Origin of the sequence: Lacimicrobium sp. SS2-24, from assembly GCF_002201535.1 — a bacterium.
GTDB lineage: Bacteria > Pseudomonadota > Gammaproteobacteria > Enterobacterales > Alteromonadaceae > Lacimicrobium.
In genome coordinates this window covers 1-230,686 of sequence record NZ_NIWW01000006.1, presented here as the reverse complement: position 1 = coordinate 230,686, position 230,686 = coordinate 1, and the positions used below count along the sequence as shown (strand labels likewise).

At 50.7% G+C, this 230,686-nt stretch carries 205 protein-coding genes, 14 tRNA genes, 1 other RNA gene and 1 riboswitch (1 of these 221 cut by a window edge); of the genes, 114 read left to right on the top strand and 106 right to left on the bottom strand.

Annotation, left to right across the window (positions count from 1 at the left end):
* The 6 genes from moaB to CCY32_RS12010 form a co-directional block, all read right to left on the bottom strand.
* On the bottom strand, window positions 1-387 hold the 5' portion of the coding sequence (gene moaB, locus CCY32_RS12035; RefSeq protein WP_088331017.1) for a molybdenum cofactor biosynthesis protein B. It extends 141 nt beyond the left edge of the window; the window shows 387 of its 528 coding nt (coding positions 1-387); the start codon lies at window positions 385-387; its stop codon lies off the left edge, out of view.
* 21 nt (window positions 388-408) lie between these two features.
* Complete coding sequence (locus tag CCY32_RS12030) at window positions 409-1,002, bottom strand: molybdenum cofactor guanylyltransferase (RefSeq protein WP_088331015.1); 594 nt, start codon at window positions 1,000-1,002, stop codon at window positions 409-411.
* On the bottom strand, window positions 1,002-1,970 hold the full coding sequence (gene moaA, locus CCY32_RS12025) for a GTP 3',8-cyclase MoaA (RefSeq protein ID WP_088331013.1): 969 nt from the start codon (window positions 1,968-1,970) through the stop codon (window positions 1,002-1,004). The genes CCY32_RS12030 and moaA overlap by 1 nt, the downstream gene beginning before the upstream one ends.
* Window positions 1,959-2,091: riboswitch (molybdenum cofactor riboswitch) on the bottom strand. (Overlaps the previous gene by 12 nt.)
* Window positions 2,092-2,579: 488 nt before the next feature.
* Window positions 2,580-3,824: a molybdopterin molybdotransferase MoeA gene (gene moeA / locus CCY32_RS12020; protein WP_088331011.1), complete on the bottom strand. Its 1,245-nt coding sequence runs from the start codon at window positions 3,822-3,824 to the stop codon at window positions 2,580-2,582.
* On the bottom strand, window positions 3,821-4,477 hold the full coding sequence (gene narL, locus CCY32_RS12015; RefSeq protein ID WP_088331010.1) for a two-component system response regulator NarL: 657 nt from the start codon (window positions 4,475-4,477) through the stop codon (window positions 3,821-3,823). Before narL ends, moeA begins: the two co-directional genes overlap by 4 nt.
* Window positions 4,478-4,564: 87 nt before the next feature.
* Complete coding sequence (locus tag CCY32_RS12010; protein WP_088331008.1) at window positions 4,565-6,397, bottom strand: histidine kinase; 1,833 nt, start codon at window positions 6,395-6,397, stop codon at window positions 4,565-4,567.
* Between the two features lie 330 nt (window positions 6,398-6,727).
* Here CCY32_RS12010 and CCY32_RS12005 point away from each other — a divergent pair, with 330 nt between their 5' ends.
* The 6 genes from CCY32_RS12005 (at window position 6,728) to CCY32_RS11980 (ending at window position 14,995) form a co-directional block, all read left to right on the top strand.
* Complete coding sequence (locus CCY32_RS12005) at window positions 6,728-10,510, top strand: nitrate reductase subunit alpha (RefSeq protein ID WP_088331005.1); 3,783 nt, start codon at window positions 6,728-6,730, stop codon at window positions 10,508-10,510.
* Between the two features lie 74 nt (window positions 10,511-10,584).
* On the top strand, window positions 10,585-12,114 hold the full coding sequence (gene narH / locus CCY32_RS12000; protein WP_088331003.1) for a nitrate reductase subunit beta: 1,530 nt from the start codon (window positions 10,585-10,587) through the stop codon (window positions 12,112-12,114).
* Between the two features lie 3 nt (window positions 12,115-12,117).
* On the top strand, window positions 12,118-12,849 hold the full coding sequence (gene narJ / locus CCY32_RS11995; RefSeq protein WP_088331001.1) for a nitrate reductase molybdenum cofactor assembly chaperone: 732 nt from the start codon (window positions 12,118-12,120) through the stop codon (window positions 12,847-12,849).
* A gap of 2 nt (window positions 12,850-12,851) precedes the next feature.
* The gene (narI, locus tag CCY32_RS11990) at window positions 12,852-13,532 is read left to right on the top strand and encodes a respiratory nitrate reductase subunit gamma (RefSeq protein ID WP_088330999.1); all 681 of its coding nucleotides are present in this window, start codon (window positions 12,852-12,854) and stop codon (window positions 13,530-13,532) included.
* A 156-nt stretch (window positions 13,533-13,688) separates the two neighbouring features.
* Window positions 13,689-14,483 carry a peptidylprolyl isomerase gene (locus tag CCY32_RS11985; RefSeq protein WP_088330998.1) on the top strand — a complete coding sequence of 265 codons (795 nt, stop codon included), beginning with the start codon at window positions 13,689-13,691 and terminating at the stop codon, window positions 14,481-14,483.
* Between the two features lie 170 nt (window positions 14,484-14,653).
* On the top strand, window positions 14,654-14,995 hold the full coding sequence (locus CCY32_RS11980) for a hypothetical protein (protein WP_088331058.1): 342 nt from the start codon (window positions 14,654-14,656) through the stop codon (window positions 14,993-14,995).
* Window positions 14,996-15,023: 28 nt separating this feature from the next.
* Here CCY32_RS11980 and CCY32_RS11975 read toward each other — a convergent pair whose 3' ends face one another.
* On the bottom strand, window positions 15,024-15,431 hold the full coding sequence (locus tag CCY32_RS11975) for a cytidine deaminase (RefSeq protein ID WP_088330997.1): 408 nt from the start codon (window positions 15,429-15,431) through the stop codon (window positions 15,024-15,026).
* A gap of 72 nt (window positions 15,432-15,503) precedes the next feature.
* Complete coding sequence (gene mog / locus CCY32_RS11970) at window positions 15,504-16,034, bottom strand: molybdopterin adenylyltransferase (RefSeq protein ID WP_088330996.1); 531 nt, start codon at window positions 16,032-16,034, stop codon at window positions 15,504-15,506.
* Window positions 16,035-16,185: 151 nt separating this feature from the next.
* On the opposite strand from mog, the gene yegQ reads away from it, so the two are divergent.
* Together yegQ and CCY32_RS11960 are read left to right on the top strand one after the other, a co-directional pair.
* Window positions 16,186-17,508, top strand: a complete 1,323-nt coding sequence (gene yegQ, locus CCY32_RS11965) for a tRNA 5-hydroxyuridine modification protein YegQ (protein ID WP_088330995.1) — start codon at window positions 16,186-16,188, stop codon at window positions 17,506-17,508.
* A 4-nt stretch (window positions 17,509-17,512) separates the two neighbouring features.
* The gene (locus CCY32_RS11960) at window positions 17,513-17,704 is read left to right on the top strand and encodes a YfhL family 4Fe-4S dicluster ferredoxin (RefSeq protein ID WP_088330994.1); all 192 of its coding nucleotides are present in this window, start codon (window positions 17,513-17,515) and stop codon (window positions 17,702-17,704) included.
* Between the two features lie 164 nt (window positions 17,705-17,868).
* Here the strand turns inward: CCY32_RS11960 and CCY32_RS11955 are convergent, their stop codons facing one another.
* Complete coding sequence (locus CCY32_RS11955) at window positions 17,869-18,279, bottom strand: ribonucleotide reductase subunit alpha (RefSeq protein WP_088330993.1); 411 nt, start codon at window positions 18,277-18,279, stop codon at window positions 17,869-17,871.
* Window positions 18,280-18,530: 251 nt separating this feature from the next.
* Here CCY32_RS11955 and nrdG point away from each other — a divergent pair, with 251 nt between their 5' ends.
* Window positions 18,531-19,019: an anaerobic ribonucleoside-triphosphate reductase activating protein gene (gene nrdG, locus CCY32_RS11950; RefSeq protein ID WP_088330992.1), complete on the top strand. Its 489-nt coding sequence runs from the start codon at window positions 18,531-18,533 to the stop codon at window positions 19,017-19,019.
* Entirely contained in the window at window positions 19,006-20,823 is a 1,818-nt protein-coding gene (gene nrdD, locus CCY32_RS11945; RefSeq protein ID WP_088330991.1) for an anaerobic ribonucleoside-triphosphate reductase, read from the top strand. The genes nrdG and nrdD overlap by 14 nt, the downstream gene beginning before the upstream one ends.
* 126 nt (window positions 20,824-20,949) lie before the next feature.
* On the opposite strand, the gene CCY32_RS11940 is transcribed toward nrdD, so the two are convergent.
* The 5 genes from CCY32_RS11940 to CCY32_RS11920 form a co-directional block, all read right to left on the bottom strand.
* Entirely contained in the window at window positions 20,950-21,327 is a 378-nt protein-coding gene (locus tag CCY32_RS11940) for a SirB2 family protein (protein ID WP_088330990.1), read from the bottom strand.
* Between the two features lie 92 nt (window positions 21,328-21,419).
* Window positions 21,420-22,676 (bottom strand): HD-GYP domain-containing protein, encoded by a 1,257-nt coding sequence (locus CCY32_RS11935; RefSeq protein ID WP_088330988.1) that lies wholly within the window; start codon window positions 22,674-22,676, stop codon window positions 21,420-21,422.
* Between the two features lie 55 nt (window positions 22,677-22,731).
* Entirely contained in the window at window positions 22,732-23,151 is a 420-nt protein-coding gene (locus tag CCY32_RS11930) for a hemerythrin family protein (RefSeq protein ID WP_088330986.1), read from the bottom strand.
* A 2-nt stretch (window positions 23,152-23,153) separates the two neighbouring features.
* On the bottom strand, window positions 23,154-23,576 hold the full coding sequence (locus CCY32_RS11925) for a hemerythrin domain-containing protein (protein WP_168171504.1): 423 nt from the start codon (window positions 23,574-23,576) through the stop codon (window positions 23,154-23,156).
* Window position 23,577: 1 nt separating this feature from the next.
* A complete protein-coding gene (locus CCY32_RS11920; protein ID WP_088330982.1) occupies window positions 23,578-24,054 on the bottom strand; it encodes an SCP2 sterol-binding domain-containing protein in 477 nt (158 codons plus the stop codon).
* A gap of 136 nt (window positions 24,055-24,190) precedes the next feature.
* Between CCY32_RS11920 and CCY32_RS11915 the strand changes: the two genes are divergently transcribed.
* The 5 genes from CCY32_RS11915 (at window position 24,191) to CCY32_RS11895 (ending at window position 30,555) form a co-directional block, all read left to right on the top strand.
* The gene (locus CCY32_RS11915; protein WP_088330980.1) at window positions 24,191-25,186 is read left to right on the top strand and encodes a peptidase U32 family protein; all 996 of its coding nucleotides are present in this window, start codon (window positions 24,191-24,193) and stop codon (window positions 25,184-25,186) included.
* A gap of 9 nt (window positions 25,187-25,195) precedes the next feature.
* Window positions 25,196-26,068: a U32 family peptidase gene (locus CCY32_RS11910; RefSeq protein WP_088330978.1), complete on the top strand. Its 873-nt coding sequence runs from the start codon at window positions 25,196-25,198 to the stop codon at window positions 26,066-26,068.
* A 159-nt stretch (window positions 26,069-26,227) separates the two neighbouring features.
* Window positions 26,228-28,894 carry an MFS transporter gene (locus CCY32_RS11905; protein ID WP_088330976.1) on the top strand — a complete coding sequence of 889 codons (2,667 nt, stop codon included), beginning with the start codon at window positions 26,228-26,230 and terminating at the stop codon, window positions 28,892-28,894.
* A gap of 22 nt (window positions 28,895-28,916) precedes the next feature.
* Complete coding sequence (locus CCY32_RS11900; RefSeq protein ID WP_088330974.1) at window positions 28,917-30,098, top strand: NnrS family protein; 1,182 nt, start codon at window positions 28,917-28,919, stop codon at window positions 30,096-30,098.
* A gap of 13 nt (window positions 30,099-30,111) precedes the next feature.
* The gene (locus CCY32_RS11895) at window positions 30,112-30,555 is read left to right on the top strand and encodes a CopD family protein (protein ID WP_088330972.1); all 444 of its coding nucleotides are present in this window, start codon (window positions 30,112-30,114) and stop codon (window positions 30,553-30,555) included.
* Window positions 30,556-30,582: 27 nt separating this feature from the next.
* Here CCY32_RS11895 and CCY32_RS11890 read toward each other — a convergent pair whose 3' ends face one another.
* Window positions 30,583-31,635, bottom strand: a complete 1,053-nt coding sequence (locus CCY32_RS11890) for a fatty acid desaturase (protein ID WP_088330970.1) — start codon at window positions 31,633-31,635, stop codon at window positions 30,583-30,585.
* Window positions 31,636-32,184: 549 nt separating this feature from the next.
* Between CCY32_RS11890 and putA the strand changes: the two genes are divergently transcribed.
* Window positions 32,185-35,994 carry a bifunctional proline dehydrogenase/L-glutamate gamma-semialdehyde dehydrogenase PutA gene (gene putA / locus CCY32_RS11885; protein ID WP_088330968.1) on the top strand — a complete coding sequence of 1,270 codons (3,810 nt, stop codon included), beginning with the start codon at window positions 32,185-32,187 and terminating at the stop codon, window positions 35,992-35,994.
* A 64-nt stretch (window positions 35,995-36,058) separates the two neighbouring features.
* On the opposite strand, the gene CCY32_RS11880 is transcribed toward putA, so the two are convergent.
* From CCY32_RS11880 to CCY32_RS11870, 3 genes are all read right to left on the bottom strand, one after another.
* The gene (locus tag CCY32_RS11880; protein ID WP_088330966.1) at window positions 36,059-37,537 is read right to left on the bottom strand and encodes a NarK family nitrate/nitrite MFS transporter; all 1,479 of its coding nucleotides are present in this window, start codon (window positions 37,535-37,537) and stop codon (window positions 36,059-36,061) included.
* 1,041 nt (window positions 37,538-38,578) lie between these two features.
* Window positions 38,579-39,760: a porin gene (locus CCY32_RS11875; RefSeq protein ID WP_088331056.1), complete on the bottom strand. Its 1,182-nt coding sequence runs from the start codon at window positions 39,758-39,760 to the stop codon at window positions 38,579-38,581.
* Between the two features lie 156 nt (window positions 39,761-39,916).
* Window positions 39,917-41,185 carry an MFS transporter gene (locus tag CCY32_RS11870; RefSeq protein WP_088330964.1) on the bottom strand — a complete coding sequence of 423 codons (1,269 nt, stop codon included), beginning with the start codon at window positions 41,183-41,185 and terminating at the stop codon, window positions 39,917-39,919.
* Between the two features lie 153 nt (window positions 41,186-41,338).
* On the opposite strand from CCY32_RS11870, the gene CCY32_RS11865 reads away from it, so the two are divergent.
* From CCY32_RS11865 to CCY32_RS11855, 3 genes are all read left to right on the top strand, one after another.
* Window positions 41,339-43,063: a bifunctional protein-serine/threonine kinase/phosphatase gene (locus CCY32_RS11865; protein ID WP_088330962.1), complete on the top strand. Its 1,725-nt coding sequence runs from the start codon at window positions 41,339-41,341 to the stop codon at window positions 43,061-43,063.
* 140 nt (window positions 43,064-43,203) lie between these two features.
* On the top strand, window positions 43,204-44,817 hold the full coding sequence (locus tag CCY32_RS11860; RefSeq protein WP_088330960.1) for an MFS transporter: 1,614 nt from the start codon (window positions 43,204-43,206) through the stop codon (window positions 44,815-44,817).
* Window positions 44,818-44,888: 71 nt separating this feature from the next.
* Entirely contained in the window at window positions 44,889-46,673 is a 1,785-nt protein-coding gene (locus CCY32_RS11855) for a thiamine pyrophosphate-dependent enzyme (RefSeq protein WP_088330958.1), read from the top strand.
* On the opposite strand, the gene CCY32_RS11850 is transcribed toward CCY32_RS11855, so the two are convergent.
* Window positions 46,670-47,089 (bottom strand): secondary thiamine-phosphate synthase enzyme YjbQ, encoded by a 420-nt coding sequence (locus CCY32_RS11850; protein WP_088330956.1) that lies wholly within the window; start codon window positions 47,087-47,089, stop codon window positions 46,670-46,672. The two genes, CCY32_RS11855 and CCY32_RS11850, sit on opposite strands and share 4 nt — an antisense overlap.
* Before the next feature lie 8 nt (window positions 47,090-47,097).
* Window positions 47,098-47,859 carry a molybdopterin-synthase adenylyltransferase MoeB gene (moeB, locus tag CCY32_RS11845; protein WP_088330954.1) on the bottom strand — a complete coding sequence of 254 codons (762 nt, stop codon included), beginning with the start codon at window positions 47,857-47,859 and terminating at the stop codon, window positions 47,098-47,100.
* Window positions 47,860-48,029: 170 nt separating this feature from the next.
* Between moeB and CCY32_RS11840 the strand changes: the two genes are divergently transcribed.
* Together CCY32_RS11840 and ytfE are read left to right on the top strand one after the other, a co-directional pair.
* A complete protein-coding gene (locus CCY32_RS11840; RefSeq protein WP_088330952.1) occupies window positions 48,030-48,533 on the top strand; it encodes an NTP transferase domain-containing protein in 504 nt (167 codons plus the stop codon).
* 47 nt (window positions 48,534-48,580) lie between these two features.
* Window positions 48,581-49,264: an iron-sulfur cluster repair protein YtfE gene (gene ytfE, locus CCY32_RS11835; RefSeq protein ID WP_088330950.1), complete on the top strand. Its 684-nt coding sequence runs from the start codon at window positions 48,581-48,583 to the stop codon at window positions 49,262-49,264.
* A gap of 51 nt (window positions 49,265-49,315) precedes the next feature.
* Here the strand turns inward: ytfE and CCY32_RS11830 are convergent, their stop codons facing one another.
* The 3 genes from CCY32_RS11830 to CCY32_RS11820 form a co-directional block, all read right to left on the bottom strand.
* Window positions 49,316-49,696 (bottom strand): YbaN family protein, encoded by a 381-nt coding sequence (locus CCY32_RS11830; protein WP_088330948.1) that lies wholly within the window; start codon window positions 49,694-49,696, stop codon window positions 49,316-49,318.
* A gap of 50 nt (window positions 49,697-49,746) precedes the next feature.
* The gene (locus CCY32_RS11825) at window positions 49,747-50,814 is read right to left on the bottom strand and encodes a DUF3083 family protein (protein WP_088330947.1); all 1,068 of its coding nucleotides are present in this window, start codon (window positions 50,812-50,814) and stop codon (window positions 49,747-49,749) included.
* 144 nt (window positions 50,815-50,958) lie between these two features.
* On the bottom strand, window positions 50,959-51,138 hold the full coding sequence (locus CCY32_RS11820) for a hypothetical protein (RefSeq protein WP_088330945.1): 180 nt from the start codon (window positions 51,136-51,138) through the stop codon (window positions 50,959-50,961).
* 55 nt (window positions 51,139-51,193) lie between these two features.
* On the opposite strand from CCY32_RS11820, the gene CCY32_RS11815 reads away from it, so the two are divergent.
* The 3 genes from CCY32_RS11815 to CCY32_RS11805 all read left to right on the top strand — a co-directional run bounded on the left by CCY32_RS11815 (window position 51,194) and on the right by CCY32_RS11805 (window position 54,050).
* Window positions 51,194-53,104, top strand: a complete 1,911-nt coding sequence (locus CCY32_RS11815) for a M1 family metallopeptidase (protein WP_088330943.1) — start codon at window positions 51,194-51,196, stop codon at window positions 53,102-53,104.
* A gap of 121 nt (window positions 53,105-53,225) precedes the next feature.
* Window positions 53,226-53,459: a hypothetical protein gene (locus tag CCY32_RS11810; RefSeq protein ID WP_088330941.1), complete on the top strand. Its 234-nt coding sequence runs from the start codon at window positions 53,226-53,228 to the stop codon at window positions 53,457-53,459.
* A gap of 183 nt (window positions 53,460-53,642) precedes the next feature.
* Window positions 53,643-54,050 (top strand): hypothetical protein, encoded by a 408-nt coding sequence (locus CCY32_RS11805; RefSeq protein WP_088330939.1) that lies wholly within the window; start codon window positions 53,643-53,645, stop codon window positions 54,048-54,050.
* 157 nt (window positions 54,051-54,207) lie between these two features.
* Here CCY32_RS11805 and CCY32_RS11800 read toward each other — a convergent pair whose 3' ends face one another.
* The gene (locus CCY32_RS11800) at window positions 54,208-55,182 is read right to left on the bottom strand and encodes a LysR family transcriptional regulator (protein WP_088330937.1); all 975 of its coding nucleotides are present in this window, start codon (window positions 55,180-55,182) and stop codon (window positions 54,208-54,210) included.
* 86 nt (window positions 55,183-55,268) lie between these two features.
* On the opposite strand from CCY32_RS11800, the gene CCY32_RS11795 reads away from it, so the two are divergent.
* Window positions 55,269-56,615, top strand: a complete 1,347-nt coding sequence (locus CCY32_RS11795; protein WP_088330935.1) for an aminotransferase class III-fold pyridoxal phosphate-dependent enzyme — start codon at window positions 55,269-55,271, stop codon at window positions 56,613-56,615.
* Entirely contained in the window at window positions 56,615-58,096 is a 1,482-nt protein-coding gene (locus CCY32_RS11790) for a CoA-acylating methylmalonate-semialdehyde dehydrogenase (protein WP_088330933.1), read from the top strand. Before CCY32_RS11795 ends, CCY32_RS11790 begins: the two co-directional genes overlap by 1 nt.
* 72 nt (window positions 58,097-58,168) lie before the next feature.
* On the opposite strand, the gene CCY32_RS11785 is transcribed toward CCY32_RS11790, so the two are convergent.
* Entirely contained in the window at window positions 58,169-59,518 is a 1,350-nt protein-coding gene (locus tag CCY32_RS11785; RefSeq protein ID WP_088330931.1) for a lysine 2,3-aminomutase, read from the bottom strand.
* Between the two features lie 442 nt (window positions 59,519-59,960).
* On the opposite strand from CCY32_RS11785, the gene CCY32_RS11775 reads away from it, so the two are divergent.
* On the top strand, window positions 59,961-60,320 hold the full coding sequence (locus tag CCY32_RS11775) for a DUF3718 domain-containing protein (protein WP_168171503.1): 360 nt from the start codon (window positions 59,961-59,963) through the stop codon (window positions 60,318-60,320).
* Between the two features lie 47 nt (window positions 60,321-60,367).
* Here CCY32_RS11775 and CCY32_RS11770 read toward each other — a convergent pair whose 3' ends face one another.
* The gene (locus CCY32_RS11770; RefSeq protein WP_088330925.1) at window positions 60,368-61,069 is read right to left on the bottom strand and encodes a winged helix-turn-helix domain-containing protein; all 702 of its coding nucleotides are present in this window, start codon (window positions 61,067-61,069) and stop codon (window positions 60,368-60,370) included.
* A gap of 487 nt (window positions 61,070-61,556) precedes the next feature.
* On the opposite strand from CCY32_RS11770, the gene CCY32_RS11765 reads away from it, so the two are divergent.
* A complete protein-coding gene (locus CCY32_RS11765; protein ID WP_088330923.1) occupies window positions 61,557-62,525 on the top strand; it encodes a nitroreductase family protein in 969 nt (322 codons plus the stop codon).
* Between the two features lie 153 nt (window positions 62,526-62,678).
* On the opposite strand, the gene CCY32_RS11760 is transcribed toward CCY32_RS11765, so the two are convergent.
* The 10 genes from CCY32_RS11760 to CCY32_RS11715 all read right to left on the bottom strand — a co-directional run bounded on the left by CCY32_RS11760 (window position 62,679) and on the right by CCY32_RS11715 (window position 73,369).
* On the bottom strand, window positions 62,679-63,956 hold the full coding sequence (locus CCY32_RS11760) for an FAD-binding oxidoreductase (protein ID WP_088330921.1): 1,278 nt from the start codon (window positions 63,954-63,956) through the stop codon (window positions 62,679-62,681).
* A gap of 222 nt (window positions 63,957-64,178) precedes the next feature.
* Window positions 64,179-64,862 carry a TorF family putative porin gene (locus CCY32_RS11755; RefSeq protein ID WP_088330919.1) on the bottom strand — a complete coding sequence of 228 codons (684 nt, stop codon included), beginning with the start codon at window positions 64,860-64,862 and terminating at the stop codon, window positions 64,179-64,181.
* A 169-nt stretch (window positions 64,863-65,031) separates the two neighbouring features.
* On the bottom strand, window positions 65,032-66,528 hold the full coding sequence (locus tag CCY32_RS11750; protein WP_088330917.1) for an aldehyde dehydrogenase: 1,497 nt from the start codon (window positions 66,526-66,528) through the stop codon (window positions 65,032-65,034).
* 31 nt (window positions 66,529-66,559) lie between these two features.
* The gene (locus CCY32_RS11745; protein WP_088330915.1) at window positions 66,560-67,102 is read right to left on the bottom strand and encodes a cupin domain-containing protein; all 543 of its coding nucleotides are present in this window, start codon (window positions 67,100-67,102) and stop codon (window positions 66,560-66,562) included.
* The gene (locus CCY32_RS11740) at window positions 67,099-67,929 is read right to left on the bottom strand and encodes an ABC transporter permease subunit (RefSeq protein ID WP_088330913.1); all 831 of its coding nucleotides are present in this window, start codon (window positions 67,927-67,929) and stop codon (window positions 67,099-67,101) included. Before CCY32_RS11740 ends, CCY32_RS11745 begins: the two co-directional genes overlap by 4 nt.
* Window positions 67,926-68,849, bottom strand: a complete 924-nt coding sequence (locus CCY32_RS11735) for an ABC transporter permease subunit (RefSeq protein ID WP_088330911.1) — start codon at window positions 68,847-68,849, stop codon at window positions 67,926-67,928. The genes CCY32_RS11740 and CCY32_RS11735 overlap by 4 nt, the downstream gene beginning before the upstream one ends.
* Window positions 68,850-68,851: 2 nt before the next feature.
* Entirely contained in the window at window positions 68,852-69,970 is a 1,119-nt protein-coding gene (potA, locus tag CCY32_RS11730) for a polyamine ABC transporter ATP-binding protein (RefSeq protein WP_088330908.1), read from the bottom strand.
* Window positions 69,971-70,072: 102 nt separating this feature from the next.
* Window positions 70,073-71,167 carry an extracellular solute-binding protein gene (locus tag CCY32_RS11725; protein WP_088330906.1) on the bottom strand — a complete coding sequence of 365 codons (1,095 nt, stop codon included), beginning with the start codon at window positions 71,165-71,167 and terminating at the stop codon, window positions 70,073-70,075.
* A gap of 67 nt (window positions 71,168-71,234) precedes the next feature.
* A complete protein-coding gene (locus tag CCY32_RS11720; protein WP_088330904.1) occupies window positions 71,235-72,584 on the bottom strand; it encodes an aminotransferase in 1,350 nt (449 codons plus the stop codon).
* Window positions 72,581-73,369: a gamma-glutamyl-gamma-aminobutyrate hydrolase family protein gene (locus tag CCY32_RS11715; RefSeq protein WP_088331054.1), complete on the bottom strand. Its 789-nt coding sequence runs from the start codon at window positions 73,367-73,369 to the stop codon at window positions 72,581-72,583. The genes CCY32_RS11720 and CCY32_RS11715 overlap by 4 nt, the downstream gene beginning before the upstream one ends.
* 215 nt (window positions 73,370-73,584) lie before the next feature.
* On the opposite strand from CCY32_RS11715, the gene CCY32_RS11710 reads away from it, so the two are divergent.
* Both CCY32_RS11710 and speB read left to right on the top strand, forming a co-directional pair.
* Window positions 73,585-74,934: a glutamine synthetase family protein gene (locus CCY32_RS11710; protein WP_088330902.1), complete on the top strand. Its 1,350-nt coding sequence runs from the start codon at window positions 73,585-73,587 to the stop codon at window positions 74,932-74,934.
* 40 nt (window positions 74,935-74,974) lie between these two features.
* Window positions 74,975-75,922 (top strand): agmatinase, encoded by a 948-nt coding sequence (speB, locus tag CCY32_RS11705; RefSeq protein WP_088330901.1) that lies wholly within the window; start codon window positions 74,975-74,977, stop codon window positions 75,920-75,922.
* Window positions 75,923-76,175: 253 nt separating this feature from the next.
* On the opposite strand, the gene CCY32_RS17370 is transcribed toward speB, so the two are convergent.
* Window positions 76,176-76,793 (bottom strand): PEP-CTERM sorting domain-containing protein, encoded by a 618-nt coding sequence (locus CCY32_RS17370; protein WP_246840604.1) that lies wholly within the window; start codon window positions 76,791-76,793, stop codon window positions 76,176-76,178.
* 235 nt (window positions 76,794-77,028) lie between these two features.
* Here CCY32_RS17370 and CCY32_RS17460 point away from each other — a divergent pair, with 235 nt between their 5' ends.
* Window positions 77,029-77,301, top strand: a complete 273-nt coding sequence (locus CCY32_RS17460) for an arginase family protein (RefSeq protein ID WP_141096224.1) — start codon at window positions 77,029-77,031, stop codon at window positions 77,299-77,301.
* 60 nt (window positions 77,302-77,361) lie between these two features.
* Here CCY32_RS17460 and CCY32_RS11695 read toward each other — a convergent pair whose 3' ends face one another.
* Window positions 77,362-79,581 carry a TonB-dependent receptor gene (locus CCY32_RS11695; RefSeq protein WP_168171502.1) on the bottom strand — a complete coding sequence of 740 codons (2,220 nt, stop codon included), beginning with the start codon at window positions 79,579-79,581 and terminating at the stop codon, window positions 77,362-77,364.
* Window positions 79,582-79,762: 181 nt separating this feature from the next.
* Between CCY32_RS11695 and CCY32_RS17110 the strand changes: the two genes are divergently transcribed.
* Entirely contained in the window at window positions 79,763-80,041 is a 279-nt protein-coding gene (locus tag CCY32_RS17110; protein ID WP_141096223.1) for an arginase family protein, read from the top strand.
* Here the strand turns inward: CCY32_RS17110 and CCY32_RS11690 are convergent.
* Both CCY32_RS11690 and CCY32_RS11685 read right to left on the bottom strand, forming a co-directional pair.
* Entirely contained in the window at window positions 79,998-80,624 is a 627-nt protein-coding gene (locus tag CCY32_RS11690; protein WP_168171501.1) for a TetR/AcrR family transcriptional regulator, read from the bottom strand. The genes CCY32_RS17110 and CCY32_RS11690 overlap by 44 nt on opposite strands.
* Before the next feature lie 7 nt (window positions 80,625-80,631).
* Window positions 80,632-81,921 (bottom strand): FAD-binding oxidoreductase, encoded by a 1,290-nt coding sequence (locus CCY32_RS11685; RefSeq protein WP_088330898.1) that lies wholly within the window; start codon window positions 81,919-81,921, stop codon window positions 80,632-80,634.
* Between the two features lie 221 nt (window positions 81,922-82,142).
* Here CCY32_RS11685 and CCY32_RS11680 point away from each other — a divergent pair, with 221 nt between their 5' ends.
* Window positions 82,143-83,477, top strand: coding sequence for a glutamine synthetase family protein (locus CCY32_RS11680; RefSeq protein ID WP_088330897.1), 1,335 nt, complete (start codon window positions 82,143-82,145; stop codon window positions 83,475-83,477).
* A gap of 49 nt (window positions 83,478-83,526) precedes the next feature.
* Here CCY32_RS11680 and CCY32_RS11675 read toward each other — a convergent pair whose 3' ends face one another.
* A complete protein-coding gene (locus CCY32_RS11675) occupies window positions 83,527-84,348 on the bottom strand; it encodes a DUF2306 domain-containing protein (protein WP_168171500.1) in 822 nt (273 codons plus the stop codon).
* A gap of 232 nt (window positions 84,349-84,580) precedes the next feature.
* Between CCY32_RS11675 and CCY32_RS11670 the strand changes: the two genes are divergently transcribed.
* Window positions 84,581-85,660, top strand: coding sequence for a helix-turn-helix transcriptional regulator (locus CCY32_RS11670; RefSeq protein ID WP_088330895.1), 1,080 nt, complete (start codon window positions 84,581-84,583; stop codon window positions 85,658-85,660).
* 244 nt (window positions 85,661-85,904) lie between these two features.
* A complete protein-coding gene (locus CCY32_RS11665) occupies window positions 85,905-86,588 on the top strand; it encodes a type 1 glutamine amidotransferase domain-containing protein (protein WP_088330894.1) in 684 nt (227 codons plus the stop codon).
* A gap of 106 nt (window positions 86,589-86,694) precedes the next feature.
* On the opposite strand, the gene bfr is transcribed toward CCY32_RS11665, so the two are convergent.
* On the bottom strand, window positions 86,695-87,162 hold the full coding sequence (gene bfr, locus CCY32_RS11660; RefSeq protein ID WP_088330893.1) for a bacterioferritin: 468 nt from the start codon (window positions 87,160-87,162) through the stop codon (window positions 86,695-86,697).
* A gap of 235 nt (window positions 87,163-87,397) precedes the next feature.
* On the opposite strand from bfr, the gene CCY32_RS11655 reads away from it, so the two are divergent.
* Window positions 87,398-88,462, top strand: a complete 1,065-nt coding sequence (locus tag CCY32_RS11655; protein ID WP_210401737.1) for a saccharopine dehydrogenase NADP-binding domain-containing protein — start codon at window positions 87,398-87,400, stop codon at window positions 88,460-88,462.
* 109 nt (window positions 88,463-88,571) lie between these two features.
* Here CCY32_RS11655 and CCY32_RS11650 read toward each other — a convergent pair whose 3' ends face one another.
* The gene (locus tag CCY32_RS11650; protein ID WP_168171499.1) at window positions 88,572-89,156 is read right to left on the bottom strand and encodes a CBS domain-containing protein; all 585 of its coding nucleotides are present in this window, start codon (window positions 89,154-89,156) and stop codon (window positions 88,572-88,574) included.
* 178 nt (window positions 89,157-89,334) lie between these two features.
* Window positions 89,335-89,805 carry a hypothetical protein gene (locus tag CCY32_RS11645; protein WP_088330889.1) on the bottom strand — a complete coding sequence of 157 codons (471 nt, stop codon included), beginning with the start codon at window positions 89,803-89,805 and terminating at the stop codon, window positions 89,335-89,337.
* Window positions 89,806-90,007: 202 nt separating this feature from the next.
* Between CCY32_RS11645 and CCY32_RS11640 the strand changes: the two genes are divergently transcribed.
* Entirely contained in the window at window positions 90,008-90,622 is a 615-nt protein-coding gene (locus tag CCY32_RS11640; protein ID WP_088330887.1) for a hypothetical protein, read from the top strand.
* A 72-nt stretch (window positions 90,623-90,694) separates the two neighbouring features.
* Here the strand turns inward: CCY32_RS11640 and CCY32_RS11635 are convergent, their stop codons facing one another.
* Window positions 90,695-91,963 (bottom strand): YeaH/YhbH family protein, encoded by a 1,269-nt coding sequence (locus CCY32_RS11635; RefSeq protein ID WP_088330885.1) that lies wholly within the window; start codon window positions 91,961-91,963, stop codon window positions 90,695-90,697.
* 18 nt (window positions 91,964-91,981) lie between these two features.
* Window positions 91,982-93,904: a PrkA family serine protein kinase gene (locus CCY32_RS11630; RefSeq protein WP_088330883.1), complete on the bottom strand. Its 1,923-nt coding sequence runs from the start codon at window positions 93,902-93,904 to the stop codon at window positions 91,982-91,984.
* A gap of 291 nt (window positions 93,905-94,195) precedes the next feature.
* On the opposite strand from CCY32_RS11630, the gene CCY32_RS11620 reads away from it, so the two are divergent.
* Together CCY32_RS11620 and CCY32_RS11615 are read left to right on the top strand one after the other, a co-directional pair.
* Window positions 94,196-96,130, top strand: a complete 1,935-nt coding sequence (locus CCY32_RS11620; RefSeq protein ID WP_088330879.1) for a RecQ family ATP-dependent DNA helicase — start codon at window positions 94,196-94,198, stop codon at window positions 96,128-96,130.
* A 64-nt stretch (window positions 96,131-96,194) separates the two neighbouring features.
* Window positions 96,195-96,863 (top strand): glutathione S-transferase, encoded by a 669-nt coding sequence (locus tag CCY32_RS11615; protein WP_088330877.1) that lies wholly within the window; start codon window positions 96,195-96,197, stop codon window positions 96,861-96,863.
* Between the two features lie 66 nt (window positions 96,864-96,929).
* Here CCY32_RS11615 and CCY32_RS11610 read toward each other — a convergent pair whose 3' ends face one another.
* A complete protein-coding gene (locus tag CCY32_RS11610; protein ID WP_088330874.1) occupies window positions 96,930-98,372 on the bottom strand; it encodes a PLP-dependent aminotransferase family protein in 1,443 nt (480 codons plus the stop codon).
* Between the two features lie 96 nt (window positions 98,373-98,468).
* Here CCY32_RS11610 and CCY32_RS11605 point away from each other — a divergent pair, with 96 nt between their 5' ends.
* Window positions 98,469-99,380: an EamA family transporter gene (locus CCY32_RS11605; RefSeq protein WP_088330872.1), complete on the top strand. Its 912-nt coding sequence runs from the start codon at window positions 98,469-98,471 to the stop codon at window positions 99,378-99,380.
* A 7-nt stretch (window positions 99,381-99,387) separates the two neighbouring features.
* On the opposite strand, the gene CCY32_RS11600 is transcribed toward CCY32_RS11605, so the two are convergent.
* From CCY32_RS11600 to CCY32_RS11560, 9 genes are all read right to left on the bottom strand, one after another.
* Entirely contained in the window at window positions 99,388-100,020 is a 633-nt protein-coding gene (locus CCY32_RS11600; RefSeq protein WP_168171498.1) for a DUF2490 domain-containing protein, read from the bottom strand.
* A gap of 345 nt (window positions 100,021-100,365) precedes the next feature.
* On the bottom strand, window positions 100,366-101,631 hold the full coding sequence (locus CCY32_RS11595; protein ID WP_088330868.1) for an amidohydrolase family protein: 1,266 nt from the start codon (window positions 101,629-101,631) through the stop codon (window positions 100,366-100,368).
* Window positions 101,632-101,716: 85 nt separating this feature from the next.
* Window positions 101,717-103,249: an apolipoprotein N-acyltransferase gene (gene lnt / locus CCY32_RS11590; protein WP_088330866.1), complete on the bottom strand. Its 1,533-nt coding sequence runs from the start codon at window positions 103,247-103,249 to the stop codon at window positions 101,717-101,719.
* Window positions 103,227-104,102: a CNNM family magnesium/cobalt transport protein CorC gene (gene corC, locus CCY32_RS11585; protein WP_088330864.1), complete on the bottom strand. Its 876-nt coding sequence runs from the start codon at window positions 104,100-104,102 to the stop codon at window positions 103,227-103,229. The genes lnt and corC overlap by 23 nt, the downstream gene beginning before the upstream one ends.
* A gap of 32 nt (window positions 104,103-104,134) precedes the next feature.
* The gene (ybeY, locus tag CCY32_RS11580) at window positions 104,135-104,596 is read right to left on the bottom strand and encodes an rRNA maturation RNase YbeY (protein ID WP_088330861.1); all 462 of its coding nucleotides are present in this window, start codon (window positions 104,594-104,596) and stop codon (window positions 104,135-104,137) included.
* Window positions 104,593-105,645 (bottom strand): PhoH family protein, encoded by a 1,053-nt coding sequence (locus CCY32_RS11575; RefSeq protein ID WP_088330858.1) that lies wholly within the window; start codon window positions 105,643-105,645, stop codon window positions 104,593-104,595. The genes ybeY and CCY32_RS11575 overlap by 4 nt, the downstream gene beginning before the upstream one ends.
* A 9-nt stretch (window positions 105,646-105,654) precedes the next feature.
* Window positions 105,655-107,088: a tRNA (N6-isopentenyl adenosine(37)-C2)-methylthiotransferase MiaB gene (miaB, locus tag CCY32_RS11570; protein WP_088330856.1), complete on the bottom strand. Its 1,434-nt coding sequence runs from the start codon at window positions 107,086-107,088 to the stop codon at window positions 105,655-105,657.
* 209 nt (window positions 107,089-107,297) lie between these two features.
* The gene (locus tag CCY32_RS11565) at window positions 107,298-108,149 is read right to left on the bottom strand and encodes a DMT family transporter (RefSeq protein WP_088330854.1); all 852 of its coding nucleotides are present in this window, start codon (window positions 108,147-108,149) and stop codon (window positions 107,298-107,300) included.
* A 128-nt stretch (window positions 108,150-108,277) separates the two neighbouring features.
* Window positions 108,278-108,595 (bottom strand): hypothetical protein, encoded by a 318-nt coding sequence (locus CCY32_RS11560; protein ID WP_088330851.1) that lies wholly within the window; start codon window positions 108,593-108,595, stop codon window positions 108,278-108,280.
* A gap of 218 nt (window positions 108,596-108,813) precedes the next feature.
* Between CCY32_RS11560 and CCY32_RS11555 the strand changes: the two genes are divergently transcribed.
* Window positions 108,814-109,974, top strand: coding sequence for an FAD-dependent monooxygenase (locus tag CCY32_RS11555; protein ID WP_088330849.1), 1,161 nt, complete (start codon window positions 108,814-108,816; stop codon window positions 109,972-109,974).
* 31 nt (window positions 109,975-110,005) lie between these two features.
* Here the strand turns inward: CCY32_RS11555 and CCY32_RS11550 are convergent, their stop codons facing one another.
* Window positions 110,006-110,914, bottom strand: a complete 909-nt coding sequence (locus CCY32_RS11550) for a LysR family transcriptional regulator (RefSeq protein ID WP_088330847.1) — start codon at window positions 110,912-110,914, stop codon at window positions 110,006-110,008.
* Window positions 110,915-111,022: 108 nt separating this feature from the next.
* On the opposite strand from CCY32_RS11550, the gene CCY32_RS11545 reads away from it, so the two are divergent.
* Together CCY32_RS11545 and ycaC are read left to right on the top strand one after the other, a co-directional pair.
* On the top strand, window positions 111,023-111,880 hold the full coding sequence (locus CCY32_RS11545; protein WP_246840602.1) for a pirin family protein: 858 nt from the start codon (window positions 111,023-111,025) through the stop codon (window positions 111,878-111,880).
* Window positions 111,881-111,959: 79 nt separating this feature from the next.
* Entirely contained in the window at window positions 111,960-112,586 is a 627-nt protein-coding gene (gene ycaC / locus CCY32_RS11540) for an isochorismate family cysteine hydrolase YcaC (RefSeq protein WP_088330843.1), read from the top strand.
* 80 nt (window positions 112,587-112,666) lie between these two features.
* On the opposite strand, the gene CCY32_RS11535 is transcribed toward ycaC, so the two are convergent.
* The 5 genes from CCY32_RS11535 to CCY32_RS11515 all read right to left on the bottom strand — a co-directional run bounded on the left by CCY32_RS11535 (window position 112,667) and on the right by CCY32_RS11515 (window position 114,626).
* Window positions 112,667-114,103, bottom strand: a complete 1,437-nt coding sequence (locus CCY32_RS11535; RefSeq protein WP_088330842.1) for an alanine/glycine:cation symporter family protein — start codon at window positions 114,101-114,103, stop codon at window positions 112,667-112,669.
* 167 nt (window positions 114,104-114,270) lie between these two features.
* Window positions 114,271-114,345 (bottom strand) — tRNA-Gln (locus tag CCY32_RS11530).
* A gap of 30 nt (window positions 114,346-114,375) precedes the next feature.
* Window positions 114,376-114,450: transfer RNA gene (locus CCY32_RS11525), tRNA-Gln, on the bottom strand.
* Window positions 114,451-114,456: 6 nt separating this feature from the next.
* Window positions 114,457-114,541, bottom strand: a tRNA-Leu gene (locus tag CCY32_RS11520).
* Window positions 114,542-114,549: 8 nt separating this feature from the next.
* Window positions 114,550-114,626: transfer RNA gene (locus CCY32_RS11515), tRNA-Met, on the bottom strand.
* A gap of 236 nt (window positions 114,627-114,862) precedes the next feature.
* Between CCY32_RS11515 and CCY32_RS11510 the strand changes: the two genes are divergently transcribed.
* A complete protein-coding gene (locus tag CCY32_RS11510; protein WP_088330841.1) occupies window positions 114,863-115,648 on the top strand; it encodes a transporter substrate-binding domain-containing protein in 786 nt (261 codons plus the stop codon).
* 18 nt (window positions 115,649-115,666) lie between these two features.
* On the opposite strand, the gene ychF is transcribed toward CCY32_RS11510, so the two are convergent.
* The 7 genes from ychF to lolB all read right to left on the bottom strand — a co-directional run bounded on the left by ychF (window position 115,667) and on the right by lolB (window position 121,116).
* Entirely contained in the window at window positions 115,667-116,758 is a 1,092-nt protein-coding gene (gene ychF, locus CCY32_RS11505) for a redox-regulated ATPase YchF (RefSeq protein WP_088330840.1), read from the bottom strand.
* A gap of 16 nt (window positions 116,759-116,774) precedes the next feature.
* Entirely contained in the window at window positions 116,775-117,359 is a 585-nt protein-coding gene (gene pth / locus CCY32_RS11500; protein ID WP_088330838.1) for an aminoacyl-tRNA hydrolase, read from the bottom strand.
* Window positions 117,359-118,009, bottom strand: a complete 651-nt coding sequence (locus CCY32_RS11495; protein WP_088330836.1) for a 50S ribosomal protein L25/general stress protein Ctc — start codon at window positions 118,007-118,009, stop codon at window positions 117,359-117,361. The genes pth and CCY32_RS11495 overlap by 1 nt, the downstream gene beginning before the upstream one ends.
* 164 nt (window positions 118,010-118,173) lie before the next feature.
* Window positions 118,174-118,563, bottom strand: a complete 390-nt coding sequence (locus CCY32_RS11490; protein WP_088330834.1) for a hypothetical protein — start codon at window positions 118,561-118,563, stop codon at window positions 118,174-118,176.
* Between the two features lie 135 nt (window positions 118,564-118,698).
* The gene (locus CCY32_RS11485; protein ID WP_062484068.1) at window positions 118,699-119,646 is read right to left on the bottom strand and encodes a ribose-phosphate pyrophosphokinase; all 948 of its coding nucleotides are present in this window, start codon (window positions 119,644-119,646) and stop codon (window positions 118,699-118,701) included.
* A 22-nt stretch (window positions 119,647-119,668) separates the two neighbouring features.
* A complete protein-coding gene (gene ispE / locus CCY32_RS11480; RefSeq protein WP_088330832.1) occupies window positions 119,669-120,538 on the bottom strand; it encodes a 4-(cytidine 5'-diphospho)-2-C-methyl-D-erythritol kinase in 870 nt (289 codons plus the stop codon).
* Entirely contained in the window at window positions 120,523-121,116 is a 594-nt protein-coding gene (gene lolB, locus CCY32_RS11475) for a lipoprotein insertase outer membrane protein LolB (protein ID WP_168171497.1), read from the bottom strand. Before lolB ends, ispE begins: the two co-directional genes overlap by 16 nt.
* A 130-nt stretch (window positions 121,117-121,246) precedes the next feature.
* Here lolB and hemA point away from each other — a divergent pair, with 130 nt between their 5' ends.
* From hemA to kdsA, 8 genes are all read left to right on the top strand, one after another.
* A complete protein-coding gene (gene hemA, locus CCY32_RS11470; protein ID WP_088330827.1) occupies window positions 121,247-122,503 on the top strand; it encodes a glutamyl-tRNA reductase in 1,257 nt (418 codons plus the stop codon).
* Between the two features lie 229 nt (window positions 122,504-122,732).
* On the top strand, window positions 122,733-123,821 hold the full coding sequence (gene prfA / locus CCY32_RS11465; protein WP_088330825.1) for a peptide chain release factor 1: 1,089 nt from the start codon (window positions 122,733-122,735) through the stop codon (window positions 123,819-123,821).
* Window positions 123,811-124,677 (top strand): peptide chain release factor N(5)-glutamine methyltransferase, encoded by an 867-nt coding sequence (prmC, locus tag CCY32_RS11460; RefSeq protein WP_088330822.1) that lies wholly within the window; start codon window positions 123,811-123,813, stop codon window positions 124,675-124,677. The genes prfA and prmC overlap by 11 nt, the downstream gene beginning before the upstream one ends.
* Before the next feature lie 86 nt (window positions 124,678-124,763).
* The gene (locus CCY32_RS11455) at window positions 124,764-126,341 is read left to right on the top strand and encodes a DUF3369 domain-containing protein (RefSeq protein ID WP_088330820.1); all 1,578 of its coding nucleotides are present in this window, start codon (window positions 124,764-124,766) and stop codon (window positions 126,339-126,341) included.
* 116 nt (window positions 126,342-126,457) lie between these two features.
* Complete coding sequence (locus CCY32_RS11450; protein WP_088330818.1) at window positions 126,458-126,835, top strand: SirB2 family protein; 378 nt, start codon at window positions 126,458-126,460, stop codon at window positions 126,833-126,835.
* A 71-nt stretch (window positions 126,836-126,906) separates the two neighbouring features.
* Window positions 126,907-127,722, top strand: coding sequence for a tetratricopeptide repeat protein (locus CCY32_RS11445; protein WP_088330816.1), 816 nt, complete (start codon window positions 126,907-126,909; stop codon window positions 127,720-127,722).
* 42 nt (window positions 127,723-127,764) lie between these two features.
* Entirely contained in the window at window positions 127,765-129,012 is a 1,248-nt protein-coding gene (locus tag CCY32_RS11440; protein ID WP_088330814.1) for a DUF819 family protein, read from the top strand.
* A complete protein-coding gene (gene kdsA / locus CCY32_RS11435) occupies window positions 129,009-129,860 on the top strand; it encodes a 3-deoxy-8-phosphooctulonate synthase (RefSeq protein ID WP_088330812.1) in 852 nt (283 codons plus the stop codon). Before CCY32_RS11440 ends, kdsA begins: the two co-directional genes overlap by 4 nt.
* A gap of 158 nt (window positions 129,861-130,018) precedes the next feature.
* On the opposite strand, the gene CCY32_RS11430 is transcribed toward kdsA, so the two are convergent.
* Complete coding sequence (locus tag CCY32_RS11430) at window positions 130,019-130,282, bottom strand: hypothetical protein (protein ID WP_088330810.1); 264 nt, start codon at window positions 130,280-130,282, stop codon at window positions 130,019-130,021.
* A gap of 193 nt (window positions 130,283-130,475) precedes the next feature.
* On the opposite strand from CCY32_RS11430, the gene CCY32_RS11425 reads away from it, so the two are divergent.
* The 4 genes from CCY32_RS11425 to rlmM are packed head-to-tail and all read left to right on the top strand — an operon-like array spanning window position 130,476 to window position 133,414.
* Window positions 130,476-131,387 (top strand): transcriptional regulator GcvA, encoded by a 912-nt coding sequence (locus tag CCY32_RS11425; RefSeq protein ID WP_088330808.1) that lies wholly within the window; start codon window positions 130,476-130,478, stop codon window positions 131,385-131,387.
* Entirely contained in the window at window positions 131,368-131,985 is a 618-nt protein-coding gene (locus tag CCY32_RS11420; protein ID WP_348638942.1) for an alpha/beta family hydrolase, read from the top strand. Before CCY32_RS11425 ends, CCY32_RS11420 begins: the two co-directional genes overlap by 20 nt.
* The gene (locus tag CCY32_RS11415) at window positions 131,982-132,353 is read left to right on the top strand and encodes a DUF423 domain-containing protein (RefSeq protein WP_088330806.1); all 372 of its coding nucleotides are present in this window, start codon (window positions 131,982-131,984) and stop codon (window positions 132,351-132,353) included. Before CCY32_RS11420 ends, CCY32_RS11415 begins: the two co-directional genes overlap by 4 nt.
* Window positions 132,350-133,414 carry a 23S rRNA (cytidine(2498)-2'-O)-methyltransferase RlmM gene (rlmM, locus tag CCY32_RS11410; RefSeq protein ID WP_088330804.1) on the top strand — a complete coding sequence of 355 codons (1,065 nt, stop codon included), beginning with the start codon at window positions 132,350-132,352 and terminating at the stop codon, window positions 133,412-133,414. The genes CCY32_RS11415 and rlmM overlap by 4 nt, the downstream gene beginning before the upstream one ends.
* Before the next feature lie 80 nt (window positions 133,415-133,494).
* On the opposite strand, the gene CCY32_RS11405 is transcribed toward rlmM, so the two are convergent.
* The 4 genes from CCY32_RS11405 to CCY32_RS11390 form a co-directional block, all read right to left on the bottom strand.
* On the bottom strand, window positions 133,495-134,340 hold the full coding sequence (locus CCY32_RS11405; RefSeq protein WP_088330802.1) for a hypothetical protein: 846 nt from the start codon (window positions 134,338-134,340) through the stop codon (window positions 133,495-133,497).
* Window positions 134,341-135,014: 674 nt separating this feature from the next.
* A tRNA-Lys gene (locus tag CCY32_RS11400) sits at window positions 135,015-135,090 on the bottom strand.
* A gap of 65 nt (window positions 135,091-135,155) precedes the next feature.
* Window positions 135,156-135,231: transfer RNA gene (locus tag CCY32_RS11395), tRNA-Lys, on the bottom strand.
* A 254-nt stretch (window positions 135,232-135,485) separates the two neighbouring features.
* Window positions 135,486-136,223, bottom strand: a complete 738-nt coding sequence (locus CCY32_RS11390) for a ferredoxin--NADP reductase (RefSeq protein WP_210401736.1) — start codon at window positions 136,221-136,223, stop codon at window positions 135,486-135,488.
* A 206-nt stretch (window positions 136,224-136,429) separates the two neighbouring features.
* Here CCY32_RS11390 and nadA point away from each other — a divergent pair, with 206 nt between their 5' ends.
* Entirely contained in the window at window positions 136,430-137,488 is a 1,059-nt protein-coding gene (gene nadA / locus CCY32_RS11385; protein ID WP_088330798.1) for a quinolinate synthase NadA, read from the top strand.
* Between the two features lie 163 nt (window positions 137,489-137,651).
* Here nadA and CCY32_RS11380 read toward each other — a convergent pair whose 3' ends face one another.
* Together CCY32_RS11380 and CCY32_RS11370 are read right to left on the bottom strand one after the other, a co-directional pair.
* The gene (locus CCY32_RS11380) at window positions 137,652-139,508 is read right to left on the bottom strand and encodes a sodium:proton antiporter (RefSeq protein ID WP_088330796.1); all 1,857 of its coding nucleotides are present in this window, start codon (window positions 139,506-139,508) and stop codon (window positions 137,652-137,654) included.
* 782 nt (window positions 139,509-140,290) lie between these two features.
* Window positions 140,291-140,378: transfer RNA gene (locus CCY32_RS11370), tRNA-Ser, on the bottom strand.
* Window positions 140,379-140,906: 528 nt separating this feature from the next.
* Here CCY32_RS11370 and CCY32_RS11365 point away from each other — a divergent pair.
* From CCY32_RS11365 to CCY32_RS11350, 4 genes are all read left to right on the top strand, one after another.
* Window positions 140,907-142,877 carry an ATP-dependent DNA helicase gene (locus tag CCY32_RS11365; protein ID WP_246840601.1) on the top strand — a complete coding sequence of 657 codons (1,971 nt, stop codon included), beginning with the start codon at window positions 140,907-140,909 and terminating at the stop codon, window positions 142,875-142,877.
* Window positions 142,874-143,578, top strand: coding sequence for a tRNA (adenosine(37)-N6)-threonylcarbamoyltransferase complex dimerization subunit type 1 TsaB (gene tsaB / locus CCY32_RS11360; RefSeq protein ID WP_088330792.1), 705 nt, complete (start codon window positions 142,874-142,876; stop codon window positions 143,576-143,578). Before CCY32_RS11365 ends, tsaB begins: the two co-directional genes overlap by 4 nt.
* A 121-nt stretch (window positions 143,579-143,699) precedes the next feature.
* Window positions 143,700-144,014 (top strand): hypothetical protein, encoded by a 315-nt coding sequence (locus CCY32_RS11355; RefSeq protein WP_088330790.1) that lies wholly within the window; start codon window positions 143,700-143,702, stop codon window positions 144,012-144,014.
* 123 nt (window positions 144,015-144,137) lie between these two features.
* Window positions 144,138-144,842 carry a Slp family lipoprotein gene (locus tag CCY32_RS11350; RefSeq protein WP_088330788.1) on the top strand — a complete coding sequence of 235 codons (705 nt, stop codon included), beginning with the start codon at window positions 144,138-144,140 and terminating at the stop codon, window positions 144,840-144,842.
* A 21-nt stretch (window positions 144,843-144,863) separates the two neighbouring features.
* Here CCY32_RS11350 and CCY32_RS17220 read toward each other — a convergent pair whose 3' ends face one another.
* On the bottom strand, window positions 144,864-145,013 hold the full coding sequence (locus tag CCY32_RS17220; RefSeq protein ID WP_168171496.1) for a hypothetical protein: 150 nt from the start codon (window positions 145,011-145,013) through the stop codon (window positions 144,864-144,866).
* Between CCY32_RS17220 and CCY32_RS11345 the strand changes: the two genes are divergently transcribed.
* From CCY32_RS11345 to CCY32_RS11315, 7 genes are all read left to right on the top strand, one after another.
* The gene (locus CCY32_RS11345; RefSeq protein ID WP_088330786.1) at window positions 145,012-145,872 is read left to right on the top strand and encodes an alpha/beta hydrolase; all 861 of its coding nucleotides are present in this window, start codon (window positions 145,012-145,014) and stop codon (window positions 145,870-145,872) included. The genes CCY32_RS17220 and CCY32_RS11345 overlap by 2 nt on opposite strands.
* 228 nt (window positions 145,873-146,100) lie before the next feature.
* On the top strand, window positions 146,101-147,756 hold the full coding sequence (gene fadD, locus CCY32_RS11340; RefSeq protein ID WP_088330783.1) for a long-chain-fatty-acid--CoA ligase FadD: 1,656 nt from the start codon (window positions 146,101-146,103) through the stop codon (window positions 147,754-147,756).
* A gap of 40 nt (window positions 147,757-147,796) precedes the next feature.
* Window positions 147,797-148,933 carry a ribonuclease D gene (rnd, locus tag CCY32_RS11335; RefSeq protein ID WP_088331047.1) on the top strand — a complete coding sequence of 379 codons (1,137 nt, stop codon included), beginning with the start codon at window positions 147,797-147,799 and terminating at the stop codon, window positions 148,931-148,933.
* 45 nt (window positions 148,934-148,978) lie between these two features.
* Entirely contained in the window at window positions 148,979-149,272 is a 294-nt protein-coding gene (locus CCY32_RS11330) for a YcgL domain-containing protein (protein ID WP_088330781.1), read from the top strand.
* Window positions 149,265-150,233, top strand: coding sequence for a lytic murein transglycosylase (locus tag CCY32_RS11325; protein WP_088330779.1), 969 nt, complete (start codon window positions 149,265-149,267; stop codon window positions 150,231-150,233). The genes CCY32_RS11330 and CCY32_RS11325 overlap by 8 nt, the downstream gene beginning before the upstream one ends.
* Window positions 150,233-150,907, top strand: coding sequence for a fumarylacetoacetate hydrolase family protein (locus CCY32_RS11320; RefSeq protein WP_088330777.1), 675 nt, complete (start codon window positions 150,233-150,235; stop codon window positions 150,905-150,907). The genes CCY32_RS11325 and CCY32_RS11320 overlap by 1 nt, the downstream gene beginning before the upstream one ends.
* The gene (locus CCY32_RS11315) at window positions 150,900-151,394 is read left to right on the top strand and encodes a YcgN family cysteine cluster protein (RefSeq protein ID WP_088330775.1); all 495 of its coding nucleotides are present in this window, start codon (window positions 150,900-150,902) and stop codon (window positions 151,392-151,394) included. Before CCY32_RS11320 ends, CCY32_RS11315 begins: the two co-directional genes overlap by 8 nt.
* A gap of 29 nt (window positions 151,395-151,423) precedes the next feature.
* Here the strand turns inward: CCY32_RS11315 and CCY32_RS11310 are convergent, their stop codons facing one another.
* Together CCY32_RS11310 and CCY32_RS11305 are read right to left on the bottom strand one after the other, a co-directional pair.
* Window positions 151,424-152,155 (bottom strand): hypothetical protein, encoded by a 732-nt coding sequence (locus CCY32_RS11310; protein ID WP_088330773.1) that lies wholly within the window; start codon window positions 152,153-152,155, stop codon window positions 151,424-151,426.
* Window positions 152,152-153,069: an aminotransferase class IV gene (locus CCY32_RS11305; RefSeq protein WP_088330771.1), complete on the bottom strand. Its 918-nt coding sequence runs from the start codon at window positions 153,067-153,069 to the stop codon at window positions 152,152-152,154. The genes CCY32_RS11310 and CCY32_RS11305 overlap by 4 nt, the downstream gene beginning before the upstream one ends.
* A 108-nt stretch (window positions 153,070-153,177) precedes the next feature.
* Between CCY32_RS11305 and CCY32_RS11300 the strand changes: the two genes are divergently transcribed.
* Window positions 153,178-153,927 carry a transporter substrate-binding domain-containing protein gene (locus tag CCY32_RS11300; protein WP_168171495.1) on the top strand — a complete coding sequence of 250 codons (750 nt, stop codon included), beginning with the start codon at window positions 153,178-153,180 and terminating at the stop codon, window positions 153,925-153,927.
* Between the two features lie 51 nt (window positions 153,928-153,978).
* Here the strand turns inward: CCY32_RS11300 and CCY32_RS11295 are convergent, their stop codons facing one another.
* Together CCY32_RS11295 and CCY32_RS11290 are read right to left on the bottom strand one after the other, a co-directional pair.
* Window positions 153,979-154,374, bottom strand: coding sequence for a DUF3718 domain-containing protein (locus CCY32_RS11295; RefSeq protein ID WP_088330767.1), 396 nt, complete (start codon window positions 154,372-154,374; stop codon window positions 153,979-153,981).
* Window positions 154,375-154,553: 179 nt separating this feature from the next.
* On the bottom strand, window positions 154,554-155,621 hold the full coding sequence (locus tag CCY32_RS11290; protein ID WP_088330765.1) for a sulfite exporter TauE/SafE family protein: 1,068 nt from the start codon (window positions 155,619-155,621) through the stop codon (window positions 154,554-154,556).
* A 215-nt stretch (window positions 155,622-155,836) separates the two neighbouring features.
* Between CCY32_RS11290 and CCY32_RS11285 the strand changes: the two genes are divergently transcribed.
* A complete protein-coding gene (locus tag CCY32_RS11285) occupies window positions 155,837-156,535 on the top strand; it encodes a tellurite resistance TerB family protein (RefSeq protein WP_088330763.1) in 699 nt (232 codons plus the stop codon).
* Between the two features lie 25 nt (window positions 156,536-156,560).
* Window positions 156,561-157,118: a hypothetical protein gene (locus CCY32_RS11280; RefSeq protein ID WP_088330761.1), complete on the top strand. Its 558-nt coding sequence runs from the start codon at window positions 156,561-156,563 to the stop codon at window positions 157,116-157,118.
* Here the strand turns inward: CCY32_RS11280 and CCY32_RS11275 are convergent.
* From CCY32_RS11275 to CCY32_RS11260, 4 genes are all read right to left on the bottom strand, one after another.
* On the bottom strand, window positions 157,101-158,096 hold the full coding sequence (locus CCY32_RS11275; protein ID WP_088330759.1) for an SMP-30/gluconolactonase/LRE family protein: 996 nt from the start codon (window positions 158,094-158,096) through the stop codon (window positions 157,101-157,103). The two genes, CCY32_RS11280 and CCY32_RS11275, sit on opposite strands and share 18 nt — an antisense overlap.
* Before the next feature lie 6 nt (window positions 158,097-158,102).
* Window positions 158,103-158,489, bottom strand: a complete 387-nt coding sequence (locus CCY32_RS11270; RefSeq protein WP_210401735.1) for a hypothetical protein — start codon at window positions 158,487-158,489, stop codon at window positions 158,103-158,105.
* 129 nt (window positions 158,490-158,618) lie between these two features.
* Complete coding sequence (locus CCY32_RS11265) at window positions 158,619-159,845, bottom strand: threonine/serine exporter family protein (protein ID WP_088330757.1); 1,227 nt, start codon at window positions 159,843-159,845, stop codon at window positions 158,619-158,621.
* Window positions 159,846-160,073: 228 nt separating this feature from the next.
* Window positions 160,074-160,607: a DsrE family protein gene (locus tag CCY32_RS11260; protein ID WP_088330755.1), complete on the bottom strand. Its 534-nt coding sequence runs from the start codon at window positions 160,605-160,607 to the stop codon at window positions 160,074-160,076.
* A 202-nt stretch (window positions 160,608-160,809) separates the two neighbouring features.
* Here CCY32_RS11260 and CCY32_RS11255 point away from each other — a divergent pair, with 202 nt between their 5' ends.
* Together CCY32_RS11255 and CCY32_RS11250 are read left to right on the top strand one after the other, a co-directional pair.
* Entirely contained in the window at window positions 160,810-161,454 is a 645-nt protein-coding gene (locus CCY32_RS11255; RefSeq protein WP_088330753.1) for an NAAT family transporter, read from the top strand.
* Window positions 161,455-161,649: 195 nt separating this feature from the next.
* Window positions 161,650-161,940 carry a hypothetical protein gene (locus CCY32_RS11250; protein ID WP_088330751.1) on the top strand — a complete coding sequence of 97 codons (291 nt, stop codon included), beginning with the start codon at window positions 161,650-161,652 and terminating at the stop codon, window positions 161,938-161,940.
* A 230-nt stretch (window positions 161,941-162,170) separates the two neighbouring features.
* Here CCY32_RS11250 and ssrA read toward each other — a convergent pair.
* Window positions 162,171-162,531, bottom strand: a transfer-messenger RNA (tmRNA) gene (gene ssrA / locus CCY32_RS11245).
* Between the two features lie 110 nt (window positions 162,532-162,641).
* Window positions 162,642-163,121 (bottom strand): SsrA-binding protein SmpB, encoded by a 480-nt coding sequence (smpB, locus tag CCY32_RS11240; protein ID WP_088330749.1) that lies wholly within the window; start codon window positions 163,119-163,121, stop codon window positions 162,642-162,644.
* A 448-nt stretch (window positions 163,122-163,569) separates the two neighbouring features.
* Here smpB and CCY32_RS11235 point away from each other — a divergent pair, with 448 nt between their 5' ends.
* Together CCY32_RS11235 and CCY32_RS11230 are read left to right on the top strand one after the other, a co-directional pair.
* Window positions 163,570-164,007, top strand: coding sequence for a type II toxin-antitoxin system RatA family toxin (locus CCY32_RS11235; RefSeq protein ID WP_088330748.1), 438 nt, complete (start codon window positions 163,570-163,572; stop codon window positions 164,005-164,007).
* Window positions 163,997-164,365 (top strand): RnfH family protein, encoded by a 369-nt coding sequence (locus tag CCY32_RS11230; protein WP_088330747.1) that lies wholly within the window; start codon window positions 163,997-163,999, stop codon window positions 164,363-164,365. Before CCY32_RS11235 ends, CCY32_RS11230 begins: the two co-directional genes overlap by 11 nt.
* 25 nt (window positions 164,366-164,390) lie before the next feature.
* Here the strand turns inward: CCY32_RS11230 and bamE are convergent, their stop codons facing one another.
* The 3 genes from bamE to nadK form a co-directional block, all read right to left on the bottom strand.
* On the bottom strand, window positions 164,391-164,750 hold the full coding sequence (gene bamE / locus CCY32_RS11225; protein ID WP_088331045.1) for an outer membrane protein assembly factor BamE: 360 nt from the start codon (window positions 164,748-164,750) through the stop codon (window positions 164,391-164,393).
* Between the two features lie 152 nt (window positions 164,751-164,902).
* On the bottom strand, window positions 164,903-166,558 hold the full coding sequence (gene recN, locus CCY32_RS11220; RefSeq protein WP_088330746.1) for a DNA repair protein RecN: 1,656 nt from the start codon (window positions 166,556-166,558) through the stop codon (window positions 164,903-164,905).
* A 181-nt stretch (window positions 166,559-166,739) separates the two neighbouring features.
* Entirely contained in the window at window positions 166,740-167,621 is an 882-nt protein-coding gene (gene nadK, locus CCY32_RS11215; protein ID WP_088330744.1) for an NAD(+) kinase, read from the bottom strand.
* A gap of 231 nt (window positions 167,622-167,852) precedes the next feature.
* On the opposite strand from nadK, the gene grpE reads away from it, so the two are divergent.
* The 16 genes from grpE (at window position 167,853) to CCY32_RS11130 (ending at window position 189,940) form a co-directional block, all read left to right on the top strand.
* Window positions 167,853-168,467, top strand: coding sequence for a nucleotide exchange factor GrpE (grpE, locus tag CCY32_RS11210; RefSeq protein ID WP_088330742.1), 615 nt, complete (start codon window positions 167,853-167,855; stop codon window positions 168,465-168,467).
* A 114-nt stretch (window positions 168,468-168,581) separates the two neighbouring features.
* Complete coding sequence (gene dnaK, locus CCY32_RS11205) at window positions 168,582-170,522, top strand: molecular chaperone DnaK (protein ID WP_088330740.1); 1,941 nt, start codon at window positions 168,582-168,584, stop codon at window positions 170,520-170,522.
* Window positions 170,523-170,730: 208 nt separating this feature from the next.
* The gene (dnaJ, locus tag CCY32_RS11200) at window positions 170,731-171,864 is read left to right on the top strand and encodes a molecular chaperone DnaJ (protein WP_088330738.1); all 1,134 of its coding nucleotides are present in this window, start codon (window positions 170,731-170,733) and stop codon (window positions 171,862-171,864) included.
* Window positions 171,865-172,133: 269 nt separating this feature from the next.
* On the top strand, window positions 172,134-172,922 hold the full coding sequence (locus tag CCY32_RS11190) for a prolyl oligopeptidase family serine peptidase (RefSeq protein ID WP_088330734.1): 789 nt from the start codon (window positions 172,134-172,136) through the stop codon (window positions 172,920-172,922).
* Between the two features lie 7 nt (window positions 172,923-172,929).
* The gene (locus CCY32_RS11185; RefSeq protein ID WP_088330732.1) at window positions 172,930-173,640 is read left to right on the top strand and encodes a transporter substrate-binding domain-containing protein; all 711 of its coding nucleotides are present in this window, start codon (window positions 172,930-172,932) and stop codon (window positions 173,638-173,640) included.
* A gap of 116 nt (window positions 173,641-173,756) precedes the next feature.
* Window positions 173,757-174,557: a 4-hydroxy-tetrahydrodipicolinate reductase gene (dapB, locus tag CCY32_RS11180; RefSeq protein ID WP_088330730.1), complete on the top strand. Its 801-nt coding sequence runs from the start codon at window positions 173,757-173,759 to the stop codon at window positions 174,555-174,557.
* A 607-nt stretch (window positions 174,558-175,164) separates the two neighbouring features.
* On the top strand, window positions 175,165-176,295 hold the full coding sequence (gene carA / locus CCY32_RS11175) for a glutamine-hydrolyzing carbamoyl-phosphate synthase small subunit (RefSeq protein WP_088330728.1): 1,131 nt from the start codon (window positions 175,165-175,167) through the stop codon (window positions 176,293-176,295).
* A gap of 12 nt (window positions 176,296-176,307) precedes the next feature.
* Entirely contained in the window at window positions 176,308-179,529 is a 3,222-nt protein-coding gene (gene carB, locus CCY32_RS11170; protein ID WP_088330726.1) for a carbamoyl-phosphate synthase large subunit, read from the top strand.
* Entirely contained in the window at window positions 179,529-180,005 is a 477-nt protein-coding gene (gene greA, locus CCY32_RS11165) for a transcription elongation factor GreA (RefSeq protein WP_088330724.1), read from the top strand. The genes carB and greA overlap by 1 nt, the downstream gene beginning before the upstream one ends.
* A 287-nt stretch (window positions 180,006-180,292) precedes the next feature.
* On the top strand, window positions 180,293-182,791 hold the full coding sequence (locus CCY32_RS11160) for a TonB-dependent receptor (protein ID WP_088330722.1): 2,499 nt from the start codon (window positions 180,293-180,295) through the stop codon (window positions 182,789-182,791).
* Between the two features lie 185 nt (window positions 182,792-182,976).
* Window positions 182,977-184,176 carry a chromate efflux transporter gene (gene chrA, locus CCY32_RS11155; RefSeq protein WP_210401734.1) on the top strand — a complete coding sequence of 400 codons (1,200 nt, stop codon included), beginning with the start codon at window positions 182,977-182,979 and terminating at the stop codon, window positions 184,174-184,176.
* 151 nt (window positions 184,177-184,327) lie between these two features.
* Entirely contained in the window at window positions 184,328-186,223 is a 1,896-nt protein-coding gene (locus CCY32_RS11150) for a PhoX family phosphatase (RefSeq protein ID WP_088330720.1), read from the top strand.
* An 11-nt stretch (window positions 186,224-186,234) separates the two neighbouring features.
* The gene (locus tag CCY32_RS11145) at window positions 186,235-187,242 is read left to right on the top strand and encodes a GTP-binding protein (RefSeq protein ID WP_246840600.1); all 1,008 of its coding nucleotides are present in this window, start codon (window positions 186,235-186,237) and stop codon (window positions 187,240-187,242) included.
* A gap of 244 nt (window positions 187,243-187,486) precedes the next feature.
* Entirely contained in the window at window positions 187,487-187,696 is a 210-nt protein-coding gene (locus CCY32_RS11140; protein WP_088330718.1) for a cold-shock protein, read from the top strand.
* A gap of 229 nt (window positions 187,697-187,925) precedes the next feature.
* On the top strand, window positions 187,926-188,600 hold the full coding sequence (locus tag CCY32_RS11135; protein WP_088330716.1) for an ABC transporter ATP-binding protein: 675 nt from the start codon (window positions 187,926-187,928) through the stop codon (window positions 188,598-188,600).
* Complete coding sequence (locus tag CCY32_RS11130; RefSeq protein ID WP_088330714.1) at window positions 188,594-189,940, top strand: ABC transporter permease; 1,347 nt, start codon at window positions 188,594-188,596, stop codon at window positions 189,938-189,940. Before CCY32_RS11135 ends, CCY32_RS11130 begins: the two co-directional genes overlap by 7 nt.
* Before the next feature lie 5 nt (window positions 189,941-189,945).
* Here the strand turns inward: CCY32_RS11130 and CCY32_RS11125 are convergent, their stop codons facing one another.
* The 6 genes from CCY32_RS11125 to CCY32_RS11100 form a co-directional block, all read right to left on the bottom strand.
* Entirely contained in the window at window positions 189,946-190,335 is a 390-nt protein-coding gene (locus CCY32_RS11125) for a hypothetical protein (protein ID WP_088330712.1), read from the bottom strand.
* A 32-nt stretch (window positions 190,336-190,367) separates the two neighbouring features.
* Window positions 190,368-190,577, bottom strand: coding sequence for a DUF3820 family protein (locus CCY32_RS11120; protein ID WP_088331040.1), 210 nt, complete (start codon window positions 190,575-190,577; stop codon window positions 190,368-190,370).
* Window positions 190,577-192,391, bottom strand: a complete 1,815-nt coding sequence (locus CCY32_RS11115) for an ABC transporter ATP-binding protein/permease (RefSeq protein WP_088330710.1) — start codon at window positions 192,389-192,391, stop codon at window positions 190,577-190,579. Before CCY32_RS11115 ends, CCY32_RS11120 begins: the two co-directional genes overlap by 1 nt.
* Window positions 192,392-192,415: 24 nt before the next feature.
* The gene (locus CCY32_RS11110; protein WP_088330708.1) at window positions 192,416-194,038 is read right to left on the bottom strand and encodes a response regulator; all 1,623 of its coding nucleotides are present in this window, start codon (window positions 194,036-194,038) and stop codon (window positions 192,416-192,418) included.
* Window positions 194,039-194,320: 282 nt separating this feature from the next.
* Window positions 194,321-194,396: transfer RNA gene (locus CCY32_RS11105), tRNA-Val, on the bottom strand.
* Window positions 194,397-194,526: 130 nt separating this feature from the next.
* A tRNA-Val gene (locus tag CCY32_RS11100) sits at window positions 194,527-194,602 on the bottom strand.
* A 221-nt stretch (window positions 194,603-194,823) separates the two neighbouring features.
* Between CCY32_RS11100 and gltX the strand changes: the two genes are divergently transcribed.
* From gltX to CCY32_RS11065, 7 genes are all read left to right on the top strand, one after another.
* Window positions 194,824-196,227 carry a glutamate--tRNA ligase gene (gene gltX / locus CCY32_RS11095; protein ID WP_088330706.1) on the top strand — a complete coding sequence of 468 codons (1,404 nt, stop codon included), beginning with the start codon at window positions 194,824-194,826 and terminating at the stop codon, window positions 196,225-196,227.
* A gap of 66 nt (window positions 196,228-196,293) precedes the next feature.
* Window positions 196,294-196,369, top strand: a tRNA-Ala gene (locus tag CCY32_RS11090).
* A 39-nt stretch (window positions 196,370-196,408) separates the two neighbouring features.
* Window positions 196,409-196,484, top strand: a tRNA-Glu gene (locus CCY32_RS11085).
* A 107-nt stretch (window positions 196,485-196,591) separates the two neighbouring features.
* Window positions 196,592-196,667 (top strand) — tRNA-Glu (locus tag CCY32_RS11080).
* A gap of 72 nt (window positions 196,668-196,739) precedes the next feature.
* Window positions 196,740-196,815 (top strand) — tRNA-Ala (locus CCY32_RS11075).
* Between the two features lie 39 nt (window positions 196,816-196,854).
* Window positions 196,855-196,930 (top strand) — tRNA-Glu (locus CCY32_RS11070).
* Window positions 196,931-197,171: 241 nt separating this feature from the next.
* Window positions 197,172-198,905: a GGDEF domain-containing phosphodiesterase gene (locus tag CCY32_RS11065; RefSeq protein WP_246840599.1), complete on the top strand. Its 1,734-nt coding sequence runs from the start codon at window positions 197,172-197,174 to the stop codon at window positions 198,903-198,905.
* Between the two features lie 8 nt (window positions 198,906-198,913).
* On the opposite strand, the gene pyk is transcribed toward CCY32_RS11065, so the two are convergent.
* Complete coding sequence (gene pyk / locus CCY32_RS11060) at window positions 198,914-200,350, bottom strand: pyruvate kinase (RefSeq protein ID WP_088330704.1); 1,437 nt, start codon at window positions 200,348-200,350, stop codon at window positions 198,914-198,916.
* Window positions 200,351-200,561: 211 nt separating this feature from the next.
* Window positions 200,562-201,410, bottom strand: coding sequence for a MurR/RpiR family transcriptional regulator (locus CCY32_RS11055; RefSeq protein ID WP_088330702.1), 849 nt, complete (start codon window positions 201,408-201,410; stop codon window positions 200,562-200,564).
* A 246-nt stretch (window positions 201,411-201,656) separates the two neighbouring features.
* Between CCY32_RS11055 and zwf the strand changes: the two genes are divergently transcribed.
* Genes zwf through CCY32_RS11030 form a run of 5 tightly spaced genes read left to right on the top strand, consistent with a single transcriptional unit; the run spans window position 201,657 to window position 207,291 of the window.
* Window positions 201,657-203,153 carry a glucose-6-phosphate dehydrogenase gene (gene zwf, locus CCY32_RS11050; protein WP_088331036.1) on the top strand — a complete coding sequence of 499 codons (1,497 nt, stop codon included), beginning with the start codon at window positions 201,657-201,659 and terminating at the stop codon, window positions 203,151-203,153.
* Window positions 203,150-203,836 carry a 6-phosphogluconolactonase gene (gene pgl / locus CCY32_RS11045; RefSeq protein WP_088330701.1) on the top strand — a complete coding sequence of 229 codons (687 nt, stop codon included), beginning with the start codon at window positions 203,150-203,152 and terminating at the stop codon, window positions 203,834-203,836. The genes zwf and pgl overlap by 4 nt, the downstream gene beginning before the upstream one ends.
* Window positions 203,837-203,853: 17 nt before the next feature.
* The gene (gene edd / locus CCY32_RS11040; RefSeq protein WP_088330700.1) at window positions 203,854-205,683 is read left to right on the top strand and encodes a phosphogluconate dehydratase; all 1,830 of its coding nucleotides are present in this window, start codon (window positions 203,854-203,856) and stop codon (window positions 205,681-205,683) included.
* Window positions 205,680-206,633, top strand: coding sequence for a glucokinase (locus CCY32_RS11035; protein ID WP_088330698.1), 954 nt, complete (start codon window positions 205,680-205,682; stop codon window positions 206,631-206,633). The genes edd and CCY32_RS11035 overlap by 4 nt, the downstream gene beginning before the upstream one ends.
* A gap of 4 nt (window positions 206,634-206,637) precedes the next feature.
* A complete protein-coding gene (locus CCY32_RS11030; RefSeq protein ID WP_088330697.1) occupies window positions 206,638-207,291 on the top strand; it encodes a bifunctional 4-hydroxy-2-oxoglutarate aldolase/2-dehydro-3-deoxy-phosphogluconate aldolase in 654 nt (217 codons plus the stop codon).
* 272 nt (window positions 207,292-207,563) lie between these two features.
* Here CCY32_RS11030 and CCY32_RS11025 read toward each other — a convergent pair whose 3' ends face one another.
* Window positions 207,564-208,403 carry a D-hexose-6-phosphate mutarotase gene (locus CCY32_RS11025; RefSeq protein ID WP_168171494.1) on the bottom strand — a complete coding sequence of 280 codons (840 nt, stop codon included), beginning with the start codon at window positions 208,401-208,403 and terminating at the stop codon, window positions 207,564-207,566.
* Window positions 208,404-208,485: 82 nt separating this feature from the next.
* Entirely contained in the window at window positions 208,486-209,493 is a 1,008-nt protein-coding gene (gap, locus tag CCY32_RS11020; RefSeq protein ID WP_088330695.1) for a type I glyceraldehyde-3-phosphate dehydrogenase, read from the bottom strand.
* Window positions 209,494-209,693: 200 nt separating this feature from the next.
* On the opposite strand from gap, the gene malQ reads away from it, so the two are divergent.
* From malQ to gndA, 4 genes are all read left to right on the top strand, one after another.
* On the top strand, window positions 209,694-211,898 hold the full coding sequence (malQ, locus tag CCY32_RS11015) for a 4-alpha-glucanotransferase (protein WP_088330694.1): 2,205 nt from the start codon (window positions 209,694-209,696) through the stop codon (window positions 211,896-211,898).
* 1 nt (window position 211,899) lies between these two features.
* A complete protein-coding gene (gene glgB / locus CCY32_RS11010; protein WP_088330693.1) occupies window positions 211,900-214,104 on the top strand; it encodes a 1,4-alpha-glucan branching protein GlgB in 2,205 nt (734 codons plus the stop codon).
* The gene (gene glgX / locus CCY32_RS11005; protein WP_088330692.1) at window positions 214,097-216,178 is read left to right on the top strand and encodes a glycogen debranching protein GlgX; all 2,082 of its coding nucleotides are present in this window, start codon (window positions 214,097-214,099) and stop codon (window positions 216,176-216,178) included. Before glgB ends, glgX begins: the two co-directional genes overlap by 8 nt.
* Window positions 216,179-216,297: 119 nt before the next feature.
* Window positions 216,298-217,830, top strand: coding sequence for an NADP-dependent phosphogluconate dehydrogenase (gene gndA / locus CCY32_RS11000; protein WP_088330691.1), 1,533 nt, complete (start codon window positions 216,298-216,300; stop codon window positions 217,828-217,830).
* 20 nt (window positions 217,831-217,850) lie between these two features.
* Here gndA and CCY32_RS10995 read toward each other — a convergent pair whose 3' ends face one another.
* Complete coding sequence (locus CCY32_RS10995; RefSeq protein ID WP_088330690.1) at window positions 217,851-218,645, bottom strand: DUF2989 domain-containing protein; 795 nt, start codon at window positions 218,643-218,645, stop codon at window positions 217,851-217,853.
* A gap of 261 nt (window positions 218,646-218,906) precedes the next feature.
* Between CCY32_RS10995 and CCY32_RS10990 the strand changes: the two genes are divergently transcribed.
* A complete protein-coding gene (locus tag CCY32_RS10990; protein WP_088330689.1) occupies window positions 218,907-220,370 on the top strand; it encodes a glyceraldehyde-3-phosphate dehydrogenase in 1,464 nt (487 codons plus the stop codon).
* Window positions 220,371-220,447: 77 nt separating this feature from the next.
* Here CCY32_RS10990 and CCY32_RS10985 read toward each other — a convergent pair whose 3' ends face one another.
* Both CCY32_RS10985 and CCY32_RS10980 read right to left on the bottom strand, forming a co-directional pair.
* Entirely contained in the window at window positions 220,448-221,209 is a 762-nt protein-coding gene (locus CCY32_RS10985; protein ID WP_088330688.1) for a hypothetical protein, read from the bottom strand.
* An 11-nt stretch (window positions 221,210-221,220) separates the two neighbouring features.
* Window positions 221,221-221,766 (bottom strand): M15 family metallopeptidase, encoded by a 546-nt coding sequence (locus CCY32_RS10980; protein WP_088330687.1) that lies wholly within the window; start codon window positions 221,764-221,766, stop codon window positions 221,221-221,223.
* 196 nt (window positions 221,767-221,962) lie between these two features.
* On the opposite strand from CCY32_RS10980, the gene CCY32_RS10975 reads away from it, so the two are divergent.
* From CCY32_RS10975 to CCY32_RS10950, 6 genes are all read left to right on the top strand, one after another.
* A complete protein-coding gene (locus CCY32_RS10975; RefSeq protein WP_168171493.1) occupies window positions 221,963-222,448 on the top strand; it encodes a redoxin domain-containing protein in 486 nt (161 codons plus the stop codon).
* 100 nt (window positions 222,449-222,548) lie between these two features.
* The gene (locus CCY32_RS10970; protein WP_088330685.1) at window positions 222,549-223,673 is read left to right on the top strand and encodes a M14-type cytosolic carboxypeptidase; all 1,125 of its coding nucleotides are present in this window, start codon (window positions 222,549-222,551) and stop codon (window positions 223,671-223,673) included.
* Window positions 223,674-223,749: 76 nt separating this feature from the next.
* Window positions 223,750-225,435: an AGCS family amino acid carrier protein gene (locus CCY32_RS10965; RefSeq protein ID WP_088330684.1), complete on the top strand. Its 1,686-nt coding sequence runs from the start codon at window positions 223,750-223,752 to the stop codon at window positions 225,433-225,435.
* Between the two features lie 140 nt (window positions 225,436-225,575).
* Entirely contained in the window at window positions 225,576-225,968 is a 393-nt protein-coding gene (locus tag CCY32_RS10960; protein ID WP_088330683.1) for a hypothetical protein, read from the top strand.
* Window positions 225,968-226,243, top strand: coding sequence for a DUF1315 family protein (locus tag CCY32_RS10955; protein ID WP_088330682.1), 276 nt, complete (start codon window positions 225,968-225,970; stop codon window positions 226,241-226,243). Before CCY32_RS10960 ends, CCY32_RS10955 begins: the two co-directional genes overlap by 1 nt.
* A gap of 240 nt (window positions 226,244-226,483) precedes the next feature.
* Window positions 226,484-227,296, top strand: a complete 813-nt coding sequence (locus CCY32_RS10950) for a transporter substrate-binding domain-containing protein (protein ID WP_088330681.1) — start codon at window positions 226,484-226,486, stop codon at window positions 227,294-227,296.
* Here CCY32_RS10950 and cmoB read toward each other — a convergent pair.
* From cmoB to CCY32_RS10935, 3 genes are all read right to left on the bottom strand, one after another.
* Entirely contained in the window at window positions 227,254-228,216 is a 963-nt protein-coding gene (gene cmoB / locus CCY32_RS10945) for a tRNA 5-methoxyuridine(34)/uridine 5-oxyacetic acid(34) synthase CmoB (RefSeq protein ID WP_088330680.1), read from the bottom strand. The genes CCY32_RS10950 and cmoB overlap by 43 nt on opposite strands.
* A gap of 10 nt (window positions 228,217-228,226) precedes the next feature.
* Window positions 228,227-228,958, bottom strand: a complete 732-nt coding sequence (cmoA, locus tag CCY32_RS10940; RefSeq protein ID WP_088331034.1) for a carboxy-S-adenosyl-L-methionine synthase CmoA — start codon at window positions 228,956-228,958, stop codon at window positions 228,227-228,229.
* A 324-nt stretch (window positions 228,959-229,282) separates the two neighbouring features.
* Window positions 229,283-230,593: an SIR2 family protein gene (locus tag CCY32_RS10935; protein ID WP_088330679.1), complete on the bottom strand. Its 1,311-nt coding sequence runs from the start codon at window positions 230,591-230,593 to the stop codon at window positions 229,283-229,285.
* Between the last annotated feature and the right edge of the window lie 93 nt (window positions 230,594-230,686).

Sequence of the window (230,686 nt, the reverse complement as noted above, 5' to 3'; positions counted from 1 at the left end):
CAGCGTTTGGTTTGCGATACCCGCCAGCGCTCTTGACTGCACGGTGGAGGTGCCGATTTCCTTAAACGAAAGGTAACGAAACAGCTCGCCAAAGCCTTCCACGTGCTTGTCGAACAGTACACTGATGGCTTCAGGGGTTGAGTCACGGCCTGAGAAACCGGTACCGCCAGTGAGCAAAATCACCTGCACGTTACTGTCGGCAATCCAGGCAGAGACCACGGCGCGAAGCTGATAAATATCATCTTTACAAATAGCTTTGGCGGCCAACTGGTGGCCGGCTTCTTCGAGGGCTGAGACCAGGTACTGCCCGGAGGTGTCCGTCTGTTCATCTCGGGTGTCGGAAACGGTTAAAACGGCAATATTGAGGGCGACGGAATGGTCACTCATCGGTTCTCCTTGTTGAGGCTGTCAGGGTTGTTCATCAGATTCAAACGGTAATGATTGCGCCTGCTGTGCAGAATGCATGTCTGCCAGCAAAGCTTGCCATTGCTCAGGGGTGTTCACGTTTTGCAGTTGCTGGTGTTTGTTGCAGGGCAGGGCATGGGCCTGTACATGGGCCAGTAATCCGCGCACCGAGCCATCACCGTCGGCACTCAGTTGTCTCGCCAGCCCCTGCTTCAGTTCTTCTGTCACTAACACACAGGCAGGTAAATAGCGCTCCTCAAAATAGCAACTGCATTGATGCTGATGACTGTAGTTGATGAGCTCACTCAGTAATTCAGCCCCCAGCAAGGGCATATCGATGGGCACCACTAACAGCAACTCACCGTAGGATAAGTGATGCACTGCTGCGTCAACACCTGCCAGTGGTCCGGCATTGTTGATTTGGTCCTGTAAATAGCCGGGCAGGTTGCGACTGATTCGGATGCGATCACAGCCACTGATCTCGACCTGCTCTACACAATGCTCCAGCAGGGTTTTACCCTCTAATACCAATGTGGCTTTGTCTGTGCCCATACGACGTGATTGGCCACCGGCTAATATTACTGCGCTTAATTGCATTAGCCCCCCAGCATTGCCAGATGTTGTGTGGCACCGGTATACCCTTTATCCAGCCAGTGGCTGGCTTCTTTCTGACCGAGCAGGGCAACCAGCTCTTGTTGCAAGGCGTCGATATTTCCTTCTTGTAGCAGTGGACGCAGATCCAGGCCTTGCTCAGCAAAAAGACAAAGGTGCAGTTTGCCACGGCTGGATACCCGCAGGCGGTTGCAGCTTTTACAAAAATCCTTGCTGTAAGGCATGATCAGACCAATGCGCCCGTTGTAATCGGGATGACTGAATTCTTGTGCCGGGCCCGCAGATTTGTCCCGCAATATTTGTCCCCAGCCCTGCTCAAGCAGACGCTGTTTAATGGGTTGACCACTGATATGGTTGTCATTGAAAAATGGCTGATTGTCACCGGTCTGCATCAGCTCGATCATGCGCAGGGTTACCGGTTTGTCTCTCAGCCAATCCAGCGCAGTGCTGAGCATGGTATCGCTGTAGGGCTTGAGCAACACCGAGTTAATCTTGACCTGGATGCCGAGTTCCAGGGCCATATCGATACCCTGCAATACCGTTTCCAGCTTGTTGTGTCCGGTAATGGCGTGAAAATGACGAGGATCGAGGCTGTCCATGCTGATGTTTAAGGCGGTCAGTCCCGCATCGGCCCAGCTTTGGACCATCTGTGGCAGCTTAAAACCATTGCTGGTTATGGCGACTTTTTCGATACCCGGGGTGTTGGCACATTGCTCGATGATCTGTGGCAAGTCTTTTCTTAAGCTGGGTTCGCCGCCGGTGATCCGTATTTTACTGGTCCCTAATCCGGCAAAGGCATTGACCAGAACAGCGATTTCTTCCTGGCTCAGAAAGTCACGGTCACCGCTGCACTGATAACCATCTGGCAGGCAGTACGTACAGCGGAAATTGCACACATCGGTAATGGACAGACGCAGGTAATGGAACCGGCGTCCGAATTTATCTTCCAGCATGTTTCACCTTTCCAAGTCGGGAGGCTGTGTGGTTTCCTGCACAACCCTGGCAAGTTTGACACTTGCGGCCAGCACACCTTGCCAAAGGTTTAGGCGTGAAGGCTCGGTAAATAAATGTATCAACACAGACCCGCTCAACCTGCATCACCTTACACAGAAGGCGTTATTTTTTGCGCTGGGTGTGTTGTTGTTCAGATATCACTGTACATGACTGAGTGTAATCTGCCATTCCCCACAATAGGTATACGGCCAATTTATGGTAGGCCAGGTTGAAACCCGACAGCGATACAGGAAACAGAATTCGGTAAATGACCTGCCATATCGTTATCCGTTCTCAGCTTTCAGCTATCAGTTTTCAGTATTTCACCACTGAGGCATAGAGAACACGGAGGGTCATTCCCGCATGCTTTTAGCGGGAATCCAGTGCCTTTGTACCTCAGCGAGATCCCAAAAGCTGACAGCAGCTTTCTTCGTGTTCTTCGTGTTCTTCCCGCGCTTCGTGGTCCGAAAGAAAGTCTTTAAACACGAAGGACGCGAAGAGCACGAAGGCGGTAACAGGTTGACTCTTTAAAACCTCTGTGTCTCCGCGGTTAAAACGAATTAACGCAGTTAGCTTTTGCTGCTAAGCAGGCCGTCAAAGAGCTGGATCTGCACGTTTGCACCGGCTTCGACATCTCCACTGTCACGGGGAAGACAAATAAAACAGTTGGCTTTGCTGATAGAGGTCAGCAAGCTCGAGCCCTGTTTACCGCTGCTTCTGACCATCAGCGAACCGTTTTCATCCTGCCAGCAGAACCCTCGCTGCAGATCCATTCTTCCGGGGCGTTTTTTCAGTTTTTCGCTACTGATGGCAGTGATTCGCAGCGCTTGTTGTGGCATCCGCCCACTCAGCACCGCCAGTGCAGGCAGTACCAACTGATGGAAGGTCACCAGTGCTGACACCGGATTACCCGGTAAGCCGAAAAACGGGCAGTCTTCTATTTTTCCAAAGGCAAAGGGCTTACCCGGCTTGATAGCCAGCTTCCAGAAGTTGACCTTTCCCAGTTGCTCCAGCACCTCTTTGGTGTAATCGGCTTCGCCGACCGATACCCCACCGGAAGAGATGATGCCATCGGCCGTCTGGGCGCCTTGTAACATGGCTTCGCGAAGACTGTGTTTATCGTCCGCAATCAGTCCTAAATCAATAACCTCAACATCCATTTTTTCCAGCATGGCGCGCAATGCGGCGCGGTTACTGTCATAGATTTGCCCTGGTTTGAGCGGGTTGCCCGGCAATACCAGCTCGTCGCCGGAGGAAAAAAGTGCAATACGCAAAGGCCGGTATACCGACACTTCTGCTACGCCTAAAGAGGCGAGCAGGCCGATGTCCACGGGGCTGATCTTATGGCCCTGGGGCAGCACGATATCGCCTGACTGGATATCCTCACCACAGCGACGAATATTGTCGCCGGCCTTAACCGCACTGTTAAAGGTAATGTTTTGAGCTTCTGCCTGGCAGTTCTCCTGCATGACCACCGCATCGGCTCCCTTTGGGATCACCGCGCCGGTCATAATACGTATCGTATGACCGGCTTCGATGGAGCCTTCAAAAGGTTCACCGGCGAAGCTTCTGCCGATTAATCGCAGGGTCTTGTTCTGTTTTAGATCGGCAGCGCGCAGCGCGTATCCGTCCATGGCAGAATTATCGAAAGGCGGAATGGCAAGATCGGATCGCACCGGCTCACTGAGTATCCGTCCACAGGCCTGTTCCAATGTGATATTTTGTGATTCTGTGGTTACCGGCGAAAGGGCACTGAGCATATAATCCATGGCCTGCTCAACACCCAGCAGGTCTTTGCTAAAGCAGTCTGTCATTCCTGTTTGCCTTGTTGGTTAACCATCCATACCGCGGCCTCCACACGGGAGCGCAGATCGAGTTTTTTCAGCAAATGTTTTACATGTACCTTAACCGTGCCATCAGAGATATCCAGTTCACGCGCAATCAGTTTATTGCTCATACCTTTGGCAATCAGTTTCAGGATCTCCAGTTCACGACTGGTGAGGCTGGCCAGCGCCCTGTTGGTCTGGCGCTGAGGACGACGTAGCGCGGTAGCCAGGATCTCTGCCAGTTTTGGGCTCATCACCATTTTACCCAATGTGGCCTCTTTGATCTTGGCAATAATGTCTTCAGGCTCCATGTCTTTCAAAAGATAGCCGTCGGCGCCAAGACGAATGGCCTCAACGACATCTTCATCATTATCGGATACCGTTAACATAATAACCCTGGCATCGACACCATTATCACGCAGTGCTTTTAACGTCTGCAGACCATCCATACCCTGCATATTCAAATCCAGTGTAATCAAATCGGGATCCAGGGCTATGGCTAATTCAAGGGCCTGCTGTCCGTTGCCGGCTTCGCCGACCACTTCAAGCTCTTCCTCCAGTTCAATCAGTTGTATAAGGCCTTTTCGCAGAAGAGGATGGTCGTCCACCATTAACAGCTTTGCTGGCGTGTCATTAAACATGGTTACTCTGTCCTTAAAATACTTGTGTATTAGGGTATTACCTTAACGGGTTGATTCCAACTGGCTACAGGAGGTAGCCGATACCCCTTAATGGTTAACAACCAGTTCTGGTTTCTGCTTAAAGCACGCTGGTATAAATATAAAACTGATTTCGGTACCGCCATCTGCGGGCTGACTGATATTCAGTTCACCGCCGAGATTACGGGCACGCTCCATCATAATGGCAAGGCCATAATGATTCAGTTTTCCTTGTGGATTGCTGATCCCCACACCATTGTCACGAATAGCAAGTTGCACCTGCTTATCGTCTTCCCCCTTTGTGGTAATGGCGATCTTAACTCTGGAGCCCTGAGAGTGATGAATAGCATTCTGACAAGCTTCGCGGGTGATTTGCAGCAAATGGATCTCTTCGTTGGGTGAGAACGGAATATTGCCTGCATTAAAATGCAGTATTAGTTGCATGTTGTCTGTACGACTCTGCAGTTGTTCTAAACTTTGTTGCATGGCGCTTTGCAGGTCCTGACCGTCCATTTTCAGTCGGAAGGTGGTTAACAGCTCACGAAGTTCCCGATAGGCGGAATTCAATCCCAGTTTCAGCTCATCGATAACAGGTTCAATTTTATCAATGCCATCAGGTTGGCTGAGGAGTTTCTGTAGTCTTGCTACCTGAATTTTCAGATAGGACAAGCCCTGTGCCAATGAATCATGCAGCTCACGGGCAATCACATTACGTTCATGCATCAGCACCAGTCGGCGTTGCTGTTCATGTTGACTGCGCAAACTCAGACTGACAGCAATTTGTTCTGAAACTGACCGGAATAATTGCTCCTGCCAGCTTTGTATGGTTTGGCCAGGAAACATCTCGCACACCAATACCCCATAATTATCTCCGGCGTGAACTAATGGAAAGCTGATGCTGTTTGGGGTTTGAGGCGTCTGATTCAGACAGTCATCGCAGCTTTGCTGGATGCAACGCAATGGCATGACCTTGTCACGGCTTGGAATATGTTCATAGGGTTTATTTCCGGCTACCGTCATCAGGCAAAGATCCACATCTTTAACGGCGGTGACAGCCACCAGTTTACTCAGCAGCTGTTTAAAATCCGGAGGATTGTCTGAGGCGCTGTGTAACTCTCGAGTGATGTCATAGAGCATTTCCAGTGCGGCGTTGCTGCGCTCCAGGTCCGCAGTCTTATTTTTTACTCGTTGTTCCATGGTGCTATGAGAGCGACTAATGGCCTCACTCATATGGTTGAGCGTATAACCGAGCAAGGATAGCTCATCCTTGCCACTGTCATTGGCGCGCCCGGTAAAATCCCCGCGACCAATTTGTCGGGCAACCTGCGTCAGCTGAGCGAGTGGATGCTTGATATAGTGATTCAAGATGTACATGGCAATGATCATCAGCAGTGCCATTGCCAGTAAGGCCAGCCCCTGGATTAATCTGATTTTCGCGATGTTCTGTTCGGCGTGGCGCTGATACTCGCTGACCAGGGTTTCTAACTTCACGACAAAGCGGTCGACAGCGGTTCTGACGACACTGTTTTCAATGGGTTCATTAATGGCTTTCTGGAACAGAGGTTTGAGCTCATCTTGCCAGTGCTGTTGCACTTTTTTATAGGCCTGGCTCAGTTCGCTGCTGTGGTTCTTTGTTCCTGAGGTCAATGTATTTGATTGTAACCGCTTTTCCAGTTCAGCTAATTCTTCCTGCGCTGTTTGATAGGAGCTGTGCTGGATCGTGTTTAACAGGCGGTAACTCTGCATTCTGATAGAGCCGGATACATTGACTGCATAAGCGTCCTGTTCGGCGCTGTCACTGATAAATACCGAGCTGGTCATACTGAGTACGGCCAGCATACTGATAGCAAACATCAACAGGCCGACGCGGTAGACAATAGAGCGGTTTAATTTTCTGAGCATTCACAAAATCCACAATGGGCGGGTTACATAGACAACTCCTTGGGAGTACCTACAAGATTACATGCCGCTGGTTTCATTTCTTTCAATCTTATCCAGACTCGCTGGAAGCCCTTATTCTAGCGTTTTTCAGGCTTTCAGTGCGCTACCTCTTAGGTGGTAGAGCCCCCAGTGTAGCCGATCTTGGGGGCATTGCGCCGTTGATACAGATCAATTTAACTGATTAGCAAGTCCCTATTATCGGCGACATACCCACAACCTCAACACGCAAAAAATGACCAGTAGGGGTGTGACGAACTTACACCTGCAACCATTATAAAATAGGAGTCTGGCATGAGTCAGTTTCTGGACAGGCTAAAATACTTTAAACATATCAAAGGTGAGTTTGCCGCGGGCCACGGCGTCACCACAGATGAAAGCCGCGGGTGGGAGAAAGGCTACCGCCAGCGCTGGCAGCACGACAAGATCGTGCGTTCAACCCATGGTGTGAATTGCACTGGCTCCTGCAGCTGGAAAATTTATGTTAAGGATGGCCTGGTCACTTGGGAAACCCAGCAGACCGACTATCCTCGCACCCGTCCTGACCTACCTAACCATGAACCCAGAGGGTGTCCCCGCGGTGCCAGCTATTCCTGGTATATCTATAGTGCCAACCGGCTCAAATACCCCAAAGTGCGCAAGCGTCTGGTTAAGTTGTGGCGTCAGGCCAAACTCAAGCACCGCGATCCGGTATTGGCCTGGGCCTCAATCGTTGAAGATCCGGCTAAAACCAAGGAGTACAAGCAACAGCGAGGCCTTGGCGGTTTTGTACGTGCAGACTGGAATGAAGTCAACGAGATTATTGCCGCATCGAATGTGTATACCGCCAAAACCTACGGGCCGGACAGGATCACTGGCTTTTCACCGATTCCGGCCATGTCGATGGTGTCCTATGCCGCAGGGGCCCGATATCTGTCTTTAATTGGTGGCAACTGCCTGAGCTTTTATGACTGGTATTGCGATCTGCCCCCTGCGTCACCGCAGGTCTGGGGCGAGCAGACCGATGTGCCTGAATCCGCGGACTGGTACAACTCCAATTATATTATCTGTTGGGGCTCCAATGTGCCGCAGACCCGCACCCCTGACGCGCACTTTCTGACCGAAGTGCGCTACAAGGGAACCAAAGTAATTGGTATCACGCCGGATTACTCTGAAGTGGCCAAGCTAACTGACCAGTGGCTGGCACCCAAGCAGGGCACCGATGCAGCCCTTGCCATGGCGTTTGGTCATGTAATCTTAAAAGAATTCTATGTGGACAAGCAGGTGGAGTATTTCACCGACTATGTGCGCCGCTATACCGATATGCCGATGCTGGTAATCCTTGATGAGCATGAAGAGGGCGGTTACACCCAGGGCCGGTTCCTGCGTGCCTCAGATCTGCTCGATAACCTCGGTCAGGAAAACAATCCGGAATGGAAAACCATCGCCATAGATGAACAGAGTGGTGAGCTGGTCTCTCCTAATGGTTCCATTGGCTATCGCTGGGGAGAAGAGGGCAAAGGTAAAGGCAAGTGGAACCTTAAGCAGCAGACAGGGCAAGACGGCCAGGATGTCAGTCTGCTTTTAAGTCTCAAAGAGCATCATGATGATGTTGTCGCGGTCAACTTCCCCTACTTTGGTGGTCGGGAGCATGAGTATGGCTACTTCCAGCATACCAGCCATGAAGCGGTCATTCCGCGCAAGGTTCCCACAAAAAATCTGACGCTGGCGGATGGCAGTAAAGTCAAAGTGGCCTGTGTTTTCGATCTGACGCTGGCAAATTATGGCGTGGAAAATGGCTACAAAGACCAAAACTGTGCATCAGATTTTGATCAGGATCTGCCTTACACGCCGGCCTGGCAACAAGCCATTACCGGGGTTAAACCTGAACACGTTATCAACGTCGCCCGGGAATTTGCTGACACAGCAGCCAAAACCAAGGGCCGCTCGATGATCATCGTCGGCGCTGGTATGAACCACTGGTACAACATGGATATGAATTACCGTGGCCTGATCAATATGCTGATCATGTGCGGTTGTATTGGCCAGAGCGGCGGCGGTTGGGCCCATTATGTGGGTCAGGAAAAATTGCGGCCACAGACGGGTTGGACACCGCTGGCGTTTGCGCTGGACTGGCAGCGACCACCCCGGCATATGAACGGTACCTCCTTTTTCTATAACCATTCAGACCAATGGCGTTATGAAAAACTGCATATGCAGGAAGTGATATCGCCACTGACAAATAAGGATAAATGGACAGGTTCCATCATCGATTACAATACCCGGGCAGAGCGAATGGGGTGGTTGCCGTCAGCCCCTCAACTGGGTACCAACCCGCTCAATCTGTGTAAAGAAGCAGAGGAAAAGGGCATGGATCCCAAAGACTATGCTGTCCAGCAGCTTAAGTCCGGTGATTTGGAATTCGCTTGTCTGGATCCTGACAATCCGCAGAACTATCCGCGCAATATGTTTATCTGGCGCTCTAATTTACTGGGCTCTTCAGGTAAGGGGCATGAATATATGCTGCGTCACCTGCTTGGCACCAAACATGGTTTGCTGGGTAAGGATCTGGGTGAAGAGGGTGCAGAGAAGCCTGAAGATGTTAAATGGAATGACGAAGCACCGGAAGGTAAGGTTGATTTGCTGGTGACATTGGATTTTCGTATGTCTACCACCTGCCTTTATTCGGACATCGTCCTGCCGACAGCCACCTGGTATGAAAAAGATGATCTGAATACGTCGGATATGCATCCCTTTATTCATCCCCTCTCAAAGGCTGTGGACCCGGTTTGGGAGTCGCGCAGTGACTGGGATATTTTCAAAGGCGTGGCCAAGCGTTTCTCCGAACTCAGTGAAGGTCATTTGGGCGTGGAGAAAGATCTGGTCACCATCCCCATGCAACATGACAGTCCCGGTGAACTGGCACAACCTTTTGGAATTAAAGCATGGTGGAAGGGTGAGTGCGATCTGGTTCCGGGGAAAACGGCGCCCAATATGGTGGTCGTGGAACGGGATTACCCTAATACCTATGCCCGCTTTACCTCATTAGGTCCACTGCTGGATAAACTGGGTAACGGCGGTAAAGGCATTAGCTGGAACACGCAGACTGAGGTGAATTTTCTTGGTGAGCTCAATCAACGTCATATTAAAGACGGTGCTAATAAGGGCCGCCCAAAAATTGAAACAGCCATTGATGCTGCCGAGGTGATTCTGTCGCTGGCTCCCGAAACCAATGGTCAGGTTGCCGTTAAGGCGTGGGAAGCGCTCGGAGCGATTACCGGTATTGATCACACCCACCTGGCACGGCCCAAAGAAGAAGAAAAGATTCGTTTTCGCGATATTGTCGCTCAGCCGCGCAAGATCATTTCATCTCCTACCTGGTCAGGTCTGGAGGATGAACACGTGTCCTATAACGCCGGCTATACCAATGTGCATGAACTGATTCCATGGCGCACCATTACTGGTCGACAGCAGTTCTATCAGGATCATGAGTGGATGCGTGATTTTGGTGAGATGCATTGTCTGTATAAGCCACCGGTCAATCTGAAAACCATTCGACCGGTTCTCAATCAGCTCGGCAACGGCAATAAAGAACTGGTACTGAACTGGATCACGCCACACCAGAAGTGGGGTATTCACAGCACCTACTCCGACAACTTGCTGATGCTGACCCTGTCCCGGGGTGGTCCCATTGTGTGGCTGTCAGAAACGGATGCCGCTGCCGCGAGCATTGAAGATAACGACTGGATCGAAGTGTTTAACGTCAATGGTGCGATTGCCGCCAGGGCAGTGGTTTCTCAGCGGGTGCCCGAGGGCATGAGCATGATGTACCACGCTCAGGAGCGGGTGGTGAATATCCCCGGTTCAGAAACCACAGGTACCCGTGGCGGTATTCACAACTCGGTGACTCGTGCGGTAATGAAGCCCACCCATATGATTGGCGGCTATGCCCAGCAGTCTTACGGTTTCAACTATTACGGTACTGTGGGTTGTAACCGCGATGAATTTGTAGTGGTGCGTAAGATGAGCAAAATCGACTGGCTGGATGATGACAGCACCGATGCCCTTGATGCACAGATGAATGAGCAGGAGAAGTAATATGAATGTCAGCGCACAAATCAGCCACAGTGGCCTGAACCTGGCTTGCTTCGTCCAAGAGCAGGAGAAATAAGATGAAGGTAAGAGCACAAATCGGCATGGTGCTGAACCTGGACAAATGCATAGGCTGCCATACCTGTTCAGTCACCTGCAAAAACGTCTGGACCTCTCGCGAGGGCATGGAATACGCCTGGTTTAACAATGTGGAAACCAAGCCCGGCATCGGCTACCCCAAAGAATGGGAAAACCAGGACAAGTGGAACGGCGGTTGGGTACGCAGTAAAAGTGGCAAGTTGTCACCCAAGCAGGGTGGCAAGGTACGCATACTGGCTAACATTTTTGCTAACCCTGACCTGCCAGAGATCGATGACTACTACGAGCCGTTTGATTTTGACTATCAGCATCTGCACCGGGCAGGGGAGAGCAAGCACCAGCCTATCGCCCGGCCGCGCTCGCTGATTTCAGGTCAGCGCATGGAAAAGATTCACTGGGGGCCAAATTGGGAAGAGATCCTGGGTACCGAATTCTCCAAGCGTCGTAAGGATAAAAACTTTGATCAGATCCAGGCGGATATCTACGGTCAGTTTGAAAAGACCTTTATGATGTATCTGCCCCGTTTGTGTGAGCATTGTCTGAATCCGGCTTGTGTGGCGTCCTGTCCAAGTGGTGCTATTTATAAGCGTGAAGAGGATGGCATTGTCTTGATCGATCAGGACAAATGCCGTGGATGGCGGATGTGCGTATCTGGCTGCCCTTACAAGAAGATTTACTACAACTGGAAAAGTGGCAAATCCGAGAAGTGTATTTTCTGTTATCCGCGTATCGAGGCCGGTCAGCCGACTGTTTGTTCAGAGACTTGTGTTGGTCGGATTCGCTATCTTGGTGTCATGCTCTACGACGCCGATAAGATTGCCGAAGCGGCATCGGTGCCTAACGATAAAGACCTGTATCAGGCGCAATGTGACATTTTCCTTGATCCCTTCAACCCCCGGGTCATTGAAGCGGCGAAAAAAGAAGGCATTCCGCAAAACTGGCTGGATGCGGCACAGCAATCTCCGGTGTACAAAATGGCGATGGAATGGAAAGTGGCTCTGCCGCTACACCCGGAATACCGCACGCTTCCCATGGTCTGGTATGTACCGCCACTGTCACCTATTCAGACTGCGGCAGAAGCAGGCAATGTGGGTATGGACGGGGTGATTCCGGATCTTAAGTCTTTGCGCATCCCGATTAAATATCTGGCCAATTTGCTCACAGCCGGCGAAGAACAGCCTGTCATTCGTGCTCTGGAACGAATGCTGGCCATGCGGTCCTTCAAACGTTCTCAGCAGGTAGATGGTGTCGTTGATACTGAAGTGCTGAATCAGGTAGGCCTTGAAGACTGGCAGGTAGAGGAAATGTATCGCTATATGGCGCTTGCCAACTATGAAGACCGTTTCGTCATTCCCACCAGTCATACCGCTTATGCGGAAAATGCCTATGACATGAAAAGTGGCTGTGGTTTTAGCTTCGGCGATGGTTGTAGCAGCGGTGGTGGCGTAGATCTGTTTGGCGGCAAGGGCCAGGGCGTGCGCCAGGTTATCCCAGTGGATATGAAGGAGTAAGAGATGCAAATTTTATCTTTAATTGCACGGCTGTTGGATTATCCGCAAGCGGAGTTGCTGGAGCACCGGGTAGCCGTTGAGACCCTGATTCTGCAATCTGAACTTGAGTCGGCTCACCAGCAAGGCGTGCTGCAGTTTGTACAAGAGCGTCTGGATGGTGACTTGCTCGACTGGCAGTCAGAATATGATGGTCTGTTTGAACGGGGCCGTTCGCTGTCGCTGCTTATTTACGAGCATATTCACGGTGAATCCCGTGATCGCGGCCAGGCGATGGTCGAACTGCAACGTCAGTATCAGGCCGCGGGTCTGGCCATCAATGCCCATGAACTACCGGACTATTTACCGCTGTTTCTCGAGTTTGTCGCCACGCAGGGCGACAACGCAAGCGGGTGGCTTAGTGATATTGCACCGGTACTGGGTGTGCTGGCAGTGCGTCTTAAAAAGCGTGAGTCAGATTATCATCTGTTACTGGAAGCCTTGTTGTCTTTAGCTGAAGTGGAGCTGGATCTGCACGAGCTGGCCGCTCAGGTGGAAAAGGAAAAACCCGATCATACGCCTAAAGAACTGGACAAAGTGTGGGAAGAAGAAGCGGTAACCTTTGGTGGTGATGCCGTCAATGGTGGATGCCCTGTTAATCAGAACAAACCCAGTGAAACCCAGAGACGAGATCAGGACGTTCCCGTTAATTGGGTAGATGCCGCCCCGGTTTCAACTCAAGCAGCGCGAGGAGCCTGATCATGAACTTTTTCGATATGTTGGTGTTTGGGATTTACCCCTACATCGTTTCGGTGATTTTTTTCTGCGGTTGCTTGTTGCGATATGACAGAAACCAATACACCTGGAAAGCCGGTTCCAGCCAAATGCTGACCAGCAAAAACTTTCGTATCGGTAGTAACCTTTTTCATATTGGTATCATTATGATCTTTGCCGGTCACTTTGCCGGTTTGGTCATTCCTTATGAGGTCTGGGACTGGTTAGGAATTTCACTACCGGCAAAACAACTTATCGCCATGGGAGTGGGCGGGTTTTTCGGGGTGCTGTGTTTTATCGGCATGACCATTCTCGTTTATCGTCGCCTGTTCAATCCCAGAGTCAGGGCTTCGAGCAGCACAATGGATACCACGATTCTGCTGCTGATTTACATCCAGCTAATACTGGGTATTGCGTCAATTTTTGTTTCAACCGGCCATATGGACGGGCATGAGATGAAAAACCTGATGAGTTGGTCGCGTTACTTGCTGACCTTCCGTCCTGCTGAAGCCATTGAGTTTATTGGTGAGGTTCACTGGATTTATCGTGCGCACGTATTCTGGGGAGTAACCTTGTTTGCCCTCTTCCCCTTTAGCCGTCTGGTGCATATCTGGAGCGTACCGGTGAAATATGTGAACCGTAATTATCAGGTGGTCAGACAGAAGTAGTGGAATCAGCCTGTAGGTTGGACTTTAGTCCAACAGCGAAAGCTGCCGTCAGGCATGGTTTCTCGGGATAAATCCCGACCTACAGGTCCATATCAGGTGTCGGGATAAATTTTGTCTTGTATTCGCGTTCCGACCAGCAATAAACCGGAGTAATTTATGATCGTCAGTGATATTCCCAATATCAGCGTGAATCAAAGCCAGATCGATGGCAACAGAATCAGCGCGGAAATGCAGTACCACCCGGCCGACAGCCGCCGGGGAGCCATGGTGAAAGCGACACAGGCACTGATCATCAGTGAAGTGGTGCGACAAAGAGCGATAGAAGTGGGAGTCTGGCCGGCGGATAAACCACTGGAGAGTCACCAGGAAGAGTCGTTAATTGAACAGCTAATTGAAACCGACACCCATCTTCCTTGTGCGACCAGGACAGAGTGTGAGCACTTTTATCAGACTAACGAGGAGAAGTTCCGTACAGCCCCCTTGCTTGAGGTCCGGCATATATTATTGGTAGCCGATCCGGATGATATTCAGCAGCGTGGCGAGGCACGTGAAGTGGCGGATTCCTTGCTTAAGCAGTTGTCAGAAAACCCTGCTGAATTTGCTGAACTGGCGTCACGTCACTCTGGATGTCCGTCTGCACAGATGGGGGGGAACCTCGGACAGATTACCAAAGGCCAGACCGTGCCTGAGTTTGAACGGCAGATTTTTGCTGCTTCTGAAGGACTGATGAGGACCCCGGTGGAGAGTCGTTATGGTTTCCACCTGATCGATATTGTCAGGCGGGTAGAAGGTAAACCGTTGCCCTTTGAGCATGTTAAACAGGATATTCAGGAATATCTGGATACGAAGGTCAAGCGCAAGACCATTGCTCAATATATCACCACATTACTGAGTGAGGCTGATATTCAGGGGTTCGATTTCGGTCTGGACGGTTCACCGCTGATGCAGTGAGTGGCTTAGCGAGGGTGGGGGGAGGAGTTAGGTGTAAGGGGCACTGACAGCCAGTGTAGCCTGCAAGCAGTAGGTAGGGTTTCAACCCGACAATGAACTCTGGCTATGAAGAATTTGTCGGGATACACCCCGACCTACTTTCAATTGTGCCTCCATGGTTTATTAATCTAATGAGCAATGACAATCCCTTTACGGCTAAATGGTCGGCACAAGGACATACATTGTGCCTCGGCCATTGGGTGATCCATTATCAGGGACTGCCAATAACATTGCCCTCTGAACGGGCTGAAAACGATATGGACACCTATGGTAACTTCAGTTACCTGTTTCCCGATGAAGATGACTTTATCGAAGGAACGCCGGAAGTAGAGTGGATTGAACAGAATATTCATTGGCTGGCGGAGGTGTTTGAACAGCATCGTATTCCGCTGGATGAGGAACACCTGTGCTGGTTTTATCGTGCCGTGAATGCGGCAGACTGGCGTTGTGGCAGTTGCGGAGGCTGCATTTAATAAAAAGCCCTAATTCTGTCTCCGTTAGTTACTTTTGTTGCATGCTGAACAGTCCTGGCAGCAGCTCATCGGCTCGCCAGCTTTGATAAGTGTCATTGTCACAGGTGGCGTAAACCATAACGCCGGGATCAAAAAACTCTGCAATGACCTGGCGACAGGCGCCGCATGGGGAATACAGTTTTTCTCCGGGCATATAAATCAGCATCGCGGCAAATTCCTGCGCCTTGTGTCCCTGTGCTATAGCACTGTATATGGCGGTTCTTTCTGCGCAATTGGATAAGCCGTAACTGGCATTTTCCACATTACATCCCGCAATAATCTGCCCATTATCTAACATTAGTGCTGCGCCAACAGGGAACTGGCTATAGGGGATGTAGGCGCTGTTCGAAGCCTCCCGGGCAACGGCCCTGGCTTTTAGCAATGATTCAGTCAGCATTGTGTGTAGATGACCTCAATTAAAAAGAGATGGAATCATAACCTCTGTTGCCTCATGGTAACAGCCACGCGGTTACGCTGATTTAGGGCGAAAAGGATTAATTATCTCCTCATGACACTCAAGGTATGGTCCGTCCATCAGATCCAGGCAGTAAGGCACCGCCGGGAACACCGCATCCAGGCATTGGCGGATGGCCTTCGGTTTGCCTGGTAGATTAATGATCAGCGATTGCCCCCGCAGACCGGCTGTCTGACGTGAAAGTATCGCTGTAGGTACGTATTTAAGGCTCTCCTGACGCATCAGTTCACCAAAGCCGGGCATCATGCGATCGCATACCGCTTCAGTGGCTTCCGGGGTGACATCCCGTTTGGCCGGACCGGTGCCGCCAGTGGTGACTACCAGGGCACAGCCTTCGTTATCAACCAGTTCCGCCAATGCCTGTTCAATCAACGGCTGTTCATCTTCGACTATTCGGTATACCGGTTGCCACTCACTGCTCAGATAGGCGTTGAGTGTATCGATAATGGCGGGGCCGGAGAGGTCTTCATACTCACCCCGGCTGGCGCGATCACTGACGGTCAAAATTCCTATTCTGGCTGACATAGAATGTCCTTCTGTCTCGTTGAGGGCCTATCCTAGCGGCAATTGTCTTTGTGAACAATCGCACAAAAGGGGTAGGAGGTTGCGCCAGATCAACACCTGTCCGGCATGGATTTGCATAATAGCCGCCAGTGTTTTTTAACAAATCGTGCCTATGTATCCTGAATTACTCTCACCGGCAGGCAGCCTCAAAGCCATGCGTTATGCCTTTGCCTATGGTGCCGATGCGGTCTACGCCGGCTTACCCCGTTACAGTTTGCGGGTGCGCAACAATGGTTTTGATCTGGATAGCCTGGCGCAGGGAATATCTGAGGCCCATGCATTGGGAAAACAGTTTTATGTGGTGCTGAACATCGCCCCACATAACGCCAAGTTAAAGACTTTTGTCGAGGACGTGGCACCGATTGCGGAGATGTCTCCTGATGCCTTTATTGTCTCTGACCCGGGCGTCATCTGGCTGCTCAAAGGGCATTTTCCTGATGTACCGCTGCACCTGTCGGTACAGGCGAATACCATGAACTGGGCGGCGGTAAAATTCTGGCAACAGATGGGCATTGAGCGGGTAATTTTATCCAGAGAGCTTTCTCTGCAGGAAATCGAAGGTATTCGTGCAGAAGTGCCCGATATGGAGCTGGAAGTATTTGTTCATGGTGCCTTATGCATGGCCTACTCAGGTCGCTGTCTTTTATCGGGCTACATGGATAAGAGGGATCCCAATCAGGGCGCCTGTAACAATGCCTGCCGCTGGCAGTATGACGTTACCGATGCGCAGGAGCAGTTAAATGGCGATCTTATCCCGGTTCATAGCGAGGATTCATGCTCCGGCGTACAGCATTACCGGGCCCCAGAGCCGAAGCTGCTGACGGAAAAACAACGCCCTGATTCGCCGATGCCCATGTACGAGGATGAGCACGGTACCTATATCCTGAACTCCAAAGACTTACGGGCCATCCAGCATGTGCCGAGACTGATTCAGGCAGGGGTCCATTCTTTAAAAATCGAGGGGCGCACCAAGTCCTTTTATTATGTGGCCCGCACGGCGCAGCTTTACCGTCAGGCTATCGACAATGCGCTGGCCGGTAAACCTTTTGATGAGGCTTTGATGATGGAGCTGGAAGGACTGGCATCGCGGGGTTATACGGAAGGATTCTTGCGTCGTCATATTCCCCAATCTGAGCTACAGAACTACCAGCAAGGCGCATCCCTGAGTGACAAGCAGCAATTCGTTGGTGAGGTACTTGGCCGGGATAAAGACACCCAGTTGATAGAGGTTGAGGTTAAAAACCACTTTGCCGTGGGCGATAACATGATGCTGATGACACCGACAGGGAATCATCGTTTTGTGTTAGAGCAGCTGTTTGACCCACATCACAAGCCACAGTCTGTGGCGCCGGGCTCAGGCCACCGTCGCTTTTTGCCCTTACCACCCGAGATCTCTACCGACTATGGCCTGTTAATTCGCTGTGATAAGGAGTGACCTGATGAGTTTGTTGATTACTGAAGACTGTATCAATTGTGACCTGTGTGAGCCCGAGTGCCCCAACGAAGCGATTAAGATGGGGAAGAGTATTTACGAGATTGATCCCAATCTTTGTACTGAATGTGAAGGTTATTACGATACTCCCGCCTGCATCGCCGTCTGCCCGCTGGATTGTATCGAGCCGTTGAATTAGTTGTAAAAGTCTTCAGTTGTCAGCTTTCAGTTATTAGAAATACTTCTGCTACGCCTAACGACTTTATGTTCCGGTTAGAACAGGGCATTGGATTCCCGAACAAAACAAGCGGGAATGTCCCCTCAGCTTTCTCAGTGGCTCTGCGGTTAAACACTTATCGGTGCTTAACCCGGCACCAGCTCTACGAGGTCGCCTTCGCGGTCAAAGGTCAGGAAATCACTGATCATGCCAGACTGAATCTTGCTCATCATCATGCGCAGGGGCTGGGAGGCTTCATCAGAATTAGGCGCAAATCCACCACGGCCGTCCATGGCTGAGATAAACACGATATCCCAGTCAATACCGGTCTGCTTCGACTCTTCCACTAAAGCGTCAAAATCTTCGGCTTCGGAAGGCAGTTTGTCTACACAAAGAACGGGATTTAATGCGCCGCCACCACCCTGTTCAAATTCCTGCTGCTGTTTTTCGGTATGGCCTGTGGGTAATTCAGCACAGGCGAACACAAACAACAAACGTTGAGGCTCGTGCTGTTGATAGCAGGCAAGAATAAGATCCTGATAAGACGTGATTTGCATAATGTTCTCCTCAAATGGCAAGGGGCAGTTTATCTCACTCTTCTTTTCATTCTTTGGCAATTAACGGGCATGACCCATACCCCTTTGTGGGTAGTTCCCTAAAAGCCCCACTGTGCTGGGCTTGTGACGGTTCTTCTGCTTCACAGCCCACAAGAGTTGCGTACTTTTGATCCAGATCAATTTAAATAATCTCTGTCTGTCTAGGCTTAAACACAATATATGGTGTTAATAAAAGTAAATAGGCACAAGATATGTTGTTAGCTACAGAAAGACCTTTCAACAGCTTTCCCCCGCAAATCTGTTTTCAGGAAGTGCCCGATGAAGTTTCCCTGGCCTTTACCATAACCGGCTGTCCTCTGGCCTGTGCTGGTTGTCATAGTCGTGACACCTGGGATCCTGACAAGGGGGACGCCCTTACTGATGCCACTTTTGAAGTCTGGCTTGAGCGATATCAGCACTTGATCACCTGTGTGCTGTTTTTCGGTGGTGAATGGCATCCCGATGTGCTGCTTAACAAACTGCGCATTGCCCGTCAGGCAGGCCTTAAAACCTGTTTGTATACGGGTATGAACAGCGTGCCTGCGCGTCTGCAAAGCCAGCTTGATTATCTTAAAACCGGCCGCTGGCACACCGAACTCGGCGGCCTCGATAGTGCCACCACCAACCAGAAGTTTCTTGAGCTTGGCAGTGGCAATTTACTCAACTTTCGTTTTCAGGAGAATAACCATGTTGCCGCTTAATCCTCAGCAACTGCAAAACAAACTGGACTTTATCCGTGATTATCAACAGGCCGCCAACGCGGCTGATGGTTCGAAGCTCGATGCTAATGCCAATGTCACCCATAAAAATATCGCCACGCTCGAAGCCGAACTGATGAAGGACTTCTTTATTCAGGTTAACCGCGCTCAGGTAAAGAACAAGATTGCTGAGCTGTTTGATACACAGCTGGCCGATGAGTATGTGCGCCAGATAGAAGATCATGAGATCTATGTACATGACGAAACCAGCCTTAAGCCCTATTGTACGTCCATTACCATGTACCCCTTTTTGCTCAAAGGGCTGACAGAGCTTGGTGGTGAGTCAAAAGCGCCTCAGCACCTGGAGTCCTTCTGCGGTAGTTTTGTGAACCTGGTGTTTGCCATCAGTGCGCAGTTTGCCGGGGCAGTCGCTACGGTAGAGTTTCTCACTTACTTTGATTATTTTGCGCGCAAGGATTACGGCGAAGATTACTTGCACACTCATACCAAGGCGATAGAAAACCATCTTCAACATGTGGTCTATGCGTTAAATCAACCCGCCGCTGCTCGTGGCTATCAGAGTGTGTTCTGGAATATCTCGGTGTATGACAGTTACTATTTTGACGCTATGTTTGGCCAGTTTGTCTTCCCCGATATGAGTAAGCCCGAGTGGACATCTGTCAACGCGTTGCAGGGCTTTTTCCTCGACTGGTTCAACCGTGAGCGAAATAAAACCATCCTGACTTTTCCAGTTGTCACCGCAGCGATGCTGACCAAAGACGGGGCAGTAAAAGATAAAGCCTTTGCCCGTACCTGTGCCCACAATATGAGTGAGGGCGGCTCATTTTTTGTGTATCAGTCGCAAAGTGCCGATTCGTTAGCCTCCTGTTGCCGTTTGCGTAATGAAATCAGTGACAACACCTTTTCTTACAGTTTAGGGGCAGGGGGTGTGGCAACCGGGTCGATAAATGTGATTACCATCAATATGAATCGCCTGGTGCAGGATGGTCGCGATCTGGCCACTGAGGTGGACAAGATCCAGAAATATCAGGTGGCCTACCGCAAACTGATGGAGGAGCATCAGGCCAATGGCATGTTGCCGGTATACGATGCCGGCTTTATCAGCCTGGATAAGCAGTTTCTGACCATAGGGGTAAACGGTATGGTGGAAGCGGCGGAATATCTGGGGATCAGACCGGGACTGAATCAGGACTACCAGCGCTTTATCGATGAAAAATTAAAGGTGATCTATGACGCTAACCGGGTAGCCCGTAAAACCTGGGGCTATATGTTTAATACCGAGTTTGTACCGGCTGAGAATCTTGGCATTAAAAATGCCAACTGGGACAGAAAAGACGGCTATCAGGTGCCAAGAGATTGCTACAACAGTTATTTCTATGTGGTCGAAGATGAGCAGATCAACCATCTGGATAAGTTTGTGCTGCATGGTGAACAGATGACCCGCTATCTGGATGGCGGTTCAGCATTGCATCTGAATCTTGAAGAAAAGCTAACTGAACAGAACTTTTTGAATTTGTATAACATTGCTGCCCGTACCGGATGCAATTACTTTTGTGTGAATGTGCGCATTACCATCTGTAATCACTGTGAGCATATCGACAAGCGCAGCCTTAAGCGTTGCAGTGAATGTGGTTCTGAGGATATTGATTATGGCACCCGGGTCATCGGTTATTTAAAGCGGGTATCAGCGTTCAGTGAAGGCCGACGACTGGAGCATGACTTGCGTTATTACCACAAGGAACGGGCAAACGTTTCTGGTGAATATGTCCCTGCAGTGTCAGCCTGAAATATTAATCCCGGCCCTATGGTTTAATACACCTGGGCCGGGTTTGGTTGGTACCACCGGCTCGATACCAGCATCTATTTGAAGAAGAATAGGATGTGGTTAACCGAGCAATCGATGTGTTCAGTCTTAAAAAATATCTGGCTTTGCAGTGGCCAGATAAAAAATACCCACTAGTTGAGCCAATGCCAGCAAGGCAGCGATACGCTTCACGGGCACCTGGCCTGAGATTCTGAGGGCAATGAGTCCGGCCACAATATAGCCTATAAGTAGCAGGAGCTTGATCCCAAGCCAGGCATGAGCAAAGGGGTTCCAGGGACCAAGGGCAACAAGTAAAAACGCAAAGGTCAGCAACAGACTATCGTTGATATGAGGAATATAGCTCAAAACGCTTTTTCGCCAGGCTTGGTAGCCAACTTGATCCATAAGCACTCTGGCTACAAATAAGAGTGCGCTGAGGTACGCAAACAGCATATGCATGTGTTTGATTGGCAGATAATATTCCATTGATACTCCCTATTCCCAGTGATGATGTTGTTGTCTTTTTATGGGGAGGGGTCACCGTGTTACTGAAATCAGGACGCGCCCCATTGCAGCACTCACATTGGTGCTTTATCTACATAGTAACTGACACGTAAACGCGGATTTAAGTACTCATAGACAGGTTGCGGCAATTGACTGGGTTTGATGGCCTTTACTATCTTGAGATTATTATCCTTCAGGTCCAATAAAGGCGCTTCAGTCCTGGGGATGTTTTCATCGTATACAATGATACTCGGGTGAAGCAGATCATTGGTGTTGACTGACATCACCAGCCCAATACTTTTATCACTTAATTGAACGACGGTACCCGGAGGATAAATCCCCAGTAGCTTGACGAACAGCTTGAGTTCTTTTTCCGGTAGTTTACTGCGCATGGATTTGAACATATAGGACAGCGCGCTGTATGGAATTCGGGCGTTTTCGGGCTCCCTAGGGTGGCATAGTGAGTCGTAGCTATTCACCAGAATAAGCAGTGGCGCCAGCGGATGAAGATCCTGTTGCTTGAGACCTTTTGGATAACCCGAGCCATCCATATACTCGTGATGCTGCAAAGCCAGTGTGAGTATGGCTTTTTCCAGTTGCGGCGCGTGCTCTAATAATTGCACCGTGTATTGGCTGTGCATCTTCAGCATGTTGGCTTCGGGTTTTGTCAGGGCTGTTGGCTTGCGCAATATCTGAGAGGGAATTTTTTGTTTACCGATATCATGAAATAACGCTGCCTGACCAAGTATCATGCATTCGGCTTTGCTGATACCGCATTGTTTGGCCAGCATCAGTGCCAGTACGCATACGTTCAGCGAATGATAGTAAAGATCCTCCTGCTGATTATCCGTATTCATTAAATGCAGTATCGCGCCGTTCTCACTGAGAATGGTTTCCACCAGATTGCCTACCAGTGCGTTCGATTCTTCTATCGCTTGCAGTGGCCTGCTGCTGAGTTTGTTCATCAGGCTGCGTACCTGAGACAAACTTTGGCCGTAAGCCTTTTCGGTTTTTTGCAGGCTTCTGCGAAACTTTTTTAGCTCCTCAATACGCTGCTTCTTCTCGTCTTCCATTTCTTCTCGCAGGGCATCCACCGGCTGAGCTGGTTCTTCTTCAGCAGGGGCGGCTGTAAACTCAGGAGTAGGTTGTACCTGGCTTTTGCTGCCGTCGATAATGACAAAAGGCAGTTTAAGTGAACGGATAATTCGGATTTGCTCGGTTTTAGTGAGTAGAAAGCTGTTTCTCATGAAGGGGTGCTTCATCCAGCCAGAGGGAAGCCGGACATACATGCCCAGTTGAAGCATATCGGGGTGAATTTTGACTCGGCTCATGTGCAACTGATGTGATGAAAACTGTGACCAGTATAACGCGGCGACTGCACAGGTGTTAATGTGGAGTAGAAGAGATGTCTTCCAACTGTTTATCTGAAGTAAGAATGTGGGCCTGATACCAATCAGCCAAATGTCTTAGTTGATCGGTCAGAGACTCAACTGACAGGTTGATATCGCTGTGCAGGCGATCACAAAAGCCGCGGAGTGCTTCCAGATAATGCTTATGTTGCAGTCGGTGAAGAGTAAACTGATCACCAGTGCATTCAGAAAATAAGGCTTCCTCTTCACGAAAGTGAGTCACTGTATCCTGATATAACGCCTCGGCATTGGCTAAAACTGTGTCCTGTTTTGCATTGTCTTTAATCCGCAGGTACAGCTTATTGACTGATTCAAATAGATGCGCATGCTGCTCGTTAACACGGGTATGGTTGTAAATGACACAATGGTGAGACCACAACAGCAGCTCGGTAGGCATGATCAGTAGATTGCCATCAGGATGCGTGCGGTATCATCATCAGACAACACCTTGTCGCACACCGGATACAGATTGAATTCATCATTTTCGAAATGGTCATTGAGCATATACTCGAGAGATAAGTCATCTTGCGCCGTATCTACCCCTTTGTCCAGTAACCCCTCAATCCAGTTTATCTGTTGCATCACCTGTTGGTGTTCGACACGGGCCTTGTCCGTAGGAAAACTTTTTCTGTTAGCGGCTTCGAGTGCTGGCAACAGCAAGTTTTCTTCCCAACCTATATGCTCCTGCATACCCGATTTAAACTTATCGAATAACTGTCTTGCATAGACCGAATCCAGTGTTTTATTGCGTCTGTAGGCAATAAACAACAATTCCAGTGCCTGATGATTAGTATTAAAAAAGTCAGTAATAAATTTATGCATGTTAAGCCTCCCTCGGCGTGAAATGCTTGCCATAGTATTGTAATGGTCGGGCAAATAGCGTTGGCAATGCGTCAAGCTCAAGACTATCCAGCAGGTTTTTTACATATAGCCCTAACTCAGTATCACCGCTGATGCTCAGCTTACGTTGAAAGAAGAGGGTGTCCGGATCTATCTGCTGACTGGCCAACGCCAGAAAACTTTCTAGTTTGCCGCTGATGCAGGCATCCTCTTTACCTGTCAGTAGCACGACCAAACGTTTATTTTTAAGCGTAATAAACCAACTTTTGGGGATATCGGTGAGTGTGATCCTGAAAACTTTGCCGGTAAGAAAGTCCAGTTCACCGTCGTCCAGTTGCTGGTGCAGTGCAAGGTTCAGCAGGTTACTGGCACAGGGTTGTTGTACACCTGCCGGTATACGACTTAACAGTCTTACAGCCGACCTGAGAAGGGATATCGGTTGTACAGGAACGTTGCGCATAGATTACCTCACATCATATTTTCCGATAGTTTAGTCAGCTTTAGCCCGTATTTTTTTAATCTAAATCAATATTTGTGTGGATTGGCTTTGTCACAATACCTGAGTAAATAGCTCAACCATTATCAGGAGTGTTCCAATGGAACTATTGTGCCCCGCTGGCAGTATGCCAGCGTTAAAAAAGGCCGTAGCGGAAGGGGCCGATGCGGTATACATCGGCCTTAAAGATGATACCAATGCCCGGCATTTTGCCGGTCTTAATTTTGCCGGTGACAAGCTTTTAAAAGCTGCAGATTATCTGCATCAGCATGGTAAAAAGCTGCACATTGCCATCAATACTTTTGCACACCCGGACGGCTGGCGGCGTTGGCAATATGCCGTGGATACCGCCGTCGATAATGGTGCAGACACCCTTATTCTGGCTGACCTGGCAGTACTCGATTATGCCAGCAATAAATATCCTGAACTGGATGTACACCTTTCGGTGCAGGCTTCTGCAACTAATACGGCGGCAATTCAATTTTACCAGCAGCATTTTAATGTCAGTCGGGTTGTCTTACCTCGGGTGTTGTCGATTCACCAGGTCAAGCAATTGGCACGGCAAACCTCGGTGGAGCTGGAAGTCTTTGCTTATGGCAGTCTTTGTATTATGGCTGAGGGACGCTGTTACTTGTCTTCTTACATGACCGGGGAGTCACCCAATACCGCTGGTGCCTGTTCTCCAGCCTCTTTCGTGCGTTGCCAGGAAACGGCTCAGGGGCTGGAGTCCCGATTAAATGATGTGTTGATCGACCGTTATCAGCCGCATGAAAACGCCGGCTATCCGACTTTGTGCAAGGGGCGTTTTGACGTTGAGGGTACCGTTTATCATGCCCTTGAAGAACCCACCAGTCTGAACACGCTGGAATTACTGCCCGAGCTGATGCAATGCGGTATCAGCGCAGTGAAGATCGAAGGGCGTCAGCGCAGCCCGGCCTATGTTGAGCAGGTGACCCGCATCTGGCGTCAGGCCATTGATGCCTGTGCACGGGACAGTAGCAACTTCTCATCTCAACCGGCCTGGAATCAAGGTCTCGAAGCGGTATCCGAAGGTCGCCAGACTTCCTTGGGTGCGTATCACAGAAAATGGCAGTAGGAACATATCATGCAGTATTCATTGGGCCCTATTTTGTATTTCTGGCCGAAACATCAGGTCGAAGAGTTTTATCAGCAGGCAATGCAAAGCAGCGCTGAGATCCTTTATCTTGGGGAAACCGTGTGCTCAAAGCGCCGTGAGCTGAAAACCAAAGACTGGCTTTCCCTGGCGTGTGAACTGGCAGGGAAAGGGAAGCAGATTGTGCTTTCTACCATGGCGCTGCTGGAAGCGCCATCGGAAGTCAAAACCCTGAAAACCTATTGTGATAACGGGGATATTCTGATCGAGGCCAATGATGTCGGCGCTATTCAGTTTCTTCATGAAAACAACAAGCCTTTTGTAGCGGGAGCTGCGATTAACTGCTATAGCCAGCATAGCCTGCAACGACTATTAAAGCTGGGGATGCAGCGCTGGGTCATGCCGGTTGAGCTTTCCCGGGATTGGTTACAAAAGATATTATGCGGTTGCGAGGAGTTGGGGATCAGAAATCAGTTTGAAGTGGAGGTATTGAGTTATGGTTATCTCCCTCTGGCGTATTCGGCACGATGTTTTACTGCCCGTTCCGAAAACCGGCCTAAGGATCAATGTGACCTGTGCTGTATTCGCTACCCTAATGGGCGTCAGACCCGCTCTCAGGAAGGACAGGAGCTGTTTGTGTTAAACGGTATTCAGACCCAGTCCGGACAATGCTACAACCTCGTCAATGATTTACCTGGTATGCAAGGTCTGGTGGATGTGGCGCGCCTGAGTCCTTTATCCGTGGATACATTAAATTGGTTGGAGCGTTTTCGAGCTAATGAGCGGGGAGAAAATCCGCAGAGGGTTGAGCGAGATTGTAACGGATATTGGCACAATATAGCCGGAATGAGTCTGGCGACCTGATTGCCATCAACCTCTCAGGGTTATTGTTCAGATGATTGGTGTTACTCCTTAGTGGGTACCGTTGAGCCAGGCCTTGCCTCTTTTTCTGTATAGAGGCCGGGGGATGCTAAGCGTATGCTTTGCAGACCTGGTATGACTTTTACAGCCTGAGTTAACAGCATGATCGAAGCAGGAACAGTGGCCCCGGCCGATCAGCGGCGTGCGCTGAGTTTAAGTACCTTTGCCTTTACCCTTTGCTTTGCGGTTTGGACAATATTTTCCATTCTGGGGATCCAACTCAAGCAGGAACTGGGCTTATCAGATACTGAGCTGGGGTTGCTGATGGCAACTCCGATCCTGACGGGATCCATCAGCCGTCTTTTCCTCGGCGTATTGACTGACAGGTTTGGCGGTCGCTGGGTCTTCGGATTATTGATGTTACTGACGGCGGTGGCGGTATTTCTGGTCAGTATTGCCACCAGTTATACCTTACTGCTTATCGCTGCCCTGGGTGTGGGGTTAGCCGGTGGTGGCTTTATCGTCGGTGTTGCCTATATCTCTGCCTGGTATGAGAAAGACAAGCAGGGGACCGCTCTGGGTATATTTGGTGCCGGTAATGTGGGTGCCGCCCTGACGAATTTTGGTGCCCCTTTCCTGATGCTGGCACTCGGTTGGCAGGGGACGGCTCAGGTCTATGCGCTGGTAATAGGGCTAATGGGTATAGGGTTTATTATGTTCGCCAGACCCGACCCTGCTCAAGGCCAGCGTCAGGCCGACGCGCCAACGCTGGCACAACAGCTTTCGCCGCTGGCCGATATCCGTGTATGGCGATTTTCCCTTTATTACTTTTTTGTGTTTGGCGCCTTTGTGGCGCTGGCATTATGGCTGCCTCATTACCTGATGGAGGTGTATGGTCTGGGTGTGGCAACTGCCGGGATTCTTGCGGCGCTGTATACCATACCCGCCTCCTTATTCCGGATTCTGGGTGGATGGCTGTCAGATAAGTATGGGGCCAGAACCGTCATGTACTGGACGCTCATTGCCTCGGTGATCAGTACCTTCATTCTCAGCTATCCTCCGACGGAATATCATGTCAGAGGTATCGATGACACTATTGAGTTTTCTCTGGAAACCTCGTTGGTTATGTTTGTGATGCTGACCTTTGTTCTGGGCTTTTTTATGTCTCTGGGCAAAGCTGCGGTGTTTAAACATATTCCGGTTTACTACCCCAGACATGTGGGGGTCGTCGGTGGTGTGGTCGGTATGGTGGGAGGACTCGGCGGATTTTTATTACCGCTGACCTTTGGCATGCTTAATGATGTGATTGGCATCTGGCAAAGCTGCTTTATGTTGTTGTTTATTGTCGCCAGTGCGGCCTTAATATGGATGCACTTTGCCATTCTCAAAGCCCAGCGCCATGAAATGGGACGAGGGTGGACAGTAAGAGATTTACCGGAAATGTCGACGCCTGATTCCATGGTATTGCATGAGTGGGATCCCGAGGATAAAGAGTTTTGGGAGCGAAAGGGAAAAGCTATCGCCAACCGTAATTTGTGGATCTCTATTCCCAATTTGTTTCTGGCGTTTGCGGTGTGGTCTATCTGGAGCATCATTGTTGTGAAAATGCCTGCTCTGGGTTTTAGTTATACTGCAAACCAGCTATTTTGGCTGGCCGCGCTGCCCGCACTTTCAGGTGCCACATTGCGGCTCTTTTATGGTTTTATGATACCGATTTTTGGTGGACGCCGCTGGACAGCGTTATCGACAGCCTCCTTGCTGCTACCCTGTATCTGGATGGGTTTTGCCCTGCAGGATACTGACACGCCTTATCTGATCATGTTAATTCTTGCGCTGTTATGTGGCCTGGGTGGCGGTAATTTTTCCTCCAGCATGGCCAATATCAGTTTCTTCTATCCTAAGGGCGAAAAAGGTGCGGCGCTGGGGTTAAATGCGGGCCTGGGCAACCTGGGGGTGTCCGGTTTGCAACTGGTGGGGCCGCTGGTTATTTCTGCCAGTGTGTTTGGCGCATCGGGCGGTGAGCCTCTGATGCTGACACTGAACGAAGGTCAGCATCAGCCAATTTGGTTACAAAACGCGGCCTTTATCTGGGTGCCTCTGATTATCCTCGCGTCGCTGGCAGCCTGGTTTGGTATGCATGATATTGCTGACGCAAGATCATCCTTTCGACAACAGGCGGTGATCTTCAGGCGTTCCCATACTTGGTGGATGTGCTGGCTGTACCTGGGCACCTTTGGCAGCTTTATTGGTTTTGCAGCGGGCTTTCCGCTCTTAAGTGGCATGCTGTTTGAGGATATTGATCCGGTCAAGTATGCCTTTATCGGCCCCCTGGCCGGCGCCCTGGCCAGGCCTTTCGGTGGAGTACTGGCAGATCGTCTGGGGGGAGCACGGGTCACCTTGTGGAATTTTATGCTGATGGCGGCCGGTGTAATTGGTGTGATTCACTTTCTGCCAGAGCCGGGGCAGGCAGGTAATTTCTATGGATTTTTTGCTATGTTTTTACTCCTTTTTATTGCCAGTGGCATTGGCAATGGAGCGACCTTCAGAATGGTACCCTCGATGTTTTTGTTACTCCGCACGAGGGCGCTGGGCCAAGGCCAGGAAAAACAGGCAGAGATTGAGGGAAACCGAGAGTCAGCCGCCGTGTTGGGGTTTATTTCTGCTATTGCCGCCTATGGCGGATTCTTTATTCCTAAGTCTTATGGCACGGCAATAATCCTTACCGGTTCCGCTCACTTGGCGCTGTATAGTTTTATCGTGTTTTACATAAGCTGTGTGGCGGTGACCTGGTGGTTCTATGCCAGGCGAAATGCCCCCGTACCTTGTTAGTATGCTTTGGAGTTTATACTAAATGTCTACACATAATATGCCACATCCCCTTTGGCGTTTGGGTTTCCGTCCGTTTTTCCTGTTTGCTGCGTTGTTTTCTGTTTTGGCCATTGGGTGGTGGGGCGGAATGTTAAGCGGGTTTTGGGGGCTTGCGCCCTATGGCGGGAGTTATTTCTGGCATGGGCATGAAATGTTGTTTGGCTTTACTGCCGCTGTCATTGTGGGTTTTTTACTTACTGCTGTTCAGAACTGGACGGGCGTCCCCGGGATAAACGGCTGGCCTCTGATCTTGCTGTTTTCGACCTGGCTTACCGGGCGTGTCGTAATGCTTGTTAACCCGCCCTGGCCGGAATCGGTTGTGGCGATCTTAGACATGCTGTTCTTACCTCTGGCTGCAGGGTTTATGGCCTGGCCGCTGATCAAGGTCAGGCAGCAACGTAATCTGTTTTTTGTGCCGGTATTGCTGATTATGGCTGCGGCGAATTTTATGACTCACCTGACCGTTCTGGGCGTGTACGCTGAAGGCTTTCACCATGGCAGCTATTTAATGCTGATGCTGATTACGGCGCTAATCTGCGTTATCGGGGGCCGTGTCACTCCGATGTTTACCGCCAATGGCACAGGTACACAAAAGGTGTCGTCTTTGCCGTGGCTGGACAAGTCAGCTCTGGCATCCATATGGTTATTGGTTTTTCACTGGCTGTTTGGTGGCTGGCTACCCGATGAAGCTGTGGGGATCATTGCCATGGTTGCCGGTGTTTTGCATTTTTTTCGTTGGATACGCTGGCGGGTGTGGGTTACGTTTTCAGTGCCCCTGTTATGGTCACTGCATCTGGCTTATTTGTTTGTGCCGCTCGGATTATTGGCCCTAAGTGGCCACTATCTCGGTGATATGATGCCTTTAAGCACCGCCATTCACCTGCTAACGACCGGGGCTATCGGCAGTATTATTGTGGCCATGATGGCCAGAGTGTCACTGGGACATACTGGCAGAAAACTGCATGCTCACTGGCTTATGAGCATTATGTTTGTGACTGTACTACTAGCTGGTTTGGTGAGAACCCTGGGAAGCTGGCTCTGGCACAGTCAGATCCAGTCCATGCTGTTGCTCAGCACACTGCTGTGGTGTTTCGCCTTTATACTCTTTGTGCTCATCTATTTGCCGATCCTTACACGCCCTCGTATCGACGGTAAACCGGGTTAAGGACATAGGCATTATGCACGGTATCGTATTGCTGCTACACATTCTTGGTGCAACGGTGTGGACCGGCGGACATCTGGTGCTGGCCCTGGCCATATTACCCAAAGCGCTGCGGGAAAACTCTGTCAGCCGCATTCAGGATTTCGAGCAGGCCTATGAAAAAATTGGCATCCCGGCACTGATTATTCAGGTATTAAGCGGAGTATGGTTAGCGTACAGGCTGGTTCCGGATTTTGCGTTGTGGTTACAAATGGATAACCCTGTGGTCAGACTTATCTGGTTTAAATTACTGTTGTTGCTGATTACTCTGCTGCTGGCGGCTGATGCCAGAATCAGGGTGATCCCAACGCTCAGCAGTAAAAATCTGCGCCAGCTGGCCTGGCATATTATCCCCGTTACCCTTATCTCTGTGTTGTTTGTGGTGCTGGGCGTCAGTTTTCGAACCGGCTGGTGGTTTTAGATTGGTGGCCAGGGACAAGCCCTTGGGTCAGCGCATTGCTGTTTTTACCGCCGGGGCGTTATGCCAGCCATTGCCTGTGCGTAAGGTGGATAGATCATTGCGTCTGATGCCCTGTTTGCGCATTACTTTTAACACTCTGCCGGCCACTAACTGGCGCAAATAGAAAGGCTGACTGACCACAAAATGGTGTATTGAATGGGTACGGCCAAAGTTAAAACAAAAGAGTTGTAGGGGCAGTAAATACCAGTGATCCAGAATCTGGGTCTGCTGAAGCAGGTTTTGCACATTGCCATAATAATGCATGTGGGAGGTGATCAGGTTTAAACAGGCGGAACGGATCACGTTAGGTGCGATCAGTACTACCACCGCGAAATTAATGCCTTCCAACAGCCAGAGTATGGTTTCCGGATACACTGTTGCGCTAATCCCGCCAACTCCCGCAAAGAGGGCGTCATAGGTGTGGAACAGCAAAAACGTATACCAGGTTAAAAAATACAGGCTGGCCAGGGGAAAGGTTGCCGCCAGCAGTTTTAGCATTGAAAAGTTGTCTGTTTCCCGGCGCAGAATCCCGTGGCGCAGACACAGCCCCAGCAGGCCATCAAACATGACGATAAAGCGACTCAGGCCCCAGGTGATGCCATTGCCTACCAGGCGTTCTTCCAAATCCTTTGGGGTACCGGAAACTTTGTGATGTAAAAGATGCATATTGCGTCTGTACCAGGGGTTAACGGTGTTCGGGCGCATCAACCAGGTCAGCAGCATCATGCCATGATAGATAATGGGCTGATGACGAAAATACTGACGATGGATCAGATCATGTTCGATTTCATGGGACAGGGACGCACAGAGCGCCGCCACAATGATGCAAGCCCAGGCAGGGATCCACTCCAGGTAATAAAGGACAGCGGCACCCAGCATACCCGCCAGCGCCCCTAGCAGGATAGCCAGCCCGATAACACTCTGGTAGCGCAGTATGGGATAGCGCTGACGCCAAGACTGTTCTTCACTGCGAATGGTCTGGATGATGTGGCGGATACGTTGTTGCGAAGACAAGTCATCGGATGGGCTGATTACTGGCATGGTTCTCCTCGTTAAACCGCTAAGCCTAACAAATTTTGTCTGCCGCTGCGTTGTTTGAGTGTTGTCGAAACGTAGCCAGGTGGCTTCTTTTGGGGCAAGGATCGACAGATTCGCTCTTGCAGGATTGCTTCTTGGGTCCTGGTCAGGCTTTTTGATGTGATACATCAATGAATTCGATCCGTCTTCGCGTACCAGGGCTATCTTCAGGCTGCGCTTATCTGCTCAATCATTCACCACCGTACTACGTGCAGCTTCTTTTCTGAGTGCTATCCTGTCTGTTTGGCAGAAAAAACACCTCAAAAGCGAACTATGCCACTATTTGCATGAAAATTTTCTACTTAAACGCCTTTAAAAAGGATATTAAGCCTATTCTTAATGTTTTTTTTAAAGCAGTTAAATCGCATTTTTAAAGGCTTTGAAAGGAGTTGGGAGTAATAAAATTCACTTTGCTCCTGCAAACGTAGACAAGAGCTATTTTCGGGTATATGCTCCGCAAAAAATCAGCTGTAATGTTTATAATTTAACCATCAGTAAGAAGAAGGGTCAGCCATGTTATACGATAACAATCTCGTTACCGAATGCCCAATCAGACAAATGATCAGGGATTTTTATCGCATCGATGAAAACCTGGCTGTTGACCATATATTACCCGATGCTGAAGTTAATATGAGTGCCCGCAGTCGCGCCTGGGAGCGGGCCCGCAAAATGGTGTTACAGATTCGCAGTGAACAGCGTGGGAGCAGCGGTATTGACGCCCTGCTGGAAGAGTATTCCTTGTCCAGTGATGAAGGCGTGGTACTGATGTGTCTGGCCGAAGCCTTATTGCGGGTACCCGACAAGAAAACGCAGGATGAATTGATCCGTGACAAACTGTCAAAAGGGCGCTGGAGTAGCCACCTGGGCAGCAGTGATTCGCTGTTTGTTAACGCATCTTCCTGGGGCCTGCTGCTGACCGGCAGCATGGTCAGCTATGCCGATCAACGCCGCGCCGAGCAATTTGGTTTGCTAAAACGCACCCTCGGCAAGGTTGGTGAGCCGGTCATTCGTAAGTCGATGAATATTGCCATGAAGGTGATGGGCAGGCAGTTTGTAATGGGGGAGACCATAGAAGATGCGGTGGAAAGGGCCCAGAACAAAGAAAAAATCGGTTATGTGTATTCCTATGACATGCTTGGCGAAGGGGCCCGCACCATGCGTGATGCCAAGCGTTATTATGATGCCTACGCCCACGCCATCGAAGTGATTGGCGTTGCAGCCGGTGGCAGAGGGCCGCGGCGCAGCCCCGGCATTTCGGTCAAGCTCTCGGCCATTCACCCGCGTTATGAATTTACCCACAGAGAGCGGGTCATGGCAGAGATCCCGCCACGGCTCAAGGCTTTGTGTTTATTAGCGAAAAAGTATGACATCGGGCTTACCGTTGATGCCGAGGAATCTGAACGTCTGGATATCTCCCTGGATATCATTGAGGCGGTATTTACCGATCCGGAGCTGGAAAACTGGACCGGCTTTGGTATGGCTGTGCAGTCCTATCAGAAGCGGGCCATGTACGTGATTGACTGGCTGCGCGATCTGACTCAGCGTGCCGGGCGCAAAATGATGGTACGTCTGGTTAAAGGGGCCTACTGGGATACAGAAATTAAAAACGCCCAGAAAGACGGGCTGGAGCACTTTCCGGTATTCACCCGAAAGTCATCTACAGATGTGTCATACCATGCCTGCGCCAACCGCCTGCTGGATTACCGCGACACCATTTATCCGCAGTTCGCCACGCACAATGCGTATACCGCGTCGGTGATCATTGAGCTGGCCGGTGACGATAAAGAAGGGTTTGAATTCCAGTGCCTGCATGGCATGGGCGACTCCCTTTATGATCAGATCGTCAGAACCGATCATATCCAGTGTCGTGTCTATGCGCCGGTGGGCCAGCATGAAGAGTTGCTGGCCTATCTGGTGCGCCGTTTGCTCGAAAACGGTGCCAACTCGTCCTTTGTCAATGCCATTGTGGATGACAGTAAGCCAGTGGAATCTTTGCTTGAAGATCCGGTGGAGAAAACTCAGCGACTGAAGCGCAAATACAATGAACAGATTCAAAAGCCCATCGCCCTGTTTGGCGATGAGCGGGATAACTCCAAAGGGCTGGATGTTACCGATATCAATGCCCTGAGCCCGCTGAAAATTACGCTGGATCGCTGGGTAACCGAAAACAGCTTTAGCGAAGCCGACATTCCCGATGGCCACCACGCAGTGCGCAACCCGGCCAATCGCGACGAGATTATTGGTTATCATCAGTATGATACCAAAGAGACCATGCTGGAAAAGCTGGAAACGGCGCACAGCCATTTCCAGAGCTGGTCGCAAAAGCCCATGTCGGAACGTGCCGATATGCTGCGCCGGATTGCCGATATTCTGGAAAGACACAGTGATGAACTGATCGCCATTTGTATCAAAGAAGCCGGCAAAACCCTCAAGGACAGCGTTGACGAAGTGCGTGAAGCGGTGGATTTCTGCCGTTATTATGCTGCCCGTGGAGAGCTGCTGGCCGAGGATGAACGTCTTTCTCCCCGTGGAGTGGTGCTGTGTATCAGCCCATGGAACTTCCCTCTGGCCATCTTTCTCGGCCAGGTTGTCGCCGCATTGGTGACCGGGAATACGGTAGTAGCCAAACCTGCTGAGCAAACTAGCCTGATCGCCAAACGTACGATTACTCTGATGGAATCCGTTGGCTTACCTCCGGGTGTGGTGGTAAGCGTGATTGCTGAAGGTCCTTTAGTTGGCAGTACCTTACTGCCGGATGAGCGTATCAAGGCAGTGATGTTTACCGGCTCTACTCAGACCGGCTCTTTGATTGCCCGCAGTCTGGCAGCACGGCATGGCGAACAGGTGCCACTGATCGCCGAAACAGGCGGTCAGAATTGCATGATTGTGGATTCCACAGCGCTGCCGGAGCAGGTGGTGGACGATGTTATCGCATCGGGTTTTCAGAGCGCAGGTCAGCGCTGTTCTGCACTCAGGGTGTTATACCTGCAGGAAGATATCGCCGATCAGGTGATTACTATGCTCAAAGGCGCACTGGCGGAATTATCATTGGGTGACCCAGCATACCTGTCAACGGATGTTGGCCCGGTGATTGATAACAAGGCACTGGCAAACTTGACTGCTCACGTTGATGCCATGCAAGGCAAAGCAGAGCTGTTATTTGAGAGCAGCATTCCGGACAGTTGCGCAAAGGGAACCTACTTTGCCCCACGTCTGTATGAGATTAAAGACATCGACGTGTTGCAAAAAGAGGTGTTCGGCCCTTGTGTGCATATTGTGCGTTATAAAGCGTCAGAGCTTAACGGGGTGATGGATAAAATCAATTCCACCGGGTATGGCTTAACCATGGGCATTCACTCACGTATTGATGAACGGGCCATTGAACTGGCCAGACTGGCGCGGGTCGGTAATGTGTACATCAACCGCAATATGATTGGTGCCGTGGTGGGTGTGCAGCCCTTTGGCGGACGCAATTTATCCGGTACTGGCCCTAAAGCCGGCGGGCCTAACTATCTGCCCCGCCTGATGCTGGAAAAAGCCACGCCCAAGCCACCTAAAGAGGCCACGGGGAATGAGGTGGACGAGGCTCTGGAGAGTAATGACAGTGACCGTCAGGAAGCCCGGGAGGTGATGGAAAATGCCGTGGCGGCCGAACAGCAATGGCGGTTAATGGATTTAAACACGCGAACATCTTCGGTGCGCCAGCTACTGGCGAAAATCGCCAAAGTCGATATTGTCGAAGAGCTGGCCGATGACTTAAACAGCACGCTGGCGGTGGCACGCTCGCAGCTGTTCGCCATTGAAAAGCGTCTGAAAAAGCCAAAGGTACTGCCGGGGCCAACCGGTGAATCCAACGTGCTGTATCTGGAGCCACGTGGGGTGCTGGTGTGTTTTGCCGACAAAGACGTAACCTTTGAATATTGGACGTTGTCTATCGTTACCGCACTGGCCACAGGGAATACGGTGATTTCGGTGGTGTCTGATGTGTTCTACGAGGAAGCGCTGGCGTTTCGTGACAAGTTTATGGCCACCGGTGCACCACACGGGGTGTTTCAGGTAGTGCATTTGCGCCACTTACAGGCACTGCTCGAAGAGCCTAAACTGGCTGGAGTGGTCATTGACAGTAACAGTGAACGTAGCGCCTATATTGCCAATTTGCTGGCCCGGCGGGAAGGGGCGATTCTGCCGGTGATCACCGCAGAATATAACGATAACCTGATCCAGCGTGTGTTGTGCGAGAAAACCATTAGTATCGACACCACCGCTTCGGGGGGGAATACCTCACTGATGACTCTGATTGAAGATGAAGAGTTGCTTTACTGACGACAGCGTCAGGACACTTGTAAAAAAATAGCCCCGCTTTTGCGGGGCTATTTAGTATGGTTTATCAGGCCTTCTGGTGAGACACATCAATCAGTTCGACGGTGCCGTCTTCGCGTACTTCGGCTATCTGTCCGCGGGGTTCATCCATAAAAATCAGGGTGAACAGACCTACCAGCGCGGTGGCAGCGATGACATAGAAGAAGGTGTGATAATCCACAAATGACAGAATTGTCAGAAAGGTTACCGCCCCCACATTACCGTAAGCCCCTGTCATACCGGCAATCTGGCCGGTCATACGACGCTTAATCAGCGGCACCACCGCAAATACTGCGCCTTCACCGGATTGCACAAAGAAAGAGCAGCCCATGGCAATAGCTACCGCCAGCCATAATGGCCACTGGCCGTCCACCATGCCCATCAATGCGTAACCTGCTGCCAGGCCCGCGGTGAGGATCATCAGCGTGGGCTTGCGGCCGAATTTATCGGATATCCAGCCACCTGCAGGACGTGACATCAGGTTCATAAAGGCATAGGCCCCGGCGACTAGGCCGGCTAAGACGGGGTCGAGGCTGAATGTTTCGGCAAAAAACAGTGGCAGCATGGAGACCACTGCCAGCTCTGAGCCGAAATTGGTGAAGTACAGAATATCCAGCACGGCCACCTGTTTAAAACTGTATTTATGCAGCTCCGGCACTTTTTCGGTAAACACCTGTTTGTTCACCTGCCAGACTTTAACCACTTCGAGCAGGTAGAGCAGGCCCAGGCCGAGATAGATAAAGTTCACTACCTGCTGGCTGAGCATTTCCACGCCGCTTGGCGAGAGTTTCCAGGCCAGCAGAGCAATGGCGGCATACATGGGCAGCTTCATAATCAGCAGAAAGAAGAAATCCGGCACGGAAGTCACTTCCATGGCGCCGAGGTTTTTCGGCCGGAAATAGGTTGAGCCCTTGGGGGTATTAGACACATTGGCATAATAAACAAAGGCAAACAGCAGGCTGATCACACCAGTAATGCCAATGGCCCAGCGCCAGCCGTCTTCGCCACCAAACAGTACCGCAATGGTTGGCAGGGTAAAGGCCGCCGCAGCGGAGCCAAAGTTACCCCAGCCACCATAGATGCCTTCAGCCGTACCCAGCTCGTTGTGAGGAAACCACTCAGATACCATGCGGATACCAATCACGAATCCGGCACCGATAAAACCCAGCAAAAAGCGCGCGATGGCGGCCTGTATAAAGCTGTCGGCCAGAGCAAACATAAAGCAGGGAATTGAGCAGATAGCCAGCAGCGATGAGTACACCAGCCGGGGACCATATTTATCGGTCAGCATACCGATAATCACCCGCGCCGGTATAGTCAGGGCCACGTTCAGAATCAGCAGGGTCTTGATCTCATCAGAGCTCAGCCCTAAGGATTCTTTTACCGCCTGAAGCATGGGGGCAAAGTTAAACCAGACTAAAAAGCTGATAAAAAAGGCCATCCAGCTAAGGTGCAGCACTTTCATCTTGCCGGTAAACGACAGCAGATTGAATTTCTCGGTTGCCATGGGAATCTCCACAGAGTTATTAAGGATTTTTCTTTATTGTGCTCTTGAGGGGGGCAATAAAATTGATGCAAATCAATATTTGCCGCTAGCTATATCCGATGCTCCAGAGCTATCTCTTAGGGGGTAGGTACGTACAACGAGAGCAGTTTTCGGCGCTCAGATTTTGTGGAATGAACATCTGGCAGAACTTGGATTTGAAGGTCACTGGATGCCCGATAACAGCATTCGGGCATGACAGGTGGTCGTTCCCGCAGCCGTTGGCGGGAACCCAGTGACCTTTTGACGAAGAGGTGTAAAGGCGCTGGATGCCCGATAACAACATTCGGGCATGACAGGTGGTCGTTCCCGCAGCCGTTGGCGGGAACCCAGCGACCTTTTGACGACGAGGTGTAAAGGCGCTGGATGCCCGATAACAACATTCGGGCATGACAGGTGGTCGTTCCCGTGGCAGCTGGCGGGAACCCAGTGACCTTTTGACGAAGAGGTGTAAAGGCGCTGGATGCCCGATAACAACATTCGGGCATGGCGGGTGGTCGTTCCCGCGGCAGTTGGCGGGAACCCAGCGACTTTTTGACGAAGAGGTGTAAAGGCACTGGATGCCCGATAACAACATTCGGGCATGACAGGTGGTCGTTCCCGCGGCCGTTGGCGGGAACCCAGTGACCTTTTGACGAAGAGGTGTAAAGGCACTGGATGCCCGATAACAACATTCGGGCATGACAGGGGGGCGTTCCCGCGAAAGCTGGCGGGAACCCAGTGACCTTTTGACGAAGAGTTGTAAAGGCACTGGATGCCCGATAACAACATTCGGGCATGACAGGTGGTAGTTCCCGCGGCAGTTGGCGGGAACCCAGCGACCTTTTGACGAAGAGGTGTAAAGGCGCTAGATGCCCGATAACAACATTCGGGCATGACAGGTGGTCGTTCCCGCAGCCGTTGGCGGGAACCCAGTGACCTTTTGACGAAGAGGTGTAAAGGCGCTGGATGCCCGATAACAACATTCGGGCATGACTGACGGCGAAACTTCGGTGAACAGTTGGATCAGAGTTTCGCGCTGACCATCAGCCAGAGTTTTTCGGTGTCATTGGCAAACTCGTCGGCCTGATAGCTAGCGTATTTGACCAACAGGCTGACGTTGGCATTGAGCTTATATCCGGCGCTGAGATTCCATTCATCACCATAGTCGATGCTGCCTCTGTCACTATCATACTGGTGCCAGGTCAGGTTAAGCTTGATATCGCTGAGGCTGGTACCCAGCCCCAGATACAGATCCTGAATGCCCTCTGGCGGGGTATTCAGGAACTTATCCGCAAAGCCCTGAAACTTATGTAATGTCGCCAGGGGCGTAATAAAGGCACCGTCGTTATCGGCGCCAAGATTTTCCATCCCGGCTTTAAGATTAGCCCCTGCCAGTGTGGTGGACACCTCCAGCATCTTATAATCGGCAGAGTAATCTTTGCTGTTGTCGCCGTTATCCTGTTGTGTGGCATAACTGGCCTTAAGCGTCAGTCCGGCCAGTTTGCCCTGATAACTCAGGCCCAGGGTCTGGGTCGATAAGGCGTGAGCCTGATCAAAATCGAGCCAGTAACCAAAGCCGCTTAACTGATGGCCCTCTGCCAGTTGGTAGTGGCCATGCAGCAGATGAAAATCCCCCTTCAGATTTCCATTGGCGCTGTCATCACCAAAGATGCGGTTGATATTGTAGATGTAGCTGTAGTCCAGTTTCAGGCTGTTGGCGGCGTTATATTGAGCGCGATAGCCATCGAAGGTCTGTTCGTTCTGCCGCCAGCCTACACCGCCGACAAAACGCTGATCTCCATGGTTAATACGATGACGGCCCAGGCTGAGATTCATCCCATCCCGCTGCCAGGACAAGGTGGCGAGGTTGACTTCGGTGCCGGTGGGGTCGGCCACCACAGGGCGCTGGATATGGCCATTAACAGTGGAGTTATAGGTTTCTCCGCCAATGGCGCTGACATTATCCACTTCCAGTGCCAGCTTAAGCCCCTGATAAGCGCCACTTTGATAGGCGAAACGGGTTTTCAGGGTATTGGCCAGGGCATCTTCATCGATGCCCTGCTGGTTAACAAATTCAGAGCGGTATCGGAATGACAGATCCACATCGCCATTTTGTATTGCCCCTGACAGTGACTCCTGCGCCAGTAACGTCTGCATGGGTGCCAGGCTGAGGCCAGCGGATAACGCAATAACAGAAAGTTTCATGGTGATTTCCCGTAGTTGAAAGGTACGGGGGTATACTACGTAGTGTTTCAGTTGCAGTAGTTTGATATAAATCAAATTCTGGCAGTGGCTTATCCCAATGCCCACTCCTTGCTACTTTGGGGGTAGCGGGGCTGTTAAAGTCGTCTCAGGCCGGTATCAATCCTGATCGAGAAAATTATGCTCCCGCTCATACTGCCAGCGCTGTTGTAGCCTTTCTGTCTGGATAGCCAGGTACATGGCGATCATACAGGCAGCGGACACCCCATAAAGGAGCATAAAGGTCACCGAATAAAAACCGGTCCAGTCCACCAGGAAACCAAACAGAATGGGCAGGGTGCAGCCACCCAGCGCGCCCATGGCACCTATCAGACCGCCAGCGGTGCCCATTTGCTGCGGGTAGTAGTCATTCACCAGTTTATATACACTTGCCCGGCCAAAGCCCTGAGCAATACCCATCACAAACAGCAGGGCAGTAAACCACCAGATATTAATACCGATATGCAGGGTCACATCTTTACTGGTGCCGTGTATGGTCATGGTGGTGGGTGGGTAGCTTAAGAAAAACAAACACACCAAACAGATCCAGAATACCGACCAGCTGACCACCCGGCCACCGTAACGGTCCGCAAACCAGCCGCCCACAGAACGCACCAGCGACGAGCCGGCCACAAACAGCAAAGTAAAAGCCATGGCCTGTTTGATGCTCAGGTCATAAGCGTGCACATAGTAATGGGGCAGCCACATTAACAGGGCCAGAAAAGAGCCGAAGACAAAGTAGTAATATAATCCCAGTCGCCAGATTCGTAACTGCCCCAGCAAAGGGATAAATGCTTTGTCCGGGTGTTGATGTGTTGATGAGACGGCTGGTTGGCGTGGGCCAAGCAGCCAGAACAGTATACAGGTCAGCAGAATCCCGGCGGTATAAAGCCAGCCGGTTAACTGCCAGTGCCAGCGCTCGTCGAGTATCGGCAGCAGAATCAGATTGATCGCGGCCCCGGCATTACCGGCACCAAATAATCCCAGTGCTGTGCCTTGTTGATTACTGGGAAAGAAATCCGCCACATATTTAATTCCCAGGGTAAAGGCGCTGCCGGCCACGCCAAGCCACAATCCCAGCAACAGGTAATGCTCAAAGGTGTTTGCCTGAGGTAGTAATAATAGAGGGGGGATCAGCAACAGCATCTGCCACAACAGCAGAGATTTGGCGGAATATTTCTGAACCCATATGCCGGCGGGAACACGTAACAGTGCCCCGGTGAGCATGGGCGCGGAGAGCAATATACCCAGTTCGGTCAGTGACAGCCCCAGGCTCTGCTGCAGGGGTTCTGTGAGGGCGGCATACAGGGTCCAGACCGAAAAATTGGCGGCAAAAACCAGCGTGGCGAGGATCAGCGCGCGTATTCCTGTAGGTGAGATTGCCTGCATTTGTCCCCGCGACATTAGTAAATATCCACAGTATAGGGTTTATCAGATTCAGATAAAGGTCTTTGATTTGTATCAAGCCTGTTGCTGATAAGGCTGGATTTATTAAACTGATTTCGGTCATGCTGGTATTTATACCAATCCTTAAGGATAACGATGGGCGAGTCCTTATTACAACTTGGCAGTAGCGCGCAGACTCAGGCGGGTGTTAAACCGGTCAATGAGGATGCCGTGGCCATTTTCTGCCCGGACAGCACCTATCTGCAACAGGTTAAAGGGCAGGTGCTGATTGTGGCCGATGGGATTTCTGCCGCGGAGGCCGGCAAGGAAGCCAGCGCATCTGCTGTCAGCCGCTTTATTCTCGAATACTACAAGACGCCTGATACCTGGTCGGTGAGTCATAGTGGCGAGCAGGTGTTATCGGCTATCAACCTGCACTTGTATCGCAAAAGTCATGAGTTTGCCGATGAGCATAAAGGCTATCTGACCACTTTCTCTGCGGCGGTGCTAAAGGGGCGGCAATTGCACTTTTTTCATGTGGGTGACAGCCGGATCTATTTATACAGAAACGGAGAACTGCAGCAACTTACCCGGGATCATGTAGCGAATCTTGGTAATAACCACCGTTTTTTATCCCGGGCGCTGGGCATGGATAACCTGTTGCATGTGGATTATGGCAGTCAGATATTAGAAGAAGAGGATTTATTGCTGCTGACCAGCGATGGCGTACATGATTTCTTATCCGTGCAACAGTTATCTGCAGTGCTCAGTGAAGTCCAGGATGCTGACAATCTCAGCCAACAGTTAATTCACATGGCGCGCGATGCGGGCAGTGATGACAACTTGTCGGCGGTGGTAGCAAAAGTGCAGGCCCTGCCACAGTTGCAGGTGGATGATTTTAATGCCCAGCTGACCCGTCTGCCGTTTCCACCAACCTTGTCACCGGGAATGAAGCTGGATGGTTACGAAGTGCTGGAGGTGTTATATAACTCTGCCCGCAGCCAGCTCTATCTGGTTAAGGATCTGCAGGATGACAGTCAGTGGGTGATGAAGACGCCGTCACCGAATTTCAGTGATGACAGCCATTACATTGACCGGTTTATTCAGGAGCAGTGGATAGGCAGCCGTATTCATCACCCCAATGTGGTGAGGATACTTTCCCAGCAACGGCCACGTACGGCACTGTATTACCTGATGGAGCCGATCAGGGGCCAGGATCTTGATGGCTGGCGTGCCAGTAATCCTAAGGCCGGACCAAAACGGCGCATTCAGCTTATCCGACAGCTGGCGGAAGCGCTTAAAGCCTTTCACGCTAATGATGCGGTGCATCAGGATGTGAAGCCCGGCAATGTTCTGATTGATGATAACGATCAACTGACTCTGGTGGATTTCGGTTCGGTATTTGTGGCCGGGGTGGCCGAGTTATACCGGCCTATTGAACATCTCGGCGCTCTGGGTACGGCTACCTATGCCGATCCGAATTATTTGCTGGGTAAAAACCCTGGCGCTCAGGGTGATGTCTACAGTCTGGCAACTCTTTGCTATGAGCTGTTTACCGGCCAGTTACCCTATGGGGAGCGAATCGCCGATTGTCGCAACTGGGCTGACTACGACAAGCTGCGCTATGTGTCTGCCAGCCGCCATAATCCGGTTATTCCGCTGTGGTTTGATCGGGCGCTGGAGCGGGGTGTGAGCTTTGATCTGACCCTGCGCTATCAGACCATTGACCAGTTGATGGCCGATCTTAATCACCCCAACCCGGAACTACTTAAAGAGCTGCCCCCCCCAAAAGAGGCAGGTAAATTAATGCTGTGGAAGCTGATTAGCGGTTTCTGGTTTATCACCTTGCTGGTGGTGATTTACCTGTTCAGTCAGCAGTGATGTTATTAGCGACACTACTCCTTTAGAGATAGCCAGTCACCCCTAAAAAAATATCTGCCTACCTATACAAGTGAATTGTTGCCATTGCGGCTTCAGGTAATAGTGACAAGGACGAATTTTATTAACCAGAGGGTGAGCCAATGGCCAATCTTGACAGATGGGAACCGGAAGACGAAGGATTCTGGCAAAGCCAGGGTAAAGCAATAGCAAATCGCAACCTGTGGATTTCCATTCCCAGCTTGTTGTGCGGATTTGCCGTATGGTTGTACTGGGGGATTCTCACTGTACAGATGATGAATGCCGGTTTTGATTTTGCAGCCAGTGAGCTTTTTACCCTGACTGCAATTGCCGGATTATCGGGTGCCACGTTGCGTATTCCCAGTAGCTTTTTTATCCGCTTTTGTGGCGGACGCAATACCATCTTCTTTACCACCAGTTTGCTTATTATTCCTGCCTTTTTTACTGGTATCGCGTTGCAGAATCCTGATACGCCACTGTGGCAATATCAATTACTGGCACTACTGTCTGGTATTGGTGGCGGTAATTTTGCCTCATCAATGTCAAACATCAGCTTTTTCTTTCCCAAGAAGCAACAAGGGTTAGCCCTTGGTTTAAATGCCGGTTTGGGTAATTTTGGTGTCACCACCATGCAGGTGCTGATTCCGCTGTTTATGACCATGGGCGTTTTCGGTGCGCTGGGGGGTGACCCGGTAACACTGGTGTCGACCTCGGGCACGCTGATCGGCAAGATCCCTGCGGGCAGTGAAACCTGGATTCAGAACGGCGGCTTTTTATGGCTATTGTTTTTGGTGCCTCTGGCCTTTGCGACGTTCTTTGGTATGCACAATATCCGTACGCAGGAAGTAACACCAGATTTACCGGGATTGCCAAAGGCGATACTGATGATCAGCGCCATGCTCCTCATTGGTCTGTGCACTTCTGCGGCTGGCTTATGGTTGATTTTGCCGGAAGCGGCGAACGGTTCTGGCTGGGGAGTGCCGAAGGAGATCGTGCTGGTACTGGTCGTGACCGCAACGGTCTTTATTCTGAAAATGCTGCCCGGTGCCATCGGCCAGAGCCTGAGCCGACAGTACCAGATTTTCCGCAATCGCCATACCTGGGTGATGAGTGTGATCTACACCATGACCTTTGGTTCATTTATCGGTTTTGCGGCGGCTTTTCCACTGGCCATTAAAGTCATTTTCGGTTTTCAGCACCTGGTAGTAGACGGTGTGATGACCCATGATACGGTTAATCCGAATGGGCCCAGTGCATTGATGTTTGCCTGGATCGCACCTTTTATTGGCGCATTGATCCGTCCCCTTGGTGGTTGGTTAGCTGACAAATTTGGTGGAGCACTGGTGACCCAGTTCTGCGCCCTGGTCATGGTGTTGTCTTCGCTGGGTGCGGCGTACTATATGCAGATGGCCTACCAGTCAGCCACACCTGAACAGTTCTTCTGGCCATTCTTTGTCTTGTTCCTGGTGCTCTTTGCCGCAACAGGCATCGGTAATGGTTCAACCTTCAGAACCATTGCCATGGTCTTTCCTAAAGAGCAGGCGGGGCCAGTATTGGGCTGGACCTCTGCGGTGGCGGCTTACGGCGCGTTTTATATCCCGAAGGTCTTTGGTGAGCAGATTAAAGCCACTACGCCTGAGGTGGCGCTGATTGGCTTTGCCATTTTCTATGGTGTTTGTCTGGTGCTGAACTGGATGTTCTATCTGCGCAAGAACGGTCAGTATTATAACCCTTAATCTCTCTTATCGAGGCTGTACCTGGCCGCTGGATTTTTTATCCAGCGGCTTTTTTCTAAGGGGGTATCACGGTGTTTAATTACGAAAGCAATCTTGGTAAGGCATATACTGAGCGTTTACCTACTCTGGGTCAGACGATAGCTCGGTGTATCAGCTTATTTGGCGGTAAACGACTCTATGGGGTGGGTGGTGATTTTGCCGCAAATTTAATCGGTGCCCTTGAGCCTTATCTTGAGTTGTGTCCCTCCAGTAATGAGATGCACGCCGGCTTCAGTGCCTGTGCTCAGGCCGAAACAGAAGGAATGGGTTTTTGTCTGACCACCTATACGGTCGGTAGTCTGCCTTGTGTTTCCGCGGCGGCATTGGCCATGACCGAAAGTCTTCCGGTGGTGTTTATATCCGGTGCGCCGGGCGAACAGGAAGTGGGCAGTCTGGCCATTCATCATACTGTACATGCGCGCGCCGCCTGGCGAACTCAATATGACAATGCGCTGGAGGCTTTTGCGGCACTGGGCATGAAGGCAGAACGGTTACAGGGGCAGCGCAATGACGGTCAGCCGAATATGGCCGGTGAAAGCTTTTTGCAGCTACTGCATTATGCCTGGCAACACCGCCAGCCGGTATTTATTGAGGTACCCAGAGATCAGGTGTTCAGTAAGACTCAGGCGTTACAGCTACCGGATTCACCATCGCAGTTGGGCTGTGGCTCTCAGTTGCTGGCGGGCAGTTCATTGATTGCCGATGAAATCCGTCGCCGTCTCAGTCAGGCGCAAAAGCCGGTCCTTTTCATCGGTGATGGGGTAAAACATAATCCACGATTGCGAGACCTCATTATTGCGTTCTCTGAAAAGCATAATATTCCTTTTGCTACCAGTTGGTTTGCCAAAGGTCTGTTCGATGAGTTTGAACCAAGGTGCCTGGGGGCCTATAACGGTGTATTCAGCGATAATTTCAGCCGTGAGTATATTGAACAGCATGCCGACTATGTGATGGATGTCGCCAGCAGTATTTATGCGCAGGACACCAATACCGCTTTTGCCACCGGCAGTCATTTTATTGAGGCGTTTGCCAATAAAACGGTGCTTAAGGGAACTGCCTTGCAGGAGCAGGACCTGGTGGAGCTGTTTGAGACGCTGCTGACTATGACCTTACCCGTGTATGAGAGCACATTGCCCGAACAACGGGGTGCGTCTGTACCATTAGCCGATACCGATAAACTGGATTTTCATAATCTTGCGTCGGTGATGAATGTTTTACAGCAGCATGATGCCAATCCCTATTTATACCTGCCGGAGGTAGGTAACAGCTATTTCGCCAGCTACAGCCTTAAAACCCGTCTCGGCGAAGCTGGGCGGGGCTGGCTGACCAACCCCTGGTATGGAGCCATGGGCACCACGTTACCTTATGCCCGCCACTGTGCAAAACTGGTACAGGAGCAGCAACTGAATGAACGGGTGGTGGTGATAACAGGCGATGGTGGCCTGCATTTCCAGGCCAATGAGTTGATTGAAATGCAAAAAGATCGCACCGCCGTCATTATTATCTATATGCGTAATAATATTTTCCATTTGGGCAAAAGTGGCGACGGCCCCATTTATTATTGCAATGATCCCGCCTTTGATATTCATAAACTGATCGCGGCATACGGAGGGGAGTCGGCCCATTGCCAAACTGTGGGCGAGTTTAAGCAGGTGTTTAATCAGTATGTTGAGCAAAACAGTGGCTTGAAACTGATCGAGATACCGGCCGATCCTGATGAGCAATATCAGTGCCGGGAAATCCGTTTACTGAATATGTATATCAAAGCAAAGAACGGCGATGCCCGTTCACTGCAACAGTGGCAGGCGTTAACTTAGTCACCTTGTAGTGTCAGCACCAGGTTTCTGGGACCCGCATGATTGCGGTGCTCACACAGGTAAATACCCTGCCAGGTGCCCATATTAAGCCGGCCATCGGTTACCGGAATGCTCAGAGTGCTGCCTAATATGCTGGCCTTTAAGTGGGCCGGCATATCATCACTGCCCTCATAATCGTGTTTATAGTAGGGCATATTCTCCGGCACCATTTGGTTAAAATGGCTTTCAAAATCCTGACGCACAGTGGGGTCGGCGTCCTCATTGATGGTCAATGAGGCGGAAGTGTGCTTGATAAAAATCCATATCATGCCAACACGGCAGCCTTGTATCTCGGGAAATTGTTGCAGTATCTCATCGGTAATCAGATGAAAGCCTCTTCTACGCGGCTTTAACCGAATCTCTTTCTGTTTCCACATGGATTTACTCAGGTCTCATGTTGTTGGCACACATCGCATCGAGGGTTGCGTGGCACCTGTATTTGTTGCCATTGACCACGTTTCCCATCGAACAGTTGTAACTTTCCGTTACCGTAGTCACCACATTGGGTCAGAATTTTGATGGCTTCCAGCGCCTGCATTAACCCCATCGTGCCGACTACCGGAGCCAGTATGCCGGATTCAACACAACTTAATTGTTGTTCGCCGAAAAATTGTGAAAGGCAATGGTAACAGGCACTCTGTTGCGAAGGAACATAACTAAACAGCTGGCCTTCCATTCGAATTGCTGCCGCACAGACCAGTGGCTTTCGTTGTTTAACACAGACGCGGTTGATAAGGTTTCGTGTTGCCAGATTATCCGTGCAATCCAGTACTAAATCCTGTTCTGCAATCAGCTTTTCCAGGACTGACTCATTAAGCTGAGTACTGATGGCTGCAAGCTGGCAATGACGATTGAGTTGTTGGAGTCTGTTGACGGCGACTTCCGCTTTATTGCGACCAATATCCTGTTCAGTGAACAGAATTTGTCGTTGCAGGTTACTCAGTGCCACCTGATCAAGATCATTCAGGGTGACTTCACCTACGCCAGAGGCCACCAGATACTGGGCTGCCGGACATCCGAGACCGCCTACACCAACAATCAACACCCTGGCATTGAGCAGGATCTCCTGGCGATCCAGATCAAAATCAGCAAGCAGGATTTGGCGGTTATAACGCAGTGCCTGATGTGATGTCAGTGTTTTAGTCAATGGCTTACCTCGTGAACCGGCTTAACCGCTATTGTTAACCGCGAGACCAGATGAAGGCAATACCCCCTGTAATTGCCAAATGTAACCCTTTGGGTATATAGCCGCCGCCACAGCAAGGTGTTTAAATCATCCGACGTACCAGAACATGTTACCGTTTTTTGGGTGTTACGATGAAATTGGCCGGTGTAATAGCAGCGCAGCTTTGTTCTGAAGCATGGCGTCACAGTGCCATGGCTGAGATTGAGTCGAACCGTGTACTGCAGCTGTTACGGGACTGTGGCGCTGCAAAGGTGGTAATCAGCAGCAATCAGTTTTTAGCAGGCAACTTACCCGATATCTACCCAGGCAAGGGTCTGTTATCGATCCTCCACAGTGCAGCGTATCACTTTGAAGGACACAACATATTATTGCTTGCGCTGGATATGCCAAAGGTCGATAAGACCATGCTGCAATGGTTAGTTTCGACGGGAAAAGCGCAACAGTGCAGCGCACACTTTCGCACTTCGTTGCTGCCTTTTTATCTGCATAACGATGGGATGACCCGAGAATATCTGGAACATCATCTCAGCAACCAAACCCGACCTTTAGGCAGAGTGATTTCAGGAATCAGCGCCTGTCAGATTATGGCCCACGAGCCCCATCGATTATTGAATGTGAACGGCGGCTCATATTGACCAGATACATTTCTCTATTCACATTATCACGATAACAGGAGTCCCCTATGGAACTACTAGCGCAATCTCTGGCGAGCCTGGCAACACAAGTGCCTGGTGCGACCCGTGTTTTTCATCACTATAAACTGGATTTTTGTTGCGGAGGTCAACGAACCCTGGGAGAAGCCCTCAAAAGGCGTGATCTGGATCCTGCTCCCGTTTTGGCCGAACTGGTGCAAATGATGAACACTGCCTCCCCAGAACCTCAATGGCAGGAGGCGTCAAACCCTGAGTTGGTTGCACATATTTTTGAAAACTTTCATCAGAAACACCGACATCAATTACCTGAGTTGATTCGTTTGGCTCGTCGTGTGGAGCAGGTCCACGGAGATTCTCCAGATTGTCCTCATGGTCTGGCCGAGCATCTTGAAGCAATGAATCTGGAGCTGGAAAGCCACATGCAAAAAGAAGAGCAAATTCTGTTTCCGATGTTAGTCAGGGATATTTTTCCTTCAGGACCGATTTCCGTGATGGAAGAGGAGCACCTGGAACATGGCGATGCACTGGAGAAAATGCAGGCGCTGGCCCACGATCTGGTGCTTCCGCCGGGTGCCTGCAACACCTGGACGGCGCTTTATCTGGGCTTGAATGAACTTAAACAGGATCTGATGGAACACATCCACCTGGAGAATAATATTCTGTTCGTCGATCGCACAGCAGGTGAGGGTAGCTGCTGTGGCACTTGCCATTAACCGTTTATAAAACACCAGAGTAAGTGCCAGACTGGTTTCTTGAGGCCGGGATTATGGATGGGCTGGCACTTTCTCTGGTCTTCGCCACAGCCACAAGGCAACCCCCATCAGAATCAGACTGACACCGGCTTTCAGATACATTGGGGAGCCGGAAAACCACAGCAGACCAAGGCTGAGAAGCATCATCAAACTGGCCATTACCTTAGCGCGCCGGGAAACGACGCCAAAACGTCGCCAGCTGGCAATATCGTCGCCAAATCTGGGGTGTGTTAGCAACCAGTCTTCAAGTTGCGGCCAGCCTTTGCTGCCCGACCAGGCGGCGAGCAGCACAAAGGGAACTGTTGGGAGTCCGGGCAGTGGAATGCCGATAAGCCCCAGCAAAAGCGAGAGGCCCGCCAGTATCTTCCAGTGCAGTCGTTTAACCCATTGCATGGCTGTAAGTTTACCACAGCATAGCGGGAGTGACTCCCGCGATAGCATGCTTAAAGCATATAGCTGATATGCTGATGAAAACGAACAATCATCTCATCCCGCTCAGGATTGAGCCCCAAAGTTCTGGCCAGATTATGCAGTGCCTGCTCTACGCGGTTCATAAAGTGACCGTAGCCAAACTCAGTATTGTCTTCATCCGAGGCAACGATAATAAAGTGAGCGGTCTCTACCATATTGTCCCCCTGCCAGTGGCGCACAAACTGTGGGGTGGCATGTTCGGTATCAAAGCTGATTTTCTGTAGCTCCGTATTGTGCTCACAGTGATCCACCTGCCGGTTGCGGACAAGCGGTGTCAGGCCATTGGCAACCATGGCAAGGTGATACAGGTTTTTGTCTTCACAGGCCTGCAAAAAAGCCTGCTCCAGCGCTTCGTACAAGGGCGTGAAAGTGTGATTGCCTGGTGTCAGATAACGTTGTTTGAGCTGTCGGGTCAGCGGCAGATTAACGGTGACATAGTTGATCGCAGAGTGTTCGGCGGGCACTGAGCACTGACGCGCCCGATAACGGGGATACAGTGCACGCAGTTTATAGCCATAGGTCTGCTTGTGACCTTTCGCCTGAGCGAAGAGATCGTAGGATAAATGTTGATGGTCGCGAATTTTTACGGGCAGTTCCGGGTCGGGTAACAGCCCTTTAAAGGTCTCCAGAAGCTGACTGACCTTACTGTGAAATTCGGCGCCATGGGCACGAATGTCCTCACCGGTTGCCAGAAAAACCAGACGAATTTTGCGGGCCTGATAATCGGCTTTGCTGAACAGGTTTTGTGCTTCATGGTACTGCGGGTCGTAGAAAAAAAGGATCTGTTTTTCTGTTTGCAGGCAGTAGGCCTCATGGTGGTAACGCACCACCGGCAATTTATCATTGGCAATCATGTGCACATTATGCAGGCCAAATTCATCAGCCAGTGCAAAAAACTGTTGGCTGAGCTTTTCATAGCAGGCGCCGGGGCTGTCGAAATGCCGATAAAAACTTTCGTCAGGCTTAATCTCAGCCAGCACATACTGATTGGATTTAGCTTTTGTGGGGATATACACGCGGTGTTTGGAATTCATGGGCATTAGGCTGTCCTTCTACATCAATTTAACTAGCAAACTGGAATGAGGTGAACGATAGCAGCCATGGCTGACACTTTTATTGCGCCAGATTAAAGTTTTATACCATTGCGAAAAATTCCCGTTTTTCCGTACAGCGCCTATGTCAGATCATCGGGCAAAAACCAGGTAGAGTAGCTGGGTGATCAGCAAAACCATGACCAGGGGCCACACCCAGCGTCCGAGTTTACCCATTTGCTGCTCTGACATTCGCACTTTCGAGCGCTCAAGCAGGGGAATCAGAATGACCAGTGCTAAAAATAACAGGCCCAGAATGTAGAATACCGTCATCACTATAAAATCTATGGCAAAATGATGGGTGTCATCATAACTATAAGGATAAAAGATGAAAGCTATTCACAGCGCTTTTTTATTGGCCGCCGGATTGTTTCTCGGCGCCTGCGATTCAGGCAATCAACAACAGACATCATCATCTGCTGCCAGCGCACCAGCGCCGGTAGAAGCGGTCGATTCAGCACAGACCATCGACGCGCAAACAGACTATCACTCCTTCGCCAATCCTGATGAGATTCGGGTGACGCACCTGGATCTGGATCTCACCGTGGATTTTGATGAAAAGGTGCTGACCGGTGAGGTGGTATTGCATTTTCAACGTGATGAGGTGAACGACAGTATTTTGATACTGGATACCCGCGATTTAACGATTCACAAGGTCACCAGCGACAATCAGCCTGTGGAATACCATTTGGGAGAGCGTGACCCGCACCTGGGTACCCCTTTGCAGATTAAAGTGCCAAAAACGGCGCATCAGGTGGTCGTGCACTACAGTACCTCGCCAGAAGCCTCGGGTGTACAGTGGCTGACGCCTGCACAAACGGCAGGAAAACAGCACCCGTTTTTGTTTACCCAGGCTCAGGCCATTCATGCCCGTAGCTTTATTCCGTTGCAGGACTCTCCTCAGGTTCGGGTGACTTACAATGCCACCGTGCGCACACCAAAAGCGCTGCGGGCGGTGATGAGCGCTTCAAATGACCCGGACGCTGAGCAGGATGGTGTTTATGAATTTACCATGCCTCAGCCGATTCCTTCCTACCTGATTGCACTGGCAGTGGGGGATTTGGAATTCCAGGCCATGGGCGAGCGCACCGGTGTGTACGCCGAAAAAGAGATTCTTGATGCCGCGGCAAAAGAGTTTGAGGATACCGAAGCCATGCTGATTGCCACCGAAGAAAAATTTGGTGAATACAGCTGGGACCGTTATGACTTATTAATTCTGCCGCCTTCGTTCCCTTTCGGTGGCATGGAAAACCCACGCTTGTCCTTTATCACCCCAACGGTGATTGCTGGCGATAAGAGTCTGGTATCACTGATTGCCCATGAACTGGCCCATTCCTGGTCTGGTAATACGGTCACCAACGCCACCTGGCGTGATTTGTGGCTGAATGAGGGGTTCACCACTTACCTGACATACCGAATCATGGAGATGATTTACGGCGAGGAGCGTGAGCAGATGGAGTTTGTACTGGGTATGGAGTCATTGCAGGCAGATATTGAGGCATTGCCGGCAGAAGATGAGATCCTGGCGATTGATCTGCGTGGTCGTGACCCTGATGAAGTGTTTTCTGACATTCCATACGAAAAAGGCGCATTGTTCGTTCGTGAACTGGAACAAAAAATCGGCCGGGAAGCCTTCGATGCGTTTTTGATGCAGTACTTTAAAGACTTTGCCTTTGAGAGTATCACCACCAATCAGTTTGTCAGTTATCTCGATGAGACCCTGCTGGCAGAACATGCCGATAAACTGTCGCGGGATCGCATTCAGCAGTGGATTTTTGAATCGGGTATTCCCGATGGCGCCCCAACGGCCGAATCTGATGCCTTTGTGAAGATCGATAACGCCAGGCAACAATGGTTACTCGGTGAAATCAATGCCAGTGATATTAATACTGAGAACTGGAATACCCATCAGTGGCTGTACTTTCTTAACAATATGCCAGAGGAGCTGAGCGACGGGCAGATGTCAGAACTTGACGAGGCCTTTAATCTGACTCAGGCGGGCAATAATGAGATTGCTCACAGTTGGCTGTTGATGGCAATTAACAATACCTATAAGCCTGCTTATGAGCGGCTAAATGAATACCTCACCGGTATCGGTCGTAATAAGCTGGTCAAGCCCCTGTATCAGGCACTATCGCAAACGCCTGAGGGTAAAGCCTTCGCCAAAAAAGCCTTTGATGAGGCCAGATCGGGGTATCACCCGCTGACCATCAAAGCCAATGAGGGTTATGTTAACTAGACCGGGTTCGGATGTGCAGGCACGCTGCCGGGCCCATCGACGAATATTATGATCAGGATCAAAGCGCCGCAACGGCGCTTTTTTTATCTTCTACAGGTCAGTCACCCTTTTGAGGACCTGTATGAATGATCGCGCGCTTATCCGGCTGCTCAAGGCAGTGATGATCAGTGGCTTTATCCTGATTGTCATCGGCGTGTCGCTGCATTTCAGCGCGGCGGTGGCGGCCTGGGGCGTGCGGGGCATTGTGCTCAGCGCAGTCTGTGTGGCGTTGGGTATGATTCTGTCATTGCCCACCAAGATCTACCTGACATTTATCATGATGCAACGCGAGAACACGCCTCCTTCCGAAAAATGACCCCTTACAACTTTAGTCTCAGTCAGCCCTGTTCTGCGTGACTCTTTACTTCTCTAGGGCACTATAGTCATTGCGACCCTTCACGCACTGATGTCATCTCCCCAAATCGCAGTTGGCGAATCTTCAGTTGCGCACATATCGGTCAGCTTGCTGTCACGTCATAGCCATGAAAAAGGATTGCCAATGAAAAATTACATTAATCTTGTGCTTGTCGCGTTGTTATTCACCCTAAGTCAGGTTGCCAGGGCGGATGGTATTGCGGGGTTGTGGTCACTGGTTAGCGGAGAATATGTCGATACCGAGGGAGAACTGATTAATTACAACCGCATCGGGATGAAATCCATCAAGGTGATTACCGATAAGCACTTTAGTTTTACTTCCATGAAAGGTGATGCCTTCTGGGCCTCTGCCACCGGTACCTATGAATTTACCCAGGGAACCTACGCAGAAACAGTGGGCTATAACTCTTTTAACGTCAGTCCGGGCAGCGTATTTAGTTTTACCTCAAGAATAGAGGGAGATTTCTGGTATAACGCCCGCTGGGAAGGTGAGAAGCGGGTGGAGTATGAGGTGTGGAAGCGGCTGGAGTAACAGCACTTTACTGCCAACCATCCCCGGTGTGGCGAGTTTTTATCCACTCAACATGATGGTCACGGTCAACCTGATAACAAGGCAGACACTCCATGTCCGACCATACAGGTCTTTGCAATGACAGGCCGAAGTCACGTCATCGTTCGCGTCAGTGGGACTACGTTTTGTCTACACCCAGAGCATCGAGAAACACATCCAGCACGCGGCGGTTTCGCTGGGCCTGGCGGGTGGCAATATAGAAATCTGTGGTCAGGTTAAATTTCTGTGGCAGTATCGCACGCATTTCTCCCCGGTCTACCCAACGACTGGCATAATGGTCGGGCAAAAAGCCGATGTACTCGTGGGTTAGTACCAAAAATGCGACGCCGTCACGGTTGTTGGAGGTGGCGGCCACATCCAGATTGTCGAACAAATCGGGCAGGTTCATCTGTTCAGCGTAGACCGGTAGCACGGCACTGTGCTGCTGAATGGTATCCAGCCTGTCAGGCTGGTTAAACAACGGATGTTGGTCCGAGCAATACAGGGAACTGGTTTCACTGTACAACGGTCTGAGCTTGAGGCCATCGATAGAGGTCAGGCTCGGCATGACCCCCACATCCAGTTCACCTTCGAGCAATGCCAGGGTGATATCTGCCGGATTGCTCATGCGGATATTCACTTTTACTTCATTACTGGTTTGCTTGAGCCTGGCCAGAGCCTGGCTGATAGTGCGGTGGGGGATACTGACCAGGTTATCAATGATGCCGATATTCAGCTCACCTTTTAGTACCGAGTAGGTATTGTTGACTTCTTCCTGAAACTGCTCGGCGGCGCTCATCAGTCTGAGTGCGGCTTCGTATACGGTTTGTCCTTCCAGTGTCAGACTGAAGCCGGCTCGCCCGCGGGAACACAGCTTCATGCCCAGGCGCTTCTCGAGATCGGAAATGTAGATGGAAATCGCCGAACGGCTCAGCCCCAGAATACTTTCTGCACCGGTAAAGCTGCCAGCCTGGACGACAGCAAGAAAGGTTTTCAGCAGTTTCAGGTCCAGATTACTGACCTGGCGTAGTTTTCGTTGATTGAGCATGGCGGCGTCTGGCTTTAGTTTAATTAAATCAAAACTGAACTGTATCAGTTGTGAATTTATCCGCACAAGTTTTTATCATACATTCCTTGCACAGATAAAAAGAGGGTGACACAACACACCTCATTTTGGCAGAAACACAACAGGACAGCATTATGTCGAGCCAACACAAGCCTACACCCGAATCCATGCGCCACCACTGGCTGGCCTTTACCAGTAACCGCCGCTTTCATCAGTCGCCTAAACTGGTGAGTAAGGCCGACGGACTTTTCTATCACACCCCCGACGGTCATAAGCTGTATGACAGCCTCTCCGGATTATGGTGTGCGCCGCTGGGCCATGGCAATGCACAGATCACTGAGGCCATCACGGCACAATTATCAGAACTGGACTATGCTCCGGCGTTTAATGTCAGCCATCCCAAAGCCTTTGAGCTATCTGAAAAGCTTGCGTCGCTGGCGCCAGGTGATTTAGATCACGTGCTGTATTGCAGCTCCGGCTCCGAAGCCGCCGATACGGCGCTTAAACTCGCCAGAGCCTACTGGCGGGCTAAAGGCAGACCGGAGAAAACCAAGTTTATCGGCCGGGCGAAAGGCTATCACGGCGTTAACTTTGGTGGCATTTCTGTGGGGGGAATCGGCCCTAACCGCAAGAGCTATGGCCAGACACTGGATGCCTATCATTTGCCTCATACCTGGCTGGCTGAAAATGCCTTTAGCCGTGGCTTACCGGCAGAAGGGGACCATTTGGCTGATGCCCTGAATCATATTCTTGAGGTGCAGGATGCCAGTAATATCGCTGCGGTTATTGTCGAGCCTATGGCCGGTTCGGGAGGCGTGATTGTGCCCTCTGCCGGATACCTGAAACGGTTGCGGGCGCTGTGCGACAAGCATGAGATTTTATTGATTTTCGACGAAGTGATCACCGGCTTCGGGCGTATGGGGGAGCTGTTTGGCGCCGATTTCTTTGGTGTTCAACCCGACATTCTCACTTGTGCCAAGGCCCTTACCAATGGTGTGGTGCCCATGGGAGCAGTGATTGCTAATCATGAAATTTATCAGAGCATGATGGCCCAACCGGGTGATGAGTACAGCATCGAGTTTATGCATGGTTACACCTACTCCGCACATCCACTGGGCTGTGCGGCAGCATTGGCGAGTCTGGAGCAGATTGCTCAGCCGGCCATGCTGGAAAACGTAAAAAGCCTCAGTCAGGTGTTTGAAAACGCCATTCATGACTTAAGGGGGCTGCCGCTGGTGGAGGATATCCGCAATATTGGTCTGGCAGGGGCCGTGCAAATTCAGGCCGATGCGGCTCACCCTCTCAAGCGGGCCAGTGATATCAGTGCCTTGTGCTGGGAAAAAGGTGTTTACGTGCGCTTTGGTGGCAATAATTTAAGTTTTGCGCCGCCTTTTATCAGTCAGCCACAGGACATTCACGAGATTTTCGCCAGGGTCGCCGAGGCCATTTCCGAATACGCAATTCAACAAGGATTAAATTAATGCAAAGACTTTCTCATTGGATCAATAACCAGGCAGTTAACACCGACGAGCCGACGCTTGAGGATATTAACCCGGTGAACGGCGAGATCCTGGCCAGTGTGCCTCTGGCCGGTCAGAACACCGTTAATCAGGCGGTAGCCTGTGCTGTTGACGCACAGCAGCGCTGGGCCAAAGAGCCGGTGCATAAACGCGCTCAGGTGATGTTCAACCTGCGTGCTTTAATTAAACAGCATCATGATGAGCTGGTGCAGCTCATCAGTGTCGATAACGGCAAGACCTTAGCCGATGCAAAAGGCGAATTGCAACGCGGATTAGAGGTTGTGGAATATGCCTGTGGAGCACCAGAGCTTTTAAAGGGTGAGCATAGTCGTCTGGTCGCCAGTGACATCGACAGCTGGTCAGAGTTTCATCCTCTGGGCGTGGTACTGGGGATCACACCATTTAACTTCCCGGCCATGGTACCACTGTGGATGATCCCTATGGCGCTGATTTGCGGAAATGCCTTTATCCTCAAACCTTCTGAAAAGGTGCCGCTGGCAGCGACCCGGCTCGCCGAGCTACTGGCTGAAGCGGGTCTGCCCGCCGGGATCTTCAATATTGTTCACGGTGGTCGTGATACCGCTGAGGCGCTGATAGACCATAAAGATATTAAAGCGGTCAGCTTTGTTGGATCCACTGCGGCGGCAAAAGCCATTTATCAGCGTGCTGCGGCTGCAGGAAAACGGGTTCAGGCCTTGGGCGGTGCGAAGAATCATGCGGTGATCATGCCCGATGCGGATCTGGAAAATGCTGCCTCCACTCTTATCGGTGCCGCCTTTGGTGGGACAGGTCAGCGCTGTATGGCGATCTCTGTGGCCGTGTGCGTGGGCGACGAGACGGCCGATCGTCTGATTGAGCATTTACTGCCGAAGATGGATGAACTGAAGCTGTCGGCGGAGGAAAACCAGCAGGCGGACATGGGGCCATTGATTGACCAGGTTGCAGTGACTCGGGTTAATAGCATACTTTCTCAGGCCAAGGAGCAAGGGGCGGAATTGGTGTGTGATGGACGCCAGTATGCCGCATTACCTGACAAGGGCTGTTTTGTCGGACCGAGTCTGGTGGATAAGGTCAGTGCGTCGATGAGTTGCTATGAACAGGAAATCTTTGGTCCGGTGCTGAGTTTGGTCAGAGTCAAAGAGCTGGATGACGCCATCGCCCTCACCAATGCCCATATGTATGGTAACGGTGCCTGTATTTTCACTGAAAGTGGTGCGGCGGCAAATCGCTTCAGCAATACCGTGGAAGCGGGCATGGTGGGCGTGAATGTGCCGTTGCCAGTACCAATGGCGTTTCATAGTTTCGGAGGCTGGAAACAGTCACTCTTTGGTGACTTACATGCCTACGGGCCTGATGGGGTTCGTTTTTACACCAAGCGTAAAACCGTGACCCAGCGCTGGCTTAAGCAGACCGGGCACTCCACGGCCTTTGGTCAGCTGTAAACAGCGCAGTAAAAGACGTTAAGCCGAAAAAGCTAAGCATGCCCGATACAACTTCGGGCATGCCTATCCGGTTTACTCAGCCGCGAGCATGGCCTCGTATTCCTCCTGCCAGAAGAATTTTTCTTCGCCAAAGGCCGGTACCAGGTCGTCCAGCCAGGTGGCGGTTTCGTCATATTTGGCAAAAAAGGGCAGTTGTACCCAGTCAGGGTTACGGGCCTGTATAAAGCGCAGTACAAAGACCTTTTCACCTTTGATTTCGGCCACACCGGAGATCTCCACTTTACCGGGCCCGGCACTCATTGACGGACCGCGCACAGTACGACTGACCCCGGAAACCTGCTTGTAGGCCTGGCGGAAGATTTCCCAGGTTTTGTAAAGTGGGATTTCGAAGTAACGTTTGGCACCGGTGTCGCGCTCAATAAACATGTAGTAGGGCACAATGCCAAGCTGAGTTTGCTCTTTCCACATGTGCGCCCACATGTCGGCATCGTTATTAATGTTGTTCAAAAGCGGCGCCTGCGAGCGAATCTGTGCGCCCGTTGCCCGAATGCGACGGATAGCTTCACGGGTGATGTCGGTGCGCAGTTCCTGCACATGATTAATATGGGCCATAAAGGACACGTGTTTACCTGCCTGAACCAGTCTGCTGATCAGATCCAACAGGGCCTCAGCATCGGGGTCGGTGACATAACGAAACGGCCAGAATGTCAGTGATTTGGTGCCGATGCGAATTGTTCTTATGTGATCAAATTCAGGTTGCGCCAGGGCTTCAAGGTAGGCTTCAAGCTTGACCGTACGCATCACCATAGGGTCGCCACCGGTCACCAGGAGGTCGGTGACTTCTTTGTGCTCGCGCAAATACTGGTGCAATTGATCCGCATCATTATTGTTGAAACGGGTCGCCTTACCCACAAATTGTGCCCAGCGGAAGCAGAAGGTGCAGTAGGAGTGGCAGTACTGGCCCTGTGCAGGGAAGAATAATACTGTTTCACGGTATTTGTGCTGCATTCCCCAGACCTGCTCACCATCCAGCTCCGGCACGTTGTGCTCCGTTTGACCTGCCGGGTGCGGATTGAGTTTGGCGCGAATATCTTCGGCAAGCGCCATCACCTCTTCTGCACTGGGTTCGGTACGCAGCAGTGACGCCATGCGTGCATAGGATTCATCATCCAGCATGCCGCGCTGAGGAAAGGTGAGCTGGAAAAGTGGATCGTTCGGCACCTTGTCCCAGTCAATCAGTTCATTGATAACAAAGTTATTGACCCTGAAAGGAAAAACACTGGCCACCACTTTCATCTGGAAGCGCAAATGCTCAGGCAGCTGTTTCAGCTGCTCAATCTTATCGATTTGTCTGTGTTGATAGGCCTTAAAGCCTGGTGATCTATAACTCTGTGCGGGCTGAATCTGAACGACTTGCTGCATAGGTTTCCTTTAGTAGCCATACAAAATGCGGCGTACTCTAACAAAAAACATGGGAAGTTTCAGCGCAGTCAAAAAGCAGCTGTTAGCCGTGGTTTACAGAATAAGGGTTAACGGGAAAAGCGCTCATTTAAATCAATTAGCATACTAATTAAATGATTCTGATGTCTTTAGCCTTTTACCTGAGAATAAGGTCTCAGGTTAAGCCCATTAAAAGCTAATGGAAACCTAATTCCCAGTATAAAAATAACCACTAACATCATGATATGTAAGAAAAATAAATAAGTAAGGAAAGAATAAGGCTTTCCTTATAACTTTATTGCCCAGTGTGTCTAGGATTTCATCGTCAGCTCCTGCAATGGGTGCAAGAGCGAACATAACAGCAAGTCCGTCAGCCGTATCGCGGAAGCTGAAAACGAAAAGCGAATAAATCGGAGATATGATGATGAACGCCAACAAAATGATTAAAGCCGTTATGATTGCAGGTGTAAGTGGTTTACTTTTTACTACCCCGGCCAAGGCCATTGACCAGAATCTGGAAAACAAGCTGGTAAGCTTATGTAAAGCGACCATGCAAGACAGGGCCATTCGTCTTGATAGTAAAATTCGTGAGTACCATATGCGCTACCAGGATGTGGCACAGGGATTGGTTTGCAATGGGGAGTCTGTGATGAAGTTTGCACTGACCCACAATGCACACAGCGTATATGGCTTGTTTGAAGGCCGTGTGCCCAAGGGCAGTGTCGAAATTCGCGATGTAGCCCGCAATGAACCCGGTAAGGTATTTATTACTGTTGCAGAGTAAGCACCATCGAGAATAAGGGCCAGGGCAACATACAGCCCTGGCCTTTTTTATATGGCGGCGGAATACTGACGACGTTTTGTAGCGGAGTCACAGTTGCTAAGAGAAACTGTTTTCGAGGGGGCGTAGTCCTGACGGTTGGTCGCATAGTGAAATCGCCCCTGATCCACCGGCGAATGCGGTTCAGAGTGGATAGACCAGCCTGACTCAATGGGCTGCTCAATCGATGGCGTTGGGTTGGTGGCCTGTGCCAGCAAAAGGGCATCCTCGTCGCCTGGCTGAATACTGACATAATAGGTAAAGGCTGCTATCACACTGAAGGTGGTGGCAAGTCGTTTACCGGTGTTGAGCGCCATGGGAATGGTATTGGCAAAGAACGGCGCCCATGCCGTTAATGTCTTACCTTTGTACATCATACTGTGCCCGGGGTTAAGGGAGCTGGCCGGTTGCAACAGTATGTAGCCTTTTTTATGAATGGTTTTGATGTAAGTGGGGGACCTTGGTGTGTCTCCCAAAATTTTCCGCAGTTGGGAAATGGCGCTGGTCAGCACTTCGTCTACCCGGACGCTGTTTTCCCAGACCTGTGCAAAAAAGTGCTCGCGGGACACCAGCTGTTGGGGCGATTCGCATAATAACACCAGCACATCCATAACCCTGGGTTGCAGGTGGATTTCCTCACCGGTTCGCGTGTTACGCATCTGACACAGTTGCGGCACAATGTGCCAGTGACTGAGTTGATATTCCGTGGGCATAGTCCAAAACGCCTGTGTAATGACTCTTCAGATAGCCAGTGTAGAGGGCCTGAGGCCACAATACTTAGCGGTTTGCGCCCAATGCCCGGAATATTTCGATCACTGGCGCTTTTTATATCCCTGACATATCCCGCAGGTTGTCATAGCTGGCCACGGAGCCAGGTGTTAGTTTGGATATGCCCCCGTTTGTTCAAAGAAATGCGGTTAATGAGGTGTTGTCCGGTCTCAGCCATGCGTATTTTTTGCTGTGCCATGTTTTGCCAACTCCTAAATGTATGGTTTGGTTATAGAAAGCTGTACTAGGCTAATTATGAGTTATATCTATGCAAACAATGGTTTGCTTAGAGAACCGCAAAAAAGAACATGATGCCAGCACAGGCACAGCAGGGGATACCAGGAGTTATCCCAGTATGACAATAATGACTATACGGTTCTTAGGGGCGGCACTATTTAACGGTTAGGTCTGTGAGCAAGTGGAGAGTCAGTGATGAAAACAGAGAAAACCTCCATCACTATGGAGCAGATAAAGTTATTGTTGCGCTACGCCGTGCTTGCTCCCTCAAGTCACAACACCCAGCCATGGCGATTTAAGATTACGGATGGGACAGTGTCCATGTTTGCCGACAGAACTCGGGCTCTTCCTGTTAACGATCCAGACGATAGGGAACTCACCATAAGCTGTGGCTGCGCTTTGATGAATATACGGGTGGCGGCTGCTCAACAAGGGTTTGGTGTGACCTTCGATATTACCCCGGATTCCGGTGACGATGATCTGCTAGCGGTGATCTCATTCAACAAAGCACATGCATTATCCAGAGAGGATGCTGCACTCTTTAAGTCTATTGAGCTGCGTCGAACCTATCGAAAACGCTTTGCACCTGAGGATATCCCTGCTGCGATTATTGATTCATTGTATACGATGGCGTCTGAAGAGGGTTGCTGGCTTGAAGTTATAGAATCAAAAGAGCATCGTCAGAAGGTGGCTGAGCTTGTGGCAGAGGGCGATTCGATGCAGTGGTCAAACCCTGGTTGGCGAAGGGAGCTTGCTGCATGGATGCATCCTCGCCGCCGTGGAGACGGTCTTACGGTGCCTGGAATTGTCGCGCCCATCGCCAAAATTGTTGTTCGGACTTTCGATATGGGCAATGGAGTTGGAGCAAAGGATAACCAGCTCGCCGACGAATCCCCTGTACTCGCCGTCCTTGGCACCGCCAGTGACAACGTCGCCGACTGGTTAAAAGCCGGTCAGGCGTTGGAAAAGGTGTTGTTATCTGCGCGCTTACAGGGTCTGCAAGCGTCCTATTTAAATCAACCTATTCAGGTTGCATCACTGCGCCCCAAACTTCAAAACATATTGAGCAAAAGGGGATTTCCGCAAATTTTGCTCAGGCTGGGGTTTCCGGAAGATGAAATCGACGCAGCGCCACGTCGCCGCCTTGAAGAAGTCATTGAATAATCGTTGAGCTGATTGCGACCTGAGTAGCAAATTCTGCTTCTGGCGCCACGTAGTCCCTGTAAAGTTATCCATTTGTTCAAAAAGCCTCTTTGCCCAGATAATCGAGGGGAGGGGGGAATGGCCACACGCTTAACGGTGTGGCCTGTAAGGTGTTTATATCCCTAACATATCCCGCAGATTGTAATAACTGGCCCCGAGGGCGGTGAAGGGGATCTGCAGAGCGCGCCCGCCCAGCATCGGCAGGTGAGGCAGTTTACTGAATACATCAAAGCGCTCGGCCTGACCCTTAATGGCTTCACTGACCACTTTTCCGGCCAGGTGAGTGCTGGTTACCCCATGACCGCTGTAACCCTGCATGTAGTAGATGTTGTTATCCAGGCGACCAAACTCAGGCAGCCGTGAGACGGTAAGCAGGAAATTTCCGGTCCAGGCAAAATCGATTTTGGTGCCCTTGAGTTGCGGAAAGGTTTTTTCCATTTTCGGGCGAATCAGGCGCTCAATATCATCCGGATCGCGGGCACCGTATACCACGCCACCGCCATAAAGGAGACGGTGGTCAGCGGTGGTGCGATAGTAATCCAGCAAATAGTTACAGTCTTCCACGCAATAGTTGGCCGGCAGCATTTCCCGGCAGGTTTGTTCACCTAACACTTCGGTTGTGATGATTTGCGTGCCACAGGGCATGGAGCGTTTCATCAGTTCGGGCAGCACATGACTGAGGTAAGCATTGGCTCCCACCACCAGGTAATCGGCGCTCACGGAACCTTTGGCGGTATGTACGGTGACCCGTTTACCCTTTTCCACTTTGGTAATCGGACTTTGCTCAAAGACCTGACCGCCAAGGGAGGTGATGGCTTTTGCCTCACCCAATGCCAGCTTCAGGGGTTGAATGTGACCACTCTTGTTGTCTGTGAGGCCGCCAGTATAGCGATCGGATTTGACGATTTTACTCAGCGCGCTCTTATCCAGCAGCTCCATGTCGTCATTGCCGTATGCCTGCCAGAGCTTCTGATGTTCTTCCAGGCCTTTAAGTTGCTTATGGTTGAGTGCCACAAAAGCGCCCCCGTGAACATGATCACAATCTATCTGATGGTCGCGGATCAGGGTGCGAATAATATCACCGCCCTCAAACATCATCTGGCCCATGGCTTTGCCCATCTCAGGACCATATTTTTTGGCAATGGTATCCACATCCCGGCTGTAGCTATTAACGATTTGTCCGCCATTGCGACCGGTCGCGCCAAAGCCAATACGATTGGCTTCCAGCAGCACCACCTTGTAGCCCGCCTGCGCCAGGTGCAGAGCAGAAGAGAGTCCGGTAAAGCCACCACCCATCACACAGACATCTGCCTGTAAATCTTCGTTCAATGCCGGATAGGGAACCGACGTATCCGCATTATAGGCATAGTAGCTGTTGATATAGTCGCTCATGGAAACTCCTGAATAAATAAGTGGCGATGGTAAATCTTTGCTCTTGTTGTGCAGGTGGTGTTGTTTTGATGAATCACTCGCACCCTTAGCGTGGCAGTATGACATCTCCAAACCTCACGGGTCGTGAGTTATCCATCAAAACAATACCTGTTGCACTGCATCTTTGATTCTGAATGCAGCCCGGCTGGATGCCGGGCTCAGACGTATATGCGATCCTGTCGGTTAAAAATTGTAGCTGACAGACGCAGTAAACTTGGATGAATCATCATCATCCAGGTTGTTGTACCAGGCGCTGAGATCAAATGAAAAGTCATTGTAATCTTTGGTCAGGCTGACACGGCCCCAGTTGTAACCATAGTTCTCTCCGTCTTCATCCCAGCCCTGACGGCCATACTCGAACGCCAGTCCCATATCATCGCCTAAATCGTACTCGGCAATTGCAGAGACATGCAGGGCGCTTAAGTCATCGCCAAAACCTTTCGCGGCAATGCTGTCATTGGTGTAGTCAAGGTTGAGACTTAAGGTCAGGCTGTCACTCACCGGGCGAATCAGAGCACCGTGGAGTTCGAAGTAGTTATAGTCTGCATCATCCAGCAGAGCATAGTAAATCACCATCAGATCGTATTCGAAGCCGTTTTCCATTTCACCGTAGTAACCGGCAAACAGATCCACTTCCACATCACTGGTTTCACCATCGTCCGTTTGTGAGGCCCAGCCACCGGCGTACCAGCCTGTGTCACCTTCCCAGTCTATGCCGCCTTGCAGGGCAGGGCTTTTGTCATTCAGGGTGACACCACGGAACATGTAGTCCGAGGTCACGGTCACATAGCCACTTACATCGGCCTGAGCACCCAGGGTCATGGCGCTGAGCAGTGAAGCGGTCAGCAGTTTATTTCTTAGTTTCATGATGTTGTCCTTCTCCGGTTTATTGTTGTTATCCGGTTTAAATCACCGGTTTACTGAGTCCAGGCGCCGGGTATTACACGAGGTGCCCGTTGTCACCGGGCAAGCCGGTGTCCGGCTGCCGGATAAAGCCGGCGGCCAAATTCACGTTCTAATGGTCAGGAGGTCGTGCTTAGTCGAGCTCGATCCAGGTGGTTTTCAGCTCGGTATATTTCTCCAGTGCATGCAGTGATTTGTCTCTGCCATTCCCGGATTGCTTAAAGCCTCCAAAGGGAACGGTCATATCGCCGTCGTTATAGTTATTGATCCATACCGAGCCTGCGCGTAGCTCACGGGATAACTTGTGCGCCCGTGACAGGCTGTTGGTCCAAAGGGCCGCACCCAGACCATAGTCACTGTCATTAGCAATGGCGATGGCATGCTGCTCATCATCAAAGGGGATGACAGACATCACCGGTCCGAAAATTTCTTCTCTGGCGATGGGCATGCTGTTATCCACACCGGTAAAGATAGTCGGCTCTACGAAGGCCCCTTTGTCAGTATCCAGCGCAGCATTACCACCAAGGGTCAGTTTTGCGCCGCCTTGCTGGCCTTTATTAATGTATTCCAGCACGCTGCCCTGGTGCTGTTTATCTACCAGTGCGCCCATGTTGGTATCGGGGTCAAGCGGGTCGCCAGGACGAAAATGCTGGCTGGCCTCGCGAACTTTCTGTACAAATTCATCGTGAATACTGCGCTCAACCAGCAGCCTTGTGGCCGCCACACAAACTTCGCCCTGATTATAGAAACAGCCACTGGCGGCGCTGCGCGCGGCTTTGTCCAGATCTGCACAGTCGGCAAAAACAATATTGGGGTTCTTACCACCGGCTTCCAGCCATACCCGCTTCATATTCGATTCGCCGGCATAGATCATCAGTTGTCTGGCTATGCGAGTCGAACCGGTAAAGGCCAGGCAATCTACCTGCATATGCAGGGCCAGGGTTTTCCCCACGGTGTGGCCGTAACCCGGAACCACGTTCAGCGCGCCGTCAGGCAGGCCGGCTTCACTTGCCAGCTGCGCCAGTCTGATGGCGGTCAGTGAAGATTTTTCTGAGGGCTTGAGCACAACAGAATTTCCTGCTGCCAGCGCAGGTGCGATCTTCCAGCTGGCAATAGCAAGAGGAAAATTCCACGGCGTAATAGCCGCTACAACGCCAATAGGTTCACGGGTAATGGTGGCCAGCACATTGGCTTCTGTGGGGGCTACCTCATCGTAGATTTTATCAATGGCCTCGGCATGCCACTTAACGGTTTCTGCCGCAGACGGCACATCCACATTGTAGCTTTCGCTGATGGGCTTACCCATGTCCAGGGTTTCCAGTGCAGCCAGTTCGGTGCGATGTTCGAGCATCAGCTCTGCAAGGCGAAGTAATACCTGTTTGCGCTTTTTCGGCGCAAGGTTGCGCCAGGTCCCCTGATCGAAACACTGCTTTGCAGCGCTCACGGCCAATTCGGCATCGGCCTCATCACATTCGGCGACTTGCGCAATCTCTTCGCTGTTGGCTGGATTAATACAGGCAAAGGTTTTTCCGCTTTGGGCAGACACGTATTCGCCATTGATAAAGGCACGCCCCTCTATCGTTAAGCTTTTTACATATTCTTGCCACTGATTCAGGCTGTTAGGTGCCATTGCCCCTCCTGTTCTTGGTTGTATTGGGTTATCAGAAACTGGCCGGTGCCACGGCACTGACCAGACGACAAACTTGTGCTCCACGGTTTACAAACTGATGTGGTAGCTGTGTATTCAGGTAATAACTGTCACCGGCTTTGAGGTGGTATTCCTGCTCATTTTGTAAAATGACGATCTCACCTTCGAGCACCGTGCCCGCCTCATGCCCCTCGTGGGTCATCCACTCATCCCCCGTGCCGGAATGGGGCGGGTAGGTTTCGATCAAAAAGGTCAGCTGGCGATCCTGTTTGTCGGCGCCTACCAACAGGTATTGCAGCCCGCCACTGCCAATGTCCTGCAGTTCGTCGGCGTGATACACCACTTTTTCACCCTGATCGAAGTCATGGGTGAAAAAGTGGCTGAGTGGCATATCCAGCCCGGTCAGTATCTTGTGCAGATTACTGATAGACGGGCTGACCGCGTCACGCTCTATCATGGACAAGGTGCTGTTGGGCAGATTGACCACTTTTGCCAGCTCCCGTTGTGACAGGCCTCTGACCTGACGCAACTTCTTAATACGCTGACCCACTTTCATACCTGAGCCACCTTTTGCCGTTCTTTAATCCGCGCTTTCTCCACGCGTCTGGCATACCACCACGAGGCAAACACCAGCGTGGTCACCAGGGTAATGATAATGGTGGCCAGTGCGTTGATTTCAGGGCTGACGCCCAGGCGCACTGACGAGAACACGACCATGGGCAGGGTGGTTGAACCGGGGCCGGAAACGAAACTGGCGATAACCAGGTCATCCAGACTCAGGGTAAAGGCCAGCAGCCACCCTGATATCAGCGCCGGTGCAATAATCGGCAGAGTAATCTGGAAGAACACTTTTATCGGTGAGGCGCCGAGATCTCTGGCCGCTTCTTCAATGGACATGTCCATTTCGCTCAACCGAGAGCCCACCACCACGGCCACATAAGCGGTACAAAAGGTGGTGTGCGCAATCCAGATGGTGGTCATGCCACGACCTTCTGGCCAGCCCACCAGTTGCGCCATGGCAACAAACAGCAGCAGCAACGACAAACCGGTAATCACTTCCGGCATAACCAGCGGGGCGGTGATCATGCCACGCAGCAGGGTACTGCCTTTAAAACCGCGAAAGCGGGTCAATACATAGGCGGCCAGCGTGCCCAGAATGACGGCGCCGGAGGCCGAGAAAAAGGCAATCTGCAAACTGTTGCCCACGGCATCCAGCAGTTTGTCATTGCGCATCAGCTCACCGTACCATTTGGTGGAAAAGCCAGCCCATACGGTCACCAGTTTTGACTCGTTGAACGAGTAAATAATCAGAATCAGCATGGGCGCGTAGAGAAATATCAGGCCCAGCCAGAGCATCATTTTACTGAACGAAAACTTCATCATTGCTGCTCCATCTGTTTGTTCTGGTAACGGTCAAACCACATGATGGGCAGGATCAACAATGCCAGCATAATAATGGCCACCGCAGAGGCCACTGGCCAATCGCGGTTGTTGAAGAATTCTTCCCACAGAATCTTACCGATCATCAGTGTTTCCGGGCCGCCAAGCAGCTCAGGAATAACAAACTCACCCACTGCCGGAATAAACACCAGCATACAGCCAGCAATAATCCCGGCTTTGGTCAGTGGCAGAATCACTTTGAACAAGGTGGTTACCGGGGATGCCCCCAAATCAGACGAGGCCTCAACCAGACTGTGGTCAAGCTTCATCATGTTGGCGTACAAGGGCAGAATCATAAAGGGCAGGTAGGCATACACAATGCCCACATAGACCGCAAAATCCGTATGCAGCATCACGATAGGGGTATCAATAATACCCATCGCCATCAACGCATTGTTGATATACCCATTGGGCTTGAGTATGCCAATCCACGCATAAATACGGATCAGGAACGAGGTCCAGGATGGCAGAATCACCAACAGCAACAGTACATTGCGGCTGGAAGCAGGCGCCCGGCTGATGGCCAGTGCCATGGGGTAGCCTATCAACAGGCAGAGCAGGGTCGAGACCAGCGCAATGCGAATGGAACTCAGGTAGGCACTGAAGTACAGGTCATCATTAAACAGCCAGACGAAGTTGCCCAGATTAAGGTTGATACTGAGCTGATCATTGGCATAGGTAATCAGGTCGGTATAGGGCGGTATCGCAATTTGCGCTTCGGCAAAGCTGATCTTCAGAACAATGATAAACGGAACCAGAAAAAACAGCAGCAGCCACAGGTAGGGAATGGCAATGACCCCGTTTCTGGGTTTCAACCAGGCGGATTGTCTGAGTTTGTACCATGTCGGTGTCAGGGCTTTCATGCTCACTCCTCCAGAACCACACAAGCGTCCGGTGTCCAGTGCAGATAAATTTCCTGCTCCAGCTCAAAGGGGCGCTCCCGTCGGTTGTCATTGGTCTGAGTGATCTGAACAAACTGATTATCGGGCAACAATATGTGATAGATACTGTGCTGGCCGAGATATGCCAGATCGTCGATGATGCCTTTACCCCAGTTATATTTTTCATCGGGTTTTTCGGCACTCATGCGCATTTTTTCGGGTCTGATGGCCACACTGACGTGGCGGTTTCCGCCGGGACCACTGATACCATGGTCAATGTAAATCGGGGCATCGAGATTGGGGACATCAATTACCACAAAGGCGGGCTCTTCATCGGCGATGGTGCCGTCAAACATATTGACTGAGCCGATAAAATCCGCCACAAAGCGGCAGTTGGGGTATTCATAGATGTCGTGAGGCGAGCCGATTTGCAGAATTTCCCCGGCATGCATAACCGCGATGCGGTCGGCCATGGTCATGGCTTCTTCCTGATCATGGGTGACCATGACACAGGTTACGCCCACTTGCTTGATGATATCCACCAGCTCTAACTGCATTTCGCCACGTAATTTTTTATCCAGTGCACCCATGGGTTCGTCAAGCAGCAACAGGCGAGGCTTCTTGGCCAGGCTACGGGCAAGGGCCACCCGCTGGCGTTGTCCGCCCGAGAGCTGATCGGGTTTGCGCGTACGATATTCCTCCATGTGCACCAGTTTGAGCATTTCATTGACACGGGCATCAATATCCGCTTTTTTCATTTTGTCCTGCTTCAGACCATAGGCAATATTGGCCTCAACGGTCATATGGGGAAACAGGGCATAGGACTGGAACATCATATTAAAGGGACGTTTATAAGGCGGTACCTTGGCGACGTCCTCGCCATTAAACAAAATGCTGCCTTCTGTGGGCAGTTCAAAGCCTGACAGCATGCGCAGCAATGTGGATTTTCCGCATCCGGAGCCGCCCAGCAGGGCGAATATCTCACCTTCGTAAAACTGCAGATCAACATGTCTGACAGCCTGGTAGCCATCGAAGCTTTTGCTCAGGTTTTTCAGTTCCATCAATACCTTGCTGGTAGTGCTGGACTCATGTTTTAACGTCATTTTGCTAAACCTTTTGAACAGAGGAGCGTCATAGACGCTCCGGTCTCGTTATCGCTTATCCGAAACGGCGATGACGTGAGCGGGTCACGTCACCGCTGAGCGTTATCTGCCAGACTTTACATCTGTCCATACGCGGTTTGTGACACGGGAAACCCGTGCAGGCATGACCTCGAAGGTATACAGCTTTTCCATCACGTCCATTGGAGGATAAATAGCCGGGTTGGAGGTGATTTCCGGGTCGACCAGCTCTGTGGCGCTTTTGTTGCCATTGGGATACCAGACATAATCACTGACACCGGCAATGACGTCAGGCTCAAGCAGGTGATTAATGAACTGATAGGCGGCATCCATGCTCTTGGCATCGGCAGGTATGGCCAGCATATCAAACCACATGGCGGCCCCTTCTTTGGGGATCACATACCCTACAGAAATCCCGTTATCGGCTTCATCGGCACGATCGGCGGCCTGGAATACGTCGCCGCTCCAGCCCACTGCCACGCAGATATCGCCGTTGGCAAGGTCATTAATATATTGAGAGGAATGGAAGTAACGAATGTGCGGACGGATGGTTTTAAGCAGTTCACCGGCCTGTTCGATTTCTTTAGGATCCTTAGAGTTGGGATCCATACCAAGGTAATGCAGCGCCGCCGGGACCATTTCTGAGGCAGCATCCAGCGTCACCACGCCGCAACTGGCGAGCTTGCTGACAACATCGGGGTTAAAGATCATCTCCCAGCTGTTGACTTCGTAGTCTTCGCCCAGTGCCGCTTTGACCTTTTCTTCGTTATAGCCAATGCCGGTGGTACCCCACAGATAGGGCACTGCATATTGATTGCCCGGGTCTACCACTTCCAGTTTGCCCATTAACAAGGGATCAAGGTGTTTCCAGTTAGGCAACTTTTCACGATCCAGTTTGGTAAATACACCAGCACGGATCTGCCGGCCCAGAAAAGAAGCGGAGGGAACCACCACATCAAAGCCCGTTTGCCCTGTCAGCAGCTTGGCTTCGAGTACTTCGTTGGAATCGAATACATCGTAGACCACTTTATGCCCTGACTTTTGTTCAAAGTTGGCAATGGTGTCTTCTGCAATGTAATCACTCCAGTTGTAGACATTGATGGTGTCAGCCTGTGCGTTGACGCTAATAGCTGCCGTCATCGACGCGGCGAGCAGCCCCAGTTTCTTTATGGTTTTCATTCCCGTTTCCTCTTGTTGCGTATCGTTGCTTTTTGTTGTTGTTACGTCGTTAAACCCTGTACTTAAATTATCTGAGCTGGCTCAGGGTAATATCCAGTGCCTGCCAGGCTCTCTCAGTTAAGTCTTTGACATCACTGCGGTCAAGAATAAAAGGTGGCGCAATAATCATGGTGTCACCGGTGGCCCGCATGACCAGACCTGATTGCAGTGAGGCATCCCGGCACAATGTGCCAGCCTTACCATTTTTATCAAAACGTGCACGGCTGGACTTGTCTTTGACCAGCTCCAGCGCTCCCACAAACCCCTTGCAGCGGGCCTCACCCACTAAAGGATGCTCACCCAGTGCCAGCCAGTAGTCCTGCATGGCCTGTGACAGCTCAGTGCGTACTTTTTCAATATAGCCTTCAGAGAGGATATCCAGTGTGGCCAGTGCCGCTGCACAAGCCACCGGATGCCCTGAATAGGTGAAACCATGAGCCAGATCATCGGTATGAGAAAGCAGGGCATCGCCCACCCGATCCGAGATCAGCAAGCCACCGAGGGGCTGAAATCCATTGGTGACGGCTTTGGCAAAAACGATAAAGTCCGGCGTCAGGTTATAACATTCACTGGCGAACCAATGGCCGGTGCGACCAAAGCCGAAAATGACTTCATCCACAACCAGTAAAATACCGTACTGGTCACAAATTCGCTGTATCTCAGGCCAGTAGGTTTCCGGTGGAATAATGACCCCGCCTGCGCCCTGAATCGGTTCTGCAAAGAAGGCGGCGACGTTTTTCTCACCCAGTTCCTGAATTTTTTTCTCAAGTTCACGGGCCGCCTGTATACCAAACTCGTCAGGACTGATGTCCGCATCGGCCCCAAACCAGTAGGGCTGTGCAATATGATGAATATTTTCCAGCGGTGTGAATTGTTTGTGCATGAATTCCATGCCACCGAGGCTGGCACCACCAATGGTACTGCCATGATAGGCATTTTCTCTGGCGATAATGGCCTTGCGCTGCGGCTGCCCCAGGGCATCCCAGTAGCGATGAATCATGCGAATGGCGCTGTCATTCGCCTCCGACCCCGAGTTGGTATAAAACACCCGGTTCATGTGCGCCGGCGCTTTGTGACTGATGGCTTCTGCCAGTTCGGTGGCGCGAGGGTGCGTACACTGAAAAAAGGTGTTGTAGTAGGGCAGTTCCTGCAACTGCTCACTGATGGCCTGGTTGATGCGTGGCTGGCTATAACCGAGGTTGCAACACCACAGGCCGGACATGCCGTCGAGCAACTTATGCCCATCGGCCTCATAGATATAGGCCCCTTGCGCATGGCTGATGACACGGGTGCCTTTTTTGTTAATGTCGGCCTGATTAGTAAAAGGGTGCAGGTGATGGGCTGCATCCTTGTGCTGCCAGTGTTTGAGTTGTGTCATTGACTGCTCCTGTTTTTATATGTGGTGCAGGCCTGAATAAAACCCTGTATCACGCTGGCGTTGTCAGGGTAATTGTGCGGCTGCCACTCCGGGTGCCATTGCACGGCCACTAAAAAGGTGTAATCCGGGCAGGAAAAGGCTTCTACCAGTCCATCTGGGGCGGTGGCCTCCACCTTAAGGTGTTTTCCTAGCCGATCGATGCCCTGCATGTGAATAGAGTTGACTTTAATTTCTTGTCTGGGCGCAAACCATTGCGAAAGCACGCCCTTCTCGGTCAGCGAAATACTGTGGGCACAGGCATATTGTTGTTCCAGCGGTAAGGATTTATCCTCACGGTGATCCATCAGCCCGGGCACTTCGTGGATGCGATGATGCAAGGTGCCACCAAAATAGACATTCAGTTCCTGGAAGCCGCGGCAGATGCCAAGTAAAGGCAGGTCGGCAGCGAGAATTTTTTCTATTAGTTTCCAGTTGCTGGCATCGCGGTGAGGATCCCGGGCGGCATCGTCATCATCAGGCAGGGCCGACTGGTAATAGCCAGGATGTAAATTGGAATAAGAGCCGGTCAACATCACGCCGTCGAGGGTGGCCAGCAATGTGTCCTGGGCCTGCTCGGAAAGCTCATGAAACAACGCCGGAATGATCACCGGAACCACATGCTGACTCAGTGACGTCAGTGCCCGAACATATTTATCACCGGCCTGGTGGTACTGGTGTACCCCCTGGGTGTGAACGTCGGCACAAATGCCAATTACCAGAATATTTTCGCTGTTCGATTCTTTCATCATTGTGAGCAATATATTGAAACGATAGGCTCAAGCTATTGGAGTTAACTGTAAATTTCAAGCAGGAATGGCACTCTTTTGTGGCCTGAATAACAAAGTTTAGTTTAACAAAACCGCAACTAAGGGGTGTTTTAACGGCTGGAAGCCGGACTACCTTTGTGGTTAGATGTGTTTCACTGATTAAGTGTTCAAAATACTAGACGCTGGAGAACATCATGGAGTTAGCCTCCTTTCTTGCTGATCACCCCGAAATAGAAGTGTTTGATCTTGTGTTATCTGACCTAAATGGCATGGCACGAGGAAAACGGGTTAAACGCGATGCCATTAAAAATATCGTGAAGAAGGGTATGCATATTCCTTTCTCTGTGTTGGCTCTGGATGCTTCTGGTGAAACGGTGGAAGCCTCAGAACTGGGGCTGGACATTGGTGAGCCTGATCGCACCTGTTATCCGGATCTGAAAACCCTGGTGGTGTGTCCCTGGCAGACTCAACCCACCGCGCAGGTATTGTTCAGCATGTACGACGAACACAAACAGCCCGTGATGATTGAGCCCCGTAATCAGGTGCGCCAGGCGGTGTCCCGTTTTACAGAGCGTGGTATGACACCGGTGGTGGCCGTTGAGCTGGAATTTTATCTGGTAGATAAAGAGCGCGATGAAAAAGGCGGCATTCAGCCACCGATTTCACCCAAGACCGGCAAGCGCGAAGACAGCACCCAGTGCCATTCGATGATTAATCTGGATGACTTTGCCGAGTTCCTGCTGGATGTGGATAAATACTGCCAGCAGCAGGGCGTACCCGCAGACACGGCCGTATCGGAATACGCGCCGGGTCAGTTTGAAATTAACTTGCGCCATGGCAGTGATCCGTTACTGGCCTGTGACCATGCCATGATGCTTAAACGCATTATTCATCAGGTAGCCGAAGAGCATGGCATGCAGGCCACCTTTATGGCCAAACCTTACGACGATAAGGCTGGCTCCGGTTTGCATATTCACGCCAGCCTGGTGGACAGTGACGGCAATAACCTGTTTGCCGAAGGCGAAGCCGAAGATAACAAACTGCTGCTTCATTCTGTGGCAGGACTGCTCGGCACCATGCAGGAGAGCACTGCGTTATTATGCCCCAATATCAATTCTTATCGTCGCTTGCAGCCGAATCTGTATGTGCCCATGTTTGTAAACTGGGGCATTGATAATCGCACGGTAGCCGTACGCATTCCCGCCGGTGGGCCAGCGAGCCGGCGTATCGAGCATCGCGTGGCAGGCGCCGATGCTAACCCTTATATTGCTATGGCCACGGTTTTATATGCCATGTATGACGGTATTGATAAGGCACTGACACCGCCTAAGCCTCAGCAGGGCAACACCTTTGAAGTGGATAATCCCTGTCTGCCGATGCGGCTTACGGATGCGCTGACGCTGCTCAGAGGATCTGAGGTGTTTAATCAGTATTTCGGGGAAGACTTTATCAAGGTGTACACCGCTTGCAAGGAACATGAACTGGAGAAGTTCGAGCAAACCGTCACCCCCAAAGAGTATGAGTTTTATCTCACCACATTGTAATCGGTAGTAACTACCGCACCAGGAGCATAAAGGTTTTGCTATGACAGACGCCAATTATTCACTTTATCAGGGGACCCATAAGTATGTGTTCGCCCGCCAGCAGCAGATTGATGCACATACGCAGGTGGTCATAGCTGGTATCCCCTTTGATCTGGCTACCTCTGGCAGGCCTGGAGCCCGGTTTGGTCCGGCTGCGATACGCCAGGCGTCGGTGAACCTGGGATGGGAAAAAAAGCGACATCCCTGGCCATTTTCGCTGCGCGATGCGCTGAATATCGCCGATATTGGTGACCTGGGCTTTTCTCATGGTGATGCCAAAGGTGCCATGGATGCCGTGCGTGAGCATGTCAGCCAGGTTGTCGAGGGCGGAGCCGTTCCTTTTATGCTGGGCGGTGATCACCTGATTACCTTACCGGCGCTGCAGGCTGTGCATGCCAAACACGGGCCCGTTGCCGTTGTGCACTTTGATGCCCATAGCGATGATTATTCCGGTGGCAGTGAATTTGACCATGGCAGTGTGTTTTATCACGCCCGTAAGCAAGGCCTGCTGCAGGATGACAAAGTGATTCAGATTGGTATTCGCACAGAGCAGGGCAGCTCACCCTTTAAGGTATTGTGTGCCGATGAACTGTGGCACTGTCGCCCCGAAGAGGTTGTTGAGCAGATAAAGCGCACCGTAGGAGGGGCACCGGTATACCTGACCTTTGATATCGATTGTCTGGACCCGGTGTATGCGCCAGGCACCGGCACACCGGTTTCAGGGGGCTTAAGCGGCCCCTTTGTACTGGAGCTGTTACGAAAGCTTCAGGGAGTGAACTGGATAGGCATGGATTTGGTGGAAGTCAGCCCGCCCTATGATCAGAGCCAGATCACCAGTTTACTGGCCGCCACCATGATGACCGACATGCTCTATCTGCTGGCGTGCCAGCACAATCCACATCTGCTTACCCCTGATGGCTGCTCAGCAAAAACCTTAGCGACAGCGTAATGCGCTGTTGCTGGGGTATAACGCGCAATAAACAGCAGCGATGCTAAACCTGCGGTACACGACCCAGGAAAAGCTAACGCCTAAATAACCGGCAAATTAAAGCTTAGCGACGATAGGAGCTAAGCTTTAATTTGTCCGAGTGAATTTTTTTGTTAGGCAATGTGGGTAGAAAAACAATAGCATATCGGTTAAGTCACTTGGAAGGCATAAAAAACCTCAGACAAGCTGAGGCTTAGTGTTGAAGTCAAAAAAGTTACTTTATAAGTTTCTTTCTTCTAGAAAATCCAATACTTGCTAACCCAAGTCCAAGCAGAGCGATAGAAGAGGGCTCTGGGACTTGAACGCTATCAAATGAAAGGTTATCCAACCCCCAGTTCCATCCATCACTTGGTTGAAAAATATCCAATCGACTTATTCCACTACCAGTAACCGAAAAGTTTTGAATTCCTGGAAAGCCTGAGATACCTGTCATTGTATCAGATATGGGCGCTAGGCTACTATCTAGAGCTAACACACGAGTCTGCCCTCCTGAGTCGCCTTGAGGAAAGAAATCAAAACTTACGTTAGATACAAGAGCACTAAATTCAATCCTTAGAATATCTGCGCGAAAACCGGTTGAAAAATTATAGAAATTTCCTAGTCGGTTACCTTGCTGTCCTAGCGGGGCAAACTCAGTAGTGGCCAATGGTCCACCTGTTTGCGTAATTCCATCTTCAAGAACAGAAAAAGTCACACCAAGGGATGAATACTGATTTGTAATTGCTGTCCCACTAACTACAGCCCCCCCTCCTGGAAGTGAGTCAAAATCAATTAACGTTGCATTTACCGGTCCGGCAAACAAGCAAACAAGCAAACAAGCAATTTTCTTCAATTTCTTCTCCAAAATTTAAATATACATAATGGTCTAGCAAAATTAATACCAAATATTTAAACGTTTGTTTTTATAGTAATTAATATTTCTTAACCTCAATACCTTACGAAAAGTGTAAAAAAAACTGATACGTCTCGATGCGAGTTATAAAAATAATTTAAAGCTCGGGCTACTCATGATTTCTTAATTAATAAAAGGGGTCATAATAAAGGGGTCAGATCCAAATTAAAATTAAATGATATATTTCGAGATACTTTTCAAAAGCGGAACATGGGGTCAGGTCTTGTTTTTTGCCACTATCCTACTGAAGTTGTTACGAAAGCTTCAGGGAATAAACAGGGTAGGCATGGATTTGGTGGGAGTCAGCCCGCTGTATGACCAGAGTCAGATCACCAGTTTACTGGCCGCCACCATGATGACAGACAGGCTCTACCTGCTGGCGTGCCAGCACAATCCACATCTGCTTACCCCTGATGGCTGCTCAGCAAAAACCTTAGCGACAGCGTAATGCGCTGTTGCTGGGGTATAACGCGCTAAGTTTGCAGGCTCTGCAATCCCCAGGTTCTCACTAGTATTGATAAGACAGGGTCAGCTGTAAGCGCCGCTCTGGCTGAGGCAGCAGTGAGTTATACCAGCCTGAACTGCCGCTCCACGCTCGATTATTGATACCAGAAAAGCCAATAGTGTCGAGTAAGCTGGGATCCTGACCAGGATCACCCGAGTTGGCCTCCCTGACTCCGGGGTGATAATAGTTTTTATCAAATAAATTGTTCAAGCGCAGCGACAAGGACAAGCCTTCTGTCCATATGTTGTTGAAATTGACATTCGCATCGAGCACAAAATAACCCGGAACATGGCGTACAGGGTTGGTATCCACGGTTTCCTTATCTGATATATACCGACTCCTGACAGTGAAGTCGACGTCATTGCTAAATTCGGCGGTCAGCCCCAGGTAATATTTCTGTCTGGCCAAATCCCCAATAATACCCGCACCAAGATAGTCTCCGGTTTCGGTGTCATATTTCTCCTCTTCCTGTGTCAAAATAAAAGACGCGTAGCCCCATACCTTCAGCTGTTGTGCCCAGCTAACATCTACCAAACTGGTCACCGAATAATCCGCGCCCTCGACAGTTCTTTGCCCTACATTTCTGGCGCCGCCCGTAAAGTTAATGACGGTTTCGGTATTATTGACCCGATAGATATTCAAATGATGATTTAACACATCGCCCGTGTAATTTAGCGCTATCTCTATAGTATTGGATTTTTCGGGTTTGAGGTCCGGATCACTGCCCGAACCTGTCCACGCACCGTACAAACTTCTGGGAACAGGTTCCTGGAAAGCCTCACCGTAGAGTAGCTTGGCAGTGAACCGATCAAAATGGCCAATATATCCGCCGCGGATCGTTACCTCGCTTCCATATTGATTGTTTCTGTCATAACGCGCCCCAAGGTTTAAACTATGCGTCTCTGAAACAGCCCATTTGGTTTGCATATAAATCCCCACATCGTGCCAGGTGATGCGATTCCAGTCATCTTTGGTGATATCGGACTGTTCGGGATATTGAGTCAGATCGTCAGGGTCTGCCAGTTCAGGCGCGATGGTGGTAGTGGTTAAGTCGTAGGCTTTCTGCAAATCTTTGTATTCATATTTCAGTCCCGTCTTTATGTCAAAGCTGTCCGACAGTTGAATATCGAAGTCCTGAAACAGTGACCAGCCGTCATTCAGCGACTGCCAATAGGTTAAATGAAGCATACGTGCCGTTTCACCCGGTGCTAACGCAACACGACCAACCTCAAGGATATCGTCAGTCGCATTCGTTTCGTTCCAGGCTTCTATATCGAAGGTATGGTTGGGTACACCGTCATGACGGTAGCGTAGCAAGGTAGTGGAATCGATATTGCTGGTGAGCGCCATTTGGTGGCGGATATAACCGCCATACTGTTCTCTTGGCCAGACACCGTTACTCAGGATCCTGTCTCCCGGATAAACGCTACCGTATCCCGAATCCAGCAACCAATATTGCCAGGCAAATTCTGTGTTCCCGTAATACAGCCGCAGATCCAGACCTCGATTTTCAATATAAGAGGAGAAGCCATCAGACAACTGCTCAGCGAAGCCTCCCCACAAGTCTGTTGAGGCGTAAAGCTCATCTCTTAACCAGTAAAAGCTATTGGCGTCTATGCGGTCAGCCAGATCGCCTGATTCAATTCTGGCAGATAGCATAAAGCGCCAGTCATTTTCACCATAGGCATAGGTCGCTTCAGTAATATCAAAGCCATCGGTGCCTTTGGTAACGCTTCCAGAAAAGCGACTCCCATCTAAGCCCTTGTGCCGCTGGGTGATGATATTGACCACCCCCATAAAAGCATTCGCACCATATACGGAAGAGGCAGGCCCATACACCACTTCGACTTGCTCTATATTGGTAAGAGGAACAGTCACCATGGGCGTCTCAATACCGAAATACATGGTATTCATGGTGACACCATCCACCATGACCAAATAGGGGGAACCAATGGTGTTGCGGTATCCTCTCATGAAGTTCTTAAAGTAGTTGTCTCCATAGGGGCGGGTCACATCCATGCCCGGCAAGTCATCAAAAATTTCCGACAATTCAAGATAACCACGCTGCCGAATATCCTCTTTACTGATCACGATGATGGTGGCGGGTGCATCAATCAGCCTTTCTTTCATGTTTGACGCCGAGACCACTTCTATATTCATTAACTCATCGATGGACATCGAAAAAAGATCTTTATCCTGAGCATACAGGGGGGCAGCAGACAACCAGAAGCCAGTTGAAAGTGTCGCTAACAACGTTATTTTTTTATTTCTCGGCAGCGTCATACAACAGATCAAAATAACAGCGATACGCTAAATATAGGATAGTTATTAGGAAGCGCACTTTTAAGTCCCAGGAAATGGGGTAAAGCGTCATGAACCACTTAACGGTCACAGTAGCCTTTAGATGTTCGTTAACAAACTCGCCGACCAGACAGGGAAGGAACATGGGGTCAGGTCTTGTTTTTTTGCCACTATGCTACTGGCGCTGTTGCGAAAGCGTCAGGGAATAAACTGGGTAGGCATGGATTTGGTGGAAGTCAGCCCGCCCTATGATCAGAGCCAGAGCACCAGTTTACTGGCCGCCACCATGATGACAGACAGGCTCTACCTGCTGGCGTGCCAGCACAATCCACATCTGCTTACCGCTGATGGCTGCTCAGCAAAGATCGTAGCAACAGCTTGAGTTCGGCCAAGGTATTGTTGCCCCGCCTGGGGCTCTGATTGACCACCACCAGCAATAAGGCATGGCTGACTTCATGCAACGAACGGCCAATACGCTGTCGTTCGGCTTTAGGTTTATCGATACCCAAAGCGGGCAGGGTGTTGGCCACATAATCAATCACCAGGTCATCGTGCTGTTCATCCAGTGGCATCAGCTGAGGAATGGCAAACATGCCCTGCACCAGATGCAGCAACCCCTTTTGCTGGCGATAAAGCATGAGCATTTGTTTTACAAAGTGTTCCACAAAGGCATCGATGTCTTGTGGCTGGTTGTCCGGGGATTGCAACGTAGCCGCCATTTGCTCCAGCCAGTGTTGCCCCATGGCATAGAGTATGGCTTCCTTGTTGGGAAAATAGTGGTACAGGGTACCCACCGAGATGCCCACCTCTTCGGCGATGCGAATGGTGGTGAGGCTGTTGCTGCCGAGCTTTTCCAGCAAGCCGGCGGCCACATCGAGTATTTGCTCCCGCCGTGCCTTAGAGCGTTTCTGAATGGGAGTGCTGCGCGGCCCCAGTGGCTTTCGGCTGGTTTTTTTGTCTGTCATGCTGGCATCAGTTTCCGAATCTATCGCGAAGAGAATAATACAGCATACCTGCCACCAGTGCAGGGTAGCGCAGCAGAGTGCCGCCGGGAAAAGTGGGGGTAGGGTAGCTTGCCATGGCATTGAACCCGCTGGGATCGCCGGCGATGGACTGGTCAATGAGTTTTCCCGCCAGGGTCGCCAGCGCTACGCCGTGGCCCGAATAGCCCTGGGCAACGTAAATTCGTTCGTCAAGACACTGAAAATGGGGCATGCGATTCATGGTAATGGCCAGTGTACCCCCCCAGCCATGTTCCAGCTCGGTATCCTCGAGCTGCGGGAAAATTTCCAGCATATAAGGGCGCACAAAGTTTTTAATATCGGCCGGAAAGCGCGACGAATAATTCTCACCGCCGCCAAACAGCAGTCGGTGATCAGGCGTCATGCGAAAATAGTTAATCACAAACTTGGAATCGGCCACCGCAACGTTATCGCGAATCAGTGCCCTGGCCTGTTCTTCGCCAAGGGGGGCAGTGGTAACGATAAAATTATTGATGGGCATAATTTTACCCGCCACCTTGGGAAACAGTTTTCCCAGATAGCCATTGCAGCCTAATACCAGCTTGCGTGTTGTTATCTTACCCTGTGCTGTTGTAATGCTGAGCTTGTCACCCACAGACTTTATATCCAGTACCCGGCTGTTTTCATACAGGCTGGCGCCGGCTTTTTGCGCCTGGAGTGCAAGTCCCAGCGTGAAATTTAGCGGGTGCAGGTGACCGGCCCGCATGTCCAGTTCGCCGCCATGGTAGCGGGAGCTGGCGAGCATTTCACTGAGTTCGTCGCGCTCAATGTAACGACAATCCTCATAGCCATAGCGGGATTGCAATAACTGCACATTCTCACGCATTTCCTGAGCATGGCTGGGCTTAAAGGCGGTGTGCAGTATACCGGGGGTAAAATCACAGGGGATCTGATAGGTATCGATCAGCTCGCGCACTAAATCTACTGAGTCCAGGGCCAGTTGCCACAGATGTCTGGCCTGCGCTGTTCCCACTTTCGCTTCCAGGGTGGCCTGATCCAGGCGTTGGCCGGGACTGACCTGACCGCCGTTACGTCCGGATGCGCCAAATCCAATGGTTTCGGCTTCCAGCAGTACGCAATCCAGCCCCGACTTGGCACTATGATAAGCGGTGGAGATACCGGTGAGGCCGCCACCGATAATACACAGGTCAACCTCTTTTTCACCGCTGAAGGTGGGACAACTCAGCGACTGGTTACAGGTTTGCTGGTAATACTGCTGTGAGTCCGTGTGTTTTTGCATATCGGCGCCCTGGCATGTTTGTCTTATTCTGTTGTTTAGCTCTGTTTCTTCAGGTTTTGAGCAAAATTCAGGTTAATAAGATATTGTTAAATGGTTAAATTTACTCTAGCATATCGAATAATAATTCGAAATAGAATTTTAACACAGGTGTCCGGCAACCCTTTGGAACCTTCAACAGAGGTTGCAAAGTGTTGCCATGCCGATACAACAACAGGTGAAATATGGAAGACGTAAAAAAGTGGCTGAATAACAGGCGCATTACCGAAGTGGAATGCCTGGTGCCGGATATGACAGGCAATGCCCGGGGTAAATTTATCCCGGCGAAGAAGTTTATAAAACAGGAGAGCCGGTTGCCCGAAAGCATCCTGATTCAGACGGTGACGGGTGAATACACCAATGAACACTATGACATTGTCAGTGAGACCGACAGTGACATGTTCCTGGAGCCGGATCTGTCCACTGCCCGTGAAGTGCCCTGGGCCGATGAACGCACGGCGCTGTTGATCCATGACTGCTACCTTGCCAGTGGTCAGCCTCACCCGTTGGCCACCCGTAACGTGCTGAAAAAAATACTCTCGATGTATGAAACCAAAAACCTCAAGCCGGTGCTGGCACCGGAAGTTGAGTTTTATCTGGTGGCACAGAACACCGATCCGGACTACGAGCTGACCCCGCCCGTGGGGCGTTCGGGTCGGCGCGAGTCAGCCAGGCAGAGCTACAGTATTGATGCGGTTAATGAGTTTGAGCGTATTGTCGATCAGATGTATGACTACTGCGAGAAAATGGAGCTGGGCATCGATACCCTGATCCATGAGTCGGGTGCGGCGCAATTTGAAGTGAACTTTCTTCATGGTGACCCACTGAAACTGGCGGATGAAGTCTTTTTGTTTAAGCGCGTGCTGCGCGAAATTGCTTTTAGTAATGGGGTCTATGCCACCTTTATGGCAAAACCCATGCGCAGTGAGCCAGGTAGTTCCATGCATATTCACCAGAGTCTGGTGGACATGAAAACCGGTAAAAATGCGTTTGCCAATAAAGAAGGCAAGTATTCACCACTTTTCTTCAATTATATCGCCGGATTGCAAAAATACGGGCCCAGCGCATTGTGCTTCTTCGCCCCGAATGTGAACTCTTACCGTCGCTTTGCGCCGGATATCTCGGCGCCCATTAACTTTGACTGGGGCTATGATAACCGCACAACCGGATTGCGTGTGCCTGACAGTGAACCAGAGGGATTCCGTGTGGAAAACCGCCTACCGGGCTCCGATGCTAACCCTTATCTGGCCTTTGCGGCCACACTGGCCTGTGGTTATCTGGGGATGCAGGAAAAACTGCAGCCCGATGCGGCGAATGAGGGCAACGCCTATACCGGTAAAATTGAAATATCCCGTACCCTGGAAGAATCTCTTCGTCTGCTGGACAGTTGTGAGCCGTTACGAGAAGTAATGGGCGAGAATTTCTCGCGGGCCTTCAGTGCGGTGAAGCGTACCGAATATGAAGCCTTTAATGAGGTGATCAGTTCCTGGGAGCGAGAGTTTTTGTTACTGGGAGTGTAATGGTAAAAAAGGGGCCCGAGGCCCCTTTTTAATGCCTGTGGCGGCGTGATTATTGTCCGATTCGGGGCAGCCAGGCAGCCTGTGTAATGGCAAACAAGCCCACGGCCATGGCGAGGGTTGAAAGCAACACCAGCGCCGCTGTGCTGTTGCGGGTAATCGAAGAAGCACTTTGTTGCGCCCGGAAATAAATCTCCAGTATTGCCAGAGGCACCAGATACTGCGCGAATCCCACTATGATCAGGAAAGGACCGGAGAAGGTGCGCATGTCAATGCCGACGCCGCCAGTGAGAATCAGCCAGCCAAAAATCATCAGACGCAGGAACCAGACAGCACTGACAACCATAAATAAACGTAGCGCCCAGCGGCGGTGAGCAGCGATATTACGCTTGATGGCGAAATAGAGTGAGGCGCACACAAAGACAATGACCAGGACGCCGCTGCCGGTCACACCGATATCCTGGGCAAAAGAGCCGATAATGCGATCTCTTGACCAAACTAGGTACATACCTGCGAGACTGACCACAATCGAAGACAGCATGTAAAACCAGCCACTGTAACGATGCAGTCGGGGTGCTGCTTTACGTATATTGGGAAGCAGTTGTATCAGACCCGCTGAAATGATCAATGCGGCAATCAGGATGTGCGCCGCCAGTGCTGTATTACCCGTACCATCGCCCTGAATAAAGCCGTTGGGGAGATGGGTTCCGGCGAAACCGTCTACTCCATCGGCGAAAAACCTGATACCAAAATACCCAAAAATGTAGAGGACAAATAAGCTCTGTCCGATAAATGTGGTGACGTACCAGCATTTTGCACTGAGTGATAGCCAGTCAATCGGGCGTGATAAGGCCGGTGACAGGGTGTTCTGCATAGCGAGGTTCCTCATGGTGACGCTTGGGTTATGAAAAAACAGGTCCGGAAGGCTCTTCCCTCCGAACGCCAAAAATCAACCAGATGATCCGGCTTTTAGCGCACGGCATCGCGCCAGATTTGAAATTCGGCGCATGAAAATCTGACACAGTCGCTTACATTCACCTTTTGCGTAATACCCACAAGGGGGCTTAAACTCGGTTCATTCTCTCGGGGGTTAACAGCGTGTTCGTATGACTCAGCTTTATACATTGCAATTACTCATTGGTTTAGGCTTACTTCTGGCGCAGCTGGGTGTGAAGAATAAGCAACCCCTTCATCTTTTATTTGCGCTGTTTTGCGGCTCTATCAGTATGGTGGCTGTGACGCGCCTGAATGCTGAGGTGGGTGGGCAGTATGAGTTTCTGCTGGCGATGGGAGGTTTTGCTACCTGCAATGGTTACTGGCTGGTATCCAGAGCGTTGCACCGGGGGCAGGCAGGATTGACCACCCGACACTATGCTGTTGCCGGTGCAGTCGGTGTGATGATCGTGCTCTCTAATGCTCTGTCGTGGTCACAACAGGAAATCAGCCACGCCTTTTTACAGGACCTCAGGCTGGCGTTGTCAGAATTTATGAATCTGGCGTCATCGACACTGATAGTGTTAAGTGCCTGGGAAGGCTGTCGGGGACTGCATCAGTCTAAAGGCGCCGAGTTAATGCAACGGATAGTGTACTTAGCCAGTTTTTGTGGTGCGGTCATCACCTGTTCTGTTGTGGTCAAGCTGATTGGCCAGGGAGGTGAGGGTGAGGTGGCGTTGCATAATATGATGGCTGCCATTTGCGCCATTCAACTTATGTTAGTGACGCAGTGGTTAATATACTGGCAGCGCCGTTCAACTATGCACACCTCAGAGCCTGAATCGAGTGCGAACACAAATCGCAGTGACCTTGATGAAAATGATGTGCTGTTAGCTCAGGAGATCACCCGTCGACTGGAACAGCAACAGCATTTTCTCAAGCCTAATCTGCGTGTCAGCGATCTTGCCTGGTTGTTGGATGTACCTGAGTATCGGGTAAGCCGGGTGATGCGTGAGCAACTTAATGCACAAAACTTTAATCATTATGTGAACCGTCTGCGGGTCGAGTACGCCAGAGGTTTATTGGAAGACCCGGCCAATCAACATTGGCCGATTGTGGTGATTGGTTTAGAAAGTGGCTTCGCGTCTGTTGGGCCGTTTACCCGGGCCTTTAAGTCCGAATATGGGCAAACCCCGAATCAATATCGATTGACCTATACCGATAAAACCGGAGAGTCCGGATCGTTGGCCTGATAGTGTGTTACACAGTCAGGCACTGTGCCAATGCCAATGTGAAATGGTCCAGGCCGCTCACGGCGCGATACGATACGCCAATATGACGATTAGAGTACCTTTCCATGCTCATTCCCTCTTGATGTGTGATCTAAAATCCCCATTTCTGACAATACACACCACGTAAGCCAATGATCAATTCACCAACTGTATCGGTGTTGTGGGTGTGATTCACCACTGCTGATGCGTGCGACAGGGAGAAAAAATGAAAATACTCATGGTGCTGACATCACATGACAAACTGGGTGACACCGGTGAAAAGACCGGCTTCTGGCTGGAAGAGTTTGCCAGTCCCTATTATGTGTTTAAGGATGCCGGAGCCGAGGTCACATTAGCCTCGCCTAAAGGCGGCCAGCCGCCGCTTGACCCGAACAGTGAGGGCGAGGACTTTCAGACGGAGGCGACCCGGCGCTTTGACCAGGACAGCCAGGCGCAGCAACATCTGGCCGCCACCCAAAAACTTAGTGACATCAATGCTGCCGACTTCGATGGTGTGTTTTATCCCGGCGGGCACGGGCCTTTGTGGGATCTGACTCATGATGCCGATTCTATTGCCCTGATCACTAATACCCTACAGAGCGACAAACCCCTGGCAGCCGTGTGCCATGCCCCGGCGGTATTGAGCGAAGTGAAAAACAGCCAGGGCGTAGCCCTGGTGAAGGGAAAGGCAGTGACCGGTTTTTCTAACAGTGAAGAAGAGGCCGTGCAGTTGACCGAGGTGGTTCCTTTTCTGCTGGAAGACCGACTCCAGGCACTGGGCGCGAATTATACAAAAGGTGATGATTGGAGCAGTTTTGTGCAGATAGATGGGCGCCTGATCACCGGCCAGAACCCGGCTTCATCGGCGGAGACGGCCAAAGCCTTGCTTGCGCAGTTGCAGGGTAGGTAAGAATCAGGCAGTGCATCTGTCAGACATATTATGGGGTTGCGGATAGCTGCAACGTAAAAGGGCTCCATCTGGAGCCCTTTTGATGTTTACCTCGAAGGTCGCAACACTAAAGTTGCGATTGCAGGTAGTTGGGTAAGCCCAATAAGGTGATCAGGCGTAATTGCTGTTCAAGCCAATAGGCATGATCGTCTTCGGTGTCTTTGAGCAGCGTGGTAAGCATATCGCGGCTGACATAATCCTGCTCTTTTTCACACAGCTTGATGGTGTCTTTAAGCAGCTTTTGTACACCGTATTCCAAATCCAGATCGTTTTTAAGCATGGCTGGCACGTCTTTGCCTACGGCAATCTTTTCCCGAGTGGCCATATCCGGCGTTCCTTCGAGAAACAGAATACGTTCAATCAAGGCACTGGCATGATCTTTCTCATCGTTGAACTCATGATCAATACGTTCATAGAGCTTGTTCAGACCCCAGTCCTGATACATGCGCGAGTGGATGAAATACTGATCCATGGCGGTAAGCTCGTTGGCTAACAGCCGGTTCAGTGCATCAATGATTTTTGCATTACCTTTCATTATTGCGTCCAGTTCCCGTTGTTCCTATGTAGCCGTCAAGTTTAGCTCAATCATCAGGGAATATAAAATTTTACTTTTAAATCAAGGTATTAATAAATGATAGTGATTATTGTTGCCACTTCGCTTTGAGATGGTTGCAAAGAATCCCAGATAAATTCATACAATTGTTTGAATGTTATCGTTGTTTATGAAATTAATAGCGTTAACACTCTTCAACCCTAACAGGGGAGCCCCTATGAAAAGCAAGTGGATGATATATGGTGCCAATGGATACAGTGCACAGTTGATTGCCCGGGAAGCGAAACAACGGGGCATGACCCCCGTTCTGGCTGGCCGGAATAAAGACAAGGTGACGGCATTGGCCAATGAACTCGGCTTGCAGGCCGTTATTGTGGATCTGTCCGATGGACAGGCGCTGCGGGAAAGCCTGAAAGAGATGGCGTTGGTGTTACATTGCGCCGGTCCTTTTTCGGCAACCCATGAGCCGATGCGCGAAGCCTGTATAGATACCGCGACCCACTATTTTGATATCACCGGTGAGATTGCGGTATTTGAGCAAGCTCATGCCCAAGATGTCGATAAACGTGCCAAAGCAGCGGGCATGATGGTGTGCCCGGGAGTGGGTTTTGATGTGGTGCCAACAGATTGCCTGGCGGCTAAGCTGAAGCAGGCGCTGCCGAGTGCCACCCACCTGGAACTTGCGTATAAGGCCGCGAAACAACTCAGTCCGGGCACAGCCAAAACCTCCGTCGAGAGTATGGGGTCGTTGTGCCAGGTGCGCGAAAATGGACAGATAACCGGCATTTATTCAAAGACACGGCAGATTGATTTTGGTGAGGGGGAGCGTCTGGCCATGACCATTCCCTGGGGAGATGTCAGTACGGCCTATCACAGTACCGGAATTAAAAATGTGGCGGTTTATGTGCCCGTACATCCTAAAACCGTGGAGAAGATGCACAAGATCCAGAAGTGGCGTTGGTTCTATGGCTTGTCCTTTGTCCAGAATATGACAAAAAAACAAATTGAGAAAAAGATCAGCGGGCCTGATGAAGCGGTACGTAAATCCAGTCCTACGTATTTGTGGGGACAAGTCTGGGATGACGATGGCAATAAGCGTACCGCACGCTTTACCTGTCCCAATGGGTATGATCTGACCATCACCGCGCCACTGGCGATTATCAGCGCGGTATTAAACGAAGAGGTAAAGGCTTCAGGCAGTATCACTCCCTCAAAGCTGATGGGAGAGGACTTTGTATGGACCTTGCCGGATGTGACCCCATTGGAATGGGTTGAAGATTAATCCGTATCGGCAACGCGTGTGTGAGCCAGGGCCTGAATTGGGATTCATATTCCCGTGTTAATGCCTCTCTGGCACCGATAATGGTGTGCCAGAGAGGACGGTCGTTAACTCAGGTTAGTTCCTCATGATGATGAATCACGTTGAAAATATCGTTAAAGCTGTGGGCGGTAATCTGGGGCATTACGCTGATATTCATCGCATGCATCAGGTCTCTGGCACTGATCACGCCACAAAGCTGATCTTGTTTATTGACGATAAGTGCAAACTCCTGATTCAGATGTTGCAGCGTTTTCAGCAAAGCGCCTACCTGGGCCGACTCCAGCTCCCTGATGGGAATGCCGTGAAGCTTTTCACGCGGGATCATCAGATCTTCCGCGTTTAAATCATCCCGACGTAAGCCTTTTCGCTCACACATCATCAGTACCTTTCGGCTACACAAGTCCGCATAGGTTAGCAGGCCGATGATGTGCTGGTGTTGATCTGTCACCAGGGCATACTTGCTGCGAGTTTTTTGCAGTCGCAGCATGGCGTCATCGATGCTGGCATGTTTTTCAATGAGTAACGGTGGGGTACTTAAGAACACATCCAGAATTGCAGAGACGGGGGTCTGCAAAGTCACGTTCATCGGCGAGCCCTGAGTTTGATAAGCGCTGATGTCGTCAAGGCGCATTGTTTTCAGTGTTTTATACAACATGGATTGTCTCCAGAAAATCATTCATTCTCAAATACGGGCGGTATCAGCGCAGCAACATAGAAAGCTGCGTGTCTGCCTGTTGCGCAGGCTGGTACCGTTTTGCATTGATATATCGTGTGATCTGTTAATACGGCGTAAAGCGCTATGGCAAAAAGCCGTATTCTCAGCTCAAAGAACCTTAGCTTTGGAGACGTTGTGGTGGTGCGCGAGGATGATAAAGTACGTGGTAGGATGATCGATGTGATCTGACAGCACATCGCAAAGGGGCTGAAGGGACTGGCTGGAGGTTGTTATTGAAACTGCAAAGATTGGCATCGTCACAGTCAGCGCCATCCTCAGCCAGTATGTAAAGGCTTTGTTGTGTGTCTTGTTGGACAACAAGGTGATGATCATCGGTGAGGCTATTGTCAAAGACGCTATCTGCTAACAGCAGACTCGCCCAGATACCCAAGCTGAAGAGCAGCCAGTGACTGAGACGAGATGTTGGGGTAGAGGCTTGAATCATAGCGCCGATAAAAATCACATGTATCACTTCAATATGGTTGCAGGCGTAAAGAATTGCAATGGTGAAACGGTAAATAAACCAATCGTGGTGTTTAGCGGCATCTAAGCCAGTGGGGTGGATGCGCTCAGCATCACCTGCAGTCATGCTGACTGTTGTTGTTTATCTGTTGGAGGCAGATTAGTGATAGGCATTATGCTAAGGTGAAGGGTGTATCGTGTGTCGGTTTCGTTTACACATCGTGACTTGGATGCTTTCAACATATTGATAAATAAGAATAAAAAAGTTGGCTTGATGCTTGCTTTTTATTAGCTAGTAGTCTGTATCAAGTCGTAATGAGGTACTCAAAATGTTTGTAACCAAGCTGTGTCGTATGGGATTTTTGGGTTTTGCGTTGATGTTGCCCTTCGCCGTAAATGCCACGTTGATCACCGCTGATTTTCGCACTGAAGCGAACCTTCCCGATGTTCGTAATGGGCTCCCCCTTATATACGAATCCATAGGCCAATCTGTGGGGGCTGGATATGAGCTCAATGACGATGATTTTGTCGAAAATCCAGACAGCTGGAACGGCGGCGTGGTATGGATGGATTATGATACCAGCACCAATATTCTGACCCTGGACTCACAGGATGACTTGGATTTTAAAACCTTTGACGCCTGGCTCAGCAATATCGTGTTTGCCCAGCCTGGTCAGAGCATTACCGGTATCAGCCTGATCAATGATGATTTGACCGATGTGGGTGTGGTTGCGGCTTTGTCATATACCGCCAATAGCCTGCATATCAGCTATGACTATCAGCCAGATACGTTTAACTTTACCGGTGGCAGCGCCACGTTCCAAATCCAGATTGGTGAAGGGGATGCGACCGATGTACCAGAGCCAATGCCATTGGCGCTGTTGGCATTAGGACTGCTTGGTATGGCAGTGGCGCGCACAAAGGCGCACGCCCGTAATCGCTAAGGCAAGTCCGTGTGAATCATAAGAAAACCAGGCCTATGTGCCTGGTTTTTTGTTTTTGGTGCCAATGCCTTGTCAGGCCGCTTGTTTTTTAAATAGCTCTCTGAACACCGGATAGATATCTTCTACCTGACGAATATGCTTAATGGCAAAATTGTCAAACACAGCGGACACCTGTTCGTACTGACGCCACAGACTCTGGTGCTGACGCTGGGTGATTTCAATATAGGCATAATAGCGCACAATCGGCAGTAAGCGGTTTATCAGAAGATCTGCACATTGAGGCGAGTCGTCAGCCCAGTTATCACCGTCTGAGGCTTGTGCGGCGTATATATTCCATTCGTTACTGGGATAGCGGGCCTGAATGATCTCGTCCATCAGTTTCAGCGCACTGGACACAATGGTACCGCCGGTTTCCTGAGAGTAAAAAAACTCGTGTTCGTCCACTTCTTTGGCCTGGGTGTGGTGGCGAATGTAGACCACTTCGACGTTCTTATAGGTGCGGGTCAGAAACAGATAGAGCAAAATATAAAAGCGCTTTGCCATGTCTTTGGTGGCCTGGTCCATGGAGCCCGAAACATCCATGAGACAAAACATCACCGCCTTACTGGTGGGCAAGGGCCGTTTTTCAAAATTGCGAAAGCGCAAATCAATGGTGTCCAGAAATGGCACACTGGCGATGCGTGCTTTTAGTGCTGCAATTTCCTCTTCAAGCTCGGTAATCTCAAGCTGATGCTCATGCTTGTCTTTTTTGAGGGCTTCTAACCGAGCTTCCAGTTCCTGTAACTGCCGCCGTTTGTCTCCGGTCAGGGCGATGCGCCGCGCCATAGAGCCCCGCAAAGAGCGCACAATATCCAGATTGCTGGGTACGCCATCGGTTTTAAACCCGCTGCGGTAGGTTTTATACTCCACCAGTTTATCTAACTGGGTTTTCTTAAGGTTGGGCAGCGCGAGATCTTCAAACAGCAGATCAAGGTATTCATCCTTGGATATCTGAAAGACGAAGTCGTCTTCGCCCTCACCGCTGTCAGAGGCCTCACCTTCACCACTGCCACCAGATTGACCTCCCATGGGCCGTTGTATGCGATCGCCCTGCGAAAACTGGTCATTGCCCGGGTGCACCCGATCTCGCACACCGCCTTTGCCGGTATGAAAGAGCGGCTCTTTAATATCCCGGGTAGGGATATTCACGCTCTCGCCGGTCTCAACGTCGGTGACACTGCGTTTGCTGATCGCGTCGGACACCGCCTTTTTGATTTGCTGCTTGTAGCGGCGAATAAAGCGCTGGCGGTTAACCGTGCTTTTTCCTTTGCTGTTCTCACGTCTGTCGATAAAGTGCGCCATACTGCTCTCCTGTGCGCCCTACGAGGATTTGCGTACGCGCAGATACCACTCACACAGCAAGCGGACCTGCTTCTGGGTGTAACCCTTTTCTGTCATACGCTTAACAAAGTCGTCGTGCTTCTTCTGATCCTCAGCACTGCTCTTGGCATTAAATGAGATGACCGGCAGTAAATCTTCTGTATTAGAGAACATTTTCTTTTCGATGACGGTGCGTAGTTTCTCGTAACTGGTCCATGCCGGGTTTTTGCCCTTGTTGTTAGCCCGCGCTCGCAGAACAAAGTTAACGATCTCATTACGAAAGTCTTTCGGATTGCTGATACCGGCTGGCTTTTCGATTTTTTCCAGTTCGGCGTTCAGCGCTTCACGGTCAAATAACTGCCCGGTTTCCGGATCTCGGTATTCCTGATCCTGGATCCAGAAGTCGGCATAGGTCACATAGCGATCAAACAGGTTCTGGCCGTATTCAGAATAGGATTCCAGATAAGCGGTCTGAATTTCTTTACCGATGAATTCCACATATTTGGGGATCAGATACCCCTTGAGAAACTCTTTGTAGCGTTCGGCAGTTTCAGGGGGAAATTGCTCCCGCTCTATCTGGCGCTCGAGCACATAGAAAAGGTGTACTGGATTGGCGGCAACTTCCTGAGCATCAAAGTTGAAAACCTTGGAGAGGATCTTAAAGGCAAAGCGTGTGCTTAAGCCCTCCATTCCCTCATCGACACCGGCATAGTCACGGTATTCCTGGTAGGACTTGGCTTTTGGATCGGTATCTTTGAGGCTCTCGCCATCATACACCCGCATTTTTGAATAGATGCTGGAGTTCTCTGGCTCTTTGAGGCGCGAGAGTACGGTAAACTGAGACAGAATTTCCAGCGTGCCAGGGGCACAGGGTGCGCCGCTTAGCTCACTGTTTTCAATCAGTTTGCGGTAAATCTTCTGCTCTTCGGTCATGCGCAGACAATAGGGCACCTTAACAATGTACACCCTGTCCAGAAATGCTTCGTTGTTGCGATTGTTGCGAAAACTCATCCACTCCGATTCATTTGAGTGTGCCAGAATAATGCCGTCAAAGGGGAGGGCAGAAAAGCCTTCAGTGGGGTTGTAGTTTCCCTCCTGTGTCGCGGTTAAAAGTGGGTGCAGGACTTTGATGGGGGCCTTGAACATCTCCACAAATTCCATCAGCCCCTGATTGGCTTTGCACAAGGCGCCGGAGTAGCTGTAGGCATCCGGGTCATTTTGCGCAAACTGCTCCAGTTTACGGATGTCCACCTTACCCACCAGTGCCGAAATGTCCTGGTTATTGTCATCACCCGGCTCGGTTTTCGCGACGGCCACCTGATCCAGCACACTCGGATGCATTTTGACCACGCGAAACTGGGATACGTCGCCGTTATACTCGTGCAGTCGTTTTCTGGCCCACGGCGACATGATGGTTTTCAGATAGCGGCCAGGGATACCGTATTCTTTATCCAGAATGTCCCCGTCTTCGTTGATATCAAACAGACACAAAGGGTGGTCGTTTACCGGTGAGCCCTTGAGGCAGTAGATGGGCACTTTCTGCATCAGCTCTTTGAGTTTTTCCGCCAGCGAGGATTTACCTCCCCCTACCGGTCCGAGCAGATAAAGAATCTGTTTCTTTTCTTCCAGCCCCTGCGCGGCATGCTTGAGGTATGAAACGATTTGTTCAATGGACTCTTCCATACCGAAAAAGTCGTCAAAGGCAGGGTAATGGGAGATGACGCGATTAGAAAATATCCGGCTGAGGGCCGGGTCCTGTGACGTATCCAGAGTCTGAGGTTCACCAATCGCCAGCAACAACCGCTCTGCAGCGTTGGCATAAGCAGTTTTGTCCTGCTTACATAGCTCAAGAAACTCGCTGATGCTGTATTCTTCTTCCTTGTGGGCTTCATATCGTTGTTGGTAGTGTTCGAAAATACCCATAAACCACCTCCGGGATAATCTACTGAACTAGGCTGATAAAAACGGACACCTTAATTAACAGGTTGTCCTTATCAGGTTAGACCCTATTTGCGCTTTCTGTGTTGCAATTTGTCGAAATTATGGACCTTTGCAGAGAATATTTTGCGCAAAAAAACACCGCTTCTCAGATGGATATTGGCCTGAGCAGCAAACAGATCAGTTTTCTCAGCCAACACAAACCAACGGTCGTCCGGGGAGTGCGCTATACTGCGCAGCCAACCGGCTATCATATCAACACAACTCATCAACACTATGTATCAGCACAACCTGGAACAGGTATTCGGATTTACGCAACTCAGACCGGGACAGCAAAAGGTGATTGAATCGCTGCTCAATGGTCAGTCCGCCGCGGCCATTTTCCCCACAGGCTCGGGAAAGTCACTGTGTTATCAACTACCAGCTTTGCATTTGCCGAACCTGACCTTGGTGATCTCGCCGTTGTTGGCATTGATGCAGGATCAACTGACCTTTTTGCAGCAAAAAGGCATTGCTGCGGCCAGTATTGATTCTCAGCAGAGCCCCGAAGTGCAGCGTCAGGTGATGGGGGACGCCCGCAAAGGTAAGCTGAAAATTCTGATGATTTCGGTAGAGCGCCTGAAAAATGAGCGGTTCCGTCAGTTCATTGCTCAGATACCCATTTCTATGATGGTGGTGGATGAAGCCCATTGTATTTCCGAGTGGGGACATAATTTTCGCCCTGATTACCTCAAACTCCCCGATGACAAAAACGCGCTGAACATACCCCAGGTGTTGCTTTTAACCGCTACGGCGACCGCTGCGGTGGTCAGGGATATGTGTGCTAAATTTTCCATTTCTCAGGATAACGTGGTGGCGACCGGATTTTATCGCAGCAATCTCGACATTGCGGTGCAGGGGGTTCCTGAAAATGAAAAGCTGAGCCGTTTAACGACACAGCTGTCGGAGTCACCTCAGGCACCGACTATTGTGTACGTGACGCTACAGCACACCGCCGAGCACCTTGCCCGGCAGCTTCAACACAGTGGTATCGCGGCACAGGCCTATCATGCAGGGATGGAGCACGCCAGACGGGAGTCGGTCCAGCGGGCATTTATGGCCGGTGAAACGCCCTGCATTGTTGCCACGATTGCCTTTGGTATGGGGATAGATAAGGCGGATATCCGCAGAGTCATCCATTTTGATTTGCCCAAATCGATTGAAAATTACAGCCAGGAAATCGGCCGGGCAGGCCGCGATGGCAACATGGCCTATTGCACTGTGCTGGCTAACAGAGATGGTGTGAATGTGCTGCAAAATTTTATTTATGGCGATACACCGGATTATCAGGGAATTGCCCTGATTCTCGAGCAGATTCAGCAACAATCAGGGGATTGGGCCATTCAGTTACATACCCTGTCGGCACAGAGTAACGTGCGTCAGCTGCCCCTTAAGACGTTGCTGGTGTATCTTCAACTGCAATCTGTTTTGACACCGAAGTTCAGTTACTTTGCCGAATATATGTTCAAGACACATCAGCCTGTCGATGAGATTGTCGGACACTTTGAAGGGGAGCGTCGTGCCTTTGTCACTCAGTTGTTCGAATGCTCGCCTAAAGCCAGAACCTGGCACCGGGTTAACTTTGATAGTCTCTGGCAACGCTATCAGCAGGACAGACAGCGGGTATTAAAGGCCCTGGAGTACTTTGCTGAGAAGGGGTGGATTGAACTTAAAAGTGGCAAAATGACAGAGGTGTATGAAATCGCAGATTGCAACTGGCGGGTGGAGGAACTGACACAGACCTTACATGACCTGTTTCTGCAACATCAGCAAAGCGAAATTCAGCGCATTGAGGCCATGTTGTCTCTGTTTGAGCGCAATGTTTGCCTGAGTCAGCAGCTGGCCGAATACTTTGCCGATCAGCAAGCGCCGACCTCATGTGGCCATTGTTCAGTGTGTCGGGGAGAGCCGGCAACACTTCCCCTACACAGCGCCTCGCAACCACCTGATGTTGCATCGTTTACCGGGTGGTGTAAGCCCTATCTGAACGCCGCTAAGCAGGCACAACGCCCTGTTACCAACGAAGCGCTGGCACGTTTTCTTTGTGGGATCCGAACCCCTGATACAACGCTGTTAAAAGCCGCCAACATGGAGGGGTTTGCGAAAATGGAGCAAGCGCCCTTTTTGCAGGTGCTAAAAGATGTCAGACACTGCAAGCTCATCGCCCTATGACAAAACTGATCGCATTCGTCAGACATGCGTAGTATCAGGCATCACATGGATAATAAGGATTAGTATGCTCACTTTACATCACCTCAATAACAGCCGCTCGCAACGTATACTCTGGTTACTGGAGGAGCTGGGACTGGATTATCAGATTCAGCGCTATGAACGTGACAGCAAAACCATGTTGGCGCCACAAAGCCTGAAGAATGTCCATCCTCTGGGGAAATCCCCAGTGTTAACCGACAAAGACCGAGTGCTGGCCGAGTCGGGCGCCATTATTCACTACCTGTGCAGTGAGTATGGTGGTCAGGACTGGATCCCTGCGCAAGAAAGCGAACAACATCTTGATTATCACTACTGGCTGCATTTTGCCGAGGGATCATTGATGCCCCCCATGTTGCTCAAGTTGGTCATGGATAAGGTGCGCACCAGTCCCATGCCGTTTTTCGCCAGGCCCATTGCCAGAAAGATTGCAGATAAAGCCATGAAGTCTTTCATCGGCCCTAACCTGAAGAATAACTTTTCCTACGTAGAGCAGCAGTTGCAGGGTAAAGAGTGGCTCGCGGGTAGTCATCCCACCGGTGCTGATATTCAGATGAGTTTTCCGCTTGAGGCTGCGGTTGCCCGCGGTATTGTAGGTGAGTCACACCCCAATATTTGTGCTTATGTTGCGCGGATTCATGCTCGGGAGGCCTATCAAAAGGCGCTAAAGGCTGGTGGCGATTATGCTTATGCCTGAAAGCGGGCCGGTCGGTTCTTAGCGGGGCACTGAGCGGAGGCTGAGCATTGTAATGATGAGAAGGGGTTACTGAGACAGCGTACTCATTATTCTCAGCAGTTTTATCAGCGCCTCTTCGACCTTGTCGCTCCAGGGCAGACCGTAGCTTAGGCGAATACAATGACGATAACGTTCAGATGGTGCAAAGAGACTGCCCGGCATGATGCTCATCCCTGCTGACAGAGCCTGGTGAAAAAGCTCACTGCCATCTGTTTTGCGCGACAGCTCTAGCCACAGTACGGCTCCCCCTGCCGGGTTGGTAAGTCGCAGTCCTGAGTCATCGTTTTCCAGAATACAGGCACGCATACGTTCTTTGTTGGTGTATAGCACTTGTCGCAATTGACGCAGATACCGATCATACTCGCCACTGGCAAGGTATTCAGTCAGGACCCATTGATTCAGCAGTGCCGATGAACATGACAGGGCGCGCTTCAGCCTCGCTGCAGGGCCTGCCAGTGTAGGGCTAAGAAGCCAGCCGACACGGTGCCCCGGCGCGGCCGTTTTCGAAAAAGAGGAACAGGTGATCACCAAGCCTTTTTCAGAGTAACACTGCGCTGGTTTACCTCGCTGTTGACCAAAATAGAGATCGCCATACACATCATCTTCAATCAGGCCAATGCCTTTGCTTTCAAGTAACAATACCAGAGCCTGCTTATCGGCATCGCTAATGCTGGCGCCCATGGGGTTGGTGATAGAAGAGGAAAAAACGCATGCTTTTATCGGATGCTTGTCTATGGCAGTCGCCACATCATCAAGGCTGATGCCGGTTTCTGCACATAGTGGGATCTCATAGGCCAGCATGCCGAGACTTTCGATGAGCTCAAGAATGCCGAAGTAACATGGGGATTCTACCGCAATAACATCACCGGGCTTGGCGAAGAGTTGCAGTGAAATGGCCAACGCTTCCTGTGCCCCATTGGTGATAACCAGCTGCTCGGGTTGTGTGCTCAGCCCCATATCCAGATAGCGCAACACTAACTGTCGTCGCAGCGGTTCAAATCCGGCGAAGGGACCATAGCCGATGGCATGTTCCCGGGCACTGGACATGACTCTGCGTGTCCATCTGGCGAGCGCTTTGTCATTGGGTAAGGCACCCACCGGATTGCTGATCCCAAAGGGTATTGTGCCTGGTGTATGCACGGCGGTATGAACCTGCTCTACCAGTTCCTGGCGCGTCACCGCAATGGCGTGCTTTGCCATTCGGCTTTTACGGGGAGTGCTGGATTTATGGCTGAAACTGGTAAGGTAATAGCCAGACTTTGGTCTGGATTCCAGCATACCGATGCGCTCCAGCTCTTCATAGGCTTGCTTGACGGTAGGCACACTGATCTGCAGTTTTTCTGCCAGATGACGCAGTGAAGGGATGCGATCGCCCGGTCGTAACGTGCCATTTTCACGCATGTCCCGTATGAGGTCGGCCACCTGGCGATATAAGTAGCGGCTCTGTTCGCGGCTAATTTGTCGCTGCATAACTGTGTAGGTTACTTTTTTAAAATCTGTATATGGTAAGTATACAGATAAAGGTTATGCTTTCGCCACTGATTCCTGTTCTTCTGATTAATACCAATGAAAAACACCTTGCTATATCTCATCACTGTGCTGATTTGGGGGTCAACCTGGCTGGCCATTGAATTTCAGCTTGGCACGGTTGCGCCCGAGGTGTCACTGGTATACCGCTTTGCCATGGCTGCGCTGCTGATGTGGGGGTATTGTCTTTATCGGAAATTGCCGATGAGCTATAGCCTGGTGCAGCATGGCTTTTTCTTGTTACTGGCCGCCTGTAACTTTGGTTTCAATTACCTGGTGCTCTATTGGGCTCAGGCGCACCTGACCTCTGCGCTGGCTTCCATTGCCTTCTCGACCATGCTGATCATGAATATCGTAAATACCCGGCTTTTCTTTGGTAAGCCAGTGGCCGCTCGCATCTACGTGGGAGCCTTGTTGGGTATCGTGGGTATTGCGCTGTTATTTTATAAAGATCTGCATAATATGGCATTAGCCAATACCACGTTACTCGGACTGATGTTGGCGTTATCCGGTACGCTGATCGCGTCATTTGGCAACATGGTTAGTGTTCGCAATTCGCGGCGCGAGGTGGGAGTCTTGCAAGGTAATGCATGGGGCATGCTGTATGGCGCCTGTATACTCATGGTTGTGGTATGGCTCAGCGACGCGCAGTTCAGTTTCGATTGGCGTCCGGCTTATATACTGAGTCTGCTGTACCTGGCGGTGTTTGGTACGGTGATCGCCTTTGCGAGTTATTTTGCATTGTTGAAAAACATCGGGCCGGAAAAAGCCAGTTATGTGATCGTGTTGTTCCCGTTGGTGGCCGTATTGCTCAGTACCTGGTTTGAAGGGTTTGTCTGGAATACCCATACCCTGGGAGGGTTTGCTTTAGTGCTTGCCGGCAATGCCTTGGTGCTGACACCACTGGCGAGGATTCGCCAGTGGTGGACACTACGTTATCAGCCGGGTTGAGAGGTGATCAGAATTTGTAGCTGAACTTGCTGCCAATCACTTTTTCTGCCGTGTTGTTGGTATTATTCTGATACAGGTAATAGAGTTCCAGTCCCATATTGTTGCTCAATGACGTGCTGTAACCAATAGCACTGCGGGTTTTGTCAAAACGGGCATCGTCAGCCAGGTAATAAAAATATTCATAACTACCGAACAGGCTAAAATTGTCGAACTTTCGGCTTAGTTTGCCACGCAAGCGTGTACGCAGAGCATGGTCGCCATGACGCCAGCGGTTTTCCACTTTGAGACGACTACCCAGACTCCACTGCGGATTGAGGGTGAGTTTATGAGTCAGATAGGGTGTGATACGCAGCTCTTCCGTATTTGAGCCGCTCAATTTTTCAGAATTTTCGTAACGCACTTCCAGGCCGCCTTTAAGGTTACCAGTGATAGTGCGATCCACACTTAGCTTAAGATTATGCAGATAGAATGCCGAACCCTCATCACGAAAACGCTGTTCCGACTCCAGTCCGAGGTTGTAGTCGTCTACCTTCGTCTTGGCACTGAGAGCATTCCACCACTGGTCCACGGCATTGGCGTTCAGGCTGGTGATGAGCAAGAGCATGGTAAGTAAGGATTTTAAACTGAATATGGGCATCATAAGGTTTCCAAGGTGCTGTTTGTCACTAAAATGACATATTAGTGTCATTTTAGTGAAATATAAATGACACAAAAGTGTCATAAAGCATGGCCGCGGATTATACGGAAGTTCCTGTACAGGTCAATCAGGCATCGTTTAGCCTGGCAACACATCCGTTACAACGTCGTAGCGATGCGGATTTACATGACCTATAAGCATAGACAGCAACATCAAAGAAGCACAGACAGAGCCATCAGGGTAGCGACATAGCCCCAAAGGGAAGGAAATAAAGAGTCCCCGCAAAAGCCGATTAGAGGATAAAGAGGGCGGCGATGCCGCCCCGGCTCAGGAAGGAATGTTTGTCTATCAGGGGTGTTTAGCCACTACGCCTTCTTTAATGACCCAGGTCACGTTTTCCAGCAGAGTAATATTCTCAAGCGGGTTACCCGGCACGGCAATGATATCTGCCAGCTTACCTGAATCAAGGCTGCCAAGCTGTTCACGTTGGCCAAGCATGGTGGCCGAATGAATGGTCCCTGCCTGAATGGCCTGCAAGGGCGTCATGCCATATTTGACCATGCGAGAGAATTGTCTGGCGTTTTGTCCATGAGGATACACACCGGCATCAGAGCCGAATACCATTTTGACACCAGCCTGCACCGCGTTTTGGAAGCTTTCCCGTTGTTTGCTGCCTACAAGACGTTCTTTGGCCAGGCTTTCCTGCAGAATGCCGGCTTTCTCACCCTCGCCGAGAATATATTCGGTGGTATAAATGTCCATCGACAGATAGGTTCCTCGTTCAAGCGCCAGCTCAATGGCCTCCTGATCCAGAAAACTGGCATGCTCAACACTGGTTACACCAGCGCGAATTGCCGCCTTGATGCCGTTGAGACCATGAGCATGGGCGGCCACGCCCACCCCGAGTAACTTAGCTTCCGCCACCAGTGCGTTCATTTCTTCCTGACTGTATTGCTGGGCGCCGACTTTTGTACCCTTTGAAAGTACCCCGCCGGTAGCACAGAACTTTATCCAGTCAGCGCCATATTTCACATTCATGCGTACTTTTTCACGCACCTGCCAGGGGCCATCAGCAACAGCAGCGGCTTTGTCCTGATATTCATAAGGCAGCAGATTATTATCACAATGGCCACCTGTGATCCCCAGAGACATACCGGCGGCAAAAATGCGTGGGCCGGACAACTCGCCCTCGGCAATGGCATCGCGCAGGGCGATATCGGCATAGCCCGGTGCGCCTACATTGCGCACTGTGGTAAATCCGCTTTGCAGCGTTGTACGGGCGTTACTGACGCCGGTTAGGGTCTTGCGAGGAAGCGACTGAGCCAACCGTTTATAGCCATGCAGTTTTGCGTCACTGTTGAGATGAACATGCATATCCATCAGGCCGGGTAACAGCGTTTGTCCACTTAAGTCCAAAATCTCAGCATCAGCAGGTAACTCTGTGTCACTTTGATATGCAATTCGGGTAATCCGCCCCTGTGAAATGAAAACCATCGGTTTGGATTTGAGCTCTCCGCTATGCACATCCAGCAATGCGTCCGCTTTGATCACCAGTGGTTCAGAAAATACACTGAAACTGATCAGCAACAGAACGAAAAAGAATCTTAGTGGCATGGGGGTCTCCGGACAGCATTAAAACGCCTAGCTTAGAGGTGATTACCCTGTGAAACAAGCAAGCTTGCAGCCAGTGGTCAGATTTTCAGGATAAAAACCTGTCGCTTCGCGGTAACCATAAAGCCAGTATGGCGGCCAGGAAACTGAGTAACGTGGCCCAGAGATCGCCAAAGCGCGCATACGGTGTGGTGCCCGCATACAAAGGAACGGATGCACGCAGAACCTGCGTGGTAAATTGAGGCAGCTGGGCCAGTATGCTGCCGTCAGCATCGATGATACCAGTAATACCATTATTGGTGGCCCGGAGTACCGGGATACCAAACTCCCTGGCTCTGACGCGGGCAATTTCCATATGCTGGTGGGGACCGTGCGAGCGCCCGAACCAGGCATCGTTACTGACCGTAAGAATAAAGTCAGTATAGGGATGTAAATTAGCGCTGAGCTGTCTGGGGAAGGCAATTTCAAAGCAAATGGCCGGGGCCACTCTGTACCCGTTAGCCGTCAGATTCGTTTGTTGGTAATCGCCGCGAGTAAACGAAGACATGGGCAGATCAAAAATCGGCGCCAGTCCCCTGAGCCAGCTTTCAAATGGGATGAATTCGCCGATGGGTAACAGATGGTGCTTGGCGTAACGATTCACGTGCGGATAGGCGTAGTGCCCATGTTTCTCACCATTTTGACTTCCCAGCGCAATGAGCTGGTTATAAGCGCTGCCGGTTTCAAAATTATAATTGACGATGCCGGTGATTAATCCGGTGCCCTGTTCCCCAATATGGCTATCGAGCTCGTCAAGGTACTCCAGCGCAAGGGGTTCCAGCCGTGGAATGGCCGCTTCGGGCCAGATAATCAGATCCGCATCTAAATGATTAAGGGTCATTTGACGGTATAAATTCATGGTCGGCAAATCCTGCTCTGGTACCCAGCGCAGTTCTTGTTTGATATTACCCTGTACCATGACTACGTCGGTCAGCTCGTCTTTTGCCGTGGTCCACTGATACAGACCGATCAGTGCGCCGCTGCCATAAAAGGTGAACAGGAGTAATAGCACTAAGGCGTATTGTTTGCGCGGTACCAGCCTGGCCAGGGCACAGCTTAAGGTGACCAGCAAAACGCTAACACCCGTTTCCCCAATCAGTGGCATCCATCCTGCCAGGGGACTGTCTATCTGACTGTAACCAAGAGAAAGCCAGGGAAAGCCGGTTAACATCCAGCTGCGCAGCCATTCAGCCACAAGCCAGATAAACCCGATGGCAAGCGGCCAGTAACCGGGGCGAACTATCCTGACCAGTAACCAGCATGCCAACGCCGGGTACAGCGACAGATAGGCGCAGAGTAAGACCATCAGTCCAACAGAGCCGAGCAGGGGCAATCCGCCAAAATCAGCGATACTCACATGCACCCAGCTGATGCCTGCACCAAACCAGCCTAATCCGAAGCTAAAACCCAACAGTGCCGGATATGACGAAGCCCGGTTGGCCAGCAACCAGAACAGCGCACCCAACAGGATGGGAGTCAGGTACCAGTGAGAAAAAGGAGCATAAGTCAGGGTTAATCCCGCTCCTGTAAGGGCTGCCAGGAGACAGGGGATTAGCCGTTTAGCTTTTCTGGTCGTCGTCATCCTGGCGGGGTAAGCTCACTTTAAGTTGGATCAGACGACGTTTGTCGGCATGGGTGACTCGAAACTCAATCCCTTGTACTTCGACCGCTTCGTCACGCATCGGCATGTGTCCAAAGGCCTTGAGCACAATACCGCCAATGGTATCGGCTTCCTCTTCGTCAAAACTGGTTTCAAAAAACTGATTAAAGTCTTCTACGGAGGTTAAGGCCTTGACGGAATAGGTGTATTTATTCAGCGGTCGAATATTGTCCTGCTGCTGCTCGTCAACGTCGTGTTCGTCTTCAATCTCGCCAACGATAAGCTCGAGAATATCCTCGATCGTGACCAGTCCTGAGACACCACCATATTCATCCACAACAATAGCCATGTGGTAGCGCTCTTCACGGAATTCTCTGAGCAACACATCCACGCGCTTGCTTTCAGGCACAATAATGGCCGGGCGCAATACATCTTTGAGTTTAAACTCCACTTCCGGAGAAAAGGCATAAGCGAGTAGATCCTTGGCTAAGAGGATCCCTTCGATATGATCTTTGTCTTCATTAATAACAGGAAAGCGGGAGTGGGCGGACTCGAGCATGACAGGTAAAAACTCTTTTACACTTTGCTCAATACCGATGGTAACGATTTGTGCTCGCGGAATCATAATATCTCTGACGCGCATTTCACTGATTTCCAGCACCCCATCGATCATCTCCCGGGTGGCGGCGTCTATGACTTCACGTTGTTCTGCTTCGGTAATTACCTCAGCCAGTTCTTCACGGTTTTGCGGTTCTCCCGAAAAGGTCTGAACTATTTTCTCCAGCCAGCCTTTATTGGCAGAACCGTTACTAGAGTGGGGGTTGTCGTCGCTCATGAGCTCCAGTCTTATTAATCAGTGAAGGTGTATCATTCACGATCCTGATAGGGATCGTCAATTGCTAATTTGGCCAGGATTGCGATTTCGGTGGCTTCCATTTCTTCGGCATCCTGTTCCTCTATATGGTCATAGCCCAATAAATGCAAGGTACCGTGAATGGTCATATGCGCCCAGTGGTGAAACAGGGGCTTGTGCTGCGCTTTGGCTTCCCGTTCCACGACATCGGCACAGATCACCAAATCACCCAACAGATCCATGTGGATACCGGGTGGCGGTTCAAAGGGAAAAGACAGTACATTAGTAGGTTTGGCACGATGGCGGTATTGCTGATTCAGCTGCTGGCTTTCATCCGCCTCAACAATACGTACGGTGACTTCTGCACTGTCCGGGCCAACGGTGTCTAAGGTGGTCTCAAGCCAGCGCTGAAATTCCGTGGCGCCAGGCAGCCCGGTTTTATCACAGGCGATTTGCAGATCCAGGTCTACACTCACTCGGGGTGTTTTCCATCAGATTGTTTCGCTTGCTGCAGTGCCTGTTGTTTTTTTTCCCGTGCGATTTCCTGTTCACGTTCATGCTCTTCATACGCCATGACAATGCGTGTGACCACGGGGTGACGCACCACGTCGTTGGCATTAAAGAAGTTAAAGGAAATGTCCTTCACATCTTTTAGCACTTCGATGGCATGTCGCAGACCACTGCGCGCGCCGCGAGGCAAATCCACCTGGGTAATGTCACCGGTAATCACTGCTTTGGAGTTGAAACCAATCCGGGTCAGGAACATTTTCATCTGCTCCACGGTGGTATTCTGACTCTCATCCAGAATGATAAAGGCATCATTTAAGGTGCGTCCGCGCATATAGGCTAGGGGAGCCACTTCGATGACATTGCGCTCGATGAGCTTCTCGACTTTTTCAAAGCCCAGCATTTCAAACAGCGCGTCATACAGGGGGCGCAGATAAGGATCCACTTTCTGAGACAGATCTCCGGGTAAAAAGCCCAGCTTTTCACCGGCTTCGACGGCCGGGCGGGTTAACAGAATTCGGCGTATCTCCTGACGCTCAAGGGCATCGACTGCACTGGCCACCGCCAGATAAGTTTTACCTGTACCGGCCGGTCCCACGCCAAAGCAGATGTCATGGCTGACAATGTTCTGAACATACTGAGACTGGTGCGGATTACGGGGTTTGATCACCCCTCGCTTGGTCTTAATGTGCACTTCTTTGCCATATTTTCCGGCTTCAGCCTGCTCCAGGCATTTGGCTTCCTGGATCGCCAGATGCACTTTTTCCGGCGCCAGATCGGGAATCTGTCCTTTGACGGGTTGCGTCTCGATGTACAGCAGTTTAAGCAGCTCTGAGGTGGCCACCGCTTGTTGTGACTTACCCAGTACTTTGAACTGGTTGTCGCGGTAGCTGATTTCTACCCCCAGGCGTCGTTCTATCTGTTTGATATTGTCATCAAACGGACCACACAGGCTGGACAATCGCTTGTGGTCATTGGGTTCCAGTATGATTTCATTACTGACCAGGTTATTGGACAAAGATCACTCCTAAATTGGTAAATGTTGACCTACACCCAGCTCGTCAGGCTGGGTGGCGGCCTGTTTCTGAATGATGGTCTGGGGAGCAATACTGATGCGCAGCCCCATGTCTTGTTCGCGTCTGACTACTTCCCCGCGCAGGGAATTGGCAAAGACATCGACAATATTCACGTCAACAAATTCCCCAATCATGTCTGGTGTGCCCTCGAAATTAACGACCCGGTTGTTTTCGGTACGACCGGACAATTCCATGGGGTTTTTCTTCGATGGGCCCTCAACGAGGATACGCTGCTCTGTGCCCAGCATATTGCGGGCGATACGCATGGCCTGCTGGGTGATCCGCTGTTGCAGAAGGTGTAAACGCTGCTTTTTCACTTCTTCGCTGACGTCATCGGGTACATCGGCAGCCGGCGTGCCGGGGCGAGCACTGTAGATAAAGCTGAAGCTAAGGTCAAAATCCATGGCTTGGATAAGGTCCATGGTGGCCTCAAAGTCGCTGTCGCTCTCCCCGGGAAAGCCAATAATAAAATCAGAGGACATACTCAGATTGGGACGTATTTTTTTCAGCTTACGAATCTTAGACTTGTATTCGATGGCAGTATGCCCACGCTTCATCAGCGCCAGAATACGATCTGAACCACTTTGCACCGGTAAATGCAGGTGATCGACCAACTCGGGAATGTCGCTATAGGCCTGAATAATATCGTCAGTGAACTCAACAGGATGTGAGGTGGTATAGCGGATACGATCAATACCATCAATGGCGGCAACCAGATGCAACAATTCGGCGAAGGTGCAAACACTGCCATCGTAATGATCGCCGCGATAGGCATTGACATTCTGACCGAGCAGGTTGACTTCACGCACCCCTTGTTGTGCTAGCTGTGCAATCTCAAAGATCACGTCATCCACGGGACGACTGACTTCCTCACCGCGGGTGTAAGGCACCACACAGAAGCTACAGTATTTTGAGCAGCCTTCCATGATCGACACAAACGCTGTTGGCCCTTCCGCACGGGGTTCCGGCAGGCGATCAAACTTTTCAATTTCAGGAAAGCTGATGTCTACAACCGGATTTTTATCGCCCTTCACCTGATTGATCATCTCTGGCAAGCGATGCAGTGTCTGAGGTCCAAATACGATGTCCACATAGGGCGCCCGATCACGGATATGATCCCCTTCCTGTGAGGCAACGCAGCCACCTACACCAATAATCAGCTCAGGGTTGGTTTTTTTAAGGTTTTTCCAGCGTCCCAGTTGATGAAACACCTTCTCCTGTGCTTTTTCGCGTATGGAACAGGTATTCAGTAGGATGATGTCGGCATCCTCCGGGTTTTCAGTGGCCTGGTAACCATGTGTGGAATCAAGCAGGTCTGCCATTTTCTCCGAGTCATACTCGTTCATCTGGCAACCCCAGGTTTTTATAAAGAGTTTCTTGCTCATACTGCCTTAAAAACTAAAAAAGGAAGGTCTCGACCTTCCTGATTAAAATTAGGTACCGCGTCTAAATCAGACCGACTATTTTACCGCCAAACGGGCCGCTATGCCAGTACCGGGAATCCTTCGTCTGTGGCTAAATGTTGCCGCGACAGCGGATACCTGATTAGTGGGGTTCCGTGATTGTAATCCTGGTGTGACACAACAGGGCGAAATCACCACAGCCAGCGTTGTCGCAGTGTCATATTGGCCGCCCACACAATTAACAGGGTACCACCAATCAGGCCTGCGGTAACCGGCTCTTGCCAGAACACATATCCCAGAATGGCTGCAAAAAACACACTGGAATAAGTGAGCAGACCAATGCGCACCGGAGAAGCCAATTGAAAAGCCTTGGTCATGAGCAATTGTCCTGCTGCTGCCATCACCCCCATCAGTCCCAGCCATTTCCACACTACATTGGGTAAGCTTTCCCAATTGAACAGCATGGGTATCAGAGAAACCACCGTGGCCAGCACCGTAAAATAAAAGACGATGCGTGCTGGCGGCTCAGATCCCGACAGTTTGCGAATGGTACATTTGGTAAACGCCACCAGGGTGGCACAGATCAGTGCCAGCAAGATGAACAGGTTCATATTTTCGCCTTCGGGGCGCAGAATAAAAGCGGCTCCGATAAAGCCAAGGCCAATGGCCATCAAGCTTTTATGACTGATGTGCTCTTTGAGCCAGACCCGGGCAATGATGGGGACGATAAACGGAGCCACCAGCAGCGCCATCATGGCTTGTGCCAGGGGAATATGCGCCAGCACGTAAAAAAAACAGTACATGGCAATCAAACCCGAGGTGGATCGCAAAAGGTGCAGCCCCAAGTATTCGGTTTTCAGGCCCACCCGGCCCATTCTGAGTATCCAGGGCATCAGGGCGAGCAGGGCAAACAGATTACGAAAGAACACCAGTTGAAACTGGTTCATTTCACCGCTGAGGTGTTTAACCAGCGCACCAATGCCAGCAAACAATGCTTCTGCGATAATCAGACAAAGAGCACCGATAACGACGGGCGAACCCATATGAGCAAGGCCTCCTGCAAAAAGAGCGCTATGGTAGCAGAAAAGCACTGAAAGGTCGGTAGGGTAAAAAAGCCACCTCAGAAAAAATGTGGGCTGAGGTGGCAAAAAGGGAATGGGGGACGCCGTATTTATCTGATCAGGGTTTGTGGATCTGTCTCCTCGATGGATTTCGTCAGCACTTTCTCAGCACTGGCGGTGAGTGAGTCTGCGCTTTGCTCATAGTGACGGAAAAATCCGGCTGTTTGCTGGTCAATGTCATCACTCAGGTGATAAGCCATTTCCTGCTTCAGTTGCAGGTAATGGGTTAACGCCAGATCCAGTTTCTGAGTAAAGGTGTAGTGGAAACTGTAAATGGGATAGTCTTCTGTCTGGCTCGCGCTCAGTGCCGAAAAACTGCTTGCGGTGAGGGTCAGGCCAATAAATAAACTTGTGATTACCTTTTTCATAAATAGCTCACTTTGGTTACGTTGAACGAGTGCCGCTTTACAATGTGCTTCGGTATATAAGTAGTGTTAAACCACGAAAACGTTGCATCGGCGTTGTAATAATCTGTGTCAAAAGTGTCTTTTTGACGCGAGTCGTTACATCTGGCCCGTTTATCGTCGGGATATGTCATTAATCGTGGTAGGCTTACAGGTAGATTGGAGACAGAAAAAACGTAGTGATGAACAGATTTGATGCAGTTGTTGCCGGTGGCAGTATGACTGGTGCGGCTATGGCACTGGGACTGGCCCGTCAGGGGTATGCTGTGGCAGTAATTGACCCAAATATACCCGCTCCCTTTGACCCCGCAGATGAACCCGATATCCGGGTGTCTGCCATCAGTGTTGCCTCTCAGACCTTGTTAGAGAAGCTCGGGGCCTGGAAATATCTTAGCGAGATGCGCGTTTGTCCATACCGGCGCCTGAGTGTCTGGGAAGGTGACGCGCAAACCGATTTTCGTGCCGATGATATCGGGGCCACCCATCTGGGGCACATTATAGAAAACCGCCTCATTCAACGTGCGCTGTATGAGGCGCTGCAGGAATATCCACAGGTTAGCTGGCTGACAACGGAACTGTCCTGTGTCGCAGAAACAGACGGCATCACTGTCACCACAAAAGACGGTAATCATCTTATCGCATCATTGCTTATTGGCGCTGATGGTGCACAATCTGCGGTTCGTCGTGAAGTGGGCATCGGTACCAGCGGCTGGCAATACAAGCAGCAGGCGTTTGCTGTGGGGGTGAAAACCCATGCACCTCAGCAGGACATCACCTGGCAATGCTTTGTGCCTACTGGGCCCATGGCATTTTTGCCGCTTTATGACGGCTATGCCTCACTGGTCTGGTATCACCACCCGGAGCACATCAACCAGCTTAAACAGCTGGATGATGAGGCGTTGAAACAACGCATTTGCGAGGCATTTCCGTCTCAGTTGGTTGATTTTGATATCCTCAGCAGAGCTGCCTTTGGCCTGACGCGAATGCATGCCAATGCGTATTTTCGGGGGCGGAGCGTGCTTATCGGTGATGCAGCCCATACCATCAATCCATTGGCGGGCCAGGGGCTCAATTTGGGCTTTAAAGATGTGGCTTGTCTGTTAGAGGAACTGGAACCCATAGCCTGGAAAGACGATGATGACGCGCTGCAACGGGCACTCAGACACTATCAGCGCAAACGTAAACCGGATAACCTGTTGATGATGTCTGCCATGGATGCCATTTATAAAACTTTCAGCAACGATATATTGCCTGCCCGCCTGGCCCGCAATCTGATATTGAATCTGGCACAGCGCAGCGGTCCTGTTAAAGACAAGGTTATGAAATATGCCATGGGATTGTGACGCCACTCAGCAAAAGAAGCGGACGTGCTCGTTAGTCTTCCATAATGCCGGCATAGCGCTCTACAAGAAAATCAATCAGCGCGCGCACTGCGGGCAACAATCCCCGGCGTGATGGAAACACCATGTGAATCATTTCCCGACGGGGTTCCCAGTCAGGAAGGAGCCGCACCAGATTTCCCGCTTCAAGCTGTTGGCCAAGCATCAGAGCTGGCAATTGAACCACGCCAACGCTGGCGACAGCGGCGCTGCGCAATGCCACCATATCGGTAGTGGTATAACGTGGCTCAAAGGTTATCTGGCGTTTTTCACCCTTGATGTGCTGTAAGATCCATTGGTGGTTTTCCTGCGGTGTCGCCCGACTCAGACTCGGCCAGGCTGCCAGCGCTTCTGGTGAGGAGGGGAGTCCGCCTTGTTTCTCAATCAGGGATGGGCTGGCGACCAGATATTGCCCGCGGTCAGATAATACTCTGAGCGCCAGGTCGCTGTCTTCCAAGGGTAACGGGCGCACCCTTAAGGCAATATCAACGCCCTCCGCCAGAACATCTACCCGTCGGTTTGTGGCCTCCAGATTGACTGCAATGTGGGGATAGCGCGCCATGAAATCGCCCAGCATCTCTCCCACATGAAAATGCAGTAAACCCACCGGGCAGGTTAATTTTATGCACCCCCGAGGCTCGGCCTTGAGCCGCTCTATGGTCTCCTGTGCAGCTTCCGCTTCCACCAACATAGCCTGGCAATGCTCGAAATAGCGCTGACCCACTTCGGTAATCAGGAAGTGCCTTGTAGAGCGCTGTATCAGGCGGACACCGAGCCTTTCCTCAAGGGCTGCAATGCGTCGACTGAGTCTGGACTTCGCTACACCCAGTGCCCGGCCAGCCGGCGCAAAACCACCGTGTTTCACCGCCTGTACAAAGTAATACAGATCATTGAGATCCTGCATATATCACCTTTATCGTTTCAAATTTGCAACACTGCATCGCAATTTAGCAGTCTACTGCATTTTTAGATACGTATATAAGATTACATTACGCTGTTTTACCGGAGCACAATGATGAAAGAAGTAATCGAAATTCGAGGCAAACCTCACCGCCACTGGGTAGGAAACGGTTTCCCCGTCAGGTCGATGTTTTCTTACAGGAGTCATCCTCAGGCATTGAGTCCTTTTTTGTTGCTCGATCATGCCGGCCCCGCCGAATTTGCCCCGGCTAACATGCCTCGTGGCGTCGGGCAGCATCCTCACCGTGGTTTCGAGACTGTGACCATCGTTTATCAGGGCGAAGTGGCACACAAAGATAGCACGGGGCAGGGAGGCGTTATTGGTCCGGGAGATGTTCAGTGGATGACCGCAGGCGCCGGTATCGTGCATGAAGAGTTTCACAGCCCCCAATTTACCCGCGAGGGCGGGGAACTGGAGATGGTGCAATTGTGGGTTAACTTGCCCGCAAAACACAAAATGACGGCTGCCGCATATCAGGCCATTAGTAAGCAACAAATACCGCGGCAACAGTTAGAAAACGGGGCGGGCCATGTGCGCGTGATCGCGGGTCAGTATGGTGATGTATCCGGACCTGCTAGCACCTTTACTCCGTTAAATGTGTGGGATGTGGAGCTGGAAGCTGGCAGCCAGACACACTTTAGCCTTCCAAAAGGCTGGGGAGTCGGTCTGGCCGTGTTAAAAGGTAATGTGCGGATAAATAACGCAGCTGATGCCACAACACAGGAGTTGGTAGTGCTGAGTCCGGAAGGAGATACGTTCTCTGTTCAGGCTTCGTCGGCCACCAGGCTTCTGCTAATCAGTGGTGAACCAATCGATGATCCGATTGTGGGACAGGGGCCATTTGTCATGAACAGTTACGCTGAGGTTGAGCAAGCTTTCAGAGACTACCAACAAGGAACTTTTACCTGAAACTCGACAATTGTTGATGATGTGACGATTGCAACAAACCGGGCCGACATGCCCTTTAATTTACCATCAGGAGTGAACCATGAGTAATACTTACAAACGTTTAGATAAAAATGATGCAGCGGTATTGCTGGTAGACCACCAGACTGGGCTGTTGTCTCTGGTCAGAGATATCGACCCAGACCGTTTTAAGAATAATGTACTGGCACTGGCAGATTTGGCTAAATACTTCGGACTTCCAACAATTCTGACAACCAGTTTTGAAGACGGGCCAAACGGTCCTCTGGTACCAGAGTTAAAAGAGACTTTCGCGGACGCGCCGTATATTGCTCGTCCGGGCCAGATCAATGCCTGGGACAATGAAGACTTTGTTAAGGCGGTCAAAGCTACAGGTAAGAAGCAACTGATTATCGCCGGTGTGGTAACAGAGGTGTGTGTGGCCTTTCCAACGCTGTCAGCGCTAGCTGAAGACTTTGATGTGTTCGTCGTTACAGATGCCTCGGGAACATTTAATGAACTAACCCGGAATTCCGCCTGGGAAAGAATGTCTCAAGCGGGTGCACAACTGATGACCTGGTTTGGTGTGGCGTGTGAGTTACATCGTGACTGGCGCAATGATATCGAAGGGTTAGGCCAGCTGTTCTCCAACCATATTCCGGATTACCGCAATTTGATGAACAGTTACGCGACGCTGACATCCTCTAAATAGCGGGATAGTGACCGGTCCGGGTAAGGGCCGGTCTCTTTATGCTCAGTACTTGCCTGTCCCTAGTTTGCGCAGCTGCACCTTCAGGTTCCTGAGGGTTTATCAGTCTGGGCGGGCCGCTGGCTCCAGATATCATCTTCGGTGGCACCCTGTATCTCACAATTGCCATGTTGATATTCCGGTTCCTTGCCAAGTTTACGCTGATTCAGGTAGTCCTGACTAACGGCAACAATGGTCGGTGTCAGCCACACAATGGCGATGATATTGATCACGGTCATCAGGCCCAGCGCCATGTCGGCCATGGCCCAGACATGGGGCAGGGAGGCCATCGATCCCCATAAAATCATCAGCAAGTAACCCACGGTATAAACACTTCGCCCTGCGCGGTTGTCGAGCTTAAACATGTGCAGGTTACTTTCTCCGTAGGCATAGTTGGCCACCACAGAGGTAAAGGCAAACAAACTGATGGCGGCGGCCACAAAATCATTGCCGCCATTGCCGAGATGAAACGACATGGCGTCCTGGGTCATGCGAATGCCTTCCATCTGATCACCTTGCTCGCCACCGGCGAGTAATATGATTACCGCAGTACAGGTACACAGCACCATGGTATCCAGAAATACCCCGAGCATTTGCACGTAGCCCTGACTGGCCGGATGATTAGGATTTGGCGTGGCACTGGCGGCAGCGTGGGGTACGCTTCCTGAGCCTGCTTCATTGGAATACAGACCGCGCTGGATACCGTGTTTGATGGCGGCGCCCAGCGCGCCATAACCGGCTTCCTGCAGGCCGAAGGCAGAGCTGAAAATGTTGGCTAGTACGCCGGGCACCATTTCGATGTTATACACCGTAATGCCAACGGCCACGATCACATAGCTGATACCCATGAAAGGGATCATCCACTCAGCAAAGCGTGCAATTCCGCGTAAGCCCCCGATAACGATGACGCCAGCCAAAAGGATGATAACCAGGCCGGCGTTCAGTGTATCGATACCATAGGCATGATTGAGCGCATCGGTAATGGAATTGGCCTGCACTGCGCTGAAAATAAAGCCGTAACCTAAAAACAAACACAAGGAAAAGGTAATGGCCAGCCAGCGCTTATTCAGGCCTTGCTGAATGTAGTAGGCGGGGCCACCACGGTACTCGCCTTTGCTGTCTTTAACCTTGTAGAGCTGGCCCAGCAGGCTCTCTGCAAAGCCAGTGGCCATGCCGAGAATGGCGATAACCCACATCCAGAATACGGCTCCTGCGCCACCCAATGAGATGGCTACCGCTACACCGGCCAGGTTGCCGGTACCCACCCTTGCTGAAAGGCTGGTACACAGCGCCTGGAAGGAACTGATCCCGGCTTTGTCACTTTTACTGCTGCCTTTTAGCAGGCTGAACATATGGGTAAAGTGGCGAAGCTGTATACCGCCCAGACGCACACTAAACCACACGCCGGTGACCACCAGCATGACAATCAGCAACCAGCCCCAAAGGACACCATTGACAGCAGAAACGAGTTCGTGGATCACAGAAGACTTCTTATTGTTATTGATGATGGGGTTAATACTGTCGGGAATAGCGCGCGCTGTCCAGAGGCTTACGCTTTCAGTCGCAAGCTATCAGCCTGCAAGCTGACCACTGAAGACTGATAACGGTAGATAAAAAAAAGCCGCTCATGGGAGCGGCTTTTTAAATATGGCTGGGGTAGCTGGACTCGAACCAACGAATGGCGGGATCAAAACCCGCTGCCTTACCACTTGGCTATACCCCAATTGTAGGACTCATGCGCGAATAAAGGAGATGGCTGGGGTAGCTGGACTCGAACCAACGAATGGCGGGATCAAAACCCGCTGCCTTACCACTTGGCTATACCCCAACAACATGGTGCGGAAGGAGAGACTCGAACTCTCACGCCGTGAAGCACTGGAACCTAAATCCAGCGTGTCTACCAATTTCACCACTTCCGCAAGATTAATGGTGGCTAAGGCGGGATTCGAACCTGCGACCCCAGCATTATGAGTGCTGTGCTCTAACCAACTGAGCTACTTAGCCACTTGATACTCGCGTTGAGTGGCGCGTATTATGCTGATCTGCCTGATGATGGTCAACCCCTTTTTTGCCCTGTATGTTCTGACTGAGCAGGATATGAGCAATCTTCGCTAAATTGAGTCCGCAAGCACCTGGGTAAGGGAATCCAAGAGAGGTGCCAGGTTTATTTTCGTGTGCTTTGGCGAAAGTGAAGCGAGTGGTCTTATACTTACCATTTAAGCTAATACAGGTTGAGCGGCATGCAGGTAGTGCTTCAACGTCTGCTCGCGGGGTTGGTTTTAAGTTGGGGTCAAATTCATCTTGCCTCGGCAGAGGCACAGCCCGAGCTGACAGTGTTATTGTATGAGCCTGGTAATCCGCCGTACACCATGCTTGATAGTCGCACCCCTGAAGGAATCTTCGCCGATATCTTCGCAGCCATGTCGGCGCATAGCGACCTGCGTTTTAAATTGCACAGCTATCCTGTTGCGCGCGGTCTCGCGGAGTTTGATGATGGACAGGTCGACATCGAGCCTGGCGTCAATCCGGGTTGGCGTCAACATATGGAAGTGCCTGGGGTGTACAGTATCCCCTATGCCCGCACTGTTGAAGTGGTGGTATTTTCACCGGGGAAACGTAAACCCGTGCGTAAACCGGCAGACTTATTTGATGATGTTGTCGGCATCGTCAGAGGGTTTTCTTATCCACGCTTTGATGCGGCTATGAGCACAGGAATGATTACCCGGCTGGATAACCTCTCCAGTGATTTGTTGGCTGAACAGCTGTTACTGGGCAGATTGAGCCAGATATTTATTGGTCACAATACAATTTTGCACCTGCAAAAGATCAGGCCGGAATACCGCGTGCTGGAAATTGGAGATGTGGTGGATGATCAGCCTGTAATGATGCGAGTGCATCCAAGTAAAGCCAGGTATTTGCCACAGATTAATCAGGCGCTGCAGGTAATGATAGACAACGGAGAAATAGAAGAGATTTATTCCCGCTATCAATTCCACCCTCAGGCGGAAGTTAAAGCGCCCCGCTAGGCGGGGCATGCAGAGGAATCAGACATTAAAACGGAAGTGAATCACATCACCGTCTTTGACAATGTATTCCTTGCCTTCTAAGCGCCATTTTCCGGCGTCTTTAGCGCCTTGCTCACCTTTATACTCAATAAAGTTGTCATACCCTACCACTTCAGCGCGGATAAAGCCTTTTTCAAAATCGGTATGGATCTTACCTGCTGCCTGCGGTGCCGTAGAGCCGATGGGGAAGGTCCAGGCACGCACTTCTTTCACACCAGCGGTGAAGTAGGTGTTCAGATTAAGCAAGTCGTAACCGGCACGGATGACGCGGTTTAAGCCCGGCTCATCAAGGCCCATATCCGCCATAAACTCGGCTTTTTCTTCTTCTTCCAGCTCGGCAATTTCTGATTCGATGGCGGCACAGACTGCTACCACCACGGCATTTTCGCCTTCTGCAATGGCTTTGACCTTGTCCAGATGAGGATTGTTTTCAAAACCGTCTTCATTGACATTGGCGATGTACATGGTGGGTTTGAGAGTCAGAAAGTTCATGTAGGCGATGGCGGCCAGCTCTTCTTTTTCTAAAGGCACTGAGCGCAGCATGTTGCCCTGGTCGAGGTGTGGTTTGATTTTCTCCAGTACCTGAACCTCAAACTTTGCGTCTTTATCGCCACCTTTGGCGCGCTTGCCAACTCTCAGCAGAGCCTTTTCGCAGGTGTCCAAATCGGCCAGCGCCAGCTCAGTATTGATCACATCAATATCATCGGCCGGATTCACACCGCCTGCCACATGCACGATATTGTCATTTTCAAAACAGCGCACCACGTGACCAATGGCATCGGTTTCGCGGATATTGGCCAAAAATTTATTGCCCAGCCCTTCGCCTTTGGACGCGCCAGCCACCAGGCCCGCGATATCCACGAATTCCATGGTAGTGGGAATAACGCGCTGAGGGTTGACGATCTCCGCCAGTTTATCCAGACGAATGTCGGGCACCGGCACCACACCGGTATTTGGTTCAATGGTGCAAAAAGGAAAATTTGCGGCTTCAATACCTGCCTTGGTCAGGGCGTTGAACAAGGTGGATTTACCCACATTCGGCAAACCGACAATGCCACATTTAAAACCCATGAAAGTATCCTCTGCGTTAATCTGCTTTGAAGGAATGCAGGCGATTCATCGCAGTCACCATTCCGTCTTTAATTAGAATTTCTGTACAGCGTACGGCTTCATCGATAGCTGCATCTATTTTTTCCTGTTCATCGGGCCTGGCTTTGCCCAGAACATGGCCTGTGACCTTGCTTTTATGACCAGGGTGACCAATACCGATGCGCAGACGATGAAAACCTTTATCGTTGCCCAGGCAACTGACAATATCACGAATACCGTTCTGACTGGCGCTGCCGCCGGTTTTGAGCTTGACCACACCCGGTGGCAAGTCCAGTTCATCATAGGCCACCAGAATCTGGTCTGTTTCAATACGATAGAAATTTGCCATGGCAGCAACCGCCTGGCCACTTCGGTTCATGAAAGTCGTGGGGTAAAGGAGTCTGATATCCTGACCGGCAACGGTCAAACGGGCAGTGCACCCGAAGAACTTGCTTTCCGCTTTCAGGGAAACGTGAAAGTGACTGGCAAGGGCATTAACAAACCAGGCACCGGCATTGTGCCTGGTATTTTCATATTCGGGGCCCGGGTTACCCAGGCCCACAATCAGCTTCACCAAGAGGATTACTCCTCAGTCTTGGCTTCTTCCTCGCCGTCATCGGCTGCTGTTTCTTCATCTTCTACAGCAGGACCTTTGGCAGCTTTAATTGTCACAACCGCCAGATCGTGGTCTTCACCTTTGGCTAACTCGGTCAAAGAGGTACCCTTAGGCAATACCAGGTCAGACAAGTGCAGGGTCTGGCCCATTTCCACATTGAGCAGATCCACTTCGATGTACTCAGGCAGATCGTGTGGCAGACACTGAATTTCTACATCAGCCATGTGGTGTTCAGCGTGACCGCCTTCCAGTTTGATGGCTTTTGCTTTTTCTTCGTTAATGAAGTGCAAAGGTACGTGAGTGGTCACCGCTTGCTTGGCATCAACACGCAGAAAATCAAGGTGAGTCAGCTTAGGCTTGTAAGGGTGGCGCTGGATATCTTTTACCAGAGCTTCCACTTTTTTACCTTCGATGTTCAGGGTCAGCACGTGGCTGTAGAAGGCTTCAAAGTCCTGCGCCTGGTTAACTTTGTTGTGATCCAGGGTCAGAGAAACCGGCTCTTTGCCCGCTCCGTAAAGGATGGCAGGAACTTTATCTGCACGACGCAGGCGGCGGCTCGCACCTTTCCCCAGGTCTGTGCGGATTTCCGCATCCAGATTAAAAATCGCTTCAGACATAATAAACTCCAAAAAATAAGTGGTTCGGATTTCGCGACCAAAATCCGAAAAGTAGGCCCCTCTTTTAAAGGGCGGCGAATTCTAACACCGGCAAGGGCGGGACACAAGAGAGGAGTGTGCAGGGCAAAAGCCTGGGCGGCATTGGATGCTTCGGTGATCTCCCTTTAATGGGTATTTTTACTACTGCGTACCTTCGAGTCATCCAGCACACTGATGCTGATAATTTCCACAACGGTACCAAACTGCTGGAAGGTGACTCTGTCTTTTATTGGCTTCGCCTCTACCTTTACCACCAGACCATGTCGGCGATACGCTTGTGCCAGCGCCAATGGCTGATATTTACTACCATCTTTGGCGATGAGCGCGTAAAACCCGCCCTCCAGATCCTTGTACACCACCTCTGCAGTGAACTGTATATGTTGATCCTGCGTCATGTCGGCATTCCTGTCTGTTGAGGCGCCGGTGTGAGGTTGCTCTATCACCTGGCTTTGCGTGTGTGACTCGCAGGCGACCATGAATGGCAACAGGCAACTCAGCACGGTGACAATTCTCATTTGTACGACCTTCAAACACGATAATTTGTGTCAGCATAGAACAGGTGTGCTTTCAATGTCACACATGTTTTGTTGTACCGGAACGAAAAATGCCGGAACAGGTCCGGCATTTATATAGGGAGTAGGGAGTCCGCCTTAGTATTCGAACATAGCCGAGATAGACTCTTCGTTGCTGACCCGACGAATGGCTTCGGCCAACATATCTGAAAGGCTCAGTTGTTTAACCTTACCCAGTGCTTTGATTTGTGGTGACAACGGAATACTGTCGGTGACGATAATTTCGTCCATGACCGACTCTTCAAGATTCTTCGCGGCATTGCCGGAGAAAATAGCATGGGTCGCATAGGCAAATACCCGTCGGGCGCCATGATCTTTTAGCGCCTGAGCGGCTTTACACAATGTGCCACCGGTATCAATCATGTCATCGACAATGATGCAATCTCTGTCTTGCACATCACCGATAATATGCATCACCTGAGACACATTGGCTTTGGGACGACGTTTATCGATAATAGCGAGATCCAAGTCATTCATAACCTTGGCCAGAGCACGGGCACGCACCACGCCACCGATGTCCGGAGACACCACCACAGGGTTAACAAACTCACGTTCGCGCATGTCCTCAAGCAAAATCGGGGTACCAAAGGCATTGTCTACAGGTACATCGAAGAAGCCCTGAATCTGTTCGGCGTGCAAATCCACCGTCAGTACGCGATCAACACCCACATTGGAGAGAAAGTCTGCAACCACTTTTGCAGTAATGGGAACCCGTGCAGAGCGCACGCGACGGTCCTGGCGGGCATAACCAAAATAGGGCAGTACCGCAGTAATACGCCCTGCTGAGGCTCGACGCAGCGCGTCAATCATGACAATCAATTCCATCAGGTTGTCATTGGTTGGGGCACAGGTGGACTGGATGATGAAGACATCAGATCCGCGCACGTTTTCATGAATTTCGACGCTGATTTCGCCATCGCTGAAACGTCCTACGCTGGCATGCCCGAGTTTGGTGTAGAGCCTGTCGGCGACTTTCTGGGCGAGTTCTGGTACGGCATTACCAGCAAATAACTTCATATCCGGCACGGTAGGATCCTCAATGAGCTGTCTAAATTGTTTGGTTGGCATTTCTCACTCTGTCCAGCATTTGTTGCAACGGGGATTGATTGCACCCCTTGGCGACAAAGCCATGACACCTTTTCGGTAGCTGAGAAAGCAGGTTTTCAGCTTGGTTTTGGTCATCACAAATGGCGAACAGACTTGAACCCGTTCCCGTCATCCGCGACGGCGCGTATTCTAACAACCAGTGTAATAGATTTGCAACTTGCGGGTGCATCGTACAAACCAGTTTTTCACAGTCGTTGACTGTAGTTTCAAAGCGATAATCCTGCCAGTTGATCGGCGCCGTGTGACGGGGCAAATCAGGATGGTTGAAGATTTTCGCAGTTGAAACTTCAATGCCGGGGTTGGCGACAAGGAAATATTTCTGTGCCTGGGGGGCTGGCGTCAGGGTTTCACCAACGCCCGAAGCAAATGCGGTATCACCATGCACAAATACCGGTACATCGGCACCGAGCTGCAAGCCGAGTTGAGCCAGCTCCTGCACGTTCAGACCGCATTGCCATAGATGATTTAACGCCACAAGCGTGGTTGCAGCATTGGAAGAACCGCCGCCAATACCGCCCCCCATGGGCAAGCGTTTGTGCAGGCGAATCCGGCAGCCCTGATGCGCTCCGCTGTATGCCTGAAGCAGTCTGGCGGCACGCACAATCAGGTTGTCTTCGTTAGCGACCCCGGGGATGGGCGTTATCAACTCAATGCGAGCATCCGCTGTGATGTCAAAATTAAGGCTGTCGCCATAATCAAGCATCTGAAACAGGCTTTGTAATTGGTGGTAGCCATCTTGGCGCCGCCCGGTAATGTGCAGAAAAAGATTGAGTTTGGCCGGGGAGGGCCACCACATCAGTTCAGTCGCCATGCATCAACCCGTATTTTAATGCTGTTCGAACCCGTATTCAGGCGAATATCGTGTGGTAGTAATATGCCATCAGTCGCACGATAATCGCTGTATCTGACCACCCAGCCATCCCGGGTTTTGAGGGTGCTAATCAGTCCATCATCAGAAAATTCGAGCTGCGCGTTGGGGCTGGCCTGTCCTTTTACCCACTGGCTAATCGATTCAACCGGGATCGTCCAGCCTAACAGGTCGTAGAGCAGTTCGCCGGCATTGGTGTGATAATAGTGCTCGTCGTCGTATTGCAGTTCAACACGGTTATCGTGCTTTTCCAGTACCAGAATGTTGGTGCCTAAAAAACTGCTCAGGTTGACGTTGAACTGTTGGTTCTGTTGTTGCCAGTTAAGATTGGCACTGAACTTGTCTTGTTCTGAGCGAAAGGCCAGCTTACCCCGTACATGCCAGTTTTTTAGTTTTTTAAGGCTGGCCTGATGCTGGACTGCATTGACCGGCTGATACGTGGGTGGGCGCGTGGCACAACCGAAAAGCAGCAGCAAAAGCACGCCGATAATGGTCAGGCGGTAAGGATTGGCAGTTAACATGAAATAACAGCAGGGTATAGAATGCTTTCTATGGGAACACATAACCGTCGATGCTTTCAATAGTTTTGGCTTTTGCGTACAATGCCACGCCGTAACCGCTCACTCTCAGGCATTAACACACGACTCCACAATGGCGCTAATTGCATTCGGTATTAATCACAACACGGCTCCTGTGGAAGTCCGCGAGAAGGTTGCCTTCTCCACCGACAGCCAGCTGGAAGCCTTGCGCGCCCTCAAAGAAGAGCTCGGCAGCCAGGAGTCGGTGATTCTGTCTACCTGTAATCGCACCGAAATCTATGCCGACCTGGATATTTCCCAACAGCAGCTGGGGCAGTGGCTGGCGTCATTCCATCAGTTAGATAAAGATGCCATAGAAAACACCAGCTATTGGTTCAGTGAAGAACGCGCCATCAGGCATCTGATGCGTGTGGCCAGCGGACTTGACTCGATGGTGTTGGGAGAGCCGCAGATTCTGGGACAGGTAAAACAGGCATACACCAGTGCGCGCCACAGTGGCATGATCAGCAGTGGTTTTGAGCGTTTGTTTCAACAGACCTTTTCGGTCGCCAAGAAAGTGCGCTCAGATACCGATATCGGCGCCAATGCTGTCTCCGTTGCGTTTGCTGCCGTGCAGCTGGCTAAACATATTTTTTCTTCACTGAGCAAGGTGAATGTGCTGTTGATCGGAGCAGGCGAAACCATAGAACTGGTGGCCAGGCATCTGTATGAACAAAATGTGCGCAGCATACGTGTTGCCAACAGAACGCTCAGTCGCGCCAGTGATATGGCTGAGCCTCTAGGGGCCGATGTGATCACCCTGGCGCAGATCCCGGATCATCTGCATGAGGCCGATATCATCATCAGCTCTACGGCGAGTCAGTTGCCGATTCTGGGTAAGGGTGTGGTAGAAAGGGCATTGAAAAAGCGTCGCCATCAGCCCATGTTTCTGGTGGATTTGGCGGTGCCGCGAGATGTGGAAAGTGAAGTCGCTGAATTGGATGACGCGTACCTTTACACAGTGGATGACTTACAACAAATCGTGCAGGAGAATCGCGCCTCACGTCAGTCCGCCGCGGCAAAGGCAGAAACGCTGATAGAGCAGGGCGTGGCTGAGTTTTTAACCTGGCATGATACTCAGGCTTCCATTGACTTGGTGCGAGCTTATCGTGAACAGAATGAAGCGCTGAAATTGAAATTGCAGCAGCGGGCCATTAAACAGTTACAGGAAGGTAAAGCGGCGGAAGCGGTGGTGACAGAGCTGGCCAACAAGTTAACTAACAGCCTGATTCACGCGCCCACCAAGGCCATTAAGCACGCTGCAGCGCAAAAAGATGACTCAACGTTAGCGCTTTTGAGAGAGGCGCTGGGGCTGGGGTCAGACAAGTAAAAAATGAGTCGGTCAAAAGCGGGGTAACCATGCAGTCTCTGCAAAAGGACCATGCCGGATACGTCTTTTGATGCTTTGATGTTAACGGCGAAATGCCGGGATTTTAGTGCGTCGAGAGCACAGCAGAGCTATGTTAAACTGACTCAAACGGCTAAGCGGGCGGGCTTTCGACAGGCTTTGCACACAAATTTGCAGGGTGGCGAGACCTGCAACACCTATTAGGAAATCTATGAAAGAATCGGTACTGCATAAACTCGAATCCTTAATCGAACGATTTGATGAGGTTCAGGCGTTGCTCAGTGAGCCTGAGGTCATTAACGATCAGGATAAGTTCAGGGGACTTTCCAAAGAATATGCTCAGCTTGAAGAGCTGGTGAAGTGTTTCCGCGAGTATCGCCAGGCTCAGCTGGAGCTGGAAAATGCCAAAGAAATGTTGCAGGAAGACGATGCTGAAATCCGTGAAATGGCAGAGGAAGAAGCCAAACATGCCAGGGAGTCCATCGCCCGGTTAGAGAGCGAGCTACAGATTTTGCTGCTCCCCAAAGATCCCAATGATGATCTGAACTGTTTTGTCGAAATTCGGGCCGGGGCCGGCGGCGATGAAGCGGCCATCTTTGCCGGTGATTTGTTTCGCATGTATAGCCGTTATGCTGAGCGCCATGGCTGGCGTGTGGAACTGGTCAGTGCCAGCGAGGGCGAACATGGTGGCTATAAAGAGGTCATCGCTAATATCCTGGGAGACGGATGCTACGGCATCCTCAAATTCGAATCGGGTGGTCACCGCGTACAACGGGTACCGGAAACAGAATCTCAGGGCCGTATCCACACCTCAGCCTGCACGGTCGCGGTGTTGCCAGAATTACCCGAGTCAGAAGCCATCGATATCAATCCTGCGGATTTGCGGGTGGATACCTATCGTGCCAGTGGTGCCGGTGGTCAGCATGTGAATAAAACCGATTCTGCCATTCGTCTGACGCATATTCCCACGGGGTTAGTGGTGGAATGTCAGGATGAGCGGTCACAGCATAAAAACCGGGCTAAAGCGATGTCGGTACTGCAAGCCCGACTCAACCAGCTGGAGCAGGATAAACGCACCGCAGAGGAAGCCAGCACGCGAAGACTGTTAGTGGGAAGCGGTGACCGGTCTGAGCGCATACGCACCTACAATTTTCCGCAGGGGCGGGTGACGGATCATCGTATTAATCTGACCTTGTACCGTCTGGATGAAGTGGTGGAGGGCGATTTAGACGCCATTTTAGATCCGATTCGTCAGGAACATCAGGCGGACTTGCTGGCCTCACTGTCGGATGCAAACTAACACGCCCACAATCAGTGAAGCACTGCGCTGGGCCCGGGATAGGTTGGAACAGGCCGAGTTGGCCTTTGCAGACCCTGCAACCGACAGCAAAGTGTTACTCTGCCATTGTCTGCAATGCGCACCGGCTTATCTGCATACCTGGCCCGACCGCAGGCTTGAATTGTCGCAGTGGCAGGCCTTTGAAAACCTGGTTGTCCAGCGTGGTCAGGGTATACCTGTCGCCCATCTGACCTGTGAACGTGGCTTCTGGAATCTGTCACTAAAAGTCAGTCCGAAAACCCTCATTCCACGCAGCGACACAGAAGTGCTGGTGGAGAAAGCCTTGTCACTGTTTGAAAATGTGCCAATGGATGTGCTGGATCTGGGTACTGGCACCGGAGCCATTGCGCTGGCTCTGGCCAGCGAACGCTCAAACTGGCGCGTTACCGCTACAGACTATGACGAGGACATTGTTGCACTGGCGAGGGAAAATGCCCAGCATAATGGCATTGACCATGTCACTCTGTTGAAAAGCCATTGGTTTGAGGCCCTCGCTGACAGGCGGTTTTCGTTGATTGTCAGTAACCCGCCTTATGTGGAACAGGACAGTGCCAGTCTGAAAGAGGGCGATGTGCGCTTCGAGCCCCTGTCAGCTCTGGTTGCACCTGAGCAGGGGATGGCGGATTTACTGCATATTATTTCTCATGCTGGCAAATATCTGCTTGATTCTGGGTATCTGGTACTGGAACATGGGTTTGAGCAGGCTGAAAAAGTACAGCGGGCATTGAATGACCATGGTTTTACGGATGTGGGCAGTGTTAAAGATTATGCTGGTCTCGACCGGGTAAGTTTTGGCAAGTGGCTGAAAAAGATGTGATTTTTCAGAATTCAATGGCACTGTAGCTTCCCTCAGTCTATGTTTAGACTTTAGCATTGCGATAAAAATCCAGGGAGATATCCGCTATGTCCGATGAGTTGCTGTTTATGGATGAAAGCGAAGATGAGGTTGTTGGTGATCGTTGTAACTGGAAAGTGCTGATCGTCGATGACGAGCCGGAAGTCCATGCGGTTACCAAGCTGGCATTGAGCGATTTCGTCTTTCAGGATAAGGGCATTGAGTTTATCAGCGCCTATTCAGGGGCCGAAGCCAGGGAAATCTTTCTTACCCATCAGGATATTGCCATTGTGCTGTTGGATGTGGTGATGGAAACTGATGATGCGGGCCTGCAGGTTGCTGAGTTCATTCGTAATGACGCCAATAACCATTTCACCCGCATTATTTTGCGTACCGGACAACCTGGGCAGGCACCGGAGCGGGACGTGATCATCAACTATGACATCAATGACTATAAATCCAAGACAGAGCTGACTGCGCAGAAACTTTTTACCGTGGTCATAGCCACCTTGCGCTCATACCGCGACATTATTGTGATTGAAGAGAATCGTCAGGGGTTGGAGAAGATCATTGCCGCCTCTGCAGATCTCTTCAGTATTCATTCGCTGGAAAATTTTATCGACGGCATCGTGCAGCAGTTATCGTCATTGATAGGAGGCACCCAGGACGCCGCCTATATTACCTCTGCGGTAGCGGGTCCCAAACCCATAGATAATAATGAATCCTCGGACTTCTATATTTTTAGTGGCAAGGGGGATTTTGCCAACCATGAAGGTCAGGTGCTGGAAAACGTATTGGACGGTGAGCAACTGGCTACCTGCAACCAGGCATTGAAGAACAGAGACATCGTTTATCAGGATGAATACCTGGTGGCCTATTGCAACAGCAAAACCGTTAATGGCTCCTTGTTGTATCTTTCGGGTCTGCCCAGGAAATTGACACCGACCGATAAACATTTATTACAGATTTTCTCTCAGAACGTGCAAATTGCCTTTGATAACGTGCTGTTGACCAAGGACATTGAAGACACCCAACGGGAAATCGTTGAGCGCCTTGGACAGGCTCTTGAACGGCAAATGGGGGGCGGAAAACATATTCAGCGCATGACGATGATCTGCGAATTACTGGGCAGGGAATACGGTCTGGAAAAAGAGCAGATTAATATTCTCAAACTGGCGATCCCGCTTCACGATGTCGGTAAGTTGAAAATTCCTAAATCTATTTTGCTCAAACCAGGCCAGCTCAGTGAAGAAGAAAAAGAAGTGGTACGCCATCATACCGAGTTTGGTTATCAGTTACTCAAAGACTCCAAACGCCCTATCATTCAAGCGGCCGCGCAAATGGCGCGGGAGCATCATGAGCATTGGGATGGCAACGGATATCCACAAGGGTTAAAAGAGGAACAAATCAGTATCTTCAGTCGTATCACCGCGCTGGCGGATGTATTTGATGCGCTGCAAGCGCGACGTTGTTACAAAGAATCCTGGCCGTTAGAAAAAGTAATGGAGACGATTCAGGCACAGCGTGGCAAGCAGTTTGAACCAAAGCTGGTGGATATCCTGACACAGAATCAGGATAAACTGATGGCTATCGCTCAGGCCTATCCTGATGATCTGGATATCGAGTCAAAAGGCGCCGATGAATAGCGCAAATTCGCTTTAATGACATAACGTTAGCCCTGATGCTGTATTCTTGACTCGATTTTCGCAGCCGAACACAGTAAATTTGGTACCTGGATAATTACAATAATAAGGTCCGCTTTATGTACGCTATGGTCAAACATCTCCACCTCACTGTTATCTCCATCAGTCTGGCACTGTTTATTCTGCGCTTTTTCTGGACCCTGCGTGGCTCTGCCATGCTGCAGAAGAAGTGGGTCAAAGTGTTACCCCACGCGGTGGATACGTTGTTATTGATTACCGCAGCCTGGCTATGCGTGCTGATCTCGCAATATCCCTTTGTCGATGGTTGGGTAACAGAAAAATTGTTGGCCGTGCTGCTGTATGTGCTGATGGGACTGGTGGCCCTGAAGCTTGGCCGTACTTTGTTTATTCGTTGGGTAGGATTTGTTGGCGCGCTGGCCTGGCTGGTTTTTGCTGCCAAAGTTGCCATCATGAAACAGCCCCTGCTGTTTGGCTAAAAGGAAAGGGCACCTGCTGCCCTTTGTATACCTGACGGATTCTTTAATTTTCAGATGATGAGTTTGTGCCAATGAAAAGGGTGCTTGAAAAGGCGCTGGAAGAAAACGACCTGCTACTGGCGTCTCTGTTAGTGACCCAGCATCTGGGAATGGACAGGCCGTTATCAACATACCTGGCAATCATCGAACGTTGGCAAAGACGTGCTCAACAGCGTGTTGACCAGAGTGCACCATTGCATCAACAGGTTACCCAACTCAATCAGTTTTTTTACACAGAGCTGGCGTTTGCCGGTCAGCCTAAAAATTTACTTGCCCCCGATTACGCACGTATGGACCAGGTGATGCTGTATCGTAATGGTTGTTCGGTGTGTTTGTCTATTCTGTATTGTCATCTGGCCAGGGCTATCGGGCTGGATGCAACCGGCGTCAGTTGTCCTGGCCATTTTTTTGTCAGCGTGCCCATTAATGAACAGCAGAGTGTGTTGCTGGATGCCTTATCCGGCGAGTCTGTGACCTGGGAAGAGCTGGAGCGTCGTTATCATGGGTTTGAGGATTCGGACCAGACCTTAGCCCTAGATGATCTCATCGTTGCCCCGGCAAATAGTCATACGACTCTGGTCAGGTTGCTTCATAACCTTAAACAGGCCTATGTGGGGCAGGAACAATACCAGTCGGCTCTGATGGTCAGTGACCTGTTGGTCTCTCTGAATCCGGAGGATCCTTATGAACGCAAAGGGCGCGGCTGGCTGTTACAGCAACTGAACTGTTACGCCGGGGCGCTTGCTGACTATCGCTACTATATTCGTACCTGCCCACAGGACCCGGCTTCGCATTTACTCAAACTGCAGTTGCGTAACCATAATCCAAGAACAGAAGTGTTGCATTAGCACCGGCACAGCCACCGAGGCGGCATAACATAAGGAGTTTATATGACAGAAACGGCATTGATCACTAACGACGCAGTCGTCATCGGATTGCTCGCGCTGATCCTCGGCGGCGTATTCTATACGGCCAGCAGTCCTCACCCTTTTTGGCAGAAGTTTTACCGTTTTGTTCCTACACTGATTCTGTGCTATTTCCTGCCTTCTTTACTGACGACCTTTGGCATTGTTGACGCATCGAGCTCTAATGCCTATTACGTGGCGTCACGTTTTCTGTTGCCGGCGTGTCTGATTTTGCTGACCCTGAGTATGGATCTGCGCTCGGTTTTTAACCTCGGGCCCAAAGCCTTAATTTTATTCTTCACCGGTACTATCGGCATTGTCATCGGTGGTCCCATTGCCTTGCTGATTATGTCTGCTGTGGCCCCCGAAGCCATGGGGGGACAGGGCCCGGATGAAGTCTGGCGTGGCCTGACAACCATAGCAGGGAGCTGGATCGGTGGCGGCGCCAATCAGGCGGCAATGAAAGAAATCTTTGAAGTGGGAGGGGGCATCTTCTCCACCATGGTGACGGTGGATATTATTATCGCCAATATCTGGCTGGCGGTGCTCTTAGTGATGGCGGCCAATGCCAAAAAACTGGATGCCCGCACAGGAGCTGACACATCGGCCATCGAAGAGATGATCACTAAGGTACAGAAGTTTGAATCGGAGAAAATGCGTATTCCGCAGCTCCGTGATCTGATCCTGATCTTTGCGGTCGGCTTTGGTGCCTGCGGTGCTGCCCACTTTCTCGCCGATACGACAGTCCCCTTTATGGAAACCTATGCCCCCTGGGGTAAAGAGTTGAGCCTGCACAGTTCTTTTTTCTGGTTGGTGGTGTTTGCCACTACCATCGGTATTGCCTTGTCCTTTACGCGCGTACGTGATCTGGAGCATGTGGGTGCCTCCCGGGTGGGGAGTTTATTCGTGTACATTCTGGTGACCACCATTGGTTTGCAAATGGATGTGACCAAAATTGTGGATACACCGGTGTTTTTTGTACTGGGCATTATCTGGATGCTAATCCATGCAGGATTGATGTTGCTGGTGGCTAAGATTATCCGTGCGCCGGTGTTTTATATGGCAGTAGGCAGTCAGGCCAATGTGGGCGGTGTAGCGTCTGCACCCATCGTGGCTGCAGCCTTCCACCCGTCTCTGGCGCCGGTAGGCGTGCTGTTAGCTGTGGTCGGCTATGGTCTGGGAACCTATATGGCCTATTTATGTGGAATCATTATGAAAGGAGTGGCGGGATGAAAAATCTGCAGCAGATTAACCTGGCAGGTCTGGATGTCGCCAACCACAAGCCTTTTGTGTTGTTTGGCGGCATGAATGTGCTTGAGTCGCGGGATTTAGCCATGCGCATCGCCGAACACTATAAAGAAGTGACGCAGCGCCTGGGTATTCCTTATGTGTTTAAGGCGTCTTTTGATAAAGCCAATCGTTCTTCTGTGAACTCTTATCGCGGGCCGGGACTGGAAGAGGGGCTCAAGATTTTTGCTGAAATCAAAGCCACCTTCGACGTACCGCTGATTACGGATGTGCACGAGCCCTGGCAGGCACAGCCTGTGGCCGACGTAGTCGATGTTATTCAGCTGCCGGCATTTCTGGCCCGTCAAACCGACTTAGTTGTCGCTATGGCCAAAACCAATGCTGTCATTAATGTCAAAAAGCCGCAGTTTCTCGCCCCCCATGAGATGCGCCATATCATCAACAAATTTATGGAAGCGGGGAATGACAAAGTAATCCTGTGTGAAAGGGGCAGTTGCTTTGGTTATAACAACCTGGTGGTTGATATGCTGGGTATGGATGAAATGAAAACATTGGCACCGGTTATCTTCGATGCAACCCATGCATTACAAAAGCCCGGAGGACGTGCAGATTCTGCTGACGGACGTCGGGCTCAGGCGGCACAGCTGGCCCGCAGTGGCATGGCCCTGGGTTTAGCGGGGCTCTTTATAGAAGCACATCCGGATCCCGAACAGGCGAAATGTGACGGACCTTGTGCGTTGCCACTGGCGAAGTTAGAAGGTTATCTGGAACAGATGAAAGCGCTCGACGAGCTGATAAAGGGTTTTGCGCCACTGGATACCAGTGCCAGTTAATAAAAACCGCTAAGCACTGGCATATCAGGCGGACGATCGTCCGCCTGAAGGCGTAATTATTTTATGGTGCACCTTTGCCACGTATGGCAACGTGTGCCAGCGTCCTTCGCCGTGTCGAACTTTCGTTCGTCTCCGTCAGGTTGCAGAGTGTAACCGCGTTACTCGGACGCTGAAGTGTTTTTAGGCGTCAGGGCCTTGGTATCGCTTTTCGCCAGCATGTCAGAACGCTTCTGTGCCGATGCGGGCTGTTTCAGGCGCTCCAGATTTGCCGCAAGGGGCAGTTCCAGATTAATGACGGCTTCCCTGATATACTCATTGCCTTGTTGTAAAATCCAATCTTTGTCGGTGATTTCCTCGGCTACGGCGGCTTGGGCACTGATCAGCACTAGGCCAAAGGGAATAAGTCTGGTAAAGTTTTTCATCTGCAAACCTCTAGTTAAATTAATGTTAAAATTACGCTTTTGTGAGTGAGATGTTAAAATTTATCGTTTATAACTTACTATCTATAAAGATATTTTTTCTCTCACGGTTAAAATATAACCTGTTATTGAGCTGGCTTAAATTGACATTAATTGAGTCATCTGCATTAGAAAAACTAATGGAACTTTAATCCTTATGTCACGCAGACTGCCCCCCCTTAATTCTCTCAAAGCATTTGAAGCGGCAGCCCGGCATTTAAGCTTCACGAAAGCGGCTGATGAGCTGTTTGTTACGCAGGCCGCGGTCAGTCATCAGATTAAGTCGCTTGAGTCGTTCCTGGGCATTAAATTGTTTTTACGTAAAAACCGAACCTTGCTGCTGACGGAAGAAGGTCAGGGCTACTATCTGGATATAAAAGATATTTTCAGTTCATTACAGGATGCCACCCAGCGCCTGCTGGCCCGAGGTGCAAAAGGCGCCATTACGGTGGCTTTGCCGCCGAGTTTTGCCATTCAGTGGCTGGTTCCGCGTATTCACAAGTTCAGTGCAGAGCATCCGGATATCGACGTACGCATCAAGGCCGTAGATTTTGATGAAGGCCACCTCACTGACGATGTCGATGTGGCGGTCTATTATGGCAAAGGACGTTGGAACGGACTACACGCCGACAAGCTGCACACCGAGTATCTCACGCCGATCTGCTCACCGATGTTATTTCAGTCGGATAAGCCGCTGGAAGAGCTTGATGATCTGCGCCATCACACGCTTTTACACGATGCCTCCCGGGAGGCCTGGAAAAACTGGATCCGACATTTTAATGTGCTGGGCGTGAACGTAAATCAGGGGCCGGTATTCAGTCACTCTATGCTGGTATTACAGGCCGCGGCATTAGGGCAGGGCATTGCATTGGGGCACAGTGTGCTGGCCAGGCCAGAGATTCAGGCAGGACGACTCATCTGTCCTTTTGATGAAAAACTCATTACCAGAAATGCTTATTACCTGGTGTGCCATGAATCTCAGGCCGATTCAGGTAAGATTGCCACCTTCAGACAGTGGGTAAATACGCAGGTGCAGGAAGAGCAGCAAGATGATGTTATTGACGAATAAGGCCGAACAACCCGTTGCCAGTCTGTTGCTGGCGCATGGCGCCGGCGCCGGAATGAACAGTGACTTCATGCAACAACTGGCTGAGCAGATAGCCGCGTGTGGGGTCACCGTACACCGGTTTAATTTCAGCTATATGCAACGCAGCGAAGAAGAGGGGAAAAAGCGCCCTCCACAGCCCTTGCCTAAGCTGATGAATGATTTTGAAGCGGCATTGGAGAGCGTAGACTCACAGAGCCCTTTGTTTGTGGGAGGGAAATCTATGGGAGGGAGAGTCGCCTCAATGCTGGGCGACAGTGAGCGGATAAAGGGATGCCTTTGCTATGGCTATCCTTTTCACCCACCGGGTAAGCCGGACAAACTGCGTACCGCTCACTTGCAGGAAGGGGGTAAGCCGATTCTTATATTGCAGGGAGAGCGGGATCCCTTTGGAACGCGTGTGGAATGTGAGAACTTTCAGTTACACCCCAGAGTTCGGCTCTCGTTTATAGATGATGGTGAACATAGCTTTAAACCGCGTAAATCGGCAGCCACTACATTGGAGCAAAATATGACTAATGCAGCACACCGAAGCCTCGACTTTATTAAGGCGTGCTTATGAGCTGGGTTCTCAGTGCAGGAGCCTTTTTAGCCATGACTGCAGTGATGCTGGGCGCCTTTGCCGCCCACGGTCTTAAAGGTCGGCTCGAAGAAAACATGATGTCGGCGTTTCAGACGGCTGTGCAATATCAGTTATGGCATAGTCTGGCATTGATTCTGTTGGTTGCATTATACCGGCATCAACCTCAGCCTATGCTGCAATGGTCGGCGATCAGTATTCTGGTCGGTGTGATCCTGTTTAGCGGCAGCCTCTATCTGTTGGCGCTGACCGGTGTTCGCGGGTTTGGTCCCATCACCCCCATAGGCGGTGTGGCAATGATTATTGGCTGGTTTCTGCTGTTGATTGCCAGTGTACGGAGTGGGTTGTGACAGCGGCGCTACTGGCCTATTGCCGCCCCGGATTCGAGGGCGATCTGGCAAACGAGTTGCAGGACAAAGCTGCAGCGGTTGGTATCTACGGTTTTGCCCGCACTTCAGCTCAAAGCGGTTTCGTTTTGTTTGAATGCTACCAGGCAGAAGATGCGGATAAACTGCTTGAGCACCTGCCCGTTCAAAGCCTGGTTTTTGCGCGCCAGGTATTTGTCTGTAAGGCAAGACTCGATGACTTGGACGCAGCGGATCGCATCACTCCATTGCTGGAAGCCTGTGCTGATTTTCCTCAGTGTGGTGAGCTCAGGGTCGAGTACCCGGACACCACAGAGGGTAGAGAACTGTCTAAATTTTGCAGAAAGTTTAGTGTGCCACTGCGCCAGTCATTAAAAAAAGCCGCGAAGCTCAGCCCCAAGGAGCGCAGCGACAAGCCTGTCTTGTTTATGTTTTTTACTACCAGTCAGCAGGCCTTTTTAGGGGTGGCTTCACCGCAGCAGATCTCCCCATATCCCCTGGGCATATTGCGCCTGAAAGCGCCATCACAGGCACCCAGTCGTTCCAGCCTGAAGTTAGATGAAGCCATACAGGTTTTTCTAAATAAAAAAGCACAGGAAACCCGGTTACAGGGTGGAATGCAGGCCGTTGATTTGGGGGCCTGCCCAGGTGGATGGACATATCAGCTCGTGCGCCGTGGGTTATTTGTTCAGGCCGTGGATAACGGCGCAATGGCGCAAAGTCTGATGGAAACGGGGCAGGTGAGATACTTCGCTGAAGACGGTTTTAAGTTTGAACCTAAGAAAAAGAACATTCATTGGCTGGTATGTGACATGGTTGAGCAACCACAGCGGGTTGCCAGGCTGATGGCCAGTTGGGTACTCAAAGGCTGGTGTCAGGAAGCCATTTTTAATCTCAAATTGCCCATGAAACGCCGCTACGAGTCCTGGTTGCAGGCGCAACAGGAAATTGCCGAGCAGCTACACACGGTGTCGTATCAACTCCAGGCCAAACACCTCTATCATGATCGCGAGGAAATTACGGTACATCTGCGACGCACCGGCTAGCGGAGCGGGCAGCACCACTTGGCTACCCGGTCCCTCATAGTCTGTTACGGAGCAGAGGCGAGGCGGTATTTCCCGCTTCCTTAACTCTTGATGGTATCCGCAGCGGGCACATTGCACTGGGCAAGGAGCCCTTTCTCCGGTGTGGGGGCGGGGTGATGTAATACCAATGTCTCATTACCCCGGGTTTCGCTCTTATCCCAGCTTGAGTCGTAAGCGCTGTGGTAAGCTCTGTCCATTACCACCAGGCGATCGCCAATGACCTCATAGTGCGTTGTCCGTTGAGACTCAGCCTGCATCGTAAAAAAGATAAAAGCCCTGCCATCACCGGCAAAACTGAGTCGGGATTTAAGAGGAAAGCCTTGCTCGTCAATCCACAGGTGATACTGCCCGTCGAAATCGTTAACATAATCTCTGACTTTTTTATTGCTGATAACCGCCTCCAGGGGCAAATCAAAGGTCAATATGCGTACCCTGCCTGCGTCACACTGCTGTTCCTCTTCTTCCCTGAAGCTCGCCTTTTGTACAAAGCGTTTAAGGTTAGTGGCGGCGGACAATATGGTCTTAAGTTCACTGGCCTCGAGATTATTCACCGCATCTCGCGTGGGGGTCGGTGCGTCCTCATCTTCAAGTTTCAAGCGGGCCTCTTCTTCCATCGCATACAGAACATCGTTGCCATAGGTTATTTGCAGACCGGCGCCTTCGTCGCTGAGTAAAATGTCTGCAGCGCCTTGCTGTTCTTTAAGATCCTTTCCCTCGCCACGCTTTTCCGTAAAGCGATTGGTTAATGTGGCGCTGATAGCTGTGGTACCTGTCAGACTATCCAGTGCCTGATGCAAATCGGCTAAACCATCGGCATACAACGCTGTGGGGAAAAACAGGCTACTGACCAACAAAACACGATGTAGTTGGGGCGGATTTAAACGCATAGTTGTCCTTAATAGCTGAGTAAGTCATGTACACAGACATTGGATTCTACCCTGAGTTGCATTTAAGAGCGGACGGAATTTGTTTCATGATGTTTATCATCAGCATGGCATTGTGCACGGTTGTAGTGTTACTGAGACATTGTGGTGGGTCTTGCGGGATGAGTCTGGTTTTAACCTATTGTGTTTTTAGTACCCACTAGTACCCACGAATATGTGGAGCAAACACATCCCTGATGATCGGCCCCCAGCTCGGTCATCCACGACCTCGCGTTCAGGCGGGCGGCGCCGTGCGCCTGAAGATTCCGCCTTCACCCTTTGGGCCGCGCTGTGCGCGTTGACCAAGCATTGTAGGAACAATGCAGAACAGCTTTAGCTGGCCTGCGCAGCAGGTGAGCGACAGGGATGTAGCGAATAAATTTGTTCCCGACAAATTTGTACAAAATACCTCCTTGTATTTTGCCCTTCGGGCCAGCCTGCGGCTGTTCACCAAGTATTGTCGGAACAATACAGAACAGCTTTAGCTGGCCTGCGTAGCAGGTGAGCGACAGGGATGTAGTGAATAAATTTGTTCCCGACAAATTTGTCGAACCAGATCGCTGGTTCTCACCCAACACGACAAAATGCTCAGTATTACTTCTGAGTCTATCTGAATAGGTTGGGGTAACTTTAGATTGTGGTGGGTCGTGCTGGATTCGAACCAGCGACCAATTGATTAAAAGTCAACTGCTCTACCAACTGAGCTAACGACCCACAATCTTACTTGGAAGGGACTGCAATGTGTTCTTTTTCTAAGGACCAGGCCTTGTTAGAAAAAGTGGTGGGTCGTGCTGGATTCGAACCAGCGACCAATTGATTAAAAGTCAACTGCTCTACCAACTGAGCTAACGACCCACATTGTCACGTTTTCAGTGCTTCTTTGGCTCCGAAACAGACTGTCTTTGCCTGTTGCGTTTTGAGCTAATGACTCACTGTTTGCCGTCTGTCGCGACGGGCGCATATATTACTTAAATCCTGACCTGGTGCAAGCCAATTATGGATTTAAATGCTATTTTTCTGCCTGAATGCTGTAAAACTAGCCTATTTGAACAAATTTAGCACCAAAGCCATGAAAAAAGCACTAATCTGAATGAGAAATGGCCTCCTTCTTACCAGTATCTTTCCATACTGATATGTCCTGGTTTACGTTTAAGGTTCTTGCGTAGTCCTCGCTGTTCAAGCAATGCTTGTGTTTCGCTGATCATGGCTGGATTGCCGCAGAGCATGACATGACTGTGTTGTGGGCAGATCTCCCGCTGTGCCTGTTGCTCCAGCAAGCCGGTTTCCAGAGCCTCAGGAATTCGGCATGTAAGTGCATCAGCACTGGATTCCCGTGTAACGCTACTGAGGAAGGAAAATTGTGATCTATGTTGCTGGGTGAGCTCTGTCAACAACCCGTTGTAGGCCAATTCTTGGGTGTAGCGCACGCCATACACCAGTACAACATGTTCAAATTGCTGCCACACGGCATGAGTGCGTAACATCGAAATAAAGGGGCCTATTGCGGTGCCCGTTGCCATAAGCCAGAGATCCCGTGAGGGCGGCACATAGTCCAGCGTCATAAAACCGCTGGCCTTGGTGCTCATGTGTATCGGATCACCCGGTTGCAGTCTATGCAGAGCGGGGGAGAGCAGGCCGTCGTCCACACGTATCAGTAAAACCTCTAACAAATCCTCGTCAGGGTGATTCACTAATGAGTAGGCTCGTCCAATGCGTTTGTCCTTAATATCCAGTCCCAGTTTGACAAACTGTCCGGCGGTGAAGTCGCCAATATCGGCCTCAATAAACAAAGAAAACAGATCGGCCGTCCAGTCTGTCCGTTTTACCACTTTGCCTTGTGTCCACATTATCAACCTCCTTTATCCTTTCCTGGCGAGATAACACCACTTTTTCAACATATTAGTGAGAAAATGGTTGTCTTTGTTGTCTCAGACTAAAACATGATGACGACAAGACAAGGGGAATAGTCAATTAACCTGCTTATCAGCCCATACCATTTACGTTACAGGGGCGGTATAATCTGCGCCCTTTTTGATCTAAGCCGAGCAGCAGTATGAGCCAGACACAGTCCATAGATACGCTTGATTATGCCTTTCCGGCAAAGCCAAAGCCTTTGAGCGAAAAGCAAAAAGCAGAGTATATCGAGCAGATTAAAGGGCTGCTCGAGGAAAAAAATGCCGTCTTGGTGGCCCATTACTACACCGATCCAGAGATTCAGGCGCTGGCTGAGCAAACACAGGGCTGCGTGGCTGATTCGCTGGAGATGGCCCGTTTTGGACGAGACGCCGATGCACAAACGTTAATTGTGGCGGGCGTACGTTTTATGGGCGAAACCGCCAAAATTCTCAGCCCTGAGAAAACCGTGCTGATGCCAACGCTGGAGGCAACCTGCTCCCTGGATCTGGGCTGTCCGGCGGATAAATTCAGTGAATTTTGTGACCAACACCCGGATCATACGGTGGTGGTGTATGCCAATACTTCAGCGGCGGTGAAGGCTCGCGCAGATTGGGTTGTGACCTCCAGCATAGCCTTGGAAATTGTCGAACATCTGGACAGCCAGGGTAAGAAAATCTTATGGGGCCCGGATCGTCACCTTGGTGCATACATTGAAAAGCAAACCGGTGCACAGATGCTGATGTGGCAGGGTGCCTGCGTGGTGCATGACGAATTCAAAGCGCGCGCACTAAAAGCGCTAAAAGAGCAGCATCCAAACGCCGCCATTCTGGTTCATCCTGAGTCACCGGCGAATGTGGTTGAGATGGCCGACGCAGTGGGGTCGACCTCACAACTGATTAAAGCTGCGCAAACACTGCCTAACGACTACCTGATTGTGGCCACTGACCGGGGTATTTTCTACAAGATGCAACAGGCCGCACCCGGCAAAGCCTTTGTTGAAGCACCAACAGGTGGTAATGGTGCAACTTGTCGCAGCTGTGCACATTGTCCCTGGATGGCAATGAATGGCTTACAGGCTATTCATGAAGCCCTGACAGACAATACCGGTCATGAAATTTTTGTAGACGAAGCGACCCGTCAGAAAGCTTTAATCCCGCTCGACAGAATGCTCGATTTTGCCGCGGCCCATAAAATGAAGGTCAAAGGTAACGCCTGATAATAAGGTGCGCTGCACCTTATCTGGGTGAATCTGGCTGACCGGTAATCGCACTGGCTTGGTGCGGTTGTTGACAGGGTGCAGTTTCCCTACCGCGTCATGTGCTCACCCTGACAACAAGGTTGAAGGCTGGCAGACTGAATCTGCCCGTTGCTCTTTTCGCTTAGGATTGCGGTTCCGTTTCTTCCTGCTCCTGCTCGGCCGCATCCTTTTTCAGGTTTTTAAGCTCTTTTTCAATGTTTTTCGGTGCAAAATAGAGCAAGGTTGTGCCTGGATTGAGCTTGATACTACGCTCTGCCGTTTGCAGCCACAATTTTCCCTGAGGTGATAAGCCGCCCACCAAGAGCCAGTCGTTACCCGGTTCACCGAGACGTTCTTTGAGTTTGTCAAAGTCAAAACTTTCACTCAGTTTTGTGGTTTGCATGGTCCAGCCATCGTCCAGCCATTGGTGCAGGGCCTCAAAAGTGGCATCCGGGTTAAAGGCGCCGTAGCCCCGTTGTTGCAGTGACAAACGTTTGTGAGCCTGATTTGATTCTTTGTGGATGGCAAACTGGAACGTACGGTGGTGTCCAAACTCATGCCCCTGAGCTTTGCAAACCAGCGCATTGTAATAATCATTGTCGGTGGCAGCTAGCAAGTGACTGAGATGTTCTATTTCAAGTTCATTGCGCGCGTGCTCAGACAGAATCTCGCCGTAATAGATTTTAATGCCGTCCATGCGTAACGCTTTAAGGCGATGGTACGCTCCGTCTGCAACCAATACGTCAATATTGAGCTTTTTTAGTGCCTGTGCCAGCACCTGTGTCCAGCGCGATGCACCTATAATCAGCAAACCGTTTTCAGACTGTGCGGCCAGTCCCAGTTTTCTGGCCAGATTGCCCAATGTAAGGCCATGGGCCAGCACGGTGATGATGATGATCAGAAAAACAATAGGCAGGAGTTTTTCGGCGTCGGGATAACCGGCATTGACCAGCGCAGGACCAAAGATGCCAGCCGAGGCTGCCGCTACAATCCCCCTCGGGGCAACCCAGGCGAGTAGCAGCTTGTCTTGTTTACGAATGGTCCCTCCCAGAGTTGCCAGAAATATCGTCAGCGGACGAATGACCAGTAATACCGCCAGAACAAACAACAGCACCTGCCAGTTGATCTCATCCAGCTGACTGAATTTCAGCTGCGAGGGAATGATGATAAACAGCACCGAAAGCAGAATGACGGTGAGGTTTTCTTTAAAGTGCTGCAATGACTCCCGTTCCACCAGGTTCATATTGCCGATTACCACACCCATCACCGTCACGGTGAGTAAACCTGCCTCATGCTGAATCAGGTTACTTGCCCAGTAGGCTATCAATACCAGCACCATCAGCATGGGAGCTTTGAGATGTACCGGAACTGAGCCCCGCCGGTACAACCAGCCAGTCAGCCATCCACCGAGTCCACCGAATAACGCGGCGGCAAAAATCGCGGCACCCATGCCACTGACCACACCGACCCAGCTGGTATCAGACAGGGTAAAATACTGGAAGGTCAGAACGGCCAGTAATACGCCAATCGGATCATTGACAATACCTTCCCATTTAAGCAGTGAAGCGGATTCCTGGTTAAGTTTTGCCTGGCGCAGCAGGGGTAAGATCACTGTTGGACCGGTAACCACCAGTATGGCCCCTAATACCCAGGCCACCGGCCAGCTTAGTCCGGCGATATAGTGCGCCGCCAGGCCGCCGAACAACCAACCCAGTGGTGGGCCTAATATGGTCAGACGGCGAATGCCATGTCCTACCCGCCGAAACTCGCTGAGCTTTAAATCCATACCACCTTCAAACAGGATGATGGCCACGCCCAGACCCACCAGCTCGGTCAACTCGGTTTGTGACAATCCCAGTTCAATCACCCCAAATACGGGGCCAAGCAGAACCCCGGACGCGATCAGAACGACAATGGCCGGCAACCGAAGTTGGGCCGCAAGCCATTGACTGGCAATACCGGCGGAGAGAATGATCAGTACCAGAGTGGCAATATGCATAACAGTGTGGCGGTCCTTATGTTGATAAGCATCAGCCTATCAACATACGTTGGAATTGGACTTTGCGCAAAGAAAAGCATTGTTGAAAAGCTGCTAACCTGCGGATTCACAGCAGTATTTACAATGCAAATCGGAACAAGGAACCAAGGTCTTTGGCAGTTACCTCAGGCGATGTGCGCGGATGCCGAAGAAGAAAAAAGTACCAGAACGTTTACTCTTCATCTCTTTGGGCCAGCCTTGGGCTGTTCACCAAGTATTGTAGGAACGATGCAGAACAGCTTTAGCTGGCCTGCGAAGCAGGTGAGCTGCAGGGATGTAGCGAATAAATTTGTTCCCGACGTTTAGTACAAAATACTTCCATGTATTTTGCCCTTTGGGCCAGCCTTCGGTTGTTCTAAAACGTTCCCGACGTTTTAGTCGAACCACAGGGTTCGAACCAAATCCTCCGGTCACTTGGTCAAACAAAAAAGCCCCAGCAAACTGCGCTGGGGCTTCTTTATTTGATATGGCGGTGAGGGGTGAACTTCGCTTTCTTTAGGCGCATAGCGCCGCGCGAAGTGAACGGGCGATAGCCCTGGACGCTTGCGACTGGACGCCAGAAAGCAGAAAACCCGGCGTGGTTTGCCGGGTTTTCTTCATTAATATGGCGGTGAGGGGTGAACTTCGCTTTCTTTAGGCGCACCGCGCCGCGCGAAGTGAACGGGCGATAGCCCTGGACGCTTGCGACCGGACGCCAGAAAGCAGAAAACCCGGCGTAGTTTGCCGGGTTTTCTTCATTAATATGGCGGTGAGGGAGGGATTCGAACCCTCGATACGTTGCCGTATACACACTTTCCAGGCGTGCTCCTTCAGCCACTCGGACACCTCACCTAATTCTGTTTGTCTGCCGCATTTTTGATGCCACCGGTTAGTGTGGCTGCAGGAGCACTACGGCGTGCTCGTTGCTCCGGGCTTCCTGCCCTTCGCCCCTTCGGGGCCATCCTGCGGATGTCCAAATTTGTTCCTGACAAATTTGTCAGCCACTCGGACACCTCACCTAATTCTGTTTGTTTACCGCATTTTTGATGCCACCAACTAGTATGGCTTCAGGAGCACTGCGGCGCGCCCGTGCAAGATCGCACTCAACAAAACCCGTTCTGATACGAGCCGTTTGAGCGCCGCGTATGGTAGGGAATTCATTCACCTTAATCAAGCAAAAAATCATTATCCGTGGCCGTTAGTCGAGTTTATAGGCAACATCAGTGCACATCTCCGAAAAATCAGCAGGGTAGCGCTAAAGCGTTATCAACAATATCGCTGTTATTGATTGGCGAGCATGTTTTAGCCATCAGCGATTGCAGTCTTGCTGAAAAGGTTTTGATATACTGCTGCGGTCAATTGAGTGAGTCAGGAGAGGCGGTGCCTTCAGTAAAAACGATTTTCGCCCGGGACGGCGCGCTGTCTCAGGGCGTACAGGGCTTCATTCCCCGAGCGGCACAAACCGAGATGGCCGTTTCCGTTGAAAAAGCCATCAATGACAAGGCGCAGCTGGTGGTAGAAGCCGGTACCGGCACCGGAAAAACCTTTGCTTACCTTATACCAGCACTGGCCAGTGATAAAAAAGTGATTGTCTCTACCGGCACGAAAAACCTGCAGGAGCAGTTATTTCACCGTGATTTGCCTATCGTTAAGCAGGCTCTGGGCAGTACCAAAAAGACCGTGTTATTAAAAGGTCGGGCCAATTATCTGTGTCTGCACCGTTTGGCCCAGCATGGTGGCAACTCGACCTTATTCGAAAAACAGACCCTGCATCAGCTGAGCCAGGTCAGAGAGTGGGCCAACAGCACCAAAAGCGGTGACATGGGGGAACTGAAGAGTCTGCCGGAAGATGCAAAAGTACTGCCTTTTGTCACCTCAACGGTAGACAATTGTCTGGGAAAGGATTGTCCGGATTATGATGATTGCTACCTGGTCAGGGCCAGACGCAAGGCCCTGGATGCCGACATGGTAGTCGTGAATCATCATTTGTTTTTCGCCGATATGGCACTCAAAGACACCGGCTTTGGCGAGCTTATCCCGGAGGCCGATGTGGTGTTATTTGATGAAGCGCATCAGATCCCTGACATTGCCAGTGAATATTTTGGCGAAGCGCTGTCCAGCCGCCAGTTGGCGGAGATGGGGTCGGATATGGAGGTGGTCTATCGGACTAAGCTCAAAGATGCCGGACAGTTAAGTAAGGCCGCGGAAAAGCTGCGGGCCAGTGCTATGGATTTGCGTTTGCAGTTCCCTCAGCAACCGCAAAAAGGTAACTGGCAGCTGGCGCTGGATAAGCAGGTTATACGCAATCAGATTGATCGCCTCACCGATGCCCTTGAACTGGTTTACGAGGTCTTAAAAGTGCATTTAGGGCGCGATAAAGATCTCGACAGCGTCTATGAGCGCTGTGTGCAGGCCAGAGCAAGACTCTCAAGACTCACAGACACCGAAAAACAAGGGGTGAGTCTGTGGTATGAGACCACGCCTAAGCATATTATCCTGCACCTGACACCGCTTTCCATTGCCAAGCGTTTCGCTGAATATGTTGAGACGCCCAAACGCAGCTGGATTTTTACCTCGGCCACACTGATGGTAGATGGCGGCTTCGAGCATTTTACCGGTCAGATGGGGCTAAAACAGGCTCGCACACTGGGGCTGGAAAGTCCGTTCGACTACCCGGAGCAGGCATTGCTATGTGTTCCACGCTATCTTCCCGAGCCCACGGCAAAAGATCGAAGTAGCGCGCTGGTAAAGGTATCGCTGGAGCTTATCAGGGCCAGTAAGGGGCGCTGTTTTTTATTGTTTACCAGTCACTATATGTTGCGACAGGTCGCTCAGGCCCTGGAAGAGCTGATTACCAACCCGATTCTGGTGCAGGGCACCACCAGCAAAGGTGCGTTACTGGAAGAGTACCTGTCTTCAGGCAATGGCGTATTGTTGGGAACCAGCGCTTTCTGGGAAGGGGTAGATGTGCGTGGCAGCGATCTGACCTGTGTATTGATTGATAAATTGCCCTTTGCCGCACCCGATGATCCGCTATTGGAAGCAAAAATAGCCGATTGCAAAAAACATGGGGGGAATCCGTTTGCGCAAATTCAGATCCCCAGAGCGGTGATTGCACTTAAACAAGGGGCAGGGCGATTGATTCGGGACACCTCAGACAAAGGCGTGCTGGTAATTTGTGACAACCGCCTGGTAACCCGTGACTATGGCCGCATTTTTCTTGCCAGTTTGCCGGCAATGCAACGCACCCGAACGCTGGACAACGCCGTGATGTTTTTACAGCAATTGCAATCTCCGCACACTGAGCAGCAGTGTGCGCATGAACCTGAACTCAAAGAGACCGAAGTATGAAGAATATTCTGGCCATTGATACGGCTACTGAAGCCTGCTCTGTAGCCTTAATGCTGAACAGTGGCACGGCAGAGCAAGTCATTTTTGAACGCTTCGAGCTGTGTCCACAGCAGCACAGTCAGCGTTTATTACCTATGGTAGATGAGCTGTTATCTGAGGCGCAGGTTACACTGAAAAGCCTGGACATGCTGGCCTTTGGGCGCGGTCCGGGTAGCTTTACCGGGGTGCGGATTGCAACCGGTATGATACAGGGGCTGGCGTTTGGTACCCAACTGCCTGTTGTGGGAGTTTCTACCCTGGCCGCCATGGCCCAGCAGGCGCTGGAGGAACAGCAACAACACCATGTTGCAGCTGCCATTGATGCGCGCATGGATGAGGTGTATCTGGGATGTTATCAGCATGCAGACGGACTGATGGTACCGGTCACACAAGAACAGGTGTTGCCTCCTTCACAAGCCATTGAAACACTGGAGCAAGGGGGGGCACACTGGTACGGAGTGGGTACCGGTTGGGGGGCCTACCCTGCATTAAATCAGTTCAGGAAAACAGAGTCAGTGGCTCAGATACTGTATCCACGAGCACGCTATATGTTACCCCTGGCGATTGCCGCCTTTGCGCGGGGGGAAGCCGTTACAGCGGCCAAAGCCGAGCCGGTTTATCTGCGTGACAAGGTGACCTGGAAAAAGTTGCCTGGTCGATAAAAGGAATGATTTTTGCAGAGTTTGCCTTACAGATATAAAAGATGGCTAACAAGGATTTTGCCAAATTAAAGGGTTCAGCACTATGCTGTTTTAGTCAGCCGGTCCTCTTGATGGGTATACAGTGGAAATAGAGTCCTCCTTAGTTGCGTCACAACAAGGCCTGATCGTTAATCCTGCGGTGAAAGAAACCCCGCGGGAGGCTAACGCACGCCAGCAGCAGGAGAACGCCGCGACAGAGTTGCCGCGTACTCAGACTGTTATCCGCCAGGGTAGTGAAGAGTCTCAGGTACAGGCAGATCGCTACCGCAAACAGCAACAATTCTACGACCAACCCGAGCCCCGTAATCGCCAGGCAATTGATGCCTACCAAAGCCTTTCCCGTCTGCAGGCCAGAGAACAGATTCAACAGACTATGGGTATCGACACCTACGTGTAATCTCGTTTCGGCGCTGATCCAGTTCAGTATAGATTCAGTTTAAAAGCACATAATGTAACGAGTGACATTCAGACTTTGTGTTAACCTGATTGAATCAGGAAAAGCAAATTGAAGGAGTAATCGATGCAACGGCTAATTTTTGCACTGATGGTATTGGGGCTGGCAGGCTGTTCGACTGTGCCTGAGTCCATCAAGCTTGAAAATGACAGCAATCTGGCAAACTACCAACAGGTGTCGGCAAATCCACAAAAAGCGGCGGGCACTAAAATCCGTTGGGGTGGGGTCATCGCCAGGGTCGACAACCTCAAGCAACATACTCGTCTGGAAATGCTTTATTACCCGTTAAGGCATTATGGCAGACCCATCACCAGCGAAGAAAGCGCAGGGCGCTTTCGCGTCTATATTGATGGTTTTTTAGATCCTATGGTGTACAAAACCGGGCGTCTTATCACCGTTGTGGGTGAAGCCGGAGGCAGCGAATCCGGTACGGTCGGTGAACATCAGTATGTATTCCCGGTGGTAAATGCCAGTGGTTATCACATGTGGGATGAGCGTGACCGTGTCAGTGTGACGACGTTCGGAGTAGGGATGGGCTTTTGGCCACATTATTACTCATCCTGGTACGGCTGGCACTTATGGCCCTATCATCAAAGAACCATCATCCGTTCAAGGCACAGCACCCGTCACGGGTCTGATTATTCGGGTCCGTCGAACAGCCCGGTGCAGCGTTCACAGCCTTCTTCTAAACCGGTTTCACGGCCTGCGACTATGCCCTCTAATCCGCCTCGAAACACGAATCGGGATATGGGCAATATTCAGCGTCGATAGGCAACACATTGCCGCGATACTTTACCCTTGCGGCAAGAAAAACTCAAAAGGCGGCAAGTTATTGCCGCCTTTTTGTGTCACTGAGGTCTGTGGACGACGAATCAGGTCGCTATTGCATCCGGCGGACGAAATCCTTAAGGTCTGGGTTTTACCTTCTAGTGTTTTTTTCATGACTGATATTTCCTTTACCTTGCGCCATCTGCGCCTCAGTGCTCAGCGATTTGGTGATCCTGACGGGCGCAAAGTGATTGCGCTGCATGGCTGGCTGGATAACAGCGCCAGCTTTATCCCATTGGCAGAGCATCTGAGTGGTGTTGATTTGCTAGCCATCGATTTAGCCGGTCATGGGCATTCAGATCATCGCAGCGCCGATGCGCACTATCATCTTTTTGACTGGATACAGGATGTCTATGAACTGACCCAGTCACTTGGCTGGCAAACCTTTGATCTGTTGGGTCATTCTCTGGGCGGGATAATCAGTTCTTTGTATGCGGCCACCTTTCCTGAACAGGTACGTACGTTGACCATGATAGAAGCATTTGGCCCGCTCAGTCGGGAAGCAAACAGCAGCCCGCAACAACTGCGTGAGTCGGTGTTAAGCCGCATTGAGGTTGATCTCAAAGAAGCTCGTCATCCTCCGACAATAGAGCGCGCCACCACGGCTCGCATGATGGCAGGTGATCTCAAACGTGATTCGGCGACATTACTGGTGGCACGAAACCTCGATATCCAGGCCCAGACACTCAAATGGCGCACAGACAGACGACTGCGAACCATCTCATCTTTGCGTACGACAGAGGAACAGGCCCAGGGTTTTCTACAAGCAATTAAAGCGCCGGTACTGGCCATCACCGGCACGCAAGGGTTTGAAAAAGTCAAAACCAATCAGCAGCGCAGAGCCGCCCACATAAGGCAACTCACCACCGTGGAATGTGAAGGGGGGCATCACTTACACATGGATAACCCACAGCCAGTCGCCCAGCAGCTGCTCAGTTTCTGGCAGCAATATGAGCAGGAGCCTCAGTCATAGCGTTTAAAAGGCTAGACTGGTAATCAGGGATCCGATTATCAAGGGGCTACGTACCAGACACAGAACACAATAATGCTGCTTGTTCACGGAGGTTGGGCCACCGGCGCTTTAGTCATTTATCTTTTCTGATGCATTGGCTACTATAGTGGTCTGACCTTGTGTTGCGGCACTGGTTAAAAATCAACGACAGGTTCACCATAATAACGAGAACAGCCCATAGGAGGCACTGTGGAAAAGACTTGGTTAGAGCATTACCCTGCTGATATCCCTGCCGAAATCGACGCAGATCATTATTCATCCATCATTGATATTTTTGAGCAGTCAGTAAAAAAATATGCCAGTAAAGTGGCATTTATCAATATGGGTAAAGAGATCACCTATGCTGAGCTCGACCGCTACACTCTCCAATTTGCGGCGTATCTGCAGAATATGGGACTGAAAAAGGGGGATGCGGTTGCCATTATGATGCCGAACCTGTTGCAGAACCCAATTGCCATATTTGGTGTCCTCAGAGCGGGGCTCACGGTGGTGAATGTTAACCCTCTGTATACGGCCCGTGAACTGAAACACCAGCTTAATGATTCCAGCGCTAAAGCCATTGTTATTGTAGAGAACTTCGCCCATACCCTGGCAGAAGTGGTGGCAGAAACTCAGGTGAAAGAGGTTTTCCTGACTCAGGTGGGCGACATGTTGCCGGCACCCAAGCGTTGGCTGGTTAATTTTGTCATTAAACACGTGAAAAAAATGGTGCCAGCCTTTTCATTGCAAAACACCAAAGGCTTTATGGATGCCATTCATGCTGGCAAAGCAATGACCTATACACGCCCCGATGTGAACGGCGACTGCATTGCCTTTTTGCAATATACCGGCGGTACGACCGGTGTATCAAAAGGTGCAATGCTGACACACCGCAACATGGTGGCGAACCTGGAACAAATATCGGTGATCCTTGAGCCGGTGATTAAAGAATCCGAGGAGCTGGTGGTAACGGCGCTGCCGCTCTACCATATCTTTGCATTGACAGCTAATTGCCTCACCTTTGTGAAATATGGCTGTAAAAACCTGCTTATTACTAATCCCCGCGATATGCCCGGATTTGTCAAAGAGCTGGGCAAATACCCCTTTACCGTGCTAACCGGTGTGAATACCCTGTTTAATGGATTACTGAATACTCCGGGATTTAAAGATCTCGATTTCAGTAACTTTAAATTTGCGCTCGGTGGCGGTATGGCGGTGCAACGACCCGTAGCTGAAAAGTGGCAGAAAGTCACCGGGCATGTGCTGCTGGAGGGCTATGGACTGACCGAATGTTGTCCGGTGGTCAGCATTAACTATCCAACTATTACACCAGAATACACCGGCTCTATCGGAATGCCGGTGCCTTCCACCGATGTGAAGCTGATTGATGAAGACGGCAATGTGGTGCAACCGGGGGAACCGGGTGAGCTGTATGTAAAGGGTCCACAGGTGATGAAAGGGTACCTTAACCGTGAAGAAGCCACCAAAGAAGTACTCAATGACGGCTGGCTGGCAACCGGCGACATTGCCCGTATGGACGAAAAAGGATGCTTCTTCATCGTTGACCGCAAAAAAGACATGATTCTGGTCTCTGGCTTTAACGTCTTCCCCAATGAAATTGAAGAAGTAGCAGCCATGCACGACGGTGTGGCTGAAGTGGCAGCCGTGGGTGTACCCAATGAAGCCACCGGTGAAGCAGTGAAGCTTTTTGTGGTAAGAAAAGATGCGTCATTGACTGACAAGGAGCTGATTAGTCATTGCCGTAAGCATCTGACCGGGTATAAAGTACCCAAACAGGTAGAGTTCCGGGACGAACTGCCGAAAACCAATGTGGGTAAGATCCTCAGGCGAGAATTACGGGAGTAGTCGAAAAGCCGGCGCCAGCCGGTTTTTTCATTTTAAACAGATGCAGTATCACTTAATCGAAAGTCCTTCACAGCTGGCGGAATATTGTCGTCAGGCAGCACAGCAGCCTTTTATTGCCGTCGATACAGAATTTGTGCGTACCCGCACCCTGTATCCACGGCTTGGTCTGATTCAGCTCTATGATGGCCAGCAGTTATCTCTGGTGGATCCGCTGGCCATCGGAGATCTCGGTGCGCTAAAAGAGCTGCTCCTTAATGACACAGTCATCAAGGTTTTACACGCCTGCTCTGAGGATTTGGAGACCTTTGCCGCCGCAATGGGCGTGATGCCTAACCGTATTTTTGATACACAGGTGGCAGCCGCCATGCTCAATATGGGGCCCTCTCTGGGATACGCCAAACTGGTAGAGGAGCTCTCTGGTGTCACGCTGGATAAAGGAGAGTCGCGCACCGACTGGATCGCCCGGCCACTAAGTTCGCAGCAACTCCATTATGCGGCCAATGACGTACTGTATTTATATGATCTCTATCCGCAGTTGGCACAGCGTATTGAAGAGCAAGGCAAAACCGGTTGGGTCTTTGCGGATGTGCAACAGCTAATGACCAAAAAACAGGCCGAGCTACCCACAGAGTACGCTTATCTCACCATAAAAAATGCATGGCAGTTAAAAGGTAAGGCGCTGGCGGTGTTAAAAGGCCTGGCCCAATGGCGTTTACAGACCGCCCGCAGCCGCGATATTGCGCTGAACTTTGTGCTCAAAGAGCAGGCAATGCTGGAACTGGCCAAGCGCCAACCCCAGGCAAAGAATGGGCTGCACGGTATCAATGCACTGATGCCTCAGGATATTCGTCGTCATGGTGATGCGATTCTCGGTGTTATTGCAGAGGCGGTATCTCTGCCACCTGAACATTATCCACCTAAAGTCGAACGGCTCGTCGACTTTCCTGCCTACAAGAAAACCGCCAAAGTCGTGCGCGATATGTGTGAAAAAGTGGCGACAGAGCAGGGCATCCCGGTTGAGATGTTAGGGTCAAAAAAACAGATCAATCAGCTACTCAAATGGCTGTGGTTTGAGCTGGATGAGAGTAAACTAATGGGACTAACACCGGATCTCATCAGCAACTGGCGACAGCCACTGCTGGCGGAGCAACTTCAGCACATTCTGGCCACAGAATAAGGACTGAGCCGGAGTCAAACCTAACCACAGGAGGCAGGCGTTTCGATGTTGTGCGCCATATATAAGAGTCCTAAAAAAGATCAAACCTATCTATTTGTCACCAAACGTGATGATTTTGACGCGGTACCCGAACCCTTAATGGAAAGTTTTGGTATTCCCGAGCTGGTGATGGTGATCCCGCTCACCGCAAACACTAAACTCGCCATCAGCGATCCGAAAAAGGTTGCACAAGCCCTGCAAGACAAGGGCTTCTATCTGCAATTACCCCCGCCACAGGAAGATCTGCTGGCAGAACTTAAACAGCAACATACTCAGAAACAGGAGTCCTTGAATGACTAGAGTCTTATGTGCACTGGTGATACTTTTCAGCACAGTGGTCAACGCCAAACCGAGCTTTGACGAATATGTTACGGCACTTAAGCAAGAAGCCATCGAAAAGGGCTATGAGTCAGAGTTTGTTGAACAGGCATTTGCCGACATCAAGTTTTATGAGCGGGCCGTAAGTTCGGATAAGAATCAACCTGAGTTCAAGTTGACTCTGGATAAGTATTTGTCCACCCGGGTACCCGACTGGAAAGTGAAGCAAGCGGTAGATAAGTATCGCGAGCATCAGGCAATACTCGAACAAGTGGGTAAGCAGTTTGGTGTGCAGCCGCGATTTATTGTTGCGCTATGGGGCAACGAAAGTAATTTCGGACGTATCCAGGGGGATTATCCGGTCATCTCCGCACTGGCAACACTGGCCTATGAGGGACGCCGTGAAGCCTTATTTAAGAAACAATTGTTTGCGGCGCTGCAGATTCTCGAACAAGGCCACATCACTAAAGAGCAGTTTTTAGGCTCCTGGGCTGGCGCCATGGGCCAGAGTCAGTTTATGCCTACCTCGTTCAACGCTTACGCCTATGATTTTGACGGCGATGGCAAGAAAGATATCTGGCAAAACCCCGCCGATGTCTTTGCCTCCATTGCCAATTACCTCAAGTCGGTAGGGTGGGATGACAGCCTCACCTGGGGTCGTCAGGTCAGCCTGCCAGAAACATTTGACTATGGTCTGGCAGGGCTGGACAAAGATAAAATGAAAAGCCTGTCTGAATGGCAGTCGCTGGGCGTGAGACGTTATGATGGCAGCGATTTGCCTACCCGCGACGTGCCAGCCAGCCTGATTATGCCTGATGATGAAAAGGGTCGTATTTACCTGGTTTATGGCAACTTTCATAGCCTCATGAACTGGAATCGCTCTACCTATTTTGGCAGTGCGGTGGGCTATCTGTCGGACCGTATTAAGGCAGAGCTGAACTGATGGTGGCGTATCGTTTTCACGATCATCTGGGACAGTCATTACCCTATTCACCGGGCAAGGTGGTTTGTGTCGGGCGCAACTATCTGGATCATATTCAGGAGCTCAACAATGACGTGCCAGAGCAGCCACTGCTGTTTATGAAGCCATCAACTGCGTTGCAGCCATTTGCCAATGAGATACAGATACCCCAGTCACAGGGAGAGTGTCACAATGAACTGGAGGTGGCGGTACTGATCAAGGCACCGCTGTCGCATGCGTCAGTTGAGGATGTGCAATCGGCGGTATGGGGCTATGGTCTGGCGCTGGATCTGACCCTTCGTGATGTACAGACTCAGCTCAAAACCAAAGGACATCCGTGGGAGCGAGCCAAGGCCTTTGACGGCAGCTGTCCACTCAGTGGATTTGTCCCCGCCCATGGCGTAGAGAACTACAAAGCGCTGAAATTCAGTCTTAATGTAAACGGGGCAGAGCGTCAAAGCGGCGATACGGCGATGATGATCCATGACATCGACAGTCTGATCAGTGAGATTTCGGCGGTATTTACCCTGCTACCCGGAGACGTTGTTCTGACCGGCACACCCAAAGGAGTGGGGCCGCTGGTTGCAGGTGATCGTGTTGAGGCCAGTCTGGGCGGCATACTGAACACCGGTGCCACGGTGACGGCGTATGACTGAGGTAAAGTTTTGGGAACATAAAACCCTTGAGCAAATGGATGCTAAAGAATGGGAGTCATTGTGTGATGGTTGCGGCAAATGCTGCCTGCAGAAATTTATCGACGACGATAACGGTGACGGCGCGCCAACCGATGAGATTAAACCCGGTGAAGAAATTCACTATACCAATATCGTCTGCCATTTATTAAACACTAAGAGCTGCCAGTGTACTCAGTACGAAAAACGCACACAGCTGGTGCCCGATTGTGTCAAACTGACCAAAGATAACCTTAAAGACATTTTCTTTATGCCGCCGAGCTGTAGTTATCGTCGTATCTATGAAGGCAGAGGGCTGCCCTCCTGGCACCCCTTGTTGAACAAAGGCAAGAAATCCGCCATGCACAAAGCGGGTATGTCGGTACGAGGCAAGACGGTACCCGATGATGAACATAGCCTGGACGACTTTGAAAACTATATTGTCAGCTGGCCATTAAAGGATCTGGATTAAGCCCGGATCGTTGGCTAAAAGCGGGTGTGCTATCCCGCTATTTGTATGGCTCGCCCTTTCATTTGCTCGTAAAAAGGCTGGCAGCGCTCAGCGATACGTTGCAGTTCCGGACTCAGTTCGGGCAGTTTGTTACTTGGGGCAGTAAAGCCTGTAGACGCCTCTACCGAATGATACCAGTGCGGCGCCCATACGCCATCTGAGGGCCTGCGGCCTGTCGGCCAGTTCAGCATCTGTGCATAAAAAGGCACCTCTAATGCGCTGCAAATGGCTTCAAGCATGGCTTTTGGCGCACTCAATAAATCGTCCGAATCAACCACCGGTATTGGCTGTGAATTGATCTCAGAGAGTTGCTGATATAACTGGAATTGCCGTTCGATGCCCGTTTCCTCCTCGCTGCATTGCCCCATACTGCGATAATAAGAATCCACCACTTTGGCGGGATGTCGAATTAAAAAGCAGTGGCGCAGGGAGGCGCACCAGCTCATATCAGCATTTTCTGGAATATGGTGCGTCATGTGTTTTTGATACTGCACGGCTGCGCTCACAGGGGCTTCACTCAACTGACGGGCCACACAGGCAAAGTCATCTGACTGACTGGCCATAATCTCCTGCTGATAGGGGTGAATGGCACCGGTGTGTTTCAGATAGCAGGCATAAAAGGGTTCATCTATTACCTCGGTATCCGGCCGGTTCTCCCAGCTTCTCATCATGGCCGTCGAAATATTGCGTGGTCCGGACCACATTGCGATACGAATACTCATGCAGATTCCCCCGCCTGTTCGGCAATCAAATCCAGGTAGTGTTGCTGTAACCGCTTAATCACAGGGATCTGGGTGTTACCAATCTGGCGCCCATCCACTTCGCGAACCGGCGTCAGGCCGGCAAAGGTACCGGTCACAAACGCCTCATCAGCAGCATAGACTTCGCTGAGACTGAAGTTCTTTTCAAACACCGGAATGCGATGTTGTTTACACAGGTTAATCACATTGCGCCGGGTAATGCCATCAAGACAGTAATCGCCGCTCGAGGTCCATACCTCCCCCTGGCGGACAATAAAGAAATGGGTGGAGTTGCAGGTGGCCACAAAACCATGGGGATCCAGCATTAAAGACTCATCAGCACCGGCTTTAGCGGCCTGAATACAGGCAAAAATACAGTTGAGTTTGGAGTGGGTATTGAGTTTTGGATCCTGCACATCCGGGTAGCCGCGGCGCACATGACTGGTAAATAGCCGGATGCCATTGAAATCAGGCTGTGTCAGCGGCGTTTTGAATTCGGCAATGATGACAATGGTGGCCCCACCGATTGTCATACGCGGGTCCTGATAGGGCGTGGCTTTTATGCCGCGGGTAACCATCAGGCGAATATGCACGCCATCATGCATATCATTGGCCTTGCAGGTCTGATGAAGGCGCTCAATCATTTGCTCGGCGCTGATACCAATGTCCAGATCCAGGGCTTTGGCACCGTCATATAGCCTTTTCATATGCTGTTCGATAAAGGCCAGCCTGCCCTGATGAAGGCGTATGCCTTCCCAAACACCATCTCCCAGAATAAATCCGCTGTCAAAAACGGATATCTTGGCATCTTCCCGTGGCACCAGTTCACCATTGATATTGATGAGAATGTGCTGATTTCTCGGGTCATCTTGATATTCGTGCGTACCTTTACCCATCTTTGGCTCCCTTCTATTGCAATCTGCTCAGCTTATCTTAATGTAGATACATGCATGTCATTAATGTCGCACAGTCAGCTGTATTGTGACCATAGCCGGAGTAGAGATTTGCGCCAACGTATAGGTCTGGCAGGATTGCTGGCATTTAGCTGTGTTGCCATGGCTGAGCCGGCTGAGGTTCGTGAGAAATTGACCATTGGTGTTCAGGCCATCGATCATTACCCTCACTACGACATGACAGACGGCACCTTGCGAGGCTTTGCCGGTGAGCTGTTTCGCCTGTTTGCCGAAAACGAAAAACTGCAACTGGAGTTTGTGCCACTTCCCGTGAAGCGATTACCACAGGAAGTGCATGGTTCGCTGGACTTTGTCTACCCCGACAATCCCAAATGGCAGGCCCTGCGCGAGGGTGATGACGGACGCCATTACAGTCAGCCCGTGGTCTCTAACTGGGGTGTCGCCATGGTTTTACCTCAAAACCGAGATATCACATTGGGACAATTGCGTTCACTGTCAATTGTGCGTGGATTCACACCAACCAAGTGGATGGCATTACAACCCCAATATCGCTATCAGTTTGTGGAGGTTCAGAATACCCGTGCCGCCTCTATGATGGCCTTAAAGGGGCGGGTGGATGCTGCTGAAGTGGAATATTATGTGGCGATGCATCATCTTCGTAAGCTGGGACTTGAGGATAGTCTGGTGGTGGCAGAGAGTTTGCCGCAATCAAACGTCTGGTATCACGTGTCCACGGTAGAAAAGCTGGACATGCTGGAGCGCTTTGACTTGTTCTTACTCCGGGAGAACCAGGCCATTGAAGCCCTGATCGAGCAGTTCGGCCTCCGCCGTGACCCATAAAAAATCCCGCCAAAAGGCGGGACCAAGGGAAACAGGGAGAAGTTGGCTAAATTAGCTGATACGAGACAGCAGTTCCTGACCAATTTCAGTGTTCAGGTGACCGTTCGTTTCAGCCCATTGCTTGAGCTCCATGCCGTCTTTTTCGGCGCCGGTCAGGTCTGTTTTGCTCATACGCTTAATCATGTAAGTGCCAGTTTCAACAGAATTGTTTTCCATTGAATAGCGAATCAGGCTGCTACCGCCACAGCTGATGCCGGTGTAGTAATCACCCAAGCGCAGTCTGTAGTCGTCCTGAACCTGACGTAACTTTTTACGCAGTTCAGATTTGTCATCGTTCTTTACGATGGTGCAGATATTGGCCAGGTCGTCGTTGATATCTGCAAAACTTGCAGGTGCGAAAACCAAAGCAGAAAGTGTAGTGATGATTGCGATTGCTGACTTTTTCATAGTAGTGCCTCTTAAGTTTTTAAAGTGTAACTGTCTTGACGGAATCTATCGTATGAAAAAGCAGCGGTACCAAACAGGGGGGAGTTTGGTACCTAAGTATGGGAAATAATACTTAACCGTGGTGAGGAGCATGCCTGAAAATACCCTCAGCCCTTTAATAATGCAGAAAGCAGCGGTGGTTAACGATTTTTGGGTTGAGACAGTGACGGCGCTGAATTTGTGCTTTTTTGTAAATTAATTGTGTTTTCAGGCTCACCAGAGAGCCTTGCTCCCCATTTTCGCAGCCCCTCAAAGGCGCACAGAAACAGCGCCACGGCCAGTAACGCAAAGAGGGAGCCGGTCACACCCAGAACGCTGTGTTCATGGAACAAGGTCCAGCCAAACTGCGCCACGCAGAGGCTGGCGACAACCAGCAGGGTCGGCTTGCGGCCGATTCGGGCGACAATGTACACGCCAAGGGGGGCACCGATGGCCACCACCGGCGCCGCAGCCAGCCAGTTTGCAAAGGTGCCGGGTTGTAACCCGTCACCAATGGTCAGTTTAGTGATAACGCCGAGCAACGACGTAAACGCCATAATGATCACAGACGAGGGGATGGCGATTTTCAGATCTGCCCGACACAGCAGAACCAGTGCGGTATACAGCACCATGTCGATGCCCACACCGGTAACAGCAGCAACGGTGGCGCCGGCCAGCAGCCCCAGCCATAGCCCCAGTTTGAAGTCCCAGTTTTCATCAAACTCGGTCATGCCGCTGTGTCCGGCGATCTCATCCAGACGGTAAAGGTGCAGCAGACCAAAGCTGGCCCAGACAACGGCAAAGGTGAGCTTAATCCAAAGCTCAGGAATGTAGGGAGCAATAAAGAAGATACCAAGGGGGGTGCCCACCAATGCGCCCAGCATAGCGCCCTGCAATATGGCCCAGGCAAGCGGCTGGCGACGACACAATATAAAGATGCTGGCACTGACCATGCCCACAGACTGAATGGCAAAACTGAAATCCCGGCCCAGACTGGCGGGCAAATCAAACAGCAGCACCAATACCGGGAATCCCACTGTTCCCCCGCCCATTGGGGTGGAACCTGCGGCATAACTGCCCAGTGCCATGGCCAGGGCCATGGGCCAGTGCCGGAGTGCTTCTGGCCACAGGTTCAGGCCGATTATCAGGTATAACCACACCGCAAAAAAGGCGCCCAGGCACACAAGCCAGATCCAAAGGTATTGTTTAGGGGGAGAATGCAAGGTCATACAACGGTGATACGGCAAAAGAGGCGGCAAAGTTTACCAGCGCTACCGATTAAAGGCCACGACCTGTGCGCATCAATAAAAAAGAACTTTTACAAATTTCTGTGCGTATGACTATAGAGCGCAGGGCATAATGTTAAACATTGCCTGCTGTCTGGCTTTTTTTGCCTGCTTTAGTGCAGTACTGGCAGGTTTTATTGAGATGTTCGGAGGGGAAAATGAACACCAAAAAATTACTCGATCAGTTAATGCAATCCGGTGACCAGTTGTTTGGGCAGGTAAAAAACACCCCTCGTGGGACAGGCAGCAAACAACAGAGCAGTGGCTTGTCAGGGCTGATGTCGGGCTTTGGCGGAGGGGCCGTGACCGGCGGGGCACTGGGGCTATTACTGGGTAGCAAAAAGGGACGTAAGCTAGGAGGCAAAGTGCTGACCTATGGCGGTCTGGCAGCGCTGGGCGTGGTGGCGTACAAAGCCTATTCCAGTTATCAGCAAAAACAAAATATGGCCGCCGCCGAGCCTCAAACCATTGACCGTCTGCCTGCGCCACAGGCCGAGCAGCATTCACTGGCAATATTACGGGCCCTGATTGGTGCGGCAAAAGCCGATGGCCATATTGATGAGCGTGAGCGACAGTTGATCCATGAAGAAATGGCCAAACTGGATGAGCAGCAGGACACCCGCCAGTGGTTGCAGCAGGAACTGGCTAAGCCCCTGGATCCTGCTGAGGTGGCGCAAGCTGCCCGCACCCCGGAAATAGCCGCCGAGATGTATCTGGCCAGTCTGCTGGTGGTGGACGATCAGAATTATATGGAACGCACCTACTTACAGGAGTTAGCGCGGCAGATGAAACTGGACCCGGCCCTGCAGCAGGAATTAGATAACCAGGCCAGTCAGGCCCTCGGCGCTGCCCGCTAAGTGCTAAGTAAAGAACATTGCCTGCATGAATGAGCATAACAGCAATGCATCAGGGCCTGGTGTAACGGGTGTCGGAGACACCCATGCCAGGTTCAGGGTGTATATGGGGAATCGTCCCGACTATGATTTGGGCACCAGTGGTGTGCAGCCCCTTCAACAGGGGGACATTACGCGTATCGGGCAGGCCTGTGGTAATGGCTGGCGTAAAGTCTTTAATGTGTATGCCAAGCTACTTTATAGCTTGCCCGCCGAGTTCGGATTCAGACAGAACAGTCATAGCTGGCAGCAATACCGTGATCAGTACCTGTTGCAAAAGGGCAGTCAGACTGCGCTGATGTTTTCACCCACAGAGTTATCACAGTCACACTGCCTGCATCTGCTGATGGGACGCACCTTTGCCCGCAGTGTACTTTGTGAAGAAGAGGTCACCTGGCTTAACCGGGAGTTTGCGCTGGACTCGCGTCGGTGCCGGATTATTTGCCCGTACTTTGACTATCGCCAGTTATCCAACCAAAAAATCCTGTTTCTGGGAGATTTGATTCAGGAACTAATGAAGCGCCACAGATTATTGCTCGAAGACTAAGCGTAACAGGCGGTTCTGGTTTGCCACAAACAGGGTACGGTTTTGTTCGTCCAGGGCAACATTGGCTAGGGGGCGATCGAAGGTGATTCTGGCGGCCAGCGAGCCGCTGTCGCTGAGCACATAGAGCCCACCCGGGCCTGTCGCAAACACCAGACCGCTCTCGGTTACGGCCATGCCATCGGGTAAGCCATTCCAGCGCTCTGGCGTGATCCAGGCTGACATATCAAACCAGCGCACTGGGGTGCCAAAGTGACCCTGATGGTCACGCTCATAGCGCATGATGACGGGATTGTCGGCACTGGAATTGGACACCAGCAGGGTGGTGTCATTGTTCATCAGAACAATGCCGTTTGGTCGTGTCAGCGTGCCATCAATAAGGTGTACCCGTTTGCCATCGAAGTGCCAGACGCCATTGACCGGTTGCTGTTTCAGTGGCGAGTCATCGCCACCCGTCAGACCATAAGGGGGGTCAGTAAAAAACAGATCGCCGGTTCGCGACTGGATCAGATCATTGGGGCTGTTAAAGTGCCGTCCGTCAGCACTTTCTATCAAAGGTGTTTTCTGCCAGTTAGAAAGAGAAATCACATCGATGCGGCGTTCACCGGTGTTCGCCGCCAGTAATGTTCCATTACCCGGCGCTATCAGCCCGTTGATGCCGGTTTCTCTGAATCCTTCATGTCCCACTGCCAGGCCGGAGGGTGACATGGCCATTTTCACGCCCTCGTTGGCACGCCACTGATACAGTTTACTCTGTGGCACATCGGTAAAGTACAGCGTTTGTGACGAGGCGTCCCACGCGGGACCCTCTGCCCAGCTTAATGATGATGTGAGTATCCTGACTCCCACCAGCTTTCCCCAGGTTTGCGTAAATTGGGGGCTTGCCTGGGTAACCTTTACATCGATGACCGTGGGAGAGGCCAGCGAGGGAAGGGTAAAGAGCAGAGTAATCAGTGTCAGTAAGTATTGTGTTTTTGCCATAGCGGTTCAGCTTTTACCATTTAGCATGTCGCGCAGTTTTTGCTCCGCGCGCTCTGCAGCGCTCATTGTCTGTTGAGGTTGTTCAGACTCTGGCTCAGGCGGAGCGTCACCAAACAGCGCGGCCAGTTTGGCTTTGGCGCGGGCATTCTTATCTTTAGGGCTGCCACGATAGGCATTTGGGGTGAGCGTTATGTAATCACAAAAGTTGGCTTTTTCGGTATCGGATGGGGGCTCGGCACGTTCTTCCTCACACCCTCGCTGGCCGAAATGGGTGCACATTTTACACACATGCTGATCGGCCTGACAGTGGCCACACACCTCGCGCCGGGACAGGGGTAAAATCAGATCTTGTAGCGCTTCACCGCAGTGCCAGCACTGATATTGTTGTGACATACACCTTTCTCCACAGCGTTAAAGGTCTTGGAGCACTGATGCTACGCCACAACCGCGCCTTTCACAAACCCCACCGATGATTTACCAAAGGCGTTCTTGCGGTAGCCCCTGCCCGAACAAGCGCAAACACTACAGCGCCTTTTTCGTTGGCATTACCACATTGGCAAAAATTAACCCGGCCACCAAAGACATAAAGATTAAAAAGGTTTCCTGTCCCACGTGGTCGGTAGGTACAAAGTCCTGACCCGACACAAAGGAATTGAGACCAATATAGGTTTTTGAGCCCGGCACCAGCACAATAAGCCCCTGCATAACAACAATGCTGGCCGGGGCATTGGCAAAGCGGGTAAAGAGGTTGGAATAGATCCCCACCGCGAAGGCACCCACAAAGGTGGCCAGGCCAAAAGCCAGATAGGGTGCACTGAGAATACTGGCCGCATAAGCAATAAAGCCGGACAATAATGCCCAGGGCGCATGTTTAAGGCGTAGACGAAACAGCACAACCAGGGCGCTACACAGCAACAAAATGGCAAACCAGGCTGTCCAGCGGGGCAGGGGCTGCGGAGCAACAAATTCGCCCTGACCAAACAGCGCAAAGCCGATAGAAATGCCTAAAAAGGCGCCAAAATACAGCTTAAACAGCAACATTAAGGCATCCATCACCCGCGCAGTACCGGAGACCAGATGCCTGGCGGAGAGTTCTGCCAATCCCAGCGCCAGGGCCAAACCGGGAATAAATACAATAATTGAAGAGAGCACCACCAGACGGATATTAATGCCCACATCCACATAGCTGCTGATGGCACAGGCGAGCACACCGGAAACCATCGCCACCACCGGCTCCAGCATCAGTGTCACCCGCTTGGAATGACCGGCCCACAGTACCCAAAGATATACGATCAGTCCGATGCAGCCCGACCACAGCACATCATTCCAGCTTGAGCCGAGCAACATGGCAAAGGCGGCGGTGGAAACGCAAAACGCTACGCCGGTAATGCCTTTACCATAAGGATTGGGCAGGGCGTTGATCTCATCCAGCAAGTGGTCGGCTTGTTTGAGGGTCAGCTTGCCGTCCAGCAACTGAGTGACCAGTTCATCGGTACGGGCCAGGGAGCCTAAGTCCAGATCACCGGGCTGAACCCGCGCCGCGTGGGTGTATTCGTCCTCGTGCTTGTCGCTCCAGATGACAAAGGTCATGGATGTGGGGGTAGAGATAAAAGACGCGTGCACGCCCAGATAGGTGGCCACTTCCGTAAGATGCGCCTCCTGACGAAATGCCGGTGTGCCGTATTTATGCAGCATCTTGCCCAGCTTAACGATAAATTTTCGAATCTGAACGAATTCTGTTTTATCCACCTTGATATCTCTTATTACAGCCAGCCACCTATCGGGCCAGGTCGGCGCGGATTCTAGTGCCAATGCCCATCATGAACAACGACTATTTTTTATCCATTCTGGATTAGAAAAGCTTATTCGTTAATCGAGTGAGATCACTCGCAGAAAATGGCGGCGGCGCGACCGCAGTGTAGCGCTGCCGCGCCTGTTACGACCTTATCTCAGCTCTCGATAAGCCGGGTGTCAGATCTAAAACGGATTCAGGGTATAGCCCTGTTGTTGCAAAAGGGCATGAGCGGTCATGGCTGAAAGTGCGACTTCCACGCCGGGCAACAAGTCAGACTGAGCCACCTTATGGTATGCCGCAGACTGCCCACATACGATGATCCTGACCTGGTTTTGCAGCAACGCCTGAATAAGGGGAATGTTGGCATTAGACTGGCCGTATTTGGCCTGATACGAATCGTTACCCAGCAAGTCGAAGAGGGCATCGCCATGCACCACCATGGCCAGACGAATATTCTCTGCAGGAACACCATTGGCCACATGCATATTTAAAAAACGTGCAAGGCTGTTCATGCTGCGATTCACTTTTCCTGAATCCGCCTTCTTCGCCAAATCAAAGCTTACATTGAGTGATGTGGCGCTGTTAAGGGACGAGCCAGGTTCAACTGCTGCGTGAGCACCAAAATCTTTGATAAGAGGGCCTGTATTGAAATCCTGTGCCAGCACACTGAACACCGGGAACAAAAAGGTAATCAGAACGGCGCTTGTTTTGAGCATAAGAGAAATCCTGATGATTGCGATGTGTAGCACTATACCCTAATCAGTATGTATCGCTATCATGACACTCATGTAAGCGATTATTACCAAAGCCATTTTACGCGTTGTAGTCGAGCGCTTTCATCAACCTGCAAACTCCCTTACAGTGCGCCTCTTTTCAACTCAGGCAAGCGCCTGATACCGCTCAGCTCGGGGAACACTAATGCAGGAACTACTGGCGTTTGCACTGTTGTGCTTTACTTCATTTTTCACACTGATTAACCCTCTGGGTGTGATGCCGGTATTTATGACGCTGACCGCTGACTTAACACCGGCACAGCGAATCAAAACGGCGCGCAAAGCATTGCTCGTGTCTTTTGTGATCATTACCACGTTTGCACTGGCCGGCCAGGTGCTGTTCTCTTTCTTTCATATTTCGGTCAACAGCTTTCGAATCGTCGGAGGCATTATCTTCTTATTGATGGGGATGGACATGCTTCAGGCACGGCTATCGCGAATCAAAGTGGGTGAGGATGACGTCAAAACCTATGTGGAGGATATCTCCGTCACACCGTTGGCGATCCCTATGATTTGTGGGCCGGGAGCCCTGACCAACGCCATTGTGCTGATGGATGATGCCACGTCATTTAACTTTGAGCTGGTGCTGTTTGCATCGCTGGTAGGGGTATTGTTACTCACGTACTTTATTTTGTACTTTGCAGCCGTATTAATTCGCTGGCTAGGTGACACGGGCATCAAAGTCATGATGCGACTGATGGGGTTAATTATTATGGTGATCGCCATTGAGTTTATTGTGGCGGGTATTAAACCCATCGTGCTGGACATTGTCAGTGCAATGCCGTCATAGACCATTGCCAATGGCGGGGCAGGCGGGATTCTTATTAGCTTAAAGATGTATTAAAGTCCTAACAGTATTTAGGCAAGATTTCTTAGTCTCGATGAATTTTCGTGTGGTATTAATTGATGTACTACCCTTTGAAGGTATTAATTTAAACTTGCTAGCATTTGATTGTACTCTTGAACTCATAAATAGAAGGTCTTCATGGACAAAAAAATATCAACAACAAAGCTTCTTTTGATCAGCGCTATCGCAATTCTCTTGCCTGCTTGCACATCGACCGGAGGAGTGAATCCTACGAGGGACGGTAATCTTGCAATTCACGTAAGCGGTGATTCGGGCTTTATCTCTCCGACAACTTTGCAAGAAGAAGCTTATGAAACTGCTCGCAATTATTGTTCAAAAAAAGGAAAGCAGATTGAGGAAGTAGATTTTAGTTCCGATTCGGGCTTTGGAAAATTTCCTAAAGTAAGTCTTATTTTCAACTGTATTTAGTTTGCGTCTATGTTGGAGTTGTATTGGAACCTCCACTGGTTCAAATCTTCCGTAGCGAACTGAAGCCGTGACCCCATTAACTCTCTAGAAATAATGCCACTCCGACTCCAATCAGAACGTTAAGAATAAAAAGATCAGATCCACTTCAGATACTCACTACCGTGTGCCTCTTTGGTCACCAGAGCTTCGCCCAATAAAAAACCCCATGCCTTGCGGCACAGGGTTTGTGTTGGTGGAGCTGGCGGGACTTGAACCCGCGTCCAGAAAGCGTCTACCGTTGGTACTACATGCTTATTTTGTCTTTTATTTAACTATTTCGAACTCCGACAAACAGGATTTCTCATAGCGGTCCTGATTCTATTTCGCGGTTCAACCCCAGGCGGGTTTCCCTCGCTAGTTCATGTGGATGACCTTCCGAACCTCTACCCATGAACGAAGTCTGAGTGGAAGGGCTCACGGCCGGTTATTAAGCGGCGAGAGCGTAGTTTTCGTCGTTTGCGACTACTTTAAATGCGGCTTTTTAAAGAGGCCAACCGCTCCTCTGCATGCACCTCGGGTGTCTAGAATCCTGTCGAATCCAAAATCAGCCCCGAAATCTGTCACATATCTCTATATGAGGCCCCATAGTACCATATTCAAGTGAAGGTGAATAAAATAATTAGCGGCCTGGTATGGGTTTGCGCATAGAATCACCAGCGCCCTCAGGCGCTGTGTTTCATAATACGTTCTTTTTGGCGCGCCCAGTCGCGGTTTTTCACCGTGTCGCGTTTGTCCTGATTGTGTTTACCCTTGGCCAGGTAAATTTCCACTTTCACCCAGCACTTCTTCCAGTACATGGCGGTGGCAACAATAGAGTAGCCCTGGCGCTCACGGGCCCCAATCAGGCGGTTGATCTCGCGCTGATTGAGTAACAGCTTACGTGAGCGATCGGGATCGCAGACCACATGGCTGGAGGCCTCTTTTAAGGGCTGTATGCTACAACCCAGCAGGAACGCTTCACCGTTATGAATAATGACATAGCTGTCTGCCAGATTGACTTTACCGGCGCGAATGCTTTTGACTTCCCAGCCCTGTAATGAGATGCCCGCTTCAATTTTATCTTCAAGAAAATACTCGTGGCGGGCCTTTTTATTCAGCGCTATGGTGCTGCTTTGTTTGGATTTGTTCGTCTTCTTGTTCATCGGCCGTATTATACCCAAGTTGCCTTAATATGCGAGCGTCTGCGCCTGTTAACACGCGGCTTTTAAGCCAGAGCGGGAAAAAAGCAGGTGGTCAGACTTTTACTGCTATGCCAACAAGCCTGCTGCGCGAAGATGTCGTCAAAACCCGCTGAAAAATACCCATACCGAGTCGGCTTAACAGTCCTGTTTGTGCCAAGTTCAGTAACCCATTCACGTCCGTTAGGGCTTTGAGCAGGGCCTTTGCGCTTTGTCGAATTTACCCGGTTCGGCAGACCTTAACGTGGAATAAGGTGTTCAGGCTTTGTGTATTGTTCATCCGCATCGTTTGCGGGCCTGCACTTTAAAGTGACTTGGGGTTATACTGCAACGAATTTTTTGCATTGCGGCTGCCCGCCATGCCGCAGTTCTATGGTGCTCGTGACGGATAGGGCGCAGTAAAGGAGTTTTGATGGCGAATGTGAATCGTAGTGCACTGGTAAGTTTCAGTGCTGAGTCCATGTTTGATTTGGTCAATGATGTGGATGCCTATCCCCAGTTCTTGCCAGGCTGTGCCGAAACCAGGGTGCATGATGCGGATGACAACAGTATGAAGGCCTCAATCCTGATCAGTAAAGGCGGTCTGCGCCAGTGGTTTACCACGCAAAACCAACTCAAGCGCGGGGAATATATTCGCATGGAGCTGATCGAAGGCCCCTTCAGCCATTTAACCGGTGGCTGGCGCTTTACGCCGCTTTCCGCCGATGCCTGTAAAATTGAACTGGATCTGCAGTTTGAGTTTGCCAGTCGCCTGGCGCAGGCGGCCTTTGGTAAAATCTTCAGCAGTATTGCCAGTAATATGGTGGCGGCGTTTACGCAGCGGGCAAAGGAGGTGTACGGTGACCGATAAGCAAATTCGCCTTGAAGTGACCTATGCGTTACCAGACCAACAAGCGCTGCTGGAAGTCGTGGTCGAGCAGGGCGCTACGGTCGAGCAGGCGATTAAGGCCTCGGGGATCTTGCGGCGTTTTCCAAACATTGATCTGCAACAAAGTAAAGTCGGCATCTGGTACAAGACCTGTAAGCTGGATGATCAGCCCAAAGAAGGCGATCGCATCGCTATTTACCGGCCACTGATTGCGGATCCCAAAGAAGTGCGTCGTCGACGTGCTGAAAAAGCGAAACAGGAAGGCCGTGCGGATAAAGTAACGGGTGGGCGGGTGAATCCGCTTAAACGCCGTGAAAAAGAAACGAAAGAGGCTGATTAAATATCAGCCTCGCCTGGGAAGGTGTTTATTCGGGTTGTTGATCCAGAGGCACTTCGAAGTTTTCCGGCTTTTCAAAGTCACCTTCCATTGAAGTTAACAAGCCGTCTTTAAATTCCAGAATCAGTTCTTTACGTACATTCTTGCCACCCATACCCCGTTTCATGGTGTATACGTAGTACCAGGTGTTTTCATTGAAGGTGTCTTCAACAACCGGCTTACCGAGAATAAAGGCTACCTGCTCTTTACTCATCTGCACACGCAGTTTGTCAATGTCATCCTGATCCAGGTAGTTACCCTGAGGAATGTCGATACGGTAGATCCAGCTTTGACAGGCTTGCAAGCTGGTGAAAAGAACTAAGCAGATTAAGAGTTTTTTATAGGTCATAGTCATTCGGTGTTCACTGAGTGGCTGCATCCTAACTTTTTGCCGGGAAACTGTCTACGCCAGATCGGCAAGGGATACAAATAAGTGGGCGTCGTTACAGTGCCTCCTCAGCAGCAACCTGCATGCTGAGGAGAGACCGCTGGTAAGAGCCTTTACTGGCCGAGAAGTTCCCTGGCATTGGCAAGAGCGGTTGAAGTGAGCTTGTCACCGGTTAACAGACGGGCCAGTTCTTCTACCCGCTGTTCCTGTTCCAGTGCCTGCATATGGGTTTCGGTGGTATTACCATCACTGAATTTGGTGACCAGCATCTGGTTATGGGCACAAGCTGCTACCTGAGGCAGGTGGGTAACGCACAGTACCTGGGCTTTTTCACCCAGCTTGCGCAGCAGCTGACCGACAACAGACGCGGTTGGGCCGCTGATCCCCGAGTCAACTTCATCAAAAATCAGTGTCGGTACCTGATGGCTGGTGATCACCTGTATCGCCAGGCCAATACGTGACAACTCACCGCCAGAGGCGACTTTTTCCAGCGCTTCCGGGGGCTGACCAGGGTTGGTGGCAACCAACAGATGAATCTGATCCAGTCCATGCCGGCTCATACTGGCACTGGGGTCAAATTCTACCTCAACCTGCACGGTGGCCTGCGCCATATTCATACGACGGATGCGCTGCTGAATTTCTTCAGCCAGCTTGTTCGCCGCCTGCTGTCGGGACGCACTGAGCTGTTGTGCCTGCTCAAGATAGGCCTGTTTCAGACCTTGCAGTTTGTCGGCAAGCTCGCCAAGGCGATCATCATCCTGCTCCAGCTGAGCATACTCCTGCAGTAACCCTTGATGATGCTGGTACAGTTCCTCGGGCATAACCTGATGCTTACGCGCCAGTTCCATGGCTTTTGAAAAGCGCTCTTCCACCTGCTGCATGCGCAGCGGGTCGATCTCCAGGTTTTCCACGTAATCGCGCAATTGCACGGCCGCTTCATCAATCTGAATGCTGGCCTCAGATAACAAGTCAATAATGGGCACCAGCGTGGAGTCCTGCTCCTGTAGCTCTGTCAGCCGGTCTACCGCCTGCTGAACCAAGGCCAGGGCATTGATCTCATCGGCGTCATAGAGCTGATGAAAACTGAGCTGCGATTGCTCCAGCAAGCTTTGACTGTGGCTCAGGCGTTTGTGTTCGGTCTCCAGACGGGCAAATTCATCTTCTTCGATGGCAAATTCATTTAATTCCTGAACCTGATATTCCAGCAACTGGCGCCTGGCCTGTCTCTGTTCCTGATTTTGTAACAGCGCCTGGTAATCCTGTTTACTTTGCTGAAGGCTATCATAGGCCTGGCGAACCTTATCCTGCAAAGGCCGATGACTGGCAAATTCATCCACAATGCGCCGCTGGTTATCGGCTTTTAGCAATTGCTGGTGAGCATGCTGACCGTGAATACTGATAAGCAGACTTCCCAACCCCCTGAGTTGCTGCAATGAGGCGGGAACACCGTTGATATAGGCTTTAGAACGGCCCTCTGCAGAGATAACCCGGCGAATGATACACTCTTCGGTGTCCATGTCCTGTTCGTGCAGCCAGGCTCTGGCAGCGGGCAGATCATCGAGGGTAAAGGTTGCGATGATCTCGGCTTTACTGGCCCCTTTTCTGACCATGGTCGCTTCGGCGCGATCACCCAGGCACAAGCCAAGGGCATCAATGGCAATGGATTTACCTGCGCCCGTTTCACCGGTTACTGCGGTCATACCGCTGGAAAAATCGATATCGAGAGACTGAACGATAGCAAAGTGACGAATAGAGAGTTGTACCAGCATTCTGAACCTCTGTTTATATGTACAGTTAACTGTAACTATATACAGTTAAATTGTGTTGTCCAGATGAAGCAAAGGATTTTTTATCAACAGAGAGGTAAATTTGCGGTGCTCGCTAAGGCTGACTGAGGCCCTGTGTCAGTCTCTTAAAGTGTGCAGCCATTCAGGGGGCGCTTCAGCCTCTTTAGTACAGCTTGCTGCCCCAGCCGAGTTTAGCCCTTAGTACACTAAAGTAGTTGTAACTTTTGGGGTGGATCAGGCGCAGGGTGTAGGGGTTTTTGCGAATGCGTATCTCATCGCCGGGCGACACGCTTAATACTACATGTCCGTCGCAGCTCACCTGCAGGGTTTCGGTGTTGTCCTGAGATATAACCAGTCGTATCTCGCTGTTGGCATCCAGCACCAGCGGACGGCTGCTCAGGGTATGAGGGAACATGGGCACCAGGGTCAGCGCGTCCAGATTCGGGGTAAGAATTGGGCCACCACCGGACAGAGAATAGGCGGTTGAACCGGTCGGTGTGGCAATGATCAGGCCATCGGAGCGCTGACTGAAAACAAACTGGTCATCCACGTGCACTTCAAATTCCATCATGTGGGCCACTTCACTGTGGTGCACGACCGCTTCGTTTACTGCTGCGTTGCTACTTTTAAGCTGGTCGTGACGGTACACTTCCACTTCCAGCAAAAAGCGCTGCTCGGTCACGTAATTGCCAGAGAAAATGTCATCAAGCTGGGCTTCAATATTATCCGGATGGATATCGGTTAAAAACCCCAGATTACCGCGGTTGACGCCCACAACACCGACGTTGAAGCGCGACAACACTCTTGCTGCACCCAGCATATTGCCGTCACCACCTACCACAATCGCCAGATCGGCCACTTTGCCAATGCCAACAATGTCCAGCACTTCAAGGTTGTCGTCATCAAATTTTGCCGCCACCTGTTGCTCTATCAGCACCCGGTATTGATTCTGGGTCAGGTAGTTGTAGATCGCCCTGAGGCTCTCATTTGCCCCCTGATGGTCAGGTTTGCCAATTAATCCAATGGTTTTAAAGCGCTCGTGCATGGCTACAGGCCCAGTTTCAGTTGCCGCAAAGTGTGTAAAAGGGGATCAGGCGCGGGAAACCTGTTATCAAATAACGCCTTTTATCCTAATCACAAAGAGGGTAACTGTCGCCATAAATAATGCAAGAGCCATAAGCTCGACACAAAGTTGCAAAAAAACCTTGAATCGTTGCAATCCAACCCCATTTACTGCTGCAACCCGAATGACAGACTCAGATAGACGGAGAGCCGAATGAGCAACGAGCAGCAGCCAAAACAAGACGAGCAGCAGCCGGAAGCGGAAAATCAACAAGACACCCAGGCTGAACATAGCAGCCAGGAAGAGGTCGCGAACAGCGAAGAGCAGCAGCGTATTGCTGAGCTTGAAGCGTCACTGGCACAGGCTGAAGCCACCATCAGAGACCAGAAAGACGCGGTGCTGCGCGCCAGAGCGGACGCAGATAATGCCCGCAAACGGGCCGAAGCGGAAATTGATAAGGCCAGAAAGTTTGCCTTAGAACGTTTTGCCGGCGAATTGCTTAGCGTTATCGATAACCTTGAGCGCGCACTGCAAGTGGCAGATGCCAGCAACGAGGCGGTCAAGCCGCTGATTGAAGGGGTAGAGCTGACGCATAAGTCCTTTATTGCCACCATCGAGAAATTCGGCATGCAGGTGGTTGATCCACAGGGTGAAGCCTTCAACCCGGATCTGCATCAGGCCATGTCGATGCAGGAGAGCGCAGACGTGGAGCCAAACTCTGTGCTGGCGGTAATGCAAAAAGGTTATCAGCTCAACGGCCGTTTACTGCGTCCGGCCATGGTCATGGTGTCTCGTGCACCGGAAGCCGGTGTCGACACAGAGGCGTAATCGCAAAAAAGACACAAATTTACTGGGGATTTTTTTGCCCTTGTTATTGAAAACAAGCACAGCCATCCCCACAAAAGTAGCAACTGGAATTAACGAATATTTTGGAGTGGACTAATGGGCAGAATCATTGGTATTGACTTAGGTACAACAAACTCATGTGTTGCCGTTCTGGATGGCGATAAGCCTCGCGTTATTGAAAACGCGGAAGGGGACCGTACCACCCCCTCAATTATCGCATTCACTAAAGACGGTGAAACCCTGGTTGGTCAGCCTGCTAAACGTCAGGCGGTAACCAATCCTAAAAACACCCTGTTCGCCATCAAGCGTCTGATTGGTCGTCGCTGGGAAGACAAAGAAGTTCAGCGTGACATCGACATCATGCCATTTGGCATTATCAAGGCCGACAATGGCGATGCCTGGGTTGAAGTGAACGACAAGAAGATGGCGCCTCCTCAGGTGTCAGCTGAAGTGCTGAAGAAGATGAAAAAGACCGCCGAGGACTACCTGGGCGAAGAAGTAACGGCTGCAGTTATCACTGTTCCTGCTTACTTTAACGATTCTCAGCGTCAGGCAACCAAAGATGCCGGTCGCATCGCCGGTCTTGAAGTGAAGCGTATTATCAACGAACCCACAGCTGCCGCCCTTGCCTATGGTATGGACAAGAAAAAAGGCGACAACGTGGTGGCAGTGTATGACTTAGGTGGTGGTACCTTCGATATCTCTATCATCGAAATTGATGAAGTGGAAGGTGAGCACACCTTTGAAGTACTGGCGACCAATGGTGATACCCACCTCGGTGGTGAAGACTTTGATAACCGTCTGATCACTTACCTGGTTGACGAATTCAAGAAAGATCAGGGTATGGATCTGCGTAAAGATCCACTGGCGATGCAGCGTCTTAAAGAAGCGGCTGAGAAAGCCAAGATTGAACTGTCTTCTGCACAGCAGACAGAAGTGAATCTGCCTTATATTACTGCCGACAGCTCAGGTCCTAAGCACCTTACCATCAAAGTTACCCGCGCCAAGCTGGAGTCACTGGTGGAAGACATGGTGAAAGAGTCTCTGGGACCGGTCAAGCAGGCCCTGGCAGATGCCGACCTGTCTGTTTCTGATATTCAGGACATCATCATGGTGGGCGGTCAGACCCGCATGCCACTGGTACAAAAGTATGTGACCGAGTTCTTTGGTAAAGAGCCACGTCGTGACGTTAACCCTGACGAAGCGGTTGCCGTAGGTGCGGCTATCCAGGGTGGTGTACTGGCCGGTGATGTGAAAGATGTTCTGCTGCTGGACGTTACCCCGCTGTCTCTGGGAATTGAGACCATGGGTGGTGTAATGACCAAGCTGATTGAGAAAAACACCACGATTCCAACCAAGAAATCTCAGGTGTTCTCGACAGCAGAAGACAACCAGTCAGCGGTGACTGTGCATGTCATGCAGGGGGAGCGTAAGCAGGCTGCCGGTAACAAGTCGCTGGGTCAGTTTAACCTTGAAGGTATTCGCCCGGCCATGCGCGGTGCGCCTCAGATTGAAGTCACTTTCGATTTGGACGCGGACGGTATTTTGCACGTGTCAGCGAAAGACAAAGACACAGGTAAAGAGCAGAAGATCACCATTCAGGCGTCCAGCGGATTGTCTGAAGATGAAGTGAATCAAATGGTACAGGACGCCGAAGCCAATGCCGAAGCGGACAAGAAGTTTGAGGAACTGGTGCAGGCTCGCAACCAGGCTGACGGACTGGTGCACTCCACCCGCAAGCAGGTTGAAGAAGCCGGTGACGCGCTCAGTGATGACGATAAGTCACAAATCGAAGCCGCAGTCTCTGCACTTGAAACCGCCATTAAAGGCGATGACAAAGCTGAAATCGAAGCCAAGACCCAGGAGCTTATCCAGGCTTCTTCCAAACTGATGGAAGTGGCGCAGGCAAAAGCAGCAGCCGAAGGCGCTGAAGGTGCCGCGGCTGGAGAAGAGCAAGCCTCTTCCGGCAAAGCCGACGACGATGTGGTCGATGCTGAATTTGAAGAAGTGAAAGACGACGATAAAAAGTCCTCTTAAGTCATCGATTACCTGGATTGGCAGCACATTTTCGCAAACATGCGATGTTGCCAAAGCCAGGTTTAATGCGGTCACATGGTGATTGCCGGTAACATCGGGCGCATAGGGAAATTCCTTTTTGCGCCCGAGTTTTTATACCCAAATGACCTCGAAGTGCATGCCACGTTGCTGAGATGATTTGGGTATACATGGGGAGCAAGCAAACAGTATGTCGAAGCGAGATTATTACGAAGCCCTAGGGGTTGCTAAAGACGCCTCTGAGCGCGATATCAAAAAGGCCTACAAGCGCATGGCCATGAAATACCATCCTGACCGGACCAAAGGGGACAAAGAACTTGAGGAAAAGTTTAAGGAAGCGCAGGAAGCCTATGAAGTATTAACCGATCCCCAAAAGCGCGCCGCCTATGATCAATACGGTCATGCGGGAGTGGATCCTAATCGGGGAGGAGGGCATGGCGGTGGCCATGCTGACTTCGGAGATATTTTCGGTGATGTCTTTGGTGACATCTTTGGTGGCGGTCGCCGTCAGCAATCCCGCGCCCGTCAGGGGTCTGATTTACGTTATAACCTGGAACTGAGCCTTGAAGAAGCGGTTCGCGGAAAGAATGTCGAGATCCGTATTCCCACCCTGGTCGGCTGTGATGAGTGTGATGGTTCCGGTGCGAAGAAAGGCAGTAGCCCGACAACCTGTCCTACCTGTCACGGTCAGGGCCAGGTACAGATGCGTCAGGGCTTTTTTGCCGTACAGCAAACCTGTCCGACCTGCTCCGGGCGCGGCAAAATCATCTCTGATCCGTGCCGCAAATGTCATGGTCAGGGCCGCGTAGAGAAAAGCAAAACCCTGTCTGTTAAAGTCCCAGCCGGTGTGGACACCGGTGACAGAATCCGTCTTTCTGGTGAAGGTGAAGCCGGTGAAATGGGCGGTCCGGCGGGTGATTTGTATGTACAGGTACACATCAAAGACCACCCCATCTTCGTGCGTGATGGCAATAATCTTTACTGTGAAGTGCCCATCAGCTTTACCCGGGCAGCCTTAGGCGGGGAGATCCATGTGCCCACGCTGGACGGTAAGGTGAAGCTCAAAGTCTCACCGGAAACACAAACCGGACGCATGTTCCGTTTGCGCGGTAAAGGCGTGAAATCGGTTCGCAGCGGCGCCGTCGGCGACCTCATGTGCAAAGTGGTGGTGGAAACCCCGGTGAACCTGAACGCGAAGCAGAAGGAAATGTTAGAAGAGTTGGATAAGTCTATGGGCACCGGCGATGAAGCCGCCAAATACCGCCCTAAAGAGAAAGGCTTTTTCGATGGCGTGAAGAAGTTCTTTGATGATTTGACCAACTAACAGCCAGCCTGTCGTGCATTTAAAAAAGCCCCGTCATTTGGCGGGGCTTTTTTTGTGTCTGATGGAAGAGCAGAGCCGATGACATGCCAGTTTGTAATGTCTATTTTTACTGCAATCTATCGCTACCTTAATCGCAAACAACGTCATCATCAGCAGATTTTTCTGGTACGCAGCTGCACGGTTAATGAGCGTGAAAGGCCTTTCAAATTTCTTTCAAACCGCCGCGACTCATGCTTGAATAACGAAGTGGTAAAGACAAAGGGATAAAAATGAAAAGGATTCTGGCAATTATACTCGGAGTGTTGATGATGGACATGGTCCAGGCTGAGCCCGAACAGTTTTATCAGGCGAAACGCCTGCAACATAGCGCAGGAACGTTGTCCTACAGGATAATGTATCCTCACGATTTCAACTCCGAAAAGCGCTATCCTCTGGTTCTTTTTCTGCACGGCTCCGGGGAGCGGGGTGAGGATAATCAGGCTCAGCTTACTCATGGCGCGGCCCTGTTCGCCGATAGCGCTAGCCGGCGTGACTATCCTGCCATTGTCATCTTTCCTCAGGCCAGCACAAATGATGACTGGGCTAAGGTTAACGTGACCCGCGACACTCAGCCTTTAGCGCTGGAGTTTGCATCGGTCAATGCTCCACCGACCATAGCCATGCAGGGGGTGCTCGCCTTGCTCGAAGATTTCAGCGCCAGGACTTACGTGGATAAACAGCGTATCTATGTAGGCGGACTGTCTATGGGCGCCATGGGAACCTATGAGATCCTCGCCCGGCGGCCAGAGATGTTTGCCGCCGCCATTCCCATATGTGGGGGCGGAAACCCCGACAATGCGGCGTATTATCGCAAGGGCTTACCGTTATGGGCATTCCATGGTGAAGAAGATAAGGTTGTGGCGCCGAGTCTTTCTGTGCAAATGGTAGAGGCGATTAATCAGCATGGTGGTAACGCCAAACTGACGCTTTACAGTGAGACCGGACATAACAGCTGGGACAAGGCTTTTGCAGAGCCAGAGTTACTCGCCTGGCTGTTTGCACAGCAAAAAGGGGCATAAGGTTTTGATGAGAATTTTTGTTTTTCTGCTGGCATGGGTTGTCATGGCGGCATCGGCGCAACCAGAAAAGCTGCGGGTTGGTCTGCACTATTCTGCGCCCTGGGCTTATGCCAACGAGCAAGGTGAGCTGATGGGCATTGATTATGACATCCTCAGGCATATCTTCGCGCAATTGGATGTTGAGGTGCAAATCGAGCTTTATGCCTACGAGCGTCTTATCCAAAAATTTCGTCAAAAAGAGCTCGATTACATCAGCCCCATGGCCTTTGATTTACCGGATGCTTACCTGACCGATCCCTATCTGGAAATCCAGGACGTAGCGGTGACCTCGATACAAACTGATTTTACCATCGATGACATAGCGGATCTGAAAGGGAAGTCTATCGTGGCATATCAAAAAGCCAGTGATGTGCTGGGGCCTGTTTTTGCCAGTGTGTTGGAGCAAGATGCCTATATGGAAATGGCCGATCGGGAAAGGCAGTTGGATCTGCTGAAAAACTTCAAGGTAGATGTGGTGGTTGGCGACAGGAAAGTGCTGGAGTATTTCAGCCACAAGAACTACGGCAAGGACCAGCTTAATGTCCACAATGTTTTTCCTCACACCAGCTATCCGGGCGTGTTCTGGGAGGCTTCCCTGGCTGAGGCATTCAACAAAGAACTGGATAAGATGAAACGCTCGGGACTGCTATCACAATTCCACAGCCAAACCCGCCCCTGATATGAAATATAGCCAAACAGCCTAATTAGCAGAGCTATCTGATGAATTGGAGGCTGATTTTTGGTGCGCTTTTAGGGCACAATGCCTGACATGATTTCACGCAGAAAAAAAGCCTAATGAAAACCGGAATTTTTGGCGCCAACGGTCGTATGGGCCGGGTACTCATTGAAGCAGTCAATCTTGTGCCCGAGGTAGAACTCGGTGCTGCTATCGTGCGCTCGGGATCTCACTGGATAGGGATGGATGCCGGACAACTTGCCGGTATTGGTGAGCAAGGCCTGAGTGTGACCGATACGCCTGAACACCAGGCCGATGGCATAGATGTGATGATAGATTTTACCTTGCCAGAGGCCCTTGAGGGCAATCTGAACTGGTGTATCGCACATAATAAACCTGTTGTCATAGGCACGACCGGACTGAGCGATAAACAAAAAGGCTTGCTTAATCAGGCTGCTCAGCAGATCCCCGTGGTGTTTGCCGCTAACTACAGCGTAGGCGTGAACCTGTTGTTAAACCTTTTACGTCAGACCGCCCGTGTGATGGGACACAGCTGTGATATTGAAATACTAGAAGCTCACCATAGGCACAAAGTCGATGCCCCTTCGGGTACCGCCGTGGCCATGGGAGAGGTGATTGCCGATGAACTGGATCGAGATTTAAACAAAGACGCTGTGTATGGGCGTGAAGGTCATACCGGAGAGAGACCTCAGCAGCAAATAGGCTTTGCCACCGTCAGGGCAGGGGATATCGTGGGTGAACATACTGCCATGTTTGCCGATATAGGTGAGCGTCTTGAGCTGACCCACAAAGCCAGCAGCCGCCTGACCTTTGCCAAGGGCGCAGTCCGGGCAGCCACCTGGCTCAAGGACAAGCCGCCGGGCTTGTATTCCATGCAGCAAGTGCTGGGACTGGAGTAAACAAACGCGCCGGCGGATAAAGCCGGTGTGCTGGCGTACCTGTTTTTTCACACTTTGTTACCCATCATGACAACTATTCCGATTATTAGGGGGGTAGGGGAGTGCCGTCTTTGTTGCGGCAGAAAAAATCAGGTAATGATGCGGTTTGGATCAACAACCAGCAAGCACAGTGTCCGCTTGGCAAAGTCAATCGCCTAATCCTGCGCCGAATAGCATAAAACAGCACGGTGGCGTGTATTACCGTGTCTTTAGTGCTTGCATTACGACACAGTCCAGATGGCCAGGCCAGCTGCAAAAGTGTAAAGCAATAAACTTCTGCAGATCGATAAATCCACAAGTTTTAGCTATTTGGCGTTAAAAAGCACCAGTAACGTCTATTTTACATTGTTTAGCAAATCATAATGGACGAAAAAAGGGTTTTAATATAGACTAGCCAGAATTTGCCAAATTTTTGCATTTGACCGGAGTGTCCGGCTTGTATAGTCAGCAAAAACAAGTAGACGGGATGTAGCCAGCTTTCAGATTCTGAAACTGATTACGCCCGTTTTTTTTGAGTTGCCAGTCTCCCCCTGCCGTTTGCCGCAGGGGCAGCGAATAGGAGGTTGACTTGACTAAATCCGCCCTTTTGGTCCTTGAAGACGGTTCTGTCTTTAAAGGTACCGCCATCGGAGCTGAAGGTGTCGCAGTTGGGGAGGTGGTATTTAATACTGCCATGACAGGTTATCAGGAAATATTGACCGACCCCTCTTACACCGAGCAGATCGTAACCCTCACTTATCCCCACATCGGCAATACCGGTACTAACGAAGAAGACACCGAATCACACCAAGTCATGGCTAAAGGCCTGGTGATCCGAGATTTGCCGCTTATTGCCAGCAATTTCCGCAATCAGCAGGGGTTGTCTGACTATCTGAAACAACACAATATTCTTGGTATCGCCGACATTGATACGCGTCGTCTGACGCGCATTCTGCGCACAACTGGCGCGCAGAATGGCTGTATTATGGCAGGAGATTCATTAGATCAGGCCAGGGCACTGGAAGAAGCGAAAGCGTTTCCCGGGTTAAAAGGTATGGATCTCGCCAAAGTGGTGTCCACAGACAAAGCGTATGAGTGGAACCACGGTAGCTGGCAATTGGGCAAAGGGCATGATGAAAACCGTCAGGACTTGCCTTATCACGTGGTAGCCTATGATTTTGGTGCCAAACGCAATATTTTGCGGATGTTGGTGGACCGGGGGTGCAGACTGACATTGGTGCCGGCACAAACCAGTGCTGAAGAGGTACTGGCGATGAACCCTGACGGCGTGTTTTTATCTAATGGCCCGGGCGACCCTGAGCCCTGTACCTATGCCATTGAGGCCATTAAAACGCTGTTGAGTAAAGACCTGCCCATTTTTGGTATTTGTCTGGGCCATCAGCTGCTGGCACTGGCCAGTGGTGCAAAAACAGAAAAGATGAAGTTTGGCCATCATGGTGCGAACCATCCGGTAAAAGACATTGCCAACGACAGGGTGATGATCACCAGTCAGAACCATGGCTTTGCCGTGGCAAAAGTGAGTATGCCAGAGACCCTTAAAGTGACCCATGTGTCACTGTTTGATGATTCAATACAAGGCATTCACCGCACCGATAAGCCGGCTTTCAGTTTCCAGGGGCATCCCGAAGCCAGTCCGGGTCCCCACGATGCCGCACCACTGTTTGATCATTTCATCGAACTTATCCAAGCAAGCAAGTAACCGGGGAAGAGCATGCCAAAACGTACAGACATACAAAGTATTCTTATCTTAGGCGCTGGTCCCATTGTTATCGGCCAGGCCTGTGAATTTGACTATTCCGGGGCGCAAGCCTGTAAAGCACTGCGTGAAGAGGGGTACCGGGTGATACTGGTTAACTCTAACCCGGCCACTATCATGACTGACCCGGAAATGGCTGATGCCACCTACATCGAGCCTATTCACTGGGAAGTGGTGAAGAAAATCATTGAAAAAGAGCGCCCGGATGCGGTGCTGCCGACAATGGGCGGGCAAACGGCGCTTAACTGTGCGCTGGAACTGGATAAACACGGTGTACTGGAAGAATTCAATGTTGAGATGATTGGTGCCACGGCCGATGCCATCGATAAAGCTGAAGACCGTGACCGTTTTGATCAGGCCATGAAAGCCATCGGCCTGGAATGCCCCAGAGCAGAGATCGCGCAAAGCATGGAACAGGCGCACGACGTGCTCAGTCGTATAGGCTTCCCCTGTATTATCCGCCCCTCGTTTACCATGGGCGGCACCGGTGGCGGTATTGCCTACAACGTTGAAGAGTTTGAAGAAATCTGTCGTCGTGGTCTGGACTTGTCGCCCACCAAAGAATTGCTCATTGATGAGTCGTTAATCGGCTGGAAAGAGTACGAAATGGAAGTGGTGCGGGATAAGAACGATAACTGTATTATCGTGTGTACCATCGAAAACATCGATCCGATGGGTATTCACACCGGTGATTCGATTACCGTTGCGCCTGCACAGACCCTGACCGACAAAGAATTCCAGATCATGCGTAATGCAGCGCTAGCGGTGTTGCGTGAAATCGGCGTAGAAACCGGTGGTTCCAACGTACAGTTTGGTGTGGATCCTGAAACCGGACGTCTGGTGATCATTGAAATGAATCCACGGGTGTCACGCTCTTCGGCATTGGCTTCAAAAGCCACGGGTTTCCCCATCGCCAAAGTGGCGGCGAAACTTGCCGTGGGTTATACGCTGGATGAATTGTCGAATGAAATCACAGGCGGTCTTACACCGGCATCCTTTGAGCCGGCCATCGATTATGTGGTTACCAAAATTCCTCGTTTTAATTTTGAAAAGTTCGCCGGATCTAATGATCGCCTCACCACGCAGATGAAATCTGTGGGAGAGGTGATGGCCATTGGACGTAATCAGCAGGAGTCTTTGCAAAAGGCAATTCGTGGACTCGAACTGAGTGTGTCTGGCTTCGACCCGGTCGTGGATTTGTCCGACTCCGACGCCCGCACGAAGATAGTACGGGAGCTGCGCGAAGCCGGTGCAGAGCGTCTGTGGTATATGGCCGACGCTTTCCGTATGGGAATGAGCGTGCAGGAGGTGTTCGAACTTACCAATATCGATCCCTGGTTCCTGGTGCAGATTGAGGAGCTGGTGCGACTCGAAGAGCAAGTCGAAAAGCTAGGTCTGTCTGGTATTGATTCCGACATGATGCGTACCCTCAAACGTAAAGGGTTCTCTGACGAGCGACTCGCCGATATTCTCGGTGTGGCTGAAGCCGATGTACGCAGTCAGCGTCATGACATGGGTATAAATCCGGTTTATAAACGTGTGGATACCTGTGCGGCTGAGTTTGCCACCAGTACCGCCTATATGTATTCCACTTACGATGAAGAGTGCGAAGCCGACCCCAGCAACCGTGACAAGATTATGGTGCTCGGTGGCGGTCCGAACCGTATCGGTCAGGGCATTGAGTTTGACTATTGTTGTGTGCATGCCGCGCTTGCGATGCGCGAAGACGGTTATGAAACCATTATGGTCAACTGTAACCCGGAAACCGTTTCAACCGATTATGACACCTCAGATCGCTTATATTTTGAGCCGGTGACACTGGAAGATGTGCTGGAAATCGTGCGGGTTGAGAAACCCAAAGGCGTCATCGTTCAGTATGGCGGTCAGACACCGCTGAAGCTGGCCCGTGCGCTGGAAGCCAATGGTGTACCCATTATCGGCACAACGCCAGATGCCATTGACCGGGCTGAAGATCGCGAGCGCTTTTTGCAGATGGTGCACAAACTGAACCTTAAGCAACCTGCGAATGCGACGGTCAGCAATATTGATCAAGCCATTGAGCAGGCCAAAACCATTGGTTTTCCGCTGGTGGTTCGCCCTTCTTATGTATTGGGTGGACGGGCCATGGAAATTGTCTATGATGTCAAAGACTTAAAACGTTACCTCAATGAGGCCGTTAAAGTGTCTAATGAATCCCCGGTGCTGTTAGACCGTTTCCTGGATGACGCCATCGAAGTGGATGTTGACGCGGTCAGTGACGGTAAGACCGTGGTCATGGGTGGTATCATGGAGCACATTGAACAAGCCGGTGTGCACTCCGGTGACTCCGCCTGTTCATTACCGCCTTATTCGTTACCTCAGGCAATTCAGGACAAGATGCGTGACCAGGTGCGGGCTATGGCTCTGGAGCTTGGCGTTGTGGGCCTGATGAATACGCAGTTTGCGGTGAAAGACGGCGAAGTCTATCTGATTGAGGTAAACCCCCGTGCCGCCCGTACCATTCCGTTTGTATCCAAGGCGACGGGTGTGCCACTGGCAAAAATTGCTGCCCGGGCCATGGCCGGTCAGAGCCTGGCGGAACAAGGTCTGACAGACGAGGTGATCCCACCGTATTACTCGGTAAAAGAGGTGGTGATTCCCTTCGCGAAATTCCAGGGCGTGGATCCGCTGCTTGGTCCTGAAATGCGCAGTACCGGTGAGGTCATGGGCGTTGGCGAAAGCTTTGAAGAAGCCTATGCCAAGGCGAACCTGGGTGCTGGCGCACCTTTGCCAAGACAGGGCAAGGCCCTGCTGTCGGTGCGTGAGACAGATAAACGTCGTGTGATTGAGCTGGCCAAAGCCATGCAGGCAAAAGGCTTTAAGCTGGAGGCCACCAAGGGCACAGCATTAGTGCTCAACGAAGCCGGACTCGATTGTGCGGTGGTAAACAAATTGGCAGAAGGACGCCCGAACATCGTTGATGCGATCAAAAATGGTGAGTACTGCTACATTATTAATACGACGGAAGGCCGACAGGCCATCAATGACTCTGTGTATATCAGGCGTGAAGCGTTATTGAATAAAGTGGCATATACCACCACAATGAACGCAGCATTTGCCACGATGAATGCACAGGAGGCCGATGACCGGGCACGTGTTAATTCATTACAAGAACTACATGAGAGAGTAACCCGTTAATGCAATCCATTCCTATGACAGCGAAAGGCGCAGACATGTTGCGCAAAGAGCTGAACGAACTGAAATCGGTCAAGCGACCGCAAATTATTCAGGCGATCGCCGAGGCGCGCGAACATGGTGATCTCAAAGAGAACGCTGAGTACCATGCCGCCCGTGAACAGCAGGCGTTTTGTGAAGGGCGCATTCAGGACATTGAGGGCAAGCTGTCCAATGCGCAGATCATTGATGTCACGAAATTGCCTAATACCGGTAAGGTGATCTTCGGAACCACAGTCACGCTGTTGAATGTGGATACAGATGAAGAAACCACTTATCGGATCGTTGGCGATGATGAGGCTGACCTGAAGCAGAATATGATTTCAGTGAACTCGCCCATCGCACGGGGCTTAATTGGTAAAGAACTTGACGATGTGGTGCCAATTAAAACCCCGGCCGGTATGGTGGAATTTGAGATTATTGATGTGAAATACGTCTGATTTCGTCTCGGAGTTAATGACAAAACGGCGCCAGTGAGCGCCGTTTTTTTGTTAATGCGCTGATATTCACGCAGCTCATTTTTACTCATATCCATTCGTTTTGAGTCATCCATCCCCGTATTTCGACTTTTTATCAGATTTGGCAAAAAACGGTTGAATTACCGGAATGTTATAATATAACATCATCGCATTCTAAACCCTTTCCTTATGCCTGACTGGCACGCCTGCGCCACGTTGGTAACAAAGGAAAACTTTAATCGTTACGATATAACATTGTTGGGAGCGCGATGAAAAAGCTAACCGTATTGGCGGCCACCCTGGGTACGCTGTTAACGCCTTATGCATTGGCACAGACTCTGGCGGGGAAAATTAGTGATGCCGATGGCTTACCGGTAGTGGGGGCCAAAGTGCAGATTATGGGCACTAACCTGACGCAAACCACCGATAACCAGGGGCGCTTCCAGTTTGATAAGGTGCGCAGCGGTACACTCGAGTTGCATCTGTCAGCCCCCCGTTTCGCACACTTAAATACGGATGTAGAGGTACCTGAAACGGGACTGAGCAACCTCAATCTGACGATGATCAATACCAGTATGGAAGTGGTGGATGTGACCGCCACCCCTTTTCATTCATCGGCACTGGAATCTTCCATACCTGTTAGTGTGCTCGCCGGAGATAACCTGAGAATGCGTCAGGCGGCCACACTGGGAGATACGCTGAAAAATGAAGTCGGCGTGCACAGCAACTTTTATGCGTCAGTGGCCAGCAGCCCCATCATTCGTGGACTGGACGGTCCCAGAGTTATGATTACGCAAAACGGTCTGGGGGCAGGAGATGCCTCCAGAGTGGGTCCGGATCATGTCACAGCTGCTGAAGCCAGCACGGCGACACAGATTGAAGTACTGCGTGGTCCATCAACGCTGTTCTATGGCAGTGGCGCTATCGGTGGTGTGGTGAATGTGGTGGATAACCGCGTACCTAAAGATACCCTGACCCGCGGCGAAGCAACTCTGGAACGAGATTCTGTCAATAATCAGAAGCTGATGTCAGCATCACTGAATACCGGCACCGACAATGTGGGGGTGTATGTGGATGGCTTCTGGCGTGAAAACGATGATTACCGCATCCCCGGACACGCAGAAACCGAATCAGAACATGATGAGCACGAGCATCATGACGAAGAAGGTGGCTATGGCACGGTAGAGAATACGGCATCAGAATCCAAGGGGTTCACCTTAGGTAGCAGCTACCTGTTAGACAATGGTTTTGTGGGTTTCTCGTACGGTCGTCTCGAGCGTGAGTACGGTATTCCCGGCCATGCTCACGGTGAAGAGCACGGACATGAAGAAGATCATGAAGACGAACATGGCCATACTGACGAGATGGAGGAGTCAGTGTATGCCGATATGAAGCAGGATAGAGTACAGATTCTCAGTGAGCTGAGCTTCGATCATGCTTTTATCAGTGGCATCAACAGTAAGTTTGCCTACACCGACTATCAACACGCAGAAGTAGAAGATGGTCAGATAGGGACCTTATTCAAAAACACCAGTAAAGAGGCCAGAATTGAGCTGCTGCATAAGCATTATCACAACTGGCGTGGTGGCCTGAGTCTGCATTATAAGCAAAGTGACTTTGAGGCGCAGGGCGATGAGGCATTCTCTCCGCCCTCTGACACCGAAATGTTAGCACTTGGATGGATGGAAGAACGGCATTTCGGTGATGTGCTGGTACAGCTAGGTGCCAGAATTGAGCACGTTGAAATCAATGCAGACCAGGTGCGTTTCCCTGAGTCTGCTGTGCACGGCGATGAGGTGCATCATGATGATGAGGTTCATGAAGATGAACCGGGTCATGAGGACGAGCACGGCGATGAAGTCGCAGAATTCTTTACCTCATCGAAGGATTTCACCCCCTATAGTTTGTCGGCAGGGTTAGTCTGGGATTTTCATCCGGGTTATAACATGGCAGTGTCCTTATCCCGTTCTCAACGGGCGCCATCGGCAGCGGAATTATTCTCGTTTGGTCCTCATATTGGCACCAATAGCTTTGAAGTGGGTGCGATTTTCGAATTAGTGGAAGAAGAGGGTGAACGTTTTCTCAGTGTCAGTGACAACGATGTGGAGCTTGAAACATCCACCAACCTGGATATCAGTTTGCGCAAGGTCAGTGGTGATTTAGGCTTTGTCTTAAATGCGTTTTATAACCAGGCCGATGACTTTTATTACCAGCAGGCCACGGGGCTGTTTGCCGGTGACGGACATGAGCACGAAGAGGAAGAGCACGCTCATGAGGAAGAAGAGCATGGCGCTGAAGAGGAGCTGCATGCCGACGAGTTGCCGGTCTATTTATTCGCACAGGAAGACGTTGTCTTACACGGATTTGAAGCGCAGGTTAACTGGCAAATCAGTGCACCGCTTAAACTGGTGGTGCAGGGCGATTATATTCGTGCGCGCCTGAAGCAGGGAGGAGACCTGCCGCGAATTCCACCTTTACGACTGGCCGCCAGGCTGAATTATGAATATGAACAGGTGAGTGCGGATATTGGTCTGACACGCTATTTCAAGCAGGATAAGACCGCTGAACTGGAGAGCGAAACAAGCGGTTATACGCTGCTGGATGCAAATGTCACCTACCATGTGCCTGTTGGTGGGAATGAGCTGGCATTTTATCTTAAAGGTAGCAACCTTACCGACGAAGAGGCGCGCGTGCACACGTCCTTCTTAAAAGATATTGCCCCCTTACCTGGCAGGTCATTGGCTGTGGGCGTACGGGGTTATTTTTAAGCCTGAAAAGACGCTGCATAGGGATGACGAAGCGTTTTCCGGGCGACACATAAGCCGGTAGTGTAGCGGTTAAATGTGTAACGTTATAAAAGGTGGCCCAGGCCACCTTTTTTGTCCCTTGCCTTTCCTCAGAAGACTGCCTTAGTCTATTCATCAGCAGATCTTAACAAGATATAGGATTGGACGTGTCTGAACGACAGGTAAAGGTTGGCTTTTTTACATTGCTGGGCGTTTTTTTGCGTCTGGGACTGACCAGCTTTGGTGGCCCGGTGGCACACCTGGGCTACTTTCGGCACGAATTTGTTGAGAAGCGAAAGTGGCTGAGTGAGCAGGCCTATGCAGAGCTAGTCGCCCTGTGTCAGTTTATGCCCGGTCCTGCCAGCAGTCAGGTGGGGATAGGTTTGGGGCTGCAGTGGGGAGGCATACGCGGAGCCCTCGCATGCTGGCTGGGTTTTACCCTGCCATCCGCTGTATTGATGTTGCTTTTTGCGCTTTATTCAGGACAGATCACGCAATACCTTGGCAGCGACTGGCTGCATGGTCTCAAAGTGGTGGCCGTGGCGGTGGTCGCACAGGCGCTTTGGGGTATGAGCCGTAATCTGTGTCCGGATCGACCCCGTATCAGCATCGCCGTGCTATCGGCGGTGGTGTTACTGATAGCACCGGGTGTGGGGGCTCAGATGATACTCATTGCCATTGGCGGGCTGGCAGGATGGTGGTTATTGGGGGGTGCCAGTCATCATCAGCAACATGATGTTCTGACCGTGCCACTGAGTAAACGGGCCGGTGGCATCTTTTTGCTGATGTTCTTTTTGCTCTTGGGATTGCTGCCGCTGTTGGCAACAAGTACCAGCTCCCCAATACTGGAGTTGATCGATCGCTTTTACCGCGCCGGGGCGCTGGTCTTCGGTGGAGGGCATGTGGTGTTGCCACTGTTACAGGCCGAAGTGGTACCAACAGGTATGGTCAGCAATGACACTTTTCTGGCCGGATATGGCGCTGCACAAGCCGTACCCGGACCATTATTTACCTTTGCGGCCTTTCTCGGTGGTGCCTCTGATGGACCGGTTTCCGGCCTGGTCGGCGCATCGGTGGCACTGATCGCCATATTTGTTCCTGCATTTTTATTAGTGTTTGGGGCGTTACCTTTCTGGTCAGCGCTTAGCCACTTTTCTGCGGTACAGCAGGCGCTTAAGGGGATTAATGCGGCCGTGGTTGGCATTCTGCTGGCGGCCTTTTATCAGCCAGTCTGGCAAAGCGGAATACTCACGGCGCTGGATTTTTCTCTGGCATTGCTGGCGTTTGTCATGTTGATGTTCTGGAAAGTGCCGCCCTATCTGGTGGTGCTGTTTTGTGCGATTGCGGCAGGGCTGGGCTGGCATTGATGCGTCAGGGATACGTTAATACCAAACCAATGCGACTGGGTGCAGGTCAGATAAGCTCAGCAGACTTTATGCCTGTCACGGTGGTGTCACTATCTGACCTCAGACTGAGATTGGTGTAAGCCAGGTACCATTTTATAAATAGAGAATTTGCATGTCAGAAAAACAGCCTAAACAGAAGAATACTGCATTGATTTTTGCCGATATTCTTGCCGCCAGAATCTCCAGGCGACAGGCGCTCAAAGGCCTGGGACTTGGCGGCTCTGCGTTAATGCTGGCCGGGTGTGGAATACCAGGCGGTAATAATGTCGCTGGCAAGAATGATGTCGCCGCAGGCTCATTAACATTTAAGGAATTGCCCCACGGTTTGGATCCGCACCTGGCTGTGGCCCAGGGTTACAACGCGCAGGTACTGCTAAGCTGGGGTGATCCACTTTTCAGTGATGTACCAGAATTTGACCCTTATGCACAAACCCCTGATCGTCAGAGCAAACAATTTGGCTATAACAATGACTTTATTGGGTTTGTGCCGTTGCCACTAGGAAGTGATCATTCCGATCAGGGACTGTTGGTGGTTAATCATGAGTACACCCGTCCGAGTATGATGTACCCCGGGTCACCGGGGCGCCATCAACTGGATAAAGAAAAAAGCCTGAATGACATGATGGCCCATGGCCTGAGTGTGGTGGAAATTCGCAAAAAGGCCGATGGTCAGTGGCAGCCCGTGCTCGATTCGGCATATAACCGTCGTATTACACCTTTAACCGAAATGCAGATGACCGGCCCCGCTGCCGGTAGTTCCCGTCTTATTACTTCCGACAGCCCAGATGGGGTGCGCACATTGGGTACCTATGGCAACTGTGCCGGCGGTGTTACGCCCTGGGGCACAATCCTGACCGGCGAAGAAAACGTGGATTTTTACTTTGCAGGAGATTTCACCGATTCAGGCGAGCAGGAAAATTACCAGCGCTTTGGCATGAAAACTGAGCATCGAGGCAGTTGGTCACGGCATTTTGAACGCTGGGATATGCGCCAGACACCCGCAGAGCCATTGCATGTGGGCTGGGTAGTGGAAATTGACCCGTTTGACCCTCAATCTGTGCCAAAGAAGCGCACGGTACTGGGCCGCTATAAACACGAGGGAGCATACGTATTCATCAATCATGACGGCCATGTTGTGGCGTACAGTGGTGATGATGAACAGTTTGAATATCTGTATAAATTTATCAGCAAGGGTAAGTATCAGCAGGATAATCGCCGGGCCAACATGGATCTGCTGGATGATGGCACCCTTTATTGTGCGCGCTTTTCAGATGACGGCACGCTAACCTGGCTGCCCATGGTCTTTGGACAAGGCCCGCTGACTACTGAAAATGGCTTTAACAGTCAGGGCGATGTGTTGCTGGATTGTCGAAAAGCAGCGGATTTATTAGCCGCCACGCCCATGGACAGGCCAGAGGATGTGGAAGTAAATCCGGCCAATGGACAGGTTTATGTCATGTTAACCAATAACAGTCGGCGTACCGCGGCGCAGACAGACGGACCCAACCCCCGGGCGAAGAACCGCGATGGTCAGATTCTGGAGCTTATCCCCCCGGATGGCGATCATAGTGCCGAGCGGTTTAGCTGGGAGATGTTTTTGATTGCGGGTCGCAAAGGTGCACCGGGTACCCAGTACCACCCGGATATCAGTGAAAATGGCTGGCTGGCCAACCCGGATAACTGTGCGTTTGATAAGCTGGGAAATCTGTGGATAGCCACAGACGGTGCAGAGCAGCACCAGGTAGCCGATGGCATCTGGGCTTGTGAGGTAGAGGGGGAGCGCCGGGCACTGACCAAGCGCTTTTTACGCACACCGGTAGGTGCAGAATTGTGCGGGCCCTTTTTTACCCCTGACTCTGAGAATTTATTTTGTTCGGTGCAGCATCCCGGAGACAAAAGCAGTTTTGAGAAACCGACCACCCGCTGGCCCGATTATGACCCCAATATGCCACCAAGGCCCTCTGTGGTGGTGATAACAAAAGACGGCGGCGGTCGGGTAGGCAGTTAACAGGGACAATGATGAAAATTATACAGAAGGCCGTACCCACGAATATTATTACCGGCTTTTTGGGAGTGGGGAAGTCAACGGCAATACGTCATTTACTGACTACGAAACCCGAGGGTGAAACCTGGGCGGTGCTGGTGAATGAATTCGGTGAGGTGGGTATCGATGGCAGTCTGCTCAGAGAGAGTGGTGACAACAAGCAGTTATATATCAAGGAAGTGCCCGGGGGCTGCATGTGCTGCACGTCCGGTTTGCCAATGCAAATTGCACTCAATCTGTTGCTGGCACAAAGTCAGCCTGATCGGCTGCTCATTGAGCCCACCGGACTCGGCCATCCGCTGGAGATTTTACAAAGCTTAAGTGCAGCGCATTATCGAGGCGTTCTGGAACTGCGCCAGACACTGACGCTGGTTGATGCGCGAAAAGTATCAGATTCACGTTATACCGAACATCCCATTTTTCGCCAGCAGATTGAGGTCGCTGACTGCTTAGTTGCCAATAAAGCGGATGTTTGTACAGAGGGCGATTTTGCCTCTTTGGCACAGCTCGCTCAGGAACTGGGCTATCAGGGGGAAATTAACCGGGTGGTGCAGGGAGAGGTAAAACTCGACTGGTTAGTGCCTAAAGCACAGTTTCAGCAACGGCTGTTCGAAACTGCTCCAGCAGACGCAGAGCCAGCACAAGCACTACTGGAGACACTTCAGGCGCCAGCCCAGGGGGTCATTTGTCGTCAGCGCCAAAGTGATGGTTTTTACACTTTTGGTTGGATATTTTCCCTTGGTAGCTGCTTTGATTTTAACGGCGTGATGTCGTTTTTTATGGGATTAGATGTACAGCGTGTCAAAGCGATTTTGCTGACAGATAAGGGCTGGTATGTGTTTAATCAGGCCGATGGTGTGCTCAGTACAAATGCGCTTTCTGAAGGGCTTGATAGTCGTGTCGAATGCATCAGTGAACACGCCTGTGATGTTGACAGCCTTCAGGGGGCGCTGCAAAGTCTGATTAAGCCCCGAAGTATTTAGTGGAATTGCTATTTAAAGCTGTACAACGGGGGAAAAGCTGTTATTGTATATCCCGGCCTGCAGCGTCAGACCTGTTATTTACAACATAGTTATGCTTTAAGATCTATTGCTACATTTACCTCAAACGTTTTTGTCATTAAGTCTTTGCGTGTTGCCCAAATAATTAATCCGATTCGCAGGCATTATTACTCATCACATTACGTGGTGAGCGTTAGTTATATATATATGTTTTTTGGAGACTTAAATGTCAAAAACAACTGGTACCGTTAAGTGGTTTAACGAAGATAAAGGTTTTGGTTTCATTACTCCTGCTGACAGCAGCAAGGACGTGTTTGTACACTTCCGCGCTATCTCTGGTGAAGGATTCAAAACTCTGGTAGAAGGCCAATCTGTTTCTTTTGAAGTAGAACAAGGTCAAAAAGGTCCTCAGGCCGTTAACGTAGTACCCCAGTAAATTCTGACAGGCTTGTTTACAAGCCAAATGACGAATACGAAAAAAGCCGCTGATTTCAGCGGCTTTTTGTTTTTTCAGCCAACGCAACGTTTTTCCTCTCCCCGCTAACATGCTTCTGTCCTCCCCTTTTTTTGTTTTTGATGATAATGCGCCGTGTTTGCTGTTCTGTATTGACCTTTGGCTGGGTATTAAGGTTATATTATAACAAATTAACGGGTAGCGAGATGCAATGACAGCGGTAATCCAACTCGACAAGGTACAGTTTGCCTGGCAACAACAACCGGTTCTGAATATTCATCACTGGCAGGTTAATAAAGGGGAGAAAGTTTTCTTATATGGACCATCCGGCAGTGGTAAATCCACCTTATTGAATCTGCTGTGTGGCATTCTGGTGCCTCAGCGAGGTCACGTCAGGGTGTTATCTGAAGATCTGACCTGTCTTAAGCCGGGAGCGCGGGATCGCTTTCGTGCGCGACATATCGGGGTGATTTTTCAGCAGTTTAACCTGTTGCCTTACTTGTCCGTCCGACAGAATATCTTGCTGGCCGCCTACTTCGGTGGCAGCGCTCCGGGGGCAGGGCACCTTGAGCAGATTACCGCACAGCTTGAGCTGGATTCAGCGGTGCTGGCGCGACCCGCAGGCGAGTTAAGTGTGGGGCAGCAACAACGCGTTGCGGTTGCCAGGGCACTGCTCAATCACCCGGAAATTATTATTGCCGATGAGCCAACCTCTGCACTGGACACTGAACTGCGCGATCAATTCGTTGATTTGTTATTGCAGTGTTGTGAAAAAAATCAGGCCACAGTGGTGTTTGTCAGTCATGACAAAACCCTGGCAGGGCACTTTGACCAACAGCAAAGCTTGTTGCAACTGAGTCAACATGACGAGGTGGCAACATGTTAATCAGTCTCGCAAAGGCCAGTTTATTCAGTCGCAGGTTGACGGTGCTGCTGACGGTTATCTCTATTGCTGTCAGCACCTTTATTATTCTGGGTGTGGACCACCTTAAAAATGAGATGAAAACCAGCTTTAGCCGCACAGTATCCGGTGTCGATTTGATCGTAGGCGCCAGAACAGGTCCCACCAATCTATTGCTGTATTCCGTGTTTCGTATTGGCAATCCGACCAACAATATTTCCTGGAGCAGTTATCAGCAATTGAAAACTTCTCCTGAAGTAGCATGGACAGTGCCGATTTCTCTGGGGGATTCTCACAAGGGATACCGGGTAATGGGCACCACCGCTGAGTATTTTGAGCATTTTAAATATGGTCAGTCACAGCCGCTTAAACTTCAACGTGGTGGCGTGTTTGAAACGACAATGCAGGCGGTGGTAGGGGCTGAGGTAGCCGCACGACTTGGCTATAAGGTGGGTGACGAAATTGTTATTTCTCATGGCACCGGTGATGTCAGTTTTACCCATCATGATGCGCATCCGTTCACTGTCTCCGGCATTCTTGCGGCGACCGGCACGCCAGTTGATCAGACTGTGCATGTGTCACTGGGCGCTATTGAAGCGATACATCAACAGCCAGCGAGGCCGTCCTTAACGCGTGGGTTGTCATCTAAACCGGCACCTGAGGAACATCAACATGATCATGGACCGTCTCATGACCATGATCACGACCACGATCAGCATGACACTGCACCGTCTCAGACGAACCACTCTGGTGAGCATGAAGAGCTGGAACCGGAATCTGTCAGTGCGGTACTGGTAGGATTAACGTCACGGATTGGTGTGCTGACGTTTCAGCGTAAAGTGAACCAGTACGAGCAGGAAGCGCTGCTGGGAATCATTCCCGGAGTGGCATTATCGCAGTTGTGGCAGATGATGGGGATGGTCGAGCGGGCGTTAGCGTTGATTGCCCTGCTGGTGCTGATTGCCAGCATGTTGGGGATGACGACGATGCTGTTGGCTTCAATGCGTGAGCGGGAAAGAGAGATTGCGGTGTTGCGCGCTATTGGGGCTCACGCCAGTTTTGTGGTGCTGATCATTGAGCTTGAGGCGATCTTGATTGCCCTGTCCGGGGCCGTGCTGGGATACCTTGTGTTGGCGGCCGTGCTGGTCGGTCTGGATGGTTGGCTTGTCAGTCAGTATGGGTTGTTTATCAGTGCCTTACCGTTTTCCCTTTCTACGCTTGGGTATCTGGGGTTAATCGTGTTACTGGCCGCCGTATTGGCCCTGATTCCAGCATGGCTGTCCTATCGCCGGGCCCTTGTCCGGGGGTTAAGCGTCAGTGCCTGAGCGAGTTAACTGAGCAGCGCGTCGATATCCAGGATGCCGCAGGCACTTTCCGCCAGTGCCTGCTGTCTTTCTGTCTCGTTAAGGATCCCTACCAGTGGTGTGCTGCGTCTGAGCTTTCGCATGCGCGGACTGTCTTCGAGCAAGGTGCGATACATAAGAGCAGGATCACGATCAATCTGCTCCAATGCGCAATACCAGGTCAGATAGGCACCATGTCGCAGTCGGCCGGATTGTTTGCGTTGTTCCAGCGTCGAGATGACCTGCTCAAGTAATGCAGGTTGCTTGACCAGCTTATCCAGCATGGCCTTGTGCAAAACAAGAATCTGGCGATCGATATTCTTGTCTTTAATACCGCTTTTACGAATCTGATAGGGTCTTCGTGAATGGCTTGGCATGATAAAACACTTGTGACGTCAGAGTTTATGGTTTATCGGAGCAGAGGACGAAGCATGGTCTCCAGACCATTAACTTTAACCTCATGGATGAGCGCCAGCTGTTCTCCTAGTCTTCCCTCAGGAAAGCCTTTACTGGCAAACCAGACCAGATAGGGCTCCGGCAACTCAAGCAGTTTACGGCCCGCATATTTGCCAAAGGGCATGGTCTGATTTATGGCATCAAGCAGGTCACGGCTTTGCATCATGGCTGCTCCTCACTCTCGTTGCGCTGCTGTCGCTGATGCTGCTGAGCATGCCATAAGCGGGCGTAGTAGCCATTTTGCATAAGCAGTGACTGATGATCTCCTTGCTCCACTATTTTGCCATCGCTCATCACCAGAATATTGTCTGCATCTATTACGGTGGATAACCGGTGCGCGATCACCAGACTGGTATGGCCGCTGGATACAGCTTTAAAAGCATCGAGAATGGCACGTTCTGACTGACTGTCGAGAGAGGAGGTGGCTTCGTCAAACAACAATATGGGTGGGCGTTTTAGGATTACCCGGGCAATGGCAACACGCTGCTTCTCTCCGCCAGAGAGTTTCAGGCCGCGCTCACCAACCAGGGTCTGATGTCCTTCGGGTAAAGAGGCAATAAAATGATCCAGGTGTGCCATGTTAATCGCCTCAAGCACCTCCTGTTCACTGGCATCGGGCCGCGCGTAACGTATATTTTCGAAAATGCTGTCATTAAACAGCACGGTGTCCTGAGGGACGATACCAATGGCCTGCCTGAGCGAATGTTGTGACACCATTTTGATATTTTGATTGTCGATGCGTATCTGCCCTTCGTTGGGATCGTAGAAGCGAAACAGCAATTTTATCAGGGTGGACTTGCCGGCGCCGGATTCCCCTACAATGGCGACTTTCTGTCCTGAGCGAACGGTAAAGCTGATATCTTTAAGAATGGTGCGATCAGAACGGTAGCCAAAGTGCACATGCTCAAAGCGAATTTCGGCATCTGTAACCTTGAGTTTTGGGGCATTTTCAACATCATCAATGCCAGGGTGTTTGTCCATCAGCTTAAACAGGTTTTCGATATTGGCCAGTGCCCCCCGAATTTCACGATACACAAAGCCGAGAAAGTTAAGGGGCATAAAAATCTGCATAGTGAAGGCGTTAATGAGTACGAAGTCACCGATTGTCATGGTGCCATTGGCCACGCCGTTTGCTGCCATTAACATCATGGCGGTCATGGCACTGGCGATGACAAAAGCCTGACCACCGTTTAACACGAATAACGACAGGCGATTCTTGCGTCTGGCCTGCTCCCACCCGGCTAAGTCCTGATCATAACGCCGGGCTTCGTACGCCTCATTATTGAAGTATTTAACGGTTTCATAGTTGAGTAAGCTGTCAATGGCTCGGGAATTGGTGGATGAGTCAGCCTGATTGACTTCGCGGACATATTGAGTACGCCAGTGTGTGGCTTTTACCGAAAAACCGACATAGAAAATGACCGCGCTTAGGATGATCACCGCGAAACTGACGCCATAATGATAAAACAGCAGGCCCACTACCATGCCTATTTCCAGCAACGTGGGCACAATGTTAAACACCATAAAACGCATCAAAAAGCCGATGCCCGTGGTGCCACGTTCAATGTCACGGGAGAGTCCGCCGGTCTGGCGGTTGAGGTGGAAGTCGAGATCAAGCCGATGCAAATGCTGGAATACCTGCAGGCCAATCCTGCGCATGGCCCGCTCTGTGACGCGGCCAAACAGGGTGTCGCGAATTTCACCAAACAACACATTGAACAACCGTAGCAGGCCATAGGCCAGGATCAGCATTAACGGCACGGCCAGAATGGCGTCTGCGGTACGCTCCAGGTTAAGGTCATCGACCACATGTTTGAGCACGAATGGCATACCGACACTGGCCAGTTTTGCCCCGACCAGACACAACAGGGCGAGGGCAATTCGGCCTTTGAATTCGCGAAGATAGGGCAATAATTGCCAGATAACGGACCAGGGAACGGGTTGATCAGGATCGACGGGGAATTTGTTACGACGCATACAAACCGCTGATTGGCTGGGGCACTACACCACTTCCTGCAAAAACGACTTTACCCTGAGGTAACGTTGTTCCTGCTCTTCGTTAAGGGCGCCATTCTCGATGGTGCTGATACAGCGTTTGACGACGGTATTGGCACTTTCGGAAATGCCCTGCTCTTTGGCTTTCATGACAATGGCCTGCAGTAGATTCAGTGCAATGGACGCATTCTTTGGCATCAGTGTGTAGGCCTGGCGGAAGCTGCGCATGGCATTATCGAGTTCACCCGTCTGATAGTATTCCACGGCGCTGTTGTTGAGTTCTTTGGGAGTTTGTTTAATCGTGGCTTTTTCTTTCTTCTCTTGCTTTATGTAACGCAGGAAAAGTTCGCCTTGCTCAGGGTGACGCTGACACCGCTGCTCTATCTCATCCAGTACCTGCAGGCTTTTTTCATGCATACCCAGTGCGTGAAAGACTTTGGCTTTATCCAACAGATCTTCAAAGTCATCGGTTTCAAGGGAGTCTGAACTGAGTTGTTCGACTAAGGCCCGTGCTTTTTCTTTCTCATCCTGAATATAGAGCAGCCTGGCGTTGATCACTTTCATCTGTTCTTGTAACTCGGCCTTTGGGAAGGCCACTTTGAACTGGCGAATGTAATCGTTAGCTTGCTTTAACAGGTTGGCGGTGTCTTTGTCGTCGGCGGTCATGGCGTAATCAATGCCGGCCCTGGCCACATTGATATAATTCTGCGGTTTATCATGAATGGAGTGCTTGGCAAACTTGACGATACGCTTGGCGGCTTCAAACTGGATTTCGTAATCATGAGTCAGCCGCGATAGTGCAATGGCAGCATTGTGACGACGCAAATTTCGCGGTGAAATCTCAGCAGCCATCAGCACCGTCTCCAGGGCCGACTCGAAGTCTTCTTGTTTCACGTTAAGACCGTAGAGGAGATCATAAGCCATTAGCTGAGAATCGGGCTTGAAGGCCAGTTGTAGAATCAATTTCTCTGCCTCGTCATCTTCATCAAGCTTGATCAAGGCATTCACCAGGCCCAACTGCGCCCAGGTAAAGGGTTGCACGTTGATGATGGCTCGATAAAATTCTCTGGCTTGCTCATTCATGCCACAGGCGAGTAACAGCTCGCCTTTAGTTTTTAATGCCAGTGGGAAAAACTCTGCATTGGCGGGCGTCATCAGAAATTCTTCGACTTCATCCAGTGCCTGATTCAGCTCATCTTTTTCCATCAACTGATAGACCTTACGCAAAGCACGCTTACGCTTGAGTACCCGACTCAGGCGTTTATCGAGGTCTTTGACGCTGAATGGTTTGGCGAGAAAGTCATCAGGCTGCAATTCGATAATGCTGTGGACTAATTCAGAGCTGGTATCGGCACTGATAAATACAAATGCTGTGCTTAAGGGGAGGGCATTGGTGCTTTTTAACTGGTCGTAGAGGTAGTAGCCATCCTGATCTTTTTTCAGGTTGTAAGAGCAGATAATCAGATCAAAGTGGTCTTCTTCAACATATTTAAGGGCACTGGTGGCTTTATCGGCATAAATCACGTTTCGCAGACCCAGCTCATCCAGTGCATATTTCATATATCCCTGTGCCAGAGCCTGATCATCAACGATCAATACCTTACATGATGAAGCCAGTTTCGCGTCCATAACTCGTCTAAAAATCACAATGCTTTAGCTAGTTTATCGTAGATTGCGCCGGGGAAATAAGGAAAAAGACGAAATTAGCCGCGAATTAGCTGTTTTTCAGGGTAGATGAATGGTTGAAGTCGGCATTACATGGGGATTCTGAGCTGTGTGAAAACCGGTATTTAGTCGGCAATGAAAAGAGCGTATGACCCTGTATGGAGTTTATGCACGGTGTAACTAAAGAGAACGGGCGGTGCCGGCACCGAAGAACGCATCGAGTCTAATTAGGTAATATACAGGAAGTGGTGGATGGTACTGGGTTCGAACCAGTGACCCCCGCCTTGTAAGGGCGGTGCTCTCCCAGCTGAGCTAACCATCCAGGGAAAGAATCGTTTTTAACATTACGGCACTTACGGGATGCTACTGTTTTGTCGTCAGTAGCCTTTGTTGTAATGAAAGTGACCATTGTAGGCAATATTCACTTTTTGTATCACAACAAGCCCGGAGATTGGTGGATGGTACTGGGTTCGAACCAGTGACCCCCGCCTTGTAAGGGCGGTGCTCTCCCAGCTGAGCTAACCATCCGTCCGTAGCGTTATCTTGCGTTGTTATCCTCGGCAAGTGGAGGCGTATTATAGGGAGGCAGTGAAAGCTGTCAACTCTATTTTTAAAAATAACGACCAAGTGGGTAAAAAGCACACAAGGCGACTAAAAAGCATGCTCTTGTTGTCCTGTATTGCGGCGGGTAAGGCTGGTAAAATGCGTCAGCAGTACAACAAATATTATTAATCAGGAATGAACAAACAATGACAGTGGTTACCCGTTTCGCACCCAGCCCAACCGGCTATCTTCATGTAGGCGGTGCAAGAACAGCACTCTATTCATGGCTTTATGCAAAAAGCCAGGGCGGAAAATTCGTTCTGAGAATTGAAGACACAGATATAGAGCGTTCTACTCAGGCTGCCATTGATGCCATCCTCGAGGGAATGGAATGGCTGGGTTTGTGTTGGGACGAGGGGCCTTATTATCAAACCAAGCGTTTTGACCGTTACAAGGAAGTCATCCAGAAGTTACTGGACGAAGGTAAAGCGTACAAATGCTATTGCTCCAAGGAGCGACTGGAAAAACTTCGTGAAGCTCAGATGGAGCAAGGACTGAAGCCTAAGTACGATGGTAAGTGTCGTGATGCTGCGGAGCAGGCGGGTGACTATGTTATTCGCTTTAAAAATCCGCAGCAGGGGAGTGTGGTGATTGAAGATCATATCCGCGGCCGCATCGAAATCAGTAACAATGAGCTGGATGATCTCATCATACAGCGTACCGATGGTACACCCACCTATAACTTTTGCGTTGTGGTGGATGATTGGGATATGGGGATATCCCATGTAGTACGTGGTGAAGATCACATCAATAATACCCCCAGACAAATAAATATTCTTAAGGCTCTGGACGCTCCTATTCCTGAATATGCCCATGTGTCGATGATTTTAGGGGACGATGGTAAGAAGCTGTCAAAACGTCATGGTGCTGTCGGTGTGATGCAATACCGTGATGACGGCTTTTTGCCCCAGGCGCTGCTCAACTATCTGGTGAGGCTGGGTTGGTCACACGGTGATCAGGAAATCTTTAGTGTTGAAGAAATGATTGAACATTTCAGTCTGGATGATATTGGTCAATCGGCGTCGGCCTTTAATACCGAAAAGCTCATCTGGCTTAATCAGCATTATATAAAGTCACTGCCTGCAACAGAGGTGGCCAAGCATGCACAGTGGCATTTCCAGCAACAGGGCATTGATACCAGCACGGGGCCGGCACTGGAAAAGGTGATAGCGATTCAAGCGGATCGTATTAAAACCCTCAAAGAATTGGCTGAGGTGAGTCGCTATTTCTATGAGGACTTTGAAGCGTTTGATGACAAGGCGGCTAAAAAACACTTGCGTCCGGTGGCAAGAGAAGCTCTGGAAACGGTAAAAACCAAGCTGCTATCCATTGAGACATGGTCACCAGAGATGTTGCATCAGGCCATCAATGAAACGGCTGAAGAACTCGGCGTCGGGATGGGCAAAGTAGGTATGCCATTGAGGGTGGCGGTCACCGGTTCTGGTAACTCACCTTCTTTAGATATCACCTTGAATTTGTTGACTATTGAGCAAGTTGAACAGCGTTTAGACAAAGCGCTCAATTATATAGCAAACAGAGAAAATTCTTAAAAAAAGCGTTGACATAAAAAGGGGGGGTGCCTAGAATGCGCCCCGCTGTCACACAACGGCAATGTCGGGGCTATAGCTCAGCTGGGAGAGCGCTTGCATGGCATGCAAGAGGTCGGCGGTTCGATCCCGCCTAGCTCCACCAAGATTTAATATTTTGCTCTGGCAGAATATGACAGTCCTTGTCCCCTTCGTCTAGAGGCCTAGGACACCGCCCTTTCACGGCGGTAACAGGGGTTCGAATCCCCTAGGGGACGCCATATTGCAGACTGACTAATTCGGGTGCGGTTCAAAAGCCAGCCCTGGGTTGTCTGCCAACGAGGCTTGTTGTTCACAAGCACGTTGTAAAATAACGTTGAAAGTCCTTGTCCCCTTCGTCTAGAGGCCTAGGACACCGCCCTTTCACGGCGGTAACAGGGGTTCGAATCCCCTAGGGGACGCCATATTCCAGAGCTGAGTGTGAGTATCGATTTAGGTTGCTCACTCGGGGCCAGCCCCGTCAGTCGTGTAATATCGGGGCTATAGCTCAGCTGGGAGAGCGCTTGCATGGCATGCAAGAGGTCGGCGGTTCGATCCCGCCTAGCTCCACCAAGATTTAATATTTTGCTTTGGCAAAATATGACAGTCCTTGTCCCCTTCGTCTAGAGGCCTAGGACACCGCCCTTTCACGGCGGTAACAGGGGTTCGAATCCCCTAGGGGACGCCATATTGAAAAGCCTGTTCAGAAATGAACAGGCTTTTTTATTTTCTGATTCTCTGATTATATTGCATTGACTTCAGTGCACCTCTTCTTGGTTTGCTCTATTTCTATTTTTATCAAAAAGTTATCTAAAATGGAGTTTGACTGTTAAGCTGATTAATGAGTCATTGTCATAGTGTCGTGACCCATTGATCTTCTGTAAGCGTATAGGGAGGTACAGACTGTGACAGAAAAGCAGAGCCTTATAATGTCCCACTTGTCCCCGAAAACGACGAATCCGTTGCAATTTGCGGTGATGCGTAGCGAGCAAAAATTCTATGAGCTTATAGAAAGCCTGCCTATGGTCGCGGTACAGGGGTACAATAAAAAACGACAGGTTATCTATTGGAATGAAGCCAGCCGCAGACTCTATGGTTACACTCGCGAAGAAGCCCAAGGTAAGCTGCTTGAAGATCTAATTATTCCTGATTTTATGCGCCAGGATGTCATCAGAGCCCATTTTAACTGGGTGGACAAAGGCATCAGTATTCCTGCAGAAGAAATTGAGTTACAACATAAAGACGGCCACCTGGTACCGGTTTATTCCAGTCACGTGATGATTAAGCAGGAAAGTGGTGACTGTGAAATGTTTTGTATTGATATCAGCTTACAAGAGCAGAAAAAGGCGCGCGAAGCGCTGCGCAAAATGGCCAGTTTCGACGACCTTACCCAGTTACCCAATCGTCGTATGATGGAAGCAGAGTTGGCTTCAAGGCTGGCCGAATGCAGACGCTTTAAGCGAGAGCTGGCCGTGGTGTTTATTGATCTGGATAACTTTAAGCTGATTAACGACACTCTGGGTCACCATTTTGGTGATCAGCTGTTAAAAGCCGTTGCTGAGGCGATGAGGGCTGAGATTCGTGATTGTGATTTACTGACTCGCTTTGGTGGCGATGAATTTGTCCTGTTACTGCCGGAATTCGATGGGGTCGAGGGCATTCATGAGCTGCTCCAACGTCTGATCAATGCACTGGAAGGTGGATTTGAATTGGACGGGGATTGTTATCAGGTTACCGCAAGTTTCGGCGTCAGTTTGTTTCCCGAAGACGGCACCAATGTTACAGAGCTAATGGGAAATGCCGATGCTGCGATGTATCAGGCAAAAGAAAAGGGCAAAAACAGCGTTTGTTTTTATACCTCAGATATCAATGACCGCCTGGTTGCCTATCAAGGCATCACAGCGATGTTACGTCGCGCTATCGCCAATGACCAATTGCATTTGCATTACCAGCCACAAATCGATTTGATGAGTGGCACCATGCAGTCCTGCGAAGCGTTGTTGCGTTGCTTTAATGATCAGGCCGAGCCTGTGTCGCCAGCCGTATTTATTCCTGTTGCGGAAAAGTCAGGTCTGATCAACCGGATTGGGGATTGGGTACTTGAAGCCGCCTGTAAACAGCTCAAAGCCTGGCAGGGGACATCACTTGCAAACACGCGGGTTGATATTAACCTCTCGGGCCGCCAGCTGATTAATCCCCACCTTGCCGATCACATCCTGAAAACGCTTGATGATTATGACCTAAAGCCGAATCAATTGGGTCTGGAGCTGACAGAGAATGAGGTTATTGGTGGTGATGAAGTACAGATTGGCCAGTTGGAAAAGCTAAAGCAATCTGGCGTGCATATCTCCATCGACGATTTCGGAACCGGATATTCTTCACTGGTGTATTTGCGTAGATTGCCTGTGTGCAGTCTGAAGATAGACAGGGGGTTTTTACATCATGCTATGGAGAATGATGGTGATATGGCCATCATGCAAGCCATGATTACGGTGGGTCATCAGCTAGGGCTGAGCGTTGTGGTCGAAGGCGTTGAGACGGATGAGCAACATCAGCTGGTCAAAAACTTAGGCTGTGACTTAGCTCAGGGGTTTCTTTACGCCAGACCGATGCCGGCAAATAAGATGCCGGCATATATTCAGACACATTGTACGGACTCGTAAGATTGTACTCAGGGTACCGTAACAATCTTACACCCATTGGTTGCACCTTCGGTTTCCATTTCGTCACCATAGGTCATGATAAACTGGTCACCGGATTGCACCAGGCCAAGATCAGATAAACAGTCAATGACGCTTTGCTTCAGGCTGCCCGGGGGACATTGGGTGGAATCGAAATAGACCGGTTTAACGCCACGGTATAAGGCCATTACATTTAGCGAGCTTTGGTGGCGGGACAGGCCATAAATAGGCAGTGAACTGGTAATACGGGACATCAGTCTGGCAGTACCGCCACTTTCTGTTAGTGCCACAATGGCTTTGATGGTGGACAGGTGATTGGCGGCATAAACGGCTGACAGCGCTGTGGTTTCGCTGATTGAGGTAAAGTGCTCGTCCATGCGGTGCTTAGAAATCTGTACACTGGGATGGGTTTCTGCCCCTTCGCATACCCTGGCCATGGCTTTTACTGTTTCCACGGGATATTGCCCTGCAGCGGTTTCCGCAGAGAGCATCACCGCATCGGTACCATCGAGTACCGCATTGGCCACATCCATCACTTCGGCCCGCGTTGGCATCGGGCTGGAGATCATCGACTCCATCATCTGTGTGGCGGTAATGACGACTTTGTTGAGCTGACGTGAACGGGAAATGAGCTTTTTCTGCACGCCAACAAGCTCAGCATCACCAATTTCCACACCCAAATCGCCGCGTGCCACCATGACCGCGTCACTGGCAGAGATCACATCGTCCATGGCTTCATCGGTGGCCACTGCTTCGGCCCGCTCTACTTTTGCGCAGATTTTGGCGTTGCACCCGGCTGCTTCTGCCAACTGTCTGGCATAACGAAGATCATCACCATTACGAGGAAAGGAAACGGCCAGATAATCGACTTCCATCGCGGCGGCTGTTTTTATGTCCTGCTTGTCTTTGTCTGTCAGTGCCTCAGCAGACAAACCTCCACCCAGACGATTAATGCCTTTGTTATTAGACAGTTTCCCGCCTACGGTGACACGGGTTTTGACCTGATTGCCATCGACACTGGTGACTTGCAGTTGAATGCGACCGTCATCTAACAACAAAATATCCCCGGCACTGACATCCGCGGGAAGCGCTTTATAGTCAATTCCTACCGCGTGCTGATCACCGCTGTTGCTGTCCATATCGGCATCAAGGGTAAAACTGTCATCTACGGCCAACTCGATAGCGCCGTTTTTGAATTTGGCAACGCGGATCTTAGGTCCTTGCAGATCACCCAGGATAGCCACATATTTTCCCAGCTTTTGCGCGACTTTGCGCACTTTCCTGGCTCGTTCAATATGATCTTCAGCCGTGCCGTGAGAAAAGTTCATTCTGACCACATTGGTGCCCGCAGCAATAACCGCTTCTATGGCTTGCTCAGTATCTGTGGATGGTCCCAGCGTTGCGACGATTTTGGTTCTTCTTAGCATGTGCGATGTCTCTCTTGTCACAGTTCACGGAATATCAGCTTCCGATTAGAGTACAGGAAGGATACATTGTTTTGTAATTTTATTACAAAATTCTAGCTAAAAAGGCGAAGGATGTGAAATATTTTAACGAAAAGAAAATCGAAACCGTCAGCAAGGCGCTGCGGCTTCAGTATACCGGCAGCCCGATTTTGCGCTGGCCTGACCCCTGACGTCAGGATTTTCTGTCATAGCGGGATTCACGCAGGGTATCTTTAACCCGTTTCAGGTTTTCACGGAATTTCGTGCCCCGACGCAGGGTGAAGCCGGTGGCAAGTACGTCGATTAGTGTCAGCTGTGCAATGCGAGAGGCCATTGGCATGTACATATCGGTGTCCTCAGGCACATCCAGTGAGATAACCAAAGAACATTCTTTCGCCAGCGGACTGTCTTTTGAGGTAATGCCAATCACGGTGGCGTCATTGCCTCTGGCAATCTGCGCAATCTCAACCAGACTCTTGGTACGGCCAGTATGCGATATGAGGACGACCACATCTTCCTCACAACTGTTCATGCAACTCATGCGCTGCATCAGAATGTCATCAAAGTAGATCACTGGCACATTAAAGCGGAAAAACTTATTCAGTGCATCGTGGGCAACGGACGCGGATGCCCCCAATCCGAAAAAGGAAATCTTTTGTGCCTGAGTGAGCAGATCGACGACCCGGTTAATGATATTGATATCGAGTGACTGGCGCGCCACTTCTAGAGACGCCATGGTCGATTCGAAAATCTTTTTGGTGTATTCCTGTGGGCCGTCAGACTCCTCCACATGCCGATTCACATAGGGAGTACCGTTTGCCAGGCTCTGGGCCAGGTGCAGTTTAAAGTCCGGAAAACCTTTGGTATCCAGGCGACGGCAAAAGCGGTTTACAGTAGGCTCGCTGACATTGGATTGTTTGGCTAAGGTAGCAATGCTCGAATGAATGGCTGTCTGCGGATCGGCGAGAATGACTTCCGCCACTTTGCGCTCAGATTTACTGAAAACCGCCTGACTCTGGGTAATTTTTTCTAAAATGTTCATAGTAATGACAGCTTCTACTTATAATGTGTAAATCAGTATCTGTAATTTTTTAACAGATCCTAGGACAGTTTACCCGCAAATTCGGCAGATTTTTTTCATTGCAGAGAAAAAATCCGGGGTAATCTTGTAATTTTATTACATTTAATGTTAACTAATAGCAAGTTTACCAAGTCAGCCGAGCGTTATTTAGTAAATTTACCGCGTTTTGGTAATTATTTTCGAATTTTTTTATTCAGGTTGAAACTTATGGCGTTGGAAAATACCGTTGAAGCATGTGACTTCGTTCTTTTTGGCACCAAGGGCGATCTCGCTCGCCGCAAATTGCTTCCCTCATTGTATCAATTGGAAAGAGCCGGGCTGATTGACCCGCAAACACGGATTATCGGTGTTGCCCGTAACCAGATGGATTGCGAAGAGTATGTTCAGCTGGTGAAAGAGAACCTGCAGACATTTATGTCTGATGAGCTGGACGAGACTGTCTGGAAACGTTTTTCAGCAAAACTCGATTATCTCTGTGTGGACATGAAAGATCACGGTGCCTACGCGGTCTTTAAAGAGCATGTCGACTCGGACCGCACCATGGTCTGCTATCTGGCTACGCCACCGTCTATCTATGGGGATATCTGTAAAGGGTTGCATCAGGCAGGCGTGATTGACCCCTCCGTGCGGGTCGTGCTGGAGAAACCTATTGGTCATGACCTGGCGTCATCCAAAGTGATCAATGAGCAGGTGGCGACTTACTTCCAGGAAAATCAAATTTATCGCATTGACCATTATCTGGGTAAAGAAACGGTTCTGAACCTGATTGCCCTGCGCTTTGCCAACTCTATTTTTGCCACAAACTGGGATCACAACTGTATTGATCATGTACAAATCAGTGTGGCGGAGTCGGTGGGTATTGAAGGTCGCTGGGGCTATTTTGATGAAGCCGGTCAGATGCGCGATATGGTGCAGAATCACTTATTGCAAATCTTAAGCCTCATCGCCATGGAGCCGCCAACCACGCTGGATGCTGATGCCATACGTGATGAAAAGCTAAAAGTATTGAAGGCATTGCGTCCCATCAACAGTTCCAATGTGTCTGAAAAAACTGTACGGGGTCAATATTCTTCGGGCTTTGTGCGGGGGCAGGAAGTGCCTGGTTATCTGGAAGAGCCGGATGCCAATCAAAAAAGTGAAACCGAGAGTTTTGTGGCACTGAAAGTCGAACTGGACAACTGGCGTTGGGCGGGGGTGCCTTTTTATCTGCGCACCGGTAAGCGTATGCCCACCAAGGTGAGTGAAATCGTGATTTATTTTAAATCACAGCCCCACAACCTGTTTAAAGACAGCTTTGCCACTTTACCACCGAATAAACTTACCATTCGACTGCAACCTGATGAGGCGGTGGAAGTGACGGTAATGAATAAGGTGCCGGGCCTAACCGGGGCAAGTTCAATGAACCTGCAGAAGACCAAGCTGGATCTGAGCTTCTCGGAAACCTTCAGTGATGAACGTATTGCCGATGCCTATGAGAAGTTGTTGCTGGAGGTCATGCTGGGTAATCAGGCGCTGTTTGTACGCCGTGATGAAATTGAACAGGCCTGGACCTGGGTTGATGGCATCATCGACGCCTGGAAAAACAGTAATGAGCCACCCGAGCCATACCAGGCTGGCACCTGGGGACCGGTTGCATCCATTGCACTATTGGCCCGGGACGGTCGTGCCTGGTATGAAAGCAAAGTGGGCAGGAAGGCAAAATGAAACAGAATCTCTTTAGCAGTGCACAAGCACTGAACAAAAGCTTTGCAGAGCGCATCGTTAACTTACTGGAGCAGGGCATTGAAGCGCATGGTCGCGCCAGCCTGATTGTATCAGGAGGACGCACCCCTCAGGCTCTGTTTGCACAATTGAGTGAGGCAGAACTGGACTGGGAAAACGTGGTCATCAGTCTCGCCGATGAGCGTTGGGTGGATACCGATGATGACGCCAGCAACGAAAAAATGGTGCGTGCACATTTGCTTAAGAACAAGGCTGAGAAAGCCACGTTTATCGGGCTGAAAAACGCCGCAGCGGAGGCGTCTGAGGGTGTTGCCAGCTGTATTAACCGTCTCAGTCAGATCCCGACACCCTTTGATGTGGTGATACTGGGGATGGGCGAAGATGGCCATACGGCGTCACTATTTCCCTGCTCAGAACAAATTCAGCAGGGACTCGATATGAACAACCCTGATGCCTATCTTGCTGTGAAGCCAACCACAGCGCCGAACTGGCGTATGTCATTGTCGCTGTCGGCTTTACTCAACAGCCGACAGGTGTTTTTGCATTTACAGGGCGACAAAAAGAAAGCGGTGCTGGATCAGGCGCTGGCCGGTACCGATCCATTTGAGATGCCGATACGAGCCGTATTAGATAATACGGACGTTGAGTTGATGTGGGCACCGTAAAAAAATAGGAGAATTCCATGAATCCGATTATCCAGAACGTGACCGACAGGATTATCAAGCGCAGCGAAAAGACCCGCGAGCAGTATCTGCAGAAAATTGACAAAGCACGTCGGGAAGGGCCTCACAGAGGGGCACTGTCATGCGGTAACCTGGCTCATGGTTTTGCTGCCTGTAATCAGAATGACAAATCGTCTCTGCGTAGCATGACGAAAGCCAATCTGGCCATTGTGTCGGCATACAATGACATGCTATCCGCGCACCAGCCCTATGAAACTTACCCTCAGCTGATTAAGCAAGCTGTACATGAAGTGGGTAGCGTGGCGCAATTTGCCGGTGGTGTGCCGGCCATGTGTGACGGCGTGACGCAGGGTAATCCGGGTATGGATCTGAGTCTGATGAGCCGTGATGTCATCGCTCAGGCGGCGGCCGTGGGGCTGTCTCATAATATGTTTGATGGCGCGCTGATGTTGGGGATCTGTGACAAAATTGTGCCAGGGCTACTTCTGGGCGCGCTCAGTTTTGGTCATCTGCCTACGGTATTTGTCCCCGCCGGCCCCATGCCTTCTGGCATTCCCAATAAAGAAAAAGCCAGAGTTCGCCAGGCATACGCAGAAGGTAAGGCCAGCCGTGAAGATTTGCTCGAAGCGGAATCAAACTCTTATCACTCTGCCGGTACCTGTACTTTTTACGGCACCGCCAACAGTAATCAGCTGGTCGTTGAAATCATGGGGCTACACCTGCCAGGCTCCTCTTTTGTGAATCCGGGTACGCCGCTGCGTGATGCATTGACAAAAGCCGCTGCGGTGCAGGCAACGCGTCTGACCGATCTGGGTGATAACTATATGCCGATTGGTCATATTGTGGATGCCAAAGCCGTGGTAAATGGTCTGGTCGGGCTGCTGGCGACAGGAGGCTCTACCAACCACACGATGCACCTGGTGGCAGTGGCGCGAGCGGCCGGTTATCTGATTAACTGGGATGATTTTTCTGATATTTCCAATGCGGTTCCGCTGATGACTCGCATTTATCCCAATGGATCAGCCGATATTAATCACTTTACCGCAGCGGGCGGCACATCACTGTTAATTCGCGAGCTGTTAGACGCCGGGTTGCTACATGAAGATGTCAATACCATTTGTGGTAAAGGCCTGCGTCGTTATACCCAGGAGCCGGTTCTGGAAGAGGGCAAGCTTGTATGGCGCGATGGCCCTACAGCGTCGTTGGATCCTGAGGTGCTGGCCACCGTCAAAGCACCGTTTAAACCCAATGGCGGCCTCAGTGTGCTCAAAGGTAATTTGGGGCGTGCGGTCATAAAGACATCGGCACTGCGCGAAAAGAAAACCTATATCAAAGCCCCTGCTGTGGTGTTTGAAGACCAGTTTGACCTTAACCGTGCCTTTAAAGCGGGTGAATTGGACAAAGACTGCATTGTTGTGGTGCGTTTTCAGGGGCCCAAGGCCATCGGTATGCCGGAGCTGCATAGTCTGACTCCGCCACTGGGTGTGTTGCAGGATCGTGGATATAAGGTGGCACTGGTCACCGACGGACGTATGTCTGGTGCTTCCGGTAAAGTCCCCGCGGCGATTCACGTGACGCCCGAAGCCTATGACGGCGGGTTGTTGGCTAAAGTCCACAATGGCGATCTGATTGAACTGGATGCCGATAGCGGCGAAATCAATCTGTTGGTGGATGAGCAGGAGCTGGCTCAGCGTGAAAACCAGCCGGCTGATATCGAACATCACCTACAGGGTATGGGGCGAGAGTTGTTTGCCGGTATGCGCAACAACCTTACCGGGGCAGAGCAGGGGGCCTGTTCGTTGTTTGCAAAACAGGAGCAGGCACTGTGAACGCAAGCTTTGTAGCCGATGTCGGCGGAACTAATATTCGTCTGGCCAAAGTCGTGGACGGCCAGTTATGCGATGTGCAGAAGTTTTTGTGTAACGACTTTGACAGCATCAATGATGCTATTGAACACTATTTTTCCAAGCACCCGGATAGCCAGTTTGAGGCCGGTTGTATTGCCATCGCATGTCCGGTAGACAAAGACATTATCAAGATGACCAATCACCACTGGCAGTTTTCCAAGCGCCAATTGCAACAGGATTTGGGACTGAGTTGGCTGGATGTGATCAATGATTACACGGCGATTTCCATGTCTCTGCCTGAGCTCAGTGACGAGCAGAAGCTGCAAATCGGTGGTGGTGCCGCGGTGGAAAATCAGCCCATTGCGGTGTTTGGTCCGGGTACCGGCCTGGGCGTTGGACACCTTGTTATGGGACCCCAAGGCTGGATCAGTCTGGACGGTGAGGGTGGCCATGTGGATTTTGCTCCGGCAGATAATATGGATGTGGTGGTATGGCAGTACCTGCGCAATAAATATGGTCATGCGTCGGCGGAAGAGGTCTTGTCGGGGCGTGGACTGGTGCAGATATATCAGGCCATCGCCGAACATCAGGGGCGCTTTGCGGATTTAACGGAACCGTCAGATATCACCGAGAGAGCGCTGAGTAATCGTTGTGATCTTTGCGTGGCCACCTTGCATCAGTTTTGCCGGGTGATGGGCAGTTTTGCCGGTAACCTGGCCCTCAATCTCGGCACCTTCGGCGGGGTATATATTGCCGGTGGCATCGCTTCGCGTTTTTCGGATTTTCTGGTGCAGAGTGAATTCCGTACCCGCTTCGAAGCCAAAGGCCGGTTCGCATCATATGTGGCTGGTATCCCTACTTACCTCATCACTGAGCCGGAACATGGCTTGATTGGCACTGCAGCCTATCTGACGCAGCATTATAAAGGTTAATTTCATGAATAAAGACTGGATGATTTCTTCTGAGCAACTCTTCAATCAGGGACCTGTGGTGCCGGTATTGGTAATAAAAGAGGTTGCCCATGCGGTGCCACTGGCCGAAGCGCTGATAAAAGGCGGCATTCGGGTGTTGGAGGTGACGCTGCGCACGCCGGCAGCCTTGGATGTGATCCGTGAGATTGCTGATAAAGTCCCTGAGGCACTTATCGGTGCGGGAACGGTAACAAATGCAGCTCAGCTGCGGGAAGTGGCAGAAGCCGGCGCCAAGTTTGCTATCAGCCCGGGGTTGACTACCGAATTGCTTGAAGCAGGTAACGAGGCCAATATTGCACTGATCCCAGGCGTTTCCTCTATTTCAGAATTGATGAAAGGACGGGATTTGGGTTATACCCATTTTAAGTTCTTCCCGGCCGAAGCGTCCGGGGGCATCAAGGCCCTTAAGTCCATTGGCGGGCCATTCCCCGATGTGGTGTTCTGCCCCACAGGAGGCATCTCTGCCAATAATTATCTGGACTACCTGGCGCTGCCTAATGTGCGCTGCGTAGGCGGCTCATGGCTGGCACCGGATGATGTGGTGGCGGCCGGAGACTGGAGCAAAATAACCGAACTGGCGAGCCAGGCGGTAAAAGGTGCGGCCACGGTCTCTGACTAGTTACCAGGGCGCTTTGGGCGCCATCTACTTTTGAGTAAAGGGCATCGTCGCTTGTGATGCCCCGTTTCCAGATAGGTTCTTTTACCCTCTATTCACTTACTAAAAGAAACAGGCGATAACCGCGTTTTCGTGTCACCGCAGGTGCGCACCAGGCTTGTTACCCTGTTTTCTCTTCCCACCCGGTATGCTCGCAGTGGCAGTGTTAACTGGCATGCGTCAAAACAGCAAGGAGCTGGCGCCGCTGATTGGCGTTGCGGCGCCTCTCTTAGGGGCTATTTAATGACCTGGGTCAAATGATGACTGTGTCCGGGCGCTATGACAATCCCCTGGGTGATAGCCGTCTCGATACACAGCATGTGCTGATACTCGTTATCTGGCATGTCTGTGATGGCTTGGGCCTTTTCCAGACCCGGATTCCAGACTACGATACTATCGTGGCCAGAAGAGCCCACAGGAGTCTGGTGGCTGGGCTCTTTTAGCACCACCTCACCGGTTTGGCATAAATGAATACGATCGGTTTCTGCATCGATAGTATAGGGGGAAGGGGTGTTCTGACGACGGTTTTGTTGCAGCTTATCGATGTATTCTCCCTCCAGCCCCATAAGCTCAACCTGCTCGATGTCATTGACACGAAAATAAGTGTGCAGTGCCGCGCATAGGGTAAAGGATTGTTCACCGGTGTTCTCAGTCACCAGCGTGACGCTGAGCGCGTCACCGACTTCAATGATAAGGGATACGCCGGCCTGTCCTTCGAAACCCGGCGCGGCGGTGAATTCTGGTTGCAGGACCAGGCGAGTGTTTTTTACATTCTCGTCAATCTGAATAACCTGCCATAGTTGGGTTCTTAAGTACCCATGGGCAGGGAGATCAGGTTGTGAATGTGCTGCAAACCAGGGCCAGCACACCGGTATACCACCACGGATGGCCTTGCTGCCATCCATGACCGCCTCTGAACTGAGCCACAGGCGTTCACGTTTATCCGTGTTGGGCACGTAGCTGAGGATATGTCCACCAAATAAGGATAACCGGAGGCTGGCGGCGGGATGGGCTACAGTGATCAGGGGCATGCCCTGTGCCGAGATATGCTGGGTAACATGAGTGGAAAGTTTCACTGATTTCTCCTTTAACCTGAATGTCAGACAGGTCATAACAAAAAAGCGGCCACTGGCCGCTTTCGTGATACAGCTGCGGGTACTACAAGCTTAGCCAGTACTGGGCATTGTCCAACATCCGGTTGCTAAAGCCCCATTCATTATCATACCAGGACATCACTTTAACCAGATTGCCCTGCACTTTAGTCTGCGTGGCATCGAAGATAGAAGAATAGGGTACATGGTTAAAGTCTACAGACACCAGTGGCAAGGTGTTCACTTGCAGCACTTCATTCATTGGAGACTGCGCTGCGGCATCGGCAATGATTTTATTCACTTCCTCTACACTGGTCTCACGTTCGGTGACAATGTTGAGATCCACAACAGAGACATTGATCACCGGCACCCTGACCGCCATACCGTCTACTCTGCCATTTAATTCCGGCACGACCAGTCCAACTGCAGCGGCGGCACCGGTCTTGGTGGGGATCATTGACATGGCTGCGGCGCGGGCACGGCGTACGTCTGTGTGGTAAACATCACTTAAACGCTGATCATTAGTGTAAGCATGGATGGTGGTCATCAGGGCGTTCTGTATACCCAGTGCGTCATGCAGAGGTTTGGCGATTGGCGCCAGACAGTTGGTGGTGCACGACGCGTTGGAGATAACCGTCATGTCAGCATTGAGCACATCATGATTGACACCATATACCACGGTGGCATCGACTTCTTTGCCTGGGGCAGAAATAATGACTTTTCTGGCACCAGCCTGGATATGCATTTCAGCATCGGCTTTTTTGGTGAACAATCCGGTGCACTCAAAAACAACGTCTATACCCAGCTCTTTCCATGGCAAATCAGCGGGATTACGTTCGCTGAAGGTAAGAATTTTGTCATCATTGATATAAATGGCCTGATCATCATGATTAACCTTAGCCGCGAAGCGTCCATGAGCGGTATCATATTTAATCAGGTGGGCGTTAATCGCCGCGTCGCCAAGATCATTGATGGCGACAATTTGCAGGTCGTAGTTTTTCTCTGCTTCGTAGAGGGCGCGTAATACGTTACGGCCTATACGTCCAAACCCGTTGATAGCGACTTTAATTGTCATTTGGACTCCTTATTTGTGTTTATGTGAAAATAAATTACAGAAATTATGGATCAAACTGCCGGATAAGGCAAAAATATGTCAGAATAATGTTGCTAAATTACAATGAGGGTTGTGTGCAAAGGTCTTCGCCATGAGCTATGTTATCTCTTCTTAGACGAGTCCTGATGCACGACAGCCCCCCTTTTAGGTGTAAAGAATTGATGAAAGTATCCTTAACTGATCAACTCGCCGAGCTTCGTGGCATTGAATCCAATTATATTGATGCCTGGGGTAAGCCCATGGAAGTGGCGTCACAAAGCAAACACCGGATTCTTGAAGCCATGGGTTACGATCTTCAGGATGAGACCGGTCTACAGCAGCAGCTTGCGCAGGAATCGCAGCAGGTATGGCTGGAGCCACTTGATCCTGTGATGGTGAAACGCCAGGACGAGAAAGTGGTGATCGCCCTGCGTCTGCCCATTGAGCTGGTCAATGACGAGATGATCCTGCGCCTCGATACAGAACAGGGGGATGCGTCTGAACAGCGCTTCATACCCAGTGACGGTGAGCTTATCGATGCCACCCACATCGAGGACGGTGAATTCCAGGAATACCTTGTCGATGTCAACCTGTCCACTGACCTGGGATACCATCAACTGCGCCTTTTGGCGGATGATAATGACGAAATCGCCAGTATGCGGCTGATCATTGCGCCGCAAGCCTGTTACAAACCCGACGCGATACAACGGGGTGAGAAAATATGGGGGCTCAGTGTGCAGCTTTATTGTCTGCGCACTGAAAAAAACTGGGGTATCGGTGATTTTAGTGACCTTTGTTATTTGCTGGACAAAGCCAGCGACCAAGGTGCTCAGTTTATCGGCCTGAACCCCATTCATGCCTTGTATCCCGCCAACCCGGAGTCATGCAGCCCCTACGGTCCATCATCGCGACGCTGGCTGAACTTCATTTACCTTGATGTGACGGCAATCGAGGGCTTTGACCATCCTGAGATTCAGCAGTGGTTTAACAGTGCCGAGGTTCAGGGTCGGCTCAGTCACCTGCGCAGCGTCGATTACGTTGATTATCAGGGCGTGACGGCACTGAAACTGGAAGCGCTCAACTTATTATTCGGCCACTACCATCAGCAATACCTGAATGGTAATACCCGTCAGCATCGTGCGTTTCAGGAGTTTGTAGAGGCGGGCGGCGACAGCTTGCAGACGCTGGCGTGTTACGATGCTTTACAGGAGCACCTCAAACATCAGGGCAAGGAGCACTGGGGATGGCCAGTGTTTCCTAAAGCGTTACAGGAATACCCGTTACCGGCCGTGAAAAAGTTTGCAAAGGCAAACAATGAACGCATTACCTTTTATCTGTTCTTGCAATGGCAGGCAGCGATGCAACTGGAACAGGCGCATCAGGTGGCTCAGGATAAAAAAATGTGTATCGGTATTTACCGGGATTTGGCCGTTGGCGTCAGTGAAGGAAGCGCTGAAATCTGGGGTAATCGCGCGCTCTATGCTACCGATGCCAGCGTTGGTGCGCCACCGGATATTTTAGGGCCGCTGGGCCAGGACTGGGGCTTGCCGCCGATGGATCCTCGGCAATTATTTCGCCAGCAATATCAGCCTGTAATCGACCTGTTCCGTTCCAATATGCAGTCATGTGGCGCCCTGCGGATTGACCATGTGATGGCGCTTTTGCGGTTATGGTGGGTTCCTAAGGGGAACACCGCCAAGCAAGGCAGTTATGTGTACTATCCGGTGGACGATCTGCTCGGCATTCTGGCGCTGGAAAGTCAGCGAAACCAGGTGCTGGTGATCGGTGAAGACCTCGGTACCGTGCCGGAGGAAATCCGTCAGACTCTGGCCACCAATGGTGTTTATTCTTATCGGGTGTTCTTTTTCGAGCAGGCAAAGGACGGGGGCTTTTACTCGCCTTCTCATTATCCTGAGCAGTCGATGGCGACACTGACAACCCATGACATGCCTACTTTGACCGGTTACTGGCATTGCCTGGATCTGGAGTTGGGCAAGCAGCTGGATCTCTACCCCTCTGATGAGATATTGCAGGAATTGTACGATACCCGTCACCAGAATAAGCAGCGGATTCTGGATACCCTGCACGGTCATGGCTCCGTACCAGACTGGATGGGGCGCTATGTGCAAGATGTGGGAATGAGTAAGGAGCTGAATCATGGTCTGCAGCTGCACATGGCAACAGGCAGTAGTGCGCTGCTTAGCCTGCAACTGGAAGACTGGCTGGAGATGGAGAAACCGGTAAATGTACCCGGTACCAGTTCAGAATACCCAAACTGGCAACGTAAACTCACCCAGACGCTGGAGTCTGTGTTTTCCAGCGAGGCGCTTCAGGGCCTGGCCAGAGGATTAACCGAACGCAGACAACAAGCAGCAGAGGGAGAATAGGATGGTGCAGGCGGCAGCGACAATAGAACAACTTGAGCAGGCTCGATGTGCCGATCCCTTTGCCTGTCTTGGGCCGCAACCGGCCGATACCGGCTATGTGATCAATGCGTGGTTGCCCGGTGCAAAAACCGTGAAGGTCAGAAGCCTGGAAGACGACGCCTTACTTGGCGACGCCAAAGCACAGCGTAACAGCAGCCTGTTTAGCCTGACCCTGTCTACAGCAACGCCGCCTGCGCCTTATTATTATGAGGTGGCCAGCAAAGAAGGGGATTACCGGCGCATTGATCCTTATCAGTTCCGTGATCAGGCCTACCATGCCGTGCATTTTGTGGATCATCAGCCGCAGAACCTCTACAACCAATTGGGCGCGCAGTTAATTGAACTGGAACTGAAAAACACGAAGCCGGTTTCCGGTACCCGGTTTGCAGTGTACGCGCCTAATGCATCCTCCGTGTCTCTGATTGGAGAATTTAACTGGTGGGATGGCTCTGTTCTGCCGATGCAAAAAACGGATCTGGGATATTGGGTATTGTTTGTACCCGGGGTCGATGCAGGGCAGCGATACAAATATCAGATCAAAGACCGCTATGGCAATGCGTTACCCCACAAAGCGGATCCTGTCGGCTTCTATGCCGATCAGTATCCCTCCCATGCGTCACTGGTGTATGACCATAATCAGTATCAGTGGCAGGACCAGGCATGGCGCCAGCAGGCCGCATCGGACAAATATACGCAACCTATGAGCATCTATGAGGTGCATTTAGGCTCCTGGAAACGCAAGATTCAGGGAGATGAAGCGGTCTATCTGAGCTACCGTGAACTGGCAGACAGCCTGATCCCCTATGTCAAAGAAATGGGTTACACCCATCTGGAGCTGCTCCCCATTTCAGAATACCCTTTTGACGGCTCCTGGGGTTATCAGCCCGTAGGATTGTTCGCCCCGACCAGTCGCTTTGGCGATCCTGATGATTTCAAATACTTTGTCGATCAATGCCATCAGCAAGGCATTGGCGTGATTATTGATTGGGTACCGGCGCATTTTCCTGAGGATGGCCATGGCTTAGCCCGGTTTGATGGCACCCATGTGTATGAGTATGAAGACCCACGCAAGGGGTGGCACCCCGACTGGAACTCCTGTATTTATGACTATGGTAAGGATACGGTGCGCCAATTTCTGGTGGCCAATGCCCTGTATTGGCTCGACAAGTTTCATATTGATGGCCTAAGAGTCGATGCCGTGGCATCGATGCTGTATCTGGATTACTCCCGCGAGGAAGGTGAATGGGTACCCAATGTCGATGGCGGCAATCACAACTATGAAGCCATCAGCTTGTTAAAGTGGATGAATGAAGAAGTGTATAAAGCCTTCCCCCATGCCATGACAATCGCCGAAGAATCGACGTCTTTTGCCAAAGTGTCCCGTCCCGTATTTGACGGTGGCCTGGGTTTCGGCTTTAAGTGGAACATGGGCTGGATGCATGATTCCTTGCATTATATTACGAAAGATCCCTCCTACCGTCGTTACCATCATAATGAGATGACCTTCTCAATGGTGTATGCCTTTGATGAGAATTTTGTTTTGCCCATCTCCCATGATGAAGTGGTACATGGCAAGGGATCATTGCTTCGAAAAATGCCCGGTGATGAATGGCAACAGGCAGCGAACCAGCGTTGCTATGCTGGTTTTATGTATGCCCATCCGGGTAAAAAGCTGAACTTTATGGGCAATGAGATTGGTCAGTCTGCGGAGTGGAATCACGACAGTTCGGTTCAGTGGCATTTACTGAAGTTTGAGAAACATCAGGGCATGCAGAAACTCTACCGCCAGTTGAATCACCTGTATCGTCAGACACCGGCCTTGTATGAATGTGATCATCAGCCCCATGGCTTCGAATGGATCGATCATCACAATTCTGAACAAAGCGTCCTGTCTTTCATGCGTAAATCAGCCAATGGTCGGCAGAAAGTTTATGTTATCAGCAACTTTACTCCGGTTCCCAGAGAGCATTTTCGTATCGGTGTAGAGGACAGCGGTCGCTATCGACTGTTGTTAAACACAGATGCGGCAGAGTTCTGGGGCAGTGATTATCAGGTGCATGAGCATTGCTCTGCCGATACGCAGCCCTGGCATGGACGCGAGCACTCGATTTGCTTCAACCTGCCACCACTGGCAACTTTGTATATTGTTTTTGATGCCGATGACTGAGCATTACTCCATTACCGACGGGCAGCCAACTCCCCTTGGGGCGACGCTGATGAACGGGGGCTGTAATTTTGCGGTTCACGCCCCCCAGGCGTCGAACGTCATGCTTTGTTTTTTCCATGGCGATACCGAAGAACCCCTGCTTGAGATACCTATGCCGGTAAAAACCGGCAAGGTCTGGCATTGTCACGTGAGTCAGGTTGAAGCCGGCATGCTCTATGGTTACCGGGTAAACACATCAGCGCAACAGGAGCCCGCTGAAGAAACGCTGGGCCACAAGCTTTTGATTGACCCTTATGCACGCTGTCTGAATCGCGCGATGGACTGGAATGCCCGGCAATACAAGGGCGACAGTCAGTTTATGCTGCCCAAGGCCGTGGTGTGTGAGCCTGCACAGTTATATCCGGTGCACCTTCGTCCCCGTCATAGTCAGCAGGATCTGATTTTGTATGAAGTGCATGTGAAGGGCATCAGTCAGCGTCATCCAGAGGTGAACCCTGCGCACCGGGGCAAATATCTGGGCTTGTGTGACCCAGCCATCATTGAGCATTTGCAACACCTCGGTGTGACGGCTGTTCAGCTCATGCCTGTTGCTGCTTTTATGCCAGAACCTTACATTACCGAAAAAGGACTGACCAATTACTGGGGATACAACCCGGTTAACTATTTCAGCCCTGAGCCAAGGTATGCCATTGCCGATCCGGTGAGTGAGTTTAAAACCATGGTTCGCCAGTTGCATCAGGCCGGCATTGAAGTGATTCTGGATGTGGTATTTAACCACACCGCAGAAGGCGGTCATGACGGGCCTGTGCTGAGTTTCAAAGGTTTCGATAATCAGTCTTATTACCTGTTTGAACAAAACGAATTCGGTATTCCGGACTTTCAGCGTTATCTCAACAATTCTGGTTGTGGCAATACAGTTAATACGGCCAATCCTGTGGTGATGACGCTGGTGCTCGATGCGCTGCGTTATTGGGTCGAGGTGATGGGGGTGGATGGATTCCGCTTTGATTTGGCTGCAGGTCTGGGACGTGACCCTTATGACTTTAATACGCAGTCAGGGCTTTTGCGTGCGATTCGCCAAGACCCGGTTCTCAGGGAGGTTCGCCTGATTGCAGAGCCCTGGGATATTGGCATGGGGGGGTATCGTCTGGGGCAGTTTCCCTCTCACTGGCATGAGTGCAATGATAAGTATCGTGACCAGGTGCGGGCATTCTGGCGCGGCGATAAGGGGATGACCAGTTCTTTTGCCACGCGGTTGCTGGGCTCGCGCGATATTTTCCACAAGGGCCATCGTAGTATTCACAGCTCGGTAAATATGATCACCTATCATGACGGCTTCACGTTGCATGATCTGGTGTCCTATAACGAGCGCCATAATGAAGAAAACCTTGAGCAAAGCCGGGATGGGCATGGTCACAACCTGTCCTTCAATTACGGTGTGGAGGGACCCACGCAGGACGAGGCCATCCTGGCGTTGCGTGCCCGTCAGAAGCGCAATCTTTTCGCCACCTTGTTGTTTTCTCAGGGGGTGCCCCATATTCTCGGCGGCGATGAACTCAGTCGCACTCAAAAGGGGAATAACAATGCCTACTGTCAGGACAATGAGATCAGCTGGTGGAACTGGCGGCTGAGTCAGCGTGGCAGTGATTTCCTGGCTTTTTGCAAGGCAGTTATAAGACTGCGCAAAAACAGTGAGCTGCTTAGCCATCTCAACCTGCATGATGATGATTACAGTAATCAATATAATGTGGAGAAAGTGGGCTGGTACCGACCGGACGGTGCAAGAAAAGTGGTGGATGACTGGCACGACGAGAGGAATCAGGCCTTTGCCGTCGAATTAAAAGGTGAAGGCAAACATTCGGAACACTGGTTACTGCTGTTTAATGCCAGTGAGCAGGATGTGGACTTTCATTTACCGCAAGAGACACAATGGTACTTATTGCTCGACACGGCCCAGGAAACGCCTCCTGAGGGCACGCTGCAAGGCTATCGCAGGCATTTTAATCTGGCTTATCGCAGCCTGTGTCTGTTCGCGTGCGAAAAAACGGCAAAGCGGGTACAGGATGAGGCCTAAGCCGCTATTGTCCCTATCATTGAATGGCGCCGAAACTGGTATTTTCAGGTAGCTTAGGTATATAATCCGCCGCAATTTCAGCCCCGTCAGGGGCAGATGACAATAAACAGGATACGCAGATGACAGACGATAAGCAGCTTTGTGATATTGGTTTTATTGGCTTAGGGGTAATGGGGAAGAATCTGACCCTGAACCTCGCTGACAACGGTTATCGTATCGCCTGCTTCGATCTGGATCAGACAAAAGTGGATGGCATTCTGGCACAGGATCGCGCCGAACGGGGCGACCTCTCTGCGCGCATCATTGGATGTCGTTCCTATACCGAACTGCTTTCAAGGCTTAAAGCGCCGCATCTGATTGTGGTGTCGGTGCCGGCCGGTGAACCGGTAGACCATGTCTGTAACCATCTGATTGATGCCGGTATTGGCGCCGACGATATCGTGGTGGACACCGGAAACAGTCTGTGGACTGATTCTGTGGCCCGGGAACAGCATTACAAAGGCAAGTTTATTTTCTTTTCAACGGCGGTTTCCGGTGGTGAGGTCGGCGCTCGTTTTGGCCCGTCGCTTATGCCCTCCGGTGACCCCTATGCCTGGACACGGATTAAACCGGTTTGGGAGGCCATCGCCGCGAAGGTTGATGCCAAAACGGGCAAACCGCTTCCCCCTAAGGGACCCGGGCAACCGGTCACAGAAGGGGAGCCTTGCACCACTTACATCGGGCCTGTGGGTGCCGGTCACTACGTCAAGATGGTTCACAATGGTATTGAGTATGCTGATATGCAGCTTATCTGTGAAGCCTATCAGGTGATGAGGCAGGGGCTGGATATGAGTCCGTCTGATATTGCTGCCATATTCCGTCAATGGAATCAGGGTGTACTGAATAGTTATCTGATAGAGATCAGCGCCGAAGTGCTGGATAAGCAGGATGATGACACCGGCAAACCGCTGGTGGATATGATCATGGACAAAGCCGGACAAAAGGGCACGGGATTGTGGACGGCGGTCAGCGCGTTGCAGGTAGGTAGTCCGGCGCAAACTATTGCGCAGGCGGTATTTGCCCGCAGTATTTCGAGCCTGAAGAAAGAGCGGGTTCATGCAGCCACAATGTTAAAAGGGCCGGAGCCGGTTAAGCTCACTGATGAGCAGAAACAACACGCTGTTTCCAACCTGCAGGATGCCCTCTATTGCTCCAAGATATGTGCCTATGCTCAGGGCTTTCAGCTGATGGACATGGCCAGCAAAGAGCATGGCTGGAAACTGGATTTTGCCGAAATTGCCAAAATCTGGCGGGCTGGTTGTATTATCCGGGCAGTCTTTTTGCAGTCTATCACTCAGGCCTATAGCAACAATGATGAACTGGCGAATCTGCTATTGGATCCGTTTTTTGCCAGCCAGATCCAGGCCTTCCAGCGCAACTGGCGCCAGGCAGTGGCCGATGCCACATTAATGGGTATTCCCTGCGCCGCCATGTCTTCTGCTCTGAATTATTATGACTCCTACCGCAGTGAGACGTTGCCTGCTAATTTGCTGCAAGGGCAACGGGACTATTTTGGCGCCCACACCTATGAACGAGTGGATCAGCCTGAGGGGCGCAAATTCCATGTGGAATGGGCCTCACCCGGACAGCCTCAGGTACAAATTAAAAAATAATTTTTGAAAGTTAATTACAGTCAGGGCGCTTCAAAGCGCCCATCTTTGAGCTGGTCAATGATGTTTTCGGCTTTGTCTTCTATCGGACCGGCTTGTTTGGATTGTTGATGAAGAATGACCTCAATACTGGTGAGGTTAAGATCTTCAATACCGAAGTCACGGCCAACGTAGCCCCATAAATATGCCCAGTCAAACTGCTCTTCTTTCATAAACAGGCTGGTCAGACTGCGGAAAATTTCGATGTCGATGGTCTCGTCTTCCTGATACAGCTCCAAAGCGCGATATAGCAAGTTAATGGCTTTAATCCGATCGAATTTGATGTAGTAGGAAGCCAGCGCAACCTGCATCTCCGGATACTCCATCTGCGCGGTATTTTCATAGGCCAGAAAGCCCCGCAGCGCCTCTTCATTCTGAAAGCGAGACCAGTGATAGTAGAGCAGGTGAGGGCTATCAACACCTTGAGTTTCTCTGGCGAGGCGTTTCAATTCCCGCTCCGCTGTCAACAGTCCTTTGACGCGATCAGACTTTCTTTCTTTAAGTTTTATGTGCTCTATCTGCGACGCCTTGGCAATGCATTTTTTGTAGGCTTCAAAGTTAAGCAGTTGTTCATAGGTGCGCCGATCGGTGGGAGCCTGTGATTGCATAAAGCGGTTTTTGATGATCAGCGCCTTTTCTGCTCTACACCAACTATCCGGATTCAGATCTGAGCACATCTGAGGCTGTTGCTCACAAATCTCTTTTACCGTTTTGGTGCCCATGCCGTCACAGGCCGTAAGCGGTAAAACCAGTAAAAGCGGGAATAAGGCCCTGTGCATAGGCACTCCAAAATGAAGAAAAATTACCGACAAATGGACACTAAACAGGCATTTAGTCCTAATAGTGAAAATTTATCACAATTTGGCTAGGGCCTGGTGTTTCATTAAAATAGCGGCCGCTTTTGACAATGCCAAGTACTTAATCCATTTAATGGCGCTGCACGCGGAAAAACCTGTGGCGGCATGAGTGGATTTTAATTTGCAGTACGGGCATTGCACCACCGATCCTTAATCAACCGTAACGACGTAAAGGCTGAGTGAATGAACCACCAACATGAGCAAGAATTACTGAATAGCTGGCAGGAAAGACAGGAATATGCAGAAAAGATGCAGCCCCTGCTGGGCAAGTTATATCGGGATAAAGCGGTAGAGATCAATTTGTATGGCAGACCACTGCTGGGTGCAAACAGTATCGATATTATCAAGGCTCATCGTATGGTGCGTTTGCACACGGGCAACAAATTGCGTTTGCGCGAAAGCTGGCCGCTGCTCGAAGCGCTCAGTGAGATGAAGCTGGCGCCGGCTCAGATTGATTTAGGTAAGCTGGCCTACAACTATCACTTTACCGATAAAGCCGCCGGTCGCGATGTGGTGAGCTATCTGCGCGATGAATTGGCAGAAGTCGTGGACAAAGACGATGACCATAAGCCGCAGGATGTGGTGCTGTATGGTTTCGGGCGCATTGGTCGTTTGTTGGCCAGGTTACTGATTGAGCGTCATGGTCGGAACAATAAATTACGTCTGCGGGCGATTGTCGTGCGCGGTGGTAAAGAAGGGGACCTGGAAAAACGGGCGAGTCTGTTGCGCCGTGATTCTGTGCATGGGCCTTTTAACGGCAGTATTACCGTGGATCATGAACGCAGCGCCATTAAGGCTAACGGTGCCTACATTCAGGTTATCTATGCCAACAGCCCAACAGAGGTTGATTACACCCAGTATGGCATCAATGATGCAATCGTCATTGATAACACGGGTATGTGGCGTGACCGTGATGGCCTCGGCCAGCATCTGTCGTCCAAAGGTGCCAAAAAAGTGTTGCTGACGGCGCCGGGTAAAGGCGATATCAAGAATATTGTGTATGGCGTTAACCATAAAGACATCGCCGCGGAAGATCATATTCTTTCTGCTGCCAGCTGTACCACCAACGCCATTACCCCAGTGTTACGTGCGCTGGATGAGCATTTTGGTATTGAAAATGGCCATGTGGAAACAGTCCACTCCTACACCAATGACCAGAATCTCATCGATAACTATCATAAAGCGGAACGACGCGGACGCGCAGCACCACTGAATATGGTTATCACGGAAACCGGCGCCGCCAAAGCGGTAGCAAAAGCCTATCCTAAGCTCTCTGGTAAACTCACCGGCAATGCCATTCGGGTGCCTACGCCGAATGTATCGCTGGCCATTCTCAACCTGAATCTGGGACAGGAAGTCAGCCGCGATGAAGTGAACGAATTCCTGCACAAAGCTGCACTGTTTTCTGATTTACAGCATCAGATTGATTACACCGCGTCTACGGAACTGGTTTCAACGGATTTGGTGGGGTCACGCTTTGCCTCTGTGGTGGATTCACAGGCGACGATTGCATCGGGTAACCGTGCCACGTTATATGTCTGGTATGACAATGAGTTTGGTTATAGTTGCCAGGTCATGCGCGTAGTGCAGGACATGGCTGGTCAGCCGGTGCCGACACTACCAGGTTCAACAGAAACGCTGGCCTGATAAGGTCGCAACTCTCTCATAAAAAAAGGGCTCCGGTAAGGAGCCCTTGTTGTTTCTGACGACCGCCTTTAAGCCAACTATTTTTTGAACCAGTTACGAATATTAGCTACCAGGCTGGTTCCCTGCAGCAGACTGCTTTTTACGGTTGAATACTGCTTTAGCTGACCTTCCGGGGCTTTATCCGCTACGCCTCGTGCCTTACCAATTTCACGCAACCCCATGTAACTGATAATGATGCCTACGACCCAGGGCATGGATTCCACATAGAGTTTACCGGCGAATGTCGCAGGGCCCTGACCTTCAGTGAAGAGCCTGGCCAGTGCGTCTAATGCTCCGGGTGAGGCGTTGTCAGGAAAGCGCATCACCCCAAAAACGTATTCAAAGGCATTGAAGGGTTCGATCCATCGCTTCAAAAAGGGCAGCCAGGTCACAATCAGGTGCTGCACCAGATCAACCAGCACCAGAAAAAAGGGAAACAGCACGTAATAGACCATCCAGCGCACCGCCCATGGGCGGGTGGTCATGCGCATCAAGGCAATCTCTGAGGCGGCGTCCTGACTCAGATGATGGGTGATATTTTTGTCGATGAGGCCGATATCGATGGCCAGACGCTCGTTTTGTGCAATGTATTTATCCACTTCTTTGGCCATGATCTCGGCCCAGCGGTTTTGCTGGTCAGCGGGGAGTTGTTGAATCTCCGTTTGTAATTCCTCAACGGTGGATGACACAGAGGGCTGACCGGTCACCTCCTGCACCGCACGTTTACCTTTGCTGAACAGTTCTGATACTTTACTGACTGCATTGAGTATGCCGGGAATGGCAGCAACAAGTTGCAACATCGGGGTTCTCCTTAGGTGGATGAAAGCAGTTTATTGTCAATCAGACAGGCTTTGAGGGCATCCGGTGCCAGCAGTTTCAGCGGGTTACTGCCGTGCCGCAGCTGTGCATGGGGATATTCCCGAAAATCTGTCCAGTCACCGGCCCAGTTCATGCCAACCTGGCGCACTGCTTCGCCGTAGGCATCCCAGTACATCTTAGCCTGAAGGTAATTCCAGGCCGGTTTACCGCCTATCAGTGGCACTGCATCCCAGGCCTCACCATAGTTGTGCCAGGACTCACCCGGGGCAGCATTGGTCACATGAGGCCCGTAACAGGGGCCTACGGCCTCCAGAATGTCGGCTAAAAAGCCAAATCCTCGCTGCTGATATTTTGCGATTTTGTGGTTAATCTCGGCCCGAGAGCGGGATTGACGATAGAGTCGCGCCTGTTCTTCCAAAGTGCGCAGGGTGCAGTATATTAGCAGGTCAAAATCGGTGGCCTGTTTACAGGCCTGGATGACTTTTTCGGCATTGTGTTTTGCTGCTGGAACCAGATCGTTGAGATCGCGGGAGGCCATAGTCCTTTCTCCGGGCCGCAGAGGTTACTGCATTAATGTAGTCGAGGATTTATTTAGTGCAAATTATGAACGATTTGTAAGGTGCCACGCACAGCACTTGCGATTGCGTTGCTGAAAGATTATCAGTACCTTCAGGGTCTGGTGACAGTATTGATGTCAATGCGTGAAGATGATGAGCAGGTCTGGAAAAAAGTACATGTCGGGCTGGTGGCAGTGGCCTTTGTTGTTACTGCTACTGGCGGGGATCTATCAGTGGCAAACCCGCGATTTACTCGAGCGGGGCAATCAGGTTAGCACCACCGCATTGCCACTGCTCAATGGTGGCAGTGCACCGATCGTGGAAGGAGATGGCAGGCCCACTCTCGTTTACTTTTTTGCGCCCTGGTGTCAGGTCTGTCGTTTCAGTATTGGTAATCTTGAGACGCTGGATAGCGAGCAGATCAGCATTAAACGTATCGCCATGGATTATGCCAGCATCGAGAAGGTATGGCAGTTTGTCGAGCAAAATAAGGTTGGCGGTGATGTGTTGTTGGGGCATGAGGGCCTCAAGCAGCAATTCCGCGTATATGGCTACCCGACGTACTATATCCTCGACAAAGAAGGCAAAGTGGTAGGCAGTGATATGGGGTACAGCTCGGAATTGGGATTGAAGCTGCGTGAATGGTTCACTGTCGGCGCCTGAATGAAATTTACGCGACTGATCAGCGCAGTCAGCTCAGAGTATGAGAATGTAAAAGGATTGTGGTAGATTAGCCTCGTCATTCATTACTTGTCAGAAAACAATGAGAATTAGCTGCAATTTTGATAGCGGAAATATTGAGGTTATCCGTGCCGATAATGCCGACAATATCCGTCTGAAGATCCGCAAAGACAACCAGTCAGATTTTTATCAGTGGTTTCATTTTCGCCTCGAATCCACGCCCATGGTCAATCATAAACTGCATATTGAAGATTTGGCCAAGTCCGCCTACCCGGAAGGCTGGCAAGGGTATCAGGCGGTAGCGTCTTATGATCGCCAGGAATGGTTCCGTGTCGAAAGCAGCTTTGACGGCGATACGCTGACTATCGACCACACCCCTGAATATGCCACCACCTATTATGCCTATTTTGCTCCCTACAGTTACGAGCGTCATCTCGATTTATTGGCCTGGGCGCAAACCTCTTTTGATTGTGAACTGAGCCATCTGGGAGAAACTCTGGATGGCCGGGACATGTCCTTGCTGACTGTCGGTCAGGCGGATGAGGGTAAAAAAGCTATCTGGATTGTTGCCCGTCAGCATCCTGGTGAGAGCATGGCAGAATGGCTGGTTGAGGGGTTGCTTGAGCGGCTGCTCGATGAAGATGATGGTCTGGCCCGTTCACTGCTCGAGCAAGCGGTGTTCTATATTGTGCCGAACATGAACCCTGACGGGTCCGTCAGAGGGCATCTGCGCACCAATGCCAAAGGGATAAACCTCAATCGTGAATGGGCGCACCCCTCCAAAGAGAACAGTCCTGAGGTCTTCTATGTGCGTGACAAGATGCAACAGACCGGTGTGGACATGTTTCTTGATGTACATGGCGATGAAGCGCTGCCGTATAATTTCCTCGCTGGCAGCGAAGGGATCCCGGATTACAACGATAAAATGGCCCACCAGGAAGCTACCTTCAAACAGACGCTACTGGCAGTAACGCCTGAATTTCAGGATACTTATGGTTATCCCAAAGATAAGCCGGGTGAGGCGAATCTTACCGTGGCCTCAAATGCCATTGCGCATAGCTTCAAGTGCCTGGGATACACGCTGGAAATGCCGTTTAAAGATAACGCGGATTTGCCGGACGCGGCCTATGGATGGTCACCGTTGCGTTGTAAGCGACTCGGTGAAGACGTGCTCATCGCCATTCACGGTGTAATGAACCAACTTTAATGCAAACCATGGCCTGAAAGCCTCAGTGTGACAGGCCTATAATCACTGAAATTATAATCATAACAAGGGGTTAGTGTTGGAATTCTTTAATCAGATATTGCTCTCTCTGGATGGCATGCTTGGCGGCGCCTTTTGGTTCCCTTATGTCTTGCTGGGTGTCGGTTTGTTCTTCACGTTGTATCTGGGCTTTCCTCAGGTTCGTTATTTTAAGCATGCCTGGCTGGTCGTTACCGGTAAACTGGATAGAAAGGGCATGCCCGGTGATACCACACACTTTCAGGCCCTGACCACGGCACTCTCCGGTACCGTCGGCACCGGCAATATCGGTGGCGTGGCCTTCGCCATCTTTCTGGGCGGCCCTGCTGCGCTGTTCTGGATGTGGGCGACAGCTTTTCTGGGTATGACCACCAAGTTTGTGGAAGTGACCCTGTCGCATAAATATCGGGTCAAAACTGAAGACGGCACCATGGCAGGTGGTCCGATGTATTACATGGACAGACGCCTGAACATGAAGTGGCTGGCAGTGGCGTTTGCCATTGCCACGGTCATCAGCTCATTTGGTACCGGTAACCTGCCGCAAATTAATAACATTGCCCAGGGGATGCAGGCGACCTTTGGTCTGGAGCCCATGCTCACCGGTGCGGTGCTCGCCGTATTGCTGGCTCTGGTAATTCTTGGTGGGATCCGTCGTATTGCCAAGGTGACCTCCAAGATCGTGCCGCTGATGTCGGTGCTCTATGTCATTGGTGCTTTGGCGGTCATTTTTTACAATATCGAAAATATCGGTCCGGCTTTTTCCTCGGTCATTTCTGATGCCTTTACCGGCTCTGCGGCGGCCGGTGGCTTCCTCGGTGCAACCATTGCTTATGCCTTTAACCGTGGGGTGAACCGTGGTCTGTTCTCTAATGAAGCCGGTCAGGGTTCGGCACCAATTGCCCACGCATCGGCAAAAGCGGATGAACCGGTTTCAGAGGGGATGGTGTCTATTCTCGAGCCCTTTATCGACACCATTATTATCTGTACGCTGACGGGGCTGGTGATCCTCTCCTCTGGTGTGTGGAAAGAGAAGTTCGATAATGTGTTCGAGCGTGCGGATATGCAGATTGTGGCCGGTACCTATTCCGACCAGAAAGACGCTGATAAGCAGCAACTGTATATGTACCTGAATGAGGTCAGCGGTCACGACGTGCAGGCCTACAACGGTAAAGTTGAGGTGGTTTCCGGTAAACCACTGAACCGTGACTTCACCGTGATCAATGCCCGCTCTGTGGCAGAAGACGTGGTCTTCAGTGTGGGATCACGGGAAGACTTATTCACCGGTACGCTGAACATTCAGGACGGTCGCATTGAAAAAGACAATATTGTGGTGTCCGGGAAGTCTCTGATTCACTCGGCACAACTGACCACCCAGGCCTTTACCCGGGGATACTTCGGCGACTATGGTCAATACATTGTTTCCATAGGCTTGCTACTATTTGCGTTTTCAACTGCCATAGCCTGGTCCTACTATGGTGACCGTGCCATGACTTATTTGCTTGGGCCGCGTTCAGTGATGCCTTATCGGGTGTTCTACGTGGCCGGCTTTTTCTGGGCGTCGTTTTCCGATACCACCCTGGTTTGGAACCTTGCTGCGGTAGCCATCGTGGTAATGACATTACCCAACCTGTTTGGCATTATGTTGTTACGCAAAGAAATGAAGCAGACGGTGAAAGAATACTGGGACGACTATGACAAACAGCGTTCCGGTAAATCGGAATCGTAGCCGATAGCCGCTGATTGACTTTTAACACCGCGCGGTATTATCCGCGCGGTTTGCGTTTTCCGGTGCTGTTAAGAGACGTCTGTAGCCGGTGCTGGATCAATCCCGTTTAACCTCTGACACTGTGAATAACAGGAGTATGTATGGCACTGATTGATTGCCCATCCTGTAAGAAAAAAATCTCTGATAAAGCTGATAGCTGTCAGCATTGCGGCTTTGCCGTAGGTCAGGCAAGCCGTGACGATATTCTGCGTAAAGAACGTTTTAATCGTTTTAAACGTATGCAGTCTATCCAGACCCAGTCGATGTTGGCGATGCTGATGTTCGTTGCCGGGTTTGCCATTCTATACTGGGGTGAGGGGCCTTCGCGAGAGCTGGGCTGCGAGTTGTCAGTGAACCTGATTAAAGACGGGGGCGCACTGTGTCTCTGGCACGGTCAGATGCAGTATAATCTGGCCATTAGCTGCTCCGTTATCGGGTTCGTGTGGTATATCATCAATCGTGTTCGCATGATTTTTATCAAGAAGTCAGGATAATGAATATTCAACAAATGGTCAGTACCATGACCCCTGAGGTGTATGAGCGTCTGGCTGAGGCGGTGGCAACGGGAAAGTGGCCCGATGGGCAGCCCCTGTCTGCGGCCCAGCGCGAGACCAGTATGCAGGCGGTTATGTTGTATCAGTCCACGGTACTGAAGTCTGATGAGCACATGACCATCGGGTCTGCCGGTGAAATCGTGCATAAGTCCAAGCAGGCTTTGCGCCAGTCCTTCAATGAAGATATTGCCAGATTTAAGGCTAAAGACCTGTAATCACGCTGAAGGTCGTGGATGACAGGCTCATGGAATCGGGTTACATTGTGTAACAAATAAAGAACAAATCCAGGCAGGCGCGGGCTGTTTTTTGCGCTCCTGCCTCGAGGTTTGTCGGCAACGGTGAATAAGGACATCCAGGCCCCGAGTGGCACTGTTGTAGTATTTCCATATAGTCCGCATTGTTGTTTGCCACGGATTCAGCAGGAGCTGTCGCAGCGATGCCCGAGAGTGATTGCTATGAAGTTTGTAACACTATCGCTGCTGTTGTGTCTGGGGTGGATGAGTCACACCGCCACAGCCGAGCGATTGTTGTTTGTGGCCGAAGATTTACCCCCGTATCACTTTATCAATCAGCAAGGCGAAAAAGACGGCGCCTTGTATGAAATCGTTAAGGCGATGATTGAACAAAGCGATATTCAGGCTGATGTGCACTTTACCCCCTGGGCGCGGGCCTACGACATGAGCCTCACTCAATCTGATGTGATCATGATTTCGGTACTCAAAACCCCGGTCAGACAGAAGCAATTCCAGTGGATCGGGGAGATTTACCGCTCCGAAGCATTCTTTGTAAAACTTAAACGGCGTCAGGATGTGCAGGTTGATTCACTGGCACAGGCCCGACACTATGTTGTGGGAACCATCAGGGGCTACGGAGCAGAACAATACTTGCGCCGAAACGGCTTCAGTGAAACCCGGCAAAACCTGGCCCTGAGTGTGGAATATCACCAGCTTTGGGGAATGCTGTTTAAAGGCCGAATCGATTTGTTGTTTACCAATACCATTGGGCTGGAAGTGGAAGTACCCAAGGCAGGATTTGATCCTGACAAGGTGGAAAAAGCATACGCCGTAGTGGATTTTCCTGATGAACTGCATCTGGCGACGGGCCTGAAGACGTCGCCGAAAGTGGTGAAACGGTTGAGTGAGGCGCTGAGCCGGCTCAAAGAGAGTGGCCGGTATCACGCTATTCTCAGGCGCTGGGGGCTGACCGTCAGCGCCAATGCAGGGGCTCAGACAGAGGCGATTAACACTGCACGTTTGGGGGCAGGGTAGCCTTCGATGGTTTTGGCTGGATCGTCAGGGTCGAGAAAATCAGCAAGGGAATGATTAGTCATCCATTCGGTACTGCGCTGCTCATGTATGGATGTGGTGCTGATATCCACGGTGCGGATATCTTTAAAACCAACCCGTTGCATCCACGCGCTGAGTGCCTCGGTGCTGGGAATAAACCAGACATTGCGCATCTGTGCATAGCGTTCTCCCGGTACCAGTACCTGATGTTCATCACCCTCTACCACCAGCGTTTCCAGCACCAGCTCACCTCCGGGCTTAAGCTGTGCTTTCAACTCATACAGAAAATCGATGGGGCTCTTACGGTGATACAGCACGCCCATGGAAAAGACCGTATCAAAGCCCCTGAGTGCCGGTAACTGTTCTATACCCAGAGGCAGCATGTGCACGGCGGGTGAGGGATGAAAATGGCGGATGGCAAGAAACTGCATAAGAAAGAGTGGGAAAGGATCGATACCCACCGCCAGCTCGGCACCCTCACCGTGCATCCGCCACAAGTGATAACCACTGCCACAGCCAACGTCTAACACTTTTTTGCCGCGCAGAGACCTTAAGTGCGGACGCACCCGGTCCCACTTCCAGTCAGAACGCCATTCGGTGTCCAGGTGAATACCGTGCAAATGAAAAGGCCCCTTGCGCCAGGGTTTAAACTGCATCAGCAGACCGATAATCTGACGACGGGTGTAGTCATCGACATCGGTTCCATCACCGACGGTGACGCTGTCTTTGAAATCCAGCCGGTGCGCCTCAAGCTGAGGTAACTTGTCCAGCAATTTCTGCCATTTTTGCAGGTCTTTTTTGTGCTGTCGTTGCCAGTCACCAAGCTGGGCGGGCAAAACTTCCAGCCAGTGACTGAGTTCAGAGTCCGCCAGCAGCGCGAAAAACTGTCGAAAAGCCTGCATTAAGCGATCCTCATTTGATTGCCACCATCGAGGCAAAGTTAAAACACTTAAACCACAGTACCACATCGCTGAAACCCGCCTGATGCAGGCGTTGTTCATGTTCACTGAAACTATCGGTCAGCATCACGTTTTCAAGCGCTGAGCGTTTCTGGCTGATTTCCAGTTCTGAGTAGCCATTACGCCGTTTAAACTCATGGTGTAACTCCACCAGTAAGCTATTGCCTTTGTCACCCGGATGGCGGATTTTTTCAGACAGGACCAGCACCCCGCCTGGTTTCATGCCCTGATAAATCCGCTTGATCAGGTCACTGCGTTGCTCTGGGGGGATAAATTGCAGAGTAAAGTTCATCACTACCATTGAGGCATCGGTAATCGCAACGTCCTGCAAATCTTTGCAGATAACCTCAATGGGCAGGGGGGATTTAAAGGCTTGCAGGTGTCGCTGACAGCGCTCAATCATTGCCTCAGAATTGTCCACGGCGATGATTTTACACCCCGGCGTCTGCACATAGCGGCTGATCGCCAAGCTGACAGCGCCAAGGGAGCAGCCCAGATCGTAGATGTTGCTGTGTGCCTCAGCGTATTGGCCAGCCATCTGTCCAATCGCATCGACAATGGTGCTGTAACCTGGCACGGAACGCTGAATCATGTCAGGAAAAACTTCCGCTACGTTCTCGTCAAAACGAAAGTCAGTCACCTGCTCAGCAGGTTGAGAATAGATAGCGTCTTTAGAGGAAGAGATCATGACCGGGACTTTAAGGACTGAACGGGCGCACATTTTAGCCGACGGCTATGGAGAGTTCAAAGACTGAATGCCGTCGAAGCTTTGTCATCCAATTTTCATAGGGTAGCCCAGCGGGGGGCGAGAATCCGCGATAAGTGCTGTTCACTTTTTCAGGGAGTTGATAGAAGCAAAAGACACGAGTCGATTCCGGAGTTTTCCAGTGGCAGCAAAATCAAAAGACAAACAGCGGTCGTTCATCATTAGTGTCCACTAGCTTCTGATTAGTGCCAGAAGCGGACCTTCAGCAAGGACCAAATGTTGGCTTATGACCACAGTCACTTGTTATGACTCAATGCTATTTACAATAGCTAGGGCATCAGACCAGCTGGTATTAGCTTCTATATGCCTTTTTATCAATGTACGATTAGATGCTATAACTGCTGGCCAACGCTTTCTCCAAGCCTTGTAAGCATGCCAAGAATATCCAATGTAGTATTCTTTTCTCATTGTGGTCATTGACCGAAGAGTTGCTTCCAAAAACTGCTCTTCCATTGAGGTCCCTTGGATCTCCATTATTGATGCAAGATACACCAACCAACCAGCAAGATGCTCGTATTGTTCCCAAGCGTTGTTCTCTAGAGTTAGCTCTCTCTTTGATTCAATGACCTCACCCAGCATTTCGACAACTCTTGTGTCATTGAGACTCAATCCTTCGGCCGATAAAGAGGAAATAATTCTGTAGAATGAGTCATCCAGCTTTAAAAAAGCATCTTTAAAGTGATAGCCATCATGGACAACTTTTCTTATGCTCCTCAGTGAACGCTCAGTGATACTAGCGACTTTCGGAATCTCATTATTTAACCTTCGAAAGAACCTTTCGGTGTTAAGTCCATCAAGAACCCGAATGCCATAGCAATGAGAATAATAGTCTTTAACATGTTGATCTACAGCAGATCTAGAAACCAAAAAAATATTAGAACCAATAACATGGCTTTTTGAAAAACCTTTGTAATCACTAATTATTGCCTTTAAGTTAGTGTCACCAAGTGAGTAACCCAAAATTACTACGGTATTTTCATGTAGCACTGTACTCAACTTTCTTGAGAAATAAGAATCGCTGTTTATAAACCTAAAATAATCTTCAGATGTGACCACCATATTCTCTGGCGAATCGACAGAACCGTGCACATGGTAAACCTTTACGTTAGCAGAAGACCTAGGTATGGGTCTTCCAGGAGTAATCGATTGACAACTATTCTCTCCAGTTAACTTTTCAGCTAACTTGTCATAATTAGTGGTGATAACCCTAAAAGACCTATTAGAGAAAAACTCTTGGATTTCTTCTATTTCATCATCGAGCTCTATTTCCACTATCAATTCAGCGATCTCTTCATGGATATTTTTACCAACAGCAGAAAGCTTAATTGAGATAACCTGAGCAGCCTCTTCTAAACTAAGTTGCGCTGCTTTATCTTCAGGAAATAGTGACTCCTTCATTTCATCAGGGTTTGGCAATAGGTCACATAGTTTTTCCAATAACCCCTGCCAACTTGGAGCTCCATTATCGGAAACAGCTTTAGAAAATCCAGTACCAGTAAATAGGCACAATCTATTTGTTGCTGCTGCATATGCGATTTCGAAAAACTCGCTCAAAATTCCCTCCTAGAGTCATAACGCCGCAATATGGGGCGTATTAAGCTTGGCTAAAATTAGCGAAGAATGAGCGCCAGCCAAGCTTTAGACGTC

Excerpts from the sequence above, each read along its gene's own strand:
- CCY32_RS17110 (WP_141096223.1), top strand. The coding sequence starts at position 79,763 with ATGTTCGTTAACAAACTCGCCGACCAGACAGGGAAGGAACATGGGGTC.
- nadK (WP_088330744.1), bottom strand. The coding sequence starts at position 167,621 with ATGCACGAGCGCTTTAAAACCATTGGATTAATTGGCAAACCTGACCAT.
- CCY32_RS11150 (WP_088330720.1), top strand. The coding sequence starts at position 184,328 with ATGTCAGAAAAACAGCCTAAACAGAAGAATACTGCATTGATTTTTGCC.
- ispE (WP_088330832.1), bottom strand. The coding sequence starts at position 120,538 with ATGGCGACTGAACTGATGTGGTGGCCCTCCCCGGCCAAACTCAATCTT.
- CCY32_RS11115 (WP_088330710.1), bottom strand. The coding sequence starts at position 192,391 with ATGCGTCGTAACAAATTCCCCGTCGATCCTGATCAACCCGTTCCCTGG.
- recN (WP_088330746.1), bottom strand. The coding sequence starts at position 166,558 with ATGCTGGTACAACTCTCTATTCGTCACTTTGCTATCGTTCAGTCTCTC.
- CCY32_RS11140 (WP_088330718.1), top strand. The coding sequence starts at position 187,487 with ATGTCAAAAACAACTGGTACCGTTAAGTGGTTTAACGAAGATAAAGGT.
- CCY32_RS11690 (WP_168171501.1), bottom strand. The coding sequence starts at position 80,624 with ATGACAGACAAAAAAACCAGCCGAAAGCCACTGGGGCCGCGCAGCACT.
- CCY32_RS11440 (WP_088330814.1), top strand. The coding sequence starts at position 127,765 with ATGACAGAAACGGCATTGATCACTAACGACGCAGTCGTCATCGGATTG.
- CCY32_RS11620 (WP_088330879.1), top strand. The coding sequence starts at position 94,196 with ATGTATCAGCACAACCTGGAACAGGTATTCGGATTTACGCAACTCAGA.
- dnaJ (WP_088330738.1), top strand. The coding sequence starts at position 170,731 with ATGTCGAAGCGAGATTATTACGAAGCCCTAGGGGTTGCTAAAGACGCC.
- CCY32_RS11565 (WP_088330854.1), bottom strand. The coding sequence starts at position 108,149 with ATGGGTTCGCCCGTCGTTATCGGTGCTCTTTGTCTGATTATCGCAGAA.
- CCY32_RS10980 (WP_088330687.1), bottom strand. The coding sequence starts at position 221,766 with ATGGCCTCCCGCGATCTCAACGATCTGGTTCCAGCAGCAAAACACAAT.
- CCY32_RS11325 (WP_088330779.1), top strand. The coding sequence starts at position 149,265 with ATGACTAGAGTCTTATGTGCACTGGTGATACTTTTCAGCACAGTGGTC.
- CCY32_RS11895 (WP_088330972.1), top strand. The coding sequence starts at position 30,112 with ATGCACGGTATCGTATTGCTGCTACACATTCTTGGTGCAACGGTGTGG.
- CCY32_RS11985 (WP_088330998.1), top strand. The coding sequence starts at position 13,689 with ATGATCGTCAGTGATATTCCCAATATCAGCGTGAATCAAAGCCAGATC.
- gap (WP_088330695.1), bottom strand. The coding sequence starts at position 209,493 with ATGACAATTAAAGTCGCTATCAACGGGTTTGGACGTATAGGCCGTAAC.
- lnt (WP_088330866.1), bottom strand. The coding sequence starts at position 103,249 with ATGACGACGACCAGAAAAGCTAAACGGCTAATCCCCTGTCTCCTGGCA.
- potA (WP_088330908.1), bottom strand. The coding sequence starts at position 69,970 with ATGACGTTAAAACATGAGTCCAGCACTACCAGCAAGGTATTGATGGAA.
- CCY32_RS11785 (WP_088330931.1), bottom strand. The coding sequence starts at position 59,518 with ATGCAGCAAGTCGTTCAGATTCAGCCCGCACAGAGTTATAGATCACCA.
- CCY32_RS11820 (WP_088330945.1), bottom strand. The coding sequence starts at position 51,138 with ATGACGGTATTCTACATTCTGGGCCTGTTATTTTTAGCACTGGTCATT.
- CCY32_RS11255 (WP_088330753.1), top strand. The coding sequence starts at position 160,810 with ATGCAGGAACTACTGGCGTTTGCACTGTTGTGCTTTACTTCATTTTTC.
- miaB (WP_088330856.1), bottom strand. The coding sequence starts at position 107,088 with ATGAGCAAGAAACTCTTTATAAAAACCTGGGGTTGCCAGATGAACGAG.
- CCY32_RS11880 (WP_088330966.1), bottom strand. The coding sequence starts at position 37,537 with ATGGCAACCGAGAAATTCAATCTGCTGTCGTTTACCGGCAAGATGAAA.
- smpB (WP_088330749.1), bottom strand. The coding sequence starts at position 163,121 with ATGAACAAGAAGACGAACAAATCCAAACAAAGCAGCACCATAGCGCTG.
- edd (WP_088330700.1), top strand. The coding sequence starts at position 203,854 with ATGAATCCGATTATCCAGAACGTGACCGACAGGATTATCAAGCGCAGC.
- CCY32_RS11285 (WP_088330763.1), top strand. The coding sequence starts at position 155,837 with ATGAACACCAAAAAATTACTCGATCAGTTAATGCAATCCGGTGACCAG.
- CCY32_RS11185 (WP_088330732.1), top strand. The coding sequence starts at position 172,930 with ATGAGAATTTTTGTTTTTCTGCTGGCATGGGTTGTCATGGCGGCATCG.
- bamE (WP_088331045.1), bottom strand. The coding sequence starts at position 164,750 with ATGACCTATAAAAAACTCTTAATCTGCTTAGTTCTTTTCACCAGCTTG.
- CCY32_RS11875 (WP_088331056.1), bottom strand. The coding sequence starts at position 39,760 with ATGAAACTTTCTGTTATTGCGTTATCCGCTGGCCTCAGCCTGGCACCC.
- CCY32_RS11770 (WP_088330925.1), bottom strand. The coding sequence starts at position 61,069 with ATGCCCACGGAATATCAACTCAGTCACTGGCACATTGTGCCGCAACTG.
- CCY32_RS11975 (WP_088330997.1), bottom strand. The coding sequence starts at position 15,431 with ATGCTGACTGAATCATTGCTAAAAGCCAGGGCCGTTGCCCGGGAGGCT.
- narL (WP_088331010.1), bottom strand. The coding sequence starts at position 4,477 with ATGTTTAATGACACGCCAGCAAAGCTGTTAATGGTGGACGACCATCCT.
- CCY32_RS11445 (WP_088330816.1), top strand. The coding sequence starts at position 126,907 with ATGAAAAGGGTGCTTGAAAAGGCGCTGGAAGAAAACGACCTGCTACTG.
- prfA (WP_088330825.1), top strand. The coding sequence starts at position 122,733 with ATGAAAGAATCGGTACTGCATAAACTCGAATCCTTAATCGAACGATTT.
- bfr (WP_088330893.1), bottom strand. The coding sequence starts at position 87,162 with ATGAAAGGTAATGCAAAAATCATTGATGCACTGAACCGGCTGTTAGCC.
- lolB (WP_168171497.1), bottom strand. The coding sequence starts at position 121,116 with ATGTTAACTGCCAATCCTTACCGCCTGACCATTATCGGCGTGCTTTTG.
- gltX (WP_088330706.1), top strand. The coding sequence starts at position 194,824 with ATGACAGTGGTTACCCGTTTCGCACCCAGCCCAACCGGCTATCTTCAT.
- zwf (WP_088331036.1), top strand. The coding sequence starts at position 201,657 with ATGGCGTTGGAAAATACCGTTGAAGCATGTGACTTCGTTCTTTTTGGC.
- CCY32_RS11615 (WP_088330877.1), top strand. The coding sequence starts at position 96,195 with ATGCTCACTTTACATCACCTCAATAACAGCCGCTCGCAACGTATACTC.
- prmC (WP_088330822.1), top strand. The coding sequence starts at position 123,811 with ATGCAAACTAACACGCCCACAATCAGTGAAGCACTGCGCTGGGCCCGG.
- CCY32_RS11810 (WP_088330941.1), top strand. The coding sequence starts at position 53,226 with ATGAATGATCGCGCGCTTATCCGGCTGCTCAAGGCAGTGATGATCAGT.
- CCY32_RS11640 (WP_088330887.1), top strand. The coding sequence starts at position 90,008 with ATGTTTGTAACCAAGCTGTGTCGTATGGGATTTTTGGGTTTTGCGTTG.
- ytfE (WP_088330950.1), top strand. The coding sequence starts at position 48,581 with ATGGAACTACTAGCGCAATCTCTGGCGAGCCTGGCAACACAAGTGCCT.
- CCY32_RS11450 (WP_088330818.1), top strand. The coding sequence starts at position 126,458 with ATGTACGCTATGGTCAAACATCTCCACCTCACTGTTATCTCCATCAGT.
- CCY32_RS11710 (WP_088330902.1), top strand. The coding sequence starts at position 73,585 with ATGGAGTTAGCCTCCTTTCTTGCTGATCACCCCGAAATAGAAGTGTTT.
- CCY32_RS11865 (WP_088330962.1), top strand. The coding sequence starts at position 41,339 with ATGGGCGAGTCCTTATTACAACTTGGCAGTAGCGCGCAGACTCAGGCG.
- ycaC (WP_088330843.1), top strand. The coding sequence starts at position 111,960 with ATGAGTAATACTTACAAACGTTTAGATAAAAATGATGCAGCGGTATTG.
- narI (WP_088330999.1), top strand. The coding sequence starts at position 12,852 with ATGAACTTTTTCGATATGTTGGTGTTTGGGATTTACCCCTACATCGTT.
- speB (WP_088330901.1), top strand. The coding sequence starts at position 74,975 with ATGACAGACGCCAATTATTCACTTTATCAGGGGACCCATAAGTATGTG.
- CCY32_RS11665 (WP_088330894.1), top strand. The coding sequence starts at position 85,905 with ATGAAAATACTCATGGTGCTGACATCACATGACAAACTGGGTGACACC.
- CCY32_RS11925 (WP_168171504.1), bottom strand. The coding sequence starts at position 23,576 with ATGCATAAATTTATTACTGACTTTTTTAATACTAATCATCAGGCACTG.
- narH (WP_088331003.1), top strand. The coding sequence starts at position 10,585 with ATGAAGGTAAGAGCACAAATCGGCATGGTGCTGAACCTGGACAAATGC.
- glgX (WP_088330692.1), top strand. The coding sequence starts at position 214,097 with ATGACTGAGCATTACTCCATTACCGACGGGCAGCCAACTCCCCTTGGG.
- CCY32_RS11670 (WP_088330895.1), top strand. The coding sequence starts at position 84,581 with ATGACTCAGCTTTATACATTGCAATTACTCATTGGTTTAGGCTTACTT.
- CCY32_RS10955 (WP_088330682.1), top strand. The coding sequence starts at position 225,968 with ATGAATATTCAACAAATGGTCAGTACCATGACCCCTGAGGTGTATGAG.
- glgB (WP_088330693.1), top strand. The coding sequence starts at position 211,900 with ATGGTGCAGGCGGCAGCGACAATAGAACAACTTGAGCAGGCTCGATGT.
- CCY32_RS11310 (WP_088330773.1), bottom strand. The coding sequence starts at position 152,155 with ATGAGTATTCGTATCGCAATGTGGTCCGGACCACGCAATATTTCGACG.
- CCY32_RS11980 (WP_088331058.1), top strand. The coding sequence starts at position 14,654 with ATGAGCAATGACAATCCCTTTACGGCTAAATGGTCGGCACAAGGACAT.
- CCY32_RS11275 (WP_088330759.1), bottom strand. The coding sequence starts at position 158,096 with ATGGCAAAAACACAATACTTACTGACACTGATTACTCTGCTCTTTACC.
- CCY32_RS11745 (WP_088330915.1), bottom strand. The coding sequence starts at position 67,102 with ATGAAAGTGGGTCAGCGTATTAAGAAGTTGCGTCAGGTCAGAGGCCTG.
- CCY32_RS10985 (WP_088330688.1), bottom strand. The coding sequence starts at position 221,209 with ATGTTGCAACTTGTTGCTGCCATTCCCGGCATACTCAATGCAGTCAGT.
- tsaB (WP_088330792.1), top strand. The coding sequence starts at position 142,874 with ATGAAGAATATTCTGGCCATTGATACGGCTACTGAAGCCTGCTCTGTA.
- CCY32_RS17220 (WP_168171496.1), bottom strand. The coding sequence starts at position 145,013 with ATGAAAAAAACACTAGAAGGTAAAACCCAGACCTTAAGGATTTCGTCC.
- CCY32_RS11815 (WP_088330943.1), top strand. The coding sequence starts at position 51,194 with ATGAAAGCTATTCACAGCGCTTTTTTATTGGCCGCCGGATTGTTTCTC.
- CCY32_RS11280 (WP_088330761.1), top strand. The coding sequence starts at position 156,561 with ATGAATGAGCATAACAGCAATGCATCAGGGCCTGGTGTAACGGGTGTC.
- CCY32_RS11510 (WP_088330841.1), top strand. The coding sequence starts at position 114,863 with ATGCAGGTAGTGCTTCAACGTCTGCTCGCGGGGTTGGTTTTAAGTTGG.
- CCY32_RS11955 (WP_088330993.1), bottom strand. The coding sequence starts at position 18,279 with ATGCAAATCACGTCTTATCAGGATCTTATTCTTGCCTGCTATCAACAG.
- dnaK (WP_088330740.1), top strand. The coding sequence starts at position 168,582 with ATGGGCAGAATCATTGGTATTGACTTAGGTACAACAAACTCATGTGTT.
- CCY32_RS11860 (WP_088330960.1), top strand. The coding sequence starts at position 43,204 with ATGGCCAATCTTGACAGATGGGAACCGGAAGACGAAGGATTCTGGCAA.
- CCY32_RS11135 (WP_088330716.1), top strand. The coding sequence starts at position 187,926 with ATGACAGCGGTAATCCAACTCGACAAGGTACAGTTTGCCTGGCAACAA.
- greA (WP_088330724.1), top strand. The coding sequence starts at position 179,529 with ATGCAATCCATTCCTATGACAGCGAAAGGCGCAGACATGTTGCGCAAA.
- CCY32_RS10975 (WP_168171493.1), top strand. The coding sequence starts at position 221,963 with ATGTCGGGCTGGTGGCAGTGGCCTTTGTTGTTACTGCTACTGGCGGGG.
- CCY32_RS11740 (WP_088330913.1), bottom strand. The coding sequence starts at position 67,929 with ATGATGAAGTTTTCGTTCAGTAAAATGATGCTCTGGCTGGGCCTGATA.
- CCY32_RS11735 (WP_088330911.1), bottom strand. The coding sequence starts at position 68,849 with ATGAAAGCCCTGACACCGACATGGTACAAACTCAGACAATCCGCCTGG.
- CCY32_RS11805 (WP_088330939.1), top strand. The coding sequence starts at position 53,643 with ATGAAAAATTACATTAATCTTGTGCTTGTCGCGTTGTTATTCACCCTA.
- CCY32_RS11320 (WP_088330777.1), top strand. The coding sequence starts at position 150,233 with ATGGTGGCGTATCGTTTTCACGATCATCTGGGACAGTCATTACCCTAT.
- cmoB (WP_088330680.1), bottom strand. The coding sequence starts at position 228,216 with ATGCAGGCTTTTCGACAGTTTTTCGCGCTGCTGGCGGACTCTGAACTC.
- grpE (WP_088330742.1), top strand. The coding sequence starts at position 167,853 with ATGAGCAACGAGCAGCAGCCAAAACAAGACGAGCAGCAGCCGGAAGCG.
- ychF (WP_088330840.1), bottom strand. The coding sequence starts at position 116,758 with ATGGGTTTTAAATGTGGCATTGTCGGTTTGCCGAATGTGGGTAAATCC.
- CCY32_RS11795 (WP_088330935.1), top strand. The coding sequence starts at position 55,269 with ATGTCGAGCCAACACAAGCCTACACCCGAATCCATGCGCCACCACTGG.
- CCY32_RS11930 (WP_088330986.1), bottom strand. The coding sequence starts at position 23,151 with ATGCCTACCGAGCTGCTGTTGTGGTCTCACCATTGTGTCATTTACAAC.
- CCY32_RS10970 (WP_088330685.1), top strand. The coding sequence starts at position 222,549 with ATGAGAATTAGCTGCAATTTTGATAGCGGAAATATTGAGGTTATCCGT.
- CCY32_RS11830 (WP_088330948.1), bottom strand. The coding sequence starts at position 49,696 with ATGCAATGGGTTAAACGACTGCACTGGAAGATACTGGCGGGCCTCTCG.
- CCY32_RS11750 (WP_088330917.1), bottom strand. The coding sequence starts at position 66,528 with ATGGCACCTAACAGCCTGAATCAGTGGCAAGAATATGTAAAAAGCTTA.
- CCY32_RS11890 (WP_088330970.1), bottom strand. The coding sequence starts at position 31,635 with ATGCCAGTAATCAGCCCATCCGATGACTTGTCTTCGCAACAACGTATC.
- rnd (WP_088331047.1), top strand. The coding sequence starts at position 147,797 with ATGCAGTATCACTTAATCGAAAGTCCTTCACAGCTGGCGGAATATTGT.
- corC (WP_088330864.1), bottom strand. The coding sequence starts at position 104,102 with ATGAGCGACGACAACCCCCACTCTAGTAACGGTTCTGCCAATAAAGGC.
- CCY32_RS11645 (WP_088330889.1), bottom strand. The coding sequence starts at position 89,805 with ATGACTGCAGGTGATGCTGAGCGCATCCACCCCACTGGCTTAGATGCC.
- mog (WP_088330996.1), bottom strand. The coding sequence starts at position 16,034 with ATGTCAGCCAGAATAGGAATTTTGACCGTCAGTGATCGCGCCAGCCGG.
- CCY32_RS11330 (WP_088330781.1), top strand. The coding sequence starts at position 148,979 with ATGTTGTGCGCCATATATAAGAGTCCTAAAAAAGATCAAACCTATCTA.
- CCY32_RS11250 (WP_088330751.1), top strand. The coding sequence starts at position 161,650 with ATGGACAAAAAAATATCAACAACAAAGCTTCTTTTGATCAGCGCTATC.
- CCY32_RS11495 (WP_088330836.1), bottom strand. The coding sequence starts at position 118,009 with ATGTCTGAAGCGATTTTTAATCTGGATGCGGAAATCCGCACAGACCTG.
- CCY32_RS11905 (WP_088330976.1), top strand. The coding sequence starts at position 26,228 with ATGATCGAAGCAGGAACAGTGGCCCCGGCCGATCAGCGGCGTGCGCTG.
- CCY32_RS11765 (WP_088330923.1), top strand. The coding sequence starts at position 61,557 with ATGAAAACAGAGAAAACCTCCATCACTATGGAGCAGATAAAGTTATTG.
- CCY32_RS11110 (WP_088330708.1), bottom strand. The coding sequence starts at position 194,038 with ATGGACGCGAAACTGGCTTCATCATGTAAGGTATTGATCGTTGATGAT.
- CCY32_RS11790 (WP_088330933.1), top strand. The coding sequence starts at position 56,615 with ATGCAAAGACTTTCTCATTGGATCAATAACCAGGCAGTTAACACCGAC.
- pyk (WP_088330704.1), bottom strand. The coding sequence starts at position 200,350 with ATGCTAAGAAGAACCAAAATCGTCGCAACGCTGGGACCATCCACAGAT.
- CCY32_RS10990 (WP_088330689.1), top strand. The coding sequence starts at position 218,907 with ATGAACCACCAACATGAGCAAGAATTACTGAATAGCTGGCAGGAAAGA.
- moeA (WP_088331011.1), bottom strand. The coding sequence starts at position 3,824 with ATGACAGACTGCTTTAGCAAAGACCTGCTGGGTGTTGAGCAGGCCATG.
- CCY32_RS11960 (WP_088330994.1), top strand. The coding sequence starts at position 17,513 with ATGAGTTTGTTGATTACTGAAGACTGTATCAATTGTGACCTGTGTGAG.
- kdsA (WP_088330812.1), top strand. The coding sequence starts at position 129,009 with ATGAAAAATCTGCAGCAGATTAACCTGGCAGGTCTGGATGTCGCCAAC.
- CCY32_RS11390 (WP_210401736.1), bottom strand. The coding sequence starts at position 136,223 with ATGTGGACACAAGGCAAAGTGGTAAAACGGACAGACTGGACGGCCGAT.
- CCY32_RS11490 (WP_088330834.1), bottom strand. The coding sequence starts at position 118,563 with ATGAGAATTGTCACCGTGCTGAGTTGCCTGTTGCCATTCATGGTCGCC.
- CCY32_RS11655 (WP_210401737.1), top strand. The coding sequence starts at position 87,398 with ATGAAAAGCAAGTGGATGATATATGGTGCCAATGGATACAGTGCACAG.
- CCY32_RS11600 (WP_168171498.1), bottom strand. The coding sequence starts at position 100,020 with ATGATGCCCATATTCAGTTTAAAATCCTTACTTACCATGCTCTTGCTC.
- CCY32_RS11055 (WP_088330702.1), bottom strand. The coding sequence starts at position 201,410 with ATGAACATTTTAGAAAAAATTACCCAGAGTCAGGCGGTTTTCAGTAAA.
- CCY32_RS11685 (WP_088330898.1), bottom strand. The coding sequence starts at position 81,921 with ATGCAAAAACACACGGACTCACAGCAGTATTACCAGCAAACCTGTAAC.
- CCY32_RS11305 (WP_088330771.1), bottom strand. The coding sequence starts at position 153,069 with ATGGGTAAAGGTACGCACGAATATCAAGATGACCCGAGAAATCAGCAC.
- pgl (WP_088330701.1), top strand. The coding sequence starts at position 203,150 with ATGAAACAGAATCTCTTTAGCAGTGCACAAGCACTGAACAAAAGCTTT.
- CCY32_RS11120 (WP_088331040.1), bottom strand. The coding sequence starts at position 190,577 with ATGCAAAGCCGTGACCTGCTTGATGCCATAAATCAGACCATGCCCTTT.
- CCY32_RS11350 (WP_088330788.1), top strand. The coding sequence starts at position 144,138 with ATGCAACGGCTAATTTTTGCACTGATGGTATTGGGGCTGGCAGGCTGT.
- CCY32_RS11130 (WP_088330714.1), top strand. The coding sequence starts at position 188,594 with ATGTTAATCAGTCTCGCAAAGGCCAGTTTATTCAGTCGCAGGTTGACG.
- CCY32_RS11125 (WP_088330712.1), bottom strand. The coding sequence starts at position 190,335 with ATGCCAAGCCATTCACGAAGACCCTATCAGATTCGTAAAAGCGGTATT.
- hemA (WP_088330827.1), top strand. The coding sequence starts at position 121,247 with ATGGCGCTAATTGCATTCGGTATTAATCACAACACGGCTCCTGTGGAA.
- CCY32_RS11760 (WP_088330921.1), bottom strand. The coding sequence starts at position 63,956 with ATGAGCGACTATATCAACAGCTACTATGCCTATAATGCGGATACGTCG.
- malQ (WP_088330694.1), top strand. The coding sequence starts at position 209,694 with ATGAAAGTATCCTTAACTGATCAACTCGCCGAGCTTCGTGGCATTGAA.
- CCY32_RS11555 (WP_088330849.1), top strand. The coding sequence starts at position 108,814 with ATGAACAGATTTGATGCAGTTGTTGCCGGTGGCAGTATGACTGGTGCG.
- CCY32_RS12005 (WP_088331005.1), top strand. The coding sequence starts at position 6,728 with ATGAGTCAGTTTCTGGACAGGCTAAAATACTTTAAACATATCAAAGGT.
- CCY32_RS11610 (WP_088330874.1), bottom strand. The coding sequence starts at position 98,372 with ATGCAGCGACAAATTAGCCGCGAACAGAGCCGCTACTTATATCGCCAG.
- CCY32_RS11145 (WP_246840600.1), top strand. The coding sequence starts at position 186,235 with ATGAAAATTATACAGAAGGCCGTACCCACGAATATTATTACCGGCTTT.
- CCY32_RS11935 (WP_088330988.1), bottom strand. The coding sequence starts at position 22,676 with ATGAGCCGAGTCAAAATTCACCCCGATATGCTTCAACTGGGCATGTAT.
- CCY32_RS11720 (WP_088330904.1), bottom strand. The coding sequence starts at position 72,584 with ATGACACAACTCAAACACTGGCAGCACAAGGATGCAGCCCATCACCTG.
- CCY32_RS11630 (WP_088330883.1), bottom strand. The coding sequence starts at position 93,904 with ATGGGTATTTTCGAACACTACCAACAACGATATGAAGCCCACAAGGAA.
- CCY32_RS11775 (WP_168171503.1), top strand. The coding sequence starts at position 59,961 with ATGAACGCCAACAAAATGATTAAAGCCGTTATGATTGCAGGTGTAAGT.
- nadA (WP_088330798.1), top strand. The coding sequence starts at position 136,430 with ATGAGCCAGACACAGTCCATAGATACGCTTGATTATGCCTTTCCGGCA.
- CCY32_RS11405 (WP_088330802.1), bottom strand. The coding sequence starts at position 134,340 with ATGCGTTTAAATCCGCCCCAACTACATCGTGTTTTGTTGGTCAGTAGC.
- CCY32_RS11900 (WP_088330974.1), top strand. The coding sequence starts at position 28,917 with ATGTCTACACATAATATGCCACATCCCCTTTGGCGTTTGGGTTTCCGT.
- CCY32_RS11850 (WP_088330956.1), bottom strand. The coding sequence starts at position 47,089 with ATGTGGAAACAGAAAGAGATTCGGTTAAAGCCGCGTAGAAGAGGCTTT.
- CCY32_RS10950 (WP_088330681.1), top strand. The coding sequence starts at position 226,484 with ATGAAGTTTGTAACACTATCGCTGCTGTTGTGTCTGGGGTGGATGAGT.
- CCY32_RS11190 (WP_088330734.1), top strand. The coding sequence starts at position 172,134 with ATGAAAAGGATTCTGGCAATTATACTCGGAGTGTTGATGATGGACATG.
- CCY32_RS11260 (WP_088330755.1), bottom strand. The coding sequence starts at position 160,607 with ATGCTCAAAACAAGCGCCGTTCTGATTACCTTTTTGTTCCCGGTGTTC.
- CCY32_RS11430 (WP_088330810.1), bottom strand. The coding sequence starts at position 130,282 with ATGAAAAACTTTACCAGACTTATTCCCTTTGGCCTAGTGCTGATCAGT.
- CCY32_RS11030 (WP_088330697.1), top strand. The coding sequence starts at position 206,638 with ATGAATAAAGACTGGATGATTTCTTCTGAGCAACTCTTCAATCAGGGA.
- CCY32_RS11560 (WP_088330851.1), bottom strand. The coding sequence starts at position 108,595 with ATGAAAAAGGTAATCACAAGTTTATTTATTGGCCTGACCCTCACCGCA.
- CCY32_RS11755 (WP_088330919.1), bottom strand. The coding sequence starts at position 64,862 with ATGAAACTAAGAAATAAACTGCTGACCGCTTCACTGCTCAGCGCCATG.
- CCY32_RS11295 (WP_088330767.1), bottom strand. The coding sequence starts at position 154,374 with ATGAAAAAGTCAGCAATCGCAATCATCACTACACTTTCTGCTTTGGTT.
- CCY32_RS10995 (WP_088330690.1), bottom strand. The coding sequence starts at position 218,645 with ATGCACAGGGCCTTATTCCCGCTTTTACTGGTTTTACCGCTTACGGCC.
- CCY32_RS11840 (WP_088330952.1), top strand. The coding sequence starts at position 48,030 with ATGAAATTGGCCGGTGTAATAGCAGCGCAGCTTTGTTCTGAAGCATGG.
- CCY32_RS11415 (WP_088330806.1), top strand. The coding sequence starts at position 131,982 with ATGAGCTGGGTTCTCAGTGCAGGAGCCTTTTTAGCCATGACTGCAGTG.
- CCY32_RS11940 (WP_088330990.1), bottom strand. The coding sequence starts at position 21,327 with ATGGAATATTATCTGCCAATCAAACACATGCATATGCTGTTTGCGTAC.
- CCY32_RS12030 (WP_088331015.1), bottom strand. The coding sequence starts at position 1,002 with ATGCAATTAAGCGCAGTAATATTAGCCGGTGGCCAATCACGTCGTATG.
- CCY32_RS11545 (WP_246840602.1), top strand. The coding sequence starts at position 111,023 with ATGATGAAAGAAGTAATCGAAATTCGAGGCAAACCTCACCGCCACTGG.
- CCY32_RS11550 (WP_088330847.1), bottom strand. The coding sequence starts at position 110,914 with ATGCAGGATCTCAATGATCTGTATTACTTTGTACAGGCGGTGAAACAC.
- CCY32_RS11650 (WP_168171499.1), bottom strand. The coding sequence starts at position 89,156 with ATGTTGTATAAAACACTGAAAACAATGCGCCTTGACGACATCAGCGCT.
- CCY32_RS11915 (WP_088330980.1), top strand. The coding sequence starts at position 24,191 with ATGGAACTATTGTGCCCCGCTGGCAGTATGCCAGCGTTAAAAAAGGCC.
- CCY32_RS11675 (WP_168171500.1), bottom strand. The coding sequence starts at position 84,348 with ATGCAGAACACCCTGTCACCGGCCTTATCACGCCCGATTGACTGGCTA.
- CCY32_RS11605 (WP_088330872.1), top strand. The coding sequence starts at position 98,469 with ATGAAAAACACCTTGCTATATCTCATCACTGTGCTGATTTGGGGGTCA.
- CCY32_RS12010 (WP_088331008.1), bottom strand. The coding sequence starts at position 6,397 with ATGCTCAGAAAATTAAACCGCTCTATTGTCTACCGCGTCGGCCTGTTG.
- moaA (WP_088331013.1), bottom strand. The coding sequence starts at position 1,970 with ATGCTGGAAGATAAATTCGGACGCCGGTTCCATTACCTGCGTCTGTCC.
- carB (WP_088330726.1), top strand. The coding sequence starts at position 176,308 with ATGCCAAAACGTACAGACATACAAAGTATTCTTATCTTAGGCGCTGGT.
- CCY32_RS11595 (WP_088330868.1), bottom strand. The coding sequence starts at position 101,631 with ATGCCACTAAGATTCTTTTTCGTTCTGTTGCTGATCAGTTTCAGTGTA.
- CCY32_RS11870 (WP_088330964.1), bottom strand. The coding sequence starts at position 41,185 with ATGCAGGCAATCTCACCTACAGGAATACGCGCGCTGATCCTCGCCACG.
- CCY32_RS11425 (WP_088330808.1), top strand. The coding sequence starts at position 130,476 with ATGTCACGCAGACTGCCCCCCCTTAATTCTCTCAAAGCATTTGAAGCG.
- dapB (WP_088330730.1), top strand. The coding sequence starts at position 173,757 with ATGAAAACCGGAATTTTTGGCGCCAACGGTCGTATGGGCCGGGTACTC.
- CCY32_RS11270 (WP_210401735.1), bottom strand. The coding sequence starts at position 158,489 with ATGTCACAACAATATCAGTGCTGGCACTGCGGTGAAGCGCTACAAGAT.
- putA (WP_088330968.1), top strand. The coding sequence starts at position 32,185 with ATGTTATACGATAACAATCTCGTTACCGAATGCCCAATCAGACAAATG.
- CCY32_RS11315 (WP_088330775.1), top strand. The coding sequence starts at position 150,900 with ATGACTGAGGTAAAGTTTTGGGAACATAAAACCCTTGAGCAAATGGAT.
- CCY32_RS11455 (WP_088330820.1), top strand. The coding sequence starts at position 124,764 with ATGTCCGATGAGTTGCTGTTTATGGATGAAAGCGAAGATGAGGTTGTT.
- CCY32_RS11065 (WP_246840599.1), top strand. The coding sequence starts at position 197,172 with ATGTCCCACTTGTCCCCGAAAACGACGAATCCGTTGCAATTTGCGGTG.
- narJ (WP_088331001.1), top strand. The coding sequence starts at position 12,118 with ATGCAAATTTTATCTTTAATTGCACGGCTGTTGGATTATCCGCAAGCG.
- CCY32_RS11910 (WP_088330978.1), top strand. The coding sequence starts at position 25,196 with ATGCAGTATTCATTGGGCCCTATTTTGTATTTCTGGCCGAAACATCAG.
- CCY32_RS11920 (WP_088330982.1), bottom strand. The coding sequence starts at position 24,054 with ATGCGCAACGTTCCTGTACAACCGATATCCCTTCTCAGGTCGGCTGTA.
- CCY32_RS11160 (WP_088330722.1), top strand. The coding sequence starts at position 180,293 with ATGAAAAAGCTAACCGTATTGGCGGCCACCCTGGGTACGCTGTTAACG.
- gndA (WP_088330691.1), top strand. The coding sequence starts at position 216,298 with ATGACAGACGATAAGCAGCTTTGTGATATTGGTTTTATTGGCTTAGGG.
- nrdG (WP_088330992.1), top strand. The coding sequence starts at position 18,531 with ATGTTGTTAGCTACAGAAAGACCTTTCAACAGCTTTCCCCCGCAAATC.
- nrdD (WP_088330991.1), top strand. The coding sequence starts at position 19,006 with ATGTTGCCGCTTAATCCTCAGCAACTGCAAAACAAACTGGACTTTATC.
- CCY32_RS17460 (WP_141096224.1), top strand. The coding sequence starts at position 77,029 with ATGATATATTTCGAGATACTTTTCAAAAGCGGAACATGGGGTCAGGTC.
- CCY32_RS11715 (WP_088331054.1), bottom strand. The coding sequence starts at position 73,369 with ATGAAAGAATCGAACAGCGAAAATATTCTGGTAATTGGCATTTGTGCC.
- CCY32_RS11345 (WP_088330786.1), top strand. The coding sequence starts at position 145,012 with ATGACTGATATTTCCTTTACCTTGCGCCATCTGCGCCTCAGTGCTCAG.
- CCY32_RS11725 (WP_088330906.1), bottom strand. The coding sequence starts at position 71,167 with ATGAAAACCATAAAGAAACTGGGGCTGCTCGCCGCGTCGATGACGGCA.
- CCY32_RS11235 (WP_088330748.1), top strand. The coding sequence starts at position 163,570 with ATGGCGAATGTGAATCGTAGTGCACTGGTAAGTTTCAGTGCTGAGTCC.
- CCY32_RS11680 (WP_088330897.1), top strand. The coding sequence starts at position 82,143 with ATGGAAGACGTAAAAAAGTGGCTGAATAACAGGCGCATTACCGAAGTG.
- CCY32_RS10960 (WP_088330683.1), top strand. The coding sequence starts at position 225,576 with ATGGCACTGATTGATTGCCCATCCTGTAAGAAAAAAATCTCTGATAAA.
- CCY32_RS11420 (WP_348638942.1), top strand. The coding sequence starts at position 131,368 with ATGATGTTATTGACGAATAAGGCCGAACAACCCGTTGCCAGTCTGTTG.
- CCY32_RS11825 (WP_088330947.1), bottom strand. The coding sequence starts at position 50,814 with ATGCCCATGAATTCCAAACACCGCGTGTATATCCCCACAAAAGCTAAA.
- CCY32_RS11290 (WP_088330765.1), bottom strand. The coding sequence starts at position 155,621 with ATGACCTTGCATTCTCCCCCTAAACAATACCTTTGGATCTGGCTTGTG.
- CCY32_RS11635 (WP_088330885.1), bottom strand. The coding sequence starts at position 91,963 with ATGGCGCACTTTATCGACAGACGTGAGAACAGCAAAGGAAAAAGCACG.
- yegQ (WP_088330995.1), top strand. The coding sequence starts at position 16,186 with ATGTATCCTGAATTACTCTCACCGGCAGGCAGCCTCAAAGCCATGCGT.
- CCY32_RS11380 (WP_088330796.1), bottom strand. The coding sequence starts at position 139,508 with ATGCATATTGCCACTCTGGTACTGATCATTCTCTCCGCCGGTATTGCC.